The organism is Sphingomonas sp. Leaf17 (genome assembly GCF_001421505.1).
Classification (GTDB): domain Bacteria; phylum Pseudomonadota; class Alphaproteobacteria; order Sphingomonadales; family Sphingomonadaceae; genus Sphingomonas.
Genome location: NZ_LMKL01000004.1, coordinates 401,706 through 583,243, shown reverse-complemented (window position 1 = coordinate 583,243; position 181,538 = coordinate 401,706). Strand labels below are relative to the sequence as shown.

The window sequence follows — 181,538 nt, the reverse complement described above, 5'->3', positions numbered from 1 at the left end:
GGGGTCGGTTCCGGCTGAGGGCGAAATGACACCCTAAGCGGCGGTATCCTTTGGCCAGAGGTATTCACCAGTGAGGAGGATGTGCGCCCATCCGAGCGGTGAGATATGGGCGAGAAGGTGATCGGGCGTATCGAGGCCTTCGCGGCGACGGGCCTCGACGGCATGGCCGAGATGCAGGGTGTTCCAGTAGACGATGATGGCGGTGAGCAGATTGAGGCCGGCGATCCGGTAATGCTGGCCCTCGGTGGTGCGGTCGCGGATCTCGCCCTGACGGCCGATGCGCAGGGCGTTCTTCAGCGCGTGGTGCGCTTCGCCCTTGTTGAGGCCGACCTGGGTACGGCGCTGCATGCCGGCATCGAGAATCCATTCGATAATGAACAGCGTCCGTTCGATCCGGCCGACCTCGCGCAATGCGGCCGCCAAATCGTTCTGGCGCGGATAGGCGGCAAGCTTGCGCAGGATGCGGCTCGGCGCGACTTGGCCAGCGCTCATGGTAGCCGCGCAGCGGAACAGGTCGGGCCAGTTGGACACGATCAGTGCGTCGCGCGCCTTACCGCCCACCAGCGGGCGCAATTCGCTCGGCGTGGCCGCGGGATCGAACACGTATAGCCGTTTGGACGGAAGGTCGCGGATACGCAGTACGAGGCGGTAACCGAGCATGGCGCTGATTCCGAACAGATGGTCGGTGAACCCGCCGGTGTCGGCGTACTGCTCCTCGATCCGTCGCCCGGCCTCGTTCATCGTCAGCCCGTCGAGCAGATAGGGTGCCTCGCTGACGGTTGCGGGGATGGTCCGCGATGCGAACGGCGCGAAGCGGTCGTTGACGTGAGTATAAGCCTTGATGCCGGGGTCGTTGCCGTAGCGGGCATTGACCGTGTTCATCGCCTCGCCCTGCCGCGCGGCGGGGTAGAACTGGCCATCGGCCGAGGCAGTGGTGCCCATGCCCCAGACCCGCGCCATCGGCAGCGCACCTTGCGCGGCGACCACGTTGGCCAGCGCTTGGTCGATCGCCGCGCTTTCGACATGCCAGCGTGCGAGACGGGACAGTTGCCAGTAATCATGGGTGTTGGACGCCTCGGCCATCTTGCGCAGTCCCAGGTTCAGCCCCTCGGCGAGCAGGACATTGAGCAGGCCGATCCGGTCGCCGCACGGTACGCCGGTGCGCAGATGGGTGAAGGCGTCTGTAAACCCGAGTGCGGCGTCGACTTCGAGCAGCAGGTCGGTGATGCGGACGGGCGGCAGGCGACGATACAGGTCGAGCACCAGATCATCGATGCCGTCTGGCGCATCGGCGGTCAGGCGATCGATGCGCAACGTGCCGCCCTCGATGCTGCCTTTCGGGATCGTGCCGTTGCGCGCGGCGCGACCAAGCCGGGCAAGGCCATCGGCAAGTCGCGCCTTGCGGTCGGCGAGCCAGACATGCGGGTCGGCCGGGACCGCCAGCTTCGCAGCGCGCGCGACCTCCATCGGCACGAGGACGTTCCGGAGGTCGCCGTAGCGATGCGAGCGGTCGAGCCAGATGTCGCCCGAGCGAAGCGCGTCGCGCAGGTGGAACATGACTGCGACTTCCCGAAGGCGCGCATTATCGTCGCCCTTCGCACGCAACTGACGCCGCCATTTGGAATGCGGACGCAGGAAATCGTCGGTCGCCGGCAGTGCGCCATTGGTGGCGATGGCGGTCGCCGCGTCGAGCAGAGGCCGGGTGACCGGCGCAGCTTCGAGGTCGAGGCAGCGCAGCATGCGCGGGGCATAGCGGCGGAACCGATGATAGCCCTGATCGACATGGGCCAGCGGATCGTCGCCCAGCGTCTCCGTCAGCGTTCTGGCGGTCGCGACGAGGCGGGTAAGATGCTCCCATCCCGCTGCACGCGCGACCGCATCTTCCAGCGACGCGCCGTCGCCATGCGCTTCGAGCAGCAACTGGCCGAGTGCGGCGAACCCGTCCAACGTCGCGGTAACCCCACCTCTGGTTTCCGCCGCGCGTACGTCACGCAGCTGTTTCGCCTCGCGCCAAGTGCGCCCGACGATCCGGTCATGCGTCTCGATCACCGCATCGGCGGTCGCGGTCGCCCACTCGATGATGCAGACCGCGAGGATGGCGCGACGCCGGTCGGCACCGAGATCGCGCAGGCCATCGGCGAAGTAGCGTTCGCCCTGTCGGCGCAACCGGGCGATACGATGCGGCGGGACGCCGACGAGCAGACCGGCATCGAGATTCATCGCGCGCAGGAACTCCAACCGGTCGAGCAATCGGTTCGCCGCGGCCGAATTATTGCCCGGCTCGATCCGGCGCAGCCATATGAAGCGGCTGATTGTCCCCGGCAGCATTTCGGTCGTCAGCCGGTCGAGCCGGGTGCAGGCGACAAGATCAAGGCGCGATGCGATGCGCTTCTCGATGCGACGTTCGGCCGCGACAAGCGCATCCGCGCACAGGCGCTCGATCGTCGTGATCGCCGGCAGGATGGTCATGGTATCGCGGCAGCGGGCGATGAAGCGCCGGGCGAGATCGTCGTTCGAGTGTGCCTGCTCGGCTTCGGCGAACAGCCAGTCACGGAACGTCCGTGCCGGCGCGCCCTGACCGGGAAACGTCCTGTATCCGTAGATGGAGCGCAGCACGTCCATATGTTGCTGGCGGGTCTGGCGCCGGACGGCGTAGCGGACGAGCGCATCACCGGTGATACCGAGCTGGGCGCCAAGGAAGGCCGACACGGCGAGCGGGATCATCTCGCCCGGGACCAGCATCCGTCCTGGATAGCGCAGCGTGCAGAGTTGGAGTGCGAAGCCGATCCGGTTCTCTGGCCGGCGTCGTCGATCGATGTGGATCAGGTCGTCGTCGGCCAGGATGTAATGCCGCAGCAGCGACGCCTCGTCGGTCGGGAGGTCGAGCAGCAGCGACCGTTGCCGCGCGCTCAGAATATAGCGTCTCGGCATGCGGCAGTGTCCCTGTTGAACAGAAGTCTGTTTTGGACAACACTGACCCCGCGCAAATCAAGGGTTTTCGAGGCCTGATTTCAGGAAGGTTCAATTGGGACAACGCGCCGCCATTTACGCCCGCGTCTCGACCGCCGACCAGTCGTGCGAGCGGCAGTTGCGCGACCTTGCCGGTTTTGCCGAACGGGGCGGCTATGAAGTGGTCGAGGTTTTTCGCGAAACCGCCTCGGGGATGAAGGCCAACCGCTCTGCGCGCGGCGAGGTGATGAAACTGGCCCAGGCGCGTCACATCGATGCGATCCTCGTCACCGAACTCAGTCGCTGGGGACGCTCGACCCAGGATCTGCTCGACACATTGAACCGGCTATCGGGCTGGCGGGTGTCGGTCGTCGCGATGAGTGGCATGACGTTCGAGGTCGATACGCCGCACGGGCGGATGATGGCGACGATGCTCGCCGGCATCGCGCAGTTCGAGCGCGACATGCTCAGCGAGCGCGTCCGGTCCGGCCTCGCCGCAGCGAGGGCGCGGGGACGCAAGCTTGGCCGGCAGGCCGGTGACCGCCCCAAATCCGACCGGCTCGCCCCCAAGGTGTTGGCACTCGTGGCTGAAGGCCGCAGCTATCGCTGGATCGCGCGCGACCTGTGCCTCAGCAAGAACACCGTCGCCGCGATCGTCGGGCGTGCAAAGGCAGAAACGTCTCCTGATATCGAATTCGCGGCGTGAAGGATTAGGCATGAAAAGAGTGTTCGTCGCCGCGTTAATTGGCGCTTCATTGGGAACGGCGGTCGCCGCGACGCGTGCGGCGCCTCCGCATCCCCCATCCGTCGGCTGTCACCCAAGAATAGTCGATCAGGCCGCCCCGGCGACGGCTGGTCCCTATTACCTCGCGAACGCCTTTTGCCCTTCGGGGCTAAACAGTTCTTACACCATATCGGCGCCGTTGATCTCACCCGATGGGCGACACTTTCTAGTTGCTGGCTATGACAGCCTGTGGATCGGGGCGATCGGATCGACCGCCGCGCCACGCGTTATTGCGTCGCAGCTCACCGCTGCCAGCCTTGGCTATCGCAAGGCACCACCCTTCGCGTGGAGGGATGACTCAAAGGCGATCCTTGGGGTCCGTCAGGATACTATGCGGCCGAGCGGTTTTGCGCTCGGCCCGCTCTCGCCGATTGAAATACCAAATGTTGGAGAGCCGCGCCCGTTACCTTTGGTCAAGGATGTAGCGGGCGGACTCGACGGCATACTCTGGGTCGGTGGTGGGGGGCTGGCCTTGGCCGAGTTTGGCACAAAGGGGGGCTATTACCGTCCCGAACACGACGATCCGACGCCGACGCTCGCCATCGTCGATGGGCGCAAAGGCAAGGTGCTTCAGACCGTTCCGATGCCGCTCTCGCATGCCGAGCAACCGCGAATCCTAGTCGGCGACATCGACGCGCGGCTCGACCGGCAGGGTAAGATTTTTTCGTTGTTTGTGCTCAATGGTGGCCGGTGGTTTGAGTGGAAACAGGGCAAACTGCCCCGCGAGACGCTGCTTCACCCCGGGCCCAAAGGCTCTTGGAAGTTTGCTCTATCCCCTGACTTGAAGACAGTATTGATCGGGCACGGCTTAAGCGCGGGCGGCCTGATCTGCGAGCGTTACGGTGGTACCCCTCGTAGACCGGAATGTGAGGAGCGCACGCCGCAGAGTGGGGCGGTTGCCGATCTCTGGGACGTCCAGACCGGTCGTAGGTTGTGGAGTATCGCCGGCACCGCATACGACTTCTCGAAAACCGACCGGCCTGCAATCAGTCCGGATGGACGCTATGCGCTGATTTCAATGCCGGTTGGCAAGGGTTCGCATAGGGAAACGATCGCGCTGGTCTCCATGGTCGACGGGCGTGAAATTCAGCGATTCAACAAACCCGAATCCTACGATTTCGTCCTGCGGTTCGGCGACGATGGTCGTTCCTTTTCGATCGACGGCTCACTCGCTATCCTCACCTATCAGCTTGCCGAAAAGCGCCAGAAATCGTCTTTTCGAAATGAGGTAGCGTCGTTCTGATTATCTGGCGGATGTCGCCGCCGCCAGCGTTCAAGGGAACCTTCTGCTATCCACTAGGCATGCCGTTCCGCTTAGAGTGTCATTTCGCCCTCAGCCGGAACCGACCCCAACTACGGTGCGCCGACCTCTCACCCGGAGCAGCGAAACGGCGCTGGCGGCGGCGNATCTGGCGGATGTCGCCGCCGCCAGCGTTCAAGGGAACCTTCTGCTATCCACTAGGCATGCCGTTCCGCTTAGAGTGTCATTTCGCCCTCAGCCGGAACCGACCCCAAGAACTGCCCCCAGGTGCTGGCGCCTTAGGCATTCAGGCCGTCGTCGCTGGTCATCTGCGCTTCCGAGCGGAAGTAGAAGCTGGTGTGCGGGTTGATGAGGAGCAGGGCCCGGCCGTTCGCGGTCAGCTTCGGCGCGATAGCGATGCCGTTCGACCCCGATGGTTCGCGCGGCACCGCCCCCAGCTCTTCCGGCGTCGGTGGGGTCGGCCGGCCGTAGAAGGTCTTGAGGTCGGCGAGCGAGATGCGCTCGATGTCGCCGCCGATGCTGCCCTCGGTGAAGCTCAGCGCCATCCACGGCTCGAACCGCGTCAGCACCTTGGGGCGCACCTGCGGGTGCGTCGCGAGATAGAAGTTCAGCCCGTCCGCCCAGGCATCCATCAACGTGCGCAGCCATGGGGGACAAGCGGCGTACTGTGCCTGGAGTTCGACCGGATCGACGAACAGCCGCTGGCGCAGGTCGGCCCAGATCGCCTCCTCGCCATCGGCCTCGGCGGTGCGACCGAGCGCGGTCAGGTAGTTCGCCTCGATGCGAGCAAAGTCGTCCTCTGCCTGCGCGTAGGTCATACCGAACACCGCGTCGGCGTCGCTGCGGCCGCGGACATGCGGGATACCCCAATCGTCGCGCGTGATCGTCACCCGCGCCGCCTCGGCCCGCCACCGCGCCATGTCGGGATCGGGCGCGGCGGCGGTCGTCGCTAGGAGGGCTGCGACGATCAACGGATTGCGCGTGCGCTGGAGGAGCGTAACCATAGCGTAAGCCTAGAACGGGGAGTGAGGCATGGCCAAGTGCTGGTTGGCGATCGTGATGGCAATGATGCTCGGCGGCGCAAGCGCCCCGCCGGTCGAGACCTTGATGAGCACCGCGACGCTGCTGCGTCCCGCGGCGGTGTTCGACGGCGTCGACGGGAAGATGCACGCCGGTTGGCAGGTGCTGGTGCGCGGCGACCGGATCGTCGCGGTCGGCCCGAAACTAGCCGTTCCTGCGGGCGCGCACATCATCGACCTCGCCGGTGACACGCTGATGTCGGGCATGATCGAGGGGCACGGCCATCTCTTCCTCCATCCCTATGACGAGGCGAGCTGGGACGAACAGGTGCTGCATGAGCCGCTGGCACTGCGCACCGCGCGCGCGGTGGCGAACGCGCGGGCGACTCTGCGGGCAGGCTTCACCAGTGAGCGCGATCTCGGCACCGAAGGGGCTGGCTATGCCGATGTCGGACTGAAGGCGGCGATCGACCAGGGGATCGTCGAGGGGCCGCGGCTCGCCGTCGCGACCCGCGCGATCGTCGCGCTCGGTGCCTACGGCCCCAAGGGGTTCGAGCCGGGTGTCGCCATCCCGCAAGGTGCGGAGGAGGTCTCGGGCGCGGAGCAGATGGTTGCCGCGGTCCGTCGGCAGATCGCCGCCGGCGCGGACTGGGTGAAGCTCTACGCCGATTATCGTTGGCGCGCTGGCGAGGACAGCCGCGCGACGCTGAGCCTTGATGAGATCAGGGCGGCGGTGGGGGCGGCGCACGACGCCGGACGTCCCGTCGCGGTCCACGCCTCAACCGTGGAGGGTATGCGTCGCGCGATCGAGGCGGGCGTCGACACGATCGAGCATGGCTATGGCGGGACGCCCGCGATCTTCGCGAGCATGGCGGCGAAGAAGATCGCCTTGTGCCCAACGCTCGCTGCTGCGGACGCGAGCGCACGCTATCGCGGCTGGACCGGTGCGGAGCCGGCCCCCGCCGCAGTTAAGGCAAGCCGTGACAGCCTCCGCCTTGCGCTCGCCGCCGGCGTGCCGATCTGCATGGGTGGCGACGCAGGCGTATTTGCGCACGGGACGAACGCGCGCGAGATGGAACTGATGGCGGCAGCGGGAATGACGCCGGCGCAGGTGCTGCTCGCCGCCACCTCGGGCAACGCGCGGTGGATGCGACTGGGCGACCGTCTCGGCGCGGCGAAGCCGGGTATGCTCGCGGATCTGGTCGCGGTTGCGGGTGATCCCACGGTGAACATCTCCGCCGTGCGTGCCGTGCGGCTGGTGATGAAGGGCGGTGCCGTTGTCGGCATGTAGCAATGGGCCAATGGAAGTTACCTCAAGGCGCTGCCGCAGCGGAAGGGACGGACGCCTGTCTGGCCGACGTTAGGAAGCCGGGGAGGGGGCCTGAACGACCACAACCGGGCCTTTCCGTTACTCAGCTTTCCTTGAGATGCCGCCCGCCAGGTAGTCCCCGTATTGCGTCCGCGGGTGTCTAAAGCTTCGCACTCTTCCTAACGGCAAGCGCAATACCAGCCCAATCAATGTCCGGGCCTTCCGTCGCGATGACACTGCGAAGGTGGTCGCGAACGATCCCCAGCAGCGGCATCGGTGCCCCAAGCGAAGTGGCAGCGGTATCGGCCAGCGTCATGTCCTTCAGGCCCAATGGCGCCGCAAACCCGGCGGGCCGGAAGCGGTCCTCCAGCAGAATCTCGCCATAGATGTGGTAGACCGGCGCGCCGAACAGGGTTCCCGTCAGCACCTCCCGCAGGGTCTGACGATCGACGCCGCCCTTTTCGGCCAGCGTCATCGCCTCGGCCATCGCCTCCACGGCGGCCATGATCATGAAGTTGCCGCTGAGCTTCACTAAGTTGGCCGCGGACGGCTTGTCGCCGATCCGGAAAGTCCGCTGACCGATATCGGCAAACACCGGTTCGCAGCGATCCAATGCAGCGTCCACGCCTGCCGCGACCACGAACAGCTTGCCCGCCGCCGCCGCCGGTGGTCGGCCGAAGACGGGTGCAGACACGTAACCGCCGGTGCCGCTATCCGCCGCAAGCCGGTCGGCAAGCGCGATGCTGATCGTGCTGTGCCCGACGTGCAGTGCAGGAGCGCCGACAATGCCGCCCTCGCCGAATACCACGCCTTCCACCGCCCGGTCGTCGGCAAGCATGGTCATGACGAGATCGCCTTGGGCCGCATCAACTGGCCGTGCCGCGCGTGCTGCGCCTGCGGCGACAAGCGCTTCGGTCTTGTCTGCCGAACGGTTCCAGACCGTCACCTCATGGCCTGCCTTGAGCAGATTGGCCGCGATGGCGCCGCCCATCTGACCCAGCCCGATGAACCCGATCCTCATGCGTCATCCCCCATGAAGCGGGCGAATTCGGCCGCGTGATCGGGGTGCCAGCGGGACAGGGCGGGGCGGTTCCCGATGATGTCGCCTGCCGCCCAGGCGATGCGTTTCGCGTCCTGTGCCGGCGTGGTCTCGTTGTCGGGGCAGAGAATGTAGAAGTCGCCGCGCGCCAGACGATCGAACATGAGGTCGACCACCTGTTCCGGCGTCCAGGCGCCAGCCGGCTTTTCCGGCCGCGGAGAGGTCATGCCCGTGTAGGTGAAGCCAGGGATCAGCAAGTGCGCGCTGACCCGGTCCCCTGTCTGCTCGCGCAGCGTATGTGCCAGGCCTTCGGTCAGGGCTTTAACCCCTGCCTTGCTGACGTTGTAGGCGGTGTTGCCCGGCGGCTGGGTGATGCCCTGCTTGGAGCCGGTGTTGATGACGAGGCCCGGCCCGTGTCCCTCCACCATCAGCGGCGCGAAGCTCTGGATGCCGTTTAGCACACCCATCAGGTTGACGCCGAGCAGCCTTGTCCACGCCTCCTGGCTGGCGAAAACATCACCGCCCTGGCCGATGCCGGCGTTGTTCATCAGGACGGATGCCGGCCCAAGCGTGGTGGCGAGGGTGCGCATTGCCACCGGGTCAGCGACGTCGACGGCGTGCGCGCCCGCCCCGTCGATCGACCCGGCCGCCGCATCGAGTGCCTCGCCCGGCCGGTCGAGGATAGCGACCCGCATGCCACGTGCGGCGAATGCGCGCGCGGCGGCCAGCCCGATGCCGCTGGCCCCACCCGTCACGACGGCGAGATTGCCAGGCGCGATCGCCGCGAACGAGACTGCACTCATCGGTCGATGCTCGCCATGTCGGCATAGCGCTGTCCCTCGGCTGCACCGGGCGGCATGATCGCGTCGATGCGGGCGATGTCGTCCGCGTCCAGCGTCACGTCGATCGCGCCGAGGTTGTCTTCCAGATAGGTACGCCGCTTGGTGCCGGGGATCGGCACGACGTCGTGGCCCTGCGCGAGCACCCAGGCAAGCGCCAGTTGCGCCGGCGTGCAGCCCTTGTCGGAGGCCATAGCGCCGACCGCCTTGACGAGGTCGAGGTTGCGCTGGAACGCTTCCCCCTGAAAGCGTGGATGATGGCACCGGAAATCATCTGCGGCAAGATCGTCGGGCGCGGTGATCTGACCGGTGAGAAAACCCCGGCCGAGCGGGCTGTAGGGCACGAAGCCGATGCCGAGTTCGCGCACCGTCGGCAGGATTTCTGCTTCGGGATCGCGGCTCCACAACGAATATTCGGTCTGCAGAGCAGTGATGGGGTGGGCCGCATGGGCGCGGCGAATGGTCGCCGGCGACGCCTCGGACAAGCCGAGATACTTCACCTTGCCGGCCGTCACCAGCTCCGCCATCGCGCCCACCGTCTCCTCGATCGGCACGTTGGGGTCGACGCGGTGCTGGTAGTAGAGGTCGATGACGTCAAGCCCGGTGCGCTTCAGGCTGGCATCGCATGCACGGCGGACATAGTCGGGGCGGCCATTGATGCTGCGGCCCTTGCCATCGGCACCCCGATCGATGCCGAACTTCGTCGCGACGACCACCCATTCGCGGCGTTCGCGCACGACACGGCCGACCAGTTCCTCGTTGGCGCCGACCCCATACATATCGGCGGTGTCCAGGAAGGTGACGCCGCGGTCGAGCGCGAGGTTGATGGTCGCGACCGATTCCGCTTCGTCGCGACCGCCATAAAAGTCGCTCATCCCCATGCAGCCGAGGCCGAGCGCAGAGACCTCGAGGCCTTGCGAACCAAGCTTGCGTGTCTTCACCATGTATCTCCGATGCGATGTCTGTTGTCGGGGGAATGATCGCGGACGCCGCAGGTTGCCTCTTCACGACGCAAAGGCGATCGTTGCCTCGTGATAGCGGAGGAAGAATGGGGCGATGATCTGCAGCCGGAACGGATTGCCGGCCCAATCGAGGAATAGCCGGTTCCGACGAACGCGAAATCGGGTCCGTCGTCACATGGCATCGCTAGCGGACCGATACCTACCGGTCCGCTAGCGATGTGAAAGGGGCCACCTGAGCCGATCGGCTGGGCTTGGCTATTATGACGGGATGTGGATTCCGCACAGCTTGTTGCCGTCCGGGTCGCGGACATAGGCCAGATGGATGGTCCCCATCGCTGACTCACGCGGACCGGGTCCGTCCTCGATCGAGGTGCCGCCGTTGGCGACAGCGATATCATGGAACAGTTCGACCTGTTCGGGCGAATTGCACGAAAAAGCCACGGTGCCGCCATTGGCCACGGTGGCCGGTTCGTCGTTGATCGGCTGGGTAACGATGAAGTTCGTCCCGCCCTCATTGCGGTAGAACAGGCGGGTGTGACCGCTGCCGGCCATGTTCAGCGTCGCCTCTTCGGCTCCTAGGGCACCTAGCACTGCATTGTAGAAGCGCTTGGATCGCTCGATGTCGTTCGATCCTACCATCGTATGAAACAGCAAATTATCTCTCCTCGATTATACATGCAGGCGAACGCACGCCCTTGAATTACGGAAGCTCGATCCGCCCGTTCATTCCGGGCCAGTCCGAGTAGCCGACCGAGCCACCGCCATACCAATATTGCTTCGGGGCCTCGGCAAGCGGGGCGCCGGTCCGCAGCCGCTCGACGAGATCGGGGTTCGCGAGGAAGGGCCGGCCGAAACTGAACAGATCGGCATCCCCGTCCGCCAGCGTCTTCTCGGCGAGATCGAGCGTATACTGGTTGTTGGCGATATAGGCGCCCGAGAAGCGCTTGCGCAGTTCCTGAAAGTCGACGCCGTCCGGCACGTCGCGCGTCTGCTGGGTCACGCCTTCGATATCGTGGATGTATAGCAGGCCGATCTCGGACAAGGCGTCGACGAACGCGTTGAACGTGCGCCCGACATGGCTGTCGAGCGGGGTCTTTCCAGGCTCGGTCGTTGCCGGCGAAATGCGAATGCCGACGCGATTTGCCCCCCAGACCTCGACCACGGCACGCACCACGTCGAGCGGAAAGCGGAGACGGTTCTCGATCGAGCCGCCATAGGCATCCGTGCGCTGATTGGTGCTGTCGCGGATGAACTGCTCAAGCAGGTAATTGTTCGCGGCATGCACCTCGACGCCATCGAACCCGGCTGCCTTGGCCTGTTCGGCGGCATGGCGGTAGTCCTCGACGATGGCGGGGATTTCGTCCGTCTCCAGCGCGCGCGGAACGACGAAATCCTTCATTCCGTCATTGGTGAAGGCCTGCCCCTCCGCCGCGATCGCGGACGGCGCCACGGGAAGGGCACCGCCATGCAGATCGGGATGCGATATCCGGCCCGTGTGCCAGAGCTGAAGGAAGATCTTGCCGCCACGCCGATGGACGGCTTCGACGATGGGCTTCCATGCCGCCACCTGCGCGTCCGACCAGATGCCGGGCGTCATCGCGTAACCGCGCGCCTGAGACGAAATGTTCGTCGCTTCGGTGATGATAAGGCCGGCATCGGCGCGCTGTGCGTAATAGTCCGCGGCGAACGCCGGGGGGATGCCTTCCTCGTTCGAGCGGCTGCGCGTGAGCGGTGCCATGACGATACGGTTCCGCAGTTGCAGATCACCGATCGTAACGGGTTGCAGGACGGGGCTGACAGGCAGATCGGCCATGATATGATCTTCCGTAGGAGTAATAAGGGGCGAGGGCAGGCGGCTGTAACGCTCGGGCTGCCGTTTCACCCCCGACCGGCTTGAAATGATCCGGGTAGCAAGCTGGGTGCTACGGACGGTTGTCCAGTTCCGGCACGCCGCTGCTGCGGTCGGCATAGGCGGCGAGGAATGTCGGGCGGCGCTGCCACCGCTGCCAGAACGTATCGATATGTTCGTAGCGCTCGTCGAGCGGCATGGCGTTTACTTCGAACTTAGAGAACGCGATCGCCGTCGCCAGCGTGATGTCGGAGAAGGTTGGCTCGTCGCCGCCGAGCAGCCAGTCGCGGCCATCGGCCAGATGCCGGTCCACCAGCGCGGTATGCGCTAGCGCTTCCTTGCGACAATGCTCGCCCCAAGCGGCGTTGGCAGTCAGCTCGAGCTTGGGACCTAGCCCCTGATGCAGGACATGGAACGCGGTGGTGATGCGGTAAAGGATGTGCACCCAGACGCGGTTGTCCCACATCGCGTCCAGGCCTTGTTCCTCCGGGGTCTCGCCCATGATCCGGCGACCCGAAAATGCCTGGTCAAGATAACGGACGACGGCCGCGGTTTCCGAGATGAAGCTACCGTCGGCAAGCTGGAGCGTCGGGGTCTCGCCCCAGGGGTTCATCTTGAGATGCTTCCACTGCCGCTGCTCGCCGACCGGGGACATGTCGTAGACCTGCTCGTCGAAGCGATCGGCAATGCCCTTTTCGTGCAGAAAGATGCGCAGGCGCTGTGGGTTGGGGAAGGCAGAGGGGGAGGTGAAGAGGCGAAGCTTCGGGCTTTCAGGCGGAGTCTGATCGGTCATTAGGCGTACCTACCAAGTGATCGGTAGTCTCTCAGGTGGGCGGTTGCCTCCTGATGGTCAACCCCTATCTACCAATTGGTCGGTTGGCGGAGTAAGCGGGGCGATGGCAGTGTCGAATTCGAGAGAGGCAGTGCTCGCCGCAGCAAGGCGAAGCGCCATGGCGCGCGGCTATAACGGCCTGAACTTTCGCGACATCGCCTCCGAGGTCGGGATCAAGGCACCGAGCATTCATCATCATTTCGCGACGAAGGCCGATCTCGGTGCGGCGGTAGCGCGACGCTATTGGGAGGATACGGTCAAGCAGTTGGTGGTGATTTCGGATGAGGCATCAGAGCCTCTTGGTGCGCTTCGCCGCTATCCAGAAATTTTCCGCACGTCGTTGTCGAACGACAACCGCATCTGCCTGTCGAGTTTCATGGCGGCGGAATATGATGACCTTCCAGACGCGGTAAAAGTCGAGGTCCAGAGTTTCGCTGACGTCAATGTTGACTGGCTGAGCAAGCTCCTTGTCGAGGCCAACATTGTCGAACCGGGCGAAAGCAGGGCCAGGGCAAAGGCGATCTATGCGGCCGTCTCCGGCGCGCAGCTATTCGCAAGGGGTCGTGCGGATATCGCACTCTTCGACACGATGATCGACAGCTACCGCGCGGCCGGGCTTCTGCCGGCCTGACGGTCCTGCTGCTGTGTTTCGCCAAGTTCGACGAGCCGCGCAACCGCCAGATAGCGGCGGATCTTTAAGCAGTTGGGCTGAGACGTAAAGTTGATGCACGACTCCGATGCCTTAGTCGATGAACCGGTCTGATGTTGATTGGATGGCTCGGTTGGATATGCGCGGTAATGGGCGTCAATAGCTGTAGTGCCTCGAGCTTGATAGAAAGCTCTGCCTCCTCGTCATAGGTGCGCGCGGTTTCCGTTTCGCCTTCATGGCCAAACAGGTCGCAGCGGACTTCGCTGGTGACGCGACCTTTCATCATTGTCGTTGCCAGGCCGCGGTAACTATGCACGTCTTTGTCCTTCCATGCACCGCCAGCGCGGTGGCGCCATAGCGTGCCTTTGGGGAATGCCCAATCGCGCAGTGGTTCGAAGATGGACTTGTAGAACGTCCCGGCAAAAGTGGTCGATTTCGGTGACTTCATTTCCGGGAACAGCAGCGTGCAACCCGCTGCTCGCAATTGCGTCACGTAATCGATGAACCCGAGGCGGATCAGTTCGGGATGGATCGGTAGCCTACGGATCGATTGAATATTCTTGAGTGCGCGATCTTCGGTATATTCGATCCGGAAGTAGGGGATCGGCTCCAGTTCGTGCACCTCCGCCAGTCCCAGTCCGGCGAGTTCCGAACTGCGGCCGCCATACAAGGGCAGCATGAGCGGCATCCAATACCAGGCGTCGTGAATGATCTCGGTGCCCGGTTTCAGGCGGCGGTCGATCCCTGACGCGCCTGTCCAAACCGGTGCGGACAAAAGCTTGGCGACCTCCTGTATCGTCCAATTGGCTCGCTTGTCGCGATCTCGTTTTTTCGCCTTGCGCGATGTCTTGCCTATGCCGGCTCGTGCCACCGTGAAAGAAAGCGGCTTCGCCGGCCGATGGGCTTCCGGATCGTCATCCTCGCCTGCCGCATGGGCGAGAACGGCCGTGACCCATGTCAGGTGCTTGTTGATGGTCGCTTGGCTGATGCCGATATCGGCCGGTGGCATGGTTGCCGCCCGCATCAAGCTGGCAGCGATGCCGCCGGCTTGCTCTTCGCGGGTGCGGCCCCAGCGATTCGGCAACGACCGACACAGGGTCGTGAAAGAGCGGACGTGCGACTGCTCCAAGTCTTCGATGTAGATGCCGCTGCCGCAGGCATGATCGAACAGCCGCAATGCTGTGCGCACCTGCTTCATCGAGTCCGCGTCCCAGGCGCCGGCTTTCTGATAGGCCGTGACGCATTCCTCGGCCGCGTCGAGCAGACGCTTCTTTGGGCGCTTCAGAGCCGGTGATGGGGGCGCCTCATTAATGTCGACAGCTTCCCGTGCCGTCGGCGCGGATTGCTCTGGGTTCAATGCAGTCAACGAAACGGGTCGTCGCTCGGCTTGTTCGAAGGCGAATGGCGTATAATCGACCAATGCCTCGTCGATCCATTGCGCCATGTCGTCGTCGCCAACGGGGAGGCGGGCAGTTGCCTCGCGGCATGCCGACGCACGAGCCGAGCAGATCGTCCGCGCCATCCGCGCGAGGTTGTCCCGCGTGGAGGCGATGCCGAATGCCTCACTGTAGCTGTCGAGCTGCGCCTTCGAAACCGGATTACCGTTCTGGAGATCGAACACGAGATCCGCCACTGCCTTCGCGCGCTCCTTGCTCCAGCCGGCATCGATCAATCGGTCATGCTCGTCTGGTGTCCAGCGTGCTTCGACGCCCTTGTGCCCAAGGAACGCCCAGGCTTCGGCATAGATGGAATTGATCGTGGCGTGATCTTCCGACCGGGCGGGGCTGCCAATCTGATCCTGCTCGATACGCTGCAATTGCCAGCGCAGGGCATCGCTGAACACCCGCTTCAGCTGATCGGGGGTCAGCCCCGTCGATTGACCATAGGCCACACGCAAACTTTCGACCGTCGCACCAAGTCTGTCTGCCATACACCGGGCGCGTTGATAATTCCCTGTGCCGAGCGACAGAGATAGCGGCACCGCCACGCCGGCCACGGTGATCTTCCTGCGCCAGTGATAGCTGCCACCGCGCAGCTTGAGGTTCGGTAAGCCCAATCCATCGCCCCCAATGGGTACAACGATGGGTACAGTCGTGGGTACAACCATTCCCGATCGCCATGTTAGCGACGAGAAATCAATTACTTAGCGGATGATGGTCGGGGAGACAGGATTCGAACCCGAAATACCGTAGCCCCAAACCAACGGATTTCCGCGGTTCTTGCAGGATCGCGGCACCCTTGTGACTCGATTGTGTGATACAGTCGAGTGTTATCCTGAAAAAGCCGCCAAACGGCCGCCACGGCATCAATCGCATCGGCGTGATCGCCAGAGACTGCTCTAGCACAGCTCGCACGATTCTGCCGCGGCGCGACGCTCAGCAGGCGACGTCCGGATCGAACGGCTTATTGTTCGGGCGCATATTTGAAGGTTTAGATGGTGGATTACGGCCCGGCCGCTTTGGAGCGCTGAATGGCGCTTCCGGCCGCTCGTTCAGCGGACATCGTGACGGCCAGCCATCGGTCAATAGCGAAGTCGAACGGCACAACGTTCGCGTGCCGCTGCCTATCCGGAGCGGCCGCCGCTCAAGTGAGGCAGCAGCGCTTGTGCTTCCTGCCGCTTCCGCACGGACATGGGTCGTTTCGCCCGAGCTTCGCGCGCTGGCCCGCGGCGGCGCCGGGCGCGGCCGCCTTCCTCGCGGCGTCGCGGGCGACGACGGCGCGGGTGGCGGCGTCAAGCGCCGCGTCCGGCTTTCAGGGGAACCGCAGTTCGATCCCCAGCTTCGGAAGACCGTCCTCCGCGCGTACGAGCAGCCCGTGCCATGCTCCCGCGCGGTGGATGTACTTCCTATTCTCGCAGTGGCGGCGGAGTTCGGGGATAGCCTCCGCGTTGGGCAGTGAGCTGCAGTGGACGGTCAGGCCTGCCTCGCCCTCGGCGAAGATGTGCGTGAAGTCGTGGGTGCGTCCGTCCTTCCGGGTTCGCGCCGCGACGGCCTCCAGGCCCTTGCCGAGGTCCTTGACGGCGGTCTCGCCCAAGGTGAGCAGCAGGAAGCCGAGGTCGACCTCGGCGACGCTCTCCCGGTGCTCGATTGCAGCGAGGATACGGCCCACGGGCGTCCGTGCGAACCGGGTCAGCACGCCGTCCGGTGTGGGCGATCCCGGAACGCCCTCCCGTCGCACCGTCATCGCTGCGTCCAGGTCGGTGGCGCAGGTGTCGTCGATCATGGCCATGGAATATTCCTCCTCCAGCCACAGATTTTGCGAGAGATGGAAGCCCAGGATGGCATGCTCGTTCATCGAATTCAGCCGCCCGGTGTAGGAGACGCGCCGGTCAATGTAGCTCAGGAGCCGGAGTGGGCTGGACAGCATCTCCGCCATGACGTCGATCAGGAACACGTCGGTGACGATCGGCGGGCGCACGATCTCGTCCGCAGTGTGCGTGAGGAAGCTCCGCGCTTGGACGGTGAGCGCCGGATAGCTGTCGGATACGACGCAGACCGGGTAGATCGTCCGCAGCTTCGAGACCGCGAGTGGCGCACCCTGGGCGTCGAGGAAGGTCAGCGAAGGGTCCAGCAGTGAGTCAGCGCTGACCCGCGCCTGGTCGTAGGCGTCCTGCACGGACTTCTTGAAGTCGCTGCGCAGCTGGAGGTCGTTGCCCTTGCGGGCGGCCAGCGTCAGCTTCTTGGACTTGCACGGGAGCACGATCGCCCGGTCGGCGAAGGTCACGAGCACGTCGATGTCGGTGACGTGCTTGGTACCCCGTTTGATCGCGACGCCGCGGTGCACGCGCGCCGGTCCGAACACTTCCGCTAGCCTCCGGGCGACGAAATCCTCGGTAAATGCCCCCCGGTGCTTCGACGCCTCTGCGCGGTAGCCCGCATCCGCGTGCATCCAGTAAAAGGGTGAGTCGTAGAGCGACTCGTAGAGGCCGTAGCTCTGGAGCGACAGGTAGCGGCCGTCGGGTGTGCGGACGAGCGGACAGGCCGCCGCCAGGTTGAAATCGCCGAGCGCCTTGAACTCCGCGTTCGTCGGCGATGCGGGCGCGGTGAAGGCGTCCAGCACGTCCTGCGCGACGTCGGTTCCGACCCTTGCCTCGGCGGCGATCTCCTCGAGCGTCAGCGCGAAGGCGTCCAGGGCGTTCCGCGCCCAGTCGGGATCCTTCCGCCTCCCCGGAAGGAGCCGGCTCAGCCTGGTCGTCGGCAGTCGGCCCGTTGCGCGCGCGACGGCGTGCGCCTCGGCGATGCCGAACCCCTTGTTCGCCCTGAGCCACCCGTCGTCCGGCGTGTACCGTTCGAGCGCGAGTTCGAGGAACTGGAAGCTGTAGGCTGACTCGCCGCCATAGAAGATCGGCTCGCGCAGCACGTCCCCGCGCGCGAAGATGGTCTCCGCCGGCACCTCCAGCCCCGCCTCCCGCGCCCTCATCCCACCGATGATGGCGTCGAACATTGGCTGACGCAGGCGGTCGTGCAGCTCTTCTAGCAGCGTGCTGGCTCGCGTGACGAGGTCGTCGACCACCTTCGGATCCGCTGCGGAGAAGTCGACCGGATGCTTGATCATCAGACCGAGCAGCGTGGTGAACTCGGTTCGGACCGTGCGTTCGCGCGCATAGGAGGCCGCCATGGCCGCCGGCGTCATCGCGCCCGCGTAGACAATCATGTTGTCGCGCACGGCGATGGCGGCCAGCGCGTGGACGAAGCCGGAGGTCGCGCAGAGGGTCTCGAGATCGTCGAATACCGCCTGCTCGCTACGAGCCGCCTTCTCGCCATTCACTGGTAGTCCCTCCAGCGGAACGCTGGGACCGGGGGCGCTTTGCTTATCGGAGCCCGGGTGTGGCGGTCTCATGCCGGTGTCCAGCCGGTCACCACGCCATCCGCGGCTGTGACAGTGAAGCGCCGGGTGAGGCGTGGGTGGAAGCGGAGCGTCTCGCCCCAGTTTGACAGCTCGCAGACGTCGTCGCGCCCGAGGAACAGCGCGACGTTGCGCCCGTCCGGGTCGCGAGTGCTGGGATAGACGATGCCGTCCAGCCGCCCGCCGTCTGGCGTGCGGAACACCCGCCGGAAGTACTCGGTGACGATCTGAGCTGGCACGTAGTCGATGTGCTCGCGCCCATCGCGCTCAGTGGTGCGCGCGATGTCCCCGATGAACGACGATAGGAAGACCGCGAGCCCGCGGCGAGCGCGCGTGACGTTGTCGAAGATGCCGACCCTTGGGAGTTCGGAAGGCCGGCTCAGGTCGAGGACGGCGAGCGGCCGCAGCGGCGAGAATACGCCGCGCGCGACCCGGCCGTTACTTTCGAGGGCCTCCTGGAGAGCGGTGTCAGGCGTGAGCGCGCCGTAGAGGATGGGGATTCCGGCTGGGTTCATGCGGCCGGCCGGTGGCCCGGTGTCGCTGATCGGAGGAGGACCAAGCGCGCCGGGCCCGGTGTGCCATGCCTCTCCGTCCTTTACCGGTCGTGCGCGGTAGACACGGGTCCCCGCCTTGACCGTGCGCAGCAGCCCGGCGGCGACGACTGCCTGGCCGAGCAGGTCGAGCATGCGCGTGGTCGGCACGGTGCTGTCGTCAGGCTCGTCCATGATCCCGCGCGGCGCTTCGTCCTCGCGCATGAACATGAAGCGCGACCGGTGCTTCACGTAGCGGCTAAAGCTGTCCCAGCTCGCGCCGAGCTGGCGGCCGGGCAGGAACCGCCCCGGATCGGCCTCGCACCATTCGGTGTCGGTCGTCACGCACTCGATCAGCGCCTCGATCGCCTCCCACTCGCCCTCGAGATAGTCCTGGACCAGCTCCCACCGGTCGTAGGTCGTGCCGGCCCAGCCGTTCTCGCTTTCGTGATCGAGGAACAGCACGTTCTCTGGGATGTCGTAGTCCTGCAGCAGGCAGCCCATGATATATGCGGCGACCTCGGTGATCCGTGCGGCCTTCTCCGAGCGGTATAGTCGCTCGCAGAAGTCGCACTTCTTCGCCGTGGCCAGCAATTCGATAGCTTTGCCGATCCCGTTGTCGTTGAAGCAGCGGGCGCAGACTTTTCGCGGATCGTTGCCGTTGATCGCGTGCCTGCCTTTCTCCTGCATGCCATCGACCCAGTCGGGCCATCCGAGTTCGTCGTCGAAGATCACCAATCGTCCTATGTTTGTCCGGCGGCTCTGGGATTGCACGCATTGCTGTAACACGAAAGCCGCGGCGGCTATCCGCGTTCAACTGCGGATCATCGTCGCTATTGCGATCGAACGCCATTCAACCCGGCACCCGCTTTCTGGTTAGGCGGTCATCGCGTGCCGAGCTTCGTCTGATCACCGGCCTAAACTCGACTTTGGCGGGATGCTTGTCGAGCGGCACCGACTTCGTCGCCTCGATGGTTTGCTCGATCATGGACATGACCGCATCCTCGGTCATCAGCGCCCAGGGCACCAGCGACATAAAATAGCTGTAGTTCTCAAGCTCGATCAGTTTGTTGTCGACCTGCTTCGTCGCGCGCCTCAGCTGGCCCCCCTCGTCAAGTTCAACCTCATATCCGCTGGCATGAAGCCGCTTGATCAGGTGTCCGGCGTTAAACAGCGTAATGATGATGACGCGTTCGAACGCGATATCGGCAAGAACCTGCGGATTCACCGGCCACGCGAAGAACGGCAGCCCGGTGGAGCGGGCTTTCAGACTGTCATCCCCCCCGAGCCCTCCATACGCGACCGAATTCCAAGTGCTGCCTGCGTCGAGAATCTTCGTCGTCCATGCCGGCATGTCGCTCGCGACTTCGGGCATGCACTTGATCAGCCGCTTTGGCGAAGGCGCGCCATAGGATCTCGAACCTGGAATGCGCCACGCGCCGATGATCAATCCGTCGCCTGCCTTCACATATTCGAATGTGCGCGCGTGGCTGCGCCGAACGACGTCTTCCAATTCGCGGTAGTGAAAGCCGAGGTCGCCGCTGATCGTCAGCCCGTCCCGGACCTCCTTCGCGGCAACGATCGAATCCTGCATCACCTTTCGCTGCCGCTCGAACCGAGCCTGCATTGGGGCTGACAGCGGCGGCGCCGGCTCCCGCGGTTCACTTGGCTCGCGCACGGGAAATTTAGGGATTTGATCCTTGTCACCGGAGATGATCGAGAGCGACAGGTTGATCCGTTGCGGGTCGATCCGAGTGGTCTTAAGTTCGGCTAGGCACGCAACCCGCAAGCTGGTCATGTCGACGAATGAAAAGTCGCCAATCCGCAGCAGCGAAGTAATACCGTGGTAGAGCATGAACTTGCCGTCCACACCCCTCAGGTTTTCCAGAAGGATGCGCTCACCGGCGGCGCCGAGGTCGGGTGGCAGCAGCAGTTGCGGCTGCAGCTTCAAATGCTCCTCGATCAACTGCGGATCGCGCTCGTAGAAGAACCAGACGAAACCGTCGCCAACGGCGCGAGCCAACGTTAAGCCGTCGCGCAGTTTCTTCGAGTAAGCCGAAAGCTGGGCCATGCGCTTGGCGAACCAAACGGGAATGTATCGCGCTTTGGCGCCGATCAACCTCTTCTCTTCGCGCTTGATTCGCCGGTACAGCGCTTCGAGATCGGCAATGATCCGATAGAGACGCTGCTGAAACTCGATGACATCCTCACCTGTCGCCTCGTCGAACCTGTAGCCGGACAATGCGCCGACGACCCGCATGCACCACGCCAGCTTCTGTTCTGCGTCGTTGAGCGCCTCGCATACCGCGCGCGCTGAAATACGGGGAGAAGGCGTGACCTTCTCAGTCGAATGCGTCGACGTTTCGAGAGGTTGGAATTGCAGCATCACTCGTTGCTGAAGAACATAGCACGAACCGCGCTTAACTTCTAGGTTTAATCCCAGCAGGGCCGGCTGCGCTAGCGATTAAGCGATGTCAGCTTCTAATGATGGGTGCCCGAAAGCTGACCGACCGCTGTCGGCCCGCTCCCAACCGCCTGGAGCAACTGAACCAACGTCCGGTTTCGGGGCATGCTTGAGCCATCGTGAACGTCGGCTTGTGGGTTTGCCCGGCCGTGGAGCCGCCAGTCGGCTACCGACCAGATTACGCTGTTTCAGTCATCCTGCCAAAACGGCCGAGTCGGGCAGAAGCAGTCGTCCGGGCCTAAAGAAATAGTCAACCAGCGGCATCGTATACAATCCGGTACTCTCCGTGATGTCTTCTAACCGGCCACGCGAATGGCTGCTTATGGACTGCACCTATCTGCCGCTAGATATTCTGCCGCTGGATATGATTTTCGAGTAAAACATTTGGAAATAGATTTCGCGACAACTGCCGCTCATGGGTGTCCGCGCCGTAGGCCCGCGAAGGTCGTCCCATCGGGGCTTCTCAATAAACCCTTCGGTTGGGGGTTATTTGACAAAAACAAGAAGCATTTACTGAACCGTCGCTGCTTAAATGCAGGTCTGAAGCAGCGGGCCGTTGCCTGACGAGAAACTGGGCTCGCATGGCAACAACGGCTGGGTTGACTGCCCGTCACCACGGTATGGCGGATTGCCCTCGCTGCTTTGGAAAATAAATCAGGAACAAGAGACACACGGTGTATCTTTGGATGCCTAATATCCACGATTCGCACAGGCAGACAATGAACCATTCCAGGGTCGATCCACCCACGTCCGCCCAAGCGGCTGAAGATCGGACATCGGCGTCCACCCTCCGGGGGGACACCGCCGGTCGGGCCTGGGACAATCAGGCATTGCCGCCGGAGGAACGTGCAGCGTTGGTCGTCGCGGCGATGACGGAGGACGAGAAGTTCGCTTGGCTGTCGGGGCGCATGGCCATTCCCGTCGGCGACACGAAAAAGCCCGACGGCGCGCTGGGATCGGCGGCCTTCTATCCCGGCATCCCGCGGCTGGGCATCCCGGCGCAGCAGCAGTCCGACGCCAGCCTGGGGGTCGCCAACACCACCGACGTGCGGCCGGGCGACAACGCCACCGCGCTGCCGTCATCGCTGTTGCTGGGGGCGACGTTCGATCCCGCGACGGCGCGCGAAACGGGCGAGATGGTCGGGCGCGAGGCGGTGGCCAAGGGGTTCAACGTCCAGCTTGGCGGTGGCGCGAACATCGTGCGCGAACCGCGAGGCGGTCGCAATTTCGAATATGTGTCGGAGGATCCGCTGCTGACCGGCATCATCGCCGGCCATTCGGTCGCAGGCATTCAGTCGCAAGGCGTCGTGTCGACGGTGAAGCATTTCGCCCTCAACGCGCAGGAGACCGGCCGCGTGCTGGCCAATTCGGTGCTGGGCCTTGGGGCGTTGCACGAATCCGACCTGCTCGCGTTCAGGATCGCGATCGAGACCGGCGCGCCGGGGGCGGTGATGCCCGGATATAATCTGGTCAACGGCGACTGGGCGTCGGAGAGCGAGTATCTGCTGAACACCGTGCTGAAGGGCGAATGGGGCTATCCCGGCTGGGTCATGTCCGACTGGGGTGCGACGCATTCGACGGTCAAGGCGGCGCTTGCCGGGCTGGACGTACAGTCGGGTGCGAATCTCGACCCGGAACCGTTTTTCGCCGATCCCCTGCGCGCGGCGGTGGTGGCGGGACAGGTGCCGCAGGCGCGGGTCGACGACATGGTCGCGCGGCAGTTACGCAGCCTGTTCGCGGTGGGCGTGATCGACACGGCTGATACGCCGGACGGCGCGATCGACTATATGGCGCACCGCCTGATCGCGCAGCGTGCGGCGGAGCGTGGCATCGTGTTGCTGAAGAACGAGGGCGACATCCTGCCTGCTCCCCGCAGGATGAGGCGCGTGCTGGTGATCGGTCGCCGTGCCGATGTCGGTATGCTGGCGGGCGGCGGATCGTCGGCAGTGTCGCCGGTGGGTAGCCTGTCGGTCGAGGGCAGCGCGGTGATGGGCGTGCCGATGGCCAAAGTCTATCATCCGTCGTCGCCGCTGCACGCGATCAAGGCCGAGTCCGGCGCGGCGCAGGTCGATTTCGTCGATGGCACGGATGCGGGCAAGGCGGTGGAAGCAGCCGCCGAAGCCGACATGGTCTTCCTGTTCGCCGAGGAATGGCGGACGGAGGGCGAGGACCGGCCGGGGCTGAACCTGCCCGACGATCAGGACGCGCTGATCGCGGCGGTCGCCTCTGCCAATCCGCGAACGGTGGTGATCGTACAGTCCGGCGGGGCGGTCGCGATGCCGTGGCTGGACGAGGTCCCGGCGGTGCTCGCCGCCTTCTATGCCGGATCGGGCGGGGGCGAGGCGATTGCGGGCATCCTGTTCGGGCGGGTGAATCCGTCAGGGCATCTGCCGATCAGCTTCCCGCGCGATGTCGGGCAGTTGCCGATCCCCGAGCAGCGCGATCCGGCGACGACCACCTCCAATCCGGGGATGCCGGTCGAGGGCGAGGTGTTCGATATCGATTACAACATCGAGGGATCGGATGTCGGCTATCGCTGGTATGCGCGCGAGGGGCTGGTGCCGCTGTTCCAGTTCGGCCACGGCCTCAGCTACACGGCGTTCGACCATCGCGATCTGACCGCGGATCACCGCGACGACGCTGTCGTGGCGACCGTCACCGTCCGCAACACCGGCGACCGCGCGGGGGCCACGGTCGTGCAACTTTATGTATCGCGATCGGGCGCGGGCGGCTTCGTCCCGCGGCTGGGTGGCTTCGCGCGGATCGATCTGAAGCCGGGCGAGCACCGTGACGTGACGCTGCGCATCGACCCCCGTCTGCTCGCCCGGTTCGATGCCACCGCGCGGCTCTGGGTACGGGAAGCAGGAGCCTACACCCTCCGCGTCGCCGACGGTGCGCTGGCCGACGGGCTGAATAGCAGCATCGTGCTGCCCGCCGCGTCCTTCACCGACTGACCGGCGCGGCGGGCGGGGGCGGCGCTCTGTCACCCCATCCGCCGCCCAGCGCCGCCCATAGCTGGATCAGGTTGGTCAGCTGCTGTTCGCGGACCGCGATGGCGTCCAGATCGGCCTGGAACAGGTTACGCTGGGCATCGAGTTCCTCGATATAGGCGGCATAGCCGCCGCGATACCGATCGCGGGCGAGGACGAGCGAGCGTTGCAGAATCGCGCGACGCCGGTTGACGCGGTCCGCCTGCTCGCGCAGCCGGCGTTCCCCGGACAGGGCGTCCTCCACCTCGCCGAACGCGGTCAGCACCGCGCCGCGATAGGCGAACGCCGCCTGATCGCGCTGCGCGGTCGCCACATCGAAATCGGCAGCCAGCCGCCCCCCGGAGAAGATCGGGGCAAGGACGCTGGCCCCCGCATTCCACAGCGTCAGCGGGTTCCGGCCGAGCGCATTGCTGAACAATGCGCCGGCCGATCCGGTCAGTTGCACGTCGGGCAGGAACTCGGCGCGGCGCGATGCCAGCACATGATCGGCAGCGACCAGCGCATATTCGGCGCTGACCAGATCCGGCCGCCGACGCAGCAGGGTGGAGGAAAGACCGGCAGGTGTGGCAGGCAGGGCGACGCCCGCCAGGCTCCCCCGCACGATCGGGCCGGGCAGGTCGCCGGTCAGCCGGCGCAGCGCATTTTCCTGCACCCGCATCGCCTGTTCGAGGACGGGGATGGTCTGCGCCACCGCCTCATATTCCGACTGCGCCTGCGTCAATTCGAACTGCGAGCTATAGCCCAGCCGGGCACGGTCGTCGGCGATGCGCAGCGCCTCCGCGCGGCTGGTCAGCGTGTTGCGGCTGACCTCCACCTGTGCCGCGAGCGACAGCAGGGTCACATAGCCGCGCACGGTCGCGGCGATCACCGCGAGGCGTGCGGCGTCGCGATCCGCTTGGCTGGCGACGTAGCGGGAACGCGCCGCCCCTTCCAGATTGCGCACCCGTCCGAACAGGTCGAGCGTCCACGCCCCGCCGACGCCGGGCTGTGCGGAAACGCTGCGGGCCGCGCCGCCGCTCTGGCCGGGTGCCCGCTGCACGCCTGCGTCGGCGCTGGCGTCGAGCGACGGCAGGCGCGCCGACCGGGCCTGCCGGGTCAGCGCCTCTGCCTCCTCGACGCGGGCGACGGCGGTCAGCACGTCGATATTGTTGGCCATGGCACGATCGACCAGCGGCGGGATCGCCGGGTCGCCGAGCCGCCGCCACCAGTCCCGATCGGCCGCCACGGTCGCTGCCGTCGGCGTGTCGCGCCACGCCGGCGGAGGAACCACCGCCGCCGAGCCCGGAATGGGCCGGATCGTCGGCGCACACCCGGCCAGCATGATCGCGGCGACGCCCGTGGATATCAGAGCGCGCATCATTGTTCCTGCTTGCGCGGCGACACCGCCCCGCCGGTATCGACCTGCGCGACCACCGACATGCCCGGCCGCAGCCGACGGGCGAGTGGCTGGTCGGGGTCGATGCGGATCCGTACCGGAATGCGTTGGACGATCTTGGTGAAGTTGCCGCTGGCATTGTCCGGGCGCAGCACGCTGAACTCAGATCCGGTGGCCGGCGCGATCTGTTCGACATGGCCGCGCAGTCGCGCACCGTCGAGCGCATCGACGCGGAAGCTGGCGGGCTGGCCGATCCGCATCCGCGCGGTCTGCGTCTCTTTGAAATTGCCGACCACCCACAGTTGTTCGGGCACCAGGAACATGAGCTGCGATCCCGCCGCGACATATTGGCCGACGCGCACCGACGCCTCGCTGATCTGTCCGTCGCGCGGCGCGCGGATCAGCGTGTTCGACAGGTTGATCCTGGCAAGATCGACCTGTGCCTGCGCCTGCTGCACCGCGCCTTCCAGCGTGGCGCGCGAAACTTGCGTCGACCGGATCGTCTGGCGCTGACTGTCGATGTTCGCCTCGCTGCGGGTCACGCCTGCCGCGGCGGCCAGCCGGGTCGCGCGCACCTGATCGCGTTCGCGCAGCGACACGGAGCCGCGATCCGCCAACTCGCTGACCCGCAACAGGTCGGCATCGGCGCGCACCAGTTCGGATTGTGCCTGTTGCCGGTCGGCGATCCGCGTCCGGAGCGTCGCGGCATTCTGCGCGACCGTCTGATCCCAGTTGGCGAGTTCGGCCGTGGCGATCTTCAACTGTGCCTGCGCCTGATCGAGCTGCTGGCGATAGATGCGGTCGTCGATCTTCAGCAACAATTGCCCGCGCTTCACCGGCGCGAAATCCCGCACCAGCACGTCGGTGACATAGCCGTTGACCTGTGGCGCCATCGCCGTGATCTGCCCCCGGATATAGGCGTTCTCGGTCGTCCGGTCGTTGCTGGTGAACGGCCAAAGCCGCCATGCGTAGAGCACGACGAGCGTCCCGATGACGAACAGGATCGCCATCGCAATGACGGCGCGCCGGGTCGGGCGGATCGTCTTGGGCGGATCGTCCGGCGCGGCAACCGGTGCGGGCGGGCTCGGCTCCGCCGCCGCGGCGGCATCGGTGGTTTCGAGGTCGAGCGTGGTGCGGGTGTCGGTCATCGGATCATACCGTTGCGGAACTGGCGGAGGCGGAGGCGCCTGCCGCGGGTGGAGATGCCTTGCGCGCCGCCCGAGCCGTCACGGCGACGCGGTACAGCGACCAGAGGAGGAAGATCGTGGCGAGGATGGCGTTCAGCGTGAACACATCGTTGAAGGCGCGGACATGCGCCTCGCGCGTAGCGGTCTGCGCCAACAGGCCGACCCCCTGTGCCTGACGACGCACCGGATCGGTGATCTGCGCGGCATAGACCTGCCCCTGCTGGGCGAGCCGTTGCGCCACCACCGGGTCGCCGGGGTCGAGGTTGGCGGTGATCTGCGCTGAATATTCGTGCTGCCGCACCTGCTCGAACGTGCCGTACAGCGCCGGTCCGGCAAGGCCGCCGATCGATTGCGTCACCGCGAACAGCACCGAGAAGGTGACGATATGGTCCGCCCCCTTCGACAGCGCCTTCATCACGCCGGTCAGGAGCAGCGGCCCGATGAACAGGCCGGACGCGATCGCCAGCAGCAACTGGCTTACCATCATCGTCTGCGGCCGGGTATCGCTGGTCGCGTCGTTGTCGATCAGCGATCCGGCGATGATGAGCAGGATTGCGCCGACGAACTGGACCGGCATCGTCTTCGGCCCGAACGTCACCGCCGATACCGTCATCCCGAGCAGCAGGCCCGCGAGCATGACGGTGTAGAATAGTTGCAACTGGTCCGGCCCCATGCCCAGCGTGCGCAGCAGACCCGTCGCGGCATAGGTCTGTTCCGACAGCAGCAGCCGCATGGTCAGCGCACCGACCGCGAAGCGCGCCGTGTCGGCGGTGCCGAGCCAGCGCGTCTTGACCAGCGGGTTGCGGCGATGATGCTCGATCATGAACGCCACGATGAACAACCCCAGCGCCGCGATCAGCGCGAACGCCATCCATGGCTGCTCCGTCCACCATTGCGTTCGCCCCTGCGCCAGCACGGCGCCGACCAGCGCGAAGGCGGGGGCCATCAGCGCGAAGGTGAGGAAATCGAGCCGTTCGAACGAGGCGATGCGGATGCCCGGCGGCAGCTTCAAGGTCACGCACGCGGCCAGCGAACACAGCGCCAGCCCGAGCTCGAACAGGTACAGCGTCTGCCATTCACCCAGATCGAGCAGTGCGGGCGAGATCAGCCACGCGACCGGCGTCCACACTTGGGAAATTCCCAGCGCGACGCACAATCCTTTACCCAGCTTCGCCTTCGGAAACGCCTGCAGCACATAGAAGAAGCCAAGGACGCTCATCGGTGCGGCGGCGAACCCCGCTACCGCGCGGACGAGGATCGCCATCTCGTAGCTGCGGATCATCAGATACAGGATTGTGATGGCGATAAAGGCCAGCAGGCTGCACTCGGCGTAGCGGCGGATGCCGAATTGCTGGCGGCATTTGAACAGAATCAGGTTCGACGAGACGTTCGTCATTACATAGGCGGCGGGCAGCCATGTCCCCTCGACCGGTGTCAGGCCCAGCGCACCCTGAATCTGCGGCAGGTTCGCCGAGATCAGCGCATTGCCAAGCCCCCCGGTCGCGCTGACCAGGATCCCGACCAGCAGATACGACGCGCGGACAGCCGGGCGATGCCGCGGGGTCGAGGGCGACCCCGGCATCGAAGGCTTCTCATCCTCCTCCCACGCGGGGATCGGTTCGAGTGGCTGTAGCTGCATGGCGGAGATCAGCAGTCGTCGGCGCGCGCGGGGTGGCACCCGCCGGCGGACCACCCGTCGCGGAGCAGGTTTCGCAGCCGATCCTGCGTGTCGGTGCGCGCCGTCGTTCGCCCGCTCGCCCACGCGACGGCCAGCGATGCGAGGAAGATATCCGTCGCCGAGGCGGTCGGCTGGGCGAAGCCGTCGCGTTGCGCGGCACGCAGGAAAGCATCGGTGCTTTCGATGATCCCGTCGCAGGTCGATTTGAACGGCGATGCGGTCACCGACCAGCCCGCGCGCAATGGTTCGGGAAGGCCATCATAGGCGCGCATCCAGTCGCCCAGCGCGTCGATCCATCGTTCCAGCATCCGCCCGCTATGACCGCCGTCCGCCTCGATCATGGCTTTTTCCCGATCGAGGCGCTCGTGATGTGGCGCAAGCAGCGCGAGAAGCAGTGCGTCGCGCGTCGGAAAATGTCGATACAGTGTCGCGTTGCCGACGCCAGCGAGCTTGGCGATCGCGTCCAGCGACACATCGACGCCCCCCTCCGCAAACGCCCGGCCGGCCACTTCAAGGATGTGCGCGCGGTTCTGTAACGCATCCTTGCGGGGCGTTCGGGGAATTGGCGACACACTCACAACGATCATCCTTGATAAACGGGGAGTCTCCCCATATCTGACTTTCCGAAACGGGGATAGCCCCCGTTAAAGCGAAGCGTGTTTCCGATCGGGGACCGCCAGCAGGATCGGAACCTCCAATGTCGAAAAAGCTGCTTATCGGGATGGTGTTCGGAAACGGCTATGGCGCGCAGCCGGGGGCGTGGCGGATGCCGGGCGTCGATCCGACGGGCTTCACCAACTTCAACACGCTGGTCCGCTACGCGCAGATGGCGGAGCGGGGGAAGTTCCATTTCCTGTTCATGCCCGACTTCCCAACGCTGAAGCCCAATACCGGCACCGACGCGCAGCAGTTGAACATCGAGCCGATGATGACGCTGGCCGCCGTCGCGCGCGGGACGGAGCGGATCGGCATGGTCGCGACCGGTTCCACGACGTTCAGCGAGCCGTTCAATCTGGCGCGTCAGTTCAAGGCGCTCGACCTGATGAACCACGGTCGTACCGGCTGGAACGCGGTGCCGACCAGCGATCCCGCGATCGCCGCCAATTACGGCCGCGCCTTGCCGCCGCGCGGGGAGAAATACGAACGGCTGCACGAGTTCATCCAGATCGTGCAGGCGTTGTGGGGTAGTTGGGGCCGCGACGCATGGCTGCACGACCAGACCTCGGGGCGCTTCGCCGACATGGCGCAGATCCAGCCGGTCAATTTGCGCGGGCGGCATCTCGCGACCAGCGGACCGTTGGCGCTGCCGCCCTCCGAACAGGGCCAGCCGGTGATCTTCCAGGCCGGCGGCGGCGATCAAGGGCTGGAGGTCGCCGGGCGCTATGCCAGCGGCGTGATCGGCGCCGTGTTCTCGATGGAAGATGCAAAGGCACAGCGCGACGCCCTGCGTGACGCGGCCGAACGCGCCGGTCGCGACCCGGACGAGATCAAGTTCTTCGCCGGCCTGATGACAACGATCGCGCCCGACCGGCGGGCGGCGCTGGACCGGCGGATCGCGATGTCAGGCCACAGCTTCGAACCGCGCATCGCCTATCTTGGCCAGATGATCGGGCTGTCGCTCGACCCGACGCAGCTCGATCAGCCGCTGAGCGCCGCGCAACTCGCTGCCGCGCGTCCGTCGCCGCAGGACCCGCGCTCCGCTTATGCGCTGAGGATCGCGCGCGAGGGCTGGTCGCTCCGCGACGTGCTGGCGCACGGCGTCATCGATTATCATCCGATGATCGTCGGACCGGCGGTCGAGGCGGCCGACCATATGCAGACATGGTTCGAGGCGGGTGCCTGCGACGGCTTCTGGCTGTGCCCCGACGTCTATGAGGACGGCCTGCCGAAGCTGGTCGACGAACTGGTGCCGATCCTCCAGCAGCGCGGCCTGTTCCACCATGATTACGACGGGGCGACGCTACGCGATCATCTGGGCGCACCGGCACAATATGGCCGCGACCCGCGCCTGACCTGAACGCTTGACATTACAACGAGGTATTCATGACCGACTCCCCATCCATTACCGCCCCGGACGGCACGTTGTCGTTTCAGCAGACTGTCCGCACCCGCCGGTCCTGGCGCGGCTTCCTCGATCGCGTCGTGCCCGCGGACGTGCTGGCCGCCGTGCTGGAGGATGCCCAATGCGCGCCGTCGAACTGCAACACCCAGCCATGGGACGTGCATATCGTCCGGGGGACGAAGCTGGCGGACCTTTCGCGCATCCTGCACGCGAAGAATGATGCGGGCGATTTCACCAGCGACTTCTCGTTCGACATGGGCGCGTTCTACGGCTGCTATGGCGAGCGCAAGAATGAACAGGGCAAGGCCTATTACGAGGCGATGAACGTCATGCGCGATGACAGGGACGGCCGCCGCCGCGCCGCCGCGAAGAACCTGTCATTCTTTGGCGCACCACAGGTGGCGTTGATGTTCATGCCGTCGTTCGGCGACGATGTGCGCACCGCGGGCGACATCGGCATGTACGGCCAGACGTTTCTATTATCGCTCGCGGCAAGGGGGCTGGGTGGCATCCCGCAGACGTCACTGGGCTTCTACGCCGGCACAATCCGCGAGTTTCTGGGTATTTCCCCGCACCTGAAGATGCTGTTCGGTATGTCGTTCGGCTATCCTGACGACGACGCGCCGAGCAACCGGATGAGGATGGGGCGCGTGCCGGTCTCGGAGAGCGTGCATTTCCACGACTGACCCTGTCCGGCGGCTCCCAAGTGTTCCGTTCAAAGTTGTCGGAGGCCGACAGTCCTGCATGTTCTTCAGCAAGGCCAGGCATGAACCAAAATGACAGCTTCCGGTCAAAGTTGCCGTTAGCCGAAGCTATAACGGATGGCGGTTGTGTCCCATTTTTCACCGTTCCGCGTCTTCGACAAGGCGCTTACGGGGAGCGGACCAGTCTACATGAAGGACTGTCTGAAGTTGAGGAGCTCGCAATCGGCCGCGAATGTCCGCAGGTGGGTCCTTGCTGCCACAGATCTGCTACATAACGCCAATTGCGCCTTTCAGCAGAGTAGCGCGTGTCGCGAGTCTAGGCGACGCGCATCGAGGGGTGCCGCTCATGCGCGCCGAATGATCACGCGGCGTCGAACGCCTTCAAGATCGGACAGGGTCCCGCGCTGCCGCTGCCGCATTCATGAGCGAGGCGCCGAAGCGCAGCCCGGGCTCGATCCAGTTCGGCGATCTTCTCGTCCAGCGCCTTCAGCCGCTCGCCGGCAAGTTCGCGCGCTCGTGCCCGATCGTCCGTGGCGTCGAGCGCCAGAAGCTCGCCGATCTGGTCCAGCGTGAAGCCTGCCGCCTTTGCCGACCGGATGAAGCGCAGCCGCCGCACATCATCGTGGCCATACCGTCGGATTCCGCCTGCTGCCCCGGCCCCCTGTGGTCTATCCGGCGTGTGGATCAGGCCGCGGCGCTGGTAGAAGCGGATCGTCTCCACGCCGACACCGCCTTCCGCTGCGAGTTTCGCGATCGTCATGTCTGCCACGTCTTGACTCCGGACCATGGTACGGACCCCATATGGGACCCGATCGAGGATCGGAGAAGACGAGATGGCGACGAAGAAGGCGGTGCTCCACCGCATGGTGATGCCCACCCACACGTGCCCGTTCGGGCTGAAGGCGAAGGACTTGCTCCAGCGGCAGGGCTACGACGTCGAGGACCATTGGCTGCGCACGCGCGAAGAAACCAACGCGTTCAAGGCGGAGCATGGCGTGAAGACCACGCCGCAGACCTTAATCGGCGGCGAGCGGATCGGCGGCTACGACGACCTGCGTCGCTTCTTCGGCAAGTCCGTGCCCGACCCCCAGGCCGTGACCTACCGCCCCGTGATCGTCGTCTTCGCGATGACGGCGCTGATGGCGCTCGCCGCCAGCTTAGCCGCCTTCGGCACGCCGCTAACCGTGCGCGCAGGCGAGTGGTTCATCGCGTTCTCGATGTGCGTGCTGGCGCTGCTGAAGCTCCAGAACGTCGAAAGGTTCGCGACAATGTTTCTCAACTACGACCTGCTGGCCAAGCGCTGGGTGCCGTATTCCTACGTCTATCCCTACGCCGAGGGGCTGGCGGGAGTGCTGATGGCGGCTGGCGTGCTGACTTGGCTGTCTGTTCCGATCGCGCTGGTGATTGGGGCGATCGGTGCGGCGTCGGTGATCAAGGCCGTCTACGTGGACGGGCGCGAACTGAAATGCGCCTGCGTCGGCGGTGACAGCAACGTACCGCTCGGGTTCCTGTCTCTCACAGAGAACGTGATGATGGTCGCGATGGCACTGTGGATGATCGCGGCACCGATGTTCTCGGCGGGGCATTGAACAGCGGCGTGTCGCACTGGCGTGCCATCTGCGTTCGTCTTACAAGCGCATCATGAGCTTCGCCCACATTTTCCGCGCCATCGCGCTGTCAGTGCTGGCGATGATGCTCGTGCTGCGTGTCGGCCCGGTATGCGAAGCAGCCGCGAACGCCGCAGCGCCACCCGCCGTCTTGCATGGTGCCATGGTTGGATGCGAACAGCCTTCGGGCAAGCCGGCTGGGAAGTCCTCGGCCGCCGCGTGTACGAGCGCATGTGTGGCGACTGATCCGCAGCGGGTCGGCCACACGACCCGGCCGCTGGTTGCCGCGATCATTCCGATCGCCTCTGTCCTCCCCGACCTAGAGGGTCGCACCGGTGGTCCCGCACCGCCTCCTCCGCGAACCGCGTGATCGAACGACCATTTGAAGATTACGTAATTCGAGGAATGCACACATGAAGACGATCAGGTTCATCGGCGCGGCTGTCGCGCTCGCGCTCGTTCCCGCCACCGCGTTCGCGGCGGCCGACTGCTGCGCCGACAAGACGTGCTGCAAGGACGGCGCCGACTGCTGCAAGGACGGCAAGGGCGACTGCTGCAACGACATGAAGAATGGTGGCGATCACGCCGGCCACGACATGTCCGGCATGAAGATGCCCACGAAGTGAAACTGCCGGCGGGGGCTTGCGCTCCCGCCGCTCAGTCCTGACCGTCGGGGACGGTGCCGCCGTTGGTCCGCCATGGCCGGTTCCGCCCCGGCAGCCTCAGACGAAGCGTCGCCGCCCGTCCGCGGATACCGTCGACCGTCCGGTTCATTGCCCGTGCGATGTCGCCAATCTGCTGACGTGCGGCGACGCGTCGACGCAGATCGTCGTCATTCTCGTCCGACCATCGTCGGGGCGGTCTTCGTGCCGCTGGCGCGTCGTCAGGCATGGACCTCGTGCCCGTCTCCGCATGGTTCGCCCGGTGCTTCGGTCTGCACGGTGACGTGCGAGATGTCGAAGCGCTGGTCCAGCATGGCTGCAACGCCGAGGCGAACGGGATCCGGATTGCAGCCCTGTCCCAGCGTCACGTGCACGGTGCAGCTGACGTCGTCGTTCGACATCGACCAGACGTGGAGGTCGTGGAGCCCGGCGACACCCGGCACGGCTGCGATGGCGGTGCGTACCTCGGTCAGCCGCAAACTGGAGGGAACACCCTCGAGAAGCACGTTGGTGGTGTCGCGCAGCAGTATCCACGTGCGCGGCAGCACCCAAAGGCCGATCGCCACGGCAACCACGGGATCGATCCAGGTCCAACCGGTGAACCGGATCGCCGCGGCGCCCGCGATGACGCCAATCGAGCCGATCATGTCGGCCCACACCTCGAGGTAGGCGCCCTTTACGTTGAAGCTCGCGTCCTTGCCGGCAGTCAGCAGCCGCATGGATATGAGGTTCACGACCAAGCCGATCGCTGCGACAATCATCATGCCCCAAGACTGGATCTCCTGCGGCTCTGTGAACCGCCTGATCGCCTCCACGAACACGTAGATCGCGATGCCGAACAGCAGCAACGCATTCAAGGCAGCGGCGAGAATCTCGAAGCGTCGGTAGCCGAACGTCCGCTTTTCGTCCGGCGCCTTGCGTCCCAGCCAGATTGCCAGCAGCGCAATCACTAGCGCCGCTACGTCGGTCATCATGTGGGCGGCGTCGGATAAAAGGGCGAGGCTGTTGAAGACGATCCCGCCGATCACCTCCGCCACCAGATAGGCGGAGGTCAGGGCTAGCGCCCAGCCGAGCATCTTGGCGTTGGCGCCTGCCGTGTGGTCGTGCGAGTGCCCGGCCGAGCCGTGGTCATGGGCCATGGTTCGCCTCCTCATATGGGGTTGCAGGTACGGTGTCGGCTGGTCGCCATCCGCCGAAGCGGGCGTAGAGCGTCGGCAGGACGAACAGGGTCAGCAGCGTCGCCGAGATGAGGCCGCCGATGACGACCGTCGCCAACGGCTTCTGCAATTCCGCGCCCGCACCGTGGCCGAGCGCCATCGGCACGAAGCCGAGGCTGGCGACGAGCGCAGTCATGGCGACGGGCCGCAGGCGTGCGAGCGCCCCGTCTTGGGCGGCCTGCACCCGGTCGATGCCACGCGCCATGAGGTCGTGGATGGAAGACACCATGACCAGCCCGTTGAGCACTGCGATACCCGACAACGCGATGAAGCCGACGGCGGCGGACACGGAGAACGGCATTCCCCGGAGGACCAGGGCCAGCACGCCACCGACGAGCGCGAGCGGCACGCCGGTGAAGACGATCACCGCGTCGCGCAGCGAGCCGAGCGCGCCGTAGAGCAGCAGCATAATGACGGCGAAGCAGACGGGCACGACCAGCAGCAGTCGGTCGCGCGCCGAGGCGAGGTTCTCGAACTGCCCGCCCCATTCGACGAACGTCCCGGGCGGCATCTTCACCTGCGCGTCGATGGCCGCACGAGCATCCGCCACTACGCCGGCAACGTCGCGATCGCGGACGTTCGCCTGGACGACGACGCGGCGCTTGCCGTTCTCGCGGCTGATCTGGTTCGGCCCGTCGACGACCGCGATGTCGGCCACCGTCGACAGCGGCACGAAGCCACCAGCTGACGTCGCCACCGGCACCTGCGCCACTTCGGTCAGGTCCGACCGCGATGCCTCCGATAGACGGATCACCACCGGGAAGCGGCGATCGCCCTCGAAGATCACGCCCGCCTCGCGACCGCCGATAGCAGCGGCGACGGTGTCCTGCACATCGCCGGCGGTGACGCCGATCCGCGACATCGCCATGCGGTTGGGGCGGATGTCGAGCATCGGCAGACCTTCGGTCTGCTCGACCCGCACGTCGACCGCACCACGCGTCTTGCGCAGGATGTCGGCAATGCGGCCGGCAGCGTCGTTCATGCCGCCGAAGTCGTCACCGAACACCTTCACGGCGACGTCGCCGCGAACACCGGCGATCAGTTCGTTGAAGCGCATCTGGATCGGTTGGGTGATCTCGTAGGCGTTGCCAGGCAGCGTCGAGAGTCTCTTCTCCATCCGCTCCACCAGTTCCTCCTTGGCGAGGCCGGGGTCGGGCCATTCGGCGCGCGGCTTCAGGATGACGAAGGTGTCGGTGGCATTGGGCGGCATCGGGTCCGATGCGATCTCCGAGGTTCCCGTGCGCGAGAAGGCGAAGCGGACCTCGGGCTGACGCGCGAGCATCTTCTCGACCTGGAACTGCATCGTCTGGCTTTGGTCGACCGAGGTGCCGGGGATGCGGACCGCCTGCACAAGGATGTTGCCCTCGTCGAGCTGCGGCAGGAACTCCTGTCCGAGCGTCGTGAACGCGACACCGGCGAGTGCCAGCGCACCCATCGCGACGCCCAGCGTGACACTCGGCCGCCCCATCGCCTTGGCGAGGCCCGGCTCGTAGCGGCGACGCAGCCAGCCGATGATCCGGCTCTCCTTCTCGTCGACCGGTCGGCTGAGCCAGATGGCGATGGCAGCGGGCACGAAGGTCATCGACAGGACGAAGGCGAAGACGAGCGCGATGATGACCGTCAGCGCCATCGGCTCGAACATCTTGCCCTCCACACCGGTGAAGGTGAGCAACGGTGCGTAGACAAGGATGATGATCGCCTGACCGTAGACGGACGGGCGGATCATCTCACGGGCCGATGCCGCAACCAGATCGAGGCGTTGCCGGAGCGGCAGCGGCTCGGCTCGGCCGTGCTGCTCGTCGCCAAGCCGCCGCAGCGCGTTCTCGACGATGATGACGGCGCCGTCGACGATCAACCCGAAGTCGAGCGCGCCGAGGCTCATCAGATTGGCCGAGACGCCTGCGCGGAGCATGCCGACGCTGGTCAGCAGCATCGTGATCGGAATGACGAGCGCCGCGATCAGCGCCGCGCGGAAGTTGCCGAGTAGCGCGAACAGCACGACGATGACGAGCAGCGCTCCCTCCGCGAGGTTGCGCGCGACGGTGGCGATGGTCGAGTTGACCAGCTCGGTGCGGTTGAGCACCGGCTTGACGACGACGTCGACGGGCAGCGCGCGGCCGATCTCCTTCAACCGTTCGCCGACTCCGGTGGATACGGTGCGGCTGTTCTCGCCAATCCGCATGACCGCGGTGCCGACGACGACCTCGCGCTCGTTCTCGGATGCCGATCCCATGCGCAGCGCCTGCCCGGTGCGGACGGTGGCAATCTGGCTCAGCAGGATGGGCACGCTCTCGCGCGTCGCCACCACGGTCCGCGCCAGTTCGTCGGCGTTGCGCACGCGACCATCCGCGCGGACTGCGAGGCCTTCGCCGTTGCGGTTGACGACGCCAGCCCCGGCGCTGGTGTTGTTGCGCTCAAGCGCGGTGGCGAGATCCTGAAGCGTGATCTTCATCGCCGCCATGCGCTGGATGTCGGGGACGACCAGATACTGCTTGGTGTAGCCGCCCAGACTGTCGACGCCGGCCAGCCCAGTACTGCTTTTCAGCTGCGGCGTGACGATCCAGTCCTGAACGGTGCGCAGGTAGGTCGCCTTGTCGGCGGCATCGACAAGGTGGTCACCCTCCGGGGTGATGTAGCTGCCATCCTTCTGCAGGCCGGGCTCGCCGTTGCGGTGATTGACCTGGTCGAGCTCACGATATTCAACCGTCCACATGAAAATGTCGCCGAGCCCGGTGGCGATCGGTCCCATCTCCGGGTTCACGCCCTCGGGCAGGCTCTCCTCCGCCGTGCGTAGCCGCTCGGCGACCTGCGATCTCGCAAAGTAGATGTCGGTCTTCTCATCGAAGACCGCGGTGATCTGGGCGAAACCGTTGCGACTGAGCGACCGGGTATGTTCGAGGCCGGGAATGCCGGCGAGCGCAGTCTCGACGGTGAAGGCGACCTGCTTCTCGATCTGGTCGGGCGAAAGTGCCGGCGCGACGACGTTGATCTGCACCTGATTGTTGGTGATGTCGGGGACGGCATCGATCGGCAGCCGCTGGATCGCGAACACCCCGGCGAGTGCCGCGGCGACGGTCAGCAGCAGGACGAGCCAGCGCTTCTCGACGGCGATGGTGACGATACGGGCGAGCATGACCTAGTCCTCGTCCTTCGCTTCGCCCTTGCCGAGTTCGGCCTTGAGCGTGAACGAGTTGGTGGATGCGATGCGCTCCTGGCCGGTCAGGCCGGTCGTGACGCTGACGGAACCGCCGTTCGTGCGGCCGAGCGTTACGGGTGTCGCCTTGAAGCCCGACGGCGTGCGGACGAACACATGCGGCTTGTCGCCGATCATCTGCACGGCGGCCGATGGCACGGCGATGCTGCGATCGCCGGTGGCCGGCAGCAGCACCGAGACGCTGACGTTCTCGCCGACGCGCCATGTACCGCCGGCGTTGTCGATGGTGGCGATGACTGGCACCAGGCGGGTGGTTTCGTCGAGGATCGGCGAGACGAAGGTCACGCGCCCTTCCTGACGCCGTCCCGCCGACGTCACCTCGACGCGCGCGCCCGGCACGACGCGTCCGGCATCGGCCGGCACCAGCGACATCGTCACCGACACCTTGGCCAGGTTCGCGACCCGGAAGATCTCGGCGTCGGCGGCGATCTGCTGGCCGAGCGTCGCCGATCGCGCGATCACCTGACCGGACATCGGCGAACGGACGGTGATGCGGTTGAGCGCCCCACCGCCACCACCGGTGGCCGATAGCTGCTGACGGGCGAGACGCAGCGCGATGTTCGCCTCGGTCGCGGCGGTGCGGGCGGCGACGAGGTCCTGTTCGGGCGATACGCGCTCTGCGAAAAGTCGCCGCTCGCGACGCAGGTTCGACTGGGCCAGCGTGGTGCGGGCGCGGGCGGCTTCCACCTCGGCGTTGAGGCTTGCGGCCTCCCGGCTCTCGATGACGGCCAACGTCTCGCCGCGGTTGACAGGCTGGCCGAGGTTGCGCGTGAGCGAGACGAGGCGTCCCGCGATGGCGGCCGACACCACCTGCACCCCCTGTGGGTCGCCCTCGATGGTCGCGGGAAGCTCGATCGCGCCCGCGACGCCGCCAACGGTCGGGCGGGTGACCTCGATGCCTGCGTCGGCAATTTGCTGCGCAGAGAGCGTGGCGGTCATCGGATCGCCAGTGGCTGCCTCTTTGGTCTCCCCGGGTTCGCCGGCGTTTTCCGCGGGTCCCGCCGGCCGGTCGCAGCCGGAGACGGCGAGCGCCAGGACGGCCGGCATGGCAGCCTTCATGATGCGGTTCATCGTTGATCGTCCTTGGGAAGCGGCGCGGCTGCGGTCAGCCGTTCCAGACGCGCCTGCGCGTCGTGATGAGCGGCCAGCGCGTCGATCGCGGCCGTGCGGGTCTCGAGCAGCGTGCGTTCGGCGTCGAGCAGATCGAGTTGCCCGAACTTGCCTTCGCGGTAGCCGATGCGGGCGATGCGGGCGGCCTCGGTCGCCGCGGCAAGCGCCGGTCCAGCGGCGTTGCGCGCCGTAGTCGCGGCGTTCTCGGCATCGACCTGCGCTGTCGCGACGTCCTGCTCGGCGTCAAGCAGCGCGGCGCGCCGCTGTGCATCCGACTGCTCGCGCTGGGCCTCGGCCACCGCGATGCTCGCGCGCCCGTTGTTGAAGACGTTGAGGGGGATGGAGACGCCGAACACCGCGGCGACGTCGTTGGTCTGCTCCAGCCGCCGCGCGCTGGCGCTGACCGTCAGGTCGGGCACCCGCTGGCTGCGTGCCAGACGCACCTGCGCGCTCGCCGTGTCGAGGTCGGCGCGCGCCACTGCGACGGTCAGGGTCCCGGAAGTCGCCATCGGTCGCATCGTGCCAGCCGAAGGCACCGCATCGAACCAGCTGCGATCGAGCTGTCTCACCGGCATGCCGAGCAGCCGGGCGAGATTGCCGGACGCAGCCTCGGCCGACCGTCGCGTTCGTTCGAGCGCCCCTTCCGCAGAAATGCGAGCAACGTCCGCGCGCTGCTCCTCGAGCGGCGATGCGCGGCCGGCCCGCACCCGCACGCGGGCGGCACGCAGCACTTCGGCCGCGATGCCTACCTGATCCTCCGCGATGATGACCCGACGCTGGGCGGCGGCGGCGGCGTTGTAGGTCTGTGTCACCCGCAGCCGCAGGTCGGCGCGAGCGATCTCGGCCTGAAGACCGGCACGTCCGATCTGCGCCTCGGCGACGGCTATGCGGGCGCCGCGCTTGCCGCCGAGCTCTAGCGGCAGCGCGAGGCCGAGCGTCGTCTCCGACGATCGCAGCCCCTGGTAGATGCCGGTGCCGGCGACGTTCTCCGTCTCGCCGACGATGGACGGGTTGGGACGAAGCCCGGCGACGCGGCGCTGCGCCTCGGCGGCACGAATGCCGGCCGCCGCCGCGTCCCGGAATGGCGAAGACGCGCCCGCTCTGTCGAGCGCCTCGGCAAGCGTGAGGACCGGCACCGGTGCGGCGGTTCGGTCGGTCTGGGCCTGCAGCGATGATGCGCAGGCGCCTGCGGCCAGTACGGCCGCAATGATGCGGTGCATGAGATGCTCCTGACGTTATTGACCCGGACGCGCGTCCACGCGCGCCCAATCGACGCGTCAGGCCTGCGGGGGGCGGAGGTCCGCTTCGGTGTCGTGCCCGCTCAGCGCGCGGCTGCGCACCGGCAGCGGCATTGCCGACGCGACGGAGACCGGCAGGGCGGCGGCCCGGACGGTCGGCGTGTTCACGTGGTGCTCGTGGCAGCTCGCGTGATGGTGCGGATAGCCCTTGTCGGCATCGGCCGGAACCTCGTCGCCGTCGCCTGGTGCATGGGCGGCCATCTCGGTCCTGCTCATCTCGACGCCGCCTGCTTCGGTAGCATGCGCCATGCCGGCCCACGTCGTAAGGACCAGCATCAGGCACGCCAGGAAGGGCACGAGCTTGCGCATGCCTTTTACTATCATTCCGCCGGCACCGTGTAACCCCGCCCATTCGGGACGATCTCGGATCGCGCCTGCATGATGATCTGCACGCCGCCGCTGATACCGAGCAGGGCCATGACGCCAGCGACGATCAGATCGGGCCAGGCGGTGCCGGTCCCGAACACGCCCGCTGCGGCGAGCACTACGGCGACGTTGCCGATCGCGTCGTTGCGCGAGCAGATCCAGACGGACCGCATGTTCGCGTCGCCGGTGCGATAGCGATACAGCATCAGCGCGACACCGGCGTTCGCCACCAGCGCGATCACGCCGACCACACCCATGATCCCGGCCTGCGGCGTGCCGCCGTGCCAGACCGCCCAAAGTGCCGCTGCCAGGACGTAGACGCCGAGGATTGCGAGCGTCGCACCCTTGAGCAGTGCCGCCCTCGCTCGCCAAGCCAGCGCCATGCCGGCCACGCCAAGACTGATCGCGTAGTTCGCGCTGTCGCCGAGGAAGTCGAGCGCGTCCGCCTGCAGTGCTTTCGATCCGCCGGCCACGCCGGCGACGATTTCGGCGGCGAACATGGCGGCGTTCACGCCGAGCGCGATCCAGAGCGCCCGCCTCCACCTGGGATCTGCGGATGTCCCCTTGTTCGATGATGCGCAGCAGCTGCCGCAGGCCATGGTCGTCGCCCTTCGTGTTCGTCGTGCGACGCCCTATATGGAGCCTGTAGCTGCTACAGGGTCAATAGGATGAATGCGCTGACGATCGGCAAGCTGGCTGAGGCGACCGGCACCAAGGTGGAGACGGTGCGCTATTACGAGCGCGCGGGACTGATCGCCCCTCCGGCTCGGACGACGGGCAACTACCGTTCGTATCGACCGGAGGACCTGGAGCGCCTTCGATTCATCCGCCGCACGCGCGATCTCGGCTTCTCGCTGGACGAGGTGCGCGCGCTGCTCGACATGGCTGAGCAGCGCGATCGGGACTGTGGGACGGTGGACGCCCTGGCCAACCGGCACCTGGAGGAGATTGACCGCAAGATCGCCGACCTGACGGCGCTTCGGCGCGAACTCGCGGGAGTCATCTCCAGCTGCGCTGGAGGCACCATGGCGGAATGTCGCATCCTCGAGGCATTCGCCCCGGGAGTCCGTTGATGGAGGTGGAAGCCATGTACGTTCCGGCTCGAGCCGCCTTCGGCAAGATCGTATCGGCTGCGGAAGTCGTCTCCGTTGATGCCAGCGAGATATCGAGCCCGACGCCGCAGCACCACTGAGGATCGGTATTCTTCACCCGTTTGGTGGTGACGGCCAAGAGCATCTAGGTGCTGACGCTGGCGCCCGGTCCGAACACGCACGGAAACCTGTCACATCAAGACGATAAACGCGCGCCCGGCGTTCATGGCGACAGCTTCGCCTGTCGAGGACACAGCGATGCAATCCGCTATCTAATCGACGCGTTTGTCAGATCGGCGATAACCCGGTTTTTTGTCGATAAATCTTGCGCGCCGTTGGCCCAAGGGACCGAGATATGATGATTCGGCGATGATTGATCGGACCCTGGGGCGAGTGCTTTAGATAGAAGTGATCGGCGTAGGGGGCGTCGATCCCCTTCGCCATATACTTTGCAAACTTGCTCGTCGTCTTCGCAGGCTGCACCATCAGGCAGCGGTCGGGCATGTTAGGCGCGAGCTTCTTCAGCGCGCGGCGGATGCGCTTTTCGAGATCGTCCCGATCAAGCGGCGACCAGCGCAGCAGCCAGTGCACATGGGTCGGTCCGTTCGGCGGGCGCTCCCACACAGCGATTGCGTCGAAGGTGCCGTACGCGGTGCCTTGCTTCACGCGGTAGTTCCAAGCGCGTCGCGTGTTTTCCCATATCTTCCGGAACAGTTCATACGGCTGCACGCTGCCGGCAAGCGCGGAGCTGAATTCTATGGTGATCACCGTTTCCATAGGCGACAGTGCCTTGCGCGCGAACCGCTCGGCATGCAGCAGCGACCGGGCGCTCTCCGGCCTCAGGCAAGTTCTCTTCGGCAATTGGGCCACGCCCGGAGTCATGGAGGTTCGCCACATAACCCCATGCTAAGCGGGCAACCGTTAATACCACGGCACCCGGTTTTCGTCGGTAGTACACCCCCCCGGAGACTTAATATAATCAATAGGCAGGGCAGGCCGCTTTGTGGCCTGCCGTCGCGGTGTCACACGGGGAAAAGCCGAAACATCCCCCACGTAGCACCAGCTACGACCACCAGCAGGACGACCGTAGCGAAAAGGTCGAGGCGGGCGGCCATGATGCGCTCCTCAGCGTCCTTACCGAGACTGGTGAAATAGAAGGCATGACGCAGATAGGCGAACAGCGGGGACGTCGACCGATCCACCGCAACCACATCGTCGTCCGAAAGCATCGATCCACGCTGCTTCGCGGTGCGCATCACCTTGCGACCGGCGTCATCGACGTTGCGGATAATCGTAGCCAATTCCTTCGTCACTCCGCGCAGGTCGGTGATAAACCCCTTCTCGGCTGCGGTGCGGCTACCCACGGCCTCGTCGACGCGATCGGCGGAGTGCAACAGGACCACGTAGAACCGCGCGAGTGCGTCTCCTTCGGTGATGCCGAGCACCTGCTCGGCGCGGATCAGCGCCTCCGTCGTCTGAGACGAAGGCGCGTGTCCGTAGATCGCGATGTACAGGTTCACGATCGCTGAGGTGCCGCCGGACATCAGTAGATGTCCGCCAGCGTCGCGGCGACCTCGGCTTCCCACATCTCGAAAGCCGCAACATTTCCGAAGGTCATGCGCGGGGCCTGCGGCAGCACGTCGAGTCCGATCTCATCCTTGCGGAAACGGTCATAGAGGTGCGGCGTCAGCTCGGGCATCTGTAGGACGATGCCGCCTTCTGCGAGGACGCTGTCGAGCAAATCCGAATCGACGTTGCTGTAGTTACCCAGGTCTCCGTGCCAGTGCGGCAGGTTCAGGATGAGCTGACCCGGGATGTGGGACATTCGCAGCGCATCAAGCGTCGTGCGCGAGGCGGCATCGAGGCCCATCGTCCACGTGACGGCGACCCGCATGAGATCGGGATATTTCTTCTGCACAAATCGGATGAGATCGTGGACGCGATCGAGATCGTCGAGTCGGCCACCGGGCACATTGACGAAGATACGGGCGCCGGGGTCTGCCTGCTGAACGGCGCTGAGGATCTGGTCCGCGGCGTCGTCACTCTTTAAGTCGACCTCATGCACCGTGTGGCGCTTTGAATAAGCGTTCAACACGTCTGCCTGCGTCACGCTGCACTCGACGAAGACGACAGGGTCGCCACGCTTCATCACCTCATGCGCGGCCGTGACGAGGCTTCCCGTCGATCCGACGCCGCCCTTTTCCTTTTCGAACAGGTGCAGGTATCGATAATAGTTCTTCATGTTCATAATGGATCTCCACTGTGTTGCTGTAATTTTGCGGCACGCGGGGCGGGCGGCGCTCGAGCCAAGCGCGAAATGCGGAAGTTCATCGCCGCCGCCGCTCCTCTCTCTGGCGGCGCGCGATTTCAGCGGCTGACAATCGGCCGTCTTTCTGATTGACGGTCGGACGGCGCTCGGCTGCTACGGCGCGATCCGGATTGACGATCTCGATCGGCGCGTTGACGTCCTCGATCAATTCGGCAGTCGCGGACGGCCCGTCCGAGGCTGGCTGAACCAGCGGCGGGAAGTGCGGGCGCGCGTTGGCGGCGATGCGCTCCAGAATGGCGTGGCCATCCGGCATATCCGCGAACGCCAAGATCTTGGTTGCAACGCCGTCGCGATTTGCGCCGGTCGGTTCCAGCACGCGGAGCGGCTCCAACGCCGCATGCCACCGATCGCCGGCATCGATGGCTGCGATCACCCCCCGCGCCACGTCCTCGCGGAGATCAGTCGCCTTAAACGCCCGGCGTCGGGGCGTTGGCCCGCCGCCGCCCCTGAGTCTGCGGGGATCCGCGAACGCCTGCTCGCCCAACGCCATTGTGATGGCACGCACACGAATGATCGCGAGCGCGACGCGGAGGTTCGCTGCGGCGGTCGGCGACGGCGCGACTTCATGAATGGCTGTATTGAGCTCGGTGTCGGCGTCATCGAGTTCGTCGATGAGCTGCTCACGGCCGTGGCGGGGATGCGCGAGGATCGACTTGAACCGTGGCGTTGCACGACGCTCGACCTCCGCCGACATGCTAAGGGCGAGCTTATACAGCGCGGGGCCGACGATCTCGCGTAGCGCAGCCTCGCTACGGAGGTCAGTCGCCGTGTCGCGCGTGGACTTATACTCACGCGCTGATGATGCGGCGGCGCTGACAATGAGGTCGGTTGCGACGCCGATCAGTGTATCAAGGGCCGACTGAAGCTGCTGCAACGTGAAGTCCTCCACCCGATCGAAGGGATTTCGATCTCAGGCGGACATCCATTTACGTGGCCAGAACCCTTACGTCTCGCAATAACGTCATTTGCGTATGCGGAAATGTCATAGGACGGCGGCTAAGGTAAGATATTTGATCGCTGTGCTTTCCTGAGGTAAGTCGGACCCTAAGTCAACTTACATTGGGTAAGACCTGTTCTAAGCGGCTGGCAATTTTCAGGCGCAATACCGTAGCTATGTGGCAGAACCACATTACTAATTTTTTTAGGCGCAATACCGTAGTTATTACGCGCTACGCACGTAACAACTACGCGGCTCGGCAGCCGCTGCGGCGGCGCCGCGCTGCGGAGCGCGAACCTCAGGGTCCGCGTCGCCGTGCACGGCTCTGGGCGGTCCGTGCTGCGGACCTTGGGTTGCGCCATCCCTTCGGTCGGCGCCAGTTCTGCATAGCACCTCGTCCCGCTCTTTCAGGCCTGCCGGCTCCGTGATCGATCAGGGGTAGGGGAAAAGCCGCGTGACGCGGCCACCGCGCCGGTCGATCCGCACCGCTAACCAGCGACGCGAAATTCGACATGAGGTGAAGCATATGGGTATCTGGCAGCAGCGTCCCCGCGACGACCATCCCACCGGGCGAGTGGTCGCCTTCGACATCGAAACGGTCGTGGAAGAGGAACCCGTCGACGGATCCTTCCCGCCCATCCCGCAGCATCGACCGGTCACGGCAGCGTTCCTTGGCGTAACCCGGTCAGCAGACGGGGGACACAGCTTCCGCCTCGACGTGCTGGTCTGCCGACCCGGTGACGAGGAACAGTTCTATCGGAAGGTCGATGCTTGTCTATCTCCCGGGGTGGTCGGCGTCGGCTGGAATTCGCGAGGCTTCGATCTGGCGGTTCTCCGTCTCCGGGCGATGTCTCATCAATGCTTCGGACTTGAAGGGCTGGCGCGGCAGGCGCAGTCGGCTCGCTACGACACCACCCATTGCGATCTGGCCGACCAGTTCTCCGGATACGGATCGTCGCGTACGCTGTCGTTGGCGGCCGTCTGCGAGGCGCTGCAGATTCCGGTGAAGACGTCCACCCACGGGTCGGACGTGGGCGCGCTGTGGCGCGCTGGCGACGTTGATGCCGTCATGCGCTACGTTGCCGAAGACACGATTGCGACCTGGATGTGCTGGCTTCATTGGGCCGCGTGGAAGAACGCTGACCCGGCTGAAATGGCTCTGCCGCTCGCGGATTTCGCCGTCTGGCTGCAGACGACGCCTGGACTGGAACCATTCCGCGGGTTTGCGGAATGCCCGCCGGCCCGGTGGGCGCTGGCGCAGGCACCGGCCGTCCGCGCCACAAGAGCATCGACCGACGTCGCGCGTCGGCTTGCTCAGGAACGCGACGAGCAAGGGTTCGCCGCGAACGCGCTCTGATCCGCCGAGCGCCACGCCCGGCTCTTGCATCAATCTTGTCATCCGCTGCCGGCGACGCCGGCGGCGCGATGACGTGTGTCCACCGGAGCACGTATGATTACCTGTCCCATCTACATCGCCCTTACCGCTGTAACTGTCGAGATGCCGGCTTCCGCCAATGGTGTTCACGCCGCTGAGACCAACCTCGTGGGCGTTGGGCTGTTCATCGCCAAACGCAATGCGGACGGCCGCTGGCGCTTCGAACGTCGCGCCCACGCGATCTCGGCCGGAGAGCCGGAAGGCACTTTGCTTGAATGGATCACATCCCGCCTACCGGGAGCCGCCATGATGATTGGCTGGAACGTCGACCACCAGCTCGTCCCGGCGTTGCTCGACGCCGCTGCAACCGCACCGCCAGCGGTCGCTCATCATTTCCTGGAGCGGCTCACGCATCTGCTGAAAGGCGGGGTCGTTGACATCGCGCTTAGGCATGGCGGTGCCGGCGCACCGACGCTGAATGAAGCCGCTTCAGGCATGGCGATCTACGCGCCCGTCTGGAACGTGGAGGTCATCACTGGTGCTTGGGCCATCGGCGCTGTCGATCGACTGCGCCGTGATCTCGCGGACGAGGCGATGGCGATCTGGCGGACTTTTGTTCGCACTGCCGGGGTGACCGGCCTCGACGCCGAGGCGGCGACCGATGCCTGGGTCCTGCGCCGCGCCAGTGCGACCGTAGGGGCGCGCAGCAGCAGCGCCACCTGACAGAATGCAGACAAAGCGGGGTTCGTTGAAGAGCGGAAAAGGAACCTCGGCCAACAGGCCTTCATATAAATGGAGACGACAATGACATCGCCATATCTCGACCTTGCCCAGAAATGGTCTCTCGCCTTGCGCACGTTGATGACTCATCCCGGTCACACCCACCGGTTCGACACAACCGCATGGTGCTTCAGCTCACCGCGCATCGGTGACGACATCGCTGCGATGGCCCAGCTCGCTGCCGACAAGGGTTGCGACCTCGTTCATGTCGCCTGCGCGCTCGACGCAGATGAACCACTCGGCGTGTCGCTGGCGATCCGGGGAAGAACGGGTGTGAGGTGGATCCCCAATGCTCGCCTGTACGCTGCGGACGAGAATGCGCCGATCGAACTTCTTACGGATAGCGACCGGTGGTTCATCGGCGCACTTCGCCGCCTCAGCGCGTCGGAGTTGCCGCCTCAGGCACGCCGTGTTTCGGGCGAGGGCATCGCGTGGCGCCGCTGGCGAGAAAAGGCTTCGCAAATGGAAGCGCCGAGTCGAGATGGAATGATTTGGGTGCCACGCGGCGGCACGATCAACGACGCGATCCCGTATGATCGGATCAACGTCACCACCTGACGCTCAGCAAGCACACCAAAAATTTCAAGACACATCTGACGACGCCGCCCCTCATCCGGGCGGCGTTGTCGCTTCAAGGAAAAGCGCATGCTTATCACGCAAGCTCAGCTCGCAGACGCCCGTCGCACATCGTTTGCTTCACCATCCCGCGATCGCCGGCCTGCCGACGCGATCGACTTTAAGGTACGACCAATTTCCGAGGACTGGATGCTGATCGACCGGATGCCGGCGTACAAGACCGCCACCTGCAACGTGGCCTATATTTGGCGGGACTCGGACGTCGCCGACCGGTTCGGCCCTATGCCGCCGACGTTTGCAGAGCGCCGGTATGAGTTGCGGGGGTCTGGCTTGTTGCTGCCCCAAAACGCGCCGCTATGGGCGACCAAGGACTATCAGATCTGGCAAGACGCAGATCAGGCGGCGCTCGCGACCGGGGATCCGACGGCGGTCAGCGCTTGGCATGTCATGCTGCAGATCCCGGAGACGGTGTCGCCAAAATGGTGGCATTGGATGCTGACGGGCTTTTTGCATAAAGAACTGGCCGGCAGAGGCGCCGCGGTAGCCTGGGCTATCCACGCACTGGAGGGCGATGACAAACGCTGGCTGGTTTCGCCACACGCGCATGCGATCGTGACGGCGAGACATTGGAAGTCGGGCGCGGCCAAGGGGCAACGCCACCCGGCGTGGATCGGGTCGTGGGAGCAGCAGCGGCGACTGGGATCGGCGTGGCGTCGTCGATGCGAGACGGCAAACCTCATGGCGCGGGCGGGCTTTCGATGGTCGACATTGCCGGTCATGGCCTGATGCGGACGGTTGTCATTCGCCCTTTCCTGCACTTGCAACTACACGAAGATCGTCACCAACAATCAAGCACGTGTGTCGATCTTCGCATATCAGCTGAAAAGGCGCCTGTAATAATTTCCGCTTGTCTGTGTCATGCCCGGCGCCGAAGTCAAACTTATGTCGAGATACTAAGCGCCGGCAGCCAAGCGGATTTTCCGCCTTAAAGGTTGTTGCAAAGAGTCTATTACCTTATTTTGGAAGACGACGATGCCGCTACTGACGCCGCCATCTTCCCCTGTACCGAACAGTTCGCAAACTCTCATGGCTAGTATTTGCCGCCGATCAGTTGCCGCCATCTGCGATCCGGGTCGTCCCGGCATCGCTGCGACGCTTACGAGTTACTCCAGCACCGACCCGGGAACGCTTCTCCATGGGCAGTAGCCGTATCGGATGCGGATCGATGTCGCGTGTGATTGTCGGGACGTAGCGCTCAATAAAGCCGCGTCGTTCGTGAAGTACGACATTGAGTCCTTCCGTTGCCATGCGCTTCGAATAATGCTTGCCGTTGGTGCCTTCACGGGCGTGGCCCATGACATCCGCACGCATCAACTCGTTGACGCCATCGACCTCGTAAAAGCTCGAACCCAAGGATCGAATGGAATGAATGTCCGGACCCTTGCCTGCGGGGTTGACGGGCAGGGGAAGGCGCTCGGCGATGTAATCGACCATGTGCTGCCAAGCGCGTTCATAGAAATGTGCACCGCCGCGCTTCTCCTCGTTGACGTACAGCTCGGGGAATAGCGCGACATGTCCTTCAGCCCGGATCGCCTCGACATAGTCCAGGAATCCCAGTCGGATCAGTTCGGCATGGATAGGAAGTCTGCGGTTCCGCGCACCGCGCTTCTCGCCCGCCATTTCGCCATCGCGCCCGCGGGTCAGATTGTCGCGAATGTGGAAATGCGGGACAGCGTGGTCGAGAGTGACGTCGGCGATCTCAAGCCCCGCAGTCTCCTCACGGCAGCTGTGATGGTAGAACCATAACAACGGTAGGAAATAGGCGGCATCGTGCCAGACATGGCGACCGGGTCCATCATCGCGCAGGCGTTTTAGCGCGCCACCGCCGCCCGTGTAGATCGGAGAGCGGAAGAGATGCTCCAGATGCGCGGTTGTCCAAGGCGGGCGTGTGTCGATGTTGGGATCGACCTTGATCACGATGCGCCCGGCACCGAAGTCCATCACGGTCGCGCCTGGAATACGCGGCTTCCACGACGTTGTAGCCAGATGCTTGGCGACCGTCGCCATCGTCGACAGGTCGCGGTTCGTCGTCTTCGGGTTGCGCCGATCGGCGGGGGCAACCGGCGGCAGCTCGGCGATCACGTCTGCGAAGGGGCGTGCCATGGCGCCCTTGGTCAGCGAGCCGTAGTAGAAGCGGGCGGGGAGCTTCTGGATGCCCTTTTTAAATGCCGCCGCATCGAGATGGGTATACGCGCCAAGTGGCTTGTCGCCGGTGATCCAGGCGAAGGTTTCCATAATACGGCGCTGCTGCTTCAGGTCTCCCTTCCAGATGCCGTCCGTCTTCAGGTCGCTAAGTATGTCGCCGATTGCGGCGCTAAACGGACGCGGGTCGTAGACCTGAAACTGACTGTCGACCGTCGGCGTGATCGGAACGACCACCGGGTCGTTGGTCGGCATCAGGTTGGGCAAATTGGTCGGTGGACCAAGGTCCGCCATCAACGCGGCGATCGGATCGGCCGCGTCCATGATGTCGTCGTCAAAAATGCGCTGGACCCGGGTGCAGGCGCTTGCCGCAGCGCGGATCAGGTGCGTCCGGGCGACAGCGATGGTGTGGGCGTGAACAGGTGCCCGTATCGCTTCGAGACGCTTCGCGACCACCTCATCGCTCAGCACATCGCGGATCTGCTGCGCATATTCTTCGATCGCCGGGACGTCGGCGCCAAGTCCGCGCCGCACCAGTTCGGCGCGGTCTTGATCGGTCAGGCCGAGATGACGGTCGGGGCGACGGATGATCCGGTACGCTTCGGCTTCTTGCGCTGCGACCTCGGGCACGGACGAGGACCAGGATGCATTTTCATAGGCGCTATGGACGTAGGACGTGAGTTCAGCTTCTAGAGCCGCACGGAAGAGCGCCTCGATCTCGGGTCCCGTCAGGCGTCGCCCCTCTTCCAGCATTGCCTCCACGCTCGATTTCACCCGTACGAAGCGCGCCGACAGGATCGCCGCGCGAGTGCGCGCGACCTTCGGGTCGGCGGTGCCCAAAGCGACCGATAGCGGGATTGAGATAAGATTTTGGAAATGGACGCGGCGCCTGAAGGTGTAGCGGCCGGCACGTCGGTGGGCATGGGGGATGTTGCACACAGTGGTCTTCGCCTTTCGGCGTGTGTCACCGGCGTGTGCTACAGCTCTGTGCACAGACCGGAATAAAACACACGCAAAGTGGCGGAAATCCGTCGCTTTCGCGATATAGTGGTCGGGGAGACAGGATTCGAACCTGCGACCCCCTGGTCCCAAACCAGGTGCGCTACCAGCCTGCGCCACTCCCCGACCGAAGGGTCCGACTAGGCGAAGCGGAGGCGGCTGGCAAGCGGGGACAGACAATTGTCCGGGCGATGGCCGACGCGGTGGCGGAGAGGGTGGGATTCGAACCCACGGTGGGCGTGAACCCACGGCGGTTTTCAAGACCGCTGCCTTAAACCACTCGGCCACCTCTCCGCGATGCGTCGCTCCTAGAGCGACCGCGCCCATATGTGCAAGGGGTGCGACGATGCGAGATACCGCCGATCGGCCTGCTGTGGCACTGTCGGACCATGCGGGGGACATTTCAAATCACCAGGACGGCGCGTGGCGTCGTCGCGGCGGCGCTGCTGATGACGGCGAGTGCGGGACCGGCGCACGCACAGTCCGGCATGACGGGCGAGGCGGGATTTCAGTCCTATCTCGTCACGCTGCGTCAACAGGCGCTGGCCGCCGGTGTAAGGGCTGACACGGTCGACAGCGTGTTTCCGACGCTGACGCTGAACACGCGGGTGATCGAGCTGGACCGGGCACAGCCGGGCGGCGGGCCGACCGGGCCTTCGACCGCCATCGCCAATTTCGCGCCCTATCGCGCCCAGCATGTCGATGCCGCGCGCATTGGCCGGGGACGGACGACCTATCAGGCGCAGCGCGGCCGGCTGAGCCGGATCGAGCGTGAAACCGGCGTGCCCGAATCGATCATGGTCGCGATCTGGGGGCATGAAACCAATTATGGATCGTACACCGGCAACTTCGATCTGCTGCGTTCGCTGGCGACCCTGGCCTATGAGGGGCGGCGGCGCGACCTGTTCGCCGGCGAGTTCATCGCCGCGCTGAAGATCATCGACCGTGGCATCCCGCGCGACCAGCTGAAGGGCAGCTGGGCAGGGGCGATGGGCAATCCGCAGTTCCTGCCGTCGATCTATCTGCGGCTTGCGCGTGACGGCGACGGCGATGGTCGTGCGGATATCTGGAACAGTCCGGCCGACACGCTGGCCTCGATCGCCAACTACTTCGTCAACGCCGGCTGGCGCGCCGGCGAGCCATGGGGACTGGCCGTGTCGGTGCCGACGACGTTCGACCGATCGAGCGTGCAGAACCGGCTGGTTTCGCCACGTTGCCCGCGCGTCTTCGCCCGGCACAGCGGCTGGCGGACGATCGGTGAATGGCGCGCGCTGGGCATGATGCCGCAAGGCGGCAGTTGGCCATCGGACCGGGTGATGGCCACGCTGCTGGAGCCGGATGGGCCACAGGCAACGGCGTATCTGCTGACCGGCAATTACCGCGTCATCCTTGATTACAACTGTTCCAATTTCTACGCGCTGTCCGTCGGATTGCTGGCCGATGCGGTCCAGCGTTAAGGCGCTTTCGCTGGCCTTCGCACTCGTCGCGTGCAGCGGCGGTCGCGATGGTCAGGCATCCGGCCTGCGGGTCGGATCCGGCGGCGCCTATATGGCGACCGGTCTGTCGAGCTGGTATGGCGAGGAACTGGCCGGCAACCGGACCGCGTCGGGCGAACGGTTCGACCCGCGCGGCATCACCGCCGCGCACCGGACGTTGCCGCTTGGGTCGCTCGCCGAGGTCACCGATCTGAACACGGGGCGGTCGATCGTCGTGCGGGTCAATGATCGTGGGCCACACCGCGACGACCGGCTGATTGATCTGTCACAGGGGGCTGCACGGCTGCTTGGAACCGACCGGCGATCCGTCGCGTCCGTTCGGGTGAGGACGGCGATCTCCGGTGCGACAGTTTCGGCGCGCTCCCTGGTGCCGGATATTACTCCCGCCGCGGTAAGCATCCCGAAGTCGGTGAGCGGCCGGTACAGCGTACAGGTCGGCAGCTTTTCCAGCCAGCCACGCGCGCAGGCGCTTGCCGACCGGATCGACGCGTCGGTGCGGCGCGACGGCGCCCTGTACCGCGTTATCCTCGGTCCGTTCGAGGATGCGCGATCGGCGCAACGCGCGCGTGACGCGGTCGTCGGGCGCGGCTATGGCGATGCACGGATCCTGCCCCGGGATTGAGTTTTCCTTCGTTTCACGGACATTCGCATGAAGAAGCTGATCGCTGCACCGCTCGCCGTCATGATGGCCACCTGTCCGACCATGGCGGCCGCACCGCAGTTCCAGACGACCGCGCCGATCGCCTATATGGAGGATCTGTCGACCGGGGCCGTGCTGTTCGCGCGCGATGCCAACCGCCGCATGCCGCCCGCCTCGATGGCCAAGATGATGACGGTCTATGTCGCGTTCGACATGATCAAGAAGGGCGAGCTGAAACTCGACACGATGGTCACGGTCCGGCCCGAAACCTGGGCGAAGTGGCACGGGCCGCAGGCGGGATCGACGATGTTCCTGTCGTCGGGGGAGAATGTCAGCGTCGCCAATCTGCTCTACGGCATCGTCACCTTGTCCGGCAACGACGCCTGTGTGGTGCTGGCCGAGCATATCTCGGGCACGGAACAGGCGTTCACCGAGCGGATGAACCGGGCGGCGGCGCAACTGGGCCTGAAGGACAGTCATTTCGGGACCGCCAACGGCTGGCCCGACAACGGTGTCACCTATGTCACCGCCAAGGATCTGGCCGACCTGGCGGCGGCGACGATCATCCAGCATCCGGCCCTGTACAAGCAGTTCTATTCGCGCCGGGATTTCACCTGGGGCAAGACCATGGGCGGCAGCGCGATCACCCAGGCCAACCGCGATCCGTTGCTGGGTCGGGTCGCCGGTGCCGATGGTCTGAAGACGGGGCATACCGAGGAGGCCGGGTATGGTTTTACCGGGTCGGCCGAACAGAATGGCCGCCGACTGGTGATGGTGCTGGCGGGTTTGTCCAGCGCGAACCAGCGGGTTGAGGAATCGGTGCGGTTCATGGACTGGGGCTTTCGCGCCTGGCAGGCCAAGCCGCTGGTCGCCAAGGGGCGCAAGGTCGAAACCGCCGAGGTCCAGATGGGCAGTTCGAGCAGCGTTGGCCTGATCGCGCCCAAGGCACTGACGGTGACGGTCCCGGCCGGCCTCGGCAGCGATATCAAGGCCCGGGTCGTCTATAGCGGGCCGATCAAGGCACCGATCAAGGCGGGGCAGCATATCGCCGATCTGGTCGTCAGTGCGCCCGACATGCCTGAACAGCGCCTGCCGCTGGTCGCCGAAAAGGATGTCGCGGCGGCCGGATTCTTCGGCCGCGCCTGGTCTGGCCTGACGTCCTTCTTCGGGTGATCGGCCGCTTCATCTCGCTGGAGGGCGGGGAGGGGGCCGGCAAGTCGACGCAGGTTCGCGCGCTCGCCATGGCTTTGGAGGCGCGCGGCATCGTGGTCGTCATCACGCGCGAACCGGGTGGCAGCGATGGCGCGGAGGCGATCCGTGCGCTGTTGATGCAGGGCGACGTCGCCCGCTGGAGTCCGCAGGCGGAGACGTTATTGTTCGCCGCCGCGCGCGCGGATCATGTGGAGCGGACCATCCGCCCCGCGCTGGACGCTGGTCGCTGGGTGCTGACCGATCGCTATGTCGACTCCACTCGCGCCTATCAGGGGATCGGGGGCGTGGACGACGACGCGATCCTGGCACTGCACCGGTTCGGCAGCGGTGGGCTGATGCCCGATCGCACCTTCCTGCTGGGTCTGCCGGTCGAGCAGGGGGTGGCACGCGCGACGGCGCGTGACGGTGCCGCTGCCGACCGGTTCGCCGCGCGGGGGGAGGGGTTTCATCTGGCCGTGGCGCAAGGTTTCGAGCGGATCGCGCGCGACGACCGCGACCGGGTGCGGCTGATCGACGCCAGCCGTCCGGCGGCGCATGTCACCGCCGACATCATGGCGGGTCTCGCCGACCTGCTGCCATGACCGAAGTCTTCGGCAATGCCGCCGCGCATGATGCTTTTCTGGCGGCGATGCGGAGCGGATCGCTGCACCACGCCTGGCTGTTTTCTGGTCCGCAGGGCGTCGGCAAGGCGCGCTTCGCGCACAGCGCGGCGCTGCGCCTGCTGGCGGAGGCGGGAAAACCGGACGTGCCGTTGCCGGATGGCTTTGCCGTGCCGGAGGGCCATCCGATCCGCAGTCTGTTCGACGCGGGCACCCACCCCGATTTCCGCGTCATGTCCCGGTTGCCGAAGGACGCCGAAAAACCCGATCAGGATATCGCACGCAGTATCACCATCGCGCAGGTCCGGGCGTTGCAGCCGCTGTTCGCGACCACGCCGTCGCTCGGCCCGCGCCGGGTCGTCCTGATCGATTCGATCGACGATCTGGAGCGCGGCGGCGCGAATGCCCTGCTGAAGAACCTCGAAGAACCCCCGGCGGGCACGATCTTCCTGCTGGTCAGCCACGCCCCGGGCCGGCTGCTGCCGACGATCCGGTCACGGTGCCGCCTGTTGCGGTTCGAGGCGCTGCGTGACGATGACGTCGCCGCCGCGATTCGCGCGCACAGCCCGGATGCCGGGCCGGACGAGGTCGCGGCGCTGGTCCGCGCGGGCGATGGCGCGCCGGGCCGCGCGCTGCGCTTCGCCGGGCTGGATATCCCGGCGATGGACGACGCGATCGACCGCATTGCGACCAGCGGCGACCCCGGCAATGGCGAGCGCGTCAGGCTGGCCCGGTCGCTGGCGCTGAAGGCGGCGCACCCCCGTTATGAAGCGTTTCTCGATCGTGTGCCGAGCTATATCGCCCATGCGGCCCGTACACGGCAGGGACCGGCGCTGAAGATCGCGCTGGACGCCCAGGCGGAGGCGCGGGATCTGGCCGGCGCGGCGCTTGGCCTGTCGCTCGATGCGCAGGGAACCGTGTTCGAGATGGCCGGTATCCTCGCGCGGCTTGCGGGTGCTTCACCTCGCTGACCGGATGTTCTAGGAGCGCGGGCATGGGCGAACCTTTTTATATCACCACCGCGATCAGCTATCCCAACGGACGCCCGCATATCGGCCACGCTTACGAGGCGATTGCGGCCGATGCCATTGCGCGGTTCCAGCGTCAGGCCGGTCGCGACGTGCGGTTCCAGACGGGAACCGACGAGCACGGGCTGAAGATGGTGCAGACCGCGCGTGGACTTGACCGGACGGTCGAGGATCTTGCCGCCGAAATGTCAGGATATTTCCGGGCAATGTGCGACGATCTCGACATTTCCTATGACCGGTTCATCCGCACGACCGAACCCGACCACCATCGGGCCAGCCAGGCGATCTGGCAGGCGATGGAGGCCAGTGGCGACCTGTATCTCAGCCGCTACGAGGGCTGGTATTCCGTCCGTGACGAGGCGTTCTACGACGAAAAGGAAGTCGTGACGGCCGAGGACGGCACGAAGCTGTCGCCACAGGGCACGCTCGTCGAATGGACCGCGGAGGAAAGCTGGTTCTTCCGCCTGTCGAAATATCAGCAGCCGCTGCTCGACTATTTCGCGGCCAATCCCGACTTCATTCGTCCCGAAGGACGCCGGAACGAGGTGATCCGTTTCGTCGAGGGCGGCCTGTCCGACCTGTCGGTGTCGCGGACCAGCTTCGACTGGGGCGTGCCGGTGCCGGGCAGCGACGGGCATGTCATGTATGTCTGGGTCGATGCACTGACCAATTACCTGACCGGCCTCGGCTATCCCGACCAGTCCGACGACTGGCGGTTCTGGCCGGCCGACGTCCATCTGATCGGCAAGGATATCGTCCGCTTTCATGCCGTGTACTGGCCGGCGTTTCTGATGTCGGCGAACATCGCGCTGCCCAAGACAGTGTTCGGGCACGGCTTCCTGCTGCATCGCGGAGAAAAAATGTCGAAATCGCTGGGCAACGTCGTCGATCCCGGCGATCTGGCCCGCGCCTTCGGAGTCGATGCGTTGCGTTATTTCCTGCTGCGCGATGTCAGCTTCGGGCAGGACGGCAGCTATTCGGCGGAAGCCATTGTAACACGGGTCAATGCCGAACTGGCCAACAGCTTCGGCAACCTCGCGCAGCGCACCTTGTCGTTCATCGCCAAGAACCTTGAGGGCGCCTTGCCGGAGGCCGGTCGGGGCGATCCCGCCGACGCCGCCTTGCTCGCCGACGTCACCGCCGCCGGTGCCGCGTTTCGCGCCGGGTTCGACGACCTGTCCCTCAACCACGGGATCGAGGCGTGGATGCGCGGTGTCCATGCCTGCAACCAGTATATCGACGTTCAGGCACCGTGGAGCCTGCGCAAGACCGACCCCGACCGGATGCATGCCGTTCTAGGAACACTGGTTCGCGCGATCCGGCAATTGGCGATCATCATCCTGCCGGTGGTGCCGAAGGGGGCGGGGCACGTCCTTGATCTGCTGGGCGTCACGGTCCGCGATCATGCGGCGATCGACGATGCGGGCTGGTACGCGGCACAGGTTGCCAGTGGGTTTCGGCTGGCCGCTCCGACGGCGGCGTTTCCCCGCCTCGAAATGCCGGTGGAGGCGGCCTGATGCTGGCCGACAGCCACTGCCACCTGAACTACAAGGGGCTGGCCGAGGATCAGCCGGCGATTTTGGCCCGCGCGCGCGCGCGCGGTGTGACAGCCATGCTGAACATCGCCACGCGCGAAAGCGAATGGGATGCCGTCGTCGCGACCGCCGAGCGCGAGCCGGACGTCTGGGCGACGGTGGGCATCCATCCGAACGAGGCGGGCACTCATCCCGATGTCGACACCGCGCGGCTGGTGGCGCGCGCCGCGCATCCGCGGGTCGTCGGCATCGGCGAAAGCGGTCTTGATTATTTCTACGAACATTCGGCCAAGGCCGCACAACAGAACGGTTTTCGCAGCCATATTCGTGCCGCGCGCCAGACCGGCCTGCCGATCGTCGTGCATACCCGCGATGCCGAGGACGACACGATCGCGATCATGGCCGAGGAGATGGAGCAGGGGGCCTATCCCGGCGTCATCCATTGCTTCACCGCCAGTGGAGCATTCGCCGACAAGGCATTGGATCTGGGCCTTTATATCTCGATATCCGGGATCGTGACGTTCAAGAACGCGCGCGACCTGCAGGATACGGCGGCGCGGCTGCCGATCGAGCGAATGCTGATCGAAACCGACGCACCCTTTCTCGCGCCCGTGCCGAACCGGGGCAAGACCGGCGAGCCTGCGTTCGTTGCCGACACGGCCGCCTTCCTGGCCAAGCTGCGCGGCGAGGACGAGATGGAATTGCGCGAACGTACGGCACGCAATTTCCACGAACTGTTCGCAAAGACCAGGAGGTGAGGGCCACCATCCTGGGGTCGGGCACCTCGTCCGGCGTTCCCCGTATCGGCAACGACTGGGGCGTTTGCGACCGGGCGGAACCCCGCAACCGACGTCGCCGGGCGTCAATTCTGATCGAACACGCCGACACCCGCATTCTGGTCGACACCAGCCCGGACATGCGGGAACAATTGCTCGCGGTCGACACCGCCGCACTGGACGCGGTGATCTGGACCCACGATCATGCCGATCACTGTCACGGCATCGACGACCTGCGGCAGGTCTTTCACGCAATCGGCCGCCCGGTGGAGGGCTATGCGCGCCCGGACACGCTGAACGCGATCCAGACGCGGTTCGCCTATGCCTTTTCCGGCCGGGTCGGTTATCCGGCAACGATCGCGGGTAATGCATTGCCCGATCGCCTGACGATCGGCGGGATCGCGATTGGCGTGACCGACCAGCCGCATGGCAACATCACCTCTGCCGGATTACGGTTTGAGGCCGGCGGCAAAGCGATCGGCTATGCAACCGACGCCGCCGCGATGACGCCGGAGATGATGGCGCTCTATGCCGACCTCGACATCTGGATCGTCGATGCGCTGCGCCGCGCGCCGCACCCGACGCACGCCAATCTGCCCACGGTTCTCGACTGGGTCACGATGCTGAAGCCCAGACGGACCGTGCTGATCCATATGGACCACACCATGGATTATGCGACGCTGGTTCGCGAGCTGCCCGCCGGTGTCGAGCCGGGCTATGACGGACTCGTCCTGTCGTGATGGAAATGCGCGGCGCGGAGATCCTGTTATACGGTCTCATCATCCTGCTGCCGCTGTCGTCGCTGATCGCACGCCGACCGAAACCCGGCGCATTGGCGCGAATGGCGCTGGCATGGCTCGGCATCTTCGCCATCGGTCTGCTCATCGCCAGCCAGCGGACATGGATTGCCGAAGCCGCCCACAACCTGTTCGGTGAACAACAGGTTGCCGGTGGCGAGACGCGGATCCGCATGGCTGACGACGGACATTTCTACGGCGATGTGATGGTTAACGGCACGTCAAGGCGGATGCTGATCGACAGCGGGGCGACCACGACCGCGCTGTCGATCGAAACCGCAAAGGCCGCCGGCATCGACGTCGACGAAAGCCCGTTCGCGACGGTCATCGAAACTGCCAACGGGCCCGTTACCGCGCAGGTGGCCACGGCGAAGTCGATCGTGATCGGCTCAGTCACCGCAACCGATCTTGGTGTGGTCGTATCACCCGCATTTGGATCGACAGACGTCATCGGCATGAATCTGCTGTCACGCCTGAAGTCATGGCATGTCGAGGATCAGGTGCTGGTCCTGACACCAAAATAACAGTCAATTTTACATAATGTTCATTATCGGACTATCGGAGGTGCCGGCGTGACCGAGCGATTATTGGCGATCATGGCGCGGTTGCGCGACCCGGATTCCGGCTGTCCCTGGGATATTGCCCAGACACCGTCCTCGATCGTTCCGTACACGATCGAGGAAGCCTATGAGGTTGCCGACGCGGTTGCCTCCGGCGATCCAGCGGCGTTGCGCGACGAGCTGGGTGACCTGTTGCTCCAGGTCGTCTTCCAGTCCCGGATTGCCGAAGAAGCCGGTGACTTTACCTACACCGACGTCGTCGCCGCGATCTGCGACAAGATGGAACGCCGTCACCCCCATATCTTCGGTGACGGGACGCCCGGTCCGGGCTGGGAAGCGATCAAGGCGGCGGAGCGTGGGTCGAACGGCGCGCTGGCGGGTGTCGCTTCGGCCCTGCCGGCACTCAGTCGCGCGGAGAAGTTACAGAAGCGTGCGGCACGGGTCGGGTTCGACTGGCCCGATGCAGCCGGCCCACGCGCGAAGGTCGTCGAGGAATTGACCGAGGTCGACGAGGCGACTGGTGCCGCCGTGGCCGAGGAAATCGGTGATCTCCTGTTTTCGGTAACCAACTGGGCGCGACATCTTGGCATCGATGCCGAAGCCGCGCTGCGGTCGGCCAACACGAAGTTCGAGCAGCGTTTCGCCAGCATGGAGGCGTTGGCCGGCGACACGTTCGCCGGCCTGTCGCTCGATCAGAAGGAGGCGCTGTGGCAACGGGTCAAGACGCAGCCGATCGCTGGTTGAACCGGGCAAAGTCTTCCTCTGACAAGCGCACGTCATAGGCGGTCGACAGATCGTCAGACTCCTGCCCCAACACCTCGCCATGTGCGTGCAGCCATGCGGCCCCCGCCCCATCGGATGCATCGAGCATGATCGTGTAGCGACGATGTGCGGCGGTCAGACGGGCGGCGACCTGGGTGACCAGTGCCTCCATCCCCTGCCCGTCGAGCGCGGAGATCGCGACGACGTCGTCGCGGTGATCGGCGTGACCGCGCATCTCGATCGCGTCATCCTCGCCGAGCAGATCAAGCTTGTTCCAGACCTCGAACCGGGGCGTCGTTTCCGACACGCCGATCTCGGCAAGCACGGCCTCCACGTCGGCACGCTGCGCCTCGGTATCGGGGTGCGCGATGTCACGAACGTGGATCAGCAGATCGGCCGACACCACCTCCTCGAGCGTCGCCTTGAACGCGGCTACAAGCTGCGTCGGCAGGTCAGAGACGAATCCGACCGTGTCGGACAGAATGGCCTTGTCGACGCCCGGCAGGGAAATCTGCCGTAACGTGGGGTCGAGCGTCGCGAACAGCAGATCCTCGGCCATCACGGACGCGCCGGTCAGGCGATTGAACAAGGTCGACTTGCCCGCATTGGTGTAGCCGACCAGCGCGATCACCGGCCACGGCGCACGCTGGCGCCGATCGCGATGCAGCCCGCGCGTGCGGCTGACCTGCTCCAGTTCCTTGCGCAGACGTGCCATCCGGTCGCGGATCAGGCGTCGATCGGCCTCGATCTGGGTTTCGCCCGGACCGCCGAGAAAACCGAAACCGCCGCGCTGACGCTCAAGATGGGTCCAGCTGCGCACCAGCCGTCCCGCCTGATAGTCGAGATGCGCCAGTTCGACCTGAAGACGCCCCTCGGCCGTTGCGGCACGCTCGCCGAAGATTTCCAGGATCAGACCCGTCCGGTCGATGACCTTTGTTTCCAGTTCCTTTTCCAGATTGCGTTGCTGGACCGGGGTCAAGCTGGCGTCGAACACGACTAGCCCGGCGTCCTCCATCCGCACCAGTGCGGCCAGTTGTTCGCACTGGCCCTTGCCGATCAGCGTCGCCGGCTTGGCCTGCCGGACCCGGAAGGCGATCCGATCAGCGACATCCACGCCGATCGCCATGGCAAGGCCGGCGGTTTCCGCAAGTCGGGCATCCGCATCACGCTGCGCGTCGCCCTGATCCGGCAGCACGACAATCGCCCGCGTGCCCCGCGCGAATTCGCCCCGGTCGCGTTCGAACCCGGTGCTCAATCTTCATCGTCCGCATCGGCCGGCTCGTCCGACAGGTTCAACGGGCGCGCCGGCTGAACCGTCGACACGGCATGCTTGTACACGAGCTGCGCCAGTCCCTCACGCTGCAACAACATGCAGAACAGGTCGAACGCGGCGATGTGGCCTTGCAGCATGACGCCGTTGACCAGAAACATGGTGACGCTGTCGTCGGATTTGCGGACGGCGTTCAGGAAGATTTCCTGCAACAGCGGCTGCTTCTTCTGCACTTCGCCCACCGCGTCGACGATGCTGGCGACGTCGATCTGGCCGGCCGGCATGATGGTCGAGATCGCATGCTTGTAGATCAGTTGCGACTGGCCATCGCGGCGCAGCAGGACCGAAAAATTGTCGAACCAGGTCACGATGCCCTGAAGTTTGACACCCTTGACAAGAAACATCGTCACCGGGGTCTTCGTGCGGCGAAGCGCGTTCAGGAACAGATCCTGTAGCGAGCCGGTCTTGGTGTCGGCCATGATGGCGTCCCTTTTTATTGGCGGGGTTTGCCCCGCGATGCGCCGGTTCCGGCGTCGGATGGCCGCAATACCCTGCGACGCCGTATATCTAGGATCGCGCATGGGCCTCGTCCAGAGGCGCAGCTTATGGCCCGTGCGCTATTCCTCGCGCGTTTCGGTGATACCCAACAGCTTCAGTTTGCGGTGCAGTGCGGATCGCTCCATGCCGATGAAGCTCGCGGTGCGCGAGATGTTGCCGGAAAACCGGCGGATCTGAACCCGCAGATATTCCCGCTCGAACGTCTCGCGGGCCTCGCGCAAGGGCGCCCCCATGATCGCGCCGCCGCCCGCCATCTCACCCTGATCGCCAAGCACCTCCGACGGCAACAGGTCGGTCTCGATCCGGCCGACCCGATCACCCGGGGCCATGATGATCGTGCGCTCGACCACATTGCGGAGCTGGCGGACATTGCCCGGCCAGTCGTAGGATTGCAGCGCAACCATCGCATCCGCTGCGATTTCCGGCGTCGGCACCCGCCGTTCGGAGGCGTAATGCGCCATGAAATGCTGGACGAGCGCGGGAATGTCCTCCCGCCGTTCGGACAGCGGCGGGATCAGGACCGGCACGACGTTAAGCCGGTAATAGAGATCCTCGCGGAAGCGTCCTTCCGCGATTTCGTCGGTCAGGACGCGCGCGGTGGCGGATACGACGCGAACGTCAACCTTCACGACGCGCTGGCCACCAACGCGTGTAAAGCTCTGATCGGTCAGCACGCGCAGGATCCGGGCCTGCGTCGTGATCGGCATGTCGGCGATCTCGTCCAGAAACAGCGTGCCGCCATGCGCCTGTTCGAGCAGGCCGGGCCGAACGATGCCGCCGGTTTCCTCCGCGCCGAACAGTTCCTCCTCGACCCGCTCCGGGGTCATGCGCGCGGCGCTGACGATCACGAAGGGGGCGTCGGTACGCTGGCTCCAGCCGTGGAGCAGGCGCGCCGCCACTTCCTTGCCGACGCCGGCACCACCCATGATGAGCACCCGGCTGCCGGTACCAGCCACACGCTTCAGGGTCGCCCGTACACCATTGATCGCGCTGGAATTGCCGGTCAGATCGGACTCGCGCCCGGCCGACGCGCGTAGTGACGCGACCTCGCGCTTCAGTCGCTCGGTCTCGGTGGCGCGCGCGACCATTAGCAGCAGGCGTTCGGCCTCGAACGGCTTTTCGATGAAATCGGCGGCACCCTTGCGGATGGCAGCGACCGCCGTGTCGAGGCTGCCGTGCCCGGAAATGACCAGAACCGGAATCGACGGATCGCGCCGCTTGATCTCGTCCAGCAACTCCAGCCCGTCGAGCCGCGATCCCTGCAACCAGACGTCGAGCAGAACGAGCGATGGACGCCGGGCGGCGATCGCCTCCAGCGCGGAATCGCTGCCGGCCGCACCGCGCGTTTCATAACCTTCGTCTTCCAGGACGCCGGCGACCAGTTCGCGGATGTCGAGTTCGTCATCGACGACAAGGATATCAAGGGCCATCAGTTCATGTCCGGATACGAGTAAGTGCGGCAAGCTGGCCTTCGCCGGCCTGCTCGGGCTGGGCATCGCCCTGATCCAGCAGCAACAGGCCGCTGGCATCGAACGTCATCGTCACCACCGTTCCGCCCCCTGCCCGGTCGGTAAATGCCAGGGTTCCAAGATGCTCCTCGACGATCTTCTTGACGATCGCGAGGCCAAGACCCGTGCCACGCGCACGCGTGGTCATATAGGGTTCGACGATGCGATCGCGTTCGGCCGGCAGACCGATTCCGGTGTCGGCAACCGTGATGTTCACTGTCGTCGGCGAAGGCCGGGCAAGAGTCAGCACGATTTCGCCGCCGCCCTGCCCGCCGCCCGGGCCTACCGCCTCGATCGCCTCGACCGCGTTCTTGACGATATTGGTCAGCGCCTGGCTTATCTGGCGGCGATCGCACACCAGCGTGGGCGGATCATCGTCATGGCGCAGGACGAAACGGATGGTGGGGTGCGCGACTTCGTGCAGAAACAACGCCTGTCGCGCCGCATCGAGCAACGATTCCTCGCGAAACACGGGTTTTGGCATTCGTGCGAAGGAGGAAAACTCGTCGACCATCCGCCGCAGATCGCCAACCTGCCGCACGATGGTGTCGGTCAGCCGCGCGAAGGTGCCGTCGTCCTGCTCCAGCTTGCTGCCGTACCGGCGTTGCAGCCGCTCGGCCGCAAGCTGGATCGGCGTTAGCGGGTTCTTGATTTCGTGGGCGATGCGGCGCGCCACGTCGGACCAGGCCGCGCGCCGCTGGTCAATCAGTTGCTGGGTGATGTCGTCGAACGTCAGGATCGGGCCGGCATCCGTCCGGGCGATACGGACGGCCAGCGTCCGTGCCTCCTCGCCGGCCATGACCTGGACGATCGCCTCGCGCGCACCGCTGTCGATCAGATCGTCCAGTTCACTCGACACCTGCGCCAGCGGCCGCCCGACCAACTGGTCGGTGCCGAGCAGGTCGAGCGCGGAGCGATTGGCGATCTGGATCCGTCGGTCTCCACCCGTGGCAATCACACCAGCGGAGACTCCGGTCATCACCGCCTCGATCAAGGCCCGCCGGTTCTCCAGCTGATCATTGGCGGCGACCAGCGCGGTGTTCTGCTGCTGGATACGCCCCGTCATCTGGTTGAACGCGCTGGCCAGCGTGCCGACCTCGTCGCGGGTGCGCGGGCCTGTCACGCGTGCCGTCAGATCGCCACCGGCAACGCGGCGCGCGGCATCGACGAGTTCGCCGACGGGCCGCACCAACCGGTCCGCAACGGCCAGTGCGATCCAGACCGCGATACCGACGATCAGCAGCGACAGAATCAACAACGCCGCGTTGAACTGAAGCTGCAGGGAGCGGGCACGCACCAGCAACGCCTTGTAATTGGCGAACGCCGCCTCGGCGAGCTCGGTCTGGTCCTGAAACTGGCCGGGATCGGTCACGCGGGCGGCATACAGGAAGCGTTCCGGCTTGCCCGGAAGCCGCACGACCGTCTTGATACGATCGTTCTGGACGTTCACGACGCTGCGCTGACCGGCCCGCAGTCGCGACACCATTTCCGGGTTGAGTTGCTTCGACATGTCGATGCCGTATTCGTTATATTCCAGGTCGACCCGCGGTCGTCCGTTCACCGGCAGCGACAGGATCGCCCCCTCGGACAGGCCGCGCAGGAACAACTGGCCGCCAAGCACGGGCTTCATCACGACCCGGTCGATCGGGCGCTGACCGATCTCACCGGCCAGGTCGTTACCCATCGTGACAGTGGCTTCCTCCCAGCGTTGCAGCGTCTGGTTGTAGGAAACGCGGGTCAGGGCAATCGCGTTTTCGAAGACGCCACGCGCCCGGTCGGAATACCAGAACTGGACACCGTACTGGAACAGCAGCGACGCGCCGATGGTCACGAGCAGCATCGGGATCGCCGCGACCAGCGAGAAGATCGCCACCAGACGGACGTGCAGCTCGCCCTGCCCGCCAACCAGCGACCGCGCCGCGCGCCGCTTCGCCACGCGCCGGCCGATCAGCATCATCAGGGCGATGCCCGGCACAAGGTTGGCGACCAGCAGGCCGGCGACCAGCGCCGGCTCGATTAGGCCTTGCGGCGTGTCGCTGTGGCTGATCGCGTAATAGCTGGCGACGGCAACCGCGATGACGATGGCAAGCACCATCACCTCGACCAACGGGGTTACCGTAAAGCCGCTCCGGGGTTCGTCCGTCTCGTAGTCAGGTGACGCTGCGGCGATCATTCGTTGCATCAATACAACGTCGACCGTTGCCGGGAAACCACATAATGCAGGAAAAGCGGTCGGGCGGGCGGTTATCCCGTCCGGCCGGGGTCGATTCCCAAAGTATCCAGCCGTTTGCGCAAGGTGTTGCGATTGATGCCAAGCGCGCGGGCGGCGCGCAGCTGGTTCTGGCCGTGCCGCGCCAGCATGAGCTCGATCAACGGGCGTTCAACCTCCCCGATGACCCGGTCGTACAGGCTGCCATCGTCCAGCGCGGCTGGCCGTTCGCGCGCGATCCGGTCGATCAGCGCGCGCACGGCGTCGGTCAGGTCGGGGGTCGCGGTCGTACCGACAAGGCCCGTACCCGGTCCGGCTCCGGTTCCAGCACCGATCATCGCGCGGACGGCATCGCCTGCGATCACCTCGTCCCGCGCCAGCACGGCCAGGCGACGCATCAGGTTTTCCAGTTCGCGGACGTTGCCTGGCCAGTCATGCCCCTCCAGCACGGTGATCGCGCTCTCGTCCAACTGCCGGCGCGGCAGGCCCTGCGCCGCGGCTTCATCCAGGAAATGGCGCGCGAGCAGCGCGATGTCATTGCCGCGATCCCGCAACGGCGGCAGCGCGATCGGCACCACGTTCAGCCGATAGAACAGATCCTCCCGAAACTGGCCGGAGGCGACATGCGCCGCCAGATCGCGATTGGTGGCCGCGACGATGCGGACGTCGGCGCGGATCGTGCGCGCGCCGCCGACGCTGGTGAACTCGCCTGATTGCAGGACACGCAGCAACCGGGTCTGCGCCTCCATCGGCATGTCGCCGATTTCGTCTAGGAACAATGTGCCCCCGGCGGCCTGCTCGAAGCGGCCGGCGTTCCGCTGGGCAGCGCCGGTGAAGGCGCCGCGTTCGTGGCCGAACAGCTCCGCCTCGATCAGTTCACGCGGAATGGCGGCCATGTTGATCGCCACGAACGGGGCCTGCGCGCGGGGTCCAAGGTCATGGACCGCCCGCGCCACCAGTTCCTTGCCGGTCCCCGATTCGCCCGACACCAGCACGGTCAGGTCGTTCGACACCAGTCGGGCGATGGTGCGGTACACGTCCTGCATCGCCGGCGACCGCCCGATCAGCGGCAGCGCCCCTTCGTCCCCGACCGGACTTTCCGCCGACAGGCCACGCCGGGCCAGCGCACCCGCTACCGCGCGGGTCAGCGTATCCAGATCGAACGGCTTGGGCAGGTAATCATACGCCCCCGCCTCGGTCGCGCGGATCGCGGTGGTCAGCGTGTTCTGCGCCGACAGGACGATGACCGGCAGCGCCGGGAACCGTGCGGCGATATCGCGCAGATTGTCCAGCCCGTCGCCGTCCGGCAGGACCACGTCGGTCACCAGCACATCGGGAACGCCAAGCGACAGGGCGCGCGCCAGTTGCGCCAGGCTTTCGGCAACCGATACCTCGTATCCCGCACGCCGCAGCGCCTGCGCGACGACGGTACGGATCGCGGCATCGTCATCGACGACCAGCACGCGGCTCATGACGCGGCTCGCGGCAGCAGCAGGCGGAAGACGGTCATTTCGGGCGATCCTTCGCGGGCATATTGAACGATTCCGCCCATGTCGTGCATCAGCTTGTCGACCAGCGCGAGGCCAAGGCCCTTGCCCTCCCGCCGCCCCGACACGAACGGGTCGAACAGGTGCTCGGCGATGTCGGCCGGCGCGCCGGGGCCATTGTCGACGACGCAGATCTCGATCGGCAGCGGCAGGCGCGGCTGACCCGGTGCCGGGCTGACCGACATGCCGTGGCGGTAGGCGGTGGTCAGGATCAGCCGTGGATTGCGAACGCACAGCACGGCTTCGCGCGCATTCTTGAGCAGGTTTATCAGGATCTGCACCAGGGCGTCACGGTTGATCCGCGCTGGCGGCAGCGAAGGGTCGAACCGCTCCTCGATCGTCAGCCCGCGGGCGAACCCCGCCAGTGCGACACCGCGCGCATGGTCGAGCAGCGGATAGATGTTCTGCGCCTCGACCGGCAGCACGCGGGTGTCGGTGAAATCCTCCATCCGGTCGATCAGCGCCACGATACGGTCGACCTCGGTCGTGATGAGGTCGGTCAGCTCGTTGGGACCGAGCAACTGTGCCGCACCGCGAATCCCCGACAGCGGGTTCTTGATCTCGTGCGCCAGCATCGCCGCCGCGCCCACCGCCGCCCGCGCACCGGCGGCACGATCCGCGCTGTGGCCCAGACGGCGCGAAATCGCCGCGTTGTGCAGGGTGATGGTGCGCCACCCCGGATGGTCGGGCACCTGTGCCTCGACAAAATCGACCCGGATCTTCAGACCGCGCGCGGTTTCGATGGCGATGTCGAACATGGCCAGCCCCTGCCCGTCCCGGGTCGGTGCCTCGGCCGGTGGCGGCAGGATCGCGGTCAGCGGCTGCCCGACCATCAGCCGTTCGGACAGGTTTAGCATCTGTTCGGCAACGGCATTGACGTGGGCAATGCGGCCGTCGGGATCGACCACCATCACCGCCACCGGCAGGGCCGACAACAGGTCCGCGAACGCCGGCCGGCCCCGCCCCGTCGTGGTTACCACCGCGCCAGCCGATCAGGCCGCCGCACGATCAATCCAGGGTGCGTAGAACTCGGCCAGCATCGCCTTGACGACCGCCGGATCAGGCACCTGGTTCACCGCGTTGCGGAACTCGGCCGACCCCTTCAGCCCCTTGGTATACCAACCGATATGCTTGCGGCTCATGTTCACGCCGGTGACGATGCCATAATGTTCGAGATTGGCCTCGTAATGCTCGACAATCACGCGATATTGCTCGTCAAGGCTTGGATCGGGCAGTCGCTCGCCCGTCGTCAGATAGGCCATGACCTGCCCCAGCAGCCAGGGCCGGCCATAGGCACCGCGCCCGATCATCAGACCGTCGGCGCCCGACTGTTCCAGCGCCGCGTCGGCGTCCTCCAGCGAACAGATGTCGCCATTGGCGATCACTGGCACGGATACCGCGTCCTTCACCCGGCGGATGAATGCCCAGTCGGCCGAATCACGATACATCTGATTGCGGGTGCGGCCATGCACGGTGATGAGCTTGCAGCCCAGATCCTCGGCAATGCGCGCCAGTTCGGGCGCGTTGAGCGTTTCGTGACTCCAGCCCATCCGCATCTTCAGCGTCACCGGCACGTCGACCGCCTTCACGGTCGCGTCGATAATCGACGCCGCCAGCGTCAGGTCGCGCATCAGCGCCGATCCGGCGTCGCCATTGGTGACCTTGCGCACCGGGCAGCCCATGTTGATGTCGATGATCGCGGCACCGCGATCGGCATTCAGCTTCGCCGCCTCACCCATTTCATAGGGCGTACAGCCGACAAGCTGCATCGACACCGGCTCCTCCAGCGGATGCCACGCGGCCTTCTGCAGCGATTGGCGCGTCTCGCGGATCGCCGCCTGACTGGCTATCATCTCGGTCACGTTCAGACCGGAGCCATAGCGACGCACGAGCGTGCGGAACGGCATGTCGGTAACGCCGGTCATCGGCGCCAGCACGACGGGGGTGTCGATCCGCACCGGGCCGACATGGATGGGATTGAGCTTGCGCATGATCTGCCTGAAAAACAGGCATCTCCCTAGACGATTTGCCTGTGGCAAGCAAGGATCACGGAGCATCGGGCCGATCGTCGGGTGCGCGGCCGCCAGTCTTCAAACCGCGAGCATATCGGCGTACAGCGCGGGCATGACCGACCGATCACGCACCATCGCGCTTGTCGTCGCCGGAGGACAGGGCCTGCGGGCCGGCGGCGGCGTTCCGAAACAGTTCGCGACCATCGCGGGCCGGCCGATGCTGTCCCATGCCGTCGCCGCCTTTGCGCGCCACCCCGCGATCGACGCCGTCGTCGTCGTCATCGGCGAAGGACAGCAGGCGCAGGTCGCGGCGATGCTGCCCGACGTGCGCGTCGTCGTTGGTGGCGCGAGCCGGCGCGAATCGGTCGCCTGCGGGCTGGCCGCGATCCGGGGCGATGGTTTCGATCGCATCCTCGTCCACGACGCGGCGCGCCCCTTTGCACCGGCCGACGTTATCGCCGCCGTCGTCGCGGCACTGGACGATCACGACGCCGCGGTTCCGGTCCTGCCCGTCGCCGACACCGTCGCGCGGGGTGACGGCCTGCTCGGCGACGTCGTGCCGCGTGACGGCCTGTGGCGGATACAGACACCGCAGGGATTCCGGTTGCCCATGCTGGCGGAGGCACACGCCGCCTGGCCTTTGAGCGAAGACGCGACCGACGACGCGCAGATGGTCAGACGGCTTGGCGGCACCGTCGCATTGGTGCAGGGCAGCACGATGCTCGAAAAAGTCACCTATCCAGAAGATTTCGCCGCCGCCGAAGCGCGGATCACCCGGCCCTGGCAGACGCGGATGGCCACCGGCTTCGACGTTCACCGGTTGGAGGACGGCGAGGAATTGTGGCTTGGTGGCATCCATATTCCACACCATCAGGGCCTGTCCGGGCACAGTGACGCCGACGTCGCACTCCACGCGCTGACCGATGCACTGCTCGGCACGATCGCGGCCGGCGACATCGGCACGCATTTCCCCCCCAGCGACCCGCAGTGGAAGGGCGCGGACTCCGCACAGTTTCTGGTTCACGCCGCCAGCCTGATCGCGGCCAAGGGCGGCGAAATCGTGTTCGTCGACCTGACCCTGATGTGCGAGGCTCCCAAGATCGGACCGCACCGTGCGGCGATGACGACGCGGATCGCCGCCCTGCTGGGGCTGCCCGAGGACTGCGTGAGCGTGAAGGCGACCACCACCGAGCGGCTTGGTTTCACCGGTCGCGGCGAGGGGATCGCGGCGCAGGCGGCGGCCACCGTCCGCCTGCCGGAGCGGATCGCGTGACGCGCATTCTGGCGATCCTTGCGGCCATGTCGGTCGCCACGCCGGTACAGGCGCAAATCTGCGTGACGCCGGCCGAGGCCGAGGGACTTGCGCTGGTGGCGATGCCCGACATCATCCGCGAAACCGGCCGGGTCTGCGCGACCGCCCTACCCGCCACCAGTCTGGTCCGGCGCGGCGACAGTACATTTCTGGCGCGCTATCAGGCGGAGGCGGATCGCGCCTGGCCATCGGTGAAGGCGACCATCGCCAAGGTCACCGATCCGTCGGTATCCCTTTTGCTCGATTCCGACTTTGCGCGGCCGATGCTCAGTTCGCTGCTGGTGCCGCAACTGGTCGGGCGTATCGCGGTGTCCGATTGTGGGACGATCGACCGACTGGTGACCTTGCTCGCCCCCCTGCCGCCGCGCAATACGGCGGGAATCGTCGTGACGACCCTGGCGTACCTGAAGGCCGAAAAGGCCAAGGGCCGCAATGTCGCGGTCCCCGACCTGCCGCTCTGTTCCACCGGGAGACGTTGATGGACACGATCCTGCCGACCGAGCTGGTCGACCTGGCCCGCCGCGTGGTCGAGGAAAATCATGCGATCGGCCGCACCGTTGCGCTGGCGGAAAGCTGTACCGGGGGGCTTGTCGCCGCCGCGCTGACCGAGATACCGGGATCGTCCGCGGTGCTGGAGGCCGGATTTGTCACCTATTCCAACGACGCGAAAATGTCGCTGGTCGGGGTCAACGCCGATCTTCTCGATACGTTCGGGGCGGTATCCATCGCGGTCGGGTGGAGCATGGCGCTGGGCGCGCTGAAGAACAGCGGAGCCGATGTCGCCGTGGCGATCACCGGTGTCGCCGGTCCGGATGGGGGCACGGCGAAAAAGCCAGTGGGTACCGTCGTTTTTGCGCGGGCGGATCGCGGTGTCGATCCGGCCGACGTTCATGCGGCACGCCGCGACTTCGGCGATCTCGGGCGCGGCGGTATCCGGCTTCAGGCGGCGCTGGTCGCGCTGGAACTGCTGTTGCCGGACGTGCCCGCACCGTAAAGTTTTGCCGCGCGATCCTCGAATGCGCCGATCATCCGGCGCAGCGCGGCACCAAAGACCTGGCCCGCCAGCATTTCGAACACGCGGTTCTTGAACGCGAAGTCGACACTGAAGTCGACAAGGCATCCCTGCCCGTCAGGCTTGAACCGCCATTCGTTGCGCAGATACTTCAGTGGCCCTTCGATATAATCGACCGTGATGGCGTCGGGCCGCGACTTCTGCACGCGTGACGTGAACGTCTCGCGCAGCCCCTTGAAACCCACAATCATGTCGGCCAGCGTCTCGGTTTCGCTATCCGAGCGCACCCGCATCGCCGTCACCCATGGCAGGAACTGCGGATATTTCCCGACGTCAGCGACCAGATCGTACATCTGGTCGGGTGTGTACGGCAGACGGCGGGTTTCGGCGTGACGCGGCATGTCAGCGCTTTGCCAGCTTTGCCTCGCGCGCGTCACGCAGGCGGGCAAAATCCTCGCCCGCATGATAGCTCGACCGGGTCAGCGGTGACGAGGCGACCAGAAGAAATCCCTTGGCCCGCGCGATGCCGGCATAGGCGTCAAACGCCTTAGGCGTCACGAACTCGGCGACCTTGGCGTGGCGTGGTGTTGGCTGCAGATACTGGCCCATCGTCAGGAAGTCGATGTCAGCGGACCGCATGTCGTCCATCACCTGGTGGATCTCCAGCCGTTCCTCGCCAAGCCCCAGCATCACGCCGGACTTGGTAAAAATCGACGGGTCGTGACGCTTCACGCTCTCCAGCAACCGCAGCGAGGCGTAATAGCGCGCGCCCGGCCGGATCGTCGGATACAGCCGGGGGACGGTTTCCAGATTGTGATTGTACACATCCGGCCCCGCCTCGACGATCGACTCGATCGCGGCTTGCGCCTTGTTGCGGAAATCGGGCGTCAGGATCTCGATCGTCGTCGTCGGGTTGGTCCGGCGGATCGCCTGAATAACCTTCACGAACTGCGATGCGCCGCCATCAGGCAGGTCGTCGCGATCGACCGACGTCACGACGATGTGGTTCAAGCCCATCTGCGCGGCGGCGTCGGCGACATTCTGAGGCTCCATCGGGTCGACCGCCCGGGGCATGCCCGTCTTGACATTGCAAAAGGCACAGGCGCGGGTGCAGGTATCGCCAAGGATCATGACCGTGGCGTGCTTCTTGGTCCAGCATTCGCCGATATTGGGGCAGGCAGCCTCCTCGCACACCGTCGTCAGGCTTTTAGCCCGCATCAGCGCCTTGGTCGCCGCAAAACCCGCCGACGTCGGCGCCTTGACCCGAATCCAGTCCGGCTTGCGGAGGCGCGGGATACCAATCTGCGTTATTTCGTTCATGGGGTGCAGATAGCGACTGACGCTCGCAGGAACAACCAACCAGAGGTGCTAACGTGACCGACTTTTCCAACCTGATCGAAGGCTATCATCGCTTCCGCGAGGGCGAGTGGCTTGAAGAGCGGGAACGCTGGAGCGAACTGGCGACCGGGCAAAGCCCGAAGGTGATGATTATCGCCTGCTCGGACAGCCGGGTCGAACCCGCCACGATCTTCGGGTCACGGCCCGGCGAAGTATTCGTCGTGCGCAACGTCGCCAACCTCGTGCCGCCGTTCGACACCAGCGGCGGCCTGCACGGTGTGTCGGCAGCGGTGGAGTTCGCCGTGACGAAACTGAAGGTCGAGGAAGTCGTGGTCATGGGCCACGGCGCATGCGGCGGCGTCAACGCCGCGCTCACCCGCAGCCTCAAGGATTCGAAGCCCGGCGAGGGCGGTTTCGTCGCAGAATGGATCGGCCTCCTCGATGAGGCGCGTGAGAAGGTCGTACACGAACATGGCGAAGGCCCGGACGGCCAGTTCGCGCTGGAGCAGGAGGGCGTGAAAGTCTCGATCGAAAATCTCAAAACCTTCCCCTTCATCCAGCAGGGTCTGGCGGACGGCACGTTGAAGCTGCGCGGCGCTGTGTTCGCGATCGCCGACGGCAAGCTGCGCGTGTTGCAGGACGACGGCAGCTTCCAGGCCGTCTGATCGCTTAAAGGACACCCGTCGTTCCGTATCGGCGCGACGGGTGTACCGCTAGATAATTCCGGCATCCTTTGCCGCCTTGGCTACATCGGCGGCCAATGGTGGCGGTTTCATCGGAACATCAGCCTCAAGTCGGTCGGCAATGTGGGTCAGGGCCGCGATACGGGCGGACTTTTTGTCGTTCCCGTCAATGACAGTCCACGGTGCCGCGACGGTGTCGGTCCGCAAAAACATCTCGGCCATGGCCGTCAGGTAATCGCCGCGCTTTTCCCTGTTCCGGTAGTCTTCAAGCCCGGTCTTCCAGTGTTTCCAGGGCTCTTCGAGCCGCGCCTTCAGGCGGCGGTCCTGTTCGGCTTGGGTAACGTGGACGAACAGCTTGATGACGCTGGTGCCGCTGGCGATCATCTGCGCCTCGAATGCGTTGATTTCGTCATAGCCACGCCGCCATTCGGCCTCGCTGGCATAGCCCTCGACCCGTTCGACCAGCACGCGCCCGTACCAGCTGCGGTCGAACACGGCGATGTCGCCGGCCTCAGGCAATTTGGTCCAGAACCGCCAGAGAAAGTGCCGTGCCTTTTCCGGCGGGGTCGGGCTGCTGATCGGCCAGACCTCGTAGAAGCGCGGATCCCATTCGGCGGTCAGCCGCTGGATGATCCCACCCTTTCCGGCCGCGTCCCAGCCCTCCAGCATGACCATTGCCGGTCGCTTGTGCGCGGCATGCGCGACCTGGATCTTCTCCAGCCGCGCCTGCAACGCCTTGAGGTCCTTTTTGTAATAACCGTCATATTTGCGGCCGGCTTCATGGTCTTCAAGGTCGATCATGCGGTAGCTTAACCGCCTGACCGACCATGTCGATAGCCACGCGAAGGCTTATTCCGGCGCGACGACCTTCGGCGCGACCTTCGGAGCTTCGGCGGTCGACCGCAGGTTCAGTTCCTTCATCTGGCGCGCGGTCGGGAAGCTGGGTGCGCCCATCATCAGATCCTCGGCCTTGCCGTTCAGCGGGAACAGCGTGACCTCACGGATGTTGGGTTCGCTCGCGAGCAGCATGACCATCCGGTCGACGCCGGGTGCCGCGCCACCGTGCGGCGGCGCACCAAACTTGAACGCGTTGATCATGCCCGCGAAATTGGTGTCGACATCGGCCTGGCTGTAACCGGCGATCTCGAACGCCTTGTACATGATCTCCGGCTTGTGGTTCCGGATCGCGCCCGAACACAGTTCAATGCCGTTACAGACGATGTCGTACTGATAGGCGAGAATATCGAGCGGGTTTTGCGTGTTCAGCGCCTCCAGCTCACCCTGCGGCATCGAGAACGGGTTGTGGCTGAAATCGACCTTCTTGGCGTCCTCGTCATATTCGAACATCGGGAAGTCGACGATCCAGCAGAACTCGAACCGGCTCTCGTCGATCAGGCCCAGTTCAGTGCCGATCCGGGTACGCGCGGCACCCGCCAGCTTGGCGGCGGCCAGTTCCTTGCCGGCCGCAAAGAAGATGCCGTCATTCGGCCCCAGGCCCAGCGCCTCGACCAGCTTGCGCGTCGCTTCCTCGCCATGGTTCTTGGCGATCGGGCCGCCAAGCTCGCCGTTCTTCTGGGTGATGTAGCCAAGGCCGGCATGCCCCTCGGTCCGCGCCCAGTCGTTCATGTCGGTAAAGAACTTGCGGCTCTTGTCCGCGGTGTTCGGCGCGGGGATCGCGCGGACCACGTCGCCGCCGGCGACGATGCCGGCGAACAGGCCAAAGCCCGACCCCTCGAAATGCGACGACACGTCGGAGATGAGGATCGGGTTGCGCAGGTCGGGCTTGTCGCTGCCGTATTTCAGCATCGATTCGCGGTACGGGATCCGCACGAACGGCGACGCCGAGACGGTGCGACCGCGACCCTGCCAGTCGGCGAACTCCTCGAAGATACCGTGCAGGACCGGCTCGATCGCCTGGAACACGTCTTCCTGCGTGACGAAGCTCATCTCGAAATCGAGCTGGTAGAACTCGCCGGGCGAGCGGTCGGCGCGGCCGTCCTCGTCGCGGAAGCACGGTGCGATCTGGAAATAACGGTCGAAGCCGGCGACCATCAGCAACTGCTTGAACATCTGCGGCGCCTGCGGCAGCGCGTAGAACTTGCCCGGATGGACGCGGCTGGGGACCAGATAATCGCGCGCGCCCTCGGGGCTGCTGGCGGTCAGGATCGGCGTCTGGAACTCGGTGAAGCCCTGTTCGACCATGCGGTTGCGGATCGAGGTGATGACCTTGGCGCGCAGCATGATGTTGGCGTGGACGCGGTCGCGACGCAGGTCGAGATAGCGATAGCGCAGGCGGATATCTTCCGGATACTCCGCGTCGCCGGCAACCGGCAGCGGCAGTTCCTGCGCCGCCGACTGCAGCGTCACGCCGTGGCCGGCGTCCGAATCCTTCGGGAAGACCTCGACCTCGCCGGTCGGCAAATTCGGGTTGATCGTCTCGGGCGATCGCGCCGTCACTTCCCCGATGATCGTCACGACGCTTTCGACCCGCGCCTTGTCGACCACGTCATAACCGGGCCAGCCGGGGTGCAGCGTGATCTGGGTGATGCCGTAATGGTCGCGCAGATCGACGAACAGCAGGCCGCCATGGTCGCGCTTGCGGTGGACCCATCCGGACAGCTTGACCGTCTGGCCGGCGTCGGTCGCGCGCAGGGCGCCGCAGGTATGGGTGCGATAGGCGTGCATGGTCTGGTCTTCTTCTGTCTACGGCTGACCCCTGACCGCGTCGGCGCTCCGGCGCGTCCCGCGGCCGGGGTAACGGCTGATCGGATACCCCGCGCTTGTCCACCGCAACCCGCCTTTGTCAAGGCGGACCACCCTCGCTATGGATTGCACCATGCATATCCATCCCCTGATTTCCGACAGCGCCAGCCTCGCGAATCTCTGCACCCGCCTCGCCCAGTCGCCGTTCGTGTGTGTCGACACCGAGTTCATGCGCGAAAGCACCTTCTGGCCCGAACTGTGCCTGATCCAGGTTGCCGACGCGCACGAGGCCGCCGCCATCGACCCGATGGCTCCCGGCATAGACCTGAAGCCGCTGCTCGACCTGATGACCGAGAATGAGGACGTGCTGAAGATCTTCCATGCCGGCGGGCAGGATTTGGAAATTGTGTACAATCTGACCGGAAAGACCCCTTACCCGCTGTTCGATACGCAGGTGGCGGCAATGGCACTGGGTCAGGGCGAGCAGATCGGCTATTCCAACCTTGTCGATAGCTGGCTCGGGATCAGCGTCGACAAGGGCGCGCGGTTTACCGACTGGGCGCGCCGACCGCTGGATGCGCGACAGATCGAATATGCGATCGGAGACGTGACGCACCTGTCCAGGATCTTCCCCAAGATGCTGGAGCGGCTGAAGAAGACCGGGCGTGGCGGCTGGCTGGATCAGGAAATGGAGCGGCTTGGCGACCCCGCCAATTACGCCAACGACCCCGAACTGGCGTGGAAGCGCGTGCGTATCTCGGGCCGCAAGCCCGATGTGCTTGGCCGGCTGAAAGCGATCGCGCGGTGGCGCGAACTGGAAGCACAGTCGAAGGATCTGCCGCGCGGTCGGATCATGAAGGACGAAACGGTTGCCGATCTCGCCGGGCATCCGCCGAAGAAGCAGGCCGATCTGTCCCGCGTCCGCGGCCTGTCGGCAAGCTGGGCGAACAACGAGATCGGCGCGCGGTTGATCGCGGCGATCGAGTCGGCCGAACCGATGGACGCCGACGAAATGCCGGTGCGCGACGACCGCAAGCCGGGCCTGGGCAAGGAAGGCTCACTCGTCGCGGACCTGCTGAAACTGCTGCTGAAAATCCGCTCGCGCGACATTGATGTTGCGTCGAAACTGCTTGCCAGGACCGAAGAGCTGGAATTGCTCGCAGCCGGTCAACGCACGGGTCTGGCCATGCTGGAGGGCTGGCGATTCGACCAGTTCGGCCGCGATGCGCTGGATCTCGTCGAAGGGCGGCTGGCCTTTGCGGTCGTCGGCGGCAAGCTGAAGATGACGCGGACGGAAGACGCAGCGTGACCCGTACTACACCGCTCATCGCGGTCGCGCTGGGCATGTCGGCCTGCACCACGCCACCCCACCCGGTCGCGACCGGGCCGGGGCCGGCCGGCTGCACCACCGACGCGCTTGCCGACCTGATCGGCAAGCGCGCAAAAACGGCGTTGGGCAGCGCGGCGATGCAGCGGTCGGGCGCGAAGGCGATGCGGTGGCTGCGGCCAGACAGCGCCATGACCATGGACTATCGTACCGACCGGCTGAACATCCTGCTGAACGAGACCGACATGGTGATAGGATTCCGCTGCGGCTAGGGACTGCCGATCGCCAGGTCAGTCGATGAGCAGCTTGGCCCCGCGCCCCATCGCGGTCGCCAGCGCGACGTGCCGGCGCTCGACCGCCTCGCCATACAGCGCGACATCGGCATGGCGCAGGTTGAGCGCCAGCGTGGAGCCGTCATCCGACAGGCGCGACCGCTGTAACGGCCCGGCCAGTCCACCGCTCAACCGCTGGCCCAGCCGCATCGCCAGCCCCCATGCCGTGGCACGGTCGAGTGCGGCATCCGTCGTCAGGTTCGGCAAAGGGGCCGGCGTCGTGGTCGCGCCGCCAAGGCTGGTGAACAGCGCCTGTGCCAGCATCGCACGACCGCTGGCGTCGATGGCCACCCAATTGCCGTGCAACGCGATTTCGACACCGCGTTCGGCACGAAATTCGGGGTTTGCGCGCCAGCCGACGTCGGCGAGCAGGCAGGCGGCATGTCGCAGCCGCGCCTGGTCCGGCGGATCGGAATCGAACAACGGCGCGATCCAGCCATCGAGGAGATCGCCATGTTCGGCAAAGCGCCCCAGCCTGCGCCCCTCGTCTCGCGTGGCGACGATCAACGGATCCTGCCGCCGCGTTTCGGGATCGAGCGCGGCGAACAGCAATCCTTCGCGCAGGCCGAAGGCGGAGGCGACGGTGGTGGCGCTACCCAGTTCACGCAGCAGCGCGGCCAGCAATGCGGTGGCATCGGCCAGCGTCGCCGCGCGGGACGCCGACATGCCGGTCAACTCGCGCAGCCGCTGCTTGGACAGTTGCGACACCGTTCCCGCCAGTCCGCCGATCGACTGCGACGACATCGCATATTGGTGAATGACGGGCAGCGGATACCCGGTCAGCGCCATGTCCAGCTGCGCCAGCGCGCGCCACGATCCGCCGACCAGATACAGCGGCAGGCTCTGCCCGCGTCCGGTCCAGCCGGCGTCGGCGATCAGCGCCGCGACGTGTGCGTCCAGCGCGCCGGCCCCGCGCTGGCGGATCGCCGCGATCCGCAACACGCCCAACGGAAACGACACCCGCTCGCAGATCGCGCCATCGCGCACCCGCACCAGTTCCAGGCTGCCGCCGCCAAGATCGCCGACGATACCATCCGCCCCGGGAATCGCGGACAGGACGCCTTCGCCCGCGCCTTGCGCCTCCTGCTCGCCGGTCAGGATCTCGACGTTCAGGCCAAGCGCCTCGGCCGTGGCGATCAGGTCACCGCCGTTGCTGGCATCGCGCACGGCCGCCGTCGCGACAGTGCGCAGCGACGCCACCTCCATCTCACGCGCGACGGCGGCGAACCGGGCCAGCGCGACCCGCGCCTTGGCAAGGCCCGACCGCTCGATCGCGCCGGTCGCGGCCAACCCCTTGCCCAGGCCAGCCATCACCTTTTCGTTGAACAGGACGGCCGGCAGCCGTGTCGGCCCCTGATAGACCACGAGGCGGATCGAGTTCGATCCGATGTCGATAATCGCCGTCCGCTCAGGGGTCGCCTGTTCCACGCGGCGATGGAACAGCGCGGTGACGATGCTCAATGCCCGCGCCGCAGCGACAGGGTCGGTACCGACTGCGCGGTCGCCAGCGCGGCACCGCGCCCAGACAGCGAAGGATTGGTCATGAAATACCGATGCAGGTTGAACGGCTTGTCACCCGGCTCGACCCGCGCATAGCTGCCATCGGACGCCAGTTCCCAACTCTGTTCGTTGTCGATCAGGTTGGCGACCATCACCTGATCGAGGATCTGGTCGTGTACCGTCGAGTTCAGGATCGGCAGCATATATTCGACGCGGCGGTCGAAATTGCGCGGCATCCAGTCGGCTGACGATATGAACAGCTTGGCACCGTCATTGGGCAGCGCGCGGCCGTTGCCGAACGCCCAGATGCGGCTGTGCTCCAGGAACCGGCCGACGACAGACTTCACGCGGATGTTGTCCGATATGCCGGGAACGCCCGGACGCAGGCAGCAGATGCCGCGCACGATCAGGTCCACCTCGACGCCGGCACTGCTGGCCTCGTACAGCTTCTCGATGATCGCCGGGTCGACCAGCGAGTTGACCTTGCACCAGATCGAGCCGGCCCGCCCCTCCCGGGCATGCGCGATCTCGGCGTCGATCAGGTCGACCAGCTTGCGGCGCAGGTCACGGGGGGCAAGGCTCAACACCGCCATATTCGCCGGTTCGACATAGCCGGTGATGTAGTTGAACATCTGTGTCGCATCACGCCCGATCCGAGGATCGGCGGTGAAGAAACTGATATCCGTATAGATTTTTGCCGTGACCGGATGATAGTTGCCGGTGCCGAAATGGCAGTAGGTCCGGAACGCGCCGTTTTCGCGACGGACGACCATCGACACCTTGGCATGGGTCTTCCAGTCGATGAAGCCGTAGACGACCTGCACCCCTGCGCGCTCCAGCGCGCTGGCCCAGACGATATTCTGTTCCTCGTCGAAGCGTGCCTTGAGTTCCACGACGGCGGTGACCGACTTGCCGGCCTCGGCCGCGGCGATCAGCGCGTTGATGACCGCCGACTGCTTGCCAGCCCGGTACAATGTCTGCTTGATCGCCACGACGTCGGGGTCGGCCGCCGCCTGTTTCAGAAAGGCCAGCACGACCCCGAACGTCTCGTACGGGTGATGGACGACGATGTCCTTGGCGCTGATCGCCGCAAAGCAGTCTCCGCCAAATTCACGAATCCGTTCGGGGAAGCGGGGTGTAAAGGGCGGAAACTTCAGGTCCGGCCGCTCTTCGTCGACCAGCGCGTCGAGGTCGCCGATCCCCAGCAGGTTGCCGCTTTCGGTGGTCAGCGTGTCGGCGCGGCCGATTTCCTCCTTCAATACTGCCGCCAGCGCGGCCGGCATGCCGGTTTCGACCTCCATGCGGATGATCCGGCCACGCCGCCGCCGCTTGATCGCGTTGGCGAAGTAGCGGACCAGATCCTCGGCCTCCTCCTCGATCTCGATGTCGCTGTCGCGCAAGACCCGAAACGCCGCCGCGCCGTTGACGACATAACCGGGGAACAACAGATGCGAAAACCGCTTCAGCAGCGCCTCGATCGAGACATAGCGTGCCGGCTCGCCGGGCAGCCGGATGAACCGCGCCATCGCCATCGGGATCATCACCAGTTCGCGGATCGGCTCGCCGTCTGAAATCCGCACGAGGTCAAAGATGACCGACAGCCCCTTGTTCGGAATAAACGGGAACGGGTGCGCTGGATCGAGCGCCTGCGGGGTCAGGATCGGGAAGATCTGGTCGCGGAAATAGGTTTCGAGCCAGATCGCCGCCGTCTCGTCGATCGCGTCGCGCCGCAGGACGAACAGTCCGGCCGCGTCGAGCAGCCGGCGCAGGTCACCCCACACCGCCTGCTGGCTTTCCATCAGCGCGTCCGCCTCGGCGACGATGGCGGTCAGTTGCTGTCCGGCGGTCAGGCCGTCGACCGACCGGCGATCGACATCCTGCATCTGCTGGCCCTTCAGCCCCGCGACGCGGACCATGAAGAACTCGTCAAGGTTGGAGCCGGAGATCGACAGGAAGCGCAGCCGTTCGAGCAACGGATGGGCGGTGTTGCACGCCTCCTCCAGCACGCGCCGGTTGAACGCCAGCCAGGACAGCTCGCGGTTGAAATACCGGTCGCTGGCGTGCGCGGTGGCGGCGTCATCATCGTCGGCGTCGGACAGGCGAGCGATATGGGCGGGGCGGGTCATCGGGTCTCGTTTCGTTCCGTGGATGCCGTCGGGTAGCCGAACAGATCGAAATCCATAGCGGATGCCGGGGCGGCAAGCAGCCCCGCATCGGTCAGGACCGTCCGGACAAACGGGATAGACAGCCTCTTGCGCGATTCCAGGACCGCCTGGTCCAGCGTATCGACGCTGCGCATGACGGCGATATGACTGCGCTCAATCCGGGCGGCGATGAACGCGATGACATCGCCGCGAACGTCCAGCCCCCGACGCTGGAACAGGTGGTCGAGCAGGGCATGGACCAGACCGTCGTCCGGCGCGCCGATGTGTGCCACCGCGCTGGCCGCCAGCCGCGACCGCAGATCGGGCAGGCGCACATTCCATGCGGGCGGCAGCGCATCGGCGACGATGACCAGCGGCCGGCGTTCCTCCTGCGCCCGGTTCCAGGCGTGGAAGATCTGCGGTTCGGGCAGGCATTGCGCGTCGTCGATGATCGCACCGCCGCTCTTGGCCGCAAAGATGCGGGCCAGCAGGCTGCGACCAGATTTGCGCGGGCCGATCAGCACTGCGCTCATCACCGGCCAGGTCGACCATTGTTCCAGTACCTGCGCCGCGCCGCTGTTGGATGATCCCAGCAGGAACGCGTCGTCATTGGGATCCGCCGGCCACGCCAGCGGCAGGGCCATCTGGCTCGTGCCGGACATGCTCATGGCCGCGGCGTTGCCCGCGTCGTCGAATCATCCAGCGGCAGGACGGGCGGCGGCAGGGTCGCCGCGCGCCGGATGCGGATCGTCTGGCCCGACCCGACGACCTGATAGCCGCGCGCCTCCAGCGCCGTCTTCAGCATCGCCGGATCGCCGTCGAACATCACCCGCATCAGCGACACGCCGCCCAGCGCAAGGCTGGTCGTATCGGCGCTGCGCACGCCGGCAATGGCGCGCAGGGTCGATTCGGTGGCCGATACGGTGCCCGCGTTCGGTGTCTCGAACTGCAGCGTGATCGCGATGCCGGCACCGACACCCGGCAGGTTGTCGACGACCCCGTCCAGCGCGTCGGTCGGGATCACCGTATCGTCAACCACCGGTTCGGGAGCCGGCGGTGGCAGCAGCGATGCGTCGGGGCGCAGATAGCCGCTGCGCAACGCGGCCTGATACAGGTCGTCCATCCGCTTGACGCCGGCGTCCAGCAGTTGCGGGATGCCGGCCGACGTCGCGACCTTCAGCGAGAAACTGCCCAGGAAGCGGTTGTCGGGGCCATGCCGTGCCTGAAACTGGCCGATAACCGGTCCGCCGGGATATTGCCGCTGGAGCGTCACCACCGGGATCAGCACGTCGGACGCGCCATACTGGTTCAGGATCGTGCGCCACCAGCCACGCCCGGGCCGGCCGGTCTGGCCGACATTCAGCAGCAGCGCGTCGGGACCGGTCCCGGCCGGACGTGCATAGTCAATCGACGAATTGCCGGTGCGATAGCGTGCCCAGGCCTGTTGCCAGGCGGTCCGCTGTTCAAAAACCTGACCAACCCCGCCCGACCAGACGACCGGGATGACCAGCATCGGCGCCGATCGTGATTCGTAGCTGGCGATACCAAGGATCGCGCCGGCGCGACCGCGATCGAACAGCACGCCGAGTCGCGCCACATAGCGCGTCAGGCCGATCTGTTCGTTTTCGACAACGATGCCCGACACGATCGAATCGAGCGCGCCATCGGAAATCATCGCGCCGCCGCCGCCCAACCGACGCGACAATTGCTGCCAGCCCTTACGCTGCGCAATCCGCCAGCCGCCAAGGCGGGCGGCGTCGGCGGATTTGGCCCCGACATCGACAGTGATCCCGCCGACCTCGTAATCGCCCGAACTGTCGATCGGCGCGGAACCGCGCGTCCCGCCCTCGATCTGCGCGAGCACGACACCGCCGGTTGCGAGCAGGGCAAGCCCCGCAAACACGGGCAACGGACGAAAAAGGCGGCTAACGGTCATATTGCCGTGCCTTTTGGCGAAGCGGGCGTGGAAATCCAAGCGGGATATGGCTAGGCGAGCGTTCATGACCGATACCGACCGTCGCAATTCGCCCTATACCTACGCCGATGCCGGCGTTTCCATCGCCGCCGGCAATGCGCTGGTCCGCGCCATCGCGCCGCTGGCCAAGGCGACGCGGCGGCCCGGCGCGGATGCCGAACTGGGCGGGTTCGGCGGGTTCTTCGACCTGAAGGCCGCCGGGTTCGTCGACCCCCTGCTGGTTGCGGCCAATGACGGGGTCGGCACGAAGCTGAAACTGGCGATCGACCATGGCCGCCACGACGGCGTCGGCATCGACCTTGTCGCGATGTGCGCCAACGACCTGATCGTCCAGGGCGCGGAGCCGCTGTTCTTCCTGGATTACTACGCGACCGGCAAGCTCGACTGCGGCGTGGCCGAGGCGGTCGTCGCCTCGATCGCGCACGGGTGCAGCATCGCCGGCTGCGCGCTGATCGGCGGCGAGACGGCGGAAATGCCGGGCATGTATGCGGCGGGCGATTATGACCTGGCGGGCTTCTGCGTCGGCGCGGTCGAACGCGACGCGGTGGTGACCGGGCGCGAAATCGCTGCTGGCGATATCGTGCTCGGGCTGGCGTCCTCGGGGGTCCATTCCAACGGTTTTTCGCTGGTGCGCCGGCTGGCCGCCGATCGCGGGTGGAAAATGGATCGCCCCGCGCTGTTCGACCAGGACCGGTTGCTGATCGACTGGCTGATGGAGCCGACGCGCATCTATGTGAAGAGCCTGTTGCCGCTGCTGAAGGCGCGCCGGATCAAGGGGATGGCGCATATCACCGGCGGCGGCCTGCTGGAAAACATCCCGCGCGTCCTGCCCGACGGCGCGCATGCGGTGATCGACGCCGACGCGTGGGAGCAGAGCCGGCTGATGGCGTTCCTGCAGGCGCAGGGCGCGATCGAGCCGGAGGAAATGGCCCGGACCTTCAACTGCGGCATCGGCATGGCCGTTGTCGTGTCGGCCGACGAAGCGGCGGGCGTCACCGCCGACCTCGAAGCCGCGGGCGAGACGGTGTTCACCATCGGCCGGATCGACGCCGGTCCGCGCGGCTGCACCGTCAGCGGCTCGGCCGAAACGTGGAGCGCGCGTGCCGACTGGACCGCGACGCATGAAGCGTAAGCGCGTCGGCGTCCTGATATCGGGGCGCGGATCGAACATGCAGGCGCTCGTCGCGGCCTCGCGTAAGGCGGATTGCCCGTACGAGGTCGTGCTGGTCGCATCGGACAAGCCCGACGCCGCCGGCCTCGCCTGGGCCACCGAACAGGGTGTCGCGACCTTCGCCCTGTTGCCGCGCGGCATCGGCAAGGCTGCTTACGAGGCGCAGATGCTGGCGGCGCTGACCGAAGCGCGTGTCGATGTGGTCGCGCTGGCCGGGTACATGCGGTTGCTGTCCGAAGATTTCGTCGACGCGTTGCGCGGGCGGATCGTCAACATCCATCCCTCGCTATTGCCCAAGTACAAGGGCCTCGACACCCATGCGCGCGCGATCGCGGCCGGCGATACGATGGCGGGCTGTTCGGTCCATGTCGTGACCGAGGAACTGGACGCCGGGGAAATCCTTGGCCAGGTCGCAATCCCCGTCCTCGACGACGACGATGCCGACGCCCTTGCCGCGCGCGTGCTGGTCGCCGAACATGCCCTGTACCCCAGCGTATTGGCGGAGTTTACAAGCCGATGACCGAAGCCCTTGCCCGCGTCCGTGACGCCGCCCTCGTCCTGCCGGAGACCAGCGAGGCGACCGTTGAGGGGTGCCCGACGTTCCTTGTTGCCGATCGCCCGTTCGTGCAGGTCCGCGACGATGCAGCGACCGTCTGCGTCCAGGCCGGCAGCAGCGACGAGCGGGTCGGCCTGACGGGGGATCCCGACGCCGACGGCTGGATCGCGATCGGCCTGACCGGTGACGTCGACTGGCCGCTGGTCGAGGACCGGATTGCGCGCAGCTGGGAATTGACCGCACCGCGCCGCCTGCTGGAGGCCGGCGGGCGGTGAGCGAGACGCCGAGCGAACGGCGCGAGGCTGCCGCCACCCGCCGCCGCTGGGTGACGCTGGCCGAGGTCGTGGCGGTCATCGGCGTGCTGATCGCCGGGCTGACGCTGTGGAACAACTGGTCGGATCGTCGCAACACCGCCGCCGAAAAAGCCGCCGAGGCACAGTCGGAGTCCAGGGCGCGGTCCCGCGTCGACCTGAAGGCGGCGGTCGAGGATGGTGGCCGCCGACTGGCGCTCAGCGACGCCGCGCACGCGTTGCAGGACGTCGAGGTCATCTTCCCCGCAGCGCTCGGCGTGGCCGATCAGCGGCCGAGCGGTGATCCGGTCATCGACGCGCGCTGGTTTCAGGATGCCTTGCTGAAGGCGACGGATGGGGGCGCGGACGATCGGGAGGGTCGCCTGCCCGTCCTGCTGCGCGTAACCTATCTGGATGGCGACGCAATACGGACCACGACCAGTCTCTACGACGTGGTCTGGCGCACCGAAGGGCGGCTGTTGCAGGGGCGTGCGCTGAAGCTGGAAGGGCTGCGGATCCGTAGCCGCAGCGGCACGACCAAGGCGCTGAACGCGGCATGGGCCAGGGAAAAGCCGGCCGCGTGAACGGTTGCCGGTCAGCCTTCGATCAACCGGCCGTAGATGAGGTCGTCGGCCCAGCTGTCGCCGACGCGAAAGCGTCGTTCGCCGATCGCTGCAAACCCGTGCCGCTCATAGAAATCGCGCGCTCGCCGGTTGGTGCCCAGCACGCCCAGCAGCATCCGGGTCTTGCCCATCGCCCGGGCATCCGCGATCGCTTGCGCCATCAGCATACTGCCAAGCCCGGTGCCACGGGTCAGCGACAGGGTGTAGATGCGGCGCAGTTCGATGGTGTCGGGGTCGACATCGACCGGCAGATCGGGCGGAACCAGCATCGTGTAGCCGACCGGGGCCGCGCCCTCGGAATGTTCGGCGATCATGACGATGCTGTCGGATCGCTGGATCCAGTCCGCGAACCGGTCGGCCGAGCTGTTGAGGCCGCAATGTGCGACAATGTCGGGGCCGGGCAATATCCCGGCGAACGTTTCAAGAAAGGTGGCGGCCGCGACCATGGCCAACGCAGGCGAATCGCCCGGCTCACATTGCCGCAGCCGCCAGGGCATCAGCCGACGATTTCTTCCGGCTTGAAGAAATAGGCGATCTCGATTTCGGCGTTCTCGTCCGAATCCGACCCGTGCACGGTGTTGGCCTCGATCGACTCGGCCAGTTCCTTGCGGATCGTGCCGGCTTCCGCGTTTGCCGGGTTGGTCGCGCCCATGATGTCGCGGTTGCGCTGCATCGCGTTCTCGCCTTCCAGAACCTGGACGACGACCGGGCCGGAAATCATGAACGACACCAGCTCACCGAAAAACGGGCGCTCGCGGTGGACGGCATAGAAGCCCTCCGCCTGCTCGCGGGTCATCTGGATGCGCTTGGACGCGACGACGCGCAGGCCGGCGTCCTCCAGCATCTTGGTAACGGCACCCGTCAGGTTGCGGCGGGTCGCATCAGGCTTGATGATCGAAAAGGTACGGTTCGCGGCCATGCTGGTCACGGGCTCCTGTGTTGAAAAGCGGGGAATCTCGCAAGCGCCCCTAGTCCCGGGCCGGCCGCATTGCAACCGGTCAGGCCGCCTGCTCCCAGCGGCCCTCGTCGTTCTGCTTCCAGTAGCGCCGTTCGACATCGTTCGCGTCGGCCAGTGCCTTCCATGTCAGCCGGGCCTCGCGGATATGCTCGTCGTCGAACAGGTGGAACACCCGGTCAAACCCGAGCGCGTCATCGCGCCACTGTCCGTCGATGATCGCGATGTGACGCGCGCCATTGTCGGCGAGCGTGTCCGGCGCGATCAGGATCGGCTGAACGCTGTCGTCACCCCGGCCGGCCTGCGCATGGGGTAGGAAGCTGTCGGGCGCATAGTCCCACAGGCTACGGTCGATTGCGATCCGCTGATCCTCCGACGCGCTGACGATCAGCAGCCGGCCACCGCCAGCGACGATCCTGTTCGCGATCGGCGGCAGGACGCGGGCGAGCGGCGCGGTGAGGTGGTAGAAATCGACCTGCATGATGGCTCCAGCCCGTCATCCCCCTAGTTGCCCCTCGGCTGGGGGGATGACGGGAACCGGTGATTATCGCTCGAAATTGTCGGCCACGAAGCGGTCGAGCAGGCGGACGCCGTAACCGGTCGCGCCCTTGTCATAGGTCGCACCCGCCTTGTCGGCCCATACCATGCCGGCGATATCGAGATGCGCCCAGCGCACGCCGGCGTCGATGTAGCGTTGCAGGAACTGCGCCGCGGTGATCGAACCACCACCACGCGGCCCCACATTCTTCATGTCGGCAATCGGCGAATCGATCAGCTTGTCGTACGCCGGCGACAGCGGGAAACGCCACAGCAGATCGCCGGTCGCCTTGCCTGCGCCCAGCAGCTGCGCCGCCAGCGAGTCGTCGTTGGCGAACAGTCCGCCATGCTCGCTGCCCAGAGCGACGATCATCGCGCCCGTCAGCGTGGCGAGATCGACGATCGTCTTCGGCCGATGCGTCGTCTGCACCCAGGTCAGGACGTCGCACAGCACCAGACGCCCCTCGGCATCCGTATTCAGGATTTCGATCGTCTGGCCCGACATCGACGTGACCACGTCACCCGGCCGCTGCGCGGCGGCATCGGGCATGTTCTCGACCAGGCCGACGACGCCGATGACGTTCGCCTTGGCCCCGCGCAGGGCCAGCGCCTTCATCGCGCCGACGACCGCGCCGGCACCGCCCATGTCCCACTTCATGTCTTCCATGCCAGCGCCGGGCTTCAGCGAGATGCCACCCGAATCGAACGTCACGCCCTTGCCGACCAGCGCCAGCGAAGGGTCGCCGCCACCGGCACCGTTCCACTTCAGCGCCAGCAGCCGTGCTTCGCGCACCGATCCCTGGCTGACCCCGAGCAGCGCCCCCATGCCCAGCTCGGCCATCGCGTCTTCGTCCAGCACCGTCACGTCGAGGCCCAGACCCTCCACCTCGGCCAGCACGCGCTCGACGAAGGTTTCGGGATAGATGACGTTGGGCGGCTCTGCGACCAGCAGGCGGGTCAGCGACAGACCCTTGGTCAGCGCATCCTGCGCATGCCACGCTTCGTCCGTGCCGACCGGCGCACCGGCAATCGCCAGATGGGTCAGGGTAGGCTTGGACGAATCCGGCAGCTTCGTGCGATATACGTCGTGCCGCCAGCTGCGCTGCGCCGCCGCACCCGCGAGCCGCGCCACCGCCTTGCCGGTGGGAGCCACGGCCAGCGTCGACAGATCGAGCGTCACGCTCGTCGCACCCGACGTCAGCAGGCGCGCGGTCAGGGCACCGCCCGCCTTTTCCCAGTCCATGTCGGTCGCCGCCCCGATGCCGAGCAGCAGGATACGCCGGACCGCATCGCCCTCGCCTGCGAAGATCTCGACGATCGCGCCGGTTTCCCCGTCGAATCGCGCGGCCTTTGCGGCGGCGCGGGCGATGGTCTGCACGGTGGCGCCGATCGCACCCCAATGAATGTGCGCGAAACCGCCCTTGCCCACCGGCAGCGCGAGGATTGCCGCATCGGCGGTCGGTGTGGTGATGAAATCGATCTGCATGGTGGCGTATGGCCCCTTGGCATTGCTGACGAATAATGGCTGTCGCCTATGTAGGGTGCCAACCGGCATCAGGCAAAGCGCCTGCGGACGATTGCGCCACTTCGATAGCGATGCGATAGGCGAGCGGTCCGGTGCACCGTCCACGACGATGCCCTCCCGGACCAGGCATAAGGGCGATCTGGGGTTGGGCTGGTAATCGTGTCGCGTTTCGACCTCTTGGCGGGGTGTTCCCTGCTGGCCACGCTTGCCCTGGCGTCTCCCGCCATGGCGCAGGATCTCCAGGACCGGCCGGCGGCCCCCCCGACGGCCGTGGAGGCTCCCGCCCCGATCGCCGACGACCAGGTTCGGTTCAGCGCCGGCACGCTGGAATATGCGATCGACGCCGATGTCGTGACCGCGACCGGCGACGTGCGCATGGCGCGGCAGGGTGAGCGCCTGCGGTCGGACAAGGTCGTCTGGAACCGCAAGACCGGCAAGGTTCTGGCGACCGGCAACGTCGCGATCACGAATCCGCAGGGCGATATCGCCTACGGCGATTCCATCGAGCTGACCGATTCGCTGAAGGACGGCGTGGTCGACAACATGCTCGTCGTGCTGGAACAGGGCGGGCGCATGGCCGCCGATCGCGGCACGCGCATGGAGGACGGCACGGTCGTGCTGGAGCGCGCCGCCTACACCCCGTGCGCGGTGCAGACGTCGACCGGTTGCCCCAAGGAACCGTCGTGGAAGATCACCGCCGTGAAGGTGACCTATCGCCCGGACCGCGAGCGAATCTATTACGGCGGCGGCCGGTTCCACCTGTTCGGCCTGCCCACGATCCCGCTACCGAAGTTCTCGCACCCCATCGGCGGCGGTGGCGACAGCGGCCTGCTCAGCCCTGATTTCCGCTACAGCGCGGTCAACGGACTGCAGGCGTCCGTCCCCTATCATTTCCGGCTCGCCCCCAACCGCGCGCTGACCGTCACGCCGAGCATCTTCACCAGCGTCCTGCCGATGCTGAAAGGCGAATATGCGCAGCTGGACGAGAACGGCGCGTTCCGTGTCACGGCGTACGGCACCTCCAGCCGGCGCAGCGACGACCTGCAAAGCGCGACCGGCGCGCCGACCGAACTGGCGTTTCGCGGCTATGTCGACGGGATCGGCCGGTTTCAGCTGTCGCCCGAATGGAGCGTCAGCGGGTCGATCCGGGTGGCGACCGACCGCACCTTCCTGCGCCGCTACGATATCTCGCGCGACGACCGGCTGCGCACCACGGTGGCGGTCGAACGGATCGACCAGGACAGCTATTTTTCGCTTGCCGGCTGGTCGGTGCAGACGCTGCGGGTCAATGACTCGCAGGGTAATCAACCGATCGCGCTGCCGGAACTGGACTATCGCCGCCGCATGACCGATCCGCTGCTTGGCGGCGTGCTTCAGCTACAGGTCAATACGCTGGCGCTGCACCGCTCGGCGGGTGAAGACACGCAGCGCGCTTTCGCCAGCGCGGAGTGGAACCTGCGCCGCCTGACCAACTGGGGTCAGGAGGTGACCTTCACCGCGCTTGCCCGTGCCGATGCCTACAACGCACAGGATACGTTGCAGAACGCGATCATCGGCTACCGGGGGGACGAGGGTTTCACCGGCCGGCTGATCGGCGCGGTTGCGGTCGACGTGAAATGGCCCTTCATCGGCACCTTCCTTGGCGGCACCCAGCAATTGACGCCGCGTGTCCAGATCGTCGCCTCGCCCAAGATCGCCAACCTGGCCGTACCGAACGAGGATGCGCGCGCGGTCGACCTTGAGGATTCCAACCTCTTCGCGCTCAATCGCTTCCCCGGCTATGACCGGTTCGAGGATTCCTCGCGCGCGACCTATGGCGTGCAGTGGAATGTCGACCTGCCCGGCGTCGCATTCAGCACGGTTGTCGGCCAGAGTTATCGCCTGTCGGAGCGGGAATCGATCTTCTTCGACGGCACCGGCCTGTCGAACCGGGTATCGGACATCGTCGGCCGCACCGACCTGCGGTTTCGCGACTTCGTGTCGTTCACCCACCGCTACCGGCTGGACAAGGACGGGCTGGCCGTGCGCCGCAACGAGGTGGATGCGACGATCGGCAGCCGCGCGACCTATGTCCAGGCCGGCTATATCCGCCTGAACCGCAATATCATGCCGGCAATCGAGGATCTTCAGGATCGGGAGGAGGCGCGTGTCGCCGGCCGCGTGCAGATCACCCGCTTCGTGTCCGCCTTCGCCTCGGCGCTGATCGACCTGACCAACCGTAACGAGGATGTGCTGTCCCTGTCCGACGGCTTCGATCCCGTTCGCCACCGTCTCGGCGTACAATATGAGGACGACTGCCTTCGCCTTGGCGTGACATGGCGGCGCGACTATCAGGACACCGGTGATGCGCGCGCCGGCAACAGCTTCCTGTTGACGCTGGCGTTGACGAACCTTGGCCGCTAAGCCCCCGTTCAGCGAGATTTGGGCAAGGGTCGGATGTGGGGCACCGTTCGGCCCACCCGCCATGGGGTTGATGCTTACGTGATTCATGATGTTCTGAAGGGCGCGCGCGCCCGTCGCGCGATCGGCGCGCTTGTCCTGACCGCTATCACCGGCGCGGCCATCGCCCAGACGGCGCCCCCGCCCGCCTCCGATGCGGGTGCCGGCCAGACGGTCCCTGACACCACGGTCCCCGAAACCGGCCTGAATATTCCCACCAACCTCCAGATCTTCGGCAAGGTCGACCCCAACGTCCGCAAGCCGACCGCGATCGTGAACGATTCGGTCATCACCGGCACCGACGTCGACCAGCGCGTCGCCCTGATCGCCGTCGCCAACCAGACGGCGATCCCGGAAGCACAGCTCGACCAGGTCAAGCTGCAGGTGCTGCGCCAGTTGATCGACGAAACGTTGCAGATCCAGGAGGCAAAGAGCGCCGACATCACGATCACGCCGGACGAGATCAAGCAGAGCCTGGCCGGCGTCTCGCGCCGGTTCAACCGGACGCCCGAACAGATGCGCGTCTATCTGCGCGAACAGGGATCGTCGGAACGCTCGCTGCGTCGCCAGATCGAGGGCGAACTGGCGTGGCAGCGGTATCTGCGCAAGCGGGTCGAGCCGTTCGTCAACGTCGGCGACGAGGAAGTGAAGTCGATCATCGAACGGCTTCAGGCGTCGCAGGGCACCGTCGAATACAACATCAAGGAAATCTACCTGAACGCCACGCCAGCGACCGCGGCGCAGGTCTATGCCAACGCCAAGCAGATCGTCGCCGAAATCCAGAAGGGCAAACAGCCCTTCGACTACTTCGCCAGCCAGTTTTCGGAGGCGTCGACCCGCGCGGTCGGTGGCGATCTTGGCTGGGTGCGCGCGTCGACGTTGCCGCCTGAACTGGCCGCGGCGACCGAACAGATGCAGGTCGGACAGGTGGCAGGCCCGATCGAGGTCGCCGGTGGTTTCTCGATCGTCTACCTGACCGACAAGCGCCAGGTGCTGACCGCCGATCCGCGCGATGCCCGGCTCAGCCTGAAACAGCTGACCGTCCGCTTCCCTGCCGGCACCACCCAGGCACAGGCCACCACTCGCACCGCTGCCTTTGCCAAGGCAACGACCGCGTTGCGCGGTTGCGGCAGCGTCGACGCGGTCGCCAAGTCGATCGGTGCCGAAGTGGTCGACAACGACACCGTTCGCATCCGCGACTTGCCGCCGGCCTTGCAGGAAATCATGGTGAAGCTGCGGATCGGTGAATCGACCCCGCCATTCGGATCGCCGACCGAGGGTGTTCGCGCACTCGTGCTGTGCGGCCGCGAGGATCCGAAGACCGGCGTGCTGCCGGGCGCTTCGCAGGTGCAGAACCAGCTGGAACAGGCGCGGGTCAATTTGCGTGCCCAGCAGAAACTGCGCGATCTGCGCCGCGACGCGATCGTCGAATATCGCTGACGGACGCGCCGCTGTGACCGCACCGCTCGCCGTCTCGATGGGCGATCCGGCCGGAATCGGGCCGGAAATCATCGCAAAGGCGTGGGATCGTCGCGGGTCCGAGGCGCTCGCCCCGTTCGTCGCCATCGGTGACAGCCGGGCGATCGCCGCCGTCTGGGACGGACCGGTCGCGTCGGTCGCGGATATGGCGGCGGCAATCTCGGCGTTCGACACCGCGCTGCCGGTATTCACCATCAGCGACAGCGGCACGATCACGCCGGGTCGGCCCGACGTCGACGGTGCGCGGTGCGCGCTCCATTCCCTGGAGGTCGCGGTCGGTCTGGTGCGGTCGGGCGCCGCGCGGGGGCTGGTGACCGCGCCGGTGTCAAAGGCGCAATTGTACGGCATCGGCTTCACGCATCCCGGCCAGACCGAATTCGTCGCCGAACGCTGCGGCGTGTCGCGCGACAATGCGGTGATGATGCTTGCTGGCCCATCGCTGCGGGTGGTGCCGGTAACGACGCATGTGCCCTTGGCCGAGGTCTCCGGGCTGCTGACCATTGATCTGATCCTGGCCAAGGCGCGGGCAACCGTGCGCGGCCTGCAACGCAATTTCGGGATCGCCGCACCGCGTCTGGCCTTTGCCGGCTTCAACCCGCATGCCGGCGAACAGGGCGCGATCGGCCGTGAGGAAATCGACGTCATCGAACCGGCGATCGCGATCCTGCGGGATGAGGGACTGGACGTCACCGGGCCGCTGGCCGCCGACACCATGTTCCACCCCCGCGCCCGCGCCCGCTACGACGCGGCGATCTGCATCTATCACGATCAGGCGCTGGTGCCGCTCAAGACGCTGCATTTTGATGAGGGCGTGAACATCACGCTCGGCCTGCCGATCGTGCGGACGTCGCCCGATCACGGCACGGCGTTCGCCATCGCTGGCCGGGATGCCGCCGAACCCGGGGCGATGATCGCGGCGATCCGCATGGCTGCGGAAGCGACCGACCGTCGCGCCGTGACCGCGACGTGACGACGCCCACGCTGCCGCCACTGCGCGAGGTGATCGCGCGTTATGGCCTGAATGCCAGCAAGGCGCTGGGCCAGAATTTCCTCTTCGACGGCCAGTTACTGGGCCGGATCGCCGCCATCCCCGGCGACCTGCACAATGCCGAGGTGCTTGAGGTCGGCCCCGGCCCCGGTGGCCTTACCCGCGCGCTGCTGGCAGCGGGGGCCAAGGTCACCGCGATCGAACGCGACCGGCGCTGCATCCCCGCGCTGGCCGAACTGGGTGCGCAGTATCCGGGCATGTTGCATGTGATCGAGGGTGACGCGCTGGAGGTCGACGCGCCGTCGCTGTTCGCCGGCAAGCCGCACATCGTCTCCAACCTGCCATACAATGTCGGCACCGCGCTGCTCGTGGGCTGGCTGACGGCGGCGGAATGGGCGCCCTGGTGGCAATCGCTGACGCTGATGTTCCAGAAGGAGGTCGCCGACCGGATCGTGTCGGATGCCGACGACGATGCCTATGGCCGGCTGGCGGTGCTGGCCCAGTGGCGCAGCACCGCGCGGATCGCGATGCCGGTCCATCGCTCTGCATTCACGCCGCCGCCCAAGGTCATGTCGGCCGTCGTCCATATCGTCCCGACGTCCGCGCCGGAGGGTGTGTCGGTGACGGTGCTGGAACGCCTGACCGCCGCCGCCTTCGGCCAGCGCCGCAAGATGCTGCGGCAGAGCCTGAAGTCGGTGCCGGGCGCGCTGGCGGCGCTGGAGGTCGTCGGCATCGACCCGACCCGCCGGGCGGAAACCGTGCCGATCGCGGCGTTCGTTGCCTTGGCGCGGGAGGTCGGGCGCAGCAAGAAGCCGCCGTCCGCCCCTACGGAATAAAGTCGTCGTCATTGGGAGCGACAGCGAAGCAATCCAGGGTCGCCCGCTACGCTCTGGATTGCTTCGCTATCGCTCCCGATGACGGGTTGGCGGCAACGGCGAACACCACCCCCCGGTCGTTTCGAGCGTCTTCGGATACCGCCTGTAAGTTTCCCGACTACGCTGGAAACGAACGGAGATTGGCGGGGGTCACCACCAATGCCGCCCCCCTTACTGTGCGACCGTCCCCGGCTTCTTGTCGACCTGTGCGGTCGTGACCGGTGGTCCCTTGGCGATGATCGCGGTCAGCGACGCCGCCTCGGGGCACGCGCCCTTGCACAGCGTCCGGATCTTGGCGAGGTTTTCGCGCGCGCGCACGACCGCGCCCTTCATCACCAGCGCCTCGCCCTGCCCCTTCAGCGCCTGCACGTCGTTCGGCTCCAGCAACAACGCCTCGCGGTACAGGCGAATCGCCTTGCCCGGCAGGTCGCGCGCCTCGGCCACCTGCGCCAGCAGGATGAAGGCGGGGCGATTGCGCGGATCGACCGCCAGCGCGGTTTCCAGCGCATCGGTCGCCCCGTCCAGATTACCCGCCGTCTTGGCCGCGCGGCCCTGTTCCAGCAGCTGCAACGACCGTGCGTCGATCTGATCGTCGGGTCGCTGGCCGCTGAGCGAAGTGGACACCGACACCAGGGTCAGCGCGGCAGCAAGGGCGACGGACGAGAAGCGCATGATCGTCTCCGGACTTAACACGAACGCCGCGCTATCATGACCGGATGAGGCGCGCGACAAAAAATCCGTCGGTCTGGTCATGCAACGGTGTCAGGCGGACGCCCGCGCCATGCTTGCGCCCCGCCGGCAGGTCCAGCGTCTCGGCTCGCCAGGACGGATTGGCGCGCAGGAAGCCGGCGACCTGATCCGCACCCTCGGAATCCAGCAGCGAACACACGATGTATACCATCGACCCGCCCGGCTTCACCAGGTCGCGCGCAAAGCCCAGGATCTGCCGCTGGGTCACCACCAGCTTGGCGATCCGGTCGGGCGACAGCCGCCACCGTGCCTCCGGATTGCGCCGCCAGGTGCCGGTGCCCGAACACGGCGCATCAACCAGCACGCCGTCGGCATGCGCATGCCAGTCGAGCAACGCGGTCGCCTCCTTGCCCGGATCGAGCAGCCGGGTGTGCGCGATCGACACACCGGCCTTTTCGGCCCGGATCGGCAGGCGCGACAGGCGGCTGCGATCGGTATCGGTGCACAGGATCTCACCGCGGTTGTCCATCAGCGCGGCCAGCGCCAGCGTCTTGCCGCCGCCGCCCGCACACAGGTCGACGATCCGCTGACCGGGCTGCGCCTTCATCGCCAGCGTGACGATCTGGCTGCCGGCGTCCTGCACTTCGACGCTGCCGCCAAACGGCTCGACATTGGTGCCGGCCGGCAGGCGCAGGCCGTGGGTCAGGCCGGGAATAGCCTCCGCCCCCTCGATCCCGGCGGCAATATCGGCGGCGGTCGCGGTCAGTGGATTGACGCGAATATCGAGCGGCGCACGGTCGACCAGCGCCGGCAGTTCCTCGGCATCGAGGCCCGACATGCGCAGCAGCTTGATGATCCATTTGGGTGCGACACCGGGCGCCGCGCGCGCCTCCTCCGGGTCGATCGGCGCTGGACCATGCTCGGATCCATCGAACGTCGCGATCAGCGACTTGTCCTTCTTGACCACCCGCAGCATAGCCGCCCGGCCCGTCACCGGCCGCTCACCCGACGCGCGGATCGCGGCATAGACCAGCTCGCGCACCGCCCGCCGATCCTTCGACCCGGCATAGCGGCGGGTGGAGAAATACCGCGCGATCAGCGTGTCGGCGGCGGCACCGCCCTCCTTGGTGGCAATGATGATCGCGTCGAGCAGCTCGATCGCGGCCTGGGTACGGGCGGCTGGTGTCATTCGGCTATTCCCTCTGCCCTCATGCGAGAGGGATTGGTCGGCTGTAAATGCTGTTCCCCGGCGAAGGCCGGGGTCCAGTAGGGAGATGGTATCGGAAGAAGGGCCATACGCCGTTCCAGGCGCTTTCCCAACCGGACCCCGGCCTTCGCCGGGGAGCGGTGGATTACCGCGTCGGGTAGTTCGGTGCCTCGCGCGTGATCGTCACGTCGTGGACATGGCTTTCCTTCAGGCCCGCACCCGTGATCTGGACGAACTGCGCCCGCTCCTGAAGGTCGGGGATCGTCCGCGCGCCGGTATAGCCCATCGCCGCCTTGATACCGCCAACCATCTGGTGGATCACGTCGCGCGCCGGTCCCTTGAACGCGACCTGCCCCTCGATGCCCTCGGGCACCAGCTTCATCTGATCCTTGATGTCGCCTTGGAAATAGCGGTCGGCAGAGCCACGGCCCATCGCCCCGACCGACCCCATGCCACGATACGACTTGTACGCACGGCCCTGATACAGGAACGTCTCGCCCGGCGCTTCCTCGGTCCCGGCCAGGATCGACCCGACCATGCAGGTCGACGCACCCGCCGCCAGCGCCTTGGCAAGATCACCCGACGTCCGAAGGCCGCCATCGGCGATCACCGGCACGCCGTGACGACGCGCTTCCTCGGCGCAGTCCATGACCGCGGTCAGCTGCGGCACGCCGACACCGGCGACGACGCGAGTGGTGCAGATCGAGCCGGGACCGATGCCAACCTTCACCGCATCCGCCCCCGCCTCGATCAGCGCGCGTGTTGCCGCCGCTGTCGCGACGTTGCCGGCAACGACCTGAACCGAATTGGACAGCGCCTTCACCCGCTCGACCGCGCGCGCGACGTCGCGGTTGTGGCCGTGCGCGGTGTCGATGACGATGCAATCGACCTCCGCATCGACCAGCGCCGCCGTTCGCTCGAACCCCTTGTCGCCGACCGTGGTCGCCGCCGCCACCCGCAGCCGCCCGGCCGCGTCCTTGGTCGCGTTGGGATAGGTGACCGCCTTCTCGATATCCTTGACCGTGATGAGGCCAACGCAGCGATAGGCCTCGTCGACAACCAGCAGCTTCTCGATCCGACGCTGGTGCAGCAGGCGGCGCGCCTCCTCCTGCCCGACACCGATATTGACGGTCGCCAGATTCTCATGGGTCATCAACTCGGCGACCGGCTGGTTCGGCTGCTCGGCGAAACGGACGTCGCGGTTGGTCAGGATGCCGACCAGCTTGCCGCCACGCTCCACCACCGGGATTCCGCTGATCCGGTGGCGCGTCATCAGCGCCTGCGCCTGCGCCAGCGTCGCATCGGGGGTGATGGTGATCGGGTTGACGACCATGCCGCTCTCGAACCGCTTCACCGCGCGCACGGCGTCGCATTGTTCCTGCACGGTCAGGTTGCGGTGCAGGACGCCGATCCCGCCAAGCTGCGCCATGACGATCGCCATGTCGGCCTCGGTCACGGTATCCATCGCCGACGACAGCACCGGGATGCTGAGCGCGATGCCGCGCGTGAACTGGGTCGCGGTGTCCGCCATGCTGGGCAGTACGTCCGACGCGCCCGGCACCAGCAGGACGTCGTCGAAGGTGAGGCCGAGTCGAATGTCCATTGCTGTGCCGGTTCCTCGCGCGGGGTGGAAGTGGCGGGCCATGTAACCAAAGCCGGCGTCCACGGCTAGGCCCCGATCGGATTTCCCTGTTGTGCGGGTGGCGCTGTGCTACCATCATCAGACAGTTGGTGGAGGAATGTTTCGATGGGCCTGATCGTCGCCGCACTGATCCTCGCGATCGTACTCGTCTACCTGATGACCAGCATCAAGATCGTCCGTCAGGGATATCATTATACCATCGAGCATTTCGGCCGGTTCACGACCGTCGCCAAGCCCGGCTTCAATTTCTACCCCGCCTTCTTCTACCGTGTCGGCCGTCGCGTGAACATGATGGAGCAGGTGATCGACATTCCGGGTCAGGAAATCATCACCAAGGACAATGCGATGATCTCGACCGACGGGGTCGTGTTCTTCCAGGTGCTCGATTCGGCGAAGGCGGCGTATGAGGTGTCGGACATGCACATGGCGCTGATGCAGCTGACGACCACGAACCTGCGCACCGTCATGGGGTCGATGGACCTCGATGAAACGCTGTCCAAGCGCGACGAGATCAACGCCCGGTTGCTCAGCGTCGTTGACCACGCGACCACGCCCTGGGGCGTCAAGATCACCCGTGTCGAGATCAAGGACATCCGCCCGCCCGCCGATATCGTCAACGCCATGGGCCGTCAGATGAAGGCCGAGCGCGAGAAACGTGCCAACATCCTCGACGCCGAGGGCACACGCGCGTCGGAGATCCTGCGTGCCGAGGGGCAGAAGCAGGCGCGCATTCTCGAAGCCGAAGGCCGCAAGGAATCCGCCTTCCGCGACGCCGAGGCCCGCGAACGTGCTGCGCTCGCCGAGGCCAGCGCGACGCGCGCCGTGTCGGAAGCGATCCAGGGTGGCAACACGCAGGCGATCAACTATTTCATCGCCCAGAAATATGTCGAGGCGATCGGGAAGTTCGCGACCAGCCCCAACGCCAAGACCATCCTGTTCCCGGTCGAGGCGACACAGCTGATGGGCACGCTTGGCGGCATCGGCGAACTGGCGCGCGACGCGCTGTCGGGTTCGGGGTCGGGGTCGGGGTCGGGGTCGGGGTCGGGGTCGTCGGGGTCCGCACCCGTGGTCCCCACGGTTAGCAAGGGACCGTTCGAGCAGGGCCAGCAACAGCAATGACCCTGGACGGCTTCGTCATCAGCGCCGGGACCGCGTGGCTGATTGCGGCCTTGCTGCTTGGTATTGCCGAACTGGCCGCGCCGGGGACGTTTCTGGTATTCCTGGCGATCGCCGCCGCCATTACCGGCATCGCGACCTTCGCCCTGCCCGACCTGCCAGTCGCGGCACAGATCCTGTCGTTCGCGGTCTGGAGCGCGGTCGCCGTGCTGATCGGCCGGCGCTGGTATGTCGATTATCCCGTGGAAACCAGCGACGCGCTGCTGAACGATCGCTCCGCGCGCCTGATCGGGCGCGTGGTCACGGTGGATGAAACCGTTACCGCGCATGGTGGGCGCGTGCGTGTCGACGACGGCGGCTGGCCCGCGCGAGGGACGCCAGCCGCCATCGGTGACCGGGTGCGGATCCTCGACATCGACAACGGCATCGTGGTGGTCGGACCGGCGCTGCCGGATGTCGCGCGGACGGAATGTGACGGGTCATGACGGGATAGCGCGCTACCCCGCCATGACCCGGTCCTGTCAGGCCAGCTGCCGCGTGCGGGGTGCCGCCTCGCGAACACCCTCGTCGACATGCGTCTCGAACTGCGCGAAGTTCTCGACGAACAGATCGACCAGTTTGGCCGCCGTCGCGTCATAGGCTTCGGTGTCGGACCAGGTGCTGCGCGGGTCCAGGATGGCGCTGTCGACACCCGGCACCGCAACCGGCACCTGAAAACCGAAATTGGGATCGGTGCGGAACGTCGCATCGTTCAGGCTGCCGTCCAGCGCCGCGTTCAGCAGCGCGCGCGTCGCCTTGATCGGCATCCGGTTGCCGACGCCGTACTTGCCCCCAGTCCAGCCCGTATTGACCAGCCAGCAATCGACCCCGCCCTTGGCGATCCGTTCCTTCAGCAGATTGCCGTAGACCGACGGGTGGCGCGGCATGAACGGCGCGCCGAAACACGTTGAGAAGGTCGCGTCCGGCTCGGTCACGCCGATCTCGGTGCCGGCGACGCGCGCGGTATAGCCCGACAGGAAATGGTACATCGCCTGGTCCGGCGTCAGCTTCGCGATCGGCGGCAGGACGCCATAGGCATCCGCCGTCAGCATGACGATGTTGCGCGGCACCGGTCCCATATTGTCCGCCGACGCATTGGGAATGAAGTCGATCGGATAGGCACCCCGGCTGTTTTCCGCCAGGCTGTTGTCCTCCAGGTCGAGCTGGCGCGTGGCGTCGTCCATCACCACGTTTTCCAGCACCGTGCCGAATCGCTTGGTCGTGGCGAAGATCTCCGGCTCGGCGTCGGCCGACAGGCGGATCATCTTGGCGTAACAGCCGCCCTCGAAATTGAAGACCGCGGTGTCGGACCAGCCATGTTCGTCGTCGCCGATCAGCGTCCGGCTGGCATCGGCCGACAGCGTCGTCTTGCCGGTGCCGGACAGGCCGAAGAACACCGCCGTGTCACCATTCGGACCCATATTGGCCGAACAGTGCATCGGCATCACGCCCGACGGCGGCAAGAGGTAGTTCAGCAGGCCGAAGACCGACTTCTTCATCTCGCCGGCATATTGCGTGCCGCCGATCAGGATCAGCCTGTCGGTGAAATTGACCGCGATCACCGTCTCGCTGCGGCAGCCGTGACGCGCCGGATCGGCGCGGAAGCTCGGCAGGTCGATGATCGTGTATTCGGGGTCGAACCCCTTCAACTCATCCTGCCGCGGCCGCACCAGCATCGTGCGGATGAACAGGTTGTGCCACGCCAGTTCGGTGACGACGCGAACCCGGACGCGGTGCTCGGGCTGCGATCCGCCGAACAGGTCCTGCACGAACAGTTCGGGGCGGTCGCCAAGCGCGGTGAGGAAATCGGCTTTCAGGGCGGCGAAGTACGCCGGCGTCATTGCCTTGTTGGACTTGCCCCACCAGACCGTCGATTCGGTTTCCGCGTCGCGCACGATGAACTTGTCCTGCGCCGACCGTCCGGTGTGCGCGCCGGTCGCGACGACCAGCGGGCCATCCGCGCTGAGCTTGCCCTCGCCGCGCGCAACGGCCGCTTCGATCAGTTGCGCGGTCACCAGGTTCCAGTGCAGCGTCGCGCCGGTCTCGATACCCTGCCGGTCCAGCCCGGCGGTCGGAATACGCTCGTTCACGGTCATTCTCTCCTGTTTTTCGGTACGTTGCACCTTGTGGTGCATACGTATGCAGTCGCTGACCCGGCCGTAGCGCGCTTCGATCCGCCCTCAAACCAGACAAAAGGCGATAGTTGAGTAGCGGGCGACTTTGCCGTACCGCACAAGGCCAGCAACGAAAGGCTGCGCTGCCCCAATGACGGCGACAATCGCCCTGGTCGACGACGACCGCAACATCCTGACGTCGGTGTCGATCGCGTTGCAGACCGAAGGGTTTTCGACGCGGGTCTATTCGGACGGGGAAACCGCGCTGAAGGCGCTGGTCGACAACCCGCCCGACCTGGCCATCTTTGATATCAAGATGCCGCGGATGGACGGGCTGGAACTGCTGCGCCGCCTGCGCGAAAAGAGCAGCATCCCCGTCATTTTCCTGACCAGCAAGGATGACGAACTCGACGAGGCGCTGGGCCTCGCGATGGGGGCGGACGACTATATCGCCAAACCCTTCTCGCAGCGCCTGCTCATCGCCCGGATCCGGGCGATCCTGCGCCGGACCGAACTCACCCAGTCGCCGGGCACCGAGGTCGAGGGTGAAAGCATCGGCCCGATCGTGCGCGGGCGGCTGAACATGGATCCTGCCCGCCACCGCACGCAGTGGAACGGCGAGCCGGTGACGCTGACCGTGACCGAGTTCATGATCCTCGAAACGCTGGCGCAGCGTCCGGGCATCGTGAAGACGCGCAACCAGCTGATGGATGCCGCCTATCAGGACGATATCTATGTCGACGACCGCACGATCGACAGCCATATTAAGCGGTTGCGGCGCAAGTTCCGCCAGGTCGATCCCGAGTTCGACGCGATAGAGACATTGTATGGAGCGGGTTATCGCTTCTCCGACGACTGACCTGCCGGAGGACGGCCGCGACCTGACCCTGCGCTGGTCGGGGCAGATCTCGCTGACCCGGCGGATCCTGGCGGTCAACATCATCGCGCTGCTGATGCTGGCTGGCGGATTCTTCTATCTTGATTCCTATCGCAGCCGGATCGTCGATAGCCGGGTCGGTCAGGCCGAGCGCGAGGTACGCCTGATCGGCGAGGCGGTCGCGTCCGTCGACCCCGCGCTGCGAAATGCCCTGATCCTTCGCCTCGCCCGCGACACCCGCTCGCGCATCCGTGTCTACGATGCCAGCGGCGCCGTGTCGGTCGACACCCGCCAGCTTGGCCTTCGCAACGTCGTGCTGGTCGATCCCGACCGAGAGGATGTGGGGCAGGACATCGCCCGCTTTTTGGACGCGGTCATCGACACCGTTGTCGGGGCCGCGCGCATACCGCTGTTCCGTGAACGCGCGAACGGACATGACTGGCCCGACGTCCGCCGCGCACATACCGCCGGCACGGTATCGGCGAGCGTGTGGCGCGCGCCGGACCGTACCCCGGTCATCACCGCCGCCGCGCCCCTGCCCGCCGGCGGCGTGGTGATGACCACCGACAACGCGCGCGACATCACCCAGACCGTCCGGGTGGAGCGATTTCGCCTCGGCGTCGTGCTGCTGATCGTGACCCTGGTGTCGGTACTGCTCTCGCTGTTCCTGGCCCGCACGATCGTCCGCCCCTTGAGGCGGCTGGCACGCGCGGCGGTCCGCGTCCGGCTGGGCCGCGCCCGCGAGGTGGTGGTGCCCCGCCTGCCCTCGCGCCGCGACGAACTGGGCATGCTCGCCCGCGCGCTGTCCGACATGAGCCTTGCCCTGCGCGCACGGATCGACGCGACCGAGGCATTTGCCGCCGACGTCACGCACGAAATCAAGAATCCGCTGGCATCGCTGCGGTCGGCCGTCGACGGGCTTGGCCGCGTGACCGACCCGGCGTTACGCGACCAGCTGCTGGCCATCGTGCGCGACGACGTCTTGCGGCTCGACCGGTTGATTACCGACATTTCCGAAGCCTCGCGCCTCGACGCGCAGCTCAGCCGCGCCAAGTTCGAGCCGGTCGACATCGTCGCGATGATCGTCGGCCTGCTCGACCAGCGCGCTGCCCGCGGCGTCGAACGCGACGTCCGCATCCGCTTCGACCATGTCGATGCCACGCCGCTCGTCACGATGGGCGAAGGATCGCGCCTGGAGCGCGTGTTCGAAAACCTGATCGACAATGCGATTTCCTTCTCCCCCGACGCCGCGCTGATCAGTATCGCCGCGCTGCGCGAGTCCGACGATCTGGTGGTGCAGGTCGAGGATGAAGGCCCCGGGGTGCCCGTCGAGGCCCGCGACGACGTTTTCCGCCGCTTCCAGTCGATCCGCCCGCACGGGGAGACGTTCGGCCAGCATTCCGGCCTTGGCCTCGCCATCGCCCGCACCATCGTCGAGGGGCATCAGGGCCGGATCACCGTGGAATCGCGGGAGGATCGGCTGGCGGGCGCTCGCTTCGTCGTCCGCCTGCCGCTTGCCGGCTAATCGTGGAAACTCCCGCATCGTCCCCCTCCTGCACGCTGCACGCGACCACCGTCGCGATCGACGGCCGCGCGGTGCTGCTGTGCGGTCCGTCCGGGGCGGGCAAGTCCGATCTCGCCCTCCGCCTGGTCGACCGTGGCGCGGTGCTGGTCAGCGACGACCAGACGATCGTTCGTCGCGTCGGCGACCAGCTGATCGCCAGCGCACCCGCCACCATCGCCGGCCTCATCGAGATACGCGGGATCGGCATCGTCACGATGCCCCATGCCGGGCCTGTCCCGGTGGCCGCGCGCGTCACGCTTGGTTCCGATGTCGTGCGGATGCCCGAGCCATCTGCCTACGATATACTTGGCCTTCGCGTTGCCGATCACTATGTCGATGCAATGACCGCATCTGCGCCACTGAAGATCGAACTGCTCCTGCGCCGTTCGCCGGCATGACCATCGCCAGCCGAGACCTGCTGCTGGTGACCGGCCTGTCCGGTGCGGGCAAGTCCACTGCGCTTAAGACGCTGGAGGATCTGGGGTGGGAAGTCGTCGACAACCTGCCGCTCTCGTTGCTCGACCGGCTGCTCGCCGCCCCCCCGGCCGAAAAGGGGCCCGGCGACCATGCGCAGCGCGGGACGCAGCCGCTGGCGGTCGGAATCGACGCGCGCACCCGGGATTTCAATCCCGAACGGATCATCGCGCGGATCAAGGATCTGCGCGCGCAGCACGGGCATGAGGTCGACATCCTGTTCCTCGATTGCGCCGGCACCGAGCTGGAGCGGCGGTATTCCGAAACCCGGCGGCGTCATCCACTGGCGCAGGACCGCCCGGCCGGCGACGGCATCGCCCGCGAACGCGAGTTGCTGGCACCCTTGCGCCGTTTCGCCAACCGGCTGGTCGATACCACCACGCTGAACGCCAACGCGCTGGCGCAGAGCATCCGCCAGACCTTTTCCACCCTGTGCGACGGCCCGACCCTGTCGGTGCAGTCGTTCGGATTTTCGCGCGGCCTGCCGCTGAACGCCGATCTGGTCTTCGACATGCGCTTCCTGCGCAACCCGCATTGGGATCCGGTGCTGAAGCCGGGCACCGGACTGGACCCGGCCGTCGCCGCCTATGTCGCCGCCGACCCCGCCTACGAAGCGGCGGTATCGCGGATCGAGGATCTGCTGCTGCTGCTCATCCCGCGCTACCGCGCCGACGGCAAATCCTATGTAACGATCGCTTTTGGTTGTACCGGCGGGAGACACCGGTCGGTCCATGTCGCCGATCGTGTCGCCAGACGGTTGCGCGACGCGGGATTTTCCCCCACCATTTCCCATCGCGACCTGGCGGCCGCACCGCAGGACGTGCTGGAAGGGTCGCCGGTCCAATCATGATTACAGGACGCACGCACACATGATCGGCTTGGTTCTGGTGACGCATGGTCGGCTCGCCGACGAATTCGTCACCGCGATGGAGCATGTCGTCGGCAAGCAGGAGCGGGTGGCGACGATCGCCATCGGCCCTGACGACGATATGGAGGGCCGGCGCGGCGACATCGCCGCCGCGATCGCCGCGGTCGATGTCGGTCGCGGGGTCATCGTCCTGACCGACCTGTTCGGCGGCACCCCGTCGAACCTCGCCATCTCGCTTATGGAGCGCGGCCGGGTCGAGGTGATCGCCGGGATCAACCTGCCCATGCTGATCCGCCTCGAATCGGCGCGCAAAGCGATGAAGGTTGTCGACGCGGTCGCCGCCGCGCGCGAAGCCGGCCGCAAATATATCTCGGTAGCCTCCGAAATCCTTGGCGAGGCGGCGGCATGAGCGCGGTCGTCCGCACCGTGCAGGTCACCAATCGCCGTGGCCTCCATGCCCGCGCCAGTGCCAAGTTCGTGACGCTGGCCTCCGAACAGCCGACAGAGGTCCGCGTCGCCAAGGGACAGGATGCCCATGACGACACTGTCACCGGCACGTCGATCATGGGCCTGATGATGCTGGGTGCTGCGATGGGCGACCATATCACCATCAGCGCGACCGGCGACGGGGCCGACAGCGCGGTCGGGGCGCTGGTCGCCCTGGTCGAGGCCAAGTTCGGCGAAGACTGATGCCGCGCGAGATTACCGCCTTTTCCAACCCGCTGGTAAAGTACGCCCGCGACCTGCGCGACAAGCGCCATCGCCGCGCCGCGCGCCAGTTCCTCGCCGAGGGCCTGCGGATCCTGACCGAAGCGCGGGAAAGCGGGCGCCTGCCCAAGACCCTGTTCTACACCGCCGCCAGCATCGACCACCCGCTGGTCCACGCGCTGTCGATGGATGTCGAGGCGGCGGGTGGCGAGTCGATCCAGACCACGGCTGACATCCTGTCCAAGCTGTCCGGCAAGGACAATCCGCAGGCGGTCGTCGGCATCTATGACGATTTCGAGGTGACGCTGGCCGATCTGGACCGGGCGTCGTCGGGTATCTGGCTGGTCGCCGAGCGGCTGCGCGATCCCGGCAATCTTGGCACCATCCTGCGCACCGGCGATGCGGTCGGGGCCGGCGGGCTGATCCTGGTCGGCGAATGCGTCGATCCGTTTTCGGTCGAGGCGGTCCGTGCCAGCATGGGTGCGCTGTTCACCATTCCCGTCGTCCGCACCGAATGGACACCGTTCGTCGACTGGCTGCGCGCCGGTCCGGGGCAACTGGTCGGCCTCAGCCTTGATACCGACACCGATTACCGCGCCGCGACCTATACCGGCCCGACCTTCCTGCTGACCGGTAACGAGGCGCATGGCATGCCGGAGGACTATGCCGCCGCCTGCGACCTGCTGGTCAAGATCCCGATGCTCGGCAAGGCCGACAGCCTGAACGCGGCGGTGGCGACTGCGGTCATGGCGTATGAGGTGCTGGCGCGGCAACGGGGGTAATATCACCACCCGTGTTCCTGCGTTCGCAGGAACACGTCGCTACTCCTCCAGCATCGCCGCTACGACATGATGCGGGTCCAGCGCGAACTCGCGGATGATGCGGAAATGGTCGGTATCCTCCAACTCCACCGGCTCCAGCCCGTATTTGCCCATGCGCAGCAACGTCGCATCGGGCAGCGCCATCAGGATCGGGGAATGCGTGGCCAAGATAACCTGAGCCTGCCCACCGTCCTGCATCCGCCGGAGCAGTTTCAGGAAATCGAACTGGCGATTTGGTGACAGCGCCGATTCGGGTTCGTCGAAGAAGTATATGCCAGGGCGGTCGCAGCGTTCCTCGAAGAACCGCATGAACCCCTCGCCGTGGGAGTGTGACAGGAAGTCGGCCGATGGACTGCCCGACTCATCCAGGTAGCGCGCGACTGAAAAGAAACTCTCTGCGCGAAAGAACCAGCCCTGCGAAATCTTTGGCAGCCACGCCGCCTTCAACCCTTGCGCCAGTGTAGCACCACCGACCTCCAGTGCCCGGCTGTGGTCGACCGCACGATAGCCCGGACCGCCGCCGGCCTCGTCGAAGCCGGCAAGCGCGGCGATCCCCTCGATCAGCGTCGATTTGCCGACGCCGTTTTCACCGACCATGATCGTCACCGGTTTCTCGAAGGTCAGCTCGAACGCGCCCGACCGGAACAGCGGCAGGCACCAAGGGTAGGCGGCCGGGTCGGTGATCTGATCAGGATCGAGCCAAACCCGTTTCAGATACGGCGGCGGCAGGGTAGTGGTACGGTATTTCGCCATGGCACCCTACTGTCGTCAGTCCGCCACCGCCGTCAACTTGGTGAGCGTCCGGGCGCTCTGCTCGCCCGTCGGCATCTGTTCGATCGCCTTGGTGCCGGTGTCGATGTTCATCGTCTCGAACCGGCGGGCGCTGGTCAGCACCTGTGATTCGAGACTGCCGACGAACGCATTGTAGGCCCCCATCGCGGTGTCGAGGTTCTTGCCCAGTTTGGCGACATGCCCGCCCATCACGGCCAGCCGCGCGTACAATTCCTTGCCGAGCAGCGCGATCTCGCGCGCCTGCGTCGCGAGTTTCTCCTGTCGCCAGACCGCCGCGACGGTGCGGGCGATCGCGATCAGGTTGGTCGGCGTCGCCAGCAGCACCCGCTTGTCGAACGCAAAGTCCCACAGGGTCGGGTCATGCTCCAGCGCGGCCGACAGAAAGTGCTCGCCCGGCACGAACATGATGACGTAATCAGGCGCATCGGCGAACTGGTTCCAATACGCCTTGTTGCCCAGCCCGTTGACGTGGGCACGCATCGACGCGGCATGGGCCGCCAGCCCGATCAGCCGTTCGGCATCGTCGACCGCGCCGAACGCGTCCTGATAGGCATTGAGCGACACCTTCGCGTCGATCACCAGCGAATTGCCGCCGGGCACGCGGATGATCGCGTCGGGGCGCAGGCGATTGCCGTCCTCTCCGGCGATGCTCACCTCGGTTTCGAAATCGGTGTGTTCGGACAGGCCGCACGTTTCCAGCACGTTCTTCAACTGCTGCTCGCCCCAGCGGCCGCGCGATTTTGGCGCATTGCGCAGCGAATTGACCAGCTTGGCCGCCTCGGTCGACACTTTTTCCTGGCCCAGCCGCATCTGTTCGATCTGGCCTTTCAGGTCGCCGAACGCATCGCGCCGCTCGGCCTCGACCTTGGCCACGCCCTGTTCGTAGCGGGTCAGCCGGTCGCTGACGGGTTGGAGCATCGCCTTCAGATTCTGTCCGGCCGTTTCCTCCGACTGGCGGAACCGCGCATCAGCGCGTTCGAGGAACTGCGCCTGCGCGGTTTCCAGTGCCTTGGCCGCCGCCGCGCCGAAATGCGCGGTCATCGCGTCGCGCGCCTCGTTCAGCTGTTGCAGCGTCGCCAGATGCGCCGCCTGTCGTTCGTCGATCTGCGCGCGCAGACGAGCGACCTCCTGCATCGCGTCGTTTCGCTCGCGTTCGACGGCATCGCGCGCCGTGCGGACAAGGTCGGCATCGGCGAGTTTGGTGCGCGCGACCGCCAACTCACTGCTCAAACCCTGCGCCTTACGACCCGCCAGCAGCCACGCGACCAGCGCACCGACGACCAGCGCCAGCAGGCCGACGAGGACAATCTCACCGGTCATGCGTGTGCGTCCAGGACGGCGAAGTTGACGAAGTTGACGTTCGTGACGGTCCGCGTCGGGACCGGTGCAGAAAGGGGGATCAGGCTGTGCATATGCGGGAACATATTACGAACGGTGCGCGTAGGACAGCGGAAAAACACAAACCGTCATCCTCGCCTGTGCGCAGTTGACGGGAAGGACGTCAGGCGACGATCGAACGATCGGACGCCGGCATTACCCCATTTTCCGCATCTTGTTCAGCTTCTTGACCACCATGTCGCGCTTCAGTCGCGAAATATGGTCGATGAACAGCACACCGTTCAGATGGTCGATTTCATGCTGCATGCAGGTCGCGAGCAACCCGTCCAGTTCCTCCTCATGCGCCGTCCCGTTCTCGTCGAGCCAGCGGACGCGGCAGCGCGCCGGGCGAACGACCTCGGCATATTGCTCGGGGATCGACAGGCATCCCTCGCTATAGGTCGACAGCTCGTCGCTGACGTCCAGAATCTCTGGGTTCACATAGGCTTGCGGGTTGCGGATCGGCTTGCCGTCCTCACCCTCCTCGGCCTGCAGGTCGATCACGACGACGCGCTGCTCGACCCCGACCTGGATCGCGGCCAGGCCGATCCCGTGCGCGTCGTACATCGTATCGGTCATGTCGGCGATCAGCCGGCGAACGGCATCGTCCACCTGCGCGACGGGCTTGGAAACGGCGCGCAGACGCGCATCGGGGATCTCTACGATTTCTAGAACGGCCATCGCCCTTCGCTAGAAACCCCGGGCTTTGTCGTCAAGCGGACGAGGACTCAGGAAACCGGACGCCGCGCGCGCAACGCCTGCGCCAGCGTGCCCTCGTCCAGATAGTCCAGCTCGCCGCCGACCGGCAGGCCGTGCGCCAGCTGGGTGACCCGCACCGGAAACTTTTCGATCCGGTCGGCCAGGTAATGCGCGGTCGTCTGCCCCTCCAGCGTGGCGTTCATCGCCAGCACCACCTCGTCGATCCCGCCCTTTTCGACCCGCGCGACCAGCGCGTCGATCGCCAGATCCTCCGGCCGGATCCCCTCCAGCGCCGACAGCCGCCCGCCAAGCACATGAAATCGACCCGGAAACAGGCGAGAACGTTCCAGCGCCCACAGATCCGCCACCTCCTCGACCACGCACAGCGACCGGGCGTCGCGGCGGGGATCGGCACAGATGCCGCACGGGTTCGTCGTATCGACATTTCCGCAGATGCCACAGGTCTCCAGCCGCTCCTCGACCGCGGTCAACGCCGCCAGCAACGGTTCCAGCGCGCCCTCCCGCTTTTTCAGAAGGTGGAGCACGGCGCGGCGAGCCGACCGTGGCCCAAGGCCGGGTAGCCGCGCCAGCGCCTGGGTCAGCGCCTCGATTTCGGGGGATGCCATGCCGGAACAGATAGGGGGTTGCATGGCCGCGCGCCAGCGGGTTGAGGATGTACCCCATGCGGATCATATTCATGGGAACGCCCGAGTTTGCCGTGCCGGTGCTGGATGCGCTGGTCGACGCCGGGCATGAGGTCGTCGCGGCCTATAGCCAGCCACCACGCGCCGGCGGCCGGCGGGGCCGCGTGGTGGTGCCCTCCCCCGTCCACGCGCGGGCGGAGGCGCTGGGAATCGCGGTGCGGACGCCGGTATCGTTGCGCAATGCGGAGGCGCAAGGCCAGTTCGCCGACCTTGGCGCGGATGTCGCGGTGGTCGCGGCCTATGGCCTGATCCTGCCGCAAGTCGTGCTGGACGCGCCGATCCATGGCTGCCTGAACGTTCACGGCTCGCTGCTGCCGCGCTGGCGCGGGGCGGCACCGGTGCAACGCGCGATCCTGGCGGGCGATACGCAGACGGGCGTCGGCATCATGCAGATGGAGGCCGGGCTGGATACCGGGCCGGTGCGGCTTGAGGGGCGGACGCCGATCGCGCGCAAGACGGCGGGCGACCTGACCACCGAACTGTCGGCGATGGGCGCGGCGCTGATGGTGCGGGTGCTGGGCGATCTGGCCGGGCATCCGGCGGTGCCGCAGCCGGAGGGCGGCGTAACCTATGCCGCCAAGATCGACAAGGCCGAGGCGCGACTCGATTTCTCGCAAGACGCCATCGCGATCGAGCGGCAGGTGCGGGCGTTCAACCCGGTGCCGGGTGCGTTCTTCGAGGTGGCTGGCGAGCGGGTGAAAGTGCTGGCGGCGGAGATCGTGTCTCAGGAGATACCCGATGCGACGCCCGGCACCGTCATCGACGATCTGCTGACCATCCGCTGCGGAACCGGCGCGATCCGCCCGATCCTTGTCCAGCGCGCGGGTCGCGGTGTCACCGCCGGACTGGAACTGCTCAACGGCTTTCCGATCCCGCCCGGCACGCGGCTGTGACCCGCTTCGCGCTCACGGTGGAATATGACGGCCGGCCATTCATGGGCTGGCAGCGGCAGGCGCACGGCCCCAGCGTCCAGGCGACGCTGGAGGCGGCGGTGGCGAAGATGACCGGCGAGACCGTCGCGGTCCATGCCGCCGGACGAACCGATGCCGGCGTCCACGGCATCGCGATGCGCGCGCATGTCGACGTGGCGCGCGAGGTGACGCCGTTTCGGCTGATGGAGGCGATGAACGCCCTGATGCGGCCCAGCCCGGTCGCGGTGACGGCCTGCGAAATCGTGCCCGACGATTGGCATGCGCGCTTCGCCTGTGTCGGCCGTCGCTACGAATATCGCATCGTCAATCGCCGCGCGCCGTTGACGCACGAGGCGGGGCTGGCGTGGCAGGTGCCACAGCCGCTGGACGCCGCCGCGATGCAGGCGGCGGCGCAGACGCTGATCGGGCGGCACGACTTCACCACCTTCCGCTCGACGCACTGCCAGGCGGACAGCCCGGTGCGGACGCTCGACCGGCTGGACGTGATGGCGGCAGGCGACCGGCTGGTCATCCATGCCGCCGCCCGGTCATTCCTGCATCATCAGGTGCGCTCGATGGTCGGCTGTCTCGCGCTGGTCGGCATGGGACGCTGGCCGGTCGCCGGCGTGGCCGAGGCATTGGCGGCGCGCGACCGGAACCGGCTGGGTCTGAACGCCCCCCCCGACGGGCTGTATTTCGTGGGTGCGGACTACCCCGCCGGCTGATCGCGGACGAAGCGGCCGACCATCTCGACATGCGTCGACCACAGGAACTGGCCGACCGGCTGGACCCAGTCGATCCGCCAGCCGCCCTCGCACAGATCCTTCGCATCACGCGCGAAGCTGGCCGGGTTGCACGAGACATAGGCGATCGCCCTCGTTGTGGTCGCCGCCAGCGCCGGAATCTGGTCACGCGCCCCGGCGCGGGGCGGGTCGATGACCACCGCGTCGAAACGGTCCAGCTCGGCCACCGTCAGCGGCCGGCGGTACAGGTCGCGATGTTCGGGGAACACCGGGCGTTGCACCCGGTTGGCGGCGGCCTTCAGCGCGTACAGCGCATCGCGTGCGCCCTCCGCCGCATAGACCTTGCCCGGCAGTGCGAGCGCGAAGGTTCCGAGGCCGGCGAAGATGTCCGCCGTCGTAGCGGGATTGCCGACCGCGTCTAGCACCCCGGCGACCAGCGCAGCCTCGCCCTCGGCCGTCGCCTGCAGGAAGGCGGCAGGCGGAAACGGCACCTCGACCCCGCCAAGCGTGATCGTGACGGGTTCCGGCTCCCACCGCGTTTCCGGCCCCATGCCGTCGTCGACCGAGAAGCGCGCGACCTTGTGCCGTTCGCAAAAGGCGATGATCGCCTCCGCCGCCTTCAGCCCCTCGGGCGCAAAACCGGCGATCAGCAGGTCGACTCCCTGGTCGATCAGCGTCAGGTGGACGTCGGCGCGCCGCTTGAACCCCAGTTGCTGAAGCAACGACCGCAAGGGGGCCACCAGCGCGAACAACGCCGGGGCCAGGACGTGACATTCGGCGATGTCGACAATCGCGTGCGACTTTTCTTCGGCAAACCCCAGCCGGACGCGCCCGCCCTTGAATTCGGCATGCAGCGTCGCGCGGCGGCGGGTGCGCGGCGGCGAGACGATCGGCGGGCGCAAGGGTGCCGACAGCCCCTGCCCGTCCAGCGCCGACGCCACCCGGTCGGTCACGAACGCGGCATAGCTTTCGTCGTCGAGATGCTGGAGCTGGCACCCGCCACAGGTCGGGAAGTGCCGGCAGGGCGGCACCTGGTGATGCGGGCCGTGAGTCAGCGTGCCGTCCTCGGCCAGCAGGTCGCCGGGGGCGGAAAAGGCGGCATGGCGGCCATCGGCGGTGATGCCGTCGCCGCGCGCGGCGACGCGAATGATTTCGTTCATGCGCTGCCCCTAGCAGCCGACAGCGCGGCGGCAAGATCATCGGCGATGAAAGCCGGTCCCGCCGCGCGCGCCGCCGCCGCGTGCAGCCACACCCCGGCGGCGGCCGCCGCATGCGGATCGGCCCCGGGCGCGGCCAGCATCGCCGCGATCGCCCCGGCCAGCACATCGCCGGTGCCCGCCGTCGACAGCCACGGGTCACCGCGTGGCGACACCGTCATCCGGGCATCCGTGGCGATCACGGTCGTCGCGCCCTTGAACACGATCGTCGCGTTGATCGCACCGGCGGCGTCCCGCGCGCGCGCCATCGGGCTGGCGTCGGACGCGCCGAACAGCGTGGTGAACTCGCCCGCGTGCGGCGTCAGGATCACCGGATGGCGGCGGCCAGTCAGCCTGGCAGGGTCCAGCAGGTGCAGCGCGTCGCCGTCGATGACCAGCGGATGCCGGTCCTCCGCGATCAATCGCCGCAGCAGGTCGGCCTGCTCCCGGGTTCGACCGAGGCCGGGGCCGATCAGGATCGCGCCGATCCGTGGCTCCCGCAACGCATCGTCATCCAGCGGGCGGTGGACCAGCGCATCGGGGCCGACCCGCCCCGCATCGCCATACAGCGCGACATAGCCCGCACCGGCGCGCGCCGCCGCCACGGCTGCCAGCCGTGCGGCACCGGGCATATCCCCGACGACGATCGCGACCATCCCGCGGTTGTATTTGTGGCTGGTCGCGGTCGGTGCTGGCAGGCTGGGCGGCGCAATGACGCGGGTGTCCGCGTCACGCGCGTCGATGCCGATATCGAGCAGGCGGATCGTACCGCAGACGCCGGTCGCCGGTTCCAGCACATGCGCCGGCTTCACCGCGCCAAGCGCCAGCGTCAGGGTAAAGGCCCGCCCGCGCAGATGCCCGGCGAGCAGCGCGCCGGTGTCGCCGGCAATACCGCTGGGCACATCGACCGCGATCGACAACGGCGCATGGTCGAGCAATCCGCCGATCGCGCCGGACAGGGCCGGTTCGACCGGGCGGGCAAGACCGGTACCGAACACTGCATCGACCAGTACCGGGGCGGGCGACACACTGGTCATCGGCGCGACCGGCGCGTCCCATCCCGCCCGCGCCCGTATGGCGGCCTCGGCCGTGGGCGGACCGCTGGCGGCTACCCGAACGGACACACCGGCGCACCGGAGGATGCTGGCCGCCACATAGCCATCGCCGCCATTGTTACCGGGACCGCACAGGATCAGCACCTCCGACCCGCCGGATAATCGCCGGACGCTCCCGGCAATGGCCGTGCCCGCCCGCGTCATCAGCGTGTCGATCGACAGGCCCTCGCGGGCGATCAACGCCGCCTCCGCCGCGTGCATGGCGGCGACGGTCAGGATCGGTTGGCCGGTGATCGGGATCATCGCGACGCTTCGGCCGACCCTTGAGGAAGCCGGTAGCGATCGCCGCCGACCGTCACGTCGCGCGCGCCATCGACCGCGGTCACGATCGCCGTTTCCGCGCCATCGGCGGCGGTGCCGTCCGCCTCGAGCCGCCGGAACGCGCCATCGGGATGGCGGATGGTGATGATCCCGCCCGTGCCGCGCTCGATCGTGCAATCGTCGGTCAGCGGCACGTCACCCCGCGCGCAGGCGACCCGCTCGGCCGGCGGCGTCTCGGGTGCCGGGTCGCCCGCCAGCACGGCCTCGGCCGGCACGGTGTCGTTCGTCGTATCGGGCGATGAACAGGCCCCCAGCGCAAGGATCAGCGCAGCGGTCATCAGGGTAGCGGGCCGCATGGCAATCTCCGTGGAACAGGCCGCTGACGATAGCGCAGTTGCGCGCCATCGTCAGCGCCGGTCTTCACCGGCGATCCGTCCCGAAACGTGCCACGCGGAACCCGGGTCAGATGTCCGCGTAGACGTGCCGCTCGGCCTTGGCCCCCGGATGCGTCACCGCACCCTGCCACGCCGGCCCGACATTCTGCGCGTAGCGCCACAGCGCGCCCGCCTGATAATCGTTGACGCGCGGCTGCCATGCCGCCCGGCGCTCGGCCAGCACGTCGTCGGCGACCAGCAGGTCGATCGTGCCGTTTTCGGCGTCGATGCGGATCAGGTCGCCGTCATTCACCAGCGCGATCGGTCCGCCATCGGCCGCCTCCGGCCCGACATGGCCGATGCAGAACCCGCGCGTCCCGCCCGAGAACCGCCCGTCGGTGACCAGCGCCACCTTCTCGCCCAGACCCAGACCGTACAATGCGGCGGTGGTCGACAGCATCTCGCGCATGCCGGGGCCACCCTTCGGCCCTTCATAGCGGATCACGATCACCGATCCTTCGGCGATGTCGCGCGCCTCGACTGCGACGAACGTATCCTCCTCACAGTCGAACACCCGCGCCGGCCCCTCGAACACCAGCCGCTTCATGCCGGCGACCTTCACGATCGCGCCATCGGGGGCCAGGGTGCCGCGCAGGCCGACGACGCCGCCGGTCGGCGTGATCGGCGTCTTCACGTCATAGATCACCTTCTGGTCGGGATTCCACGTCACCTCGTCGATATTCTCGGCCAGCGTCTTGCCCGTCACGGTCATGCAGTCTCCGTGCAGGAAGCCGCCGTCCATCAGCGTCTTCATCAGCATGTAGACGCCGCCGGCCTCGTACATGTCCTTGGCGACATAGCGGCCGCCCGGCTTCAGGTCGGCGATATACGGTGTGGTCTTGAAGATCTCGGCCACGTCGAACAGGTCGAAGTCGATCCCCGCCTCGTTCGCCATCGCCGGCAGGTGCAGGCCGGCGTTGGTCGACCCACCGGTCGCCGCGACGACGCGCGCCGCGTTTTCAAAGGCTTCGCGGGTACAGATGTCACGCGGACGCAGGTTGCGGCCGACCAGGTCCATCACCTGCTTGCCGGCCGCGATCGCGATTTCGTCGCGCGCGCGGAACGGCGCGGGCATCATGTTGCTGTTGGGCAACGACAGGCCGATCGCCTCGCCAACGCAGGCCATGGTGTTGGCGGTGAACTGGCCACCGCAGGCACCGTGGCCGGGGCACGCGACCTTTTCCAGCGCGGTCAGGTCCTTCAGCGGGCAGTTGCCGGCGGCGAACTGGCCCACCGCCTCGAACACGTCGACGACGGTCACGTCCTTGTCGTGGAACCGGCCGGGCAGGATCGACCCGCCATAGACGAAGATCGACGGCACGTTCAGCCGCAGCATCGCCATCATCATGCCGGGCAGCGACTTGTCGCATCCCGCAAAGCCGACCAGCGCGTCATAGCAATGGCCGCGCACCGACAGCTCGACCGAATCGGCAATGACCTCGCGGCTGACCAGCGAGGATTTCATCCCCTGATGGCCCATGGCGATGCCGTCGGTGACGGTTATGGTGTTGAACCGGCGCGGCATCCCGCCACCCGCGATCACGCCTTCTTGCGCGGCGTCGGCCTGATGGTCGAGCGTCGTGTTGCACGGCGCGGAGTTGTTGCCCGCACTGGCCAGCGCGACGAACGGCTTGGCGATATCCTCCTCGGATATGCCCATCGCATAATAATAGCTGCGATGCGGTGCGCGTTCGGGACCGACGGAGACGTGGCGGCTCGGCAGGCGGGACTTGTCGAATTGGTGCGTCATGGACGCGCCTATGTCGCGAAACGGGTGTTTCGCGCAAGACAATTACGTCAAAGGCCGCCGCTCAGAGTGCGTTCAACGCCTTTTCGACGCCATCCATCGTGAACGGCTTTTGCAGGCGGGGTCGATCGCGGAAGTCCTTGTCGACGCTGTCGGAGCCGCCGCCCGTCGCGAAGACGAAGGGGATGTTCCGCTCGGCCAGCGCGGTCGCGATCGGCACGCTCGTCTCACCACCGCGCAGGTTCAGGTCGAGGATCGCGCCGTCGATGCCGCCCGCGTCGAGCAGGGTCATGGCAGACGCCACGCTGTCGGCGACGCCGGCGACCGAACGGTCGAGAATGTCGAGAAAATCCTCAAGCATCATGGCGATAAGGGGCTCGTCCTCGACGATGAGGATATTTTTCGGCGTCGACATGGGCCAGACATAGGCGGGGTTCGTGCGATCCGCCAAGCATTATCGTAACGGCACCGGCACGCTGCGGCCGGCACGTCACCGCCCGGTCAGCGCATCGCGAGTCGCTTCGGCAAGTTGCTGCACCGAAAAGGGTTTCGGCAGGAAGGCGACATGTTCGAGGTCGATCGACTTGCGCAACTGTTCCTCGGCATAACCCGACATGAAGATGATCGGCAGGTCGGGGTATCGTTCGCGCGCGTGACGGACCATCGTCGGCCCGTCCATCGTCGGCATCACCACGTCGGAGATCAGCAGGTCGGGCCGCCCGCTCCGGTCCAGCACCTCCAGCGCGACCTCGCCATTCTCGGCGGTCAGCACGGTATAGCCCTGCCGCGTCAGCGCGCGTTCGGCGACGGCGCGAACCATGTCCTCGTCCTCGACCAGCAGGATCGTGCCCGATCCCCACAGTTCGACCGGCTTGGGTGCAGGTGCGCGGATGGTCGGCGCGCGCGTGACGGCGGCAGCGGCGTGGACCGGAAAATAGATACTGAACAGCGCGCCTTCGCCAGGCTTGGAATCGGCAAAGATATAGCCGCCGGACTGTTTGACGATGCCATAGACGGTCGACAGGCCAAGACCGGTGCCCTTGCCGACCTCCTTGGTGGTGAAGAACGGCTCGAAAATCTTGGGCAGGATTTCGGGCGGGATGCCGTGCCCCGTATCGGATATCTCCAGCGCAGTGTAATCGGCGACCGGCAGGATGTCCGACGCCATGCGGCGCACGTCCGCTGCCGTCACGGAGCGGGTCTGGATGGCGACGGTGCCGCCGCCGCGCGGATATTTGCCGAGCATCGCGTCGCGCGCATTGACCGCCAGATTGACGACCACCTGCTCCAGCTGCCCCGGATCGGCGCGGATCGGCCCCAGGTTGCGGCCGTGGCTGACGTCCAGCCGCACCGTTTCACCCAGCAGGCGGGTCAGCAGGTTCGACACTTCCGACACGACGTCGGGCAGTTGCAGGATCTGCGGCCTGAGCGTCTGCTGGCGGCTGAAGGCGAGCAGCTGGCGGGTCAGGCCGGCGGCGCGGTTGGAATTGGTGCGGATCTGGTGGATGTCGTCATAATCGCTGTCGCCGGGCGAATGGCGCATCAGCATCAGGTCGCAGTGACCGATGATCGCGGTCAGGATGTTGTTGAAATCATGCGCGACGCCGCCGGCGAGCTGGCCGACCGCCTGCATCTTGGTCGCCTGCGCCACTTCGCGCTTCAGCCGGCTTTCCTCGCTGTTGTCCTTCAGGCTGAGCAGCACGGACGCATCGCCAAGGCCCCGCGCGCCGGCTATGGTGAGGGCGACCGGTTCGTCCGGATGCCCCTTCAGCCGTACCGCCATGTCGGCCGAATGCGTCGCGCCACCGGCAAAACGGCGGATCGCGTCGGCAACCGCGGTCTTGTCCTCGCGTACCACCAGATCTCCGGGGTAGAGCGGCGGCGCGGCACCATCCACGCCGGCCGCGCGCAGGAAAGCGTCGTTCATCTGCAGGAAGCGCCCGTCGCGATCGACCAGCGCCATGCCGAACGGCATCAGGCTGACGAGACTGCGGACATGCGCCGACGCGCTGGCGCCGATCGCCGGCGCGTCATCCTCGTCGTCGAGCAGCACGATCAGGACCGGCGCATCCTCGCCGTCGAGGAACGGCACCTGCAACACGCGCAATGGCTGACCGCCCAGCCCCTCGCGCTCGAAGCGGACCAGTCCGCGACTGTCGGTGATGAGGAACCGCGCGAAGTCGCTGCCCTCGATCGTGCCACCGTTGCCGGCGCTGCCCCGGATGCCGTCGTCCTGCCCGATCGCGCGGGCGCGCAATACCCGGTTGGCGGCGCGAACCCGGCCATCGGGCGCGATCAGCGCGACCATGATCCCGCTGGCCCCCAGCCGGTTGCCGGTATCCCCCGCGATCAGCGCGGCGACGTCGTCGCTCAGATCCTCGTCGCGGGCTAGTGCGAAGCGCCAGACCAGCAGGTCGGCGGCATCGCCCGACCGGACCACCGTAACCGCCAGCCGGCGACCGGCGGATACAAGCCGGTCGATCCGCGCCTGCCCGTCGCGCCATGCCTGTCGGCCAGCGTCGGTCAGGGCGGCAACGCCGGGCGCGTCGATCGGCAGGCCGGGCGGGGTCGGAAAGCCCGCGAACAGCCCTTCATAGGCGTCGTTGGCACAGACCAGCCGGCCCGCGCGGTCGGTCACCGCCACCGCCACCGCGCTCGCCTCGGCCAGACTTCGCGCAAGATCCCAGTCGACGGTACGCGCCGGCTCGACCGGCGACGGCGCGAGCATCCGCCAGGCGGCGACCGCGCCGACCACGATCAGCGCCGCCGCCATGAACCCCGCGGCGATGACGGGACTGCCGACCAGCCACAGGATCGGCAGGATCGCCGCCAGTCCGCTGGTCACCGCGATGATCGCGGCGGTGCGGACCGGCGTCGATGCCCCCGGACGCGAGGCGGATTGTGAAAAAATTGCCATCACGGGCGTTGTTCACCGCGGCTCACGCCGCCGTCAAGCATCGCCCGCGACGGACCGGTATCACCAGATCCGAATCCGGTTGGCGGGGGCCAGATACAGGGCATCCGCCGGCTTCACGTTGAATGCCGCATACCAGGGGTCCAGATTGCGCACGGTCAGCACGCGCTGGTGTCCGGGCGAATGCGGATCGCTGAGCAACGCCTGACGCAACGCCGCCTCCCGCTGCTTGCTGCGCCACACGCCGGCCCAGCCGTAATAGAAGCGCTGGTCGCCGGTCGTGCCGTCGATCACCGGCGCGGGCTTGCCACCCAGCGACTTGTGATACGCATCGAGCGCCACGGTGAGGCCGGCCAGATCGGCGATGTTCTCCCCCAGTGTCAGGCCACCCTGGATATGCTGGCCCGGCAGCGGCTCATAGGCGTCATACTGCTTCACCAGCGCGTCGGTGAACGCCTTGAACCGGGTGACGTCCTGCGGCGTCCACCAGTCGGTCAGCTTGCCGGTCGCATCGTATTTGCGGCCCTGATCGTCGAAGTGATGGCTGATCTCGTGACCGATGACCGCGCCGATCCCGCCATAGTTGACCGCCGGGTCCGCCTTCGGATCGAAAAACGGCGGCTGGAGGATCGCGGCCGGGAACACGATTTCGTTCATCGTCGGGTTGGCATAGGCGTTGATCGTCATCGGCGTCATGAACCATTCGCCGCGGTCGATCGGCTGGCCCAGCTTGGCCAGGTCGTGGTCATATTCGAACGCATTGGCGCGCGCGACATTGCCGACCAGATCGCCGGGACGGATCTGCAATGCCGAATAATCCCGCCACTTGTCGGGGTAGCCGATCTTGGGCGTGAACGCCGCCAGCTTGGCCTGCGCCTTGGCCTTTGTCTCGGGGGCCATCCATTCCAGCTTGGCCAGACGGTCGCCCATCGCCGCGATCACGTTCTTGACCAGCGCGTCGGCGGCCGCCTTCGATTCGGGCGGGAAATATTTGGCGACATATTGCTCGCCGATCGCCTCGCCCATGCCGTCACTGACCAACGTCACGCCACGCTTCCACCGTGCCTGCTGCTGCGGCGTGCCCGACAGGGTCGTGCCGTAAAAGGCGAAGTTGGTCTGATCGAACGCGTTGGACAGATACGGCGCATAGGAGCGCAGCACCCGCAGCATCGCAAAGTCCTTCAGCACCGCCAGCGGGGCGGCGGCATAGGCCTTGGCCTCGCCGGTCAGCGCGCTTGGCTGGGCGACGATATACGCCGGCCGGTTGGCCACGCCCATCGTCTGCATGAACGGTGCCCATGGGAAGCCGGGCGCCTTTGCGGTGAAGTCGGCGGCGGTCCATTTGTTATAGGTCTTGTCGGCGTCGCGGCTTTCGACCCGGGTCCAGTGTGCGTTCGCAATCGCGGTTTCCATCGCCACGACGGCGGCGGCCCGCGCCTCGGCATTCGGTTCGCCGGCCAGCGTCAGCATCTTGGCGAGATACGCCTGATAGGCGGTGCGGACGGCGGCCAGCTTGGCATCGTCCTTCAGATAATAGTCGCGGTCGGGCAGGCCGATGCCGCCCTGGCTGACGCTGACGACATAGGTGTCGGGGGCCTTGTCGTCCTGGCCGACGCCCATGCGGATGAACCCGCCGACGCCCTGCCGCTGCAGCCTGGCCATTTCGACGGCCAGCGCGGTCTTGTCCGGCGCGGCCTTGATCGCATCGAGCCACGGCTTGACCGGGGTCGCACCCTTCGCGTTCGCCCCGGCCTCGTCCATGAAGCTGGTGTAATAGGTGCCGATCTTGTCACCCGGCCGGGCGGCGGCGGCGTCGAGGATGGTCCGCGTCTGTTCGAGCGAGCGATCCTGCAGCTTGTGGAACATGCCGTAGGACGAGCGGTCCTCGGGGATCACGGTCGCCTTGTACCAGTTGCCGTTCGCGTAGTCGAAGAAGTCGTCACCCGGCTTCACGCTGGTGTCGCGCCCGGCAAGGTCGACGCCAAAGTCGCCGATCTCGGCCTTGTCCGACGCGGCAGGTGCGGCTGCCTTGGGAGCCGGAGCAGACTGGGCATGGATACCACCCGCGACCGCGACGGTGGCGAGCAGGGAAGCAACGAACAGCGATGAGCGCATCAAGGGTTCTCGATTGACTGGCGTTTCAGGATGGCACGGTTGTACGCGCCCGACACGCCCGGTCAATTGCGGATTATGTCCGCGAATTAGTCTTTTATTGCGTGGCGGTGCCGCCACTTCCGGGCGATCCACAACCGCCAGCCAAGGATGCTGAGGAAATATCCGCCGACCGCCATCGCCACGGTCAGGATCAGCAGGCCGACCGCGATCGCCGGCCCCGCCTCCGACATCAGCCATTGCAGCCATCCGGCGCTGGCGGCATCCGCAACCGGCCGTCCGGGGACGACGGTATCCAGATGCAGCACCGCCCGTCCGATCCAGTAGGCCAGGCCCCACAGGAACGGTGTCGTCAGCGGATTGGTGATGAACGTCGTCAGCGCCGCCGCCGGCACGTTGGCCCGGAACGGCAGGGCGAACAGCGCGGACAACGGGATCTGCGCGATGGGAAACAGGATACCCGTCACCATGCCCAGCGCAACGCCGCGCGGTACCGATCGCCGGGTAAAACGCCACAACTCGGGCGCGAGCACCCGGTGCGCGACCGGACGCAGCAACCGGCTGCGCTCCATACTCTCGCGAGTCGGCAGGTTGCGACGGCACCACGCCGCCATGCGCTGCCAGAGGGACGGCGCGGCCGTCGCCATCAGCCGCGGTCGCGCATGATACGGCCCTGCTCGCGCTTCCAGTCGCGCTCCTTGATGACGTCGCGCTTGTCGTGCGCCTTCTTGCCCTTGGCCAACGCCAGCTCCACCTTCGCACGACCGCGCGAATTGAAATACACCATCAGCGGGACCAGGGTCATGCCCTCGCGCGCCACCGCCCCGTGCATCTTGCGTATCTCACGTTCGTGAAGCAGCAGTTTACGCGGCCGCTTCGGCTCATGATTGAACCGGTTGCCGTGGCTGAACTCGGGCACGTTGGAATTGACCAGCCAGACGCCGTCGTCCTTCACCTCGGCATAGCTCTCCGCGATCGAGCCTTCGCCGAAGCGCAGCGCCTTCACCTCGGTCCCGGTCAGCGCGATGCCGGCCTCGAACACCTGCTCGACATAATAGTCATACCGTGCGCGCCGGTTCTCGGCGACGATCTTGGTTTTCTCGAACGTGGGGGGCTTTGGACGCGACATGGGGGCGATGTAGGCGGTCGATGCCCGCCATGGAAGCGGTTCGCGGTGGTCGCGGTGAAATGACCGTCAGAACGGTAGCCTGAAGCGGACCATCGCCCGCCGGCTGACCTGCCCCTGCGGCATGGCGGCGGCCTCCCCCTCGGCGGATAGCGTACCTCCGGCAAGCGACGTCTCGGCCTTGGGCAGCAATTGTGCCTCGGGTACATCGGGCAACGGGCGGACCCTGAACTGCGCGTCAGCCCCCTTGCGAGCGCACACGACGATGGCGTCCGCGTCGTTATCCGGCCGGCATGCCGGGGATGGGGCGACCAGCAGGTCGATCACCACGGGCGGCGCGGCTTGCAGCATCAGGGCGATCGTCACCAGCATAGGAACCTCCCGTCGATACCGCAGGATCACCGCCGATTGTGGCGCTGGCGTGGCAAAGATCACCGCATCCTTTGCCGGGGAACCTGTGCCGAGAGCTACACCAGCCCCGCATGCGCCAGCGCCGCATCGACCGCCGCACGCGCGCCCTCGCCCGGCCATGTCATCGGCAGGCGAAGCCCTTGCGGGAAGCCTGGCAACACCCGCGTCATCGCGTATTTCACCGGCCCCGGCGACGCGTCCGTGAACATCGCGGTGTGCAGCGGATACAGCCGGTCGTGCAGGTCGAGCGCCAGCGTGTTGTCCTCATCCGCGCAGGCCGACTGGAACGCCGCGCACAGCCCCGGCGCGACATTGGCGCTGACGGAGATGCACCCCGTGCCCCCCATCGCGTTGAACGCCAGCGCCAGATCGTCATTGCCCGACAGCTGGGTAAAGTCCGGGCCGCATCCCGCGCGGTGGTCGGACACGCGGGACAACGCACCACTGGCATCCTTCACGCCGATGAAGATGTCGGGAAACGCGGTGACGATCCGTACCAGGGTCGCCGGCTGGATATCGGTCACAGTCCGGCCGGGCACGTTGTAGAGCACGATCGGCAGCGGACTGGTTTCGGCCAGCGCGGCGAAATGGCGGAAGATGCCCTCCTGGCTGGGGCGGTTGTAATAGGGCGGCACCATCAGCGCGGCATCGGCACCCGCATCCCTGGCCGCGCGCAGGTTTTCGGCCGCGACGCGGGTGTCGTTCGACCCCGCGCCGGCAAGGATCGGCACCCGCCCCTTCGCCTGGTCGACGCAGATGCGGACGACGTCGAAATGTTCGTCCTTGGACAGCGTTGCCGCCTCGCCGGTGGTGCCACACGGCACGAGGCCGGCCGAACCCTCGCCGATCTGCCATTCGACAAGATCGCGATACGCGCCTTCGACGAACTGGCCGTGCATGTCGAACGGCGTGACGAGCGCCGGGATGGATCCGGAAAACATTGGATGAATTGCGCTCCTGACGCGCCTGTTCGAGGATTTCGTTCAGGACAGATACGGGCGGGACCGCTATCCTGTCCACATGGTAGCATTGGCGTTGAAGACGAGCATCGTATTGGCGGCGGCCGCAGGGCTGATCGCGACATCCGGCGGCGGGCAGGACCAGCTCGACCGCTATCGCACGCAGATGGCGAACATGGGGCCGGGTACGCCCGCGCCGGCCGGCCCTGCCGACGCGGCGATCGCGTCCGCGCTGGCGCAGTGGCGGACCATCCAGCAGACCGATGCGATGCCGTTCGACAGCTATGCCGGGTTCGTCATGGCCCATCCCGGCTGGCCGAACGAAGCGGCGAACCGGCGCGCGGCGGAGCGGCAGGCGTCGATGGGGTCGGGCGCACCGGGCAGCGTCGTCGCCTATTTCCGCCGTTTCCCGCCGCAATCGGCGGCCGGCGGCGTCGCCTATGCCCGCGCGCTGATGGCCACCGGGCAACAGGCGGCGGCCTATGCCGCCGCGCGCGACGCCTGGCGCAAGGGTGCGCTGTCGCCGACCGACGAAATGGCCGTCCTGTCGAGCTTTGCCGGTGCGCTGACGCCGGCCGATCATGACGCGCGGATGGACGCGCTGCTCTGGGCCGGTCAAACGGCGGCGGCGGCGCGGCAGCTTGGCTATGTCTCGCCGCAGCAGCGCGGCGTGTTCGCCGCCCGCCTCGCATTTCGCACCAATGCGCCGGGTCTGGTCGACCCGCAGGACACCTATGCCAGCGATCCGGGCTATGTCGCCGATCGGGCGATGTGGCTGCGCAATGCCGGGGCATCACCGACCGCGCGCGGCTGGCTCGCCCGTCCGCGCAGCCTCGCCAGCCGGCCGGGGCATGTCGAGAAATGGTATGAAGTCCTGCTGACCAACGCGCGCGGCGCGGCGGCGGACAGCCAGTATCAGGTGGCCTATGACATCGCCCGCCAGATCGACGACGCCTATCCGGCCGGCACCGATGTGTCGGCCAAGCCCTACGGCGAGCGCGACGACTATACCTCGCTGGCGTGGCTGGCGGGCCAGACGGCGATGAAGCAACTGGGCCGTCCGGCCGACGCGATGACGATGTTCGACCGCTATGGCCGGGGATCGCAATCGCCCAATACCCGCGCCAAGGGCTTCTACTGGGCGGGTCGCGCGGCGGAAGCCGCCGGGCGCAGCGCCGATGCCGCTGCGTTCTTCGCACGCGCCGCCGGCTATCGCGACCAGTTCTATGGTCAGCTTGCCGCCGAGCGGACCCGACGGCCGCTGGTCGCGCCGCCCGCCATCAGCGGCATCGCGATCCCGGCGGCGGCCCGTGCGGCGTTCGACAATCGCGAAACCGTGCGCGCCGTCCGCTTCCTCGGCCAGATCGGCGATCGGCAGGACCAGACCGCGTTCGTTCGCCAGATCGCGGCCGACGCGACGACCGATACCGATCACCTGCTGGCGGCCGAACTGTCGCAATCGCTGGGCCGCCCCGATCTGGGCGTCATGGTCGGGCGCAGCGCGATGCAGAACGGCTTCAGCGACTATTCCGCCGCCGGTTTTCCGACCATGGTCGTCCCCGCCGGCTATGAAGGCAACTGGACGATGATCCACGCCATCACACGCCAGGAAAGCCAGTTCGATCGCACCGCCGTCAGCCACGCCGGCGCGCGCGGGCTGATGCAGTTGATGCCCGGGACCGCACGCGAGCAGTCGGGCAAGATCGGCATGGCCTATGACCTGGCCTCGCTCACCAGCGATCCCAGCGTCTCGATCAAGCTGGGGTCGAGCTATTTCCAGCGCGTGTACAATGGCTATGGCAGCTATCCGCTCGCCATCGCCGCGTACAACGCCGGCGGCGGCAACGTGAACAAATGGCTGCGGCTGAACGGCGATCCGCGCACGGGGGCTGTCGACATGGTCGACTGGATCGAGGCGATTCCCTATCAGGAAACCCGCAATTATGTGCAGCGGGTGCTGGAAAACGCGGTCGTCTACGATCTGATGAATCCGGCGCGCGCACAAAGCCGGGGGCCGGCGAACCTCAGCTGGTATCTTGGCAAGTCGCGGGCCGGATGACGCAAGCGGTGACCAACCGTCCCAACTACATCACGCCGGCCGGCTACGGCGCGCTGCGGATTGAATATGAGGCGCTGTTCCACGGCGAGCGGCCGAAGCTGGTCGAGACGATCTCGTGGGCGGCGGGCAATGGCGACCGGTCGGAAAATGGCGACTATATCTATGGCCGCAAGCGTCTGCGCGAAGTCGATCGGCGGCTTGGCTGGCTGTCGAAACGGATGAAGGCGGCCAAAGTCGTCGACCCCGCGCAGCAGCCCGACCGGTCCCGCGTGTGGTTCGGGGCGACGATCACCATCGCCGACGAAGACGACACGACGCGGGTGCTGACGCTGGTCGGCGACGACGAGACCGATGCGGGCGCGGGCCGCGTCGGCTGGAACGCGCCGATCGCGCGGGCCTTTCGGGGGGCGGCGGTCGGCGATGTGCGCCGGGTCTACCTGCCAGCGGGCGAGCGCGAATACGAGGTCATGGCGATCGCCTATCCTTGAACGATCCGTTTCCGGGTCGTCGGTTGACCGGCACGGCGGATCAGTGGAAGTTGCGGAACCGTAACAATATCACGAGGATCATCCGCGATGCCCATTCCCGCCATCTGGTCGCCCCGATTGCTTAGCATCCTGCGTCTCGTGTCCGGCCTGATCTTCTTCAGCCACGGCGTATCGAAGTGGTTTGGTTTGCCGCCCTTTCCCATGCCGATCACACCGATGCTGCATATCGCCGGCGGGATCGAACTGGTCACGGGTGCCCTGCTGATCCTCGGGGCCTATACGCGGCCCGCGGCCTTTCTTGCCTCGGGCCTGTCGGCCGCCGCCTATTTCATCGCCCACGCGCCGCAAGGCCCCTTCCCGATCGCCAATGGCGGCGAGGCGGCGGTGCTGTACTGCTTCGTCTTCCTGTATCTAGCGGCAGCCGGCGGCGGGGCGTGGAGTGTGGACGCGCTGCGAAAGCAGGGGTGATCGCCGGCGGACGTTTTGCTACAGCAGGGGGATGATCGACATCCCCACCCGCAACGTCGCCCTGCTGATCGACGCCGACAACGCGTCCGCCGCGACCCTCGACCCCGTGCTGACGGTGCTGGCCGAGCTTGGCACCGTCAACGTCCGCCGGGTCTATGGCAACTGGTCGAAGCCCGCGCTGAAGAGCTGGCGCGACATGTCGATCAAGCACGGCATCGAGCCGCAGCAGCAGTTCGACCTGACTAAGGGCAAGAACGCGACCGACATGAAGATGACGATCGACGCGATGGACCTGCTGTTTCGCGGGCGGATCGACGGGTTCGGCATCATGTCGTCGGACAGCGACTTCATGCCGCTGGCCATGCGCATCCGCCAGGACGGCGTGCCGGTCTATGGCTTCGGCACAAGCCGCACGCCGGAGGGGTTTCGCCAGGCCTGCACCCGATTCATCGACGTCAGCGCGCTGAACGACACGTCGGAACCGCTGCCCCTTCCCCTGCCGCCGGCGATCGGCGGCGACCGCGCGGCGACCCCGGTCGCGCCGCCCCGCCCCAAGCCGACGCAGACGATCGACGCGGCCGTCATCAAGCTGCTGATCGACGCCTACAATGCCGTCAAGCGTGACGAGCGCGGCTTTGCCAGCCTGACCGAACTGGGCCAGCTCGCCGGCAATCGGTCCAGTTTCGATGTGCGGAATTACGGTTTCAGCCGCCTGTCCGACCTGATGCAGACCGTCCCCAATTTCCAGACCGAACGCCGCGAAAACGGCCGGGTATATGTGAAGCGGTTGCGGTAGAGTTGTCGCCCGATCGGGATCCGTTCGGTGGCTTTGGCACCTGCACGGGTTGTGCTGCTGTTTCACGATGACTGACGTGGTTCCTCTCACGACCATCCCCCTGCCGGTGAAACTCCGATCAGAGGACTATCTGATGTTGGACGATTCGGGTGCCTTCGCCGGTTACGGCAAGACCGAGTTGATTGAGGGGGAGGTCGTTTACATGAACGCGCAGCATCGCCCTCATGCCCGTATCAAATCGCGACTGCATGTCTTGCTGGCAAGCGCACTCACTGGACGAGCGGACCGCCTGGAGGCCATTGTCGCGGGATCGGTCAGAATCTCACCGCATAGCGTCCCCGAGCCGGATATCGTCGTTACGGGCGAAGCCGACGGCGAAGGTCTTATCCCGCTGGCGTCCGTAAGGCTTGTCGTGGAGGTGGCGGATTCGACGTTGAAATCCGGTTTGACCACGAAAGCGACCATCTATGCGCAGTCCGGCATTCCTGAATATTGGATCGTCGACGTGAATGGTCGCGTCATCCATCAGATGTGGTCACCGGCCAGCGGAACGTACGCCGATCATCGGGAAACCGCGTTCGGCGATCCCGTCATTGCCACGACCTGCGCCGGCTTGACGATCGCCACGACCGGACTCTGACCGTAATCACGCCAGCCCGGTGCAGTCCCCGCCAAGCCGCGACCCGAACTGCGCTGACCGTGTTCCCAGCTCCACCCCGTCCTTGCCGATCAGATAGGTCACGACCATGCCCCGGCTGGTGGTGACGTCGACCGTCCATGCGGCAACCGGTCCGGACGGGGTCGTCACGGCTTCGCTGCCCGTGACGCTGATATCGAACCGCCCGATACCATTGTCATACTGATAGGTCGGCAGGGTAAAGCGTTTGCCGACCGACAGCGGCAGCGCGGCGAAGGTCAGGCCCCAGATATTGCCGTCCCACACCCGTCCGACCTTCAGGTCGATCGGCACATCCACGCCCTTGTCGCGGCGCGTGCCCCTGACCCGGTCGCCGCGATAGGCAAAGCTGACGTGCCGCGCCCCGTCGCGGGTGTTGTCAAACAACATCGGTCGAAGGTCGCCGCGCGCCAGTATCGCGTGATCGCCCATGTCGAACTTCATCGCGGCGATACGCTGATGGATCACCACGTCCCAGACCGGCTTGCCGTTGTATTTCGCGAGGCGGACGATCTGCCGCGTAGCCCCGATCGTCGTCTCACCCTGCGGCGTCAGGCGGGTGATCGCGAAACACTGATCCACCGGCTTGAGCCGACGGCCTTCTGGAACAGCCACCACCGGTGACATGGCCAAAACCGCGAGCAGCAGGGACATGGCGCAATCTCCGGATCAGATTCGATCCGGCGAAGGTGTATTATTCAACCATTACAGTCAAGCCGCTTTCACGCAGAAAGGTCAGGCGGGACGACCTCGGCCACCCCGCCTTAGTCCCGTCAGCGGGTCAGCTTCTTGTAGGCCAGTCGCGTCGGTCGATCGGCGGCATCGCCCATCCGGCGACGCTTGTCCTCCTCGTACGAGGCATAATTGCCTTCGAACCACTCGACATGGCTGTCACCCTCGAACGCGAGGATGTGGGTGGCCAAGCGATCAAGGAAGAAGCGGTCGTGGCTGATGACCACCGCGCAACCCGCGAACGTCTCCAGCGCCTCCTCCAGCGCGCGCAGCGTCTCGACGTCGAGATCGTTGGTCGGCTCGTCGAGCAGGAGGACGTTGCCGCCCTCCTTCAGCATCTTGGCCATATGGACGCGGTTGCGCTCACCGCCCGACAGCTGGCCGACCTTCTTCTGCTGGTCCTGACCGCGGAAGTTGAACGCGCCGACATAGGCACGCGTCCCCATCTCCTGCTTGCCGAAGCGGAAGATTTCCAGTTCGTCGGAGATTTCCTGCCAGACGTTCTTGTTCGGATCCAGATCGTCGCGGCTCTGATCGACATAGCCGAGCTTGACGGTCGAACCGACCTCGATCGTGCCCTCGTCCGGTGTTTCCTGACCGGTGATGAGCTTGAACAAGGTCGACTTGCCCGCGCCGTTCGGCCCGATCACACCGACGATGCCACCCGGCGGCAGCGTGAAGTCCAGACCGTCGAACAACAGCTTGTCGCCGTACGACTTGGTCAGGCCCTTCGCCTCGATCACCTTGCCGCCAAGGCGCGACGGCAGCTGGATCAGGATCGCGGCCTTGCCCGCGACACGATTCTCCTGCTTCTCCATCAGCTCGTCGAACGCGCGGATACGCGCCTTCGACTTGGTCTGGCGCGCCTTCGGAGTCTGGCGCATCCACGCCAGCTCGTCGGCGATCGCCTTCTGCTTGCCGGCCTCCTCGCGCTCCTCCTGGCTGAGGCGCTGGGCCTTCTTTTCCAGATAGCCCGAATAGTTCGACTCATAGGTGTAGTAGCGCCCGCGATCCAGTTCGAGCACCCAGTTGACGACATTGTCGAGGAAGTAGCGGTCGTGCGTCACCAGGATGACGTTGCCGGTATATTCCTTCAGGTAATTCTCAAGCCACGCGACGCTTTCGGCATCCAGATGGTTGGTCGGTTCGTCAAGCAGCAGGATCTGCGGCTTTTCCAGCAACAGCTTGCACAGCGCGACGCGGCGCTTCTCGCCGCCCGACAAATTCTCGACCGAGGCATCGCCCGGCGGGCAGCGCAGCGCCTCCATCGCCTGTTCCAGCTGGCTGTCGAGCGCCCAGCCGTCGACCGCGTCGATCTTGGCCTGAAGCTCGCCCATTTCCTCCATCAGCGCGTCGAAATCGGTGTCGTCGGTTGGGTTGCCCATCTCGTCGGAGATCGCGTTGAACCGGTCGACCAGATCGGCGACCGGACGCACGCCGTCCTTGACGTTGCCCATGACGTCCTTGGTCGGGTCCAGCTGCGGCTCCTGCGCCAGATAGCCGACGTTGATCCCCTCGGCCGCCCACGCCTCACCCGTGAAATCGGGGTCCATGCCGGCCATGATCTTCATCAGGGTCGACTTGCCCGACCCGTTGGGACCGATGATCGCAATCTTGGCAGACGGAATGAACTGCAGATGGATGTTGTTCAGAACGGGCTTTGCGGCACCGGGGAAGGTCTTGGTCAGACCCTTCATGACGTAGGTATACTGGACGGCCATCTTGGGTGCCGAGCTCCGTGCTTGGATAAGGGCGGGAAAATGTCTCAGGCCATGTAATGATCGCGCGCCCGGTTGGCAAACGCCGTCGTCCTGGCCTAGCCTCCCATCCCATGAACCATCGCATCCTCGCCGCGGCCCTCGCCGCCTCCGCCCTGTCCGTCCCTCCCTTGTTCGCGCAGCGCGTCGCGCCACCGCCACCCGCCACCGTCGACCCGAAGGTCGCCGCCCTGCGCGACGCCGCGATGAGCGACACGATGGCCTATGACATCATCGAGGGACTGACGACCGAGGTCGGCCAGCGGCTGGCCGGTACCGAAGCGGAGGCACGCGCGCGACAATGGGCCGTCGTGAAGCTGAAGGCGATGGGCTTCAAGAACGTCCGCATCGAACCCTATCAGATGCCGGTGTGGGTGCGCGGCGAGGAAAGTGCCACGATCCTGTCGCCCTTCCCCCAGACGCTCACCCTCGCCGCACTGGGTAATTCCGGTGCCACGCCCGCCGGTGGCCTGACCGCGCCGGTGGTCGTGTTCGCGACCTATGGCGACCTTGCCGCCGCGCCCGCCGGCAGCCTGACGGGCAAAATCGCTTATGTCGGCAACGCGATGCAGCCGACGCAGGACGGGTCGAGCTATGGCCAGTCCGGCCCCGCGCGCTTCGTCGGCCCGGCGCTGGCCGCGTCGAAGGGGGCGGCGGCGATCGTCATCCGGTCGATCGGCACCGACCATCACCGGTTCCCGCACACCGGCACCACCAACTTCCCGGCCGGCGTCACGCCGATTCCCGCCGCCGCGCTGTCGGTGCCCGATGCCGAACAGCTTGAGCGGATCGCCGCGCGCGGCAAACCGGTCATGATGAAACTGGTCCTGACCCCGCGCCAGACCGGCACCCACGAATCGGGCAATGTCATCGCCGAGGTTCCCGGCAGCGACCCATCGGCGGGCATCGTCCTGGTCGGTGGCCATCTCGACAGCTGGGATCTGGGCACCGGCGCGATCGACGACGCCTCGGGCGTGGCGATCACCGCGACCGCCGCCAAGCGGATCATGGATGCCGGCCGTCCGCGCCGCACGATCCGTGTCGTCTGGTTCGGAGCCGAGGAAGTCGGCGGTTTCGGCGGCAAGGATTATGCCCGGGTTCACGCGCAGGAGCGTCATGCGATCGCCGCCGAATCCGATTTCGGGGCCGACCGGATCTGGCGATTCGAGGTCAATCTGCCCGACAGCGCAAAGCCGGTGGCGGACCGCCTGGCCTCCGCCCTCGCGCCGATCGGGATCACGCGTGGCACCGCGATCGGCGGCGACGGGACCGACATCGCGCCCACGCTGGCGCTGGGCGTCGGGGCCGTCGACCTCAACCAGTCGGGGCTTCAGTATTTCGATACGCACCACACGCCCGACGACGGGATCGACCGGATCGACCGCGCGCAACTGAGCCAGAACGTCGCCGCCTGGACCGCGATGCTGGCCATCGTCGCCAACGCACCCGAGGCGATCGGCCCTGTCACGCCGCGCAAATGACGGCGACAATGAGACGAACCGCAGGCGCCGGACCTTGCTCCACGATGAATCACCATTGACGGGGCACGGACTGTCGCTATTTGCAGCCACTTCGCGACGGCAATCGGGTCGGCCGCGAGTAATGCTATGCTTGGGAGCATTCGAATGAAGAAGATCGTTCTGATCGCTGCTGCCGCCGGCCTGATGTCGTTGGCCGCCTGCAACAAGTCGCCTGAAGCTGCCGCTGTTGAGAACAACGCGGAAATGATGGCTGACAACATGGAAATGCAGGCTGATAACCTGGAAGACATGGCTGACAACACCTCGAACGAAGTCGCTTCCGACGCGCTCGAGAACGCAGCCGACAACGTCGAAGCCGCAGCGGACAACGTTCGCGACGTCGCCGACGAAAAGATCGACAACATGCAGTAATCACTGGTCGGACCATCACGGTCCGATAGTGATATTGTGTGGAAAGGGCGCTCCGTCACGGGGCGCCCTTTTTCGTTTTGCGGTACGCGACGGGTGTCGCTAGGACCGAAATCACGGTGGGGCCTGTAGCTCAATGGTTAGAGCTGGCCGCTCATAACGGCTAGGTTGCGGGTTCGAGTCCTGCCGGGCCCACCAATTTTTTCATTCATCTGTTCCATATCTTCTCGCTCCCTCCTTAGCCCGACGCCTTCGGACTGCATTTGTTTCTCATACGTTCTCATAGTAGAACGGGACAGCGCAGGTCTTCTGGGGGGATTCGTGGGGGTATCGGCACCCGACCCCTTCCACGATACCCCCAAATGCCCGCGCGACAGAGCATCCGGGGTGATTCATGCCACTGACCGTCGTCGAAATCCGCAATGCCCGACCAGGCGAAAAGCCGCAGAAGCTGGCTGACGGCAAGGGGCTCTATCTCTTCGTCACGACCAAGGGCGCGAAGTCTTGGCGCATGAAGTATAGACATGCGGATAAAGAAAAGGTGCTGACTTTCGGGCAATACCCCGAGGTCAGTCTCGCAGAGGCCCGGGACCGTCGCGACGCCGCCCGCGCCGTGCTGCGGTCCGGCAAGGATCCGGCCGTCGAGGCCGACCGGGAGCGGCGCGCCGCGATCGCCGCGATCGGCGCGACATTCAGGACGTCGGCGCTGGCGTGGCATGAAGACGAGCGGCCGCGATGGTCGCCGCGTCACGCGCAGGTGGTGCTCAATGCGCTCGAGCGTGACGTCTTCCCCGACCTGGGCAAGCTGCCCGTGGCAGACATCGACGGGCCGCTGATCCTGAAGGCGCTGCGCAAGATCGAGAAGCGCGGGTCGATCGAGACCGCTAAGCGTGTGCTGGGCTATCTGTCCGCCATCTTCATCCGCGCGAAGGGTGAGCACCTGGTCAGCGTCAATCCGACGCTCGACCTGATCGACGCGCTCAAGCCGACGCCGAAGGGCGCGAAGCAGCCGGCGCTGACAACGCTGCCCGAGCTGCTGGCGCTCCAGCAGGTGGTCGACCGGTCGACGTCCAATCCGACGACGAAGCTCGCGTCGCGCCTGCTGGCAATGACGGCCGTCCGCGTCGGTGTGCTGAGGACGGCCGAATGGGACGAGATCAGCGGCATCGACTGGACTGATGCCCATAGCCCGGCGCCGGCGGCGCTGTGGCGCATCTCTGCCGAGCGGATGAAGCTGGAGGTCGAGGACAAGGGGGACGAGGCCTTCGACCATGACGTGCCCCTGCCCGACCAGGCCGTCCGCGCGCTGCGCGCGCTCCACCGGCTGACCGGCCGTGGCCGCCTGATATTCCCCGGCGGGCTGGCAGCGCGCGTCCCGATGAGCGATGCAGCGATCAGCACGCTGTACAAGCGGATGGCCGGCGGCCGCTACAAGGGCCGACACGTCCCGCATGGCTGGCGCTCCGCCTTCTCGACCATCATGAATGAGTGGGCGATGGAGCATGGCCGGGAAGGCGACCGGCTGCTGATCGACCTGATGCTGGCCCACCGGCCCAAGGGCGTGTCGGGCAGCGAATTCGCTTACATGCGCGCCAAATTCGCGGCGCGGCGGCGGACGCTGGCCGAGACGTGGGCGGCGATGATCACCGAGGGGCTGGACGATCCGCACGACCTGCTGCGCGATCAGGCGGCGCGGTAGGTGAGCGGATTGGCGACGAAGGCATCGATGTCGCTCTTGTACCAGGCCACGGCGGCCGGGCCGATCTGCACCTTGGGCGGGAAGGTCTTGGCCTGTACCCGGCGATAGACGGTGGCGGTCGACAGCCCCGTGCGGCGGCGCACGTCGGCGATGCGGAGCAAGCTGTCGCTGCTGCGGTCAGTGGTCACGATCATGCTCCTTGCGGTCGGGGGATTGTATGCGTCGCGTCGAAAGGCCCCGGTTTGGCGCGTTAGGCTGGCATTCCGATGCGCGCTGTCGGATCTTCGCGAGCGCCATGACGGCCGGCCTCAGTTCGGGTGACGCATCGTCATAGGCAAGCGTCTTGCGATGCCGACCCCCATTGAGTCTGGCGAGCACACCGCGCGATACAGGAGACCAGTTTGCAGGCGATGTATCGAGCCGATCGCCGTTGAGACACTTTAAAGCATAGCCTTCCGGTATTGGACCATGCGCCGCTTCCCATTCTATACGCTGCACCATCTGCCACCTGGACTGCATAGGAAGGCCGTCGTGGACCTTGCGCTCCCTGTACCCGTCTTCAGTGATGCGCTCTGTGCCAATCGGCTTCCATAATGTGACCGCTACTCCCGAGCGTGCCCCACGCTGGAATTGCGTCCGTCGGGCGTTCGGATGCCTGCCCCCCGTGCCCTCGGGGCAGCGCTTGCCCTTGTTGGGCGGCGCCTGCCCTTTCTCGATACGCCCCGTCCTGCCGGTCAGCCAGCCATTGCGCTTGCAGAGCGAGTTGAGGTGGGTGAGGGTCACATCCGACCGGCGAAATACTCTGCAGAATGCAGCGAGCGTGACGTCGCGCGGGTCCGTCTTACGCGCTTCGATCCACGCGAGTTCTGTGGCGCTATAAGGAATGCGCCGCCCCTTCACTGGGTAATGGCCTTGCGCTCGGTCACCGATGTGATCGTCGCCAGTGATGGCGCAAAATGGTAGCCGTGGTGCGCGAGCAGGGACGCAGTCTTCAGCTGAACGTCGGCGTTCTTGACGATCTGCTCGGCGACCGAGGTGATAGCAATCGCGCGCTTTGCCTCCCGCTCCAGCTGCTCGTCAGTGAGGTCTTCATCACCCAGCCGCTCGAGCTGGGCGAATAGGTGGTCATTCAGATCCGTCATCTTGTTCTTCATCTAAAGGCCCTCTCGGTGGTGATGGGTCGCAAAGCCCGCGAGTATCGTCCGGATCGCGCCGGCCATACGCACGGCGACGCTCTGCACGAGATGCACGTCGTCAAGCGGCGGGCGCTCGATCAGCGCAGCAATTGCGCGAAGCTCATCGGCGGCGCGGCGGATCGCCCCGGTATCCTGCGGGCACATGGGCGCGCCGCGCACCATGGCGTGCCAGATACGCCACGCTTGCATGCGCGTGACGCGACCTTCCGCGACGCTTTCCATGTGGCGGTACATGTCCTCGGTCGGATCGGCCGGCACAGACCTCCAGTCCGTCTGCGGTGGGGGCGTCGCGGTCATCGCGAGCCTCGCCGGCCGACGATCCGCGCACGGCGCGCGCGCTCGATCATGCGGATCTTGACGCGGCGGACCGCCCGGTCGGTCGCGCGCGCGACGATCGCTTCTGCCGCACGATTGGCGAGCCAGCCGACGATCTGCATGGTAGGATCACCGGCGCGCATGCTGGCGGTCCTTCTCATCACGGCACCGCGCGCATTCGCCGCGGACCAGGCGCGGCGAATCATCGCCGCAGGTGTCGCATTCCCCGGGCACGCCCACCGCGATCGGCTGGCGCGCGGCGGCGATGCTGCGCTCGCGGTGCGCCTCGTAGAGGTCGGCGGCCATGTCGGCGGCGTCGGCCATCAGGCTTCACCACATCCACGGCCGAGCAGCTCGCCATTCACGCCGCCGGTGAAATCGCGCCAGTGGACCCAGCCCTTGGGACAATAGAAGCCCCACTCCCGGACCTTGGGCCCGGTGATGAAAAGCGATATTGCGCGCTCGCCCGGCAGAATCTCGAGGCAGTGGCTATCTTCGGCGGCGCGGGTGCCGATCCATCCAGCCTCGCGCAGAGCCGCTTTTCCGCCAGGGGTGTGCTCGACATAGCGACCATCCAGCAGCATCGAGGTATTGGCCCACGGATGGTCATGGAGTGCACGGTCGTCGTCACTGCGAAGGATTTCATGCAGGTAGACATTGCAGCCGGTATTGCGCCGCAGGATCCACCACCGTCGCAGGTACGGATCCTCGGCAGGGCCAATGACGAAGTCCGGCTCGCGAGCCATGACGCCTTGCGACCAGGCCTTCATATCCGGCAGCGAAGCATATTCGATGGCAGCCATCAGCCGGCCACCGGCGCAGGCTCACCGGCATCGGCCAGCACCTTGTGCAGTGCGGACCGAGCCTTGTCTTCGGACAGGAAGAAGAGCGACGACGCCTCCACGCCGAGCAGGATATTGCCTGCCGCCGGCTGGCTGACCTGATCCTCCAGGGCGTAGCCCTCCGCGCCTTCGAGGTGGACAGCCCAGCCGGCGATGCAGTGAGCAGTCCCGCAGTGCGCGCTTTCATTGTGCCAGGTGCCCATGTCGAGCTTGCCGGGGATCAGCGCGTGGCGTGCGACCTCCACCAGCCGCTGACGCGCCACCTCGGGCGGCGGCAGGTCATGCCCCTTCACGCTGGTGAGCGCGGGCAGCTGGACGCCCTCGGCGCGGATGTCGAGGTMGCCACCCACGCTGGTGAGCGCGGGCAGCTGGACGCCCTCGGCGCGGATGTMGAGGTCGCCACCSACGCTGGTGAGCGCGGGCAGCTGGACGCCCTCGGCGCGGATGTMGAGGYCGCCACCGACGCTGGTGAGCGCGGGCAGCTGGACGCCCTCGGCGCTGATGTAGAGGCCGCCACCCACGCTGGTGAGCGCGGGCAGCTGGACGCCCTCGGCGCGGATGTAGAGGTAGCCACCGACGCTGGTGAGCGCGGATACGTCGTCGCCGGGGTAGATGGTCAGATCACCGATATGATCGCCAGTATAGGTCGTCATGATAGGTCTCCATGCAGGCAAGATGTGGAATGGATGGTGGTCACGGCAGGCTGGGGTCGGCATTGACCCATCGCTGCTCGCCGGACGGGGTGATGATGAGGGCGCGGGTGCGGGCCTTCGTGCGCGCCAGCCGTGGGCACGCGACCTGCACGATGCGCGGGATGTAGCCGTCGCCCTCCCCGGTCGGCTGGCGCAGCTCGACCTGCATGCGCGCGACCGTGGATGGCTCGCGCCCGCTGGCGGTCACGGCGGCGACCTGCTCCCGGGTGAAGGGCTGGCCGGCAATCGGGATGCCGACCCACGGCGATTGATCGGACGGGGCGATGCGTACCCCGCCACGCAAGGCAGCGGCCACATCGGCGGCGGACAGCGCGGTCATGCCGCGAAGGCCCGCAATGCAGCCGACCGGGCTACACGCACCCGCGCCGTCCGCGCGATCGCCTGCTGCGCGACCGCAAGGGCCTGCTGTGCCGCGTCATCCTCGGATATGGCGGCAGCGGCTTCGGCGGACAGGTGCTTGACCAGCTGCGCCGGGCTGGGCCTGCGCCGCAGCCGCGCCTGCAGATCGCGATCGGCGGCGAGGATGGCGAGCATGACGTCAGGATCCATGCCCCGACGCCGCGCGCGGGTGGCGATGACACCGTGTCGATCGGCGGCATGCTCCTTCGCGGCGGCATGGCCCCGGAAATTGATGACCGGGTCCAGTCCACGCGCCTGCGCGCGGGCGGCGGCCATTTCGGCATAGACGCCGCGCAGGTCTTCGATGTCCTGGAGGAGGTCGGGGTCGACGGTCATGCGACGCTACCTTGGGCGTGCCGCCCTAGAGCTTCAGCGTCGGCCTTGAGTATCGCGCGGGCTAAATCGACCCAGTCGGACCAAGGGCCCTCGGCATTTTGATTATCATTCCGTGGGGACCATGGGACATACCACCCTGTGAGCCAGTCAGACCGCTGGATACCACACCGCTTCGCGCCATTGATGGCTTCCGGCAGGTATTCATCCAGCGCATCAGAATCTGGCCTTTCGACAGATGCGACGGGCTTGCCGGCGATGAGTCCCAAGACAGCGTCGGCCTGCCTGCGGTACGCCGCGCGGGCAATTTCAGGCTGATGATCTTCGTAATGAGCGCCGATGCAAGTGCTGCTGTCGCAGCCGCAAACATCACTGACTTCAAAAAGGCACGCCTCATCCCAATCGAGGCCGTCGGCCTTCGCCAGCACGCGCGCGATATTGTCGCGGCTCAGGTCCGACGCGCTCACAGCCAGCGCCCCACCAGCACGTCGGCGATCCGCCGCCACTGCGGCGCGACCATCCCGACGATGACCCCGACCGACACCACGGCGGCGGCGGCGAATATGCCCGCGATCCAGCCCCCGGCAATCGCGACGACCAGCACCGCTCCTGCGGCGGCACCGGCGATCCGGTCTAGGTGCAGATGCTCCGCAGCCTGCCGCCGGTATCCCACTGCGGCTTGTAGATCGCCAAGCCACCGCGCAGCTGCTCGCAGCTCAGGTCGCGCCCATTCACGCTGACCAGCGCCAGCGTCCGGCCGTACCGGTCCCTGCCCGTCCGCGTGATCGTCACCGGCCCACGGCGCAGCATCGCGGCAATCGTCGCCTTCGAGCGCACCGGGTCGCCGGGCGCGCACACCCTGCCCCGCCGGCAATGGCCCGGCATTTCGGGCGCATCGATCCCCAGCAGGCGTATCCGCTCCGACCCGCAGCGAATGGTGTCGCCATCCGTCGCGGTACAGCCGGTCAGCAAGAATGAGGCGAGCAGCGTCAGGATCATGGCGGCCTTGGAATAGCACGGGGGCGGTCTCCATCGCCGCGTCGTGCGGCTGATGGAAGAGTTATGTAGGGTGCGCCCTACCAAGTCAACCGGTTAAGTGGGGCGCGGCCTACGCCGGTTATTCGCCTGTGCAGTCGACCCCTAGCTGATTCATCAATTCAAATTTGCTTGGTGAATCTTCCTGGCTGCACACGGGCACGTCTGTTTCGGCTTCGGCCCCTGCCGGCGGGGAGGACGATTCGGATCGTGCGATGCCAACGACTGGTGGAATATCCATGTCGTCTTCGACGATAGCCGGATCTGGCGGCCGAGAAGCTGCAATTCGCGTCCGCGAATTATAAATGCACCAATACCGGTCGCGTATTGGGGCGTTGTAGCTGTTCGCGGCATCGTAGGTTAGGAAGACGTCCTGTGATCCATCGGCCTTCGGATGAGCAACCGTCTGCTCGATTAACTTATAAGTCGACGGAGCCTTCAGCGTCCCAAGCAATATTGCTTCGCAGCGCGCGACCGGCTCCGGTTTTGGCGAACAACCTCCAATCGCAGTCGATAATATCACAGCAAGAGAAAGTTGCCGAAGGATGCCGGTCATACCGCACACTTCCACTTCCAAGTGATTAAAGACCGGTTGTTCGTCACACCTCTAGTGCCTTTTGATTGATCCAATCACCCTACCATGAATCATAATATTCGATCGGTCTACGATTTGGTTTTCGACATCTGGATTATCACTGATGACCATCACCCTGTTCTCGTCAATCGCTCGCAAGCGCTTGACCGCACCTAGGCCAAAAAGCCACATCGCCCAAATACGATCTTGGGCATTGAGGTCAGTTTGGTTCACGTCGATAAACAGCAGATCCCGGTCATGCAGCGTGGGCTGCATGGAGTCGCCAATTCCATCGACGATTCTAATCCGGTCTGCGGGAGTTATGGTCATGCTTCGCAGGAAGGCGATGTCAAACTCGAATGCCTCGCTATCGACGTAGCTGGAATCTAAATCGGATCCTGCGCCCATCGAATACGACAAGTCGAGGCGCATTACCGGCGCGGTCTCGCCGCTGTCGGCAGATCTCACCTGAGGCTGCTCCGGCCTATCCGACCGGTGGCCCGCTTCAGAATCGTTCTCGAAGGCGCGAGTACGAGGATGCACAATATCTACGAGGCTATCGCCGCGGAGGCCAAAGACTGATTCAATCGCACGCAGCACTCGCGGACTCGGCCTTTTGACCTTGCCACGCTCAATGTCCCAGAGCGGCTTACCTGTGGTATCGAGCAGCTTGCGCAACTCCGTGTCGAATGAATCCCGCGTCCGCCCTGAGGCAGCGACCAAAGCGGTCAGGTATTCTTGGAGAGGGGATCGGTAGACTTCGGGCATGCCCGAGATGTCACACACGCCAGCCGCGCCCGGAAGGCTAGGGTTTGCCCTACATATTGGCCTTGACGGTAGGGCATGTCCTACACTACCACTCGGCCTATGAAGAAGCCGCCTGCTCTGCTCGATGATATCGACGCCTTCCTCGGCGATCACGATCTGTCGCCGGTAAGTTTTGGCCGGCGGGCCATGCGTGATCCGCATTTCGTACGCGATCTGCGCGCGGGCCGAAGAGTCTGGCCGGCTACGGAGCAAAAAGTCCGTGATTTCATGGCGGCGTACCAGCCTGCCTCTGAGCAGGCGGCGGCGTGAAAACCGTTTTCACCCCCGAGCAGGAGGCCGAGATCGACCGCCGCGCCGGCGTCATCGCTGCCCGCTTCGTCGCACATGCCTTGGCCGGTGCGAATGACCGGCTTGCTGTCGCGATCGCTGATCGACGCGCGTTTCGTGCCCGGCTGTTCGGCCAGCTGGCGGTGGATGCGGATGATGTCCCTGCTCATGACGACGGAGGTATATGATGACCGCGCCGCATATCCACGCCCGCTATCGGACCGTGCCCGCGACTATGCTCCTTGGCAGCATGGGCCGCAGCCTGGAGCGCATCAAGGCCGAGGACGAGCTGATCGACGCGGACCTCGGTCGGGTGATCGGCAAGAGCGCGGACCGGATCGCGGCGTATCGCGGCGGCCGCGACATGTCCGCGCTGGGCTTCGTGCTGGCCTGCAAGGAGTGGGATGGCCGCTTCGCCAATGACACGCTGGCGCTGGTCGGGATGAGCCTGCGCCCGCTCGACGGCGCGGCGGCGATCACGGCCGAGCGGGATTGCCTGCCGGCGGTGGCGTCGGCCGTCGCCAGCCTCGCCGCCGCGCTGGCCGATGGTCGCATCGACGACCTGGAACTGGCGGGCATGACGGCTGAGCTGGACGCGGCGGCAGTGGCGCTGGACGCCCTGCGCGAGCGTGCACGCGGTCGGCGACTGAGTTTGATTTCGGGTTGAGTTTCTAACCGGCGGGCACCGTGCCGCCTGAGGAGTGATGTATGGACGTCATCAATGACGTCGGGGCGGCGAAGGCTGCTTCGGCGAGCGATACTTTGCGGCCTGTACTGGTCGACGTCGCCACGCCGGTCGGCTTCGAGGCGTGCTTCCACCACGTCATCCGTGGGCCACGCGTCCTGTCGATCGGTGTGGCTGTGTCACCTACCTCGCTGAGCCTCAGTGTCGAAATACTGGCTGGCCGGACCAAGGGTCTTGCGATCGGCCTTGGCCCGGTATGGATCTTCCTCACCATGACGACGGTGCGGCTGTGACGCAGGCCCCGTCAGTCGCCGCCGGCAAGGCGTTCTCGCGTGCGCAGACCGACGACCCGGTCAATCGCGAGACGCACGACTTCTACCCGACATGGCCGGCGGCGACACGCGCGCTACTGACGGTCGAGCGATTCGACGGCGCGATCTGGGAGCCGGCCTGTGGTGATGGCGCAATGTCGACGGTCCTTGCCGATGCCGGCTATTCGGTCATCAGCACCGACCTGATCGATCGCGGCTTCGGCGAGCCGGACCGCGACTTCCTGATGGAGTGGGCGCCGCGTGCGCCCAATATCGTGACCAATCCGCCGTTCCGCTGGGCGATGCAATTCATCGATCGGGCGTTGATGCTCACCACCGGCAAGGTCGTGATGTTCCTGCGGCTGGCGTTTCTCGAAGGGGTCGAGCGCGGCGCGTGGTTCCCCGGCACGCCCCTTGCCCGCGTCTACGTCATGTCGCGCCGGGTGCCGATGGGGCGCGGAAAGATTGCGGGTGAAGCAGAAGGTCACGGCGTGATCGCCTTCGCATGGTTCGTCTGGGACCATGCCCATAGTGGACCTCCCGCGCTCTTTTTCCTCGACTGGAAGTCGGCATGAGCAAAGCAGATCAGTCATCTTTTGTGACCTCCGAAGCGGCCGGCGCTGGCGCGAGGCGGACCTGCGCGGACTGCTCCGCCGCGATCAGCCGCCAATCGAAAGGCCGGTGTCGATCGTGCTCAGCCAAGGCCCTGAATGCCCACCCCGACCAAGCCGAGCGCCATCGCGCAGGCGTCGACGCTTATGTCGCGCGACCTGAAGTTCAGGCCAGCCTGCGCACCAGGCTAAGCCACCACATCGCGACCATGTCCGACGAGGAGCGGGAGCGTCGCCGGGAGCGCGGGCGTCACATCGCCAAGACCGTGCTTCAGCGGCCGGATGTGATCGCGCGCTACACGCCGGAGATGCGCGCCGCCGCTGGCAAGAAGCGGACCGCGACGACATTGGCTTGGTGCCCACCCGAGTACATCGACGAATACCGCCACCTGACGGCCTCCATCCGACTGAGCGCGGCAGAGGCGCGGGCGATGATCGAGGACAGGATTGTCGCCGACCGCCGCCGCGGCAAGGCGCAGCCGCAGCCGATGAGCTTCGAGGACAAGCTCGCCCGCGTCGCTGCCGGCGCGCAGCTGGTCGCCACCCCCGACACCCGCCGCCCCGATCCCGCCTTCACGCTCGGCGGCATCGCCAGCGCGGCATTCTGAAAGGACGACCATGACCACGAGCAATGCAGGCCCCGGACACAATAGCGGCGACGATCGCCAGCACGGCATGGGGGGCGGCAGCGTCGCAGCGGACGAACTGCGGCTGCTGATCGAGCGCGCCGAGCGGCTGGAGGAAGAGAAGAAGGGTATCGCGGAGGACATCAAGGACGTGTTCGCGGAAGGCAAAAGCCGTGGCTACGACACCAAGGCCATGAAGAAGATCATGGCGATCAGGAAGAAGCCCAAGGAGGCGTGGCAGGAAGAGGAAAGCATCCTCGAGACGTACATGACCGCGCTTGGCATGATCTGACGTGATCACGGTCACCCTGCCCTGGCCGCCGGCGGCGCTGAACCCCAATGCGGCCAAGCGCCTGCATTGGGGCAAGCGCGCGACGCTCGCGAAGCGCTACAAGCGTGACTGCGGCTGGGCCTGCGCGGCGGCCGGGGTGCGGTCGCTGGCGACCAGCCGGCCGCTGCTGATCGGGCTGACCTTCCACGCGCCCAATCGCCAGCGGCGCGACATCGACAATATGCTGGCCTCGATCAAGGCCGGCCTCGACGCGCTGAGCACTGCGCTCGGCGTCGACGATTCCCTCTTCGACATCACCCTGAGCCGCGGCAATCCGGTCGCCGGCGGCTCGGTGGTCGTGCGCGTGTCGGACGTGCAATCCAGCACCCTTCCTGACAGTCCGTCAGTATCATGAGCTTGGCGGCGCTCATCCGCGATATGGCGGCCGTCGGCGCTCCAGCCGAAGCGATAGCCTTGGCGGTCGAGGCTATCGAGCGCGCGCAGGCGCAGGTCGACACCACACGCGCGGCAGCGGCGGAGCGTCAGCGCCGTAAGCGCGCACGCGACCGTGACACGTCACGTGACAGTCACGCCACCGTCACGGGACATGTCACGCTTGAGCCCTCCCCCTCTCCCCCTCCCCTTCTTTCTCCCCAGACCCCTCAAACAACCCCACCCCCGCTCCCCCACCCGGATACAATTCGCGCGCACACACGAGGGCCGCAGATCGGCTGGATCGTGCTGGCGGTCATCGTCGAGGCCTGCCGAGCGCAGATCGCAGCGCAGCGGCCCAAGCCGGTCGCGGTCAAGGCTCGATGGCAGCGCAACATGCCGCCGCCGCCCGGCGTGACTGACGACCAGTGGGCGGGGTTCGTGGCACACCGCCTCGCCAAGCGCTCCCCGCTGACCCCACGAGCTTACGACCTGCTGACCGGCAAGCTGGCGAGGTATGCGACCGACCTTTGGCCGCCCGGCGCGATCATCGACACCATCGTCGAGCGAGGCTGGACCTCTTTCGAGCACACCTGGCTCTCCAAGATCACGGACACCGATCATGCCCCAAGACCTCGCCACGACCGATCAAGCGGCTGGACTCCCCGACCTGGCATGGAGGGCGTTGAGCCTGCTTACCTCGACGACTGAACACGTGCTGCAGACGCTGGGCAGCGACGCGACCTCGTGCATCGCCGCCGCAATTGCCAAGACGATGCACGACCTGCGGCCCGTGCCGGCCGATCCTGTGGGGCGCGATGCCTGGAGCAAGGCCATCGACCTGCGGCTGATCCGCCTGGCGGTGAAGGTGCTGCCGACCGCATCGGAATCGCAGACCCAGCTGTGGCGTGATGCGCTGGTCGAGGCACTGAGCGACCTGCCCGCGATGATATCGCTGACAGCAGCGAAGCGGGCCATCCATCGGCCTTTCCGCTTCATTGGTGAAATCGAGACGGCCGTGCGCGAGATCAGCGCTGAGATGCAGGCCGAGCGGCATCAGCGGCTGACACTTCTGCGCCGCATGCAGACCGAGGTCGAGCGCGCCTTGCGTCCGCCGCCTACCCTGCCGGCACCAGCTGCCGATGCGCCGCTCACCGGTGCGCAGATCAGAGCGATGTCGAGCGACCTACGCCGCATGGGCCTGACTGCCGGCTTCATCACGCAGGATGAGATTGACGCGGCGCTCAGCGACGATCTTCAGCAGGCCGCATGACGGCGTTCTATATACGTTCTATATACAGGGGGTGGTGATGGCACAGGATCAGGAGCAGGTGATGGCGGATCGGCGCGGGCACGACTGGTGCATCCTGCGGACCGGTGCATCGCGGACGCTGGCGCTGGCGGCATCACTGTCCGCCGCCGGGTTCGACGTCTGGACACCGACTGAGACCCGCTCGCGCCGCAAGGGCCGATCGCGGGAGCGGGTAGACTATGCCGCTCCGATCATGCCAACCTTCGTATTCGCCCGGGCCGCCCATGTGGCGGATCTGGCGGCGGTCGCCAGCCTGCCGTTCACGGCACATCCGGGCTTCTCAATCTTTCGCCATCTCGGTCGCGTGCCGCTGGTCAGCGAGGCCGAGGTGGCGGGCGCGCGGCGGATCGAGGATCGATGTAAGCGAGCGGCGGTGATGGGCCAGCGGCGCACCTTTGCGATTGGTCAGTCGGTGCGGGTGACAGAGGGTGCAGCAACCGGGCTTATCGGCGAGGTCGTGGCGGATGGTGATGGCAAATACATCTTGGTCGCCTTCGATCGTGTCACCCTAAAAATTGGGGCTTGGCTATTGGGAACAGAAGCGGTACAGGAAACACCTATTGCCGCATGAGCGGACCGCGATGAGCGCGATGGCTTAGCCACCCTCATCCCATATCTGGCGAAGCACCTGCTTCTGCCGATGTCTGAGACCTGCCCGACAGTCATCCCGACCGGCCCCGCCTCGCATGTCGCCCGCCTCTCTGCGACCGCGTCGCAGTAGGCCCCCTTTGGGTCCTTCCCGGCCCCAACGATAGTACGGGGGGCAAAGGCTCGTAATCTTTCTAGGCGCGAGATTCGCCATAGTTCTTCCTCCCTGTCCGTGAAAACGGCGGATTTCTGCGGCTTTTGGCGGATGGAGCAGGGAAGTGGCGCAGATCGACCTTGATGAGCCGACCCGGCCGCAGCTTGCGGCGCTATTCGGATGGTCCAGCCGCTGGATCGGCGAGCTTCGATCGAAGGGCGACCTGCCAGCGGACGGATCGACGCTGCTCGAGAATGTCGAGGCGTGGGCGCAGATGAAGTACGGCATCGACGACGATGCCGACCCCGAGGCGCTGGATAAAGAGCAGCAGCAGGCGCGACTGGCCAAAGAGCAGGCCGACGCCAAGGCGATGGACAATGCGGAGCGCCGCCGCGAGCTGGCCTCGCTGCCCGACATGATGGCCGCCGGTGCCGGCGTGATCGTCATGATCGTCGCACAGCTCCAGCAGGTCGGCGCGCGCGTCGCCAAGGGGGACACCAAGCTGCGCGCCCGGATCGACACCGAGATCGACACCATCCTGACCGACCTGAGCATGGCCCGGGTGGAGGAAGCGCGCGGCGGGGGCTTTGATGAAGGAGAGCCCGAGGACGCCGGCGGCGATTGAGCCGTACCGCGCACCGGGCGCACACGGTGCCGCGCTGGCGCAAAGCTGGCTCGCCGCCTGCCGCCCCCGCGAACGCCCGCCGCTGTCGACCTTCATGGCGGCGCATGCGCGGTCGGATGACGGCGCGCGGATCCGGCCATTTCCTTTCCAGGCGGACATCGCCGACGCCTTCACCGATCCCGAGACGTCGCAGCTATCGGTCAGGAAGAGCAGCCGCATTGGCTATTCGACCATCCTGCAATGCTTCGTCGCGTGGCGGATCAAATACGACCCCGCCCGCACGCTGATCTACCAGCCGACGATCGACGACGCCGAGAAATTCAGTCGCGACGATCTGGATCCAGTGCTGCAATGGCCGATTGTCCGGTCCGTCGCAATCTTCAAGCCACGGCATGCCGACAATCAGATCCGGGCGAAGCGCTACAAGGGTGGCTGGATCCAGATCAAAGGGGCCAATAGCCCGAAGGAATTCCGCCGCGTCACCGCGGACGACGTCTTTCTCGAGGAGTGCGACGGCTATCCCTGGGCGACCAAGGAAGAGGGCGATCCGGCCCGGCTGGCCTTCAAGCGCAACCTGACGTCACCGCGCCGCTTCAGTGCCGCCGGTTCGACGCCGAAGGTGAAGGGCCTCAGTCGGATCGACGCGCTCTTCGAGCAGGGCAGCCAGGAATATCGGTACGTACCCTGCCCGCACTGCGGGCAGATGCAGACGCTGGTCTTCGGTGACGGCACCGGAGCCGGCATCCGATGGGAGCCGAGGGAGAATCCGACCCGCGCCTGGTACCGCTGCGAGGCCGGGTGCGATATCGACGAAGCCGACAAGCCCGCAATGGACGAGCATGGCGAATGGCGGGCGCATAATCCAATCGCGTATCCCCGCCATCGCAGCTTTCATATCTGGGCGGCGTACAGCCAGCATCCGGGCGCGGCCTGGCTGGAAATCGCCCGTGAATTTCTCGAGGTCCGGCACGATCCCAATCTGCTGCGCACCTGGGTCAATCAGGTCTTGGGCGAAGCATGGGCGGAGCGGGGCGAAGCGCCGGAGTGGCAGCGACTGTACGACCGGCGGGAAAAGTCCATGCGGCTGGGTACTCCGTCGGCGCGCGCCTGCCTGCTGATCGGCGCGGCCGACGTCCAGCGCGGCGGTGGTGGTCGCATCGACATGGACATCTGGGCCTTCGGACCCGGACGGCATCGCGAATTCGTCGAGCGGATCGAGGTGCACGGGTCGATATCCGACAAGGGCGTGTGGAAGGCGCTGGATCAGCAAGTGGCGCGCAGCTGGGTGACCGAGGACGGGCGGACGATGACGCTGGCCCGCGTCGCGATCGATTCCGGCGACGGTGAGAATACCATGCCGGTCTATGCCTGGGCGCGCAGGCATCCGGGCTTCGCGATGGCAGTGAAGGGCCGGCACGCGATCGCGACCAATCAGCTGATCGGCGCGCCGAGCTGGCAGGACGTCACCGTCAATGGGCGCAAGCTGAAAAAGGGCGTGCGGCTGTGGAATGTCGGCACGTCGATGGCGAAGCTGGAGCTTTTCGGCGACCTGGAGAAAGAGCGGCCGGTCGACGGCGAGGAGTATCCGGACGGCTATGTCTTCCTGCCCGACGGCACCTCGGACGAGTGGATCAAGCAGCTCGTCGCCGAAGAGCTGCGCATCATCCGCCTGCGCAACGGCGGCTTCCGCCGCGAATGGCACAAGGTCCGCGATCGCAATGAGGCGCTGGATAATGCGGTCTACGCCCGCGCAATCGCCTTTTCACTCGGTGTCGACCGCTGGCGCGAGACTGACTGGCTGAAGGCGCGCGGCGACTATTCGGTCCCGGCCCCTGCAGTCAGCGCCCCAGCCAAGTCCACCACCGCCGATCGCGCCGCACCGACCGCGCAGGCGAGCGAGACGCCGGCGACCAAGCGCCCGGCGACCGTCCGGCCGAAGAAGCAGAATCCTTTCACCGCAAGCCGACGGAGGTAGCATGGCATATCAGCAGTCAGACATCGACAAGCTGCACGCCACGCTGGTGGCGGTGGCGACCGGGGCGCAAAAGGTACGCTTCGCCGATGGGCGCGAGACGACTTTCCAGACGGTCGACGCGGTGGCGGCGGCGATCAAGGTCGTCGACGCGCAGCTTCGCATGCAGGCTCGCGCGCTAGGCGGTGTCGTGCGGCACCGCGTCCCCTATTACCGCAGCGGCCTGTAGGCGTGGCCGATCGCACCTTCCTGGACCGGCTGCTGCGCCGACCAGCGGCGTCCCCGCGCCCGGTCGCGCCGGCACGGCAGCGGATCGCGCGCGGTGGCCCGCGCGCGGAGTACGACGGTGCGACCTTAGGCCGGCGTGCTGCTGGCTGGCGACGGACGCAGCGCGATGCGAATGGCGAGCTGTCACCAGCGGTGGCGGCGGCGCTGCGCGGGATCGCGCGTGACCTAGTCCGCAATAATCCCTTCGCCGCGCGCGGGGTCGCGACGATCGCCAATAATATGGTCGGCACGGGCATCACCTTCCAGGTGTACCGCGACGGCAGGATCGACCCGGCGCTGAACGCGAAGGCCCGCGCGCATTTCGATACGACGGCTTGCGATAGCGGCGGTCGTCACGACCTGTACGGCCTGCAGCTGCAGGCGGCGCGGGCGATCGTCGAGAGCGGTGCCGTGGTGATGCGGCGGCGCTGGCGGCGGGGGTCGGATGGCCTGCCGCTGCCGGTGCAGCTGCAGATCCTAGAGCCGGACTATCTCGACCCGTCGAAGCACGGTCCGCTGGCGACCACGCCGGGCGTGACCGGCGGCTACATGCTGTACGGCGTCCAATTCAGTCCGATCGGCGCGCGAGAGGGGTATTGGCTATACAGCGGGCATCCCGGCAGCGCGCGCGCCACCTCGCTGGGATCGACCTTCGTCCCGGCGGCGGATGTGGCGCATGTCTTCCGCGCCGACCGGCCCGAAATGGAGCATGGCGCGACGTGGCTCGCGCCGATCGTGCTGCGGATGAAGGACTTCGCGGACTTCGAGGATGCGCAGCTCACGCGACAGAAGCTCGCATCCGCCTTCGTCGGCGTCGTCACCGGCGAGGATGACGGCGCCGCGATCCCCGGCATCCAGACCGAGGACGGCGTGCTGGCCGACGACCGCGAGCCGCTGGACTATATCGAGCCGGGTACTTTCCAATATGCGCGGCCGGGCGAGGAAGTGACTTTTTCGTCACCGCCCGGCGTCGAAGGCTATGCCGACTATACCAAGGTCTCGCTTCGCGCGATCGCGGCCGGTCTCAGCGTGCCATACGAGGCACTGACCGGCGATCTGTCGGGCGTCAATTTCTCGTCCGGCCGCATGGGCTGGCTGGAATATCAGCGGTCGCTGTCGACGTGGCAGTGGCTGCTCTTCATCCCGCAATTCTGCGGCGCGGTCAGCGCCTGGATGATCGATGCGCTGGAGATGATCGGCGAGAATGTCGACGGCGTCACCGTCCGCTGGACCCCGCCGGGCCGGGAAATGATCAATCCGGCAGACGAGGTGAAAGCCTCGCGCGATGCGATCCGCGCTGGTGGCAAGACCATCTCGCAATGGGCGCGCGAGCGTGGCGAGGATCCCGACACCTTTCTGGCCGAGGCCGTCGCGGACTTCAAGAAGCTGGATGAGCTTGGCTTGGTCTTCGACTGCGACCCGCGCCGCGTCACCGCGGTGGGTAATCCCGCCGAGGCCGCCCCAGCCAAATCGACGGAGCCTGCATAATGGATATTCTCCTCTACGGCATCATCGGCGACGAATGGGACGGCCTCGATGCCAAGACCATCTTCGGCCTGATCGCCGGGAGCGACGATGACCTCGTCGTCCGCATCAATTCGCCGGGCGGCTACGTCATGGAGGGGCTGGCGATCTTCAATGCGCTGGCCAGCGCGAAGGTCGCCGGCCGCAAGGTCACGGTGCATATCGACGGCCTGGCCGCTTCGATGGCGTCGGTGATCGCCATGGCCGGCGACGAGATCATCATGGCCGACAATGCGCTGATGATGATCCATAATCCCTGGGACGTGGCGATCGGCGACGCGCGCGAGCTGCGCGCAGCGGCCGACAAGCTCGACGTCATCCGCGACCAGCTCGTCCGCATCTATTCCGGGCAGACCGGCCTTACGCCCGAGCAGCTGGTGCCGATGCTCGATGCCGAGACCTGGCTGACGTCGGAAGAAGCGCTCGCCCAGAAATTCGTCACGTCCGTCACCGCCGCGTCGAATGCGGCAGCGTGTGACGTCACCGCATTCGGCTTCCGCAAGGTGCCGGAGACACCGCGCATCTCCGCAATGGCGATGATCGGCAAGCCACGCGCGGTCGCTACCGCACCCCAGCGTCCACAGGAGAAAATCATGGACCTCTATACGACTGCCGTGGCGCTGACCGCCGCGATCTCCACCTTCCAGGCCAGCGGCGGCACGCAGAAGGAAATCGACAAGATCGTGAAATCGGCGATCGCGCTGCACACGCCGGATCTGGTACCGGCGACTGGTGCCCTCGCCCTCGCGCTGGCGGCCGCAACAGCCGCCCCCGCCCCGGTCATCACCGACACCCCGACCATCGCGCTGACGACGGCGGACGTGCAGGCCGCAGTCTCGACCGAGCGCCAGCGCACCACAGGCATTCGCGCGCTCGGTACCAAGCACCGCATGCCGGCCGAATTCATCGACGGGCTGGTCGCCGATGGATCGACGTTGGCAGCCGCGCGCGAGAAGATCCTCGACAAGCTCGCCGAGGGCGGCGACGCGGCCAATGTCGGGCATACCAGCCCGGCGCGTGTCACGGTCGATGCGCGCGAGAAATTTCGGGAAGGCGCGACCAATTGGCTGCTCGTCAAGGCGGGCGTCGCCAATCTCGTCGAGAAGGCCGCCGCGCTGAAGGGCAGCCCGGTCAAGATCGATCCGGGCGAATTCCGCGGTATGCGCAATGTCGATCTGGCGCGTGAATCGCTGGAGAACGGCGGCACGAATACCCGGTCGATGCGCGATCCCGACATGATCGTGCGACAGGCGATGACCGCGCAGGGCGCAGTCATCACGCAGACGACCAGCGATTTCCCGGTGCTTTTCGAGAATGCGATCCACCGCATCCTGCAGGCCGCCTATGCGACCACGCCGGATACCTGGACCCGCTTCTGCGGTATCGGCACCGTCACCGATTTCCGTCCGCACACCCGGTACCTGCGCGGCAGCTTCGGGGCGCTCGATCAGGTGAATGAGGCCGGGGAATTCAAGAATAAGCCGATCCCCGACCTCGCCAAGGAGATGATCGTCGCCAAGACCGTCGGCAATATGATCAATCTGTCGCGGCAGGCGATCGTCAATGACGACATGGACGTCTTCAGCGGGCTTGCCGTCGATCTGGGCCGCGCCGCCAAGCTGACGATCGAGGTCGATGTCTATGCGCTGCTGAATTCCAATCCGATGATGAATGACGGCCTGCCGCTGTTCGATCCGGCGCACGGGAATATCGCGGCGGCCGGCGCGGTCCCCTCGGTCAAGGCTTTCGATGACATGGATGCGGCGATGGGCGCGCAGCGTGACATCAGTGGGAATGAGTATCTGGAGATCGGCCTCGATCGCCTGCTCGTCCCGCGCAGCCTGCGCGGTGCCGCGATCACGATCAATGGCAGCGAGTACGACCCCGATGCGGTCAATAAGCTCCAGAAGCCCAATATCGTGAAGGGCCTGCTGAGCGACATCATCTCCACGCAGCGGCTGACCGGTCCGGCCTATTACGGCTTTGCCGATCCGAATACCGCGCCGGCGCTGGAGGTGGTCTTCCTGAATGGCGTCACGGAGCCTTTCACCGACAGCCAGGACGGCTGGCGCGTGGATGGCGTCGAATGGAAGGTCCGCCACGACTACGGTACCGGCGCGGTGAATTACCGGTCGGCGTACAAGCAGCCGGGCGTCGCCGCCTAAGCGGTGCGGCCCCTGACGGGAGGGTGGCGGCCCGCCACCCTCCCGCACTTTCGGAGAAAATCCATGAAATACATCGCTCTGCTGGGTGCCGCCTATGTCGGCGGCGTCCTGCGTCATCCGCACGAGGGTGCGATCCCCGTCGACGACAGCGAGGCCAAGCGCCTGGTCGATGTCGAGAAGCTCGCCGAGGACGTCACCGACGGCTTCACCAAGGCGCAGCTGTCCGATGCGACCGAGGAGACGATCTCGGCCGCCGCCGGCGACATCTCCACGCCGCCGCTCGACAATCCGCATCTGTCGCAGGCCGCGCCTGTGCCTGCCCCCGAATCCAAGCCCGCCCGCAAGGGCACGGCCCCGAAGGAGTAAATCCGCATGGCTCGCAATTTCGTCCAGCCGGGTGAGACGCTCACCCTCATCGCGCCCCGTGCGCTTGCCAGCGGCGACGGCTTCATGGTCGGCGGCATCTTCGCCGTCGCGCTGGCCGCCGCCGCGATCGGGAAGCCGGTCGAAGCACGCCGCATTGGCGTGTGGGACCTGACCAAGACCGCCGGCCAGGCGTGGACGCCCGGCCAGAAGCTGTACTGGGACAATACCACCTTCGCGGTCACCACCACGGTCGGCACGAATGCGCTGATCGGCGCGGCGACGCAGGCCGCCGCCTCGGCCGCCGTCATTGGCCGCGTCATGGTGACCGGCCAGATCGCGGCCTGACCCACCGGCCACTCCCCCCGGTGCAGCCTCGGGGCGGCGCGTGTCGTCGCCCCATTTTATGGAGTGAGCCCATGAAGACCGTGACCATTTTCGGCCCGACCATCGTCAATGGCGAGGTCCGGCACCCACATGAAGGGCCGCTGACGATCAGCAATCGGGAGGCTGCGCGGCTCGTGCAGGGCGGCGTGCTGAAGGATCCGCCGCTCGATGCCGATGGCGAGCATGCCGACGATGTCGAGCCGCCCGTCGATGGTGACGGACTGGACCTGCTGACAATCGCTCAGCTGTCCGAGCTGGCAGAAGTCGAGCAGATCGACATTTCCGGCGCCACGCTGAAGGCGGACATCATCGCCGCGATCCGTGCCCACCGCGCAGGCTGATGGGGGATCCCTATCAGGCGGCGCTCGATGCTCTTTTCTGGGCACCGGGGTCGTCGCCGGCGATATTCCAGCCGGCTGAAGGATCACCAATCGCGATCCGCGTCATCCGGAGCGCGCCCGACCGGACGACGGGCTTCGGCGACAGTCGGGTGCTGGACAATGCGGCGACGCTGATCGAGATCCGACGATCGGAGGTCAATGCGCCCGCCTCCGGCGACTTTATCGCGATCGAGGGGCGGATCGTCGATGGGCAGGTCGTGGGCGGTGAGGTCTTCGAGATTTTCGGCGACCCTGTCCTCGATCTGGAGCGCATCGGCTGGACGTGTGGCGTGGAGCTGCGCGAGCCGTGAAGGTCGACATCGAGATGCCCGACTTTGCGGGCCTGATGATCGACCTGGAGGGGGATGTCGCCAAAGCGGCGACCGGCGCGATGCGGGCGACGACCCGCCCGACGGTGGCCGAGCTGCGCGAGCAGATCGTATCGAATGGGCTGAGCAAGCGCCTCGCCAATACGTGGCGCGACCGGGTCTATCCCGAGCAGCGCGAGAGCATGAATCCGAGCGGCTATATCTGGTCGAATGCACCGGAGATCATCACGAGCTTCGTGGAAGGCGCGACGATCCGGCCCGTCAATGGCGCGAAATACCTGTGGATCCCGACCAAGAATGTGCCGACCTCGCGCGGTCGGACCTCCACCCGCGGCAAGCGCATCAAGGGCGGCCGGATGTCGCCCGAGGAGCTGGAGAATCATTTTAATGCGGACCTGACCGTCCGAAAGGGCCGGGCCGGGACGGTGCTGGCCTTCATGGACGTCGTCGCCGCGCGCAATGCACGGTCCTTGCGCCGCGTGACGAAGGGTCGGCTGCGGCAGGGCCGCAAGGCGGAGCCAGTGCTGATGTATGTGCTGCGCAAGACGGTCACCATGCCCCGCATTCTCGACCTGCGCGGGCCGGCCGGACGCTGGGAAGCCAGCTTCCTCGAAGATTTTAATCGGCGGATGATGACATGATGTCCAAGCGCCTTACCGTCCTGTGGCGGGTCAAGCAGCTGATCCAGATCGCGCTGCCCGGTGCGCGGGTCATGGGTCTTGACGGTGAGGATGCCGCGCCGGCGATCATCCCGCCCGCCGGCATGGTCGTCGTCCGCAGTGGCGATCCGGGCGAGCCGGAATACACCTTCAGCCCGATGGCCTATCATTATGAGCACAGGATCCCGATCGAGGTGTCGACGGCGCGGTCGCACGGCCTGACCAGCGAGGAGGCGCTGGACGTCATGCTCGTCGCGATCGGGCAGGCGGTAGCCACCGACCGGACGCTCGGCGGCTTGTGCGACTGGCTCGACACGTCTGCCGCCGGCACCGACGACATCGCCATTGAAGCCGCGGGCAAGCCGCCGCGCGGTGCCGACCTGATGATCATGGCGTCCTATTCGACGCCCAATCCCCTCACCTGACACCCCTTACAGGAGTACGCTCATGGGACGCGCACGCGGCCAGAATGCCGGTATGGCCCTCGGATTCGAGACGGCCTATGGCACCCCGCCCACCACCGGCAATCGCCGGATGCCCTTCGTGTCCAGCAATCTTGGCGCGGAGCAGGGACTGATCGAGAGCGACCTGCTGGGACGTGGTCGTGCGCCCTACGATCCGACCTATGACGTCGTCGTGAATGACGGTGACGTGGTCGTGCCGCTGGACACGCGCTTTTTCGGGCAGTGGCTCCGGCTGCTGCTCGGCGCACCTGTGACCACCGGCACCGAGCAGGCAGGATATGTCCACGTCTTCACCTCGGGTATGGCGGCGCTGCCGTCGGCATCGATCGAGATCCAGCATCCCGATCGTCCGGCATTCTCGACCAGCTACGGTGCCCGCGCCAATACGCTCCAGATCCAGATGCAGCGCAGCGGCTTGGCCAGCGCGACACTCGGTCTGATCGCCAAGGGCGAGACGGTGCCGTCGACGACCACCAATGCAGGCGCGCTTGTAGAATACGGCAGCATCCAGCGCTTCGCGATGGCCAGCGGGTCAGTGAAAATCGATGGAGCCGTGATCGGCGAGGTCGTCTCGGCGCAGCTCGGATTCTCGAATGGCCTGGAAAAGGATGAGACGATCCGCTCGGACAGCGAGATCAATGATGTCGACCCCGGCATGCCATCGGCCACGCTGTCACTCGTCACGAAATTCACGGATATCACGCTTTACACGCGGGCCGTCAGCAAGGACCCGGTCGCGGTACAGCTGTCATGGTCGGTCGGCGCACGCACGCTGGAGATCGAAATCCCTCGGCTATTCCTGCCACGTCCGAAAAAGCCGATCACGGGTCCGGCCGGTATCCAGGCGACATTCGCCGGCATCGGTGCGACCACCACCGGGCAGCCTCTGATGATCGCGCGGCTGACCAATGATGTGGCCTCCTACTGATGCTCGTCGCACAGCGAGAGCAGGCCGAGCCGGCCTGGACGCCGGTGATGGGCGCGCGTGTCCTATTCGCGCCGATCACGCGGACCATGCTGCGCCGCGCGCGCCGTGCCGCACTGGAGGCGCTGGGGGTCGAGGGAGCGGATGGCGGCGAGCAGGCATCGCCGGCCGATCAGATGGAGGAGCTGGGCGACGCGCTCAGCCGCGCGCTGATCGTGGCGGGCGCGCTCGACTGGCAGGACGTCGCACTGGCCGCGGTCGACCAGCATGGTGCCACGATCCTCGATGACGAGGGCGATGCGGTCTACGATACGCTGGACTTCACGCCGGAAAATTTGCTGACGGTGCTGTCCGATGCTCTGGTCTTCGAGGCCTTCGATGCGGCGTATGTGATCCCCTATGTCATGCGGGAGCGGGAGCGCGCCGCGCCGGGAAAAGAATCGTCGCCCTCGCCAAATGGCATTTCGACGAAGGCGATGGAGGATCCGACTATTGCCGGCTCTCCTGCAGCGCCGGCGACGGCGACCGATGCGTCGAATGCCCGTACCGGCTGCACCAAGCCGAAAGCGATCAAGAAGAAGACGTCTGGACCCTGCTGACCGGGTGTGACCGGCAGCTGCGCGTGGGCGGTATGGGCCAGCCCTTCGCGCTGGATTTCACCGCCGTGATGGCAATGGGCCAAGCGGCCAGCGTCGATATGGCCCTGCTGGCCGATGTGCTGCCGGCCGTCGAAGCCGTGATCGTCAATCGCCTCGCCGAAGCTGCCGAATAGGAGGACCGCATGGCAAATCCAGCATCGATCCGCCTGGGCACCACGGGCAAGGAAAAGGTCAAGGCAGACCTGAATGAGATCGCGGATGCCGGCGTCGCATCGGTCAAGCGGCTCCAGCGCCAGGAGCAGCAGGCCGCTGCCGATCGGGATGCGGCGATCGTCCGGGAGAAGGCGGCGCGGTCGAAGCTCGACCTGCTGATGCCGGGCCTTAATCCGGCCAAGCTCGATGCCGGCGCGGGTGTCCGTGATACGGTCGGGAAAGATGCGGCATCATCGGCGCAGGTCTTCGAGCAGGCCTATGCCCAGATGGAGAAGCGCGCCGATGCCCTGCGTGCGGCGATTGACCCGGTATTCCTGGCGCAGCAGCGATTCGACCGCGAGATCGCCGAGGCGCGCACGCTGCTGAGCCACAATGTCATTTCGCTGGACGATTATTCCAAGCGGCATTGGCAGCTGCAGCAGAGCATGGCGGGATCGACGCGCGAGCTGGAGGGACAGGCCAAGGCCTCCGGCCTCGCCAAGGCGGGCTACCAGCAGCTGAATTACCAGCTGTCGGACATCGCGACGCAATTTTCATCGGGCGCGCCGCCGATGCAGATCTTCGCGCAGCAATCGGGCCAGCTATTCCAGGCGCTCGGCATGATCGCGGCGGGCGGGGCCAGTGCATCCGCCGGCGTCGAGCAGGCGGGTGCCGCATCGGAGGAAGCGGGTGTCGATGTCGCCGGACTGGGTGAGCAGGCCGTCGGGGTAGCCGAAAAAGCCGGTGAAATGGGCGGCAAGATGGGGAAGGTCGCAGCCTTCATGACCGGCCCGTGGGGGGCGGCCCTGCTCGTCGCCATCTCGCTGCTTGGCCCCTTCATCGGCAAGCTCTTCGAGAGCAGCGATGCGCTGGGCGACATGGTCGACAAGATGAAGGCGGATGCCGAGGCGACCGAGAATAATCGGCAGGCCAAGCTGCTTTACATGGCCACCGAGGAAGGCGTCGCACAGGCGATCCGCGACAGCACGGAGGCCACTCGTCAGTCGATCGCAGCGGAAAAATCAGCGGCCGAGCAGTCGAATATCGCGGCCAAGATGAAGCTCCAGGAAGAGATCGCGATCCGGCGTGCGACACAGGCGCGCTACGAGGACGCGCGGGCGGCGCTGGGCGTGCAGATACAGTCGGCGCGCGCGCCGGGTGAGCGTGGCGACATCGCCGCGCTGGGTATCGCGAGCCGGCAGAATGAAGTCGACGCGCTGGCGGCTAAAATCGCCGCGCAGGGGGATCTGATCGCGCAGGCCGAGGCGCGCGTACAGGAGACGCGGATCGCGCTGGCGGGTGAGGCCGCGGCGCGGGCTGTCGATCCGATGGCGCGAATCAAGAAAATCTATGACGATCAGGTCAGTGCCGCCCATGCCAAAGCACGTGCCGAAGGTGAGGTGAATTCGGCGCTCACGAGGCAGCTGACGCAGATCGAGCGAAATCGTCAGGCGGCCATCAAAGCCGAACAAGACCGAGCGGCCGCGCGCGAAAAGGCTGCCCCCCGCGTCAGCCAGGCGGGGCGGAATATTTCCCTCGCCGATGCGCGTGACATCGTCGAAGGCGTAGGCGGACACGTCAATTCCGACCACCGCACCCGGGCCGAGCAGGAAAAGCTCTACGCCAAATATATGGCCTATAAAAACGGTGGCCCATGGGCGCCGCTGGCGGCAAGGCCGGGTACCAGCAATCACGAGCTCGACCAGGCCGTCGACGTCGCCAAGGCGCGAGGCGTCACGCTGGCTAAGCTCGTCACGGCCTTCCGGCAGGCTGGTGTGAAGGTCGTCGAGCAGCTCGACGAGGGCAGCCACTATCACATCGCCTGGAAAAAGACTGGCGAGGCGGCGCTCGCGGCGACGCAGGAGCGCAAGGATCAGTCCGAGCAGATCCGGAAAGCCGCCGAGGCGCAGCGGGAGCTGGCGCAGGATCTGAGCGAGGTCGTGCGCACCTTCGATCCGGCTCGCGCGGCCGCCGAGGACTATGCCGCGACGCTGGCGAAAATCGACCGGCTGGTGAAGAGCGGCGCACTGACCATCGAGCAGGCCAGCGGCTATCGCCTGACCGCGATCGCGCAGGATCAGGAGCGCATCGCGGCAGCGCGCGTCGAGCAATTCCGCACGCTATTCGGCACCGGTGATCCGATGCGTGGTGATATCGGCCGCTACGATCGCGACCTGAAAGCCAGCAATGACAATGGCGCGGACGTCGCCGAGGCAAAGCTCCGCGCGGCTGGCGTCGCGCTGGACGAGCTGCGCGGGTACGGGATCGACTTCGCCGAGACGGTCCTGTCGCCGGACACCTGGACGTCATGGGGGAATGCCGGCCAGACCATCATCGGCAGCCTGAAATCCGAATTCATCAAGCTCGCGCTGCTCAATCCCCTGCGCAATCTCATCAATGGCGACAGCGCACTGCCGACCCTGACGAGCGCGATCGGCAAGATCGGCGGGCTATTCGGCGGCGCTCCGAAGGTCGGGGCGAATGCGACCGGCACCGAATATTGGGGCGGCGGACTGTCGCTGGTCGGCGAGCTTGGGCCGGAGGTGGTGTCGATGCCGCGCGGGTCGCGAGTGACGCCGGCGGCGGATACGCGGCGGATGCTGGCCGCCGGCAATGACAATGGCGGGAGGCGTCTGGAGGTCACCGTGACGCCGTCGCCCTATTTCGACGTGCGGGTGCAGGAGGTCGCGGGGCCGATGGCGGATGTCGCGGCGACGCGCGGTGCGGCGGGCGGCAGCGCGATGGCGCAGCGCGAGATCGCGCGCGGCCAGTCGCGGGCGATCGTCTGATGCCGACCGCCCTCCCCACCCTGCGTCAGCCGAAATCGGCGACGCTGCGGCCCATGGATTTCGGCGCGTGGCAGTCGCCGACCGGGCCGGGCGCGGCACAGCGGCTGGAGCGGCTGGGCAGTCGCTTCGCACTGGACATCATGACCGGGCGCTTGCGCTGGGTCGAGGACCGGCGAGCGTGGATCGGCGCGCTGCTGCGCGGGATCAGCGATACGGTGCTGTATCCGGTGTCGCAGCCGGGGCTGGTGATCGGCAATCCGGGCGCGCCGCGCATCGCCGGCGGCGGCCAGGCGGGGCAGGTGCTGGCGCTGACCGGCTTCGCGGCCGGCTATGTGATGCGGGAATCGCAGGCGGTGTCGATCATCATCGGCGGTCAGCGCTACCTGTACGCGGCGACCGCCGAGACGGCCGCCGATGGGTCGGGCGCGATGGCGCTGCCGGTCTGGCCGCCGGTGCGCCGGTCGCCGGCGGCCGATGCCGTATGCGAGGTCGCCGTGCCGATGATCGAGGGCAGCCTGTCGGGCAATGACAAGGGCTGGACCGACGAGCGCGCGCATACGGTCGGGCTGACCCTGACCATTACCGAGATCGAGTGAGGGACCGTCATGGCTGAAGCCTCCCCCGCCATGCAGGCCGCGATGGCGGCCCGGACCGTCCGGATGTTCGGCGCGGTCGAGATCCTCTTCCCGGGCTATGCCCTGCGGCTGATCGACGGCCCGGGCGCTTTCGCCGCCGCGCCGTGGAATGCCTTCACCGGGCGGGACCCGCGATTCGGCACGATCGCGTCGATCGACACGATATCGGACGGCACCGGCGACGATGCGCCGGCGATCAGCCTGACGCTCAATCCGGCGAATGACATCGCGGTGGCGTCGCTTGCCGCCTCGGCGATGCAGGGATCACGGGTGCGGTGCTGGCTGGGCGTCGTGCAGGCGACGACCGGGATCGTCGTGCCCGACCCGATCCTGCTCTTCGACGGCAAGCTCGACGTCGCGACGATCAAATGGGGCAGCCGCAGCCGGTCGGTGGACTACGACATCGTGTCGGATTTCGAGCGCTTCTTCGACCTGGAGGAAGCCATTCGCCTGTCGGACAGCCACCATCAGGACGTGTGGCCGGGGGAGCAGGGCCTCGCCTTCGTCACCGGCGTGACGGCGACGGTGCCGTGGGGCACGAATAATCTGGGATCGGTGGTGACGAAATGACCAAGGTCCCGCCGATGGTCCGCCGCCGCGATGCGGCACAGGCGACGCTCGCGCGCTTTGGCGATGTGCCGCTGAAGCTCGGGAAGAATGACTGCGTGCGCATGGGCGCATTCGCGCTGCGCCAGATGGGCCACCGGCCGCAGCTGGGCCGCGCGGGCAGCTATTCGACGCCGATCGGCGCGGTACGGGCGCTGAAGCGCGCGGGCTACGCCTCGCTGGCCGATGCGCTCGATGGTCTGGGTCTGGCTCGGATTGCCCCGGCGGCGGCACTCCCCGCGGATATCCTGCTGCTGGCGAGCGAGGGGCCGCTGGACGGCGCGATCGCGGTGGTGCTCGGCAATGGGCGGGCGCTGGCGTATCACCAGCATGCGGAGGGCGCGGTCGTCGTGCATCCCGTCGACGTCGTCTCGGCTTGGAGGGTGCCACCGAAATAGCGGCTGGCACCCTCACTTGGTCAGCTCTTTTCAGGCTTCAGTCCGACGCACCGTTTCCAAGCGCCGCCGATCGTCCCGAACTTTTTCCGGTATTCGACCCTGCTACCGGTGCCTTCGGGATACACCGAAAAGGCCAGCGACACCGCGCCGTACCCGTTCTTGATCAGGATCGTGCGCGAGCCATCGTCTCGCGGCAGCGGTACTGTATTATTCCTATCCGCCAGACAGAACGACATCTCGTCGGCCGATTTCGTCGAGTGGAATGTCTCCGTAATTGGCCCATCGAGCACCTTCTGTGTCGATGCGCAGCCGGCCAGCGCGAGCGCGGCCAGACCAATAATCCACCTTTGCATATTGCCTCCCTGTCCCGCGTGACGCGGGCGGTGAGCATGGCCGAGCGCAAATCAGAAGGGCAAGTCGCAAATGAGCAAAGCCCTTGGGACAGCAGCTCTTATTGTAGGCGCCGTGGCGCTTGCCGCCACCGGCGTGGGCGCTGCAATCGGCGCCGCCGCCGTTACGTCTGCCATCGGGGTTTCAGCCGGTACGATCAGCGCGATCGCTGGCGGCCTGTCGGTGGCAGCATCCCTGACCGCAAAGAAACCCACAGCCACCGGCGGCGGGTCGCAGATCGAATTCAGCGCGGATCCACAGGCCGGCGTGCCGTATCTGGTCGGCCGCACCGGTACCGCGGGCAATATCATCCTGCGCCAGGCGAGCGACGGCTGGTCGGTGAATACGCCGAATGACCTGAATGACATGGTGACGATCCTGTCGGGGGCCGGGCCGATCGCTGGCATCGAGAGCTTCACCAGCGACAAGGTGGCGATCAGCTTCGACGCCGCCGGCAATGCGATCGGAGAGTATAAAGACAAGATGTTCCAGCGCAGCCAGCGCGGGCTATGCCCCGAGCCGGCGGCGCTGACGGTGCAGGCGGGATCGTCCAGCGCGCCGACCGGATGGACGGCGGCACACAGGCTGTCGGGCCTCGCGGCGGTGATGTGGCGGCTGCGCTACGACGCCAAGCAGCGCTTCTTCCAGAATGGCGTGCCTGCGCCGATGTGGGTCGCGCGCGGGGTGCTGGTCTATGATCCGCGCATGGATTCGACCTATCCGGGCGGGTCGGGTCCGTGCCGGTGGGATGACGAGTCGACATGGGTGTATGACGGCGCAGATTCCGCGCATCCATCGGGCGAGAATCCCTACCTCCACGCGCTGGCCTGGGTGATCGGCCGTCACCAGAACGGCAAGCGCGTGATGGGCCTTGGGTCGCCGATCGAGTCGATCATCGTCAGCGATTTCGTCGAGGGCGCGAATGTCGCCGACGCGAATGGCTGGACGATCGGCGGCGTCGTCTACAGCCGGCCGGACACCAAGTGGAATGTGCTGAAGCTGATGCTGCAGGCGGGCGCCGGCGAGCCGCTGAAGGTCGGGGCGCGGATCGGCTGTCTGGTCAATACGCCGCGCGTGTCGCTGGCCACGGTGACCGAGGCGGATATCTGCGGCGACAGCACGCTGGCGGCGATGCAGCCGGTGCGCAATCGCCTGAATACCGTCACTCCGCGGATCCGGTCAGAGGCGCATGGCTGGGCGATAGTCCCACTCGCGCCGATCCGGGTGCCTGAGCATGTCGCCGAGGACGGCGACGAGCGGTCGCGCGAGATCGAGTACGGGCTGGTGCAGGATGTCGATCAGGGGGCGACGCTGGCGCGGTACGACATCGAGAATACCCGCGAGCTGGGGCCGGGGACCTTCCCGCTGTTCCCGCGCTGGATCAATTTCAAGGGTGGCGACTGCATCACGATCGACCGGGGCGACCTGGAGCCGCTGAAGGTGCTGATCCTGAAGCGCAAGATCGAGCCGGCGACGGGCACGGTGACCTTCGAGGTACGGTCGGAGACGGACGGCAAGCACGCCTTCGCGCTGGGCCAGACGACCACGCCGCCGCCGACTGCGTCGGTATCGGGGTACGACCCCAGCGTCGCCGCGCCGGCGGTGGGTGACTGGACGGCGATCGGGGCCACGCTGACCGCGAATGGGGTATCCATCCCGGCCGTGGTGGTGACGGGGCAAGTCGTGCTGGGCACGGCCGATGCCGCGATCTTCGATCTTCGGCCGTACATCGCGGGTGCAGGCATGGAGGATGGCTGGATCGGCGGCGGGGTCGAGGCCCCGACGGTCACCAAGCGCGAATTCACGGGGGTGACGCCGGGCACGCAGTATGAGGTGAGCGTGCGGTACCGCGTTCGCGGGGTCATCGGCAATCGGCGGATCCTTGGCCCGGTCACCGCTGGCGATTTCACCGTACCGGGCGACGGCGGCGGCGATGGCGGTGTGGCGGCGATGACCGCGACCGAATTCGTCGCCACCCTGCGCAATGGCACGCGCACGGTCGACGTCTCCTGGCGCACACCCCGGTCGCCGCGCTTCAATGTCTCGCGGATCGTCGTGAATGGCACCGAGGACAGCACCGGATATGGCGGCAGCCTGGGTGGGTACATCGCCACGACGATCACCCTGACGGGGTCGATGCAATATTTCGACATCGTCATCCGGTCCTACGACGACGCGGGCGTCGCGGTGGATACCGATCCGATCACGATCGAGCCCTGACCCCTTCGGGTCGCGCCTTCATCTTCCCGACTGGAGCATTGCCGATGACGACCACGACCCCGTCGTGCGCGGACGCCTGCGCGTGATCGACCGCAATCTCGACCTGTATGTCGTGGCCGGTGAGCCGGTCCGCGTCCGCTATCGCCGCCAGCTGGCTGATGGCGCGACGCGCGAGCTGGTCGGCGAGGTGTACGCTTTCACCATCTACGCGGCCGACGGCACGACCGTCTCCAGTGTCGCCAGCGCGATCGGTCAGGATGCGGACGGCGACTATGCCGACATGACCCATCCGGCGACGCTGAGCGTCGAGTGTGCCGGACGGATCGGCCTGCGCTGGGAGCTGGCCGAGGTGCTGCCAGTCGGTCGTCAGCGGCGCTTTGCCGGGCGCTTCAGCGTGGCGCGCGGACCGGGCAGCGTCGCCGGCAGCGCCTCGCCGTACGCCGTGCCGGACATCGACTGGATCATCGAAAGGGATAGTGGCCGATGAGCACGATTATTGCCGAGACGCGCGGCGGCCGGGGCCTGAGCGCAGCCGAGCAGTCGTATATTGCCGGTGACATCACGGCGCCGACACAGGCCGCTCTCAGCGAGTATTTGCGTGCGCCGGCGATCACCGCTGCAGCGCTGGCGGATGCCGAGCGTCAGGCGTCAGTCGCGCAGCGCGCCGCGATCGCCGGCGATCTGGCGGGAAGGCAGCCCGTATCTGCGGTGCTGACGCGCCTGGCGCAGCGGGTCTACATCAATGACCTGGCGGGCATCGTCGAGGGGTCGGTCAGCCTGTCGCAGGCGGTCATCAATGCCGCGGTCATCAATGCGGCGATCGTCAGCGGCACGATGCTGTACATCCGGCCAGGCAGCTGGATCTCGCTTGGCGGGCAGCTGCAGTGGATCCGCAAGTCCTATTGCGGGGTGGTGTGGGACGGCAGCGGCGCGCGGCCGTATCTCCATATGCACCCCGCCTGGTTCACCAATGTCCGCCCGGCCTCGGTATCCGGGTCCATCACAAATGATCCGCGCGCCGCTCTCATCCGCGTCGACGGGTCGGCGGCGCTGGACAGCCGCGACGTCCGCTTTGAGGGGGTCGGCATAGCCTATGACGGCGGCGGCGGCCGCTACCTTGCCGGTATCAGCGCGATCGGCGTACATGATTTCCGGATGCTCGGGTGCGAGGTCACCGGTATTCCAAATGGCTTTGGCATCACCGCGGGCTCGCTGCAGGGCGACACCCAGCTCCGCGATAATCGCATCCACGATTTCTACGACGATTCCCTGAAGGCCTTCGACGGCTCGGACTGGCTGGGCCGGGTGCAGTCGACCGGAATCGAGCTGGACAATAATCGCTACCCGGGCGTGTACAGCGTCGGCGTACGTATCATGGACAATACGATCGAGCGGATCATGAAGAGCGAGCTTTTCGCGAGCCTTCCAATCAACGGCCCACCCACCCCCGGCAAGCCGACCGCGATGCAGACCGATGGCATCAATATCGGCAATGACCAGACACGCGGCACCATCGTCTCCGGCAACCTGATCGACACCGTCAGCGAGGGGATCGACAATTTCGGCTCGTACGGCAGCATTTCGTACAACATCGTCCGCAACGCCTGGGACCACGGCATCAAGCTCGTCCATGGTGCGGAAGGGAATGCGCTGAATGGGAATATCATAGAAAATGCCGGCCTGACCGGCCTGACCATGGGCGACGGCAACGTCCGGTCGGTACGAGCCAATGTCGCTACCGGGGGCACGATTTCCGGCGTCGGCTATAACGGGGTCTGGTTAAATCTGGGCGCGATGGCTGCGGTCCGCTTTGGCGCGTCGACGCCGGCACCCGGCCGGTATCAGGCGATGGATAATGTCGTGAATGGCGTCACGATCATGCTCACGCCAAAGACGAAATTCGGGTGGTTCGGCGACAAGGAGGGCGACGCGGACCTCCGGAATCGTGGTGTCGACATCAATATGGTCGGCACTCCGCTCGAGCACCGCGTCCGCATCGACCAGTCGGCGGGCGGCTTTTACAATGGCGGCGTCCGCCTCGTCGGCTCGTCCACATACATCACGAGCCTCGCCGCGTAGTGCCCGCCCATCATCACACCTCACACCTCAGGAGCGATCCATGCTCTGTCCATATCTGACAGCCAGCGCATCCAGCGCCACCAGCCGGTACATCGGCGATGCGATCGGTGTGGCGCTTGCCCCGCCGTCGCTCGCGGATAATCCCGGGCTGCTCGCGTGGAATCTTTTCGTGATGACCGCAGCGATGTGCCTGGGGATCATGATGGCGGGGAAGCAGGCGCGGCGGCTGTGGGCGACGCGCATGATCGATCATCCCACCGACCCGGTGTCGATCTACCGGATCGTCATCCTGCTCGCCGGCTGCGCGGTCGCCTTGCGTGGCGGCGCGGAGGCGGTGAGCCTGTGGTCGTGGTCGTCGGGTGATGCCGACACGATCGCGCGGGTCGCGACGATCAAGCGCTGGCTCGATCCGATCTCGGTGGCGTGCGGCTTCGCCTGGATGGCGCTGCACGTCCTGGCGGAGCCGATGATCGAGCACCAGCTGCGCAAGGCCCCGCTGCCGGTCGACATGTGGTCGCGCTGGCCGCAGCTGCGCCGGCCGGCGCTGGTGCTGATCGTCAGCCTCCTGATGGCGGCTGCTGCCGTCGGCCTGCGCTAATGAAGGAGGGCGCTCTTTCCGCCGCTCCGGGCATTTCCGTGCCGGTCATCTGGTCGGTCCTCGGCTACTCTTTCCCCGGCGGGTCGATGATCGTCGGGCTGCTCGCCTGCTTCATGGTCCGGCTTTTCATCACGCTGGACGCCCCCGGTCCCAAGCGCTGGCTTCTCGACGGGATCGTCACCGGCATGGCGATGCTCATCACCGCCGTGTGGATCGTCGAGCATCAGGTCGACCTTTTCGCCGCACTCGGCACCGGCGGCACGGCCGGGGCCGTCGGCGCGGGTATCATCAGCTTTTTCAAGCGGCGCGGACAGAGCGCCATCGATGCGCTGGACGCGGTCATCCCCGGCAAGCCCGTCGTGCCGCCCGAGATGACGGCGGCGCCGCGCGAGATCGACAAGACCGACTGATCCGGCGGCGGACAGACCCGCCCCCCCTCACCTATTCGGAGACAGACGATGGCAATGGCGATCGATCCTGCGTGGCTGCTCGCCGCGCGGGCCAAGCTCGGTACCCGCGAAGCGGCCGGCGCGGCCAATAGCCCTACGATCATGGGCTGGGCCAAGGCGCTCGGCACCAAGGCGCTGGGCATGATGTACAATGCGGACAGCGTGCCGTGGTGCGGCGTTTTCGTGGCGGCCTGCCTGCGCGAGGCGGGCCTGTCGACCGCGCCGATCGCGGTGCGTGCCAAGGCGTGGGCGACGTGGGGCAGCAATATCGCGGCGGCGCGGCTGGCGCCGGGTGCGGTGCTGGTCTTCGAGCGCGACGGCGGCGGGCATGTCGCCTTCTACGTCGGCGAGGACGCGACCCACTATCATGTACTCGGCGGGAATCAGGGCGACCGGGTCAGCGTCATGCGGCTGGCCAAGGGCCGGTGCATCGCGCGGCGCTGGCCGACCGGGGTAGCCGTCATCGGACGTCAGGTGATGCTGGCGGCATCGGGTGCGCCCGCATCGACGAATGAGGCTTGAAGCCATGACGCGCATCATCACCGCAATTATCCTCGCCAATCTGGCCTGTGCCTGCGCCACCATCCAGGCCCCGCCGCGTGACGCCGTCGACCGGGCGCAGGCGGCCTATGACCGGATCGCCGCGACCGCACAGATCATCCTGCCCTATGTATCGCCCGCCCGTGCGGCGCGGATCCAGCTGGCGCTGTCACTGGCCGAGCGAGGGCTGATCGCTGCGCGGCTCGCATCGACGCTGGCCGAGCAGCGCGCGGCGCTAGCGCGGGCCGAAGCGGCGACCGCCATCATCACCACCCCCGACACCTGAGAGGTACTTCATGCACAAGATCCTGATGCTAGCCGCCGCCCTCGCAATCGGCGCACTGTCCACCCCTGCCGCTGCGCAGTCGACCGGGTCGTCAGTCGTCTTCCCCTCCGGCTGGGCTCCCGGCATGGCCCCCTGCGTACGCCAGGCTGATGCCACCTGCGTCCCGGTCAGTGCGACGGTGCCAATGCCAGTGACGGTCACCAGCAATACGGCCACCTCGGAGCGGGTAGAGGGCACCGTCGCCAATGGCGCGGCAGACAGCGGCAATCCGGTGAAGGTCGGGTGCTACTTTAATGGCGGCGGTACGATGCCGACCTATTCCACCGCCGCCCGGGCGGACATCCAGTGCGACGATCGAGGGAATGTCCGCGCCAAGATCACTGCGAATACCGCCTCGCCAGTGGATGGCGGGACGCTGGTCGCGCTTCCCATGAATGCGACCGTAGGCAATAATGCGCCGAGCGTGTCGGGGCCGCTGGGCGTCCTCCCCTATTACATGAGCGGGTCGACTAGTGTGTATGCACGCGGCGACACGACGGGAGCCTATGTCGTCGCCCGTGGCGGCGGCACGATCACTACCGGGCAGATCAGCGTCGGTACCTCCAGCACCCTGATTCTTGCGGGGCGGGCCGGTATCGGCGGGCGTCAGAAGGTCACGCTCGCGGTGGGCGCGGCCAATCCCTGCTATTTCGGCCCGGTCTCGGTCACAATAGCCACGGGCTTTCCGCTGCAGCCCGTGGCGGGCGCGACGATCACGATCGACACCGCGGCAGCGATCTATGCGGTGTGCAGCGCGGCCACCACGATCAGCTATCTGGAGCAATACTGATGCGCCGGGCCGCACTTGCCGCCGCCGCCGCGCTGCTGCTGGCGCGGCCAGCCGTGGCACAGGTCGCCTATCCGCCGGCAGCGTCGCAGTGGGTCGACCAGAAGACCGTGACACTGGACGCCGCCGGCAATGCCACCTGGACATTCGACCTGGGCAATGCGCCGCCGGTGGTGCCCGTGGTCGTGCATATGCCGGCGGCGATGGACACGACCAATCCCATCACCTGCAATTACACGGCGCGGACGATGACGGGGGTCAGCATTCATTGCTGGCGCACCACGCTGCTCGGGCTGCTGACCAGCTTGTACAGCGGCAGCGTCGCTGGCGCGCAGGTGACTCTGGTCGCGCGGGCTATTCCCTAGTGCCGATCCGGCTGACGTAGTCCGGCTCCTCGGGGCCGCCATCGGTGTCCGGCTCTATCGTGATGCGGATGCCGAATGGCGTGAAAGCGTCGGCGGCGACCGGCTGGCCGATCATCAGTCGGCTGAGCAGGTGCTCAAGCTGGCCGCGCGCGATATTACAGCGCTGCACGATCGAGGCCTGATCGCCCTCGATCGTCAGTACGAAGCGGCGTGGCAGCCGCAGGCGCTCCTCATCCATATCGCGGTGCCCTCAATGCTGCGCGAGCCAGCGCAGCAGACCGAAGAAGGCGACCGTCGCCACCCAGATCAGCCGCGTCCGATTCGGCCCGGGCTTGCGCCGGCGGCGCGGCGGGTCGGGCACACGGTCACTCCAGTCGCGTAGCATCAGATGTCGAGGCCGCGCCGCTCGATCTCGGCGGCCAGGGCGTCGGCGATCGGGTCGCCGGGCTCTCCGGTGGTCTGCTGGTAGGCGGATAGAAGCTCCGCATCGGTCATGGTTGCGAGATCGGGCATGGCCTCCACGCTATGCCGATAACCCAGGAAAGCAATGGTTACGGCGATGACATCCCGCCTGCATGCTGGCTATGTGATTTTTGCCGCCCCATCGGTGGCAGGCGGCCGCCCGACGCTGCTGGCGAAGTGCGTGCCAGGCTACCTGCGGCAATCGTCATATTCGACGACATCGTCCAGCTTGCGTGGGTAGGAATGTAAAAAGGGCCCACCAAACTGGCGGGCCCTGCAGTGTCAAACGGACTGGCATATTCGGTTATCAGCCCAGAGGCAGTCACCCGGCCGCGATTGAGAGCCCCGGCTTGGTTCCTCCCGATCCTTCTGATGAGGGCGTAGCGTCGGTCTCTCCGCTTGCTCCTGAAGGATCTCCGCCATCCTGCGATTTTCCTCCGTCCTCATCGTCATTTGCATGGGTATCCTCCTCAGGGATGAATTTCGTAGATAGCGCGTGGAACGCATGTTCGTCGCCTGGAAGCTGGAAGCGGGCAAAATTTCCGAGCGCTTCGACAATGACAACCTCCTCGGCCGACGCACCTCGAACCTTCTCAAAGAGACCCGCCGCTTCCCGCTGGTCGATAACAAACGAGTGTGAAGAATAGGTTTCAGCTAGCTTCTGAATCGCTCCGTGCTTCACGTTCGACCATTTGGCAGCAAGGCGCTTACCATAGTCAACAGCGATCCGCATAGACCGCGATCGAGCGCCTACCTCCTCAGGGTCAATTCGACCGAAAACCGGTGCGTACAGCTGCGTTACAAAATCCGAAGCCGCTTTTGAAGCTGTCGGGAACGAAAGCAGGCCGTTGTTGGCAGCAATGTATTCGTTGACGATCGTGTAGAACGATTGCTTAGCACGGTCCTCAAGTGTGTTCAGTGCGTCCTGAATGACCAGGCCAGACTCAACTCGATCGAATTTGTCGACCTTGCTAAGCTGGATATCAAGTGGTCCTAGCTCACCATAGGGCATAAACGCGAGCTCTGATGAGCCAACTGCAATCAGCGTTCCGGCACTCTTGCAGCGTCCGGCGATAAGCACGGTCACCTTCTCATACTTATGCTGCAGGTACCGACAAATACGGTAAGCAGCGTCAGGGTCACCGCCGTTGGTTGTAAGTACGACTATAACCTCTTTTCGCGAAAAGTTATCCGAGACAATCTCGATGAACTCAAGATCCCGTAAAGCGGCAATTTCCCCATTATAGAGAAAAACATCAGCGTCGAGCTTAGCGGCGGCAGCCTTAGCCGTTTCAAGCGCGGCAGCGGGGACGTTGATAGCCATTACTCAGCTCCCTGCTGCCAACGAGCACGAGCGGCATCCCGCGCAATGCGCGACCGGTCATATGCCGACAACTTCGCGGCACGAGCGTGCCCCCCTTTTAGACCGCCAAGGCGCCCCAGAGCCATCGCAGCTTTGTTCTTTCCATCGGCGGTGAAAAGCTCGTCAACTTCATCGGGCTTATCGCTAATCATGAGCAATCTCCAATCGCAAGCAATCTAGCCATGCTTGAGCGGACACGCAACCAGTCCCCGGAAATATTCCTGACCGGTCAAGCATAGACGTGCTCCCATCGTTAGCGGTGGGACTGTCACACATCGAGATCCGCGACTAGGTCACGGGCAATCGGGCAACGCCCCTGCCCTGCCCTTTCAATGATGCCACTGGGCATATTATCGCTGGGGGCACGGGTGGGGGCACTGAGACACGGCGTCCCACAAGGAGTGACGCTATTCCGTCAATATCGCACTTTGGTGTGGTAGGGTCATCGGCCACCAAATTGCGATCCCATCGCGTCCCAATCCCGACCGGCTACCCCTTTGATTCGCCCCACCCGTCTTGATCCCACAGATCGCGGATGCCGACCTCCACGCCCAGCATATCGCTAAGCAGCCGGTGATCGCGAGGCGTCAGGGCCTTCGGGCGGCCGTGGACCACGAAGTCCCGCAGGTAGCCCGGCCGGCGGCTGAGCATGCGCGATAGCGCCGTCAGGGTGTGGCCCTGGTCCGCTGCGATGGTCGCGAGCGCCTGGCGTGGGTCGGCTATTCGCTGCCGTGGCAGCCGGCGGGGCGTAACGAATCGGAGCATGGCGGCAGGTTACCCCGTTCTGCTTTCGTTCTCAACATGACCCACCCGACCATCCGGCTTAGCGACGACGTGCGCCGGAATCGCGAGGTCGGTCGATATTGGTGAGCACGCACGGCCCATGCCGACCGTACGTATTATCCGGGCGAGGATGCCCCGAGTTCGCAGCCTGAATGTCGGAATTTTACCCGTTGAGGCATCCTCTGGTAACCTAGACCAGTTACGCCTATCCAACGCATATTACGTCGTGGAGTAGCAATGTCTCTTTTTGCGGTTGTGTCGCAGCAGTTAGATAATACGGCGGCCGTCGATGCGGCGCTGCGGACGTACCCTGGCAAATCCAACCGATGGTCGACCACTTTGGCCGTCGTCGCAGCCTCGGGAACCGCGCAATCGCTCGTAAGCGCGCTAGCTCTTGAAGATGATCAGCGCCACGGCCTCTTCGTCGTTCGCCTATCCCCGGACTATTACGGTTATTCCAGCACGGCGTTCTGGGACTGGATCAAGGAAACCTTCCAGGCAGACGCTAATGGTTAGGGCCGGCGGAAGTCGAGGGCGCGGGCCGGAGCGTGATGAAGCGCCGGTTGACCAGCCGGACGTCCCTCCGTCCAAATACCAGCCGCAAACTCACGATTTCACTTTGCAGGCGGTCGTTGAAGTCCAGCGCAGCGTTGGAGACCTGTGTGCGAAGGTGGATCGGCTTATAACTGATGTTGGGAAGCACGGGGAGAAGATCTCTGACCTGCGCGAGACGCTTTCGTTCTTGCGAGGCGTCGTGTGGGTGTTCGGCATTTTAGGTTTGCTCGTGGCTCCGGTTGCGACTTGGCTGCTCAACCGCAACTTTTCGGTATCGCCTCCTGCTCCAGTCGCCGCTGTAGCCCAGCCGACGATGATCGCCCCGCCCGCCGAGGCAGCTTCTCGGCCGAAGAACTGACGCTCAAAGCACCCAAGCCGTAAGCGAACTTGTCTTCAGTCGGGTGCTTGTCCGTTCGCAGTCGCGAAGGCGTGTCCCAGCTGCGGCCGGGGACGTGCAAGAGGAACCGCCAACCAGCTGCGCTTAGAGATGCACCGCTCTCGCTGGCAAGAATGTAAGTCAGCCCGCACCGAGACGACCAGATACCTTGTACCAATTCGCGGGAAGATGGAGAGCGACCCATGATCAACGATATCCAAGACTTCGAGTTTGAGATCAGTCACGACCGCCGCATCCAAGATTGGGAGTGGAGAGATCAGCCTTGGCGTGGCCGTGCGACATACGCAGCGGTGGCGGCCGCTCGCGGTGGCATTCCCGATGGGATGTCGCTGGCGGATGCTTTCCAAGACGTTTTTCCACAGATCGCGCGCCGAGCCGCAGAAAAGGTCCGCGCCGCAAACGGCCAGATCGATGAACCGGTCTTAATCGATGAGGGCGACCTCGCTGTCTGAGCCAAACGCGGCCGAGATTAGCACCGCCAGTATCTACCCGGGCCGGTTGATCCGATAGCGCGTCGCGGGTCATCGCCCTTCCCTGCAATGCGCGATCATCAACATCTTCGTGCCGCCAACTCGGTATTCCTCGGCGATCGGCGCGGCGATGCGTTCGTACACTGTCTCGTCGTTGTGCATGACGACGTTGGCGAGGAACGCCTGTTCGAACGTCTCGACCTCGCTCTCGACGCTTTCCAGCTTGGCCTTGATGACCAGCATCAACGCCCGCGCACGCGCTCGCTTCACCTGTTCTGCTATCTCAATCCGCTGCGCGCGCGTGTAGGACTGGTTTCGTCCGTTCACCTTGGGCATGGCGTCGATCTCGGGGTGCGCGACGCGGAACCGCACCATGCGGTCCCTCATGCTGAACTGGATCGTGAAGCGCTCCGGCTCGTCGAACTGCATGATGCGGATTGCGCCGGCGCGCTTAAGCAAGGTGATGATGTCAGCGATGGTCTTTTCAACCGCGACCGTGGTCTTTTCGGCATAGGCCATTACGCTGCGCCTCCCGCGCCGCGTTCGACCGAGCGGGCAGATGCAATAGCTTCTGCGACAGTCGCGCCGCGGCCAACCGTATTCCACTCGCGATCATTGATGCCGCCGCTCTCCTCCTCGACCCGCCACTCCTCGATCTGATCGTCATCATCGCCATAGATCGGGGAGTAAAACGCCAAGGACAGGCGGCGTTGAGACGATAGCCACACCAGGTCGTCGTCCAATACGGCGGGATGCGTCGGGGTGGTGGCGTCTGCCGGCATATAATCTATGTCGTCGCGCGGCCCGTTCGGCCCGTTCGGGTGACTATGGGATACGGCTTCGGCCAGCGTGTAGCGACCGGCGTCGGCTTTCGAGCGGGTATAGCCCTGCGCATTTGGCCGGTAGAATGCCCCGCCCTTGCGGATCAGATAGCGCGCGTCGATATGCGCCTCCCCCTCCTGCGCCGTTGCGGGCTGGGTAGCGGCGAGGGCGGCAGCCAGAGCTTCGGCGCGTGTGAACTGCTCCTGCATTGCCTGCCAGAGTGTGTCCTCTTGCGGTGTCGAGCGGCGGATTCGCTCCGCTTCCACGCATTCGCCACTGTCGACGGGATGGTCAGGGGTGTATTCCTCGCCGCTGTCCGGGTTCCATGCGACCCAGCCTGTTCCCACTCCCGCCCGATCGGTCGCATGCACAGGTCCGGCGTCGGCAGGCTCCCGCACGTCGTCGCGAGGGGTGGAGAGGACACGATCCTGATCCGAATGCGCCGCGATCAAGACTGCAATGTCATCTGTCAGCACCTCGATAACTGGACGCCCGGAATTGAGAGCCTTAACCGCCGCAATGGACAATCGAGCCTTTGCGGTCGCCAAGCTATCGCCCTTTCGCACCCCATCAGCCGGTGGGGGCGATTGGGTGGGCAGCGGGAGAATATCGTCGCCGTCCATGCCTTCGTCGCGATGCTGCCATGCATGCTCAATGACGGCATCCGAAAGCGTCACTTTGTCTCGTGTCGTCAGCATCCAGGCATAGGCTGCGAAGAACCCGCGCTCGAAATACGCCCGCTCATGGTCCAGAAAGACCGCCTCGCGATCCACTTGGGTCACCCCGCCATCGGCCTGCGATTGGTCGGACGGCACGGGGGTATCGGCGCTAGGGTAGCGGTCGACGCCGACGCGGCCCTGCCCGCAGCCGCTATCATGCGGGGGTATCCGTGGGGGTATTTCGCCGTCGGCGATCGGTGCTATAAGACCATCAGTTCGATAGGTGCCGGGCCCACCAATTCCTTTCGCGACGCAGCGGCGATACGCACGTCGTGGCGCTCCCCCGCCGGTCATGACTGACCTGGCTTCGTCACCGCTTTCCGATCCGCGGATGCCGTCCTGTTTCATGCATCGGCTTGCATCGCCAGGGGTGTTCAGGCCCTATGACCGCATGGGACGCCGGGGCCGCATCATCCGATATATATGGGCAGCCTGCCTCGTCCTTGCCGGTCTCAACCACGCTCGTATCCTGGTGCAGCATGGGCTGTTCTGGGACTATGGCGGCGTGGCATGGCCGAGCGCGGTCTATTGGTCGAGCCTCACGATCATCGACCCGCTCGTTGCGCTGCTTCTCGTAATTCGTCCCGTTATCGGCGTGCCGATGACGGCAGCAGTCATAACCACGAACGTCATTCACAACCTCGCGATTACGGCGTTCTACCGGCCGGACGGCGCGTTTCTCGACCATCTCGTGTCGAGCCCGCAGATCATGAGCCAGATCGGCTTCCTGGTTTTTGTCATCCTGACAATACGCATGGCGCTAGGCGGGATCGGCAAGGATATTCTCGCGCCGGCCTCACCAATGGATTGAACAGCGGCCCTTACGCCGCGGCGCGTCCCCGTCCGATGTCGATCAGACTGTCGAGGATGGTGGGGTCGATCGGCGTACGGAACTGGCAACCCGCGACATAGTCGTCCGACCAGATCACGTCGGCCGCGACATGCCCGACGCGCGGAAGGGTCAGCCAGATCACCGATTTTTCGGGGATCGACGAATAGGTCTGAAGGCGGGCGCCGTTGATGGAAATGTCGATGACCTTGCACAAGGTCCGCGCAAGCCCACCAAGGCCGAGAGCAGCGTCCAGCGACACGGGCGCACGCGGTTCGCGGCGTCTTCCGTTGGCGATGGCAGGCTCGAATTCAGCGGCGAACATGGGAGTTTCCCTCAGGTTGGACCTGAGGGAAACCCTATCTGCATGTGGCTAACGCCGCGTTAATGCTGTCGCTTACTTGCGCAGCGTCAGGCCACCACCGAAACGCTTGTTGAAGCGTGCGACCTGGCCGCCGGTGTCGAGCATCGAACCACGGCCGCCGGTCCATGCCGGGTGCGCGAGCGGATCGATTTCCAGCGTCATCAGATCGCCTTCCTTGCCCCAGGTCGAGCGCGTCTCGTACGACGAACCATCGGTCATCTGGACGCGGATCATGTGGTAGTCGGGATGGATGCCAGTCTTCATGGTGTTTCTCCGGGAAATAGCTGGTTCCGACCAGCCTGAAACGAAGGCGCGCACCTATACCGGTGCGCGCCGTTATGCAAGTTTACCGCCGCCGCTCAGGCTTTGGGTGGGTCGGCGATCATCGCGGTGAAGTTCGCCTCGGCCACCAGTTGGCCATCGACCAGCGCCCGTCCGGAGAACTTGCACACGCTCGACCGCTTCTGAACGAACGTCACGTCCAGTTGCAGCAATACGCCCGGCTCTACCGGCTTGCGAAACTTCGCGCCGTCGATCGCCATGAAATATACCAGCTTGCCCGAGCCGGCGAGGCCCAGGGACTCGACCGCGAGAATCCCCGCCGCCTGCGCCATGGCCTCGACGATCAGCACGCCGGGCATGATCGGCCGGCCGGGAAAATGCCCCTGGAAGAACCCTTCGTTCATCGACACCGCCTTGATCGCGGTGATCGACACATCGGGAACCAGCGTTTCCACCCGGTCGACGAGCAGCATCGGATAGCGATGCGGCAACGCCGCCATCACCCGCCCGATATCGAGCGGGCCGATGGCGGCCCTGACGGCGTCGCTCACCGGCCCGACGAGGCCCGTGGTGCAGCGGCGCGCGGTGCGGCACCGGCGGCGGGTGCCGCACCCGCCGCAGCCTGCTGACCCTGCTGTCCGGGCTGCCAGCCCGCCGGCGGCGTGACGCCGACGCTGGGGACCAGACGGTCAAGCTCGGTCGTCACGGCGGCGGTGATGTCCGCGTTCGGCTGCGCGAACAACGCCGCGTTCGGACGGATCAGCAGCGTGACGTTCTTGGCACGAACGGCGGCATTGACCGCCTCGGGCAGCTTGGCCGAAATCTGCTCGATCGCATATTGCTGCGCGCGCTGCGCCGGCTGGGTCAGGCGCTGAAGCTCCTGATTGGCGGCAGTCTCGCGGGTCTGCAACGCGGTCGCCTGCGGGCGCAGGGCGGCTTCGGTCGCACCCGGTGCGCGACGCGCGGTTTCGAACGCCTGATACAGCGGCTGCAGTTCCTTGCCGATGGCCTGACGGCGGGCCTCGGCCTGGTCGAGCTGTGCCTTGTAGGTGGTTTCGATCTGGGTGCGGGCGGCCGCCCAGGCCTTGGAACCGGCAACGGCGGCCTCGGGATCGGCCACGGCGACGCCGGCAACCTGGGCCTGTGCCTGGGTCGCGACGATGGTGGTCGGTGCCACGACGGCGGCAGCCAGCAAAATGGTCTTGAGGATCTTCATCAGAACTGTGTCCCTACATTGAACGTAACGAGTTTCTTGTCGTCGCCCGGCTGGCTCATCAGCGCGCGCGCCACGTCGATGCGCAGCGGGCCGAACGGCGAGTTCCAGTTGACGCCGATACCGACCGACAGACGCGGCCGGGCCGAATCGCCCAGGAACTGTTCGGAGAACGGCGCGATCGACGTCGAGAAGATCGAGTTGGTCGACGTGCCGGCACAGGTTCCGCCACCGACCGCCGAATATCCGATCGCGCAGGTGGTGACCGCGCCGGCATTGGTCGTATCCTGACCCGACACCAGATACAGCTGGCGACCGGACGAATCCAGCACCGGCGTCGTCAGCGGCAGCACGGTGACATTGCCCTGCGCGTCGGTGATCGACGGGAAGTTGGCGGTCGGCAACGGCCGCGTAATGCCGAACAGGCCACCGATCTGCGCGTAGATCGACGGACGCAAACCAAGCTCGCGCGCGCCCGACCCCAGCGGGATCTCAAGCTCGGCACGACCCAGATAATAGGCCTTGCCGCCCAGTGCGTCGTCGACGATCTGGTTGCGGTCGGTGACCAGGATCTGGCGACCCGTCGTTGCATCGGTCGTGAACGGAATACGCTGCACGCGCGGGCCGACGCCGCGAATGTCGAAACCGCGGAACTGCGGCTCGCCCAGATAGAAGCGATCGGTGATCCGCACCGGATCGACGCCCGGACCGCGGCTGTCCTCCAGCGCGTGGATATAGCCACCCTCGCCCAGGACCGAGAACACGAAGCCGCTGCCCAGCCCCCAGAATTTCGAGCCTTCGATGCGGGCGCGCAGATACTTCACGTCGCCGCCAAGACCGGCGAAATCGCCGCTGAGCGAAACCCGCTGCCCGGCGGTCGGCCGCAGACGACTGTTAAGGCTGTCGTAGATCAGCGAGAAGCCGACCGACGATGTCCAGCGGTTGCCGGTCGCCTCGCAGAGATAGCGCCCCGCCTTCAGCGGATCGCAGACCCCGTTGGTGAAATAGGTCGCCTGATCGAGACCGACCTCGTCATAGGACAGGCCGTAGCGACCCGACAGCGACCAGTATTCGGTCAGCGGCACGCCGGCGCGAAGCTGGAACCCGGTCGACACCTGGCTGTAGGTCGTCTGGCGGCTGTTGCCGTTGAAATTGAACGCGTTGTAATCGCGGCGGAAGACGTCGCCGCCGATCGCGATGTTCTTGTCGAACAGATACGGCTCGGTAAAGCCCAGCTCCACCGACTTAGAATAGCTCGAATAATTGACGCTGGCGCGCAGTTCCTGGCCCTTGCCACGGAAGTTACGCTGCGTGATCGAGGCCTGGACGATGAAGCGTTCGAGGCTTGAGAAACCGGCCGACAGCGTCAGCTCGCCCGTCGATTTTTCCTCGACCGTGGTTTCAAGGATCACGCGGTCGGGCGACGACCCCGGCGTCTGCTTGATTTCCAGTTTGTCCTGGAAATAGCCAAGGCTGTTGATCCGATCCTGCGATCGCTTGACCTGGAACGTGTTGAACGCATCCCCCTCGGCCAGACGGATCTCGCGACGGATCACCTTGTCCTGCGTCTGGGTGTTGCCGGCGATCTCGACGCGCTCGATGTAGGTCCGCTTGGCCTCGGCGATGTTGAAGTTGATTCCCATCGTCAGCGTGTCCTTGTCACGCTGATATTCGGGATTCACTTCGGTGAAGGCATAGCCGAACAGGCCGGCCGACTGGCTCAGCGTGTCGATCGCATCCTCAACCAGCTTCGCGTTGTACCAGTCGCCCTTCTTGAGCGGCAGCGACGCCGCCAGCTTGTTGTTGTCGAAGTCGCGGATCTGGCTGTCGACGGTCACGTCGCCGAATTTGTAGCGCGGCCCTTCCTCCACCACATAGGTGATGATGAAGTCCTTCTTGTCCGGGGTCAGTTCCGCCACCGCGCTGGTCACGCGGAAGTCGGCATAGCCCTCGGTCAGATAGAACTGGCGCAGCTTCTGCTGGTCATAGGCCAGCCGGTCCTGATCGTAGCTGGTGGCGGATGACAACAGGCGGAAGAACCGCGCCTGCTTCGTCGCCATCTGGCCACGGATTTCGTCGTCGGAAAACACCTCGTTGCCGATCACGTTGATCTGGCGAACCTTGGATTTCGGCCCTTCGGCGATTTCGAACACGATATCGACGCGGTTCTGATCGAGGCTGACCATCTTCGGTTCGACCACCGCGCCGAAGCGACCCTGGCGGCGGTAGAGTTCGACGATCCGGGCCACATCCTGGCGCACGGCCGTACGGCTGAACACCTGACGCGGGGCAAGCTTGATCTCTTTGGTGATCTTGTCGCTCTTGATCCGCTTGTTGCCCTCCAGGATCACGCGATTGATGATCGGGTTTTCCCGAATCCGCAGGACGATGTCGCCCGTTTCCGCGCCGGCGATCGACACTTCAGCGAACAGGTCGCTGGCGTACAGGTCGCGAATGGCCTGATCGAGCGTTTCGTTGGTATAGGACTGGCCGCTACGTAACTTTGTATAGGACAGGACCGTTTCCGGCTCGATACGCTGCGACCCTTCGACCCTCAGCGTCTTGATCGGTCGTACGACGGGCGCGGCGACCGGTGCCGGGTCCCCGGCCTGGGGCGGAACGGTCTGGGCGATGGCAGGAACGCCGGCCAGCATGGTGCCGGCCAGCAGCACCGCGCCCGCGCGCGTCCCGAACATCGAACTCTTCATCGCTGTCACCAAACTATACCCCAAGATGCCCGTGTTCGCGCCCGCACGTTTCCGCCCTGCCCCAACCACGTCAGCCGATCAAGCCAGCCAGATTTTTACCAAGGCTCTTCCAGAGCCCCAATGCGCCCAGATCATTGAATGTCACGACCAGCATCAGCAGCAGGATCGCCGCCAGACCGCCCCGGAACGCCCATTCCTGCACCGCCGGCGTGACCGGCCGCCGCCGGACTGCCTCGATCGCATACAGGAACAGGTGGCCGCCATCCAGCATCGGGATTGGCAACAGGTTGATGAATCCCAGATTGATCGACACGAGCGCGACCAGGAATACATAAGCGTCGAGGCCCAGGCTCATCTGTTCGCCGGCGACCTTGGCGATCGACAGCGGCCCGCCCAGTTCCTTCACCGACCGCCGGCCGGTGATGACCTGGCCGATCGTCTCGACCATCATCGTCACGATCTCGCCCGTGCGGCGCACGGCGATTCCCGGCGCTTCGAC

At 65.9% G+C, this 181,538-nt stretch carries 194 protein-coding genes, 3 tRNA genes and 2 pseudogenes (1 of these 199 only partly in view); 99 read left to right on the top strand and 100 right to left on the bottom strand.

Annotated elements, in window-relative coordinates; all coding sequences use genetic code 11:
• Positions 1-33 precede the first annotated feature (33 nt).
• Positions 34-2,931 (bottom strand): Tn3 family transposase, encoded by a 2,898-nt coding sequence (locus ASE75_RS06985; RefSeq protein WP_055930953.1) that lies wholly within the window; start codon positions 2,929-2,931, stop codon positions 34-36.
• Between the two features lie 94 nt (positions 2,932-3,025).
• Between ASE75_RS06985 and ASE75_RS06980 the strand changes: the two genes are divergently transcribed.
• Both ASE75_RS06980 and ASE75_RS15870 read left to right on the top strand, forming a co-directional pair.
• The gene (locus tag ASE75_RS06980; RefSeq protein WP_055930950.1) at positions 3,026-3,655 is read left to right on the top strand and encodes a recombinase family protein; all 630 of its coding nucleotides are present in this window, start codon (positions 3,026-3,028) and stop codon (positions 3,653-3,655) included.
• A 10-nt stretch (positions 3,656-3,665) separates the two neighbouring features.
• The gene (locus ASE75_RS15870; RefSeq protein WP_235512539.1) at positions 3,666-4,976 is read left to right on the top strand and encodes a hypothetical protein; all 1,311 of its coding nucleotides are present in this window, start codon (positions 3,666-3,668) and stop codon (positions 4,974-4,976) included.
• A gap of 299 nt (positions 4,977-5,275) precedes the next feature.
• Here the strand turns inward: ASE75_RS15870 and ASE75_RS06970 are convergent.
• Positions 5,276-5,998: pseudogene (locus tag ASE75_RS06970) on the bottom strand (penicillin acylase family protein); the annotation flags it as partial.
• A gap of 28 nt (positions 5,999-6,026) precedes the next feature.
• Here ASE75_RS06970 and ASE75_RS06965 point away from each other — a divergent pair.
• The gene (locus ASE75_RS06965) at positions 6,027-7,304 is read left to right on the top strand and encodes a metal-dependent hydrolase family protein (RefSeq protein WP_055930944.1); all 1,278 of its coding nucleotides are present in this window, start codon (positions 6,027-6,029) and stop codon (positions 7,302-7,304) included.
• Between the two features lie 178 nt (positions 7,305-7,482).
• Here the strand turns inward: ASE75_RS06965 and ASE75_RS06960 are convergent, their stop codons facing one another.
• From ASE75_RS06960 to ASE75_RS06935, 6 genes are all read right to left on the bottom strand, one after another.
• On the bottom strand, positions 7,483-8,343 hold the full coding sequence (locus tag ASE75_RS06960) for an NAD(P)-dependent oxidoreductase (RefSeq protein ID WP_055930935.1): 861 nt from the start codon (positions 8,341-8,343) through the stop codon (positions 7,483-7,485).
• Positions 8,340-9,164: an SDR family NAD(P)-dependent oxidoreductase gene (locus tag ASE75_RS06955; RefSeq protein WP_055930932.1), complete on the bottom strand. Its 825-nt coding sequence runs from the start codon at positions 9,162-9,164 to the stop codon at positions 8,340-8,342. Before ASE75_RS06955 ends, ASE75_RS06960 begins: the two co-directional genes overlap by 4 nt.
• Positions 9,161-10,141 (bottom strand): aldo/keto reductase, encoded by a 981-nt coding sequence (locus tag ASE75_RS06950; protein WP_055931117.1) that lies wholly within the window; start codon positions 10,139-10,141, stop codon positions 9,161-9,163. Before ASE75_RS06950 ends, ASE75_RS06955 begins: the two co-directional genes overlap by 4 nt.
• Positions 10,142-10,420: 279 nt before the next feature.
• The gene (locus tag ASE75_RS06945) at positions 10,421-10,816 is read right to left on the bottom strand and encodes a VOC family protein (protein WP_055930929.1); all 396 of its coding nucleotides are present in this window, start codon (positions 10,814-10,816) and stop codon (positions 10,421-10,423) included.
• A 46-nt stretch (positions 10,817-10,862) separates the two neighbouring features.
• Positions 10,863-11,975 (bottom strand): alkene reductase, encoded by a 1,113-nt coding sequence (locus tag ASE75_RS06940; RefSeq protein ID WP_055930926.1) that lies wholly within the window; start codon positions 11,973-11,975, stop codon positions 10,863-10,865.
• Positions 11,976-12,084: 109 nt separating this feature from the next.
• Positions 12,085-12,804, bottom strand: a complete 720-nt coding sequence (locus ASE75_RS06935; protein ID WP_055930922.1) for a glutathione S-transferase family protein — start codon at positions 12,802-12,804, stop codon at positions 12,085-12,087.
• 157 nt (positions 12,805-12,961) lie between these two features.
• On the opposite strand from ASE75_RS06935, the gene ASE75_RS06930 reads away from it, so the two are divergent.
• Positions 12,962-13,474, top strand: a complete 513-nt coding sequence (locus ASE75_RS06930; RefSeq protein WP_235512538.1) for a TetR/AcrR family transcriptional regulator — start codon at positions 12,962-12,964, stop codon at positions 13,472-13,474.
• A 64-nt stretch (positions 13,475-13,538) separates the two neighbouring features.
• Here the strand turns inward: ASE75_RS06930 and ASE75_RS06925 are convergent, their stop codons facing one another.
• The 5 genes and pseudogenes from ASE75_RS06925 to ASE75_RS06910 form a co-directional block, all read right to left on the bottom strand.
• Positions 13,539-15,599: a hypothetical protein gene (locus ASE75_RS06925; protein ID WP_156340258.1), complete on the bottom strand. Its 2,061-nt coding sequence runs from the start codon at positions 15,597-15,599 to the stop codon at positions 13,539-13,541.
• Positions 15,600-16,075: 476 nt separating this feature from the next.
• Positions 16,076-16,135, bottom strand: a pseudogene (locus ASE75_RS16025) (SEC-C metal-binding domain-containing protein); the annotation flags it as partial.
• 108 nt (positions 16,136-16,243) lie between these two features.
• Positions 16,244-18,259, bottom strand: a complete 2,016-nt coding sequence (locus ASE75_RS06920; protein WP_200922321.1) for a preprotein translocase — start codon at positions 18,257-18,259, stop codon at positions 16,244-16,246.
• Positions 18,260-18,327: 68 nt separating this feature from the next.
• Positions 18,328-19,602: a HEPN-associated N-terminal domain-containing protein gene (locus ASE75_RS06915; protein WP_156340255.1), complete on the bottom strand. Its 1,275-nt coding sequence runs from the start codon at positions 19,600-19,602 to the stop codon at positions 18,328-18,330.
• Between the two features lie 118 nt (positions 19,603-19,720).
• Positions 19,721-21,253, bottom strand: a complete 1,533-nt coding sequence (locus ASE75_RS06910) for a hypothetical protein (RefSeq protein WP_156340252.1) — start codon at positions 21,251-21,253, stop codon at positions 19,721-19,723.
• A gap of 947 nt (positions 21,254-22,200) precedes the next feature.
• Between ASE75_RS06910 and ASE75_RS06905 the strand changes: the two genes are divergently transcribed.
• Positions 22,201-24,285: a beta-glucosidase gene (locus tag ASE75_RS06905; RefSeq protein ID WP_055931114.1), complete on the top strand. Its 2,085-nt coding sequence runs from the start codon at positions 22,201-22,203 to the stop codon at positions 24,283-24,285.
• Here the strand turns inward: ASE75_RS06905 and ASE75_RS06900 are convergent.
• The 4 genes from ASE75_RS06900 to ASE75_RS06885 are packed head-to-tail and all read right to left on the bottom strand — an operon-like array spanning position 24,275 to position 29,139.
• On the bottom strand, positions 24,275-25,678 hold the full coding sequence (locus ASE75_RS06900) for an efflux transporter outer membrane subunit (RefSeq protein WP_055931111.1): 1,404 nt from the start codon (positions 25,676-25,678) through the stop codon (positions 24,275-24,277). The two genes, ASE75_RS06905 and ASE75_RS06900, sit on opposite strands and share 11 nt — an antisense overlap.
• Positions 25,678-26,844 carry an HlyD family secretion protein gene (locus ASE75_RS06895; protein ID WP_055930908.1) on the bottom strand — a complete coding sequence of 389 codons (1,167 nt, stop codon included), beginning with the start codon at positions 26,842-26,844 and terminating at the stop codon, positions 25,678-25,680. The genes ASE75_RS06900 and ASE75_RS06895 overlap by 1 nt, the downstream gene beginning before the upstream one ends.
• 4 nt (positions 26,845-26,848) lie before the next feature.
• A complete protein-coding gene (locus tag ASE75_RS06890) occupies positions 26,849-28,522 on the bottom strand; it encodes an MFS transporter (protein WP_200922320.1) in 1,674 nt (557 codons plus the stop codon).
• An 8-nt stretch (positions 28,523-28,530) separates the two neighbouring features.
• A complete protein-coding gene (locus tag ASE75_RS06885; protein ID WP_200922319.1) occupies positions 28,531-29,139 on the bottom strand; it encodes a TetR/AcrR family transcriptional regulator in 609 nt (202 codons plus the stop codon).
• A 119-nt stretch (positions 29,140-29,258) separates the two neighbouring features.
• On the opposite strand from ASE75_RS06885, the gene ASE75_RS06880 reads away from it, so the two are divergent.
• Both ASE75_RS06880 and ASE75_RS06875 read left to right on the top strand, forming a co-directional pair.
• A complete protein-coding gene (locus ASE75_RS06880) occupies positions 29,259-30,578 on the top strand; it encodes an NtaA/DmoA family FMN-dependent monooxygenase (protein WP_055930901.1) in 1,320 nt (439 codons plus the stop codon).
• 26 nt (positions 30,579-30,604) lie between these two features.
• The gene (locus tag ASE75_RS06875) at positions 30,605-31,309 is read left to right on the top strand and encodes a nitroreductase (RefSeq protein WP_055930898.1); all 705 of its coding nucleotides are present in this window, start codon (positions 30,605-30,607) and stop codon (positions 31,307-31,309) included.
• A 379-nt stretch (positions 31,310-31,688) separates the two neighbouring features.
• Here the strand turns inward: ASE75_RS06875 and ASE75_RS06870 are convergent, their stop codons facing one another.
• Positions 31,689-32,087 (bottom strand): MerR family DNA-binding protein, encoded by a 399-nt coding sequence (locus ASE75_RS06870; protein WP_055930895.1) that lies wholly within the window; start codon positions 32,085-32,087, stop codon positions 31,689-31,691.
• A 73-nt stretch (positions 32,088-32,160) separates the two neighbouring features.
• Here ASE75_RS06870 and ASE75_RS06865 point away from each other — a divergent pair, with 73 nt between their 5' ends.
• Complete coding sequence (locus ASE75_RS06865) at positions 32,161-32,916, top strand: MauE/DoxX family redox-associated membrane protein (RefSeq protein WP_055930892.1); 756 nt, start codon at positions 32,161-32,163, stop codon at positions 32,914-32,916.
• 431 nt (positions 32,917-33,347) lie between these two features.
• Positions 33,348-33,560, top strand: coding sequence for a hypothetical protein (locus ASE75_RS06855; protein WP_055930886.1), 213 nt, complete (start codon positions 33,348-33,350; stop codon positions 33,558-33,560).
• A gap of 257 nt (positions 33,561-33,817) precedes the next feature.
• Here ASE75_RS06855 and ASE75_RS06850 read toward each other — a convergent pair whose 3' ends face one another.
• Genes ASE75_RS06850 through ASE75_RS06825 form a run of 6 tightly spaced genes read right to left on the bottom strand, consistent with a single transcriptional unit; the run spans position 33,818 to position 41,400 of the window.
• Entirely contained in the window at positions 33,818-34,735 is a 918-nt protein-coding gene (locus ASE75_RS06850) for a cation diffusion facilitator family transporter (protein ID WP_055930884.1), read from the bottom strand.
• Complete coding sequence (locus ASE75_RS06845) at positions 34,725-37,946, bottom strand: efflux RND transporter permease subunit (protein ID WP_055930881.1); 3,222 nt, start codon at positions 37,944-37,946, stop codon at positions 34,725-34,727. Before ASE75_RS06845 ends, ASE75_RS06850 begins: the two co-directional genes overlap by 11 nt.
• Before the next feature lie 3 nt (positions 37,947-37,949).
• On the bottom strand, positions 37,950-39,098 hold the full coding sequence (locus ASE75_RS06840; RefSeq protein WP_443025298.1) for an efflux RND transporter periplasmic adaptor subunit: 1,149 nt from the start codon (positions 39,096-39,098) through the stop codon (positions 37,950-37,952).
• On the bottom strand, positions 39,095-40,357 hold the full coding sequence (locus ASE75_RS06835; RefSeq protein WP_055930878.1) for a TolC family protein: 1,263 nt from the start codon (positions 40,355-40,357) through the stop codon (positions 39,095-39,097). Before ASE75_RS06835 ends, ASE75_RS06840 begins: the two co-directional genes overlap by 4 nt.
• A 57-nt stretch (positions 40,358-40,414) precedes the next feature.
• Positions 40,415-40,744, bottom strand: coding sequence for a hypothetical protein (locus ASE75_RS06830; RefSeq protein WP_055930875.1), 330 nt, complete (start codon positions 40,742-40,744; stop codon positions 40,415-40,417).
• 11 nt (positions 40,745-40,755) lie between these two features.
• The gene (locus ASE75_RS06825) at positions 40,756-41,400 is read right to left on the bottom strand and encodes a cation transporter (RefSeq protein WP_055930872.1); all 645 of its coding nucleotides are present in this window, start codon (positions 41,398-41,400) and stop codon (positions 40,756-40,758) included.
• 69 nt (positions 41,401-41,469) lie between these two features.
• Here ASE75_RS06825 and ASE75_RS06820 point away from each other — a divergent pair, with 69 nt between their 5' ends.
• Complete coding sequence (locus tag ASE75_RS06820; protein ID WP_055930869.1) at positions 41,470-41,874, top strand: MerR family transcriptional regulator; 405 nt, start codon at positions 41,470-41,472, stop codon at positions 41,872-41,874.
• A gap of 306 nt (positions 41,875-42,180) precedes the next feature.
• Here the strand turns inward: ASE75_RS06820 and ASE75_RS06815 are convergent, their stop codons facing one another.
• The 4 genes from ASE75_RS06815 to ASE75_RS06800 all read right to left on the bottom strand — a co-directional run bounded on the left by ASE75_RS06815 (position 42,181) and on the right by ASE75_RS06800 (position 45,095).
• The gene (locus tag ASE75_RS06815) at positions 42,181-42,774 is read right to left on the bottom strand and encodes a hypothetical protein (RefSeq protein ID WP_156340249.1); all 594 of its coding nucleotides are present in this window, start codon (positions 42,772-42,774) and stop codon (positions 42,181-42,183) included.
• A gap of 140 nt (positions 42,775-42,914) precedes the next feature.
• On the bottom strand, positions 42,915-43,436 hold the full coding sequence (locus ASE75_RS06810; RefSeq protein WP_055930863.1) for a hypothetical protein: 522 nt from the start codon (positions 43,434-43,436) through the stop codon (positions 42,915-42,917).
• Positions 43,436-44,134, bottom strand: coding sequence for a hypothetical protein (locus ASE75_RS06805; protein WP_156340246.1), 699 nt, complete (start codon positions 44,132-44,134; stop codon positions 43,436-43,438). The genes ASE75_RS06810 and ASE75_RS06805 overlap by 1 nt, the downstream gene beginning before the upstream one ends.
• A gap of 85 nt (positions 44,135-44,219) precedes the next feature.
• Positions 44,220-45,095, bottom strand: a complete 876-nt coding sequence (locus tag ASE75_RS06800; RefSeq protein ID WP_162233721.1) for a hypothetical protein — start codon at positions 45,093-45,095, stop codon at positions 44,220-44,222.
• 589 nt (positions 45,096-45,684) lie between these two features.
• Between ASE75_RS06800 and ASE75_RS06795 the strand changes: the two genes are divergently transcribed.
• From ASE75_RS06795 to ASE75_RS06780, 4 genes are all read left to right on the top strand, one after another.
• Positions 45,685-46,515: a hypothetical protein gene (locus ASE75_RS06795; protein ID WP_055930855.1), complete on the top strand. Its 831-nt coding sequence runs from the start codon at positions 45,685-45,687 to the stop codon at positions 46,513-46,515.
• A gap of 93 nt (positions 46,516-46,608) precedes the next feature.
• Positions 46,609-47,256: a hypothetical protein gene (locus ASE75_RS06790; RefSeq protein ID WP_055930851.1), complete on the top strand. Its 648-nt coding sequence runs from the start codon at positions 46,609-46,611 to the stop codon at positions 47,254-47,256.
• Between the two features lie 81 nt (positions 47,257-47,337).
• Positions 47,338-47,871, top strand: a complete 534-nt coding sequence (locus ASE75_RS06785) for a hypothetical protein (protein ID WP_156340244.1) — start codon at positions 47,338-47,340, stop codon at positions 47,869-47,871.
• A gap of 87 nt (positions 47,872-47,958) precedes the next feature.
• A complete protein-coding gene (locus ASE75_RS06780; RefSeq protein WP_055930845.1) occupies positions 47,959-48,675 on the top strand; it encodes a MobA/MobL family protein in 717 nt (238 codons plus the stop codon).
• Between the two features lie 321 nt (positions 48,676-48,996).
• Here the strand turns inward: ASE75_RS06780 and ASE75_RS06775 are convergent, their stop codons facing one another.
• From ASE75_RS06775 to ASE75_RS06765, 3 genes are all read right to left on the bottom strand, one after another.
• Positions 48,997-50,931, bottom strand: a complete 1,935-nt coding sequence (locus tag ASE75_RS06775; protein ID WP_055930842.1) for a hypothetical protein — start codon at positions 50,929-50,931, stop codon at positions 48,997-48,999.
• Positions 50,932-51,139: 208 nt separating this feature from the next.
• Positions 51,140-51,216: transfer RNA gene (locus tag ASE75_RS06770), tRNA-Pro, on the bottom strand.
• Between the two features lie 78 nt (positions 51,217-51,294).
• Positions 51,295-51,384, bottom strand: a tRNA-Ser gene (locus tag ASE75_RS06765).
• A gap of 155 nt (positions 51,385-51,539) precedes the next feature.
• Here ASE75_RS06765 and ASE75_RS06760 point away from each other — a divergent pair.
• The 10 genes from ASE75_RS06760 (at position 51,540) to mazG (ending at position 60,477) form a co-directional block, all read left to right on the top strand.
• Positions 51,540-52,547, top strand: a complete 1,008-nt coding sequence (locus ASE75_RS06760) for a lytic murein transglycosylase (RefSeq protein ID WP_235512537.1) — start codon at positions 51,540-51,542, stop codon at positions 52,545-52,547.
• Entirely contained in the window at positions 52,531-53,208 is a 678-nt protein-coding gene (locus ASE75_RS06755; protein ID WP_055930836.1) for an SPOR domain-containing protein, read from the top strand. Before ASE75_RS06760 ends, ASE75_RS06755 begins: the two co-directional genes overlap by 17 nt.
• Before the next feature lie 27 nt (positions 53,209-53,235).
• Positions 53,236-54,399, top strand: coding sequence for a D-alanyl-D-alanine carboxypeptidase family protein (locus tag ASE75_RS06750; RefSeq protein WP_055930833.1), 1,164 nt, complete (start codon positions 53,236-53,238; stop codon positions 54,397-54,399).
• Positions 54,396-55,019, top strand: coding sequence for a dTMP kinase (gene tmk, locus ASE75_RS06745; RefSeq protein ID WP_082463835.1), 624 nt, complete (start codon positions 54,396-54,398; stop codon positions 55,017-55,019). The genes ASE75_RS06750 and tmk overlap by 4 nt, the downstream gene beginning before the upstream one ends.
• The gene (locus ASE75_RS06740) at positions 55,016-56,008 is read left to right on the top strand and encodes a DNA polymerase (RefSeq protein ID WP_055930827.1); all 993 of its coding nucleotides are present in this window, start codon (positions 55,016-55,018) and stop codon (positions 56,006-56,008) included. Before tmk ends, ASE75_RS06740 begins: the two co-directional genes overlap by 4 nt.
• Positions 56,009-56,031: 23 nt before the next feature.
• Positions 56,032-57,582, top strand: coding sequence for a methionine--tRNA ligase (gene metG / locus ASE75_RS06735; RefSeq protein ID WP_055930825.1), 1,551 nt, complete (start codon positions 56,032-56,034; stop codon positions 57,580-57,582).
• Positions 57,582-58,358 carry a TatD family hydrolase gene (locus ASE75_RS06730; protein WP_055930822.1) on the top strand — a complete coding sequence of 259 codons (777 nt, stop codon included), beginning with the start codon at positions 57,582-57,584 and terminating at the stop codon, positions 58,356-58,358. The genes metG and ASE75_RS06730 overlap by 1 nt, the downstream gene beginning before the upstream one ends.
• A complete protein-coding gene (locus tag ASE75_RS06725) occupies positions 58,355-59,116 on the top strand; it encodes an MBL fold metallo-hydrolase (RefSeq protein ID WP_055930819.1) in 762 nt (253 codons plus the stop codon). Before ASE75_RS06730 ends, ASE75_RS06725 begins: the two co-directional genes overlap by 4 nt.
• Entirely contained in the window at positions 59,116-59,697 is a 582-nt protein-coding gene (locus ASE75_RS06720; RefSeq protein ID WP_055930816.1) for a retropepsin-like aspartic protease family protein, read from the top strand. Before ASE75_RS06725 ends, ASE75_RS06720 begins: the two co-directional genes overlap by 1 nt.
• A 72-nt stretch (positions 59,698-59,769) precedes the next feature.
• Entirely contained in the window at positions 59,770-60,477 is a 708-nt protein-coding gene (gene mazG, locus ASE75_RS06715; protein WP_443025301.1) for a nucleoside triphosphate pyrophosphohydrolase, read from the top strand.
• Here mazG and hflX read toward each other — a convergent pair.
• The 7 genes from hflX to dusB form a co-directional block, all read right to left on the bottom strand.
• Positions 60,452-61,750 carry a GTPase HflX gene (gene hflX, locus ASE75_RS06710; protein WP_055930810.1) on the bottom strand — a complete coding sequence of 433 codons (1,299 nt, stop codon included), beginning with the start codon at positions 61,748-61,750 and terminating at the stop codon, positions 60,452-60,454. The genes mazG and hflX overlap by 26 nt on opposite strands.
• The gene (gene hfq, locus ASE75_RS06705; protein ID WP_055930807.1) at positions 61,747-62,244 is read right to left on the bottom strand and encodes an RNA chaperone Hfq; all 498 of its coding nucleotides are present in this window, start codon (positions 62,242-62,244) and stop codon (positions 61,747-61,749) included. Before hfq ends, hflX begins: the two co-directional genes overlap by 4 nt.
• Positions 62,245-62,382: 138 nt before the next feature.
• The gene (gene ntrX, locus ASE75_RS06700) at positions 62,383-63,753 is read right to left on the bottom strand and encodes a nitrogen assimilation response regulator NtrX (RefSeq protein WP_055930804.1); all 1,371 of its coding nucleotides are present in this window, start codon (positions 63,751-63,753) and stop codon (positions 62,383-62,385) included.
• Positions 63,754-63,757: 4 nt separating this feature from the next.
• Entirely contained in the window at positions 63,758-66,004 is a 2,247-nt protein-coding gene (locus ASE75_RS06695; RefSeq protein WP_055930801.1) for a sensor histidine kinase, read from the bottom strand.
• Positions 66,005-66,075: 71 nt separating this feature from the next.
• Entirely contained in the window at positions 66,076-67,512 is a 1,437-nt protein-coding gene (gene ntrC / locus ASE75_RS06690) for a nitrogen regulation protein NR(I) (protein ID WP_055930796.1), read from the bottom strand.
• Complete coding sequence (locus ASE75_RS06685; protein ID WP_055930793.1) at positions 67,509-68,567, bottom strand: two-component system sensor histidine kinase NtrB; 1,059 nt, start codon at positions 68,565-68,567, stop codon at positions 67,509-67,511. Before ASE75_RS06685 ends, ntrC begins: the two co-directional genes overlap by 4 nt.
• A 12-nt stretch (positions 68,568-68,579) precedes the next feature.
• Positions 68,580-69,578, bottom strand: a complete 999-nt coding sequence (dusB, locus tag ASE75_RS06680; protein WP_055930790.1) for a tRNA dihydrouridine synthase DusB — start codon at positions 69,576-69,578, stop codon at positions 68,580-68,582.
• Positions 69,579-69,711: 133 nt separating this feature from the next.
• Between dusB and ASE75_RS06675 the strand changes: the two genes are divergently transcribed.
• The 3 genes from ASE75_RS06675 to ASE75_RS06665 are packed head-to-tail and all read left to right on the top strand — an operon-like array spanning position 69,712 to position 71,905.
• A complete protein-coding gene (locus ASE75_RS06675; RefSeq protein WP_055930787.1) occupies positions 69,712-70,872 on the top strand; it encodes a bifunctional 2-C-methyl-D-erythritol 4-phosphate cytidylyltransferase/2-C-methyl-D-erythritol 2,4-cyclodiphosphate synthase in 1,161 nt (386 codons plus the stop codon).
• Positions 70,869-71,390 carry a hypothetical protein gene (locus ASE75_RS06670; RefSeq protein WP_235512536.1) on the top strand — a complete coding sequence of 174 codons (522 nt, stop codon included), beginning with the start codon at positions 70,869-70,871 and terminating at the stop codon, positions 71,388-71,390. The genes ASE75_RS06675 and ASE75_RS06670 overlap by 4 nt, the downstream gene beginning before the upstream one ends.
• Positions 71,390-71,905: a CinA family protein gene (locus tag ASE75_RS06665; protein WP_055930784.1), complete on the top strand. Its 516-nt coding sequence runs from the start codon at positions 71,390-71,392 to the stop codon at positions 71,903-71,905. Before ASE75_RS06670 ends, ASE75_RS06665 begins: the two co-directional genes overlap by 1 nt.
• Here the strand turns inward: ASE75_RS06665 and ASE75_RS06660 are convergent.
• Both ASE75_RS06660 and lipA read right to left on the bottom strand, forming a co-directional pair.
• Entirely contained in the window at positions 71,851-72,324 is a 474-nt protein-coding gene (locus ASE75_RS06660; RefSeq protein ID WP_055930781.1) for a type II toxin-antitoxin system RatA family toxin, read from the bottom strand. The genes ASE75_RS06665 and ASE75_RS06660 overlap by 55 nt on opposite strands.
• A 1-nt stretch (position 72,325) precedes the next feature.
• A complete protein-coding gene (gene lipA / locus ASE75_RS06655; RefSeq protein WP_055930778.1) occupies positions 72,326-73,243 on the bottom strand; it encodes a lipoyl synthase in 918 nt (305 codons plus the stop codon).
• A 53-nt stretch (positions 73,244-73,296) separates the two neighbouring features.
• Here lipA and ASE75_RS06650 point away from each other — a divergent pair, with 53 nt between their 5' ends.
• Positions 73,297-73,926 carry a carbonic anhydrase gene (locus tag ASE75_RS06650; protein ID WP_055930775.1) on the top strand — a complete coding sequence of 210 codons (630 nt, stop codon included), beginning with the start codon at positions 73,297-73,299 and terminating at the stop codon, positions 73,924-73,926.
• A gap of 48 nt (positions 73,927-73,974) precedes the next feature.
• On the opposite strand, the gene ASE75_RS06645 is transcribed toward ASE75_RS06650, so the two are convergent.
• Positions 73,975-74,745 carry a polyphosphate kinase 2 family protein gene (locus tag ASE75_RS06645; protein ID WP_055930772.1) on the bottom strand — a complete coding sequence of 257 codons (771 nt, stop codon included), beginning with the start codon at positions 74,743-74,745 and terminating at the stop codon, positions 73,975-73,977.
• Between the two features lie 48 nt (positions 74,746-74,793).
• Positions 74,794-76,629, bottom strand: coding sequence for an aspartate--tRNA ligase (aspS, locus tag ASE75_RS06640; protein WP_055930769.1), 1,836 nt, complete (start codon positions 76,627-76,629; stop codon positions 74,794-74,796).
• A gap of 151 nt (positions 76,630-76,780) precedes the next feature.
• Here aspS and rnd point away from each other — a divergent pair, with 151 nt between their 5' ends.
• Positions 76,781-77,956, top strand: a complete 1,176-nt coding sequence (gene rnd, locus ASE75_RS06635; RefSeq protein WP_055930766.1) for a ribonuclease D — start codon at positions 76,781-76,783, stop codon at positions 77,954-77,956.
• Positions 77,953-78,246, top strand: coding sequence for an I78 family peptidase inhibitor (locus ASE75_RS06630; protein WP_235512535.1), 294 nt, complete (start codon positions 77,953-77,955; stop codon positions 78,244-78,246). Before rnd ends, ASE75_RS06630 begins: the two co-directional genes overlap by 4 nt.
• 18 nt (positions 78,247-78,264) lie before the next feature.
• On the opposite strand, the gene ASE75_RS06625 is transcribed toward ASE75_RS06630, so the two are convergent.
• The 4 genes from ASE75_RS06625 to ASE75_RS06610 are packed head-to-tail and all read right to left on the bottom strand — an operon-like array spanning position 78,265 to position 83,886.
• Entirely contained in the window at positions 78,265-79,761 is a 1,497-nt protein-coding gene (locus ASE75_RS06625; protein ID WP_443025300.1) for a Ppx/GppA phosphatase family protein, read from the bottom strand.
• A 2-nt stretch (positions 79,762-79,763) separates the two neighbouring features.
• Complete coding sequence (locus ASE75_RS06620) at positions 79,764-81,932, bottom strand: RNA degradosome polyphosphate kinase (RefSeq protein ID WP_055930761.1); 2,169 nt, start codon at positions 81,930-81,932, stop codon at positions 79,764-79,766.
• Positions 81,929-82,618: an HdaA/DnaA family protein gene (locus ASE75_RS06615; RefSeq protein ID WP_235512534.1), complete on the bottom strand. Its 690-nt coding sequence runs from the start codon at positions 82,616-82,618 to the stop codon at positions 81,929-81,931. The genes ASE75_RS06620 and ASE75_RS06615 overlap by 4 nt, the downstream gene beginning before the upstream one ends.
• Positions 82,615-83,886: a hypothetical protein gene (locus tag ASE75_RS06610; protein ID WP_055931092.1), complete on the bottom strand. Its 1,272-nt coding sequence runs from the start codon at positions 83,884-83,886 to the stop codon at positions 82,615-82,617. The genes ASE75_RS06615 and ASE75_RS06610 overlap by 4 nt, the downstream gene beginning before the upstream one ends.
• Positions 83,887-83,950: 64 nt before the next feature.
• Here ASE75_RS06610 and purM point away from each other — a divergent pair, with 64 nt between their 5' ends.
• Genes purM through ASE75_RS06590 form a run of 4 tightly spaced genes read left to right on the top strand, consistent with a single transcriptional unit; the run spans position 83,951 to position 86,526 of the window.
• Complete coding sequence (gene purM / locus ASE75_RS06605; protein WP_055930758.1) at positions 83,951-85,057, top strand: phosphoribosylformylglycinamidine cyclo-ligase; 1,107 nt, start codon at positions 83,951-83,953, stop codon at positions 85,055-85,057.
• Complete coding sequence (gene purN / locus ASE75_RS06600; RefSeq protein WP_055930755.1) at positions 85,047-85,616, top strand: phosphoribosylglycinamide formyltransferase; 570 nt, start codon at positions 85,047-85,049, stop codon at positions 85,614-85,616. Before purM ends, purN begins: the two co-directional genes overlap by 11 nt.
• Positions 85,613-85,927: an MmcQ/YjbR family DNA-binding protein gene (locus ASE75_RS06595; protein WP_055930751.1), complete on the top strand. Its 315-nt coding sequence runs from the start codon at positions 85,613-85,615 to the stop codon at positions 85,925-85,927. Before purN ends, ASE75_RS06595 begins: the two co-directional genes overlap by 4 nt.
• On the top strand, positions 85,924-86,526 hold the full coding sequence (locus ASE75_RS06590; RefSeq protein WP_055930746.1) for a hypothetical protein: 603 nt from the start codon (positions 85,924-85,926) through the stop codon (positions 86,524-86,526). The genes ASE75_RS06595 and ASE75_RS06590 overlap by 4 nt, the downstream gene beginning before the upstream one ends.
• A gap of 11 nt (positions 86,527-86,537) precedes the next feature.
• Here ASE75_RS06590 and ASE75_RS06585 read toward each other — a convergent pair whose 3' ends face one another.
• The 4 genes from ASE75_RS06585 to ASE75_RS06570 form a co-directional block, all read right to left on the bottom strand.
• A complete protein-coding gene (locus tag ASE75_RS06585; protein ID WP_055930744.1) occupies positions 86,538-87,062 on the bottom strand; it encodes a GNAT family N-acetyltransferase in 525 nt (174 codons plus the stop codon).
• The gene (gene ndk, locus ASE75_RS06580) at positions 87,062-87,484 is read right to left on the bottom strand and encodes a nucleoside-diphosphate kinase (protein WP_055930741.1); all 423 of its coding nucleotides are present in this window, start codon (positions 87,482-87,484) and stop codon (positions 87,062-87,064) included. The genes ASE75_RS06585 and ndk overlap by 1 nt, the downstream gene beginning before the upstream one ends.
• Positions 87,485-87,563: 79 nt before the next feature.
• Complete coding sequence (locus tag ASE75_RS06575) at positions 87,564-88,001, bottom strand: DNA polymerase III subunit chi (RefSeq protein WP_055930738.1); 438 nt, start codon at positions 87,999-88,001, stop codon at positions 87,564-87,566.
• A gap of 63 nt (positions 88,002-88,064) precedes the next feature.
• Positions 88,065-89,543, bottom strand: a complete 1,479-nt coding sequence (locus ASE75_RS06570) for a leucyl aminopeptidase (protein WP_055930735.1) — start codon at positions 89,541-89,543, stop codon at positions 88,065-88,067.
• A gap of 264 nt (positions 89,544-89,807) precedes the next feature.
• Between ASE75_RS06570 and ASE75_RS06565 the strand changes: the two genes are divergently transcribed.
• The 4 genes from ASE75_RS06565 (at position 89,808) to rsmA (ending at position 95,324) form a co-directional block, all read left to right on the top strand.
• Entirely contained in the window at positions 89,808-91,985 is a 2,178-nt protein-coding gene (locus tag ASE75_RS06565) for an LPS-assembly protein LptD (protein WP_200922318.1), read from the top strand.
• 78 nt (positions 91,986-92,063) lie between these two features.
• On the top strand, positions 92,064-93,461 hold the full coding sequence (locus ASE75_RS06560) for a peptidylprolyl isomerase (RefSeq protein WP_055930729.1): 1,398 nt from the start codon (positions 92,064-92,066) through the stop codon (positions 93,459-93,461).
• Positions 93,462-93,498: 37 nt separating this feature from the next.
• Complete coding sequence (gene pdxA / locus ASE75_RS06555; protein ID WP_055931090.1) at positions 93,499-94,470, top strand: 4-hydroxythreonine-4-phosphate dehydrogenase PdxA; 972 nt, start codon at positions 93,499-93,501, stop codon at positions 94,468-94,470.
• The gene (rsmA, locus tag ASE75_RS06550; RefSeq protein ID WP_055930725.1) at positions 94,467-95,324 is read left to right on the top strand and encodes a 16S rRNA (adenine(1518)-N(6)/adenine(1519)-N(6))-dimethyltransferase RsmA; all 858 of its coding nucleotides are present in this window, start codon (positions 94,467-94,469) and stop codon (positions 95,322-95,324) included. Before pdxA ends, rsmA begins: the two co-directional genes overlap by 4 nt.
• A gap of 210 nt (positions 95,325-95,534) precedes the next feature.
• Here rsmA and ASE75_RS06545 read toward each other — a convergent pair whose 3' ends face one another.
• From ASE75_RS06545 to guaB, 3 genes are all read right to left on the bottom strand, one after another.
• Positions 95,535-96,035 (bottom strand): tetratricopeptide repeat protein, encoded by a 501-nt coding sequence (locus tag ASE75_RS06545; protein ID WP_055930722.1) that lies wholly within the window; start codon positions 96,033-96,035, stop codon positions 95,535-95,537.
• A gap of 34 nt (positions 96,036-96,069) precedes the next feature.
• Positions 96,070-97,242: an RsmB/NOP family class I SAM-dependent RNA methyltransferase gene (locus tag ASE75_RS06540; RefSeq protein ID WP_055930719.1), complete on the bottom strand. Its 1,173-nt coding sequence runs from the start codon at positions 97,240-97,242 to the stop codon at positions 96,070-96,072.
• A 163-nt stretch (positions 97,243-97,405) separates the two neighbouring features.
• Complete coding sequence (gene guaB / locus ASE75_RS06535; protein WP_055930716.1) at positions 97,406-98,863, bottom strand: IMP dehydrogenase; 1,458 nt, start codon at positions 98,861-98,863, stop codon at positions 97,406-97,408.
• Between the two features lie 144 nt (positions 98,864-99,007).
• Between guaB and ASE75_RS06530 the strand changes: the two genes are divergently transcribed.
• Positions 99,008-100,021, top strand: coding sequence for an SPFH domain-containing protein (locus tag ASE75_RS06530; RefSeq protein ID WP_055930713.1), 1,014 nt, complete (start codon positions 99,008-99,010; stop codon positions 100,019-100,021).
• Complete coding sequence (locus ASE75_RS06525) at positions 100,018-100,503, top strand: NfeD family protein (RefSeq protein WP_055930710.1); 486 nt, start codon at positions 100,018-100,020, stop codon at positions 100,501-100,503. Before ASE75_RS06530 ends, ASE75_RS06525 begins: the two co-directional genes overlap by 4 nt.
• 36 nt (positions 100,504-100,539) lie before the next feature.
• Here the strand turns inward: ASE75_RS06525 and ASE75_RS06520 are convergent, their stop codons facing one another.
• The gene (locus tag ASE75_RS06520; protein ID WP_200922317.1) at positions 100,540-102,153 is read right to left on the bottom strand and encodes a phosphoenolpyruvate carboxykinase; all 1,614 of its coding nucleotides are present in this window, start codon (positions 102,151-102,153) and stop codon (positions 100,540-100,542) included.
• A gap of 169 nt (positions 102,154-102,322) precedes the next feature.
• On the opposite strand from ASE75_RS06520, the gene ASE75_RS06515 reads away from it, so the two are divergent.
• From ASE75_RS06515 to ASE75_RS06485, 7 genes are read left to right on the top strand one after another with little or no spacing between them, the layout of a single operon-like run.
• On the top strand, positions 102,323-103,030 hold the full coding sequence (locus ASE75_RS06515) for a response regulator transcription factor (RefSeq protein ID WP_055930706.1): 708 nt from the start codon (positions 102,323-102,325) through the stop codon (positions 103,028-103,030).
• The gene (locus ASE75_RS06510; RefSeq protein WP_055930702.1) at positions 102,999-104,573 is read left to right on the top strand and encodes a sensor histidine kinase; all 1,575 of its coding nucleotides are present in this window, start codon (positions 102,999-103,001) and stop codon (positions 104,571-104,573) included. The genes ASE75_RS06515 and ASE75_RS06510 overlap by 32 nt, the downstream gene beginning before the upstream one ends.
• Before the next feature lie 2 nt (positions 104,574-104,575).
• A complete protein-coding gene (locus ASE75_RS06505) occupies positions 104,576-105,010 on the top strand; it encodes an HPr kinase/phosphorylase (protein ID WP_055930699.1) in 435 nt (144 codons plus the stop codon).
• Positions 105,007-105,936 (top strand): RNase adapter RapZ, encoded by a 930-nt coding sequence (gene rapZ, locus ASE75_RS06500; RefSeq protein WP_055930696.1) that lies wholly within the window; start codon positions 105,007-105,009, stop codon positions 105,934-105,936. The genes ASE75_RS06505 and rapZ overlap by 4 nt, the downstream gene beginning before the upstream one ends.
• Positions 105,937-105,955: 19 nt before the next feature.
• The gene (locus tag ASE75_RS06495; protein WP_055930693.1) at positions 105,956-106,363 is read left to right on the top strand and encodes a PTS sugar transporter subunit IIA; all 408 of its coding nucleotides are present in this window, start codon (positions 105,956-105,958) and stop codon (positions 106,361-106,363) included.
• Positions 106,360-106,644 (top strand): HPr family phosphocarrier protein, encoded by a 285-nt coding sequence (locus tag ASE75_RS06490; RefSeq protein WP_055930690.1) that lies wholly within the window; start codon positions 106,360-106,362, stop codon positions 106,642-106,644. The genes ASE75_RS06495 and ASE75_RS06490 overlap by 4 nt, the downstream gene beginning before the upstream one ends.
• Positions 106,644-107,444 carry a TrmH family RNA methyltransferase gene (locus ASE75_RS06485; protein ID WP_055930687.1) on the top strand — a complete coding sequence of 267 codons (801 nt, stop codon included), beginning with the start codon at positions 106,644-106,646 and terminating at the stop codon, positions 107,442-107,444. Before ASE75_RS06490 ends, ASE75_RS06485 begins: the two co-directional genes overlap by 1 nt.
• Before the next feature lie 39 nt (positions 107,445-107,483).
• Here the strand turns inward: ASE75_RS06485 and ASE75_RS06480 are convergent, their stop codons facing one another.
• From ASE75_RS06480 to recR, 4 genes are all read right to left on the bottom strand, one after another.
• Positions 107,484-108,236, bottom strand: a complete 753-nt coding sequence (locus ASE75_RS06480; RefSeq protein ID WP_055930684.1) for an AAA family ATPase — start codon at positions 108,234-108,236, stop codon at positions 107,484-107,486.
• A 15-nt stretch (positions 108,237-108,251) separates the two neighbouring features.
• Positions 108,252-109,595 carry a DNA recombination protein RmuC gene (gene rmuC, locus ASE75_RS06475; protein ID WP_055930680.1) on the bottom strand — a complete coding sequence of 448 codons (1,344 nt, stop codon included), beginning with the start codon at positions 109,593-109,595 and terminating at the stop codon, positions 108,252-108,254.
• Positions 109,596-109,808: 213 nt separating this feature from the next.
• Entirely contained in the window at positions 109,809-110,333 is a 525-nt protein-coding gene (def, locus tag ASE75_RS06470; protein WP_055930677.1) for a peptide deformylase, read from the bottom strand.
• Positions 110,334-110,380: 47 nt separating this feature from the next.
• Entirely contained in the window at positions 110,381-110,977 is a 597-nt protein-coding gene (gene recR, locus ASE75_RS06465; protein WP_055930675.1) for a recombination mediator RecR, read from the bottom strand.
• Between the two features lie 56 nt (positions 110,978-111,033).
• Here recR and fmt point away from each other — a divergent pair, with 56 nt between their 5' ends.
• Together fmt and truA are read left to right on the top strand one after the other, a co-directional pair.
• The gene (gene fmt, locus ASE75_RS06460; protein WP_055930672.1) at positions 111,034-111,948 is read left to right on the top strand and encodes a methionyl-tRNA formyltransferase; all 915 of its coding nucleotides are present in this window, start codon (positions 111,034-111,036) and stop codon (positions 111,946-111,948) included.
• Complete coding sequence (gene truA / locus ASE75_RS06455; RefSeq protein ID WP_055930667.1) at positions 111,945-112,691, top strand: tRNA pseudouridine(38-40) synthase TruA; 747 nt, start codon at positions 111,945-111,947, stop codon at positions 112,689-112,691. The genes fmt and truA overlap by 4 nt, the downstream gene beginning before the upstream one ends.
• Here the strand turns inward: truA and ASE75_RS06450 are convergent.
• From ASE75_RS06450 to dapA, 11 genes are all read right to left on the bottom strand, one after another.
• Positions 112,676-113,869 (bottom strand): class I SAM-dependent RNA methyltransferase, encoded by a 1,194-nt coding sequence (locus ASE75_RS06450; RefSeq protein WP_055930665.1) that lies wholly within the window; start codon positions 113,867-113,869, stop codon positions 112,676-112,678. The two genes, truA and ASE75_RS06450, sit on opposite strands and share 16 nt — an antisense overlap.
• On the bottom strand, positions 113,866-115,263 hold the full coding sequence (locus ASE75_RS06445) for a bifunctional ADP-dependent NAD(P)H-hydrate dehydratase/NAD(P)H-hydrate epimerase (protein WP_055930662.1): 1,398 nt from the start codon (positions 115,261-115,263) through the stop codon (positions 113,866-113,868). The genes ASE75_RS06450 and ASE75_RS06445 overlap by 4 nt, the downstream gene beginning before the upstream one ends.
• Positions 115,260-115,637, bottom strand: a complete 378-nt coding sequence (locus ASE75_RS06440) for a hypothetical protein (RefSeq protein WP_156340238.1) — start codon at positions 115,635-115,637, stop codon at positions 115,260-115,262. Before ASE75_RS06440 ends, ASE75_RS06445 begins: the two co-directional genes overlap by 4 nt.
• Before the next feature lie 106 nt (positions 115,638-115,743).
• Positions 115,744-117,465, bottom strand: coding sequence for a dihydroxy-acid dehydratase (gene ilvD / locus ASE75_RS06435; RefSeq protein ID WP_055930657.1), 1,722 nt, complete (start codon positions 117,463-117,465; stop codon positions 115,744-115,746).
• A gap of 61 nt (positions 117,466-117,526) precedes the next feature.
• Positions 117,527-117,877, bottom strand: a complete 351-nt coding sequence (locus ASE75_RS06430) for a response regulator (protein ID WP_055930654.1) — start codon at positions 117,875-117,877, stop codon at positions 117,527-117,529.
• A gap of 75 nt (positions 117,878-117,952) precedes the next feature.
• Positions 117,953-120,379 (bottom strand): hybrid sensor histidine kinase/response regulator, encoded by a 2,427-nt coding sequence (locus ASE75_RS06425; RefSeq protein ID WP_055930651.1) that lies wholly within the window; start codon positions 120,377-120,379, stop codon positions 117,953-117,955.
• Between the two features lie 60 nt (positions 120,380-120,439).
• Entirely contained in the window at positions 120,440-122,491 is a 2,052-nt protein-coding gene (locus ASE75_RS06420; protein ID WP_055930644.1) for a M13 family metallopeptidase, read from the bottom strand.
• Between the two features lie 86 nt (positions 122,492-122,577).
• Positions 122,578-123,135: a DUF2062 domain-containing protein gene (locus ASE75_RS06415; RefSeq protein ID WP_055930641.1), complete on the bottom strand. Its 558-nt coding sequence runs from the start codon at positions 123,133-123,135 to the stop codon at positions 122,578-122,580.
• Positions 123,135-123,617, bottom strand: a complete 483-nt coding sequence (smpB, locus tag ASE75_RS06410) for an SsrA-binding protein SmpB (RefSeq protein ID WP_055930638.1) — start codon at positions 123,615-123,617, stop codon at positions 123,135-123,137. The genes ASE75_RS06415 and smpB overlap by 1 nt, the downstream gene beginning before the upstream one ends.
• Before the next feature lie 66 nt (positions 123,618-123,683).
• A complete protein-coding gene (locus ASE75_RS06405; protein ID WP_055930636.1) occupies positions 123,684-123,986 on the bottom strand; it encodes a hypothetical protein in 303 nt (100 codons plus the stop codon).
• 95 nt (positions 123,987-124,081) lie between these two features.
• Positions 124,082-124,966: a 4-hydroxy-tetrahydrodipicolinate synthase gene (gene dapA, locus ASE75_RS06400; RefSeq protein WP_055930633.1), complete on the bottom strand. Its 885-nt coding sequence runs from the start codon at positions 124,964-124,966 to the stop codon at positions 124,082-124,084.
• Positions 124,967-125,045: 79 nt separating this feature from the next.
• Between dapA and ASE75_RS06395 the strand changes: the two genes are divergently transcribed.
• The 5 genes from ASE75_RS06395 (at position 125,046) to ASE75_RS06375 (ending at position 129,435) form a co-directional block, all read left to right on the top strand.
• Positions 125,046-127,043 (top strand): lytic transglycosylase domain-containing protein, encoded by a 1,998-nt coding sequence (locus ASE75_RS06395; RefSeq protein WP_055930630.1) that lies wholly within the window; start codon positions 125,046-125,048, stop codon positions 127,041-127,043.
• A gap of 8 nt (positions 127,044-127,051) precedes the next feature.
• A complete protein-coding gene (locus ASE75_RS06390) occupies positions 127,052-127,531 on the top strand; it encodes a GreA/GreB family elongation factor (protein ID WP_235512533.1) in 480 nt (159 codons plus the stop codon).
• 87 nt (positions 127,532-127,618) lie between these two features.
• Positions 127,619-127,999 (top strand): DoxX family protein, encoded by a 381-nt coding sequence (locus ASE75_RS06385; RefSeq protein ID WP_055930625.1) that lies wholly within the window; start codon positions 127,619-127,621, stop codon positions 127,997-127,999.
• Positions 128,000-128,030: 31 nt separating this feature from the next.
• A complete protein-coding gene (locus tag ASE75_RS06380) occupies positions 128,031-128,795 on the top strand; it encodes an NYN domain-containing protein (RefSeq protein WP_055930621.1) in 765 nt (254 codons plus the stop codon).
• A gap of 67 nt (positions 128,796-128,862) precedes the next feature.
• Positions 128,863-129,435 (top strand): Uma2 family endonuclease, encoded by a 573-nt coding sequence (locus tag ASE75_RS06375; RefSeq protein ID WP_055930618.1) that lies wholly within the window; start codon positions 128,863-128,865, stop codon positions 129,433-129,435.
• Positions 129,436-129,441: 6 nt separating this feature from the next.
• On the opposite strand, the gene ASE75_RS06370 is transcribed toward ASE75_RS06375, so the two are convergent.
• Both ASE75_RS06370 and ettA read right to left on the bottom strand, forming a co-directional pair.
• A complete protein-coding gene (locus ASE75_RS06370) occupies positions 129,442-130,125 on the bottom strand; it encodes a DUF3108 domain-containing protein (RefSeq protein WP_055930617.1) in 684 nt (227 codons plus the stop codon).
• Positions 130,126-130,244: 119 nt separating this feature from the next.
• Complete coding sequence (gene ettA / locus ASE75_RS06365) at positions 130,245-131,924, bottom strand: energy-dependent translational throttle protein EttA (protein WP_055930614.1); 1,680 nt, start codon at positions 131,922-131,924, stop codon at positions 130,245-130,247.
• Positions 131,925-132,034: 110 nt separating this feature from the next.
• On the opposite strand from ettA, the gene ASE75_RS06360 reads away from it, so the two are divergent.
• The 4 genes from ASE75_RS06360 to ASE75_RS06345 all read left to right on the top strand — a co-directional run bounded on the left by ASE75_RS06360 (position 132,035) and on the right by ASE75_RS06345 (position 135,548).
• Complete coding sequence (locus tag ASE75_RS06360) at positions 132,035-133,441, top strand: M20/M25/M40 family metallo-hydrolase (protein ID WP_055930611.1); 1,407 nt, start codon at positions 132,035-132,037, stop codon at positions 133,439-133,441.
• Between the two features lie 144 nt (positions 133,442-133,585).
• A complete protein-coding gene (locus ASE75_RS06355) occupies positions 133,586-133,852 on the top strand; it encodes a hypothetical protein (protein WP_055930608.1) in 267 nt (88 codons plus the stop codon).
• 119 nt (positions 133,853-133,971) lie between these two features.
• Positions 133,972-134,047, top strand: a tRNA-Ile gene (locus ASE75_RS06350).
• 196 nt (positions 134,048-134,243) lie between these two features.
• The gene (locus ASE75_RS06345; RefSeq protein ID WP_055930605.1) at positions 134,244-135,548 is read left to right on the top strand and encodes a tyrosine-type recombinase/integrase; all 1,305 of its coding nucleotides are present in this window, start codon (positions 134,244-134,246) and stop codon (positions 135,546-135,548) included.
• Here the strand turns inward: ASE75_RS06345 and ASE75_RS06340 are convergent.
• The 15 genes from ASE75_RS06340 to ASE75_RS06295 form a co-directional block, all read right to left on the bottom strand.
• Positions 135,533-135,736, bottom strand: coding sequence for a helix-turn-helix transcriptional regulator (locus ASE75_RS06340; RefSeq protein WP_235512532.1), 204 nt, complete (start codon positions 135,734-135,736; stop codon positions 135,533-135,535). The two genes, ASE75_RS06345 and ASE75_RS06340, sit on opposite strands and share 16 nt — an antisense overlap.
• Positions 135,726-136,049 carry an HNH endonuclease gene (locus ASE75_RS15860; protein ID WP_235512543.1) on the bottom strand — a complete coding sequence of 108 codons (324 nt, stop codon included), beginning with the start codon at positions 136,047-136,049 and terminating at the stop codon, positions 135,726-135,728. The genes ASE75_RS06340 and ASE75_RS15860 overlap by 11 nt, the downstream gene beginning before the upstream one ends.
• A gap of 395 nt (positions 136,050-136,444) precedes the next feature.
• The gene (locus tag ASE75_RS06335) at positions 136,445-136,702 is read right to left on the bottom strand and encodes a hypothetical protein (RefSeq protein WP_055930598.1); all 258 of its coding nucleotides are present in this window, start codon (positions 136,700-136,702) and stop codon (positions 136,445-136,447) included.
• Entirely contained in the window at positions 136,703-137,041 is a 339-nt protein-coding gene (locus tag ASE75_RS06330; RefSeq protein WP_055930595.1) for a hypothetical protein, read from the bottom strand.
• Positions 137,038-137,202 (bottom strand): hypothetical protein, encoded by a 165-nt coding sequence (locus tag ASE75_RS15405; protein ID WP_156340235.1) that lies wholly within the window; start codon positions 137,200-137,202, stop codon positions 137,038-137,040. The genes ASE75_RS06330 and ASE75_RS15405 overlap by 4 nt, the downstream gene beginning before the upstream one ends.
• On the bottom strand, positions 137,189-137,383 hold the full coding sequence (locus ASE75_RS06325) for a hypothetical protein (protein WP_055930592.1): 195 nt from the start codon (positions 137,381-137,383) through the stop codon (positions 137,189-137,191). Before ASE75_RS06325 ends, ASE75_RS15405 begins: the two co-directional genes overlap by 14 nt.
• Positions 137,383-137,862: a hypothetical protein gene (locus tag ASE75_RS06320; RefSeq protein ID WP_055930589.1), complete on the bottom strand. Its 480-nt coding sequence runs from the start codon at positions 137,860-137,862 to the stop codon at positions 137,383-137,385. The genes ASE75_RS06325 and ASE75_RS06320 overlap by 1 nt, the downstream gene beginning before the upstream one ends.
• On the bottom strand, positions 137,862-138,554 hold the full coding sequence (locus ASE75_RS06315; RefSeq protein ID WP_055930586.1) for a hypothetical protein: 693 nt from the start codon (positions 138,552-138,554) through the stop codon (positions 137,862-137,864). The genes ASE75_RS06320 and ASE75_RS06315 overlap by 1 nt, the downstream gene beginning before the upstream one ends.
• Before the next feature lie 40 nt (positions 138,555-138,594).
• A complete protein-coding gene (locus ASE75_RS06310) occupies positions 138,595-138,933 on the bottom strand; it encodes a hypothetical protein (RefSeq protein ID WP_055930582.1) in 339 nt (112 codons plus the stop codon).
• Positions 138,930-139,349: a hypothetical protein gene (locus ASE75_RS06305; protein ID WP_055930579.1), complete on the bottom strand. Its 420-nt coding sequence runs from the start codon at positions 139,347-139,349 to the stop codon at positions 138,930-138,932. Before ASE75_RS06305 ends, ASE75_RS06310 begins: the two co-directional genes overlap by 4 nt.
• Positions 139,346-139,813 carry a hypothetical protein gene (locus ASE75_RS15400; RefSeq protein WP_156340232.1) on the bottom strand — a complete coding sequence of 156 codons (468 nt, stop codon included), beginning with the start codon at positions 139,811-139,813 and terminating at the stop codon, positions 139,346-139,348. Before ASE75_RS15400 ends, ASE75_RS06305 begins: the two co-directional genes overlap by 4 nt.
• Positions 139,810-139,950 carry a hypothetical protein gene (locus tag ASE75_RS15395; protein ID WP_235512531.1) on the bottom strand — a complete coding sequence of 47 codons (141 nt, stop codon included), beginning with the start codon at positions 139,948-139,950 and terminating at the stop codon, positions 139,810-139,812. Before ASE75_RS15395 ends, ASE75_RS15400 begins: the two co-directional genes overlap by 4 nt.
• 29 nt (positions 139,951-139,979) lie before the next feature.
• On the bottom strand, positions 139,980-140,345 hold the full coding sequence (locus tag ASE75_RS06300; RefSeq protein ID WP_055930577.1) for a thermonuclease family protein: 366 nt from the start codon (positions 140,343-140,345) through the stop codon (positions 139,980-139,982).
• A 118-nt stretch (positions 140,346-140,463) separates the two neighbouring features.
• Entirely contained in the window at positions 140,464-140,937 is a 474-nt protein-coding gene (locus ASE75_RS15390) for a hypothetical protein (protein ID WP_156340226.1), read from the bottom strand.
• A 51-nt stretch (positions 140,938-140,988) separates the two neighbouring features.
• Positions 140,989-141,723: a S24 family peptidase gene (locus tag ASE75_RS06295; RefSeq protein ID WP_055930574.1), complete on the bottom strand. Its 735-nt coding sequence runs from the start codon at positions 141,721-141,723 to the stop codon at positions 140,989-140,991.
• Between the two features lie 99 nt (positions 141,724-141,822).
• Between ASE75_RS06295 and ASE75_RS06290 the strand changes: the two genes are divergently transcribed.
• The 29 genes from ASE75_RS06290 to ASE75_RS06155 all read left to right on the top strand — a co-directional run bounded on the left by ASE75_RS06290 (position 141,823) and on the right by ASE75_RS06155 (position 162,319).
• Complete coding sequence (locus ASE75_RS06290) at positions 141,823-142,032, top strand: hypothetical protein (RefSeq protein WP_055931085.1); 210 nt, start codon at positions 141,823-141,825, stop codon at positions 142,030-142,032.
• Positions 142,029-142,238: a hypothetical protein gene (locus ASE75_RS06285; RefSeq protein WP_055930571.1), complete on the top strand. Its 210-nt coding sequence runs from the start codon at positions 142,029-142,031 to the stop codon at positions 142,236-142,238. Before ASE75_RS06290 ends, ASE75_RS06285 begins: the two co-directional genes overlap by 4 nt.
• Positions 142,238-142,717 carry a hypothetical protein gene (locus ASE75_RS06280; RefSeq protein ID WP_156340223.1) on the top strand — a complete coding sequence of 160 codons (480 nt, stop codon included), beginning with the start codon at positions 142,238-142,240 and terminating at the stop codon, positions 142,715-142,717. The genes ASE75_RS06285 and ASE75_RS06280 overlap by 1 nt, the downstream gene beginning before the upstream one ends.
• 41 nt (positions 142,718-142,758) lie before the next feature.
• Positions 142,759-143,028 (top strand): hypothetical protein, encoded by a 270-nt coding sequence (locus ASE75_RS06275; protein WP_055930565.1) that lies wholly within the window; start codon positions 142,759-142,761, stop codon positions 143,026-143,028.
• Positions 143,025-143,621: a hypothetical protein gene (locus ASE75_RS06270; protein ID WP_055930562.1), complete on the top strand. Its 597-nt coding sequence runs from the start codon at positions 143,025-143,027 to the stop codon at positions 143,619-143,621. Before ASE75_RS06275 ends, ASE75_RS06270 begins: the two co-directional genes overlap by 4 nt.
• Entirely contained in the window at positions 143,618-144,265 is a 648-nt protein-coding gene (locus ASE75_RS15385) for a hypothetical protein (RefSeq protein WP_156340220.1), read from the top strand. The genes ASE75_RS06270 and ASE75_RS15385 overlap by 4 nt, the downstream gene beginning before the upstream one ends.
• Before the next feature lie 67 nt (positions 144,266-144,332).
• Entirely contained in the window at positions 144,333-144,575 is a 243-nt protein-coding gene (locus ASE75_RS06260; protein ID WP_055931081.1) for a DUF2312 domain-containing protein, read from the top strand.
• 1 nt (position 144,576) lies between these two features.
• On the top strand, positions 144,577-144,969 hold the full coding sequence (locus ASE75_RS06255) for a RusA family crossover junction endodeoxyribonuclease (protein ID WP_055930556.1): 393 nt from the start codon (positions 144,577-144,579) through the stop codon (positions 144,967-144,969).
• Positions 144,966-145,697: a hypothetical protein gene (locus ASE75_RS06250; RefSeq protein WP_055930553.1), complete on the top strand. Its 732-nt coding sequence runs from the start codon at positions 144,966-144,968 to the stop codon at positions 145,695-145,697. Before ASE75_RS06255 ends, ASE75_RS06250 begins: the two co-directional genes overlap by 4 nt.
• A complete protein-coding gene (locus tag ASE75_RS06245) occupies positions 145,672-146,259 on the top strand; it encodes a hypothetical protein (RefSeq protein ID WP_156340217.1) in 588 nt (195 codons plus the stop codon). Before ASE75_RS06250 ends, ASE75_RS06245 begins: the two co-directional genes overlap by 26 nt.
• A gap of 37 nt (positions 146,260-146,296) precedes the next feature.
• On the top strand, positions 146,297-146,869 hold the full coding sequence (nusG, locus tag ASE75_RS06240) for a transcription termination/antitermination protein NusG (RefSeq protein ID WP_156340214.1): 573 nt from the start codon (positions 146,297-146,299) through the stop codon (positions 146,867-146,869).
• A 295-nt stretch (positions 146,870-147,164) separates the two neighbouring features.
• On the top strand, positions 147,165-147,665 hold the full coding sequence (locus ASE75_RS06235; RefSeq protein WP_055930544.1) for a hypothetical protein: 501 nt from the start codon (positions 147,165-147,167) through the stop codon (positions 147,663-147,665).
• A gap of 94 nt (positions 147,666-147,759) precedes the next feature.
• Positions 147,760-149,640, top strand: coding sequence for a phage terminase large subunit family protein (locus ASE75_RS06230; RefSeq protein ID WP_235512530.1), 1,881 nt, complete (start codon positions 147,760-147,762; stop codon positions 149,638-149,640).
• A gap of 1 nt (position 149,641) precedes the next feature.
• Complete coding sequence (locus ASE75_RS06225; protein ID WP_055930539.1) at positions 149,642-149,866, top strand: hypothetical protein; 225 nt, start codon at positions 149,642-149,644, stop codon at positions 149,864-149,866.
• 2 nt (positions 149,867-149,868) lie between these two features.
• On the top strand, positions 149,869-151,392 hold the full coding sequence (locus ASE75_RS06220) for a phage portal protein (RefSeq protein ID WP_235512529.1): 1,524 nt from the start codon (positions 149,869-149,871) through the stop codon (positions 151,390-151,392).
• Complete coding sequence (locus ASE75_RS06215; RefSeq protein WP_235512528.1) at positions 151,392-153,593, top strand: ClpP-like prohead protease/major capsid protein fusion protein; 2,202 nt, start codon at positions 151,392-151,394, stop codon at positions 153,591-153,593. Before ASE75_RS06220 ends, ASE75_RS06215 begins: the two co-directional genes overlap by 1 nt.
• Positions 153,594-153,656: 63 nt before the next feature.
• Positions 153,657-153,959: a hypothetical protein gene (locus tag ASE75_RS06210; protein ID WP_055930533.1), complete on the top strand. Its 303-nt coding sequence runs from the start codon at positions 153,657-153,659 to the stop codon at positions 153,957-153,959.
• 6 nt (positions 153,960-153,965) lie between these two features.
• Positions 153,966-154,304 carry a DUF2190 family protein gene (locus ASE75_RS06205; protein ID WP_055930530.1) on the top strand — a complete coding sequence of 113 codons (339 nt, stop codon included), beginning with the start codon at positions 153,966-153,968 and terminating at the stop codon, positions 154,302-154,304.
• 71 nt (positions 154,305-154,375) lie between these two features.
• Entirely contained in the window at positions 154,376-154,684 is a 309-nt protein-coding gene (locus ASE75_RS06200) for a hypothetical protein (protein WP_055930527.1), read from the top strand.
• A complete protein-coding gene (locus tag ASE75_RS06195; protein ID WP_055930526.1) occupies positions 154,684-155,034 on the top strand; it encodes a head-tail joining protein in 351 nt (116 codons plus the stop codon). The genes ASE75_RS06200 and ASE75_RS06195 overlap by 1 nt, the downstream gene beginning before the upstream one ends.
• The gene (locus tag ASE75_RS06190) at positions 155,031-155,693 is read left to right on the top strand and encodes a DUF6441 family protein (RefSeq protein ID WP_055930523.1); all 663 of its coding nucleotides are present in this window, start codon (positions 155,031-155,033) and stop codon (positions 155,691-155,693) included. The genes ASE75_RS06195 and ASE75_RS06190 overlap by 4 nt, the downstream gene beginning before the upstream one ends.
• A complete protein-coding gene (locus ASE75_RS06185; protein ID WP_200922316.1) occupies positions 155,693-156,136 on the top strand; it encodes a hypothetical protein in 444 nt (147 codons plus the stop codon). Before ASE75_RS06190 ends, ASE75_RS06185 begins: the two co-directional genes overlap by 1 nt.
• A 22-nt stretch (positions 156,137-156,158) precedes the next feature.
• Positions 156,159-157,103, top strand: a complete 945-nt coding sequence (locus ASE75_RS06180; protein ID WP_055930517.1) for a phage tail tube protein — start codon at positions 156,159-156,161, stop codon at positions 157,101-157,103.
• A complete protein-coding gene (locus tag ASE75_RS06175; RefSeq protein ID WP_055930514.1) occupies positions 157,103-157,699 on the top strand; it encodes a hypothetical protein in 597 nt (198 codons plus the stop codon). The genes ASE75_RS06180 and ASE75_RS06175 overlap by 1 nt, the downstream gene beginning before the upstream one ends.
• Positions 157,700-157,731: 32 nt before the next feature.
• A complete protein-coding gene (locus ASE75_RS15730; protein WP_200922315.1) occupies positions 157,732-157,872 on the top strand; it encodes a DUF7697 family protein in 141 nt (46 codons plus the stop codon).
• Positions 157,873-157,881: 9 nt separating this feature from the next.
• Positions 157,882-160,680 carry a hypothetical protein gene (locus tag ASE75_RS06170; protein ID WP_055930511.1) on the top strand — a complete coding sequence of 933 codons (2,799 nt, stop codon included), beginning with the start codon at positions 157,882-157,884 and terminating at the stop codon, positions 160,678-160,680.
• Positions 160,680-161,276 carry a hypothetical protein gene (locus ASE75_RS06165; RefSeq protein WP_055930508.1) on the top strand — a complete coding sequence of 199 codons (597 nt, stop codon included), beginning with the start codon at positions 160,680-160,682 and terminating at the stop codon, positions 161,274-161,276. The genes ASE75_RS06170 and ASE75_RS06165 overlap by 1 nt, the downstream gene beginning before the upstream one ends.
• Before the next feature lie 9 nt (positions 161,277-161,285).
• Complete coding sequence (locus ASE75_RS06160; protein WP_055930503.1) at positions 161,286-161,885, top strand: hypothetical protein; 600 nt, start codon at positions 161,286-161,288, stop codon at positions 161,883-161,885.
• Positions 161,882-162,319, top strand: a complete 438-nt coding sequence (locus ASE75_RS06155; RefSeq protein ID WP_055930501.1) for a DUF6950 family protein — start codon at positions 161,882-161,884, stop codon at positions 162,317-162,319. The genes ASE75_RS06160 and ASE75_RS06155 overlap by 4 nt, the downstream gene beginning before the upstream one ends.
• 20 nt (positions 162,320-162,339) lie before the next feature.
• Here the strand turns inward: ASE75_RS06155 and ASE75_RS15855 are convergent, their stop codons facing one another.
• Positions 162,340-162,672, bottom strand: a complete 333-nt coding sequence (locus ASE75_RS15855; protein WP_235512527.1) for a hypothetical protein — start codon at positions 162,670-162,672, stop codon at positions 162,340-162,342.
• A gap of 112 nt (positions 162,673-162,784) precedes the next feature.
• Here ASE75_RS15855 and ASE75_RS06145 point away from each other — a divergent pair, with 112 nt between their 5' ends.
• The 9 genes from ASE75_RS06145 to ASE75_RS06105 all read left to right on the top strand — a co-directional run bounded on the left by ASE75_RS06145 (position 162,785) and on the right by ASE75_RS06105 (position 170,072).
• Positions 162,785-164,929, top strand: a complete 2,145-nt coding sequence (locus ASE75_RS06145; protein WP_055930499.1) for a hypothetical protein — start codon at positions 162,785-162,787, stop codon at positions 164,927-164,929.
• Between the two features lie 64 nt (positions 164,930-164,993).
• Positions 164,994-165,416 carry a hypothetical protein gene (locus tag ASE75_RS06140; RefSeq protein WP_055930496.1) on the top strand — a complete coding sequence of 141 codons (423 nt, stop codon included), beginning with the start codon at positions 164,994-164,996 and terminating at the stop codon, positions 165,414-165,416.
• Positions 165,413-167,008 (top strand): hypothetical protein, encoded by a 1,596-nt coding sequence (locus tag ASE75_RS06135; RefSeq protein ID WP_055930493.1) that lies wholly within the window; start codon positions 165,413-165,415, stop codon positions 167,006-167,008. The genes ASE75_RS06140 and ASE75_RS06135 overlap by 4 nt, the downstream gene beginning before the upstream one ends.
• Positions 167,009-167,048: 40 nt before the next feature.
• Positions 167,049-167,606, top strand: coding sequence for a hypothetical protein (locus tag ASE75_RS06130; protein WP_055930490.1), 558 nt, complete (start codon positions 167,049-167,051; stop codon positions 167,604-167,606).
• The gene (locus tag ASE75_RS06125; protein WP_055930487.1) at positions 167,606-168,016 is read left to right on the top strand and encodes a hypothetical protein; all 411 of its coding nucleotides are present in this window, start codon (positions 167,606-167,608) and stop codon (positions 168,014-168,016) included. Before ASE75_RS06130 ends, ASE75_RS06125 begins: the two co-directional genes overlap by 1 nt.
• Before the next feature lie 48 nt (positions 168,017-168,064).
• Positions 168,065-168,577 (top strand): TIGR02594 family protein, encoded by a 513-nt coding sequence (locus ASE75_RS06120; RefSeq protein WP_082463831.1) that lies wholly within the window; start codon positions 168,065-168,067, stop codon positions 168,575-168,577.
• 4 nt (positions 168,578-168,581) lie between these two features.
• Positions 168,582-168,881 (top strand): hypothetical protein, encoded by a 300-nt coding sequence (locus ASE75_RS06115; protein ID WP_055930480.1) that lies wholly within the window; start codon positions 168,582-168,584, stop codon positions 168,879-168,881.
• Between the two features lie 10 nt (positions 168,882-168,891).
• Positions 168,892-169,710, top strand: coding sequence for a hypothetical protein (locus tag ASE75_RS06110; RefSeq protein ID WP_156340211.1), 819 nt, complete (start codon positions 168,892-168,894; stop codon positions 169,708-169,710).
• Complete coding sequence (locus tag ASE75_RS06105; protein ID WP_055930475.1) at positions 169,710-170,072, top strand: hypothetical protein; 363 nt, start codon at positions 169,710-169,712, stop codon at positions 170,070-170,072. The genes ASE75_RS06110 and ASE75_RS06105 overlap by 1 nt, the downstream gene beginning before the upstream one ends.
• Here the strand turns inward: ASE75_RS06105 and ASE75_RS06100 are convergent.
• The 5 genes from ASE75_RS06100 to ASE75_RS15675 form a co-directional block, all read right to left on the bottom strand.
• Positions 170,062-170,310, bottom strand: coding sequence for a hypothetical protein (locus tag ASE75_RS06100; RefSeq protein WP_055930472.1), 249 nt, complete (start codon positions 170,308-170,310; stop codon positions 170,062-170,064). The two genes, ASE75_RS06105 and ASE75_RS06100, sit on opposite strands and share 11 nt — an antisense overlap.
• 12 nt (positions 170,311-170,322) lie before the next feature.
• Positions 170,323-170,457 carry a hypothetical protein gene (locus ASE75_RS16020; RefSeq protein WP_268796027.1) on the bottom strand — a complete coding sequence of 45 codons (135 nt, stop codon included), beginning with the start codon at positions 170,455-170,457 and terminating at the stop codon, positions 170,323-170,325.
• Positions 170,457-170,585, bottom strand: coding sequence for a hypothetical protein (locus ASE75_RS16015; RefSeq protein WP_268796026.1), 129 nt, complete (start codon positions 170,583-170,585; stop codon positions 170,457-170,459). Before ASE75_RS16015 ends, ASE75_RS16020 begins: the two co-directional genes overlap by 1 nt.
• Positions 170,586-170,856: 271 nt before the next feature.
• Positions 170,857-171,858, bottom strand: a complete 1,002-nt coding sequence (locus ASE75_RS15070; protein WP_082463830.1) for an SDH family Clp fold serine proteinase — start codon at positions 171,856-171,858, stop codon at positions 170,857-170,859.
• Positions 171,859-172,386: 528 nt separating this feature from the next.
• Positions 172,387-172,662, bottom strand: coding sequence for a hypothetical protein (locus ASE75_RS15675; protein ID WP_055930469.1), 276 nt, complete (start codon positions 172,660-172,662; stop codon positions 172,387-172,389).
• Positions 172,663-172,917: 255 nt separating this feature from the next.
• On the opposite strand from ASE75_RS15675, the gene ASE75_RS06090 reads away from it, so the two are divergent.
• Together ASE75_RS06090 and ASE75_RS06085 are read left to right on the top strand one after the other, a co-directional pair.
• Positions 172,918-173,196 (top strand): hypothetical protein, encoded by a 279-nt coding sequence (locus ASE75_RS06090; RefSeq protein WP_055930466.1) that lies wholly within the window; start codon positions 172,918-172,920, stop codon positions 173,194-173,196.
• 618 nt (positions 173,197-173,814) lie between these two features.
• Complete coding sequence (locus ASE75_RS06085) at positions 173,815-174,084, top strand: hypothetical protein (protein ID WP_055930462.1); 270 nt, start codon at positions 173,815-173,817, stop codon at positions 174,082-174,084.
• A 69-nt stretch (positions 174,085-174,153) separates the two neighbouring features.
• Here ASE75_RS06085 and ASE75_RS06080 read toward each other — a convergent pair whose 3' ends face one another.
• Both ASE75_RS06080 and ASE75_RS06075 read right to left on the bottom strand, forming a co-directional pair.
• Complete coding sequence (locus tag ASE75_RS06080) at positions 174,154-174,621, bottom strand: hypothetical protein (protein ID WP_055930459.1); 468 nt, start codon at positions 174,619-174,621, stop codon at positions 174,154-174,156.
• Positions 174,621-175,991 carry a hypothetical protein gene (locus ASE75_RS06075; RefSeq protein WP_156340208.1) on the bottom strand — a complete coding sequence of 457 codons (1,371 nt, stop codon included), beginning with the start codon at positions 175,989-175,991 and terminating at the stop codon, positions 174,621-174,623. The genes ASE75_RS06080 and ASE75_RS06075 overlap by 1 nt, the downstream gene beginning before the upstream one ends.
• A 43-nt stretch (positions 175,992-176,034) precedes the next feature.
• On the opposite strand from ASE75_RS06075, the gene ASE75_RS06070 reads away from it, so the two are divergent.
• Complete coding sequence (locus tag ASE75_RS06070) at positions 176,035-176,454, top strand: hypothetical protein (protein ID WP_055930453.1); 420 nt, start codon at positions 176,035-176,037, stop codon at positions 176,452-176,454.
• A gap of 10 nt (positions 176,455-176,464) precedes the next feature.
• Here the strand turns inward: ASE75_RS06070 and ASE75_RS06065 are convergent, their stop codons facing one another.
• The 6 genes from ASE75_RS06065 to rseP all read right to left on the bottom strand — a co-directional run.
• On the bottom strand, positions 176,465-176,797 hold the full coding sequence (locus ASE75_RS06065) for a PilZ domain-containing protein (RefSeq protein WP_055930450.1): 333 nt from the start codon (positions 176,795-176,797) through the stop codon (positions 176,465-176,467).
• Between the two features lie 72 nt (positions 176,798-176,869).
• Positions 176,870-177,100 (bottom strand): 50S ribosomal protein L31, encoded by a 231-nt coding sequence (gene rpmE, locus ASE75_RS06060; protein WP_055930447.1) that lies wholly within the window; start codon positions 177,098-177,100, stop codon positions 176,870-176,872.
• Between the two features lie 95 nt (positions 177,101-177,195).
• Positions 177,196-177,669, bottom strand: a complete 474-nt coding sequence (gene fabZ, locus ASE75_RS06055; RefSeq protein WP_055930444.1) for a 3-hydroxyacyl-ACP dehydratase FabZ — start codon at positions 177,667-177,669, stop codon at positions 177,196-177,198.
• Positions 177,666-178,334, bottom strand: a complete 669-nt coding sequence (locus ASE75_RS06050) for an OmpH family outer membrane protein (protein WP_055930441.1) — start codon at positions 178,332-178,334, stop codon at positions 177,666-177,668. Before ASE75_RS06050 ends, fabZ begins: the two co-directional genes overlap by 4 nt.
• On the bottom strand, positions 178,334-181,039 hold the full coding sequence (bamA, locus tag ASE75_RS06045) for an outer membrane protein assembly factor BamA (RefSeq protein WP_055930438.1): 2,706 nt from the start codon (positions 181,037-181,039) through the stop codon (positions 178,334-178,336). The genes ASE75_RS06050 and bamA overlap by 1 nt, the downstream gene beginning before the upstream one ends.
• A gap of 70 nt (positions 181,040-181,109) precedes the next feature.
• Positions 181,110-181,538: the 3' end of an RIP metalloprotease RseP gene (gene rseP / locus ASE75_RS06040; protein WP_055930435.1), read on the bottom strand. Its footprint extends 717 nt past the window's final position; 429 of the gene's 1,146 nt are visible here — the last part of the coding sequence; its start codon lies beyond the right edge, outside the window — the gene reads right to left on this strand; the stop codon is at positions 181,110-181,112.

Bases quoted from the DNA above. Each gene is read 5' to 3' on its own strand.
- ASE75_RS06760 (WP_235512537.1), top strand. From the start codon at position 51,540: ATGACGGCGAGTGCGGGACCGGCGCACGCACAGTCCGGCATGACGGGC.
- ASE75_RS06515 (WP_055930706.1), top strand. From the start codon at position 102,323: ATGACGGCGACAATCGCCCTGGTCGACGACGACCGCAACATCCTGACG.
- mazG (WP_443025301.1), top strand. From the start codon at position 59,770: ATGGCGCGGTTGCGCGACCCGGATTCCGGCTGTCCCTGGGATATTGCC.
- ASE75_RS06660 (WP_055930781.1), bottom strand. From the start codon at position 72,324: ATGCCGCGTCACGCCGAAACCCGCCGTCTGCCGTACACACCCGACCAG.
- rapZ (WP_055930696.1), top strand. From the start codon at position 105,007: ATGACCATCGCCAGCCGAGACCTGCTGCTGGTGACCGGCCTGTCCGGT.
- ASE75_RS06675 (WP_055930787.1), top strand. From the start codon at position 69,712: ATGACCGACCGATCACGCACCATCGCGCTTGTCGTCGCCGGAGGACAG.
- ASE75_RS15385 (WP_156340220.1), top strand. From the start codon at position 143,618: ATGAGCAAAGCAGATCAGTCATCTTTTGTGACCTCCGAAGCGGCCGGC.
- ASE75_RS06850 (WP_055930884.1), bottom strand. From the start codon at position 34,735: ATGGCCCATGACCACGGCTCGGCCGGGCACTCGCACGACCACACGGCA.
- ASE75_RS06180 (WP_055930517.1), top strand. From the start codon at position 156,159: ATGGGACGCGCACGCGGCCAGAATGCCGGTATGGCCCTCGGATTCGAG.
- ASE75_RS06370 (WP_055930617.1), bottom strand. From the start codon at position 130,125: ATGTCCCTGCTGCTCGCGGTTTTGGCCATGTCACCGGTGGTGGCTGTT.
- ASE75_RS06900 (WP_055931111.1), bottom strand. From the start codon at position 25,678: ATGCGCGCTCTGATATCCACGGGCGTCGCCGCGATCATGCTGGCCGGG.
- ASE75_RS06070 (WP_055930453.1), top strand. From the start codon at position 176,035: ATGGGACGCCGGGGCCGCATCATCCGATATATATGGGCAGCCTGCCTC.
- ASE75_RS06250 (WP_055930553.1), top strand. From the start codon at position 144,966: ATGAGCTTGGCGGCGCTCATCCGCGATATGGCGGCCGTCGGCGCTCCA.
- ASE75_RS06890 (WP_200922320.1), bottom strand. From the start codon at position 28,522: ATGCAGCTACAGCCACTCGAACCGATCCCCGCGTGGGAGGAGGATGAG.
- ASE75_RS06305 (WP_055930579.1), bottom strand. From the start codon at position 139,349: ATGACCGTCGACCCCGACCTCCTCCAGGACATCGAAGACCTGCGCGGC.
- ASE75_RS06805 (WP_156340246.1), bottom strand. From the start codon at position 44,134: ATGAAGAACTATTATCGATACCTGCACCTGTTCGAAAAGGAAAAGGGC.
- ASE75_RS06845 (WP_055930881.1), bottom strand. From the start codon at position 37,946: ATGCTCGCCCGTATCGTCACCATCGCCGTCGAGAAGCGCTGGCTCGTC.
- ASE75_RS06330 (WP_055930595.1), bottom strand. From the start codon at position 137,041: ATGACCGCGACGCCCCCACCGCAGACGGACTGGAGGTCTGTGCCGGCC.
- ASE75_RS06820 (WP_055930869.1), top strand. From the start codon at position 41,470: ATGAATGCGCTGACGATCGGCAAGCTGGCTGAGGCGACCGGCACCAAG.
- ASE75_RS15070 (WP_082463830.1), bottom strand. From the start codon at position 171,858: ATGGCTATCAACGTCCCCGCTGCCGCGCTTGAAACGGCTAAGGCTGCC.
- ASE75_RS06050 (WP_055930441.1), bottom strand. From the start codon at position 178,334: ATGAAGATCCTCAAGACCATTTTGCTGGCTGCCGCCGTCGTGGCACCG.
- ASE75_RS06645 (WP_055930772.1), bottom strand. From the start codon at position 74,745: ATGATCGACCTTGAAGACCATGAAGCCGGCCGCAAATATGACGGTTAT.
- ASE75_RS06450 (WP_055930665.1), bottom strand. From the start codon at position 113,869: ATGAACGAAATCATTCGCGTCGCCGCGCGCGGCGACGGCATCACCGCC.
- ASE75_RS06865 (WP_055930892.1), top strand. From the start codon at position 32,161: ATGGCGACGAAGAAGGCGGTGCTCCACCGCATGGTGATGCCCACCCAC.
- ASE75_RS06425 (WP_055930651.1), bottom strand. From the start codon at position 120,379: ATGGCAATTTTTTCACAATCCGCCTCGCGTCCGGGGGCATCGACGCCG.
- ASE75_RS16020 (WP_268796027.1), bottom strand. From the start codon at position 170,457: ATGCTACGCGACTGGAGTGACCGTGTGCCCGACCCGCCGCGCCGCCGG.
- ASE75_RS06210 (WP_055930533.1), top strand. From the start codon at position 153,657: ATGAAATACATCGCTCTGCTGGGTGCCGCCTATGTCGGCGGCGTCCTG.
- ASE75_RS06160 (WP_055930503.1), top strand. From the start codon at position 161,286: ATGGCTGAAGCCTCCCCCGCCATGCAGGCCGCGATGGCGGCCCGGACC.
- ASE75_RS06080 (WP_055930459.1), bottom strand. From the start codon at position 174,621: ATGGCCTATGCCGAAAAGACCACGGTCGCGGTTGAAAAGACCATCGCT.
- ASE75_RS06415 (WP_055930641.1), bottom strand. From the start codon at position 123,135: ATGGCGACGGCCGCGCCGTCCCTCTGGCAGCGCATGGCGGCGTGGTGC.
- ASE75_RS06755 (WP_055930836.1), top strand. From the start codon at position 52,531: ATGCGGTCCAGCGTTAAGGCGCTTTCGCTGGCCTTCGCACTCGTCGCG.
- metG (WP_055930825.1), top strand. From the start codon at position 56,032: ATGGGCGAACCTTTTTATATCACCACCGCGATCAGCTATCCCAACGGA.
- ASE75_RS06935 (WP_055930922.1), bottom strand. From the start codon at position 12,804: ATGACCGATCAGACTCCGCCTGAAAGCCCGAAGCTTCGCCTCTTCACC.
- ASE75_RS06130 (WP_055930490.1), top strand. From the start codon at position 167,049: ATGCTCTGTCCATATCTGACAGCCAGCGCATCCAGCGCCACCAGCCGG.
- ASE75_RS06785 (WP_156340244.1), top strand. From the start codon at position 47,338: ATGACATCGCCATATCTCGACCTTGCCCAGAAATGGTCTCTCGCCTTG.
- ASE75_RS06185 (WP_200922316.1), top strand. From the start codon at position 155,693: ATGTCCAAGCGCCTTACCGTCCTGTGGCGGGTCAAGCAGCTGATCCAG.
- ASE75_RS06525 (WP_055930710.1), top strand. From the start codon at position 100,018: ATGACCCTGGACGGCTTCGTCATCAGCGCCGGGACCGCGTGGCTGATT.
- ASE75_RS06385 (WP_055930625.1), top strand. From the start codon at position 127,619: ATGCCCATTCCCGCCATCTGGTCGCCCCGATTGCTTAGCATCCTGCGT.
- ASE75_RS06790 (WP_055930851.1), top strand. From the start codon at position 46,609: ATGATTACCTGTCCCATCTACATCGCCCTTACCGCTGTAACTGTCGAG.
- ASE75_RS06780 (WP_055930845.1), top strand. From the start codon at position 47,959: ATGCTTATCACGCAAGCTCAGCTCGCAGACGCCCGTCGCACATCGTTT.
- ASE75_RS06520 (WP_200922317.1), bottom strand. From the start codon at position 102,153: ATGACCGTGAACGAGCGTATTCCGACCGCCGGGCTGGACCGGCAGGGT.
- ASE75_RS06085 (WP_055930462.1), top strand. From the start codon at position 173,815: ATGATCAACGATATCCAAGACTTCGAGTTTGAGATCAGTCACGACCGC.
- ASE75_RS15870 (WP_235512539.1), top strand. From the start codon at position 3,666: ATGAAAAGAGTGTTCGTCGCCGCGTTAATTGGCGCTTCATTGGGAACG.
- ASE75_RS06175 (WP_055930514.1), top strand. From the start codon at position 157,103: ATGCTCGTCGCACAGCGAGAGCAGGCCGAGCCGGCCTGGACGCCGGTG.
- ASE75_RS06115 (WP_055930480.1), top strand. From the start codon at position 168,582: ATGACGCGCATCATCACCGCAATTATCCTCGCCAATCTGGCCTGTGCC.
- ASE75_RS06360 (WP_055930611.1), top strand. From the start codon at position 132,035: ATGAACCATCGCATCCTCGCCGCGGCCCTCGCCGCCTCCGCCCTGTCC.
- ASE75_RS06595 (WP_055930751.1), top strand. From the start codon at position 85,613: ATGACCGAAGCCCTTGCCCGCGTCCGTGACGCCGCCCTCGTCCTGCCG.
- ntrX (WP_055930804.1), bottom strand. From the start codon at position 63,753: ATGGCCCTTGATATCCTTGTCGTCGATGACGAACTCGACATCCGCGAA.
- ilvD (WP_055930657.1), bottom strand. From the start codon at position 117,465: ATGACGCACCAATTCGACAAGTCCCGCCTGCCGAGCCGCCACGTCTCC.
- ASE75_RS06155 (WP_055930501.1), top strand. From the start codon at position 161,882: ATGACCAAGGTCCCGCCGATGGTCCGCCGCCGCGATGCGGCACAGGCG.
- ASE75_RS06750 (WP_055930833.1), top strand. From the start codon at position 53,236: ATGAAGAAGCTGATCGCTGCACCGCTCGCCGTCATGATGGCCACCTGT.
- ASE75_RS06910 (WP_156340252.1), bottom strand. From the start codon at position 21,253: ATGCTGCAATTCCAACCTCTCGAAACGTCGACGCATTCGACTGAGAAG.
- rpmE (WP_055930447.1), bottom strand. From the start codon at position 177,100: ATGAAGACTGGCATCCATCCCGACTACCACATGATCCGCGTCCAGATG.
- ASE75_RS06620 (WP_055930761.1), bottom strand. From the start codon at position 81,932: ATGACCCGCCCCGCCCATATCGCTCGCCTGTCCGACGCCGACGATGAT.
- ASE75_RS06615 (WP_235512534.1), bottom strand. From the start codon at position 82,618: ATGAGCATGTCCGGCACGAGCCAGATGGCCCTGCCGCTGGCGTGGCCG.
- ASE75_RS06695 (WP_055930801.1), bottom strand. From the start codon at position 66,004: ATGATCGCCGCAGCGTCACCTGACTACGAGACGGACGAACCCCGGAGC.
- ntrC (WP_055930796.1), bottom strand. From the start codon at position 67,512: ATGAGCCGCGTGCTGGTCGTCGATGACGATGCCGCGATCCGTACCGTC.
- ASE75_RS06200 (WP_055930527.1), top strand. From the start codon at position 154,376: ATGAAGACCGTGACCATTTTCGGCCCGACCATCGTCAATGGCGAGGTC.
- ASE75_RS06730 (WP_055930822.1), top strand. From the start codon at position 57,582: ATGCTGGCCGACAGCCACTGCCACCTGAACTACAAGGGGCTGGCCGAG.
- ASE75_RS06490 (WP_055930690.1), top strand. From the start codon at position 106,360: ATGAGCGCGGTCGTCCGCACCGTGCAGGTCACCAATCGCCGTGGCCTC.
- ASE75_RS06380 (WP_055930621.1), top strand. From the start codon at position 128,031: ATGATCGACATCCCCACCCGCAACGTCGCCCTGCTGATCGACGCCGAC.
- ASE75_RS15855 (WP_235512527.1), bottom strand. From the start codon at position 162,672: ATGCAAAGGTGGATTATTGGTCTGGCCGCGCTCGCGCTGGCCGGCTGC.
- ASE75_RS06835 (WP_055930878.1), bottom strand. From the start codon at position 40,357: ATGCACCGCATCATTGCGGCCGTACTGGCCGCAGGCGCCTGCGCATCA.
- ASE75_RS06565 (WP_200922318.1), top strand. From the start codon at position 89,808: ATGGCGCAGGATCTCCAGGACCGGCCGGCGGCCCCCCCGACGGCCGTG.
- ASE75_RS06325 (WP_055930592.1), bottom strand. From the start codon at position 137,383: ATGGCCGACGCCGCCGACATGGCCGCCGACCTCTACGAGGCGCACCGC.
- ASE75_RS06870 (WP_055930895.1), bottom strand. From the start codon at position 32,087: ATGACGATCGCGAAACTCGCAGCGGAAGGCGGTGTCGGCGTGGAGACG.
- ASE75_RS06610 (WP_055931092.1), bottom strand. From the start codon at position 83,886: ATGACCGTTAGCCGCCTTTTTCGTCCGTTGCCCGTGTTTGCGGGGCTT.
- ASE75_RS06165 (WP_055930508.1), top strand. From the start codon at position 160,680: ATGCCGACCGCCCTCCCCACCCTGCGTCAGCCGAAATCGGCGACGCTG.
- ASE75_RS06880 (WP_055930901.1), top strand. From the start codon at position 29,259: ATGTCGAAAAAGCTGCTTATCGGGATGGTGTTCGGAAACGGCTATGGC.
- ASE75_RS06375 (WP_055930618.1), top strand. From the start codon at position 128,863: ATGACTGACGTGGTTCCTCTCACGACCATCCCCCTGCCGGTGAAACTC.
- ASE75_RS06575 (WP_055930738.1), bottom strand. From the start codon at position 88,001: ATGCAGGTCGATTTCTACCACCTCACCGCGCCGCTCGCCCGCGTCCTG.
- ASE75_RS06855 (WP_055930886.1), top strand. From the start codon at position 33,348: ATGAAGACGATCAGGTTCATCGGCGCGGCTGTCGCGCTCGCGCTCGTT.
- ASE75_RS06485 (WP_055930687.1), top strand. From the start codon at position 106,644: ATGCCGCGCGAGATTACCGCCTTTTCCAACCCGCTGGTAAAGTACGCC.
- ASE75_RS06135 (WP_055930493.1), top strand. From the start codon at position 165,413: ATGAGCACGATTATTGCCGAGACGCGCGGCGGCCGGGGCCTGAGCGCA.
- dusB (WP_055930790.1), bottom strand. From the start codon at position 69,578: ATGCGCAAGCTCAATCCCATCCATGTCGGCCCGGTGCGGATCGACACC.
- ASE75_RS06405 (WP_055930636.1), bottom strand. From the start codon at position 123,986: ATGCTGGTGACGATCGCCCTGATGCTGCAAGCCGCGCCGCCCGTGGTG.
- ASE75_RS06985 (WP_055930953.1), bottom strand. From the start codon at position 2,931: ATGCCGAGACGCTATATTCTGAGCGCGCGGCAACGGTCGCTGCTGCTC.
- ASE75_RS06810 (WP_055930863.1), bottom strand. From the start codon at position 43,436: ATGTCCGGCGGCACCTCAGCGATCGTGAACCTGTACATCGCGATCTAC.
- ASE75_RS06120 (WP_082463831.1), top strand. From the start codon at position 168,065: ATGGCAATGGCGATCGATCCTGCGTGGCTGCTCGCCGCGCGGGCCAAG.
- ASE75_RS06225 (WP_055930539.1), top strand. From the start codon at position 149,642: ATGGCATATCAGCAGTCAGACATCGACAAGCTGCACGCCACGCTGGTG.
- ASE75_RS06895 (WP_055930908.1), bottom strand. From the start codon at position 26,844: ATGACCGACACCCGCACCACGCTCGACCTCGAAACCACCGATGCCGCC.
- ASE75_RS06295 (WP_055930574.1), bottom strand. From the start codon at position 141,723: ATGCCCGAAGTCTACCGATCCCCTCTCCAAGAATACCTGACCGCTTTG.
- hfq (WP_055930807.1), bottom strand. From the start codon at position 62,244: ATGGCCGACACCAAGACCGGCTCGCTACAGGATCTGTTCCTGAACGCG.
- ASE75_RS06940 (WP_055930926.1), bottom strand. From the start codon at position 11,975: ATGGCCGATCTGCCTGTCAGCCCCGTCCTGCAACCCGTTACGATCGGT.
- fmt (WP_055930672.1), top strand. From the start codon at position 111,034: ATGCGGATCATATTCATGGGAACGCCCGAGTTTGCCGTGCCGGTGCTG.
- ASE75_RS06280 (WP_156340223.1), top strand. From the start codon at position 142,238: ATGACCGCGCCGCATATCCACGCCCGCTATCGGACCGTGCCCGCGACT.
- ASE75_RS06275 (WP_055930565.1), top strand. From the start codon at position 142,759: ATGGACGTCATCAATGACGTCGGGGCGGCGAAGGCTGCTTCGGCGAGC.
- guaB (WP_055930716.1), bottom strand. From the start codon at position 98,863: ATGGACATTCGACTCGGCCTCACCTTCGACGACGTCCTGCTGGTGCCG.
- ASE75_RS06445 (WP_055930662.1), bottom strand. From the start codon at position 115,263: ATGATCCCGATCACCGGCCAACCGATCCTGACCGTCGCCGCCATGCAC.
- ASE75_RS06540 (WP_055930719.1), bottom strand. From the start codon at position 97,242: ATGACACCAGCCGCCCGTACCCAGGCCGCGATCGAGCTGCTCGACGCG.
- ASE75_RS06825 (WP_055930872.1), bottom strand. From the start codon at position 41,400: ATGGCCTGCGGCAGCTGCTGCGCATCATCGAACAAGGGGACATCCGCA.
- ASE75_RS06955 (WP_055930932.1), bottom strand. From the start codon at position 9,164: ATGAGTGCAGTCTCGTTCGCGGCGATCGCGCCTGGCAATCTCGCCGTC.
- ASE75_RS06075 (WP_156340208.1), bottom strand. From the start codon at position 175,991: ATGAAACAGGACGGCATCCGCGGATCGGAAAGCGGTGACGAAGCCAGG.
- ASE75_RS06925 (WP_156340258.1), bottom strand. From the start codon at position 15,599: ATGGTTGTACCCACGACTGTACCCATCGTTGTACCCATTGGGGGCGAT.
- ASE75_RS06875 (WP_055930898.1), top strand. From the start codon at position 30,605: ATGACCGACTCCCCATCCATTACCGCCCCGGACGGCACGTTGTCGTTT.
- ASE75_RS06545 (WP_055930722.1), bottom strand. From the start codon at position 96,035: ATGCGCTTCTCGTCCGTCGCCCTTGCTGCCGCGCTGACCCTGGTGTCG.
- ASE75_RS06355 (WP_055930608.1), top strand. From the start codon at position 133,586: ATGAAGAAGATCGTTCTGATCGCTGCTGCCGCCGGCCTGATGTCGTTG.
- ASE75_RS06815 (WP_156340249.1), bottom strand. From the start codon at position 42,774: ATGACTCCGGGCGTGGCCCAATTGCCGAAGAGAACTTGCCTGAGGCCG.
- ASE75_RS06260 (WP_055931081.1), top strand. From the start codon at position 144,333: ATGGGGGGCGGCAGCGTCGCAGCGGACGAACTGCGGCTGCTGATCGAG.
- ASE75_RS06720 (WP_055930816.1), top strand. From the start codon at position 59,116: ATGGAAATGCGCGGCGCGGAGATCCTGTTATACGGTCTCATCATCCTG.
- ndk (WP_055930741.1), bottom strand. From the start codon at position 87,484: ATGGCCGCGAACCGTACCTTTTCGATCATCAAGCCTGATGCGACCCGC.
- ASE75_RS06310 (WP_055930582.1), bottom strand. From the start codon at position 138,933: ATGACCGCGCTGTCCGCCGCCGATGTGGCCGCTGCCTTGCGTGGCGGG.
- lipA (WP_055930778.1), bottom strand. From the start codon at position 73,243: ATGAACGAAATAACGCAGATTGGTATCCCGCGCCTCCGCAAGCCGGAC.
- purM (WP_055930758.1), top strand. From the start codon at position 83,951: ATGACCGATACCGACCGTCGCAATTCGCCCTATACCTACGCCGATGCC.
- ASE75_RS06065 (WP_055930450.1), bottom strand. From the start codon at position 176,797: ATGTTCGCCGCTGAATTCGAGCCTGCCATCGCCAACGGAAGACGCCGC.
- ASE75_RS06125 (WP_055930487.1), top strand. From the start codon at position 167,606: ATGAAGGAGGGCGCTCTTTCCGCCGCTCCGGGCATTTCCGTGCCGGTC.
- ASE75_RS06830 (WP_055930875.1), bottom strand. From the start codon at position 40,744: ATGCGCAAGCTCGTGCCCTTCCTGGCGTGCCTGATGCTGGTCCTTACG.
- ASE75_RS06170 (WP_055930511.1), top strand. From the start codon at position 157,882: ATGGCAAATCCAGCATCGATCCGCCTGGGCACCACGGGCAAGGAAAAG.
- ASE75_RS16015 (WP_268796026.1), bottom strand. From the start codon at position 170,585: ATGCCCGATCTCGCAACCATGACCGATGCGGAGCTTCTATCCGCCTAC.
- ASE75_RS06195 (WP_055930526.1), top strand. From the start codon at position 154,684: ATGGGGGATCCCTATCAGGCGGCGCTCGATGCTCTTTTCTGGGCACCG.
- aspS (WP_055930769.1), bottom strand. From the start codon at position 76,629: ATGCACGCCTATCGCACCCATACCTGCGGCGCCCTGCGCGCGACCGAC.
- ASE75_RS06335 (WP_055930598.1), bottom strand. From the start codon at position 136,702: ATGAAGAACAAGATGACGGATCTGAATGACCACCTATTCGCCCAGCTC.
- ASE75_RS06570 (WP_055930735.1), bottom strand. From the start codon at position 89,543: ATGCAGATCGATTTCATCACCACACCGACCGCCGATGCGGCAATCCTC.
- dapA (WP_055930633.1), bottom strand. From the start codon at position 124,966: ATGTTTTCCGGATCCATCCCGGCGCTCGTCACGCCGTTCGACATGCAC.
- bamA (WP_055930438.1), bottom strand. From the start codon at position 181,039: ATGAAGAGTTCGATGTTCGGGACGCGCGCGGGCGCGGTGCTGCTGGCC.
- ASE75_RS06290 (WP_055931085.1), top strand. From the start codon at position 141,823: ATGAAGAAGCCGCCTGCTCTGCTCGATGATATCGACGCCTTCCTCGGC.
- ASE75_RS06430 (WP_055930654.1), bottom strand. From the start codon at position 117,877: ATGTCGACGCCGAAAAATATCCTCATCGTCGAGGACGAGCCCCTTATC.
- ASE75_RS06110 (WP_156340211.1), top strand. From the start codon at position 168,892: ATGCACAAGATCCTGATGCTAGCCGCCGCCCTCGCAATCGGCGCACTG.
- ettA (WP_055930614.1), bottom strand. From the start codon at position 131,924: ATGGCCGTCCAGTATACCTACGTCATGAAGGGTCTGACCAAGACCTTC.
- pdxA (WP_055931090.1), top strand. From the start codon at position 93,499: ATGGGCGATCCGGCCGGAATCGGGCCGGAAATCATCGCAAAGGCGTGG.
- ASE75_RS06740 (WP_055930827.1), top strand. From the start codon at position 55,016: ATGACCGAAGTCTTCGGCAATGCCGCCGCGCATGATGCTTTTCTGGCG.
- ASE75_RS06395 (WP_055930630.1), top strand. From the start codon at position 125,046: ATGGTAGCATTGGCGTTGAAGACGAGCATCGTATTGGCGGCGGCCGCA.
- ASE75_RS06105 (WP_055930475.1), top strand. From the start codon at position 169,710: ATGCGCCGGGCCGCACTTGCCGCCGCCGCCGCGCTGCTGCTGGCGCGG.
- ASE75_RS06100 (WP_055930472.1), bottom strand. From the start codon at position 170,310: ATGGATGAGGAGCGCCTGCGGCTGCCACGCCGCTTCGTACTGACGATC.
- ASE75_RS06320 (WP_055930589.1), bottom strand. From the start codon at position 137,862: ATGGCTGCCATCGAATATGCTTCGCTGCCGGATATGAAGGCCTGGTCG.
- def (WP_055930677.1), bottom strand. From the start codon at position 110,333: ATGGCCGTTCTAGAAATCGTAGAGATCCCCGATGCGCGTCTGCGCGCC.
- ASE75_RS06510 (WP_055930702.1), top strand. From the start codon at position 102,999: ATGGAGCGGGTTATCGCTTCTCCGACGACTGACCTGCCGGAGGACGGC.
- ASE75_RS06480 (WP_055930684.1), bottom strand. From the start codon at position 108,236: ATGGCGAAATACCGTACCACTACCCTGCCGCCGCCGTATCTGAAACGG.
- ASE75_RS06495 (WP_055930693.1), top strand. From the start codon at position 105,956: ATGATCGGCTTGGTTCTGGTGACGCATGGTCGGCTCGCCGACGAATTC.
- ASE75_RS06840 (WP_443025298.1), bottom strand. From the start codon at position 39,098: ATGAACCGCATCATGAAGGCTGCCATGCCGGCCGTCCTGGCGCTCGCC.
- ASE75_RS06960 (WP_055930935.1), bottom strand. From the start codon at position 8,343: ATGAGGATCGGGTTCATCGGGCTGGGTCAGATGGGCGGCGCCATCGCG.
- recR (WP_055930675.1), bottom strand. From the start codon at position 110,977: ATGGCATCCCCCGAAATCGAGGCGCTGACCCAGGCGCTGGCGCGGCTA.
- ASE75_RS06665 (WP_055930784.1), top strand. From the start codon at position 71,390: ATGGACACGATCCTGCCGACCGAGCTGGTCGACCTGGCCCGCCGCGTG.
- ASE75_RS06930 (WP_235512538.1), top strand. From the start codon at position 12,962: ATGGCGCGCGGCTATAACGGCCTGAACTTTCGCGACATCGCCTCCGAG.
- ASE75_RS06585 (WP_055930744.1), bottom strand. From the start codon at position 87,062: ATGCCCTGGCGGCTGCGGCAATGTGAGCCGGGCGATTCGCCTGCGTTG.
- rmuC (WP_055930680.1), bottom strand. From the start codon at position 109,595: ATGACCGGTGAGATTGTCCTCGTCGGCCTGCTGGCGCTGGTCGTCGGT.
- purN (WP_055930755.1), top strand. From the start codon at position 85,047: ATGAAGCGTAAGCGCGTCGGCGTCCTGATATCGGGGCGCGGATCGAAC.
- ASE75_RS06905 (WP_055931114.1), top strand. From the start codon at position 22,201: ATGACGGAGGACGAGAAGTTCGCTTGGCTGTCGGGGCGCATGGCCATT.
- ASE75_RS06795 (WP_055930855.1), top strand. From the start codon at position 45,685: ATGGGTATCTGGCAGCAGCGTCCCCGCGACGACCATCCCACCGGGCGA.
- ASE75_RS15675 (WP_055930469.1), bottom strand. From the start codon at position 172,662: ATGCTCCGATTCGTTACGCCCCGCCGGCTGCCACGGCAGCGAATAGCC.
- ASE75_RS06965 (WP_055930944.1), top strand. From the start codon at position 6,027: ATGGCCAAGTGCTGGTTGGCGATCGTGATGGCAATGATGCTCGGCGGC.
- ASE75_RS06205 (WP_055930530.1), top strand. From the start codon at position 153,966: ATGGCTCGCAATTTCGTCCAGCCGGGTGAGACGCTCACCCTCATCGCG.
- ASE75_RS06420 (WP_055930644.1), bottom strand. From the start codon at position 122,491: ATGCGCTCATCGCTGTTCGTTGCTTCCCTGCTCGCCACCGTCGCGGTC.
- ASE75_RS06345 (WP_055930605.1), top strand. From the start codon at position 134,244: ATGCCACTGACCGTCGTCGAAATCCGCAATGCCCGACCAGGCGAAAAG.
- ASE75_RS06300 (WP_055930577.1), bottom strand. From the start codon at position 140,345: ATGATCCTGACGCTGCTCGCCTCATTCTTGCTGACCGGCTGTACCGCG.
- nusG (WP_156340214.1), top strand. From the start codon at position 146,297: ATGGCACAGGATCAGGAGCAGGTGATGGCGGATCGGCGCGGGCACGAC.
- ASE75_RS15730 (WP_200922315.1), top strand. From the start codon at position 157,732: ATGGGCCAGCCCTTCGCGCTGGATTTCACCGCCGTGATGGCAATGGGC.
- rnd (WP_055930766.1), top strand. From the start codon at position 76,781: ATGCATATCCATCCCCTGATTTCCGACAGCGCCAGCCTCGCGAATCTC.
- ASE75_RS06215 (WP_235512528.1), top strand. From the start codon at position 151,392: ATGGATATTCTCCTCTACGGCATCATCGGCGACGAATGGGACGGCCTC.
- ASE75_RS15860 (WP_235512543.1), bottom strand. From the start codon at position 136,049: ATGGTGCAGCGTATAGAATGGGAAGCGGCGCATGGTCCAATACCGGAA.
- ASE75_RS06440 (WP_156340238.1), bottom strand. From the start codon at position 115,637: ATGCGGCCCGCTACCCTGATGACCGCTGCGCTGATCCTTGCGCTGGGG.
- smpB (WP_055930638.1), bottom strand. From the start codon at position 123,617: ATGTCGCGTCCAAAGCCCCCCACGTTCGAGAAAACCAAGATCGTCGCC.
- ASE75_RS15390 (WP_156340226.1), bottom strand. From the start codon at position 140,937: ATGACCGGCATCCTTCGGCAACTTTCTCTTGCTGTGATATTATCGACT.
- ASE75_RS06090 (WP_055930466.1), top strand. From the start codon at position 172,918: ATGTCTCTTTTTGCGGTTGTGTCGCAGCAGTTAGATAATACGGCGGCC.
- ASE75_RS06530 (WP_055930713.1), top strand. From the start codon at position 99,008: ATGGGCCTGATCGTCGCCGCACTGATCCTCGCGATCGTACTCGTCTAC.
- ASE75_RS15405 (WP_156340235.1), bottom strand. From the start codon at position 137,202: ATGCGCGCCGGTGATCCTACCATGCAGATCGTCGGCTGGCTCGCCAAT.
- ASE75_RS06230 (WP_235512530.1), top strand. From the start codon at position 147,760: ATGGCGGCGCATGCGCGGTCGGATGACGGCGCGCGGATCCGGCCATTT.